Here is a 227,955-nt window from a genome sequence, read left to right on the forward strand (position 1 = left end):
TTCTCCGCGATGAAGGCCGGGTCCTCCGGCGCGGGCGCCAGGCTGAGCCGCTTGAGGGTACGCACGCCGAACAGCACGGCGCCGACCACCACCACGACCAGCAGCAGCACGACCAGGAGGAGGACGACGTCGAAGGCGCTCATCGAGCCGCTCCGCACCGGTACGCGGGCACACTCGCCCGCCGCACTCCGGCGACCCGGCCGGCGTCGCCGGCCCGTCGGGGCTCGGTGGCCGGGCTGTCGCCCGCCGATGCGGGGTCGGGGCCGTGTGGCAGACCGCCGGTGAACCTGTGCCGCCCTGCCATGGCCGCCTCCCCCTGAAACGTCGGCGCCGCAGGACACGCGCGAAGGACACGCGCCTGCGGCTCTGGACGCCCGACCGGAGCGGCTGGCTGTGGGCAGCTTTCCGTCGGCGGTGTCCCTCATGGGGCACCGCTGGCGGCCGGTTGCAGTTGTCGGAGGCTCCGAAAGGTTCCGGAGCTTCCGTCAAGGGCCGGTGTAGCTGGCCAAAGTGATGCTGTTCTGTTACGAGATCTATGTTGTGCGCTTAGCCTGCGCTGGTCGGGCAAAGTGAGCCTGTATGGCGAGGCTAGGTCGCGAGGGGCCGTTCGGTCAAGGAGTCATGATCAAACCACCCGGACGGAGAGAAGTTACGACGTCACTCAGTGGTGATCAGATGCCGGACAGGCCAGGACAAACCCCGCCCCGTAGCGCCGCGACTCGGCCGCTCCGACCTGCTCAGGCCCCTCTCGCACCCCCATGATCAGCTCCGCCGTCACCGTCCCACCCCCGTGATCGAGGACTTGGCGTCCACCCACGACCGCCCAGACGACACAAACTCCTTGATCACCGTCCGGCCGCGCGGCCGCGCCGCCGGGGGTCGCAGGGCCGGCCGGTCCGGCCGGGCGCGCGCGATCATGAGGTTGGCCTGGACAAAACGGACGGGAAGTGCCGCCAAGTTCATGATCGACCTGGCCGGGTGAGGGTCGCGCGAGGGCTGCGCCGAGCCTGCGCCGGGTGGGTCAGCGTGCGGCGAAGGTGAGGGCTGCGGTCACCAGGGTGGCGTTGTCGGGGGCGGGGGTGCCGTCGGGCAGCAGCAGCGTGTCCTCCAGGCCGATCCGGGTGTGCAGGCCACGCCGGACCGCCTCCGCGTACACCGGCCAGGTGGCCGGACCCTCCCCGTGCAGCAGCACCGGCGGGTGCCCGCCGGGCAGCGCGGCGAGGATCGCCGCCGCGTCGGCGAGCGCCGTCTCGACCTGCTCGGCCATGCACTCGACGAGGACCCGCCCGGTGGGCGTAGACCAGCGACGCCAGGCGTCGACCGCCGCCGGGGTCCACAGACCGGCCTCGACCATCACGCCGCGCTCGTGCAGGGCGGCGGCGACCTCGGCCGCTCCGGGTTCGTGGGCGTTCACCGAGGCGAAGTCGGGCAGCACCGTCCAGGCGCGGACGGCGCCGGCCCGCTCGGCCGGGTCGGGGACGATCCAGGCGCCGGTGCTCACGCCGACCGGCAGGCCGGGACGGGCGTCGCGGATGGCGGTGACCGCCGCCGCGATCACTGCCGGGTCGAGCGACTCGGTGCCGCTGTGGTCGCGCGGGTGCACATGCACCGCCGCCACCCCGGCGGTCGCGCAGCGCACCGCGTCGGCGGCCAGTTCGGCCGGGGTGAGCGGCACGGCGGGGTGCTCGTCCAGCCGTCGGGTGCCGTTGAGACACGCCTTCAGCACGGGTGTGCGCCTCCCTCGGGGCGGCGGCCGCGACACCGGCGGCCGGTCGGTCAGTCGAGCCGGCGGGAGTCGAGGTCGTGCTCGGCGTCGGCCATCGCGTCGGCGTCGATGTGCTCGGCGAACTCGGCCGCCTCGGCGCTCTGCGCGGCGAGCGCGTCCTTCACCGCCCGGATCGCCACCCCGGCCGGGTAGCCCTTGCGCGCCAGCATGCCGACCAGGCGCCGGAACACCGCGTCCGGCTCGCCCCGGGTGCTGCGCAGCTTGCGGTCCACCAGGGCGCGGGCGGTCTCCGCCTCGGTCTCCTCGTCCAGCCCGTCCAGTGCCGCGCCGGCCACCTCGCCGTCGACACCGCGCTGACGCAGCTCGTTGGCGAGTGCCCGGCGCGCCAGCCCGCGGCCGTTGTGCCGGCTGCTCACCCAGGCGCGGGCGAAGGCGGCGTCGTCGACGATGCCGACCTCGTCGTACCGGTCGAGGACCTGCTCGGCGACCTCCTCGGAGATGCCCCGGCGGGCCAGCGCACCGGCCAGCTCGGCCCGGGTCCGCGGGCGGACCGCGAGCTGCCGCAGGCAGATCTCCCGGGCCAGCTCGGCCTCGTCGCGCGGCGGAGCCGGAGCCTCCCCTGCATCGGGCTCCGCCGCGCGATCACGGCGCCCCCGGCGAGGCCGGGGCGTACCTGTGGCGTCGCCCGTACGGGGTGGACCGGCATCCCAGCCCCGGCCCGTACGGGCGCGTCGTCCTGCCACGGGTCAGCGGATCAGAAGTCGACCGGCGGCAGTTCCGGGCCACCGGCGGCGTCGCCCGCACCACCGGTGCCGACGCCGAGCTTCTCCAGGATCTTCTTCTCGATCTCGGCCGCCACGTCCGGGTTCTCGCGGAGGAACTCGCGGGCCTTCTCCTTGCCCTGGCCGAGCTGGTCGCCGTCGTAGGTGTACCAGGCGCCGGACTTGCGGATGATCGCCTGCTCCACACCGACGTCGATCAGCGAGCCCTCGCGGGAGATGCCCTTGCCGTACATGATGTCGAACTCGGCCTGCTTGAACGGCGCGGCGACCTTGTTCTTCACGACCTTGACCCGGGTGCGGTTACCGACCACGTCGGTGCCGTCCTTGAGGCTCTCGATGCGGCGCACGTCGAGCCGGACCGAGGCGTAGAACTTCAGCGCCCGCCCACCGGTGGTGGTCTCCGGGCTGCCGAACATCACGCCGATCTTCTCGCGGAGCTGGTTGATGAAGATCGCGGTGGTGCCGGTGTTGTTGAGCACGCCGGTGATCTTCCGCAGCGCCTGGCTCATCAGCCGGGCCTGGAGACCGACGTGGCTGTCGCCCATCTCGCCCTCGATCTCGGCGCGCGGCACCAGGGCCGCCACCGAGTCGATCACGATGATGTCGATCGCGCCGGAGCGGACCAGCATGTCCGCGATCTCCAGCGCCTGCTCGCCGGTGTCCGGCTGGGAGACCAGCAGGGCGTCGGTGTCGACGCCGAGGGCCCGCGCGTACTCCGGGTCGAGCGCGTGCTCCGCGTCGATGAACGCGGCGATGCCGCCGGCGCGCTGGGCGTTGGCCACCGCGTGCAGCGCGACGGTGGTCTTACCGCTGGACTCCGGACCGTAGATCTCGACCACCCGGCCGCGGGGCAGACCGCCCACGCCGAGCGCCACGTCGAGCGCGATGGAGCCGGTCGGGATGACAGCCGTCTGCACGACGGGCCGCTCCCCCAGCCGCATCACCGAACCCTTGCCGAACTGCTTGTCGATCTGAGCGAGAGCAAGGTCGAGCGCCTTCTCCCGGTCAGGCCCTGCTGCCATCGTTGCCACCCCTGCCTTCGCCGGCGTCTTTCCTGAGCTTCGCGTCACGCGGGACACGCTAGGCGCTGGGTCCGACAGAAAACCAGCCGACGGGCCGTGAGCTGTGGACGAGCACCCCGCTGTGGACAATAGCCGAACAGGTGTACGACTGGGCAAGCGACACGCGGGATCGACGAAAAGGCTGCTCAGCGTAGTCGGGCGGGCACCCGGTCGGGATACGCGGCGACCACGGCGCGCCACACCACGTGCGTTTGCTCACCGGCCGCGAGCGCCTGCTCGATGGTCCGCCCGCCGAGCTGGGACAGCACCTGGTCCCTGGCGATGCTGGTCGCGTACCCGGGCCCGAACGCCTCCTCCAGCCGCGTCCAGAAGTCGGTCAGCCGCACGTGTTCAGTCCTCCTCGTCGAGTGGTCGCGTGCCGGTACGGCGCAGCGCCAGCGCCACCAGCGGCACCACAGCGATCGCCGCCAGCAGGGTGAGCGTCGGGTACCCCACGGCCCGCATGACGAACCCGCTCGCCGCCGCCGCGCCCGCCCCGGCCAGCCCCATGAGCAGGTCGGACAGGCCCTGAACGCCGGGCCGGTCGGCGGTGGGCACCGACTCCGACAGCAACGTCGAGCCCGCCACCATCGTGCCCGACCAGCCCAGCCCGAGCAGCGTCAGCCCCACCGACAGCAGCGCCGTGTGGTGCCCGGCGGTGCCGGAGACCGCGCACGCGGCCAGCAGCAGCGCCACCCCGCCGAGGATCACCGGCCGGCGGCCGGCCCGGTCGGTGAGCCACCCCACCACCGGCGACAGCGCGTACATGCCGGCGATGTGCAGGCTCAGCACCAGGCCGACCACGGGCAGCACGTCCTCGTCGGAGTGCCACTCGCCGAGGTGCACCGGCGTCATCGACATGACAGCGACCATCACCAGATGCCCCACCGCCACCGCGGCGATGCCGAGGCGTGCGGCCGGCCGCCCGCGTACCGTGCGCCACGCGGCGACCATGCCACCGCGGCGGGTGACAGCCGGCGCGGCGCCGGGTGCCGGCTCGGCCGCCGCCAGCCGGCGCGCGGTGAGCAGCGGGTCCGGCCGGAGCAGGACCAGGAGTACGACGGCGGTGAGCGTGAACGCGACGGCGCTGAAGGCGAACGGGCCGGCCAGCGCCGGCAGGCCCCAGCCCCGGGTGGTGTCGTCGGCGAGCGCGGCGAAGTTCGGCGCGGCCACCGCGCCGATGGTGGTGGCCCACACCACCAGCGAGAGCTGCCGTCCCCGGCGTTGTGGCTCGGCCAGGTCCACCGCCGTGTAGCGGGCCTGGAGGTTGGCCGCCGTGCCGCCGCCGAACAGCAGCATGCCGACGAAGAGCAACGGCACCAGGCGCGTCACGGTGGCGACCACCACCAGCACGCCGCCGACCGCGCCGACCGCGTACGCGAGGACCAGACCCGGCCGCCGGCCACGGGCTGCCATGAGCCGGGTGACGGGGATCGCGAGCAGCGCGGCGCCGACCACACCGGCGCTCTGCGCCACCCCGGCCAGGGCGGTGCCGGCGACCCGGGCGGCGAGCAGCGCGCCGACCGAGATGCCGATGGTGACGCCGATGCCGCCGATGATCTGGGTGAGGAAGAGCAGCCGGACGGTACGCCGCTGGATGCCGGCGACGTCGGGCCGGGGCGGGGCCGGCGCGGTCAGGTCGGTGGACATGCGGCGCTCCTGGTGGGGACGGGTGCCCCATCCTCCCGCACCGGCCCGCCCGGCCGGCACCCGGTTTCGCTACAGGCCGAGGCCCCGGCCGATGATCTCCTTCATGATCTCGGTGGTGCCGCCGTAGATGGTCTGCACCCGGCTGTCCAGCCACGCCTTCGCCACCGGGTACTCCGCCATGAAGCCGTAGCCGCCGTGCAACTGCACGCACCGGTCGGCCACCTTGGTCTGCAACTCGGTCGTCCACCACTTGGCCTTCGCCGCGTCGGTCACCGAGAGGCGGCCCGCGTTGAACTCGGTGACGCAGTGGTTGACGAACGTCCGCGCGATGGTGACCTCGGTGTCCAGCTCGGCCAGCAGGAACCGGTTGTGCTGGAACCGGCCGATCGGCCGGCCGAACGCCTCCCGGGAGCGGGCGTACTCGATCGTGAGCGCGAGCAGCTTCTCGCAGGCCGCCACGGCTGCGACGGCGATGCTCAGCCGTTCCCGGGGCAGGTTGGCCATCAGGTGGTAGAAGCCGTGGTTCTCGGTGCCGATCAGGTTCTCCGCCGGCACCCGGCAGTCGTCGAAGAACAGCTCGGCGGTGTCGTTGGCCTTCAGGCCCACCTTCGCCAGGCGGCGGCCCCGGCTGAAGCCCGGCGTGCCGCTCTCCACCACGACCAGGCTCACCCCGTGCGCGCCCTGGTCCGGCGCGGTCTTGGCCACCACGACCACCAGGTCGGCCATCTCACCGTTGGTGATGAACGTCTTCTGCCCGTTGAGGACCAGGCTGTCGCCGTCGCGGACCGCGCTGGTGCGGATGCCGGCCAGGTCGCTGCCCGCGCCCGGCTCGCTCATCGCGATGGCGGTGACCAGGTCGCCGGAGCAGAAGCCCGGCAACCACCGCTTGCGCTGGTCGCCGGTGGTCAGTTCGGTCAGGTACGGCGCGACCACGTCGTTGTGCAGCCCGAACCCCAGGCCGGTGCACCCGGCCGCGACGATCTCCTCGTCCAGCACCGCGTTGAAGCGGAAGTCGCGCTGCCCGCCGCCGCCGTACTCGGGGTCCACGTCCGGGCCGAGCAGCCCGGCCGCACCGGCGGCCCGCCAGACCTCCCGGTCGACGATCCCGTCGGCCTCCCAGCGTTCGTGGTGCGGCACCGCCTCCCGGGTGAGGAACCGGCGGCACAGGTCACGGAACTCGTCGTGGACGGGCTCGTAGAGATGCTGCTCCATGCCGGCAAGTCTGGCACCGCTCACCCGCGCCGGACAGGGGCGAACCGGACGGGGTGGCCCGCCGCCGCGCGGTGGACCAGGATGACCGGATGAGCACACTCACGGGGAAACAGGTGGCCGAGGCCGGGCTGGACGGATGGACGTACCTGCTGGGGGCGTTGCAGACGCGCATCCGTACCCCCGATTTCGCGGCCGGGCTGGCGCTGGTGGCCGCGGTGGGCGCGGAGGCCGAGCGGGTCGACCATCATCCGGATCTGGACCTGCGCTACACCCACGTGGACGTGCGGCTCTGGTCGCACGACGCGGGTGGGGTGACGCAGCGTGACCTGCGGCTGGCCCGGTTCATCTCGGGGCTGGCCGCGGATTCCGGGCTGACCCTGTCGGCCGCCGGGCTGGCCCGCCTGGAACTCGCGCTGGACACCCCGGAGCACGCCGCGGTGCTGCCGTTCTGGCGGGCGGTCCTGACCTGGCAGTCGCCGGACGGCCGCGGACCGGACGACGACGAGGTACGCGACCCGGACGGCGTGCTGCCGACCGTCTGGTTCCAGCGCTCCGGCCGGGACGAGCCGCGGCAGCGGTGGCACCCGGACGTGTGGGTCGACCCGGCCGAGGTGGACGCGCGCATCGCCGCCGCGCTGGCAGCGGGCGGCGCGTTGGTCAGCGACGCGGAGGCGCCGAGCTTCTGGGTGCTCGCCGACCCGGACGGCAACCGGGTCTGCCTCTGTACCTGGCAGCAGCGCTCCTGAGAAACCGGGGCAGCGGCGGGCGCGGCCCGGCGCTAGCGTGCCCGATGTGGACGCACGCGCGCTGATCGAGGAGTTCAACGCGGCCTGGCGGCGGGGCGACCTGGCCGCGGTGTCGGCCTGCCTGGCCGAGGACGTCACCTACTGCCCGAACGCCTGGGACGGGCCGGCCGGCACGGTACGGGGGCGGGCGGCGGTGGCCGACGTCTTCGCCGGGCAGCTCGGTCCGGGCGACGGTCCGGCGCTCGGCGCGGTCTGGGCCACCGGCGACCGGGCCGTCTGCGAGTGGGCCTGGCCGCCGGCCGAGGACGGCACCGTGCTTCGCGGCCTGGACGTCTACCGGGTCCGGGACGGGCGGATCGTCGCCAAGGACGTGTTCGGCAAGATCACTTCTTGAGTGCCTTCGCGGCCACCTTCAGGTCGGCGACCAGGCCCTCGTAGGCCACGTCCTGGTTGTCGGCGCGCAGCACCGCGGACGGGTGGATGGTGGCGAGCAGCCGGGCCGCCGGGGCGTCGGCCACAGCGCCCGCCCGGTCCACCGGCACGCGCTCGAAGTCCTCCGGGTGCTGGGCGGCGGCGGGCCAGGGCAGCAGCTCACCACGCTGCTTGGTCACCCGGAACGACGGTCCGAGCAGCGCCTTGGCGGCGGTGGCGCCGAGGACCACCACGATCTCCGGGCGCAGCCGGGCGAACTCGGCGACCAGCCAGGGCCGGCAGGCAGTGACGTGCACCCGGTCCGGGGTCTGGTGGATGCGCCGCCGGCCGCGCAGCTCGAACCGGAAGTGCTTGACGGCGTTGGTCAGGTAGATCTGGGCGGGGTCGAGCGCCGCGTCGTCGACGGCCTTGCGCAGCAGCCGCCCGGCCGGCCCGACGAACGGCAGCCCCTTCTGATCCTCGATGTCGCCCGGCTGCTCGCCGACGAAGACCACGCGCGCGTGCTCGTCGCCGCGGCCGAACACGGTCTGGGTGGCGTCCCGGTACAGCTCGCAGCCCCGGCAGTCGCCCGCCGCGGCGCGCAGCTCGTCGATGGTGTCCGCCGACGGCGGGATGAACTCCTGTGCGCCGGGTGCGCTCTCGGTCTCGGCCATGCCGATCGTTCTACCCCGTCGGGCGGTGCGCACGCGAGCGGCCCGCCGCGCTGTCCGGAGGTGTTAAGAAGGGGCCCTTCCTATACCGAATGCGTTAAGAGGGGGCCCTTCCTTCCCGCGGTGAGGGCGTCGGCGAGCGCGGGGACGTCCGCCTCGTCGAGCGCGCTCACCGAGACGCGCACGGCGGGGGCGGCGGCGATCCGGTACAGGCCGCCGGGGGCGAGCGACCACCCGGCGTCGCGCAGCGTCGTGATCGCCACCGTCTCGTCGGGCACCGGCACCCAGACGTTGATCCCGGTACGCCCGTGCGCTGTCACCCCGCGCGCGGCGAGCGCGGCAACCAGCCCGTCGCGCCGCCTGTCGTAGCTGTCCGCCGCGCGCCGGACCAGCCCGGCCGTGGCCGGGTCGCGCCAGAGCGACACGACCAGCCGTTGCAGCACAGTGGAGACCCAGCCGGCGCCGACCCGCGCCCGCCCGGCCACCCGGGCCACCGTGGCCTCGTCGCCGGTCAGCACCGCGAGCCGCAGGTCGGGCCCGTAGGGCTTGCTCACCGACCGGACGAAGGCCCACGCCGGGGTCGCCCCGGCGAGCGGATGCAGGGGTACGCGGGCCAGCTCGGCGGCGTGGTCGTCCTCGATCAGCAGCAGGTCGGCCCGGCCGGCGAGCAGCGTCCGCAGCGCGCCGGCCCGGTCGGCGGAGACGGCGGCGCCGGTCGGGTTCTGCGCCCGGCTGGTCACCACGAGCGCCCGGACGCCGGCGGTGAGCGCCGCCCGGACGCCGCCGACTGTGGGGCCGTCGTCGTCCACCGGCACCCCGACGGTACGCAGCCCGAGCGCGGCGATCAGGTCGAGCAGGTTGGCCCAGCCCGGGTCCTCCACCGCCACCGCGTCGCCGGGGCGCAGGTGGGCCGCGAGCAGCCGTTCGATGCCGTCGAGCGCGCCGCCGGTGACTGTGAGCGCGCCGGCCGGCACGCGATCGGCGGCGAGCCGGTCCCGGGCCAGGGCGGCCAGGTCGGGCAGCACGGCGTCGGTCGCGTACCCGCCGGGGGGTCCGATCTCGGCGGCGAGCGCTGCCAGGTGCGGGCCGAGCGGGGGCAGCAGCCGGGGGTCGGGCTGGCCGGCGGAGAGGTCACGGCCGCCGGGCAGCGGCGGGGGCAGCAACGCGGCGCGGCGACCGGCGACCGGCGGGCGGGGGCGGACCCGGGTGCCGTGCCGGCCGGCGGTCGCGACCAGGCCACGTTGCCGCAGTTCCTGGTACGCCTTCGCGACTGTGGCCGGGCTGACGTCCAGCTCGGCGGCGAGCGCGCGGACGGCGGGCAGCGCGTCGCCGGGGGCGAGACCGCCGGTGCGGATGCCGGATTCGACGCTTGCCGAAATCGCGGCGGAGGTGGAACCGGCGATCTGATAATGTGCTGCCACAGTTCGGAGATTGTACTAGAACAAAGGTGGGATGTCACGTGTACCCCCCGACCGAACGCACCACCGCCACCCGCACCCGCGACCGGATGCACTACGACCGGGCCACCGCGCACGCGCTGCTCGACGAGGCGTACCACTGCGCGCTGTCGTTCACCGTGGACGGCGAGCCGCGTGTCCTGCCGACCCTGCACGTGCGCATCGGAGACACGCTCTACCTGCACGGGTCCACCGGCAGCCGGCCGCTGCTCGCCGCGCGGGGCGAGGCCGGGCTGAGGGTCTGCGTCGCCGTCACCCACCTCGACGGGCTGATCTACGCCCGCTCCCAGTTCCACCACAGCGCCAACTACCGGTCGGTGGTGGCGCACGGCACCGCCCGCCTGGTCGACGACGCGGGCGAGAAGGCGGCGGTGATGACCGCGCTGGTGGAGAAGGTGGCCGCCGGACGGTCCGCCGACAGCCGCCCGCCGAACCGGCGCGAACTGGCCGAGACCGCCGTGCTGGCGCTGCCGCTGCGCGAGGTGTCGGTACGGATGCGCACCGGCGGCGTCAACGACGAGCCGGCCGACGAGGCGCTGCCGTACTGGGCCGGTGTGGTTCCGCTGCGGCTCACGCCGGGCCGCCCCGAACCCGCGCCCGGGGTGAGCGCGCCGGTGCCGGCGTACCTGCGCGCGGCCCGCTCGCCGTGGCACGAGCCGGCGGTGCTGCGCGGCGAGCACGTCGTGCTGGAGCCGCTCGACCTCGCCCACGCCGACGAGCTGCACGCCGCCACCGCCGACCCGGAGGTGTGGCGGCACCTGGGCGGCACGCAGCCCGCCGACGCCGCCGGGATGCGCCAGGTGGTCGCCGCCTACCTGGACGCGCAGGAACGCGGCGAGCAGGTGTGCTGGACCCAGCGTTGCGCCGTCACCGGCGCGGTGATCGGCACGACCTCCTACTACGAGATCGACCCGGTCCGCCGGTCGGTGGCGATCGGTTACACCTGGCTGGGCCGCCCCTGGTGGCGTACCGGCGTCAACACCGAGGCGAAGCTCCTGCTGCTGGGCCGGGCCTTCGACGACCTGGACGCGGTCCGGGTGGTCTGGCACACCGACATCCGCAACGAACGCTCGCAGCGGGCCATCGAACGGCTCGGCGCGAGCCGGGAGGGCGTGCTGCGCCGGCACAAGCAGCGCGCCGACGGCTCCTGGCGGGACACCGTCCAGTACTCGATGCTCGCGCAGGAGTGGCCGAAGGCACAGGTCAGCCTGCGGGAAAGGCTTCGCCCGACGGCACCCGCGGCGTCATGATGTCCGGCGTGCTGGGGATCACCGACATCTGGACGTACGTGCTGGGCACCGTGGCGATCGTGCTGCTGCCCGGCCCCAACTCGCTCTTCGTGCTGGCCACCGCCGCCCGCCGGGGCGTGGCCACCGGTTACCGGGCCGCGGCCGGGGTGTTCGTCGGCGACGCGGTGCTGATGGTGCTCTCCGCCGCCGGGGTGGCCTCGCTGCTCCAGGCGTATCCGCCGCTCTACCTGGTGATCAAGTACGCCGGCGCGGCGTACCTCGGATATCTGGGGCTGGCCATGCTGCGCGGCGCGTGGCGGCGCTGGCGCGACCGCAACGACCCGGCCACGCCGCGCCTGATCGACGAGGTGGAGCCGGCGGAGCAGCGGGAGCCGTTCCGCCGGGCGCTGGTGATCAGTCTGCTCAACCCGAAGGCGATCCTGTTCTTCGTCTCGTTCTTCATCCAGTTCGTCGACCCCGGGTACGCGTGGCCCGCGCTGTCGTTCCTGCTGCTCGGGCTGATCGCACAGGTCGCGAGCGCGCTCTACCTGACCGTGCTGATCTTCACCGGCACATATCTGGCGGCCCAGTTCCGGCAGCGCCGGCGGCTCGCCGCGAGCGGCACGACTGCCGTCGCGGTGCTGTTCCTCGGCTTCAGCCTCAAGCTCGCCGCCGGCTGAGGTGTAAGGAAGGGCCCCTTCTTAACGCCTCCGGTAGAGGAAGGGCCCCTTCTTAACAACGCACACGCACGCGCACACGCACGTGCACGCTCACGCGCTCACGTGCCGTCGCCGCCTCCGCCACCACCGCCGATGCCGGCGCCGCCGGCCGTACCCCCGAGGCCGTAACCCGGCGCGACCGGACGGTCCGGCGGGCGGCTGACGTGCGCCGACTCGCGGATCGTGGCCGACCAGTCGGCGTGCGCGGCGGCGGCCGCGTGCCTGTCGATGGCGTGCCGCAGCCAGCCGTCCACAGTGGCCACCCAGTCGCGCTCATCGGCACCGGCGTGCCAGACCCGGAACCGGCTGATGCTCTGGTGGGTGATCCCGGCCAGGGAGAGCCGCCGGTCCAGCCAGAGCAGCACCTCCACGCCGGCCGAGTCGGTCAGCATGATCATTTCGAGTTCGGTCATCGGGCCGGCGTAGAGCGGGGCGGCCCAGAAGCCGTACCACTGCTGGAACGGCAGCGTCTGCTCCACCCCCGGCAGCCGTCCCTCGCGCAGCCCGGCCTGCCGGATCGCGAAGCCGAGCGTGTCCAGCGCGGCGAGCACGTGCTCCTGGGAGGGCAGCGGGTGGATCAGCACCGGCACCATCGCGCCCTGGTCCACCTCCGGGTCCACCGACACCTCGGTACGCAGCCCGGTACGCAGGCTCAGCAGCGGCACCCCGCCGTACGTGGTCACCGGCGACTCCCACGGCAGCGGCACGGCGAACTCGACGGCCCGCCGCCGTCCGGCCGGCACCACGAACCGGCCCGCGATCGTCCACGTCTGGAACTGCACCAGGCGGCGCGGCGCCTCCGGGTCCTCCGGTTCGACCTGGGTGACCAGGCCGAGCCGGATGTGCCGGACCGGTACGTCCGACCCACCGGCGGCGAGCGTCACCCGGCCCGGCAGGCGCAGGCCCGGCCGGGTGCTCGGGTTGGGCAGCGTGGTGCTCACCGAGAGCCCGGTCCAGGCGGAGTCCCGCGACACGCCGGTCAACCGCATGCCGGAGCTTTCCCGCTGCCCGCCCGGCCATGCCCGGCCGGAACGGACGCCGGCCGCCGGCAACGGACGCGGGCCGGCGAAGCCGACGCCGGGAAGCGGAAAGACGCCGGCCCGGCGAAGTGGTTGTCCCACCTCGCCGGGCCGGTACGGATCACGACGGTCAGCGCATCCGGCGGCCTCGCGGCACCGGGTCGGTCTCGTCGTCGAACTCGCCGATGACCTCCTCCAGGAGGTCCTCCAGCGCGACGAACCCGATCGGCCGGGTCGGCCCGCCACCGTTGCTCACCAGCGCGAGCTGCGCCTGCCGCGCCCGCATGGCGGCCACCGCCTCGGTCACCGACGCCTCGGCCGGCAGCGTGAAGGCGCTGGTCATCAGCTCCTCCGCGGTCGCCGGGCGGCCGGTGGTGACGGCGCGCACCGCCTCGCGTACGTGCACCAGGCCGCACACCTCACCACCGGTGTCGACCACGGCGAGCCGGGACCGGCCGCTGTCGCGGGAGACGTGCTCGATCCGCTCGGCGGTCTCGCTCCGGCCCACCGTGACGATCTGGTCGAACGGCTCCATGACCTGGGCGACTGTGGTGCCCTGAAGCTCCAGCATGCTGGTCAGCAGCTGGTGCTGCTCGGCGCCGAGCAGCCCGTGCTCCCGGGACTGCTCCAGCAGGATGCGCAGCTCGTCCGGGCCGTGCACCTGGGCGAGCTGGTCCTGCTGCTGCACCCCGAACAGGCGCAGCATCGCGTTCGCGAGCCCGTTGAGCAGGGACAGCACCGGCCGGGCGATCCGGGCGAACGCCCGGAACGGCAACGCCAGCAGCATTGCGGACCGCTCCGCGTCGGTGATCGCCCACGACTTCGGGGCCATCTCGCCGACCACCAGGTGCAGGAACGTCACGAGCGACAGCGCGAACACCAGCGCCACCACGTGGCTGACCGCCTCGGGCAGGCCGACCGCGTGCAGCAGCGGGCTGAGCAGGTGCTCGATGGCCGGTTCGGCCAGCGCGCCCAGACCCAGCGTGCACAGCGTGATGCCGAGCTGCGCGCCGGCCAGCATCAGACTCAGCTCGCGGACGCCGTCCAGCGCCGCGCGGGCCGCCCGGCCGCCACCGGCCGCCGCCTGCTCCAGCCGGTACCGCTTGGACGCGACGAGCGCGAACTCGGCGGCCACGAAGAACCCGTTGAGCGCCAGCAGCACCACGGAGGAGAACAACGCGAATCCGGGGCTCATGCGGAACCCTCCCCGGACACGGAGGCGGCGGGCCGCAGCCGCACCGAGTCGGCCACGTGCCGGTCCACCGCCAGCACCTCGACGAGCACCCGCGGGCCGCCGGCCGGCTCGTCGCCGTCCGTGGCGACCGGGATCTCCAGCCGGTCACCGACCTCGGGCACCCGGCCCAGCTCCCGCATCACCAGACCGGAGAGCGTGTCGTACTCGGGCGCCTCGGGCAGTTCGATGCCGGTGCTGTCGGCGACCTCGTCGATGCGCCAGCGCGCCGGGACCACCCAGGAGCCGTCCTCCTGCCGGGCCGCGGCCCGGTCCGGCGGGTCGTCCTCGTCGCGGATCGGCCCGACCAGTTCCTCGGCCAGGTCCTCCAGCGTGATCACGCCGGCGAAGCCGCCGTACTCGTCGACCACGCAGGCGAGCTGCCGGTGCCCGGACCGCAGGCGGTCCAGCACCGTCGGCAGCGGCAGCGTCTCGGGCACCAGCAACGGGGGTACGGCCACCGCGTCGACCCGGGTGGTCGCGCGCTGCGCCGGGGGCACCCCGAGCACGTCGGCGATGCCGACCACGCCGACCAGGTCGTCGACGCCCTCGGCGCCGCTCACCGGGAACCGGGAGTGGCCGGTGTCGAGCAGCTCGACGATCCGGCTGACCGGCTCGTCGGCCCGGATGGTGTGCACGTCGACGCGCGGCACCATCGCCTCCCCGGCGGTCAGCTCCCGGAAGTCCAGACCCCGGTCCAGCAGGTCGGACATCTCGGCGTCGAGGTGTCCCTCCTCCCGGGACTCGGCGATGATCTGTTCCAGGTCCTGCGGGGTGGCGCCGCTGGGCAGCTCCTCGATCGGCTCGATGCCGATGCGGCGGAGCAGCCGTACGGCGGCCCGGTCGAACAGCGTGATCAGCGGACCGGCGATCTTGAGGTAGATCAGGGTGGACCGGGACAGCGCCCGGGCGAGCGGTTCGGCCCGCGCGATGGCCAGGTTCTTCGGGGCCAGCTCGCCGAGGACCATCTGCACCACTGTGGCGATGATCAGGGCGAGGGCCACCGACAGCGGCAGCGACACCGAGCTGGACAGCCCGGCCACGCCGAGCAGGTCGGCCAGCCCGGCACCCAGGTACGGCTCGGCGACGTAACCGACGAGCAGGGCGGTCACTGTGATGCCGAGCTGCGCGCCGGACAGCATGAAGGAGAGCCGCCCGGTCACCTCCAGGGCCCGGGCCGCGGCACGGTCGCCACCGTCGGCGAGCTGCTTGAGCTTGCCCCGGTCCACGGCGACGTAACCGAACTCCTGGGCCACGAAGTAACCGGTGGCGGCGGTGAGGACGGTGATGAGAAGGAGACCGACGAGGATCAACACGGGAGGTTCAGTGCTCCCGGGGTCGTCGGGGAGGGAATTCGCCGGGTATTACCCGGCCGGCTACTGCTGCCCTCCGGGGCAGGAGAGTCGATCATGCGGCCCATTTTATCGGTACCCGCTGGACGTTCGCTGAGGGTGCCGGGAAGCCTCCCGCACGTCCGGTTCAGCGTCCGGCCAGCTCGTCGGCGTCCAGCAGCGTCCGGTCGACCCGCCCGGAACGGTACGCGGCCCGGCCGATCATCTGCGCGGCCACCGGCGCGGTGGAGAGCTGGAAGATCGCCACCAGGACGAGCATGCCCAGATCCGAGGGGGTACGCAGACGCAGCGCCAGCCCGGCCAGCAGCAGCAGGACGCCCAGCACCTGCGGCTTGGTGGCCGCGTGCATCCGGTCCAGCACGTCCGGGAAGCGCACCAGCCCGATGCCGGCGACCAGTGCCAGCACCGCCCCGACCAGCAGCAGCACCCCACCGACCCAGTCCGCGACGGCGCTCATGCCGAGCCTCCTTCCGTTCGCGACTGCGGGGCTCGCAGAACCGGCTCACTCCTCGCGCTCACAGGGAGCCTCCTTCCGTTCGCGACTGCGGGGCTCGCAGAACCGGCTCACTCCTCGCGCTCACAGGGAGCCTCCTTCCGTTCGCGACTGCGGGGCTCGCAGAACCGGCTCACTCCTCGCGCTCACGCTTCAGCCCGGACCGCGAAGCGCACCAGCGACACCGAACCGATGAAGCCGAGCAGCGAGAGCACCACCAGCACGGGCAGCGTGGTGGCGTGCCGGTTCACAGCGGCCTCCGCCCCCACCGCGGCGAGCATCGCCGACAGCAGCAGGTCGGCGCCGACGACCCGGTCGAGCAGGGACGGGCCGCGGTAGATCCGGGCCAGGGCGAGCAGCGCGGTGGCCGAGAGCAGCACGGTCAACGCGACGGCGAGCAGGACTGTCACGGATGGTTCCTCCGTTCGGCGGGTTCGAGGTCGAGCCGGCGTACCTCGTCGGGAGATCCGATGGCGCGGACGATGCGCCGTTCGACGGCGAGCACGCGCTGGCGGCTCTCGGCCAGGTCGTCGGGTCCGCGTACGTCGAGCACGTGCACGTAGAGCACGCCTGCGGCCCGGTCGACGTCGAGGATCAGCGTGCCCGGCACCAGCGAGATCACCTCGGCGGTGAGCGCCAGGTTGAGATCGGTACGTACGCGCAGCGGCACCGCGATGATCGCGCCGCGCGGGCGGTAGCCGAAGCGCAGCGCCACGGCTGCCACGTGCACGCTGGCGCTGACCAGCTCCGCGACGAACGTCGCAGCGAACACCAGCAGCGCGCGGGGGCGTACCCGGCCACCGAACGTGACCGGCGGCAGCGGGAAGAACAGCAGCACCGCCACACCGATCACCAGGCCGGCGACCAGGTTGCCCCAGGACACGTCGCCCCACAGCAGCATCCAGGCGACGACCAGCCAGCCGAGCGCGACCGCCTGGTCCCGCCGCCGCCCGCCCCGCCCGACGGTCGGCACCGGCGCGTCCGGGGCGGGCGCCGCACGGGGTACGCCGGCGGGATCACCGGTCGCGCCCCCGCCCGGGGGCAGGTCGTCGGTCACGGCACGTCCCGGGGCAGGACCGCCCGCACGTACGGGGTGCGCTCGCGCAGGTCGGTGGCCGCGTCCGCGGTGACCTGGAACAGCGGCCCGGCCGCCAGCGTGAACAGCACGCCCAGCGCCACCAGGGCGGTGGTGGCCCCGACCATCATTCCGGGCAGCCGGGCCGGCGGGTTGGTGGTGGCCAGCCGGGGCGCCCGCCAGAACGCGATGTTCCACACCCGGGAGGCCGCGTAGAGCGTGAGCAGGCTGGTCAGCGTGCCGGCCGCGACCAGCACGGCGGGCAGCGTCCCGCCTGCGGCCACGCCGGCCTGGAGCAGGCCGAGCTTGCCGAGGAAGCCGGAGAACGGCGGGATGCCGGCGAGGTTCATCGCGGGGACGAAGAAGAGCACGCCGAGCATCGGGGCGATCCGCGCCAGGCCGCCGATCCGGCGCAGGTCGGTGCTGCCGGCGCGTTCCTCGACCAGGCCGGCGACCAGGAACAGCGTGGTCTGGATGGTGATGTGGTGCACCACGTAGAAGATCGCCCCGGACAGGCCGGCGACGCTGCTCAGCGCCACCCCGAAGATCATGTAGCCGATGTGGCTGACGAGCGTGAAGGACAGCAGCCGCTTCAGGTCCGACTGGGCCACCGCGCCGAGGATGCCGACCACCATGGTCAGCCCGGCCACCACCATCAGCAGCGTGGCGACCTGGCCGCCGGGGAACAGCAGCGTCTCCGTGCGGATGATCGCGTACACGCCGACCTTGGTGAGCAAGCCGGCGAAGACCGCCGTCACCGGGGCGGGCGCGGTCGGGTAGCTGTCCGGCAGCCACGCCGACAGCGGGAACACCGCCGCCTTGATCCCGAACGCGAGCAGCAGCGTCAGTTGCAGGGTCAGGCGTACGCCGGACGGCAGCGCGTCCAGCCGGCCGGCGAGCTGCGCCATGTTCAGCGTGCCGGTGGCCGCGTACACCAGGCCCACGGCGGACAGGAACAGCAGCGACGACAGGATGCTGACCACCACGTACGTCGATCCGGTCCGCAACCGCACCTCGGTGCCGCCCAGCGTGATCAGCACGAAGCTCGCGGCCAGCAGGATCTCGAAGCCGACGAACAGGTTGAACAGGTCCCCGGCCAGGAAGGCGTTCGTCACGCCCGCGGTCAGCACCAGGTACGTGGGGTGGAAGATGCTCACCGGCGCGGTCTCCCCGGTCTCCCCCCGGCCCTGGCCGATCGAGTAGAGCAGCACGCACAGCGTCACCGCCGAGGAGACGAGCACCATCAGCGCCGCCAGCTGGTCCGCCACCAGCACGATGCCCACCGGCGCCGGCCAGCCGCCCACCTGCACCACCACCGGCCCGAACCGGTACGCCTGCACCAGCAGCACCGCCGCCACCACCAGGACGCTGGACAGGCAGAGCACGCTGATCGACCGCTGCAGGCGGGGCCGGCCGGACAGCAGGAGGGTGAGCGCCGCGCCGAGCAGCGGCACCACCACCGGCAGCGGGACGAGGGCGCTCATGGTTTCTCACCGTCCCGGTGCAGCCGGCGGCGCGCCGGCTCCGGGTCGACCTGTTCCGGGTCCTCGTCCGGGCCCTCGCCGCCGAGGTCGGCCGTGGACACCTCGTTGCTCTCGGCGAGCCGGATGATCTGCCGGTCCTCCAGGTCGTCCTGCACCTCGTCGTCGCCGCTGGTGTACCAGCTCCGGTAGGCGACAGCGAGCAGGAACGCGGTCAGCCCGAACGTGATCACCACGGCGGTGAGCACCATGGCCTGCGGCAGCGCGTCGCTCATCTCGCCCTGCGAGGTGGAACCGACGAGCGGGGCGGCGCCGGACCGCCCGCCGAGCAGGATGAGCAGGTTCACGCCGTTGCCGAGCAGGATGATGCCGAGCAGGATCCGGGTCAGGCTGCGTTCCAGCAGCAGCGTGACACCGGCGGCGACGAGCACCCCGACCGCCAGCACCAGCACCAGCGTCGGCCCGGCCGCCCCGCGCGTCATGACTGACCCTCGCGCTGGACGACCAACCCGCGCCCCGCCTCGCCCGCGGCCTCCACGTGCCGGTCCACCTCGGCGCCCAGGCTCCGCAGGATGTCCAGCACCAGCCCGACCACCACCAGGTACACGCCGATGTCGAAGAACAGCGACGTGACCAGGTAGAAGTCACCGACCACCGGCAGCCACAGGTTGACCTTCACGCTCTGGAGCACCTCGCCGGTGAGCGCCAGGCCGAGCACGCCGCTGCCGACCGAGATGCCCAGGCCCGCGCCGAGCACCGTGCCGGCCCCGACCGGCGCCGCCTCGGCCAGCTCGTACCGGCCGCCGGCCAGGTAGCGCAGGGCCAGCGCGAGGCCGGCGACGAGCCCGCCGGAGAAGCCGCCGCCGGGGGCGTTGTGCCCGGAGAAGAGCAGGAACAGCGAGAAGATCAGTACGGTGTGGAAGATCAGCCGGGTGACCACCTCGAACACGATCGAGCGCCGCCGTTCCGGCAGCGTCTGCCCGCCGCGCAGCCACACCGTGCGCCGGTCCCCGGCGCGCAACGCGGCCGGTGGGGGACGGCGGGGACGCGGCCCGGTGCGGGACCGCTCGTAGATCAGGCTGGCCACGCCGGTCGCGGTGACCACGAGCACCGAGATCTCCCCCATCGTGTCCCAGGCCCGGATGTCGACGAGCGTCACGTTCACGACGTTGCGGCCGTACCCCTCGATCAAGGCCAGGTCCGGGAAGTCGGCGGAGATCGACGGCGCCCGCCGCGCTCCGGCCGCGGCCAGCGCCAGACCGGCCATCACCACACCGGCGGCGATCCCGATGCCGCGGCGGACCCAGCGGCTGCGGCGCAGCGGACGGGCCGAGAAGCGCTCCGGCAGCCGCCGCAGCACCAGCACGAACACGGCGATCGTCGCGGTCTCCACGAGGAACTGGGTCAGTGCCACGTCCGGCGCGCCGTAGAGGACGAACATCATCGCGGTGCCGTAGCCGGTCACGCCGACGAGCAGCATCGCGGTGAGCCGGCGGCGCGCGCCGACAGCGAGCAGCGCGGCGACCGCGATCACCACGCAGACCACGAGCTGGGCCGGGTTGTCCCAGGGCGCCAGGTCGACCCGCCACGGCGTGGTGGCGATCATCGCCCCGCCCGGCACGAACACCAGCACGAGCAGCACCGTGCCGAGGTACTGCGGCAGCGAGCCGCGCTGGGTGGCGCCGGTCACCTCGATGGCGAGCCGGTCGAAGGCGTGCGTCACCCACTCGTACCCCTGGTTGCCGCCCACCGGCGAGCGCAGCCGGGCCAGCGCGGGCGCCAGCGGGCCGCGGACCAGGTGCAGCACCACACCGCCGGCGAGCACGAGGGCGGACAGGCCGAGCGCCGCCGTGGGTCCGTGCCAGAGCGCCAGGTGCTCCTCGACCGGCCCGAACAGCTCGGCGTACGGCTCGAACAGGCCGCTCAGCCACCCGGCCGCCGGACCGGCGGCGAGCCCGGCCACGGCGAGCAGCGCCGGGGGTACGAGCATCGCGGCGGGTGGGCGGGCCAGCTCGGTGTCCGGCGTGCCGGGCCGGGTGCCGAACGCGCCCCAGAGGAACCGGATGCTGTACGCGACGGTGAGCGCGCTGCCCACCACCAGCACGGTCAGCACCAGCGGATCACCGGTGAACGCGGCGAGCGCCGCCTCCTTCCCGACGAACCCGAGCAGCGGCGGCACCCCGGCCATCGAGGCGGCGGCCAGCGTGGCGACGACGGCCAGCACCGGCGCGGTCCGCCTGACCCCGGACAGCTCCCGCAGGTCACGGGTGCCGGCCTCGTGGTCGAGGATGCCGACGACCAGGAACAGTGCCGCCTTGAACAGGGCGTGTGCCGCCAGCATCGCCACCCCGGCCAGCGCCGCCTTCGGGGTGCCCGCGCCGAACACCACTGTGAGCAGGCCGAGCTGGCTGACCGTCCCGTACGCCAGCAGCAGCTTCAGGTCGGTCTGCCGCAGCGCCGCCCAGCCGCCGATGACGAGCGTGACCAGTCCGGCGACCACGGTGACCGGCCGCCACCCGTCGACCGGGGCGAGCACCGGGCCGAGCAGTCCGATGAGGAAGATGCCGGCCTTCACCATCGCCGCCGCGTGCAGATACGCGCTCACCGGAGTCGGGGCGGCCATCGCCACCGGCAGCCAGGCGTTGAACGGGAACACCGCGGACTTCGCCAGCGCCCCGGAGAGGATCAGCAGCACGGCGACGACCAGGTACCCGCCGCCGGGCAGCGGCGCCGCCGCCACCGCCGACCACCGGTAGCCCCCGGCGTGGTGGCCGAGCAGCAGGAACCCGACGAGCATTGCCAGCCCGCCCAGCGTCGTCACTGTCAGCGCCTGCGCGGCGGCCCACCGGCTGGACCGGCGCTCGGTGCTGTGCCCGATGAGCAGGTACGAAAAGACGGTGGTCAGCTCCCAGAACACGTAGAGCAGCAGCAGGTCGTCGGAGACGACGAGACCGAGCATCGCCCCGGCGAAGGCGACCATGACGGCGGCGAAGCGGGCCAGCCCGGTGGACCCGGGCGGGAAGTAGCGGGCGGAGTAGACCAGCACCAGCGCGCCGACGCCGCCGACGAGCAGCAGCATCAGCCAGGACAGCGTCGTGACGCGCAGCGCCACGTCGAGCTGGAGCTGCGAGATCCAGGGGTACGTCTCGACCACCGCGCCGCCGTCGCGTACCGCCCCTGTGTGCGCCGCCGCCCAGACCGCTGTGGCGGCCGGGGCGAGCGCCAGCATCAGGCAGGCGCGCGGACCCCACCGGCGGACCAGCAGCGGGGCGAGCAGCGCCGCCACCAGGTGCACGATCAGCAGGACGAGCACGCGTACTCCCGGTCGAGGTGACAGCGCGCGAACACGCTGGTGTCACAACCGATCACACGCCACAGAGGCACCGAACCGGGCGGTTTTCCCCAAAACCCACCCTTACCTCACCGGCCCACCCGACGTGCGCCCGCCCCGTCGCCCGGTGATCAAGGAGTTCGTGTCCGGAACCGCGCCGGAACCCACCGCAAACTCCTTGATCACCGGAGTGGTGGGGGTGAGGAGGGGCGGTGGGAGGGGTGGGGTCAGGGGGTGGGGTTGGGGGTGGCCAGCTGGCGGGCGGCGCGGTCCACCGCGCGCTGGGCGGCGACCAGGGAGCGCAGCGGCAGCCGGGCGTCCCGGCTCTCCCGGCGCTGAACGAAGTAGTGCACAGCGGCCCGGACCCGGGCGCGGTCGGCGGCACTCGACCGGGCGGTCGCGAGGATCATCTCGCGCAGCCGCGCGGCCAGCTCCTCGGCCAGCTCCAGATCGGGACCGTGCAGCGCGGCGCGGAGCGCGGCCAGTCGACTGTCGACCTTGCGGATGAGCACGTCGGTTCCGGAGCCCAGGCCTCGTTCCTCGACGGTCATCCACGCCTCCACCCCACGCCGCATCGCGAGTGAAGTTACTTTATGTTGCAGGCCACAAGCAAGCAGTTAAGTAAGACTTAACGGAATAATCGCCCATTCCATTCTTGGGCTGCTGCGGGCGGGACGGAACGGTCCGGCGGCGGGCCGGATGTCACACCCGCGCGGCAGGATGGGAGCGTGGCGGACGAGGTGACCCCGTCAGGCGGGTCGGGCGGGTCAGGCGGGCAGGGCGGGTCAGGCGGGCAGGGCGGGCCAGGCCGGTCGGGCGGGGTGCTGGCGGAGTTCGGCGCGGCGACCCGGGAGTGGTTCACCGCGGCCTTCGCCGCGCCCACCCCGGCCCAGGAGGGCGCCTGGCGCTCGGTGGCCGCCGCCCGCAACGCCCTCGTCGTCGCGCCGACCGGCTCCGGCAAGACGCTCGCGGCGTTCCTCTGGTCGCTCGACCGGCTCGCCAAGGAGCCGCCGCCGGCCGATCCCCGGCGCCGCTGCCGGGTGCTCTACGTCAGCCCGCTCAAGGCACTCGCCGTCGACGTGGAACGCAACCTGCGCGCCCCGCTCACCGGCATCCGCCAGGCCGCCTCCCGGCTCGGCCTGGTCCCGCCGGACGTCACCGTCGGCATGCGGACCGGCGACACCCCGGCCGACGAGCGCCGCGCCTTCGCCCGCACCCCGCCGGACATCCTCATCACCACACCCGAGTCGCTGTTCCTGCTGCTCACCTCCGCCGCCCGCGACTCGCTGCGCGGCGTCGACACGGTGATCGTGGACGAGGTGCACGCGGTCGCCGGCACCAAGCGCGGCGCGCACCTGGCGCTGTCCCTGGAACGGCTCGACGCGCTGCTGGAGCGGCCCGCGCAACGGATCGGACTGTCCGCCACCGTCCGGCCGATCGACGTGTGCGCCCGCTTCCTCGGCGGCGCACGCCCGGTCGACGTGGTGCAGCCGCCGTCGAACAAGACCATCGAGGTCAGCGTCCAGGTTCCGGTGGAGGACATGACGCGCCTCGACGAGCAGGAGCCCCCCGAGGACGACCTGGGCGGCCTCGCGCCCCGCCGCCCCTCGATCTGGCCGGCGGTCGAGGAACGCGTGTTCGCGCTGATCCGCGCGCACCGGTCCACGATCGTGTTCACCAACTCCCGGCGCAGCGCCGAACGCCTCTGCGCCCGCCTCAACGAGCTGGCCGCCGAGGAGGTCGAGGCGGCGTCCGCGCCGGAGGGCAGCCGCGTGGCCCGGGGCGGGGAGCCGGTGCGCGTATCCGATCTGCTGCCCGGCGACGGCCCGCCGGCCGGCGACGGCGCCGGGCCGGTGCGTGCGCCTCGGCAGCCGGCGGAGGTGATGGCGCAGTCCGGCGCGGCGGCCGGGGCGCCGGCGGTGATCGCGCGGGCGCACCACGGCAGCGTGTCCCGGGAGGAGCGCAAGCAGATCGAGGAGGCGCTCAAGTCCGGCCGGCTGCCCGCCGTGGTCGCCACGTCCAGCCTGGAGCTGGGCATCGACATGGGCGCTGTCGACCTGGTGGTGCAGATCGAGGCGCCGCCGAGCGTGGCGGCCGGGCTGCAACGGGTCGGGCGGGCCGGGCACCAGGTCGGCGCGGTCTCGCGCGGCGTCGTCTTCCCCAAGCACCGGGGCGATCTGCTCTCCTGCACTGTGGTGGCCGAGCGGATGGGCGCCGGGGCGATCGAGGAGCTGCACTACCCGCGCAACCCACTCGACGTGCTGGCCCAGCAGATCGTGGCGATGGTGGCGCTGGAGCCGTGGCGGCTCGGCGACCTCGCGGTGCTGGTCCGGCGGGCGGCGCCGTTCGCGGAGCTGCCCGACTCGGCGCTGCACGCGGTGCTCGACATGCTCTCCGGGCGCTACCCGTCCACCGCGTTCGCCGAGCTGCGGCCGCGCCTGGTCTGGGACCGCGCCACCGACGTCCTGACCGGCCGGCCCGGCGCCCAGCGGCTCGCCGTGACCAGCGGCGGCACCATCCCCGACCGGGGCCTGTTCGGCGTGTTCCTTGCCGGCGCCGAGCGGGCCGCACGGGTCGGTGAGCTGGACGAGGAGATGGTCTACGAGTCCCGGGTGGGTGACGTGTTCCTGCTCGGCTCGTCGTCCTGGCGGATCGAGGAGATCACCCCCGACCGGGTGCTCGTCTCCCCCGCACCGGGGCAGGCGGCCCGGATGCCGTTCTGGAAGGGCGACCAGCTCGGCCGCCCGGTCGAGCTGGGGCGGGCGATCGGCGCCCGGGTCCGGACGCTGCTGCGGCAGTCCGACGCCGACGCGGTCGCGGCGCTGCGGGCCGGCGGGCTCGACGACTGGGCCGCCGGCAACCTGATGAACTACCTGCGCGAGCAGAAGGCCGCCACCCGGTCGCTGCCGGACGACCGGACGGTGGTGGTCGAACGGTTCCGCGACGAGCTGGGCGACTGGCGGCTCGCCGTGCACTCGGTGCTCGGCGCGCGCGTCAACGGGCCGTGGGCGCTGGCGATCGGCCGCCGGCTGGCCGAGCGGTACGGCGTGGACGCCCAGGTCATGCCCTCCGACGACGGCATCGTGGTGCGCCTGCCGGACACCGCCGAGACGCCGCCCGGCGCCGACGTGGTCGTGTTCGAGCCGGACGAGATCGCCCAGCTCGTCGAGGAGTCGGTGGGCACGTCGGCGCTGTTCGCGTCCCGGTTCCGCGAGTGCGCGGCCCGGTCGCTGCTGCTGCCCCGGCGTGACCCCCGGCGGCGGCAGCCGCTGTGGCAGCAACGCCAGCGCGCCGCGCAACTGCTCGACGTGGCCCGCGAGTACGCCGACTTCCCGGTCACGCTGGAAGCCGCCCGCGAGTGCCTCCAGGACGTCTTCGACCAGCCCGCCCTCGGCGAGCTGATGCGCGACCTGGCCGCCCGCAAGGTACGCCTGGTCGAGGTGGAGTCCGAACGCCCGTCGCCGTTCGCGAGGTCGCTGCTGTTCGGGTACGTCGGCGCGTTCCTCTACGAGGGCGACGCGCCGCTGGCCGAGCGGCGGGCCGCCGCGCTGGCGCTCGACTCCGGCCTGCTCGGCGAGCTGCTGGGCCGGGTCGACCTGCGGGAGCTGCTCGACCCGGAGGTGCTCGCCGAGACGGCGCGCCAACTGCGCTGGCTCACCGAGCAGCGACGTCCCCGCGACCCGGAGGACGTGGTCGAGCTGCTGCGCGTGGTCGGTGACCTGAGCAGCGCCGAGCTGGCCGAACGGGGAGTGCCGGAGTCCTGGACCGACGAGCTGGCGGCGGCCCGGCGGGTGCTGCGGGTCCGCATCGCCGGCGAGGACCGCTGGGTGGTCGTCGAGGACGCCGCCCGGCTGCGTGATGCGCTCGGGGTGGCGCTGCCCGTCGGGGTCGCCGAGGCGTACCTCGCGCCGGTGGCCGATCCGCTCGCCGATCTGGTCGCCCGGTACGCCCGCACGCACGGCCCGTTCGCGGCCGCCACCTGCGCGGCCCGGTTCGGGCTCGGCGTGTTCGTGGTGGAGCAGGCGCTGCGGCGGCTCGCCTCGGGCGGCCGGGTGGTCTCCGGCGAGTTCGCTCCGGACAGTGTCGGCACCCAGTGGTGCGACGCGGAGGTGCTGCGCATGCTGCGCCGTCGCTCGCTCGCGGCCCTGCGCCGGGAGATCGAGCCGGTGCCGCCGCGCGCGCTCGCCGCGTTCCTGCCCCGCTGGCAGCAGGTCGGCTCGTCGGCCCGGGGCGTCGAGGCGGTCGCCGCTGCCGTCGAGCAGTTGCAGGGCGTGAGCGTGCCCGCGTCCGCGCTGGAACGCCTGGTGCTCCCGGCCCGGGTCGCCGACTACTCCCCCGCCCAGCTCGACGAGCTGTGCGCCGGCGGCGAGGTGGTGTGGGCCGGCGCGGGCGCGATCTCCGGCGGCGACGGGTGGGTGACGCTCGCGTACGCCGACGTGGCGCCGCTGCTGCTCCCGCCGCCGGAGGAGGCACTGACGCTGACCCCGCTGCACGAGTCGGTGCTCGACGCGCTCGCCGACGGGCAGGCGCTGTTCTTCCGCTCGCTGTCCGACCGGGTCGGCGCCACAGACGACGCCGCGCTGTCGGGCGCGGTGTGGGATCTGGTGTGGGCCGGTCACCTCACCAACGACACGCTCGCGCCGCTGCGCGCCGCGCTCGGCGCCGGTGGGGCACACCGGTCCCGGCCGTCGGCGCCGCGCACCCGCTACCGCCGTCCGGGCCGGGTGGCGCTGCCCAGCCGGGGCGGTCCGCCCACGATGGCCGGTCGCTGGTCCCGGCTGCCCGACCGCGACCTCGACCCCACCCGCCGCGCCGCCGCCCTCGCCGACCTGCTGCTGGAGCGGCACGGCGTGGTGACCCGGGGCGCGGTCGTGGCCGAGCAGGTCACCGGCGGCTTCGCCGGGGTCTACCCGGTGCTGTCCGCGATGGAGGAACGCGGGGCGGCCCGGCGCGGCTACTTCGTCGAAGGGCTCGGCGCGGCGCAGTTCGCGGTGCCCGGCGCGGTGGACCGCATCCGCGCGCTCGCCGACGGCACCCAGGGCCGGGGCGGTCCGACAGTCGTGCTCGCGGCCACCGACCCGGCGAACCCGTACGGCGCGGCGCTGCCCTGGCCGGAGCGCGTGGTCGACTCCGGCGACGGCGCGGCACCGGCCACCGGCCACCGGGCCGGGCGCAAGGCGGGAGCGCTTGTCGTGCTCGTCGGCGGCGACCTGGTGCTCTACGTGGAGCGGGGCGGCCGGACGATCCTGTCGTTCACCGACGACACCGACACGCTCGCCGCGGCCGGCAAGGCGCTCGCCGACGCGGTGCACTCCGGTGCGCTCGGCGCGATCTCGGTGGAACGCGCCGACGGCGAGGCCGTGCACGCGTCCCCGCTGCGCGACGCGCTGACCGCCGCCGGTTTCCGCGCCACCCCGCGCGGGCTGCGTCTGCGCGGCTGACCGCCCGGCGTTACGGGGAGCGGGCACGTAGGGTGGGCCGGTGGCCTCGATCCGGGTACGCCAGGCGCGCGACGAGGACCGCGCCGCGCTGACGGCGCTGCACGAGCGGGATTGGGGCGGACCGATCGTGGTGGTCCACGAGCTGCGCCTGGCGCGGCACCTCAGCGGGGCGGGCAACACGTGAACGGCACCCCGCGGTGTGTCTCGCTGACCACCGACTACGGGCTGTCCGACGGGTTCGTGGCGGCGTGCCACGGCGTGCTGGCCCGGCTCGCCCCGGCCGTCCGGGTGATCGACGTGACGCACCTGATCCCGGCGGCCGACGTACGCCGGGGCGCGGCGGTGCTCGCGCAGACGGTGCCGTACCTGCCGTGGGGCGTGCACGTGGCGGTGGTCGACCCGGGTGTCGGCACGACGCGACGCGGGATCGCGCTCGCCGCGCCCGGCGGACTGCTGGTCGGGCCGGACAACGGGCTGCTGGTCCCGGCCGCGGAGGCGCTCGGCGGAGTGACCGAGGCGGTGGAACTGACCAACCCGGACTGGCTCGGCCCGGTCGTCTCCCGCACGTTCCACGGGAGGGACGTGTTCGCGCCGGTGGCCGCCCGGCTGGCGCTCGGCGCGCCGCCGGCCGAGGCCGGGCCGGCAGTCGACCCGGGCACGCTGGTCCGGCTGCCGGAACCGGTGGTACGCGCCGAGCCCGGCGGCCTCAGCGCGGAGGTGCTGACCGTCGACCACTTCGGCAACGTCCAGCTCGCCGCGCCGGGCACGCTGCTCGACGGCCTGCCGTCCCGGGTGCTGGTGAACGGCCACGAGGCGGTCCACGGCCGTACCTTCGGCGACGCGGAACCCGGCGCCCTGGTGGTCTACGTCGACTCCGCCGCCCAGGTCGCGATAGCGGTGAACACCGGCCGAGCCGCCGACACCCTCCAAACCACCCCAGGCGCCCTGGTCACCATCACCCGTCTCCCCCGCGATCTTGCACTTGGTGCCCCGGCATAACGGGCGAATGCCCCCGGGGCAGGGCCGAAACTGCAAGATCGCGGAGGAGAGGGGGGACGGACGGGGACGAGCGGGGACGGGGGCGTCAGCAGCGGGGGACTGTGCCGCCGTAGATCGAGGACAGGTACGCGTGGCTGACGTAGTTGCCGCCCACCAGGCGGTACCACCTCGTCGTCGTGCGGTACGTGCCGGCGATCCGCTGCCCTGTCACGTAGCACTGCACCGGCACGTGGGCGTACGTGGCGGCCAGGCCCCGGCTCGCGTACGAGGTGCTCGCCCCGGCGCGCAGGTTCAGCGGCCCGGAACCGACCACCGCCCGCGCCCCGCCGCCGGTCCACAGCAGCGTCACGTCCACCCACGCGTTGTCGGTGAGCCGCAGCCCGTCCCAGAACGTCCCGTCGGCCAGGTCCAGCCCGGCCGGGTTGCGGACGGTACGGCCGAACTGGTCGCGCCCGCCGTTGTAGCCGTTCTGGTACGCCGCCTGCGCCTCGGGCAGCCCGCGCGGCAGGTCCTTCCAGTTCTCCCTGATCGACGCCGGGTTCCACCAGTCGTCGCGGGTGTTCCACGGGCCGACGTCCCACACCGGGGCGTACTCGCAGCGGCTGCCGTTCGTCGTGCAGACCTTCACGGTGTAGTCGCCGGTGTTGCGCGGGGACAGGCCGCGCCGGGTGGGCAGCGCCGCGAAGTGGTCCCGGGTACGCACCGTGTGCCCATTGGCGGTGATGCCGCCGACCAGGCCGATCCGGGTCGCGTACACCCGGTACTTGAGCGCGGCGGCCGGCTGGACCGCCGTGGTAGCGACCTTGTCGGCGGCCAGGGTCAGGCCGGTGACGGTGGCCTCCGACGCGCTGCCGCTGGTGGTCAGCACGACGCGCGCCTGCACCCGGCTGACCGGTGCGTCGAACACCGCCTCGGTGGCGTCGCGCCACTCGGTCCAGCCTCGGCCACGCCAGCCGCGTACCTGTGCCACCGCCGTACCCCCGTCGCCGGTGCGGGCGGCGAACTGTGCGCGTACCCGGGTCGCGGGCCGGTCCAGGGTGCGCGGCGCGGACAGCAGGATGCCCTCGGCGACCGGTCCGCCGACGGCGGCCGGGCGGGTGCGGGCGTTGGGCCGGGGGTCGGCGAGCCGCAGGCGGCCGGACCGCCAGGCGACGTTGACGTCGTCGCCGCCGGCGACGGCGAGGTCGACGGACCAGCGTTCGGGGCCGGGCGCGGCGGCGCGGGCCGGTACGGCGGTGGGCGGGGGCGCGGCCGACGCGGGCGTGCCGGGCAGTCCGGCGGCCACGGTGAGCAGGGCGGTCAGGGCGACGACGGTACGACGTCGTGAAGGTGCCATCAGCATTCTCCTCAGAACCCCCTGATCGTTGCGTTTCCGCAGATCAAGTGGAACCTCAGTACAAATAGCGACACATGCGAATTCTGCTCGGCCGGGGGACAATGGCCGGGTGCCCGAAGGCGACACCGTCTGGAACACCGCACGCGTCCTGCAACGCGCGCTCGCCGGGGCCCGGCTCACCGGGTCCGACTTCCGCGTGCCGCAACTCGCCACCACCGACCTCACCGGCTGGACCGTGCGCGAGTCGGCCAGCCGGGGCAAACACCTGCTGCTGCGCCTCACCCGCACCGACGCCGAGCCGTGGACGCTGCACTCGCACCTGCGGATGGACGGCGCCTGGCGGGCGTACGCCCCGGGTGAGCGCTGGAGCGGACGGCCCGCGCACCTGATCCGGGTGGTGCTGCGCTCCCCCGCCGCTGTCGCCGTCGGCTACCACCTGCACGAGCTGGCGCTGGTGCCAACCGCCGAGGAGGAGTCGCTCGTCGGCCACCTCGGCCCGGACCTGCTCGGCCCGGACTGGGACGCCGACGAGGCGGTCCGCCGGCTCGCGGCCGACCCGGACCGCACCATCGGTGAGGCGCTGCTCGACCAGCGCAACCTGGCCGGGGTGGGCAACCTCTACAAGTGTGAGGTGCTGTTCCTGCGCGGCGTGTCGCCGTGGACGCCGGTGGGCGCAGTGCCGGACCTGACCGGCACCGTCGCGCTGGCCCAGCGGCTGCTCGCGGCCAACCGGGGCCGCTGGACGCAGAGCACCACAGGAGTGCTGCACCGGGGCGGCACCAGCTACGTCTACGGCAGGCGGGCGCAGCCGTGCCGCCGCTGCGGGACGGCCATCCGCAAGGAGGAACTGGGCGAACGGGTCACCTACTGGTGTCCGGCCTGCCAACCCGCCGTGGAACTTCCACGAAACGCCCAAGATCGGCCGAGATAGGGACGATTGGGTACTTCCGCCTCACCCCTGTGACGTCGCATGCTGCGGTGGACCGCTCACGGATCGTCAGCAGCGCGTACGCCCGCCACGCCGGGGTGTCGGCCGGCGCGCCCCGACCCCGGGGAGAGCCATGGTGCTGTTCCGCCGCAGCCGGCCCGGACGCCCGGACCGCGCCGCCGTCGTCGCCATCGCCGAGGAGACCGCGCCCACCGGTGACCCGACGCCGGCCGGTTCCGTCGCGCCCGCCGTTCCGGCCGCTCGCGGCAGTGACGAGGAACCCGGCGGCGGCCCGGCGCCTGCAAGCCTGGACCCGGCCGCCGTCCCGCGCCTGTTCGGCCCGGTGCCGAACACCGCCGCCAGCCCGCTGCCCACGCTCGACCCGGACGGCCGCCCGGTACCCGGCACCGGCATCCGCAAGTTCGTCGACCCGCTGCCGCTCCCCGGGCAGCCGGCCACCGCCGGGCTCGGCGCCCGCCTGCCCGTCGCCGTCCCGGACACCATCACCTGGCCGGGCTGCGACTACTACGAGATCGGCCTCCAGGAGTACGCGCAGCGCCTGCACCGCGACCTGCCCGCCACCCGGCTGCGCGGCTACCGCCAGCTCAACCTGGGCACCGACGCCTCCGGGCACAACACGGTCGGCCCGCCCGACCGCCCCTGGCACCTCGGCCCGATGATCGTGGCCCGGCGGGGCCGCCCGGTACGGATCAAGTTCATCAACCAGCTCCCCACCGGACGGACCGGCGAGCTGTTCCTGCCCGTGGACGAGACGGTCGACGGCGCCGGAGCCGGGCCGCTCGACGGTCCCGCCCCGTACCCGCAGAACCGCGCCGTACCGCACCTGTCCGGCGCGCAGACCGGGTGGATCAGCGCCGGCAACCCGTGGCAGTGGGTGACCCCGGCCGGCGAGATCACCCCGTACCCGACGGGTGTGGGTGTGACGCCGGTGCCGGACATGCCGCCGCCCGGCGCGGGCGCCACCACGCTGTACTTCCCGAACGACCAGAGCGGCCGGCTCATGTGGCTGCACGACAACACGCTCGGCCTGTCCCGGCTCACCGTCTACTCCGGGCAGATCGCGCTCTACCTGCTCACCGACCCGGCCGAGGAACGGCTCGTCGACGACGGCGTGCTGCCCGCCGACCAGCTCCCGCTGGTGATCGAGGACAAGACGTTCGTACCCGACGACGCGCAGCTCGCCGCCCAGGACCCCACCTGGGACCGGGACCGCTGGGGTGCCAAGGGCAGCCTGTGGCACCCGCACGTCTACCAGCCGCGGCAGAACCCGTACCGCCTCACCGGCACCAACCCGACCGGGCGCTGGGACTACGGGCCGTGGACCCACGACCCGGACGGCGGCGCCAGCCCGTGGGTCGCCCCGGTGCCGAACCCGCACCACGACCCCGACACCGACCCGGACGAGCCGCCGCTGGTACCGGGCGTGCCGCACCCGTCGGCGGTCCCCGACGCGTACGGCGACACTCCGCTCGTCAACGGCGTGGCCTACCCGTACCTGGAGGTCGCGCCGCGGGCGTACCGGTTCCGGATCCTCAACGCCTGCGCGGACCGCGCGCTCAACCTCCAGCTCTACCGGGCCGCCTCCGACGCGCCGATGTGGGCCGAGGACGGCAGCCCGGCCGACCCGGACGCCGGTGAGGTGCCGATGGTCGAGGCGGTACGCGCGCCCGGCCGGCCCGCGTACTGGCCCGCGGACGGACGCGACGGCGGCGTGCCCGACCCGGCCGCCGCCGGACCCGAGATGATCCAGATCGGCAACGAGGGCGGCCTGCTCCCCGCCCCTGTGGTGCTGACCAACCGGCCGGTGGACTACCGGTACGACAGGCAGGACCCGACAGTGCTCAACGTGGACGGGCACGCGCTGCTGCTCGCCCCCGGCGAACGGGCCGACGTGGTGGTGGACTTCTCCACAGTGCCGCCGGGCAGCACGCTCATCCTCTACAACGACTGCCCCGCGCCGCTGCCCCGGTTCGACACCCGCTACGACCACCACACCGGCGCGCCCGACCGGACCGCCGCCGGTGGTCTGCCGCCGACCCGCCCCGGGTACGGCCCGAACACCCGCACGCTGCTCCAGATCCGGGTCACCGGCACCCCCGCGCAGCCGTACGACACCCGGCGGCTCGCCGAGCGGCTACCCGGGGCGTACGCCCGCAGCCAGCCGCCGCCGATCGTGCCGCAACCCGCTTACGACACCGCGATCGGCACCTCCACCCCGCGCCCGACGCTCGTCGCCGCGCGGGCCACCTCGGTCACGTTCACCCCGGCGGGCGCGACCGCCCCGGTCACGTTGCCGCTGGCCGTGAAGTCGGTCGGGCAGGTGTTCGAGGCCCGGCACGGCCGCGCCGTGGGACGCCTCGGCGTCGGCCACCCGGTCGCCGGACCGCTCGCCCCGGCCACCCTGCCGCTGGGACCGGCCGACCCGGCCACCGAGGTCCTGCACGCCACCGACCCGGCGGTCGCGGTCGGCGCACCCGGCGACGGCACCCAGCTCTGGCGGATCGTCGGCGACGCCCCGCGCACCCATGCCGTCCACATCGAGGGCTGCGACGTACAGCTCGTCAACCGGGTCGGCTGGGACGGCACGGTCCGCCCGCCCGACCCGGGCGAGCTGGGCTGGAAGGACACCGTCCGGGTCAACCCCCGGGAGGACGTCGTGGTGGCGCTGCGTCCCGTCCCACCAGCCCTGCCGTTCAAGATCGGCGACAGCGTACGGCTGCTCGACCCGACCCGCCCGGCCGGCGCACGGCTGGACGCCGGTCCGGTCAGCCCGGTCGACGGCCGCCCCGCGGTCGTGGTCAACCAGCTGGTCAACCTCGGCTGGGAGTACCGCTGGCAGACCCGCTCGGCCGGACTCCGCGACCAGGGCATGAGCCGGCCGCTGGTGGTGCGCGTGGCACCCAAGGCGCCGACCGGCCTCACCGCCACCCCGGCACCCGGCAGCGCCACCGCGCTCCCCGCCATCGCGCTGACCTGGACCGGCAACGGCAGCCGGCCCGTACCCACCAGCCACCGGCTGCAACGCGCCACCGACAGCACCTTCACCACCGGACTGACCGAGATCACGGTGGCCGCCACCGCCACCCGGTACACCGACGCCACAGTCACCCCCGGCGTCACCTACCACTACCGGATCCGTGCCGAGAACGCGGTGAGCTGCTCGTCCTGGTCCAACGCCGTACCGGCGGCGGTGCACCTGTCCGCGCCGACCCGGGTGACAGCGGTGCTGCCGCCGACGGGGCCGCTGCGGGTGGCGCTGCGCTGGGCCAACCACTCCTTCGCGACAGGCGTGGACGTGCAGCGGGCCACGAACCCGACGTTCACCAGCGGTCCGGGCACCACGGCCATCGCCGTGGGCGAGTCCCACGTGGACCCGGCCGTCGCGCCGGACACCACGTACTACTACCGGGTACGCACGACGTACCTGGGCGCCGCCTCACCCTGGTCGACAGTGGCCACCGTGACCACACCGGCCCGGCCGGTCGCGCCCACCGGCGTGAGCGTCACCGCGAGCGTGTCCGGGCCGGACACCGCCAGCGTGACGGTGACCTGGTCGGCGCCGACGCCGGCCGGACCGGGCGCCGGTTTCGTCGTGCAGCGCGCCACCGACGCCGCCTTCACCCGTGAACCGGCGACGTTCCACGTGACCGGCCGAGGCTTCACCAACACCGGCCTGGCCCGAGGCATGACCTACCACTACCGGGTACGAGCGACAAACGTCGTAGGCACGTCCCCCTGGACCCCCCCAGCCCGAACCACAACCCCCACCTGACCCCGTCCCCTCTCCCCGCGCCCCCTCCCCTCCCCGTTGATCATGAACTTAGCGGCAGTTTCAGAGATCAACACCACCGCCAACTTCATGATCGCGCCCGTGGGCCGCCCGCCACCGCCCCCTCCTTCCCCCGTGATCAAGGAGTTTGTGTCCGGATCAGGCGCGCATCAGGACACAAACTCCTTGATCACCGGAGTGAGCGGCGCGGGTGGGGTGGGTGGCGCGGATGGCGGGAGGGCCGGCAAGCCCGGGGCGCGAGAGGGCAGAGTGCCGGGCGGAACGTCGCCCCGGAGTGCCGGAACCCGGCGATCATGAAGTTGACGGCCGAAATGGAGATCGAAACTGCCGTCAACCTCATGATCGATCGCGCTGGTCGGGCGCGCTTGGACGGTGATCAAGGGGTTTGTGTCGGGATCCGGCTGCGGGGAGGACACAAACTCCTTGATCAACGGGGAGACCGGGGCGGGGAGGGGCGGGGAGGGGAGGGGAGGGGAGGGGAACTGTCAGGGGGCGCGCAAGGGGGTGCGGAGTTCGGCCAGGGCGGAGGCTACGCCGTGCAGCAGGTCGGTGGCCTCGGTCAGCCGCGCGGCGGCCGGGTGCTCGGTGTTCGGACGTGCGTCCTCGGCCACGTAACCGGCGGCGGCCACCACCAGCCGCTCGTACGCGGCCACCCCGTCCTCCAACTGGGCCACCAGCGTGGCGTGCACCTCGTTCAGCGTGCTCTGCGGGGTCAGCTTCGCCGCGCGTTCCACGCTCGCCACCCGGGTCGCCAGCTCACGCAGTGAACGATCGGCTTCGGCCGCCTCCCGGACCGCCGGCTCGGCCAGTCCGGTCAGCCGTCCGGCCAGCCCGGCCAGGGTGAGCGCGGCCCGGTCCAGCCGGGCCCACGGCTCGGCCGCGGCGGTGCCGCGCAGCGCGAGGCGGGAGCGGACCCGGCGTACCTCGGCCACGACGCCCGGGCCGACGGGCAGCCGCTCGACGGCGGCGACCAGCCGGGCGCGGGAGCGGGCGGCGGCCTCCGCCGGGTCGAGGGCGGGCGGTGGCGGCACGGCGGCCAGCGCACGGTGGTCGACCCAGCGCCAGGCGGCCACCGCGATCGCGCTGCCCGCGGCGCCGGCCCAGGCCGCGTCCGCCAGGCCGAGTCCGGCGTACGGGGTCAGCACCGCGGCGGCGCCGCCGAGCCCTCCGGCCAGCACGCTCCACCGCCGGGCCGAGTTGCGTAGCCTGCGCAGCCTGCGGAAGTGCCGGGCCCGTTCGTCCGCCATCGTGTCCGCCCCTCCGTCAGCCGGTCGTGGTCTCCCCGGTGCCGCGTTCCCGGCTCATGCTGGCCCGGATCTCGTCGAGACGGGCTGCGGCTGCCGGATCGGCCGGCTGCCCCACGGCGGGGGTCTCGGACCGGCTGCCGAGCTGCTCGCCGGCCATGCTCGACCGGATCTGCTCCAGTCTCGCCGATCCGGCCGAGTCGAGCGTGGCCTTCTGGATCTCCAGCATCCGGCCCTCGACCGAGTTGCCGGCCAGCTCGGCCCGGCCCATCGCGGTGGCGTAGCGGCGTTCGATCCGGTCACGGACCTCGTCCAGCGAGGGGGTGTTGGCGGGCGCGGTGAGCGACGACATCGACTCCAGCGAGCGGGCCACGCTCTCCTGCATCTTGGCCTGCTCCAGCTGGCTGAGCAGCTTGGTGCGCTCGGCCAGCTTCTGCTGGAGGATCATCGAGTTGTTCTCGACCGCCTTGCGGGCCTGTGCGGCCGCGCCGAGCGCCTGGTCGTGCAGCGTCTTGAGGTCTTCCAGCGCCTGCTCCGCGGAGACCAGCTGGGTGGCCAGCATCTGGGCGGTCTGCTCGTAGCGCCCGGCCTCGGCCTCGTCGCCCCGGCCCCGCGCCTGGTCGGCCACCGCCAGCGCCTGCCGCGCGTTGCCCTGGAGCTGTTCCACCTCGGTCATCTGCCGGGACAGCTTCATCTCCAGCTGGCGCTGGTTGCCGATCACCGCTGCCGCCTGCTGCACCAGCGCCTGGTGCTGGCGCTGTGCCTCCTCGACGGCCTGCTGGATCTGCACCTTCGGATCGGCGTGCTCGTCGATCTTCGCGCCGAAGAGCGCCATCAGGTACTTCCAACCCTTGACGAACGGGTTCGCCATCTCCGCCTCGTCCCCTCAGTAGCGTCGCGCCTACATCGTCCCAGCCGGACGCCACTCCGGCACCCGTACGCTCCTGATCAACAGTACGACGCGAACGCCAGCACTGCCCACGACGCGGCGGCCGGGGTCAGGCGGCGCAGACCACATCCCGCTCGGCGGGGCGTACGCGGGTGCTGCGCAGCGTGGCCTTGAGCGGCGAGTCCTGCCGGACCTGGACGGCGACCCCGCCGTCGGAGGTGACCTGCCGGACACCGCGGTTGGTGGCCTTGCGCACGGCGGGCGGGCCCACCGGGGCCGGCTCGACCCGCTCGTCGGTCACCGGCACCAGCACGCCGGGCATCTGCTCGGCCAGGGCGACCGTGTCGCTCACCTCGCGCAGCAGCTCGGACAGGCGGGCGCCGAGCGCGTCGCAGATCGCGGCCAGCAGCTCGCTGGAGGGTTCCTTCTGGCCGCGTTCGATCTCGGAGAGGTAGCCGAGGCTGACGTTGGCGGCGGAGGAGACCTCGCGGAGGGTGCGGTGCTGCCCTTGCCTGCGTGCTCGCAGCGCGTCACCGATCACCCGGCGTAGCAGGACCATCGCACCTCCCCCTGAACGGGACCACCATCTCCGGCCGGAACACGTCGCGCCGGACGCGGCGGACCGCTCCGGCGCCGACGGCGACCGCCGGAGCCTTCCCGCAACCGTACCCGTTGGTCGCCACGACGACATCCCACCCCGCCTCTGAAAATCCGGGCGGATCGACAGGTCCGGCGATCCCGCCGCCGGGCGTGTCGGCGCCGCGCGGGCTCACCGGCGGCCCGCCCCCGCCGCCTCGGCGGAGTCGGCGTCGGCGGGGAGTTCGATGCGGTCGGCGAGCAGCCGCAGCGCCTCGATCACGGCAGCCGAGCGGATGTGGTCGCGGCCGCCCTTGAGGTCGAGCCGGCGCACCTCGGTGCCGTCCGGTCCGGCGACCGCCACGTAGACCAGGCCGACGGGCTTGTCGTCCTGCGGCTCCGGACCGGCCACACCGGTGGTGGCCAGGCCCCAGTCGGCGCCGCAGCGCTGCCGTCCGCCCTCGGCCAGCGCGGCCGCCACGTCCGGGTCGACCGGGCCGCGGTCGGCCAGCAGGTCCTCCGGTACGCCGGCGAGCGTCGCCTTGAGTTCGGTGGCGTAGACCACCATGCCGCCCCGGTAGATCGAGCTGACCCCGGCGATCTCCACGATCGCGGCGGCGAGCAGGCCGCCGGTCAGCGACTCGACGGTGGCCAGCGTCTCGCCGCACTCGTGCAGGCGGTGCACCACGGCGGCCGCCGGGCTGCCGGCGGGCCGGTGGTTACTCGCGTCGGTGTCCATGCCCGCCCCCATTTCCCGCCCCACGCCGGCTTACTCGTCCGCCGTCCGGGCCGACGGACCCTCGCCCCCCGGACCGACTGACCCGCCGTCCGGGCCGACGGACCCGCTGACCGGCTCAACGGGCCGGGCGGCGCAGTCGCAACGCCTGGGCGATGTAGTCGAACCCGGTGACCACGGTGACCACGACGGCCGCCCCCATGATCCACGGCCCGATCGCGGCGAGCGCCTCCGGCATCGGCCAGAGATACCAGGTGATGGCCAGGATCTGCAGCGCGGTCTTGACCTTGCCACCACGACTGGCGGCGATCACGCCGTGCCGGATCACCCAGAAGCGCAGCCCGGTGATGCCCAGCTCGCGGACCAGGATCACCACGGTCACCCACCAGGGCAGCCGGTCGTAGAAGGAGAGCAGCACCAGGGCTGCGCCGGTGAGCGCCTTGTCGGCGATCGGGTCGGCCACCTTGCCGAGCGAGGTGACCAGTTCGTACCGGCGGGCGATCCAGCCGTCGACCAGGTCGGTCGCGGAGGCCACCACGAAGATCACGCAGGCGGCCGTCCGCCAGCCCGCGTTGCTCATGCCGGAGGCGATCACGGTGGCCACGAAGACCGGCACCAGCACCAGGCGCGCGCCGGTGAGCAGGTTCGCCGCGTTGAGCAGCGGTACGGGGGCAGCCGCCGTCGACTCCGCTCCCGTCATGTCCCGCATCGCCCCACGTGGCTTCCCCGCTCCATCAGGGCCCGCCGTCACCGTACCGCGCCGGGCGCCGCCGAGATCATCTCATCCGGTACGGCGACCAGGTCCACGCCCTCTGTCGCCGTCACCGTGGCCCGGACCAGGTCACCGGGGCGCAGCGCGGCCAGATCGACGCCGCCGCCGACGGGCGCGACGAGTGTGGTCGAGCCGTCGACCTCGGGCGCCTGGTGGGCGGCCCGCCCCTCCACCACGCCGTCGGCGGTCGAGTCCACGAGCACCTCCACCGTCGCGCCGAGGCGCTCCTCGGCGCGCTGCGAGCAGAGTTCGTCGGCCAGCGCGCTGAGCTTGTCGTACCGCCGCTTGATCGTGGCGGCGGAGACCTTGCCGGTCAGGCCGGCGGCCTCGGTGCCGTCCTCGTCGCTGTAGTCGAACATGCCGATCGCGTCCAGCCGCGCCTCGGTCAGGAACCGGACCAGCTCGGCCACGTCCTGCTTCGTCTCGCCGGGGAAGCCGACGATGAAGTTGCTGCGCGCGCCCGCGTCCGGCGCCAGCGCGCGGGCGGAGGCGAGCAGTTCCAGGAACCGGTCGGTCGAGCCGAAGCGCCGCATCCGGCGCAGCACCGGCTCACTGGAGTGCTGGAACGACAGGTCGAAGTACGCGGCCACGCCCGGCGTGGTGGCGATCACCTCGACCAGGCCGGGCCGGGTCTCGGCCGGCTGGAGGTAGCTGGCGCGGACCCGCACGATCCCGTCGATCGCGGCGAGCTGCGGCAGCAGCTTCTCCAGCGCGCGGGGGTCGCCCAGGTCCTTGCCGTACGAGGTGGAGTTCTCGCTGACCAGCACCAGCTCGCGGACGCCGGTCTTGGCCAGCCACTCGGCCTCGGCGAGCAGCTCGTCCGGGGTACGCGAGACGAAAGCGCCGCGGAAGGCAGGGATGGCGCAGAACGCGCACCGCCGGTCGCAGCCGCTGGCGAGCTTCAGCGAGGCCACCGGGCCGGTGTCGAGCCGGTGCCGCAGCACCTGCCGCAGGTGGGCCGGGGTGTGCGCGTCGGTCTCCGGTGCGACCCGGGCCGGGGTGCCGTGCCCTGGTAGCGACACCGCCGCGTCGCGGCGCTTCACCGGGGTCAGCGGCAGCAGTTCCCGCCGGTCGCGGGGGGTGTGGGCGCCGATCGCCTCGCCGGCGAGCACCGAGTCGAGGCGGGCGGCGATGTCCGGGTAGTCGTCGAAGCTGAGCACGGCCTGCGCCTCGGGGAGACTGTCGGCCAGCTCACGGCCGTACCGCTCGGCCATGCACCCGGCGGCGACGACCTTCGCGCCGGTGTCGGCGGCGGCCAGCAGCGTCTGGATCGAGTCCTGCTTGGCCTTCTCGACGAACCCGCACGTGTTCACCACCACCACGTCGGCGCCCTCGCCGTCGGTGGTGACCTGCCATCCGTCGGCGTGCAGCCGGGCGGCCAGCTCCTCCGAGTCGACCTCGTTGCGGGCGCAGCCGAGGGTCAGCAGGGCGACGCGGCGCCCGTCGGATCGCGGGGTGGAGGAGGAGGCAGACACCATCCGAGGGTACCGGGCCGGTTCCGGTGCGCCGCGCACCCGTCCGGCCAGGGTCAGCGCGCGGACACGGCCACCCGGGCCAGCCGATCGAGGAGGAACACCTCCGTGCCGGCCAGGCCGGTGGAGCAGAAGACCGAGATCTGGTCCGCGGTGGTCCGGCCGGGAGCCGCGCCGGCCAGCACCGCGCCCAGGTCGCGCAGCCGCCCGGCGTACGGCTCGACGGCGGCGAGCATCGGCGGGACGTACGCGGCGGCCTGCCCGGGTGAGTCGGTGACCAGCAGGTCGGCGGCGTCGAGCAGGTCGGGGCCGAACTCGTGCCTGTCGACCTGCTTGAAGCCGACGGTGTTGACGTGGGTGCCGGGGGCCAGGTCGGCGGCGTCGAGCACCGGGACGGTGCTGGTGGTGGCGAGCACCACGACGTCGCGGTCGCGTACCGCGGCGGCGGCCGAGCCGACGGCGCGGGCCGGCACGCCCAGCTCGGCGCGGACCCGCGCGGCGAACGCGTCCCGCCGGGCCGCCGAGCGGCTGAACACCGTCACCTCGCGCAGCGGCCGGACCGCCGCCGCGGCCCAGACCTGGGTCCACGCCTGCCGGCCGGACCCCACCACGCCGACCGTGGCGGCGTCCGCGCGGGCCAGGGCGTCCACCGCCACGCCACCGAGTCCTCCGGTACGCCGGGAGCCGAGTTCCTCGCCGACGGCGATGGCGCGTACCGCGCCGGTGGTCGCGTCGTGCAGCACGACGAGCTGACCGCTCTCCGGGTGGCCGAACGTGTCGTACGAGCGGAAGCCGTACCACTGCCCGGTGAGGTGACCGGCGGTGAGCACCATCCGGCCCCCGCCCAACGGCGCGGACGCCCGGGGCGGGGCGATGAGCCGCCCGGCGTGCGCGGCCAGCAGCGCGTCGCGCATGGCCGCGACGGTGAGCGGGGCGTCCACGGCGGCCGCGACGTCGTCGTCGGAGAAGAGCACGGTCATGCGTTCCATCGTGCAACCTGAAGTTGACGTCAACTCCACTCATGGTGGGCTTTCTCACCCCGCCGCCGGTCCGGCCCGCCCGGTGCTACCGTCGGCCACGACGGCCCGCGGGCCGTCCCGGACGAGTGGTGGGCGTACCCGGTCAGGCCAAGACGCCCCGCGTGACCTAACCGTCGCCCGGCCCGCTCCGCGCCGGGCCCGCCCGTCAGAGGTGATGTCCCATGGCCTGGATCGTGCTGGTGATCTCCGGACTCCTGGAGACCGCGTGGGCGATCGCGCTGGACCGCAGCGCCGGCTTCACCCGTCCCCTCCCCTCCGCCGTCTTCGCCGTCACCCTGGTCGGCAGCATGGCCGGCCTGGCGTACGCGCTGCGCGACATCCCGGTCGGCACCGGCTACGCGGTGTGGGTCGGCATCGGCGCCGTGGGTACCGCGCTGGTCGGCATGCTCGCGCTCGGCGAACCGGTCAACCTGCCGCGCGTGGCCTGCCTGCTGCTGGTGGTGGCCGGTGTGATCGGACTGAAGCTGTTCGCCTGATCGATGCCGCCTCCGGTTTGGACGGTACGGCGCCCGGGGTACCCGATCTCCCGTCGACACGTAGCGAGATCACCCACGGAGGAAACCATGGCCGACATCCACGCCACCGCCCGTCCGCGCAGCAGCGCCGCCCGGATCTGCACGATCATCGCGTTCGTCTTCGCGGCCATCGCGATCTTCATCCTGCCGCCGCTGTTCGGCCTGGTCGGCCTCGTGCTCGGCATCGTCGGCGCGGTCCTCGGTGACAAGCCGCTGGGCTGGTACGCCGCTGCCGCGAGCGTCGCCGGCGCCGTGATCGGCATGATCATCAGCTACGTGGTCCTCACCAACTGAGACCGCCGAACCGCGAACGGGCCCGCCGGGACGACCGGCGGGCCCGTTCGCGTGTACGGGTCAGTCCTCGCCGCCACGCAGGCCGGCCAGGACCTCCTCCAGCTCGTCCGGCTTGACCAGCACGTCGCGCGCCTTGGAGCCCTCGGACGGGCCGACCACGCCCCGGGTCTCCATCAGGTCCATCAGCCGGCCCGCCTTGGCGAAACCGACCCGCAGCTTGCGCTGGAGCATCGAGGTCGACCCGAACTGCGAGGTGACCACCAGCTCGACGGCCTGCACGAGCAGGTCCAGGTCGTCGCCGATGTCCTCGTCGATCTTCTTCTTGCTGTCCTGCGCCGGGGCGAGCACGTCCGGGCGGAACTCCGGCTCGCGCTGGTCCTTGCAGAACTTCACCACGTCGGCGATCTCGCGCTCGGTGACCCAGGCGCCCTGGATGCGCTGCGGCTTCGACGCGCCCATCGGCAGGAACAGGCCGTCGCCGCGGCCGAGCAGCTTCTCCGCGCCCGGCTGGTCCAGGATGACCCGGGAGTCGGCCAGCGAGGAGGTGGCGAACGCGAGCCGGGACGGCACGTTCGCCTTGATCAGGCCGGTGACCACGTCGACCGAGGGCCGCTGGGTCGCGAGCACCAGGTGGATGCCGGCGGCCCGGGCGAGCTGGGTGATCCGGACGATGGAGTCCTCCACGTCGCGCGGCGCGACCATCATCAGGTCGGCCAGCTCGTCCACGATCACCAGCAGGTACGGGTACGGCCGCATCTCCCGCTCGCTGCCCGGCGGCGCCTTGATCTCGCCGTTGCGCACCTTGCGGTTGAAGTCGTCGATGTGCCGGACCCCGTTGGCGGCGAGGTCGTCGTAGCGCATGTCCATCTCGCGGACGACCCACTCCAGCGAGTCGGCCGCCTTCTTCGGGTTGGTCACGATCGGCGTGACCAGGTGCGGGATGCCCTCGTAGCCGGTCATCTCGACCCGCTTCGGGTCGATCAGCAGCAGCCGCACCTCGTCCGGCGTAGCACGGGTCAGGACGGAGACCAGCAGCGAGTTGAGGCAGGACGACTTGCCCGCGCCGGTGGCTCCCGCAATGAGAATGTGGGGCATCTTCGCGAGGTTGGCCACCACGTAGCCGCCCTCGATGTCCTTGCCGAGCGCCACCACCATCGGGTGGTGGTCGCTCGTCGCCTCGCGGGAGCGCAGCACGTCGCCGAGCGACACGTTCTCCGGGTCGGTGTTCGGGATCTCCACACCGACCGCGCTCTTGCCCGGGATCGGGCTGAGGATGCGCACGTCCGGCGACTTCACCGCGTACGCGATGTTGCGGGACAGCTGAGTGATCCGCTCGACCTTGACGCCCGGGCCCAGCTCCACCTCGTACCGGGTGACTGTCGGGCCGCGGGTGAAGCCGGTGACGGCGGCGTCCACGTCGAACTGCTCGAAGACGCCTGTGAGCGCCGCGATCACCTCATCGTTGGCCTTGCTGCGGCTCTTCGGCTTGGCGCCGCTGCCGAGCAGGTTCGCCGGCGGCAGCGTGTAGTCGCCGGCGAGCCCGGTCAGCGCGAGCTGCTCAGCCCGGGTGGGCAGCGGCGAGTGCTCCGGCGGCTCGACCGGCTTGCGGTTCGCCGGCACCTTCGGCGGCTTGCGCGGCAGCACCAGCGTCTCCTGGAGGTCGACGCCTGCCAGCTCGTCGTCCGGGTCCAGCGGCTCCAGCGGCGGCGGCATCCGCTTCGCGGGCCGCTTGCGGGCGGGCTTCGCCGGCGCCTCGTCCTCGGCGGACTCCTCGTCGGCGTCCGCCCCGGCCGGGTCGGCACGCAGGCCGAGCCGCTCCGGGATCTTGTTGATCGGCGTCGCGGTGACCACGAGCAGGCCGAACACCAGCAGCAGGAGCAGCAGCGGCATGGCCACCCAGGCGGTCACCGCGGACTTCAGCAGGTCGCCCACGCCCGCGCCGATCAGACCGCCGGCGAAGTCGCGCTGGACCTCGTCGACCGGGTTCTGCCCGATGTGCAGCATCGCGGCGGTCGCCAGCATCATCGAGCCCCAGCCGACCAGGCCGCGACCGCGGTGCTCGGGGTCGGCCGGGGTCCGCATCAGCCGCCACGCGCCGACCATGAACAGCACCGGAAGGATTATCGAGATGGCGCCGATGAACAGCCGTACGGTGTCGGCCAGGTGCCGGCCCACCGGCCCGGCGCCGCCGCCCCAGATGCCCACCGCGCTGAGGATGGCCAGGCCGAACAGCAGCAGCCCGGCGCCGTCGCGGCGGTGCTCCGGATCCAGCTCCCGGGTGGACGCGGCCTGCCGCCCGGCCGCCCGGAACGTCCAGCCGACCGTGTGCGCAAGTCCCATCCAGACGGCACCGACCGCCCGGCCGACGAACGCGGCCGGGCTCGGCCCGGGAGCCGGGCGCCGACGCGCCGATTTCCGCGCCGCCGCCTTCTTCGCCGGTTGCCGGGCGCGGTTGTTCGTGGTGCCACGCGGCGACGCGCCGCGCCGCCGGCTCGCCTGAGAGGTACGGCCCGCCATAGAGTCACGGTAACGGCGGCACCCGGTGGATCGCCGCTTTTCCGGGTCGTGTCCGCGCGTCGCAGCACGGGTCGGACCGTCGTTTGTGTTATTCGCCTCAGAAGGGATGCCCGATGGCGTCGCCGGAGATCGAGGACGGTCCGGACGGTCCGCTGGCCGGACACCCGCAGGAACTGCGCCCGCTGACCGGCGAGCTGATCGCCGCCGTCCTCGGCCACCGGGGGTACGCGGTGGTCGAGGAACCCGACGGCGCACTCGTGGGCCGCTGGGAACGGAACCTGATCTGGTTCCACCGCCGGGGCGTGGCCGGTGAGCTGCTCCAGGTACGCACAGTCGTCGCGGACCACTTCGGCATCGAGCGCGTGCCCGAGCTGCACGCCTTCTGCAACACCTGGAACCACGACCGGCTCTGGCCCAAGGCGTACGTGCACGTCGCCGACGACGGGTCGGCCCAGGTGTGCGGCGAGGTCACCACCGACCTGGAGCGCGGGGTGACGCCGCACCAGCTCGACCGGCTCGTCGACTGTGGCGTGACCACCGGGTGCCAGCTCGCCGCCGCCGTCGACGAGCTGACCGGCGGGACGCTCCGGTGACCACGGCACGCGACCGGGGGCTGGCCGCCGCGCTCGCCGACGCCCGGGACCGGCCCGACGGTGCGGAGCGCTGCGCCGAGCTGGAGCGGATCGCGTCGCGGGCGGACGCCACCGGCGACCCGCGTACCGCCCTGTCGGCACGGTTCGCGCTGGTCGAGGCGTACCTGCACCGGGGCGAGCGGTGGCGGGCGGTGGAGCCGGTCCGGCGGATGCGGACCACGCTGGACGGACACCCCGGGCTGCTGGACGCCCGCCCGGACGAGCTGACCCGGTTGCGCCGGCATCAGCGGCAGGCGGTGGAGGCGTCGTTCGGCACGCCCCGGGTGGGTCTGGACCAGGCCCGGTCCCTGTTGGACGCGCTCGCCGGGGAACTGGGCGAGGACGCCGCGCCGGTGGCGGAGCTGCGCTGCCGGCTCGCCGACCACCTCGGCGACGAGCCGGCGGCCCGGCGGGCGTACGAGCGCTGGTCGGCGGCGGACGCGAACGACCCGGTGGGTGGCTGTGCGGGGTGCGCCCCGGCGCGGCGGGCCGACCTGCTGGCCGGCTGGGGCGAGCCGGACGCGGCACTGGCGGCGCTGGCGCCCGCGCTGACCGGCTGGGTCGAGCCGCAGGCGCCACCGACCCGGCGGGGCGAACGGCAGGCGGCAGCCGCCGGGGCGACGACCTGCACCGACCAGCCGGAACGGGCGCTCGCCGTGGGGCTGCTGCCGTGGCTGCGTACCGGCGCGGTGACGCGGGCGGCCCGGGCGCACGTGCGCGCATACCGCCGGCACCGCAGCGAGAAGACGGCGTTCCCGCTGCTCGCCACACATCTGCGCTTCTGCGCGCTGGGCGGCTACCTGCATCGTGGGCTGGAGATCCTGACCGAGCAGTTGCCCGAGCTGGACCGCCCGGCCGACGACCTGGCCGCGATGGAGTTCGCCGCGGCGGGCGCACTGCTGTGCGGACTGGCCGCCGAGGCCGGGCTGGGCGGGCGGCGCATCCACCGCCCGGGGCACGGTTCCCGGCCGGCGGCCGAGGTGGACGTGGCGACGCTCGGTACGCAGTTGCAGGGGCTGGCGACGGCGCTCGCCGGCAGCTTCGACGCCCGCAACGGCACCGGGCACCAGTCCGGCCGGATCGCCTCCTGGCTGGCCGAACGGCCACTCGCCGCGCCGGTGTCGCTGGCTGCCGAGAGCGAGTTCGACGAGGAGCCGGACACCGATGATCCGGCCGAACCCCTGCTGCCCGGGCCGGAGGAACCGGCCCCGCTGGACGCGGCGCTGCTCGCCGCCGCGCTCGACGCCCGGGGCGAACCGTACACGCCTGAGCCGGACGGCACGCTCGCCGGACGGTGGGGCGAGGCCACGATCCAGTTCCGCCTGCTCGGCCGAGACGGCGACGTGCTGCACGCCCGGGTGGTGGCGGAGCGGCGGCTGCCGGCCGGTCGGCGCGCCGAGGCGTACGCGTTCTGCAACGCCTGGAACCACGACCGGCTGCTGCCCGCCGCGTACGTGCACGAGCCCGGCGACGGGACGCTCGTGCTGGCCGCGGGCATCTCCACCGACCTGTCCTGCGGGGTGGCCCCGGCGCAGCTCGCGGTGCTGGTGGCCGCCGCGGTCCGCACCGGCACCGCGTACGCCGAAGCGGTCGCCGCGCTGCCCTGAGCCGCACCGACCGACAGTGCCGCAGACGAGGCGCGGCCCCCGATCACCGGGCGGTGGTGATCGGGGGCCGCGGTCTGGGTGCGGCGGTCAGCGGGCGGAGAACGCCAGCGTGTACTCGCCGGAGCCGGACAACCCGACGACGCGGTACCGGTACGCACCGGCCTGGGTCTCGGCGGTCAGGCGGGCCGTGCCGTCGGCGGTGGCCGCGCGGGCCACGGTGCGGAACGCGCCGCCGGTGAAGCGTTGCAGCTCCAGCACCACCCGGGCGCCGTCCGGCGCGGACAGGCACGCCTCCTGGGTGCCGTCGGGCACCCGGTAGAAGCGCCCGTCCGGCTGGACCTGGGTCCGTCCGGCGGCGATCCGGCCGGTCCGGCTCACCTGGCCGGAGCACTCGGTGTCGTCCGCCGGCGGGGTGGGCTCGGCGGTCACGGGCGGGGTGGTCTCGCCGCCGCCCGCAGGCGGCTGCGTGGGCGCGGGCTGGTCGCCGGCGGTGACGAGCGTCAGGTTGTTGCGCTGGAGGATCTCGTTCACCGGCTGGAAGAACGTGGTGCCGCCCCGGGTGCAGTCGCCGGATCCGCCGGACGTGACGCCCTGCGCCTGGTCGCCGGAGAGCCACGCGCCGCCGGAGTCACCCGGCTCGGCGCAGACGTTCGTCCGGGTCAGCCCGGTGACGGTGCCCTCCGGGTAGTTGACTGTGGCGTTCTTCGCCTGGATCAGGCCGCAGCGGGTGCCGGTGGTGGAGCCCGACCGGCAGATCGACGCGCCCACCGGCGCCTCGGTGGAGCCGTTCACCGCCACCGTGCCGCCGTCGTTGAAGTCGGTCACCACGCCCTGCGGCGTCCAGTCGGCGTTCACCCGCACGAACGCCCAGTCGTCACCGGGGAACGAGGACGCGGCGAACGTGCCCTGGGCGACCCGGTTGGATCCGGTGGTGCGGTCCCCCGGCCGGCCGCAGTGCCCGGCGGTGACGAACCCGCCGACCACTGAGAAGCCGACCGAGCAGCGGCCCGCGTTGTTGATCAGGTAGGCGTCGCCGCCCCGCACGTCGAACAGCGGGCGCGGGGCCTCGTCGGCGGTCCGCACCCGGACCATCGCGGCCTTCGACCCGGCGGCGGCGGCGAGCCGTCGGCCGTCGGCCTCCGCGCCCGGCCGGGCGATCACGACCACCGCGTTGTCTGCCACGTCGACGTACCAGCCCGCGACGTCCGGGCTGGCGTCGGCGCCCGCCGCGTCCAGCCGGCTCTTCACCGCGTCCAGCTCGGCGACGCCGCGGGCCACCCGCTTCGGAACCGCGCCCGCGGCCCGTACCCGCGCCTCGCCGGCCGGGTCGGCCACCGCCACGGTGAGCGTGGCGCCGTCCGCGCTGAGCCAGCTTCCGCCGTAACCGGCGCCGAGTTCGCCGCGCAGCCGGGTGACGGTGCCGGCCGCCCACCGCTCGGTCCGCAGCCGCTTCACCGCCTGGTCGCGGGTCAGCGCGAGGTCGCGGCCCATCGCGTCCAGGACCTCCGGGGCGACGCCGTCGGCCGCCGGCGCGGCCCGCCGGGGTTCCTCACCGGCGAACGACGGTACGGTCACCGCCGCCGTCAACCCGGCCGCCGCCACCAGTACGCCGATGGCTGTCATCCGTCTGCGGTCCATCCGCCACGCTCCTCCCGACCGGCGCAGGGGCACGCCGGCCATCGGGAGGTACGGAGACGGACGCCGATCGGATGAGTGCGGTCACCACGTTTCGACACCGCGTGTCGGGGCGTACCCGGAAAGCGACGGCGCCGGCCCACCGCGGACGGTGGACCGGCGCGCGGCGCGGTCGGGTCAGACCTCGACGACGGTCGGGACGATCATGGGCCGACGGCGGTACGCGTCGTTGACCCAGCGGCCCACCGTGCGGCGGACGATCTGCTGCAGCTGGTGCGGGTCGGTGATGCCGTCCGCGGCGGCCCGGTTCAGCGCCTCGGTGACCAGCGGGACCACCGCGTTGAACGCCTCCGGGTCCTCGGAGAAGCCCTTCGCCGAGACGGTCGGGCCGGCGACCACCTTGCCGGTGACCGAGTCGACGACCACCGTCGTGGCGATGAAACCGCCGTCGCCCAGGATCCGGCGTTCGGTGAGCAGCGACTCGCTGACGTCGCCGACGGCGAGACCGTCGACGTAGACGTACCGGCTCTTGACCCGCCCGACCAGGCTGGCGCGGCCCTCGACCAGGTCGACCACGTCGCCGTCCTCGCAGAGCACGACCCGGTCCGGCGCGACGCCGGACTCGATGCCGAGCCGGGCGTGCGCCCGCAGGTGCCGCCACTCGCCGTGGACCGGCATCAGGTTGCTCGGGCGTACCACGTTGAGCAGGTAGAGCAGCTCACCGGCCGGGGCGTGGCCGGAGACGTGCACCTTCGCGACGTCCTTGTGCACCACCACGGCGCCGGCCCGGGCCAGCCGGTTGATCACCCGGTAGACCGAGGTCTCGTTGCCGGGCACCAGCGAGGACGCCAGCACCACCGTGTCGCCAGGGGCGATGGTGATGTGCCGGTGGTCGCCGCTGGCCATCCGGCCCAGCGCGCTCATCGGCTCGCCCTGCGAACCGGTGGACATCAGCACGATCTGCTCGGGCGGCAGGTTCGTGGCCTCCTCGATCCCGACCACCAGGCCGGGCGGGATGTTGAGCAGGCCCAGGTCGCGGGCGATGCCCATGTTGCGGACCATGGACCGGCCGATCAGCGCCACCTTGCGGCCGTGCTCGACGGCCGAGTCGAAGACCTGCTGCACCCGGTGCACGTGCGAGGCGAACGAGGCGACGATGATCCGCCCCTTGGCCTTCGCGAAGATCGAGTCGAGGACCGGGCCGATCTCCCGCTCCGGCGTAACGAACCCGGGGATCTCCGCGTTCGTCGAGTCGGACAGCAGCAGGTCGACGCCCTCGGCGCCGAGCCGGGCGAACCCGGCCAGGTCGGTGATCCGCCCGTCGAGCGGAAGCTGGTCCATCTTGAAGTCGCCGGTGTGCAGCACCAGGCCGGCCGGCGTACGGATGGCCACCGCCAGCGCGTCCGGGATCGAGTGGTTCACCGCGAAGAACTCGCACTCGAACGGGCCCAGCCGTTCCCGGCCGCCCTCCCGCACGGTCAGCGTGTACGGCTGGATCCGCCGCTCGGCCAGCTTCGCCTCGACGAGCGCGAGCGTGAACTGCGAGCCCACCAGCGGGATGTCCGGCTTGTGCGCGAGCAGGTACGGCACCGCGCCGATGTGGTCCTCGTGGCCGTGCGTGAGCACGATCGCCTGCACGTCGGCCAGCCGGTCCAGGATCGGGCCGAAGTCGGGCAGGATCAGGTCCACGCCCGGCTGCTCGACGTCGGGGAACAGCACCCCGCAGTCGACGATCAGCAGCTTGCCGTCGTACTCGAAGACGGTCATGTTCCGGCCGATGGCGCCGAGTCCGCCGAGCGGGATGATCCGCAGGCCGCCCTCGGGCAGCGGCGGGGGCAGTTCACCCTCGATGTGCGCCTCGGTCACGCGTCACCTCATTCTGCGACGCCGTCGCGCGGCGTCCGTCGTGTCGTTGATTCATTCGGGCAGGGGCAGGCCCGCCGCGGCGCAGTCGGCGCGCAGCTGGGCCAGTTCGTCACCGGTGGCGTCGACGAGCGGCGGCCGCACCGGGCCGGCCGGGCGACCCTGCGCCCCCAGGCCGGCCTTGACCAGGATCGTGCCCTGGGTGCGGAAGATGCCGGTGTAGAGCGGCAGCAACCGCCGGTGCAGGGCGAGCGCACCGGCGTTGTCGCCCGCCTCGAACGCCTCGATCATCTGCTTGGTCAGCGCGCCGGTGAAGTGGGTGGAGGTGCCGACCACGCCGACCGCGCCGATCGACAGCATCGGCAGGGTGAGCGCGTCCTCGCCGCTGTAGTAGGCCAGGTCGGTGCGGCTGAGCACCTCCGACGTGGCGAACAGGTCGCCCTTGGCGTCCTTCACCGCGACGATCCGGCCGTGCTCGGCCAGCTTGACGAGCGTCTCGGTGGCGATCGCCACGCCCGCGCGGTGCGGGATGTCGTAGAGCATGACCGGCAGGCCGGTGGCGTCCGCGACTGTGGTGAAGTGTCGCAGCAGCCCGGCCTGCGGCGGCTTGTTGTAGTACGGCGTGACCACCAGCAGGCCGTGCGCACCGGCCTTCTCGGCCTGCGTGGCCAGCTCGACTGTGTGCCGGGTGTCGTTGGTGCCCACACCGGCGACGATGCGGGCCCGGTCGCCGACCGCCTCGACCACGGTGCGGATCAGCGACTCCTTCTCCGCCTCCGTGGTGGTCGGGGACTCGCCGGTGGTGCCGTTGAGCACCAGCGCGTCGTTGCCCTGCTCGTCGACGAGATATTCGGCCAGCCGGGCGGCGCCGTCGAGATCCAGGCCGCCGTCCGGCGTGAACGGGGTCACCATGGCCGTCATCACTCGCCCGAACGGGCGCGACGCGCCCCGGCTCGGGGCGGCGGAGTGGTCGTGCGTCATGCTCACAACCTAGCGGACGGCCGCCGGTGGCCCGGCGGCGAAGGGCGACGAGTCACTCCGCGTGCGGCGACGCAGCCACCTCGGAGCCGTCGGGCAGGGTGGAGATCACGAAGTCGGCGAAGACGTTCGGCGCGACACCCTTGAGCTGGCGCAGGCACTCCACCGCCAGCTCGCGGATCTCCACGTCGGCGTGCTCGGTGGCGCGCATCTTCACGAAGTGCCGCCAGGCCCGGTAGTTGCCGGTCACCACGATCCGGGTCTCGGTGGCGTTCGGCAGCACCGCCCGGGCCGCCTGGCGGGCCTGCTTGCGGCGCAGCGTCGGGTTGGGCTCGTCGGTGAAGCGGGCCTCCAGCCCTTCCAGCAACTCGGTGTACGCCCGCACCGCCGCGTCGGTGGCCTCGACGAACTTCTTGTGCAGCTCCGGGTCGTCGGCGATCACCGACGGCTCGACCATCGCCGCGTCCCGCTCGGGCACGTAGCGCTGGGAGAGCTGGGAGTAGGAGAAGTGCCGGTGCCGGATCAGCTCGTGGGTGAACGAGCGGGAGACGCCGCTGAAGTAGAAGCTCACCGAGCCGTGCTCCAGCACGCTCAGGTGGCCGACCTCCAGGATGTGCGCCAGGTAACCGGCGTTGGTGGCGGTGGCCGGGTTCGGCTTCTTCCAGCTCTGGTAGCAGGCCCGGCCGGCGAACTCGGCGAGCGCCTGCCCACCGTCGGCGTCGGTGGACCAGGGCACCTCTTCGGGCGCCTGGAACTGGGTCCACGCGATCAACTTGACCTGGGGCTGAACCATCTCCGGCATTCCTGCGACTGTAGTTGGCCCGCGCCCGGCGTGGAAATCGGGCACGCGGCCGGCCAGCGGGCGCTCCGCCCAGGTGTCTCGGCCTGAGTCGTCCGATATCGCCGCTCCGGCTCTCAAGATCTTGGTAGGAAATGGCCCCCATAGGGGCGCTGCGCTTCCAAGATCTTCTCCGATCCCGCTTTGCGGAACATCGAACCCGGATAGCGGGAGCGCTCCGGCGGAGAGGGCGGAGAGGGCTAGACGTAGAGCGAGGTGAAGGGTGACCAGGGCAGGTTGCGGACGACCGAGAAGACCCCCCACGCGGCCAGGAACATGCCGATGACCTTGGGGCTGAACTGGACCTCGGGCAGCTTCCAGCCGAACGCCCGGTTGCCGGCCCAGGCCACGAAGAGCCAGGCCAGGAACGGCAGCGCGAAGACGAACAGGAAGTGGTGCCGGGCGGCGGCGGGCAGGTCGCCGTGCAGCACGTACCAGAGCGCGCGGGTGCCGCCGCAGCCCGGGCAGTCCAGCCCCGTGGTCAGCTTGAGCAGGCAGGTCGGTGCGGCGTCCGGGTCGCTGCGGGTCGGGTCGCTGATCAGGGCGTACGCGATGCCGAGGCCGACGCAGCCGAGCGCGGCCAGCGGCACCGCCCAGCGCGGGGCGCGGGCGTGCAGGCGCAGCACCATCCGGGTGAACCGGTCGGCCTCGACCGGCTGGTACGCCACCGGGTAACCCGGCCACGGCGCTCCGGGCGCCCCGACGGGAGCTGGCGGGCCGGCGAGCGCGTGCGACGGTGATCCGGACTCCGGCTGCACGTGCCCGTGCGGCTCGGTGTGCGGGTCGGGCGCGGTGGCAGGCCGGTCAACGCTCGTCACGCGCTCACCGTACACCGGCCACGCCCACCAGCGCGGCGGCCAGCGGCCCCGCGAGGTCGCCCGCGGCGGGCGGGGCGACCGCGTCCAGGCCGAGCCAGCCGGCCAGCCGGTAGAGCTCGGCGGCGAGCGCCACTGCCGTCTCCCCCGGGTCGGCGCCCGGCTCGACCCAGGCGGCCGGCACCAGCAGCGCCCCGGCCTTCCGGTCGGCCTTCAGGTCGACGCGGGCGGTGAAGCGCTCGCCCTGTCGGAACGGCAGCACGTAGTAGCCGTAGACCCGCTGCGGCGCCGGCACGTAGATCTCGATCCGGTAGGTGAAGCCGAACAGCCGCTCAGTGCGCGCCCGCTCCCAGACCAGCGGGTCGAACGGGCTGACCAGCGTGTTGCCGCGTACCCAGCGGGGCAGCCGCGCGTCGGCGTGCAGGTAGGCCGGCTGCCGCCAGCCCTGCACCGTGACCGGGGTCAGTTCGCCCGCCTCGACCAGCTCGGCCACCGCCCGCCGCGCCCCGGCGACCGGCAGCCGGAAGTAGTCGCGCAGGTCCGTCTCGGCGGCGACGCCGAGCGAGCGGGCGGCGATCGACACGAGCGACCGGTGCGCCTCGGCGTCACCCGGGGTGGGCGCGTCCAGCACGGCGGCCGGGAGCACCCGCTCGGGCAGGTCGTAGCGGCGGGCGAACGAGTTGGTGCGGTCGGCGGCGGTGACCTCGCCGGCCCAGAACAGGAACTCCAGCGCCCGCTTCACGGCCGACCAGTTCCAGCCCCAGTTGCCGGTCTCCCGCGGGGCGTCGTGCTCGATCTCGGCCGCGGTCAGCGGCCCTCGGGCGGCCACCTCGTCGCGGACCCAGGCGACCAGCTCGGGCTGCTCCTCGGCGATCCGGCGCATGCCGCCCCACGCCTCGTCGCGGGCCTTGGCCATCCGCCAGCGCAACGCCGGGTGCAGCCCCACCGGGACCAGCGACGCCTCGTGGGCCCAGTATTCGAACAGCTCACGCGGGCGGCGGTAGGCGGCGGTGTCCAGCAGGGCGGTCGGGTACGGCCCGAGCCGGCTGTAGAGCGGCAGGTAGTGCGCGCGCTGGAGCACGTTCACCGAGTCCATCTGGATCAGCCCGACCCGGTCGAGCACCCGGCGCAGGTGGCGGCGGGTGGGCACGCCTGAAGGCGCCGGGTCGGCGAAGCCCTGGGCGGCCAGGGCGATCCGGCGGGCCTGGGCGAGGGAGAGCGATTCCGGTACGGCCATCGTCGGCGACCCTAATCCAGCGGTACGACATCGGGAGCGGCGGCTGGACCGATCGCCCGTCGGGGCATAGAACGGACAGGTGCTCACCATTCGCCGGGAGGAACCGGACGACGCCGAGGCCATCGCCCGGGTGCACGTCCACGGCTGGCAGGCCGGGTACGCCGGGATCATGCCCGAGGAGGTGCTGAGCCGGCTGAACCCGCGCGCCTGGGCGCAGCGCCGCCGCGACCTCGGCACCGCCGACCCGGAGCACCCGTTCACCACGCTCGTCGCCGTGGACGGCGGCATGATCGTCGGGTTCACCACGTTCGGGCCGTACCGGAACAACCAGGACCGCGGCGACCTCGACCCGGCGCACGGCGAGCTGCTGGCGATCTACCTGGAACCGGCGCACTGGGGTTCGGGCGCCGGCCGGACGCTGCTCGCGGCGGCCCGGGACGGCCTGGCCGAGCGGGGCTGGACCGGGTACCGGCTCTGGGTGCTCGCCGACAACGCCCGGGCCCGCCGCTTCTACGAGCGGGCCGGGCACTCACCGGACGGTGAGGAGTCCGCCTACCCGGTGCCGCTGTCCGGTGGCCGCACCCCGATCCTGCTCCGCGAGCTGCGGTACACCACCGGAGGCTGACCCGGCCGGGACGCCGTCGCCGGGACGCCCGCCGCCGGCCGGCGTGAGCCAGTGCCGGACCGGCAGCCCGAGCAGCAGCGCCAGGCTGATCCACACGTACGTGTTGCTGCCGAGGAAGCCGTCCACGCCGGTGAAGTCCTTCTCCCAGGACCAGACGATCCGGCTGCACAGCAGCGCGTACCCGATCAACGCGGCGGCCAGCAGCAGACGGCGCCGGCGGCTGCGCGCGGGCGCCGCCATGCCGTTGTCGACGAGCAGGATCAGGCCGGGCAGCAGCCAGACCAGGTGGTGCACCCAGGTGACCGGGCTGACCAGGCACATCACGGCACCGGTGAGGGCCAGGCCGGTGGCCTCGTCGCCGGCGGCCACCGCCGCCCGCGAACGCCACGCCCACACCACGAGCGTCAGGAGTACGAGCACCAGCCAGGCGATCGTGCTCGGGTGCTGCGGGTCGAGCCGGGCGACCACCCCGCGCAGCGACTGGTTGGAGACGAACGCCAGTTCACCGACCCGGTCGGTGTTCCACAGCGCCTCGGTCCAGAACTCCCGGGACGCGTCGGGGAAGAGACCGGCGGCCACGAGCGTGGCGACGGCGGCCGTGCCGACTGCGGTCAGCGCGGTCCGCCAGCGGCCGGTGACCAGCAGGTAGACGATGAAGATGCCGGGCGTCAGCTTGATCGCGGTGGCCAGGCCGATGCCCACGCCCGCCCAGCGGCTGCGCGCCGGCAGCAGCCACAGCAGGTCCACCGCCACCAGGAACAGCAGCAGCATGTTGACCTGGCCGAAGTTGACCGTCTCGCGCATCGGCTCGTACGCGGCGGCCAGGCAGAGCGCCACAGCGAGCGCGAACCAGCGGGTCCAGCCGGACCGGCGGGCCACCGGGTCCAGCAGCCGCCAGATCACCACGGCGCTCGCCAGCACCGTCGCGGTCACGCTCACCACGATCGCCGCGCCCCACGGCAGGTACGCCATCGGCAGCATCACCAGTGCGGCGAACGGCGGATAGGTGAAGCCGTACTGCGTGCCGGGGCGCAGGAAGTCGTAGATCTCCCCGCCGTCACGCGCCCAGTACGTCAGCGCGCCGTAGTAGACCTGCAGGTCGAAGAAGCCGTGCCGCACCGCCGCCACGGAGAGGAACACGGTAACCGCCGCGGCGAGCGCCACCACGGCGACGACCTGCGTGATCGTCCGCCCGGCACCCTGCGCCACCGTCACCCTCCTCGCCCTGCGTAGGCTCACGTGCCATGGCTGCAGGCTACGTCCGGCCCGCGCGTCCCGAGGACGCCGGCGAGATCGCACGCATCCAGCTCGCGACCTGGCGGGTCGCGTACCGCCGGATCCTGCCACGGCACGTGCTCGACAACCTCGACGAGGCGTACCTCGCGCGGCGGTGGAGTGCGGCGGTGCAGGAGCCGCCCTCGGGCGCGCACCGGGTGCTGGTCGCCGTCGAACAGGCGGCGCAATCCTATCTGGTGGGGTTCGTCGCCTCCGGTCCGGCCGACGCCGACGCGCTCGCCCCCGACGAGCCGGCCGAGGCGCTCGGCTCGGACGTCGCCGCGGTCACGGATCTGCTGGTCGAGCCCCGGTGGGGGCGGCGCGGGCACGGCAGCCGGCTGCTCGCCGCGGCCGTCGACCACTGGCGCGCCGACGGTCTGACCCGGGCGGTGGCGTGGACGTTCGACGCCGACGCCGCGACCCGGAAGTTCCTCGGCTCGACCGGCTGGGAGCCGGACGGAGCGGCCCGCGCGCTGGACGTGGACGACATGCTGGTCCCCCAGATCCGCCTGCACGTGGCAGTCCCGGAGGAAAATCTTCCGCCGCAGCGATGAGTTCCGCTCGTCTCGCCGGTCCACCCTCGCGTGGGTGGGCCGGCGGTCCCGGCACGGGGCAGGACCGCCACCCCACCCGCCGCACCCCGCCCCGATCCAGTCGATCATGAAGTTGGCGGCCTTTTCGATCTCCCCAACTGCCGCCAACCTCATGATCGACCAGGTACAGGCCGGGGGGTGAGGGTGAGGGTGGGGGTCAGGCTGGGGGGAGTTCGGCTACCAGTTCTTCGTCCTCCATCGCGCCTGTGGGGTGGAAGCCCAGGGACGTGTAGAGGGCGGCGGCGGGCTTGTTGTCGGGGTGGTAGCTCAGGCGGATCGGCCGGCCCGCCTCGGCGAGCCAGTCGGCGAGCGTCCGCACTGTGGCGCGGCCCAGGCCCCGGCCCTGCTCGGCGGCGTCGATCACCATGCCGCCGATCCAGCGCGACTCGTCGTCGTCCACGCCCCACATGACGTGGCCGACGACCGTCTCGTCGGCGTAGACGGCCAGCGAGTTCCAGACGTCCGAGCGCTCGGTGAGAAGCAGGTAGCGGGCGGCCAGCGCGGCCACGAAGGCGCGCTGGCCGTCGTGCGGCGCGACGTCCGCCACGGCCCGCCAGTTGTCGTCGTCCACCGGGCGCAGCGTCACCCGGCGGCCGGTGCGGTCGGAGTGTCCGGAATCGATCATGAAAGCAGCCTAGGTCCACGCCGCCGACCAGGCAAAACGGTTTCCCGCAGCAGGCCGGGGCACGCCGCGCGACGGATCAGTCGAGCAGGGCGTCCAGGCCGACTGTGAGACCGGGCCGGCGACCCACCTCCCGGACCGCGAGCAGCACGCCGGGCATGAACGACACCCGGTCGTACGAGTCGTGCCGGATGGTGAGCGTCTCGCCGGTGGTGCCGAACAGCACCTCCTGGTGGGCGACCAGGCCGGTGGCGCGTACGGCGTGCACGCGTACCCCGTCGATGTCGGCACCGCGGGCGCCGGCCACCTCGTCGCGGGTCGCGTCCGGCGCGGGACCCAGGCCGGCGTCGGCGCGGGCGGCGGCGATCAGCCGGGCCGTGTGGGTGGCGGTGCCGCTCGGCGCGTCCAGCTTGCGCGGGTGGTGCTGCTCGACGATCTCGACCGACTCGAAGTAGCGGGCGGCGCGCGCCGCGAACTGCATCATCAGCACCGCGCCGATGCCGAAGTTGGGGGCGATCACCACGCCTACGCCGGGCCGGTCGTCGAGCCAGCCCCGCACCTCGGCGAGCCGCTGCCCGGTGAAGCCGGTGGTGCCGACCACCGCGTGCACGCCGTTCTCGACGCACCAGCGCAGGTTGTCCATGACCGCGTCGGGGGTGGTGAAGTCGACGACCACTTCGGCACCCGCCTGCGCCACCGCGTCCAGGTCGTCGCCCTGGTCGACGGCCGCGACCAGCTCCAGGTCGGCGGCGGAGTCGACCGCCTTGCAGACCTCCATGCCCATCCGGCCCCGGGCACCGAGCACACCGACCCGGGCCGCCGTCTTCTGCTGCTCAGTCACGGGCCACAACCTATCCCAGCGCCCGGCATGGGATCCGGCGGACCGGCGCGGCGCTCAGGACCGGTGGGGCGCTCAGCTCGTGGCCGTGAAGCTGCCGGAGTCGAACGGACCCACCACGGCAAGCGACATGGGCCGGCCGAGCAGGTCGGCGGCGAGCGTGTTCACGTCGTCGAGCGTCACCGCGTCCACCCGGGCCAGCAGGTCGTCCACCGGCATCAGGTTGCCGTAGAGCAGCTCCCCCTTGGCGAGCCGGCTCATCCGCGAGCCGGTGTCCTCCAGCCCGAGCACGAACGAGCCCTTGCTCATCCCCTTGCCCCGGGCCAGTTCCGCCTCGGTGATCCCCTCGGCGGCCACCCGCGCCAGCTCCGCGCGGGTCAGGTCCAGCACCTCGTCCACCTTGCCCGGCGCGCACCCGGCGTAGACGGCGAACACGCCGCTGTCGGCGTACTGGCTGGCGTAGGAGTAGACCGAGTACGCCAGGCCACGCTGCTCCCGGATCTCCTGGAACAGCCGGCTGGACATGCCGCCGCCGAGCACGTTGTTGAGCACGCCGAGCGCGAACCGCCTGTCGTCGGTGCGGTCGATCCCCGGGCAGCCGAGGATGACGTGCGCCTGCTCGGTCTCCTTCGGCTCGACGAGCGTGGTGGCCGGCTTGGTGCGTACCGTAGGGGTGGCCGCGCGGTGCGGCGCCGGCGACGCCGGGTCGGTGTCCAGCGGGGTGCCGCGCAGCGCCTGCCGGACCAGCTTGACCACTGCGGCGTGGTCGAGGTTGCCGGCGGCGGCGATCACGATCTGCGGCGCGGTGTAGCGGCGGCGGTAGAAGCCCTGGATCTGCCGCCGGGTCATCGGCGTGACCGTCTCCTCGGTGCCGGAGATGAGCCGGCCCAGCGGGTGGTCGCCGTAGACGGCGCGGGCGAACAGGTCGTGCACCTCGTCGCCGGGCTCGTCGTCGTGCATGGCGATCTCTTCGAGGATGACGCCGCGTTCGGTCTCCACGTCGGCGGCGGTCAGCACCGAGTCGGCGACCAGGTCGCACATGACGTCGATGGCCAGCGGCAGGTCCTCGTCCAGCACCCGCGCGTAGTAGCAGGTGTATTCCTTCGTGGTGAAGGCGTTCGTCTCGCCGCCCACGGCCTCGATCTGCGACGAGATCTCCAGCGCGCTGCGCTTGTTGGTGCCCTTGAACAGCAGGTGCTCCAGGAAGTGCGCGGCACCGGCCTGCGAGCCGGTCTCGTCGCGCGAGCCGACCGCCACCCAGATGCCGAACGACACGCTGCGCATCGCCGGGATCGCCTCGGTGAGCACCCGCAGCCCGCTGGGCAGCACGGTACGGCGGACGGTGCCGCCGAGCGGGTCGTCGCTGAGCGTCCGGGTGACCGCGCGGGCCGCCGAACCGGTCGACGCCACCCCCCGTCCCGTCGAGGCGACTGACGAACTCACGAGAACCTGCTCTCCGGATGACGAGGAACGGCGGGACGTACGACGGCTCCAGCTCGCGCAGGCGACCTGGAGCCGTGGGCCGGCCCGGGCGACGCGGACGTCACCCGGGCCGGTCGGTGGATCAGCTGTGCCGGGTCCGGCGACGCGGACGGGACTCGCCGCCGCCCTCGCCACCCTCGGAGCGGCGCTCGCCACCCCGGTCACCGCGGTCACGCGGGCCACGGTCGCCGCCGCGGTCCCGGCCCGACGGACGGTCGCCACCGGCCGCCTCACCGGCGGCCGGCGCCTCGGCGCCCTCCGGACGGATCTTGTCCAGGTAGATCTTGCCGCGGGCGTCGATGTCCGCGATCTCCACCTCGACCTTGTCGCCGACGTTGAGGAAGTCCTCGACCTTCTCGACCCGCTTGCCGTCGCCCACCTTGGAGATGTGCAGCAGGCCGTCACGGCCCGGCAGCAGCGAGATGAAGGCGCCGAACGCGGCGGTCTTCACCACCGTGCCGAGGAACCGCTCGCCCACCTTCGGCAGGGTCGGGTTCGCGATGCCGTTGATCCGGTCCACAGCGGCCTGAGCCGACGGGCCGTTGGTCGCGCCGACGTAGATGGTGCCGTCGTCCTCGATGGAGATCTCGGCGCCGGTCTCGTCCTGGATCGCGTTGATGGTCTGGCCCTTCGGGCCGATCACCATGCCGATCTTGTCGACCGGGATCTTCACGGTGGTCACCCGCGGCGCGTAGTCCGACATCTCGGCCGGCGCCTCGATGGCCCGCTGCATCACGTCGAGGATGGTCTGCCGGGCCTCGTGCGCCTGCTGCAGCGCGGCGGCCAGCACGTCCGACGGGATGCCGTCGAGCTTGGTGTCGAGCTGCAGCGCGGTGACGAAGTCACGGGTGCCGGCGACCTTGAAGTCCATGTCGCCGAACGCGTCCTCGGCGCCGAGGATGTCGGTCAGCGTCACGTACTGGGTCTTGCCGTCGACCTCGTCGGAGATGAGGCCCATGGCGATGCCGGCGACCGGCGCCTTCAGCGGCACACCGGCCGAGAGCAGGCCCAGCGTCGAGGCGCAGACCGAACCCATCGAGGTGGAGCCGTTGGAGCCGAGCGCCTCGGAGACCTGCCGGATGGCGTACGGGAACTCCTCGCGCGACGGCAGCACCGGGATCAGCGCCCGCTCGGCCAGCGCGCCGTGACCGATCTCGCGACGCTTCGGCGAGCCGACCCGGCCGGTCTCACCGGTCGAGTACGGCGGGAAGTTGTAGTTGTGCATGTAGCGCTTGCGGTTCTCCGGGGACAGCGTGTCCACCATCTGCTCCATGCGCAGCATGTTCAGCGTGGTGACGCCCAGGATCTGGGTCTCGCCGCGCTCGAACAGCGCCGAGCCGTGCACCCGCGGCAGCACGCCGACCTCGGCGCTCAGCGGACGGATGTCACGCGGGCCGCGGCCGTCGATGCGGACCTGCTCGCGCAGCACCCGGTTGCGGACCTCGGACTTGGTCAGCGAGCGGAACGCGGCGGACAGCTCCTTCTCGCGGCCCTCGAACCGGCCGGTCAGCTCCTCGGCGACCTTGGCCTTGATCCGGTCCAGGGCCTCCTCGCGGTCGGCCTTGCCGGCGATCTTCAGGGCCTCGGTGACGTCGGCGCGGGCCACGTCGGCCACCGCGTCGTAGACGTCGTCCTGGTAGTCCAGGAAGACCGGGAACTCGCTGACCGGCTTGGCGGCGACCTCGGCCAGCTCGCTCTGCGCCCGGCACAGCTCACGGATGGCCGGCTTGGCGGCCTCCAGGCCGCTGGCCACGATCTCCTCGGTCGGCGCGGTGGCGCCGTCGGAGATCAGGGCCACCGCGTTCGGGGTGGCCTCGGCCTCGACCATCATGATCGCGACCTCGCCGTCGGCGAGGGTGCGGCCGGCCACGACCATGTCGAAGGTGGCCCGGGCCAGCTCCTCCAGGGTCGGGAAGGCGACCCACTGGCCGTCCACGTGCGCGACCCGGGTCGCGCCGATCGGGCCGGAGAACGGCAGGCCGGAGAGCTTGGTCGACATCGAGGCGGCGTTGATGGCCACCACGTCGTACGGGTGCTGCGGGTCGAGCGCCAGCACGGTCTCGACGACCTGGACCTCGTTGCGCAGGCCCTTGACGAACGACGGGCGCAGCGGCCGGTCGATCAGCCGGCAGGTGAGGATGGCGTCCTCGCTGGGCCGGCCCTCGCGGCGGAAGAACGAGCCGGGGATGCGGCCCGCGGCGTACATCCGCTCCTCGACGTCCACCGTCAGCGGGAAGAAGTCGAACGACTCGCGCGGCTGCTTGCCGGCGGTGGTGGCGGAGAGGACGACCGTCTCGCCGAGCTGGGCGACGACGGAGCCGGCGGCCTGACGGGCCAGGCGGCCGGTGGAGAAGGTGATCTCACGGGTGCCGAAGGACCCGTTGTCGATCACCGCGGTGCGGGATTCGGTGCCGAGGTTGGTCTCGGTCATGTGCTGTGGTGCTCCTTCGCGTCGTCGGCCGACGACACGGGAACTGCTCAGGCGGCCGGTCTTCGATCGAAGCGCCCGGGGTGGCCGGCGTCGTGCCGGGATTCCCGGGGGCCACTACCGGAGACCGGTGCTGACCGGCTCCCTCTTCGGGTGTCGCGCGGCCGGGTTCTTCGGTGGTACTGCAACGGGGGAGCGGCCAGGCGGCCACTCCCCCGTCAGGTCATCGGCGCAGGCCGAGCCGCTCGATGAGCGACCGGTAGCGGTTGATGTCCTTCTTCTGGACGTAGTTCAGCAGCCGGCGGCGCCGGCCGACCAGCAGCAGCAGCCCACGGCGGCTGTGGTGGTCGTGCTTGTGCACCTTCAGGTGCTCGGTGAGCTCCGCGATCCGCTTGGTCAGGACCGCGACCTGCACCTCGGGCGAGCCGGTGTCGCCCTCGGCGGTCGCGTACTCCTGGCGGATCTTGGCCTTGGCTTCCTGGTCGAGCGCCATGTTCTCCCTGTTTCGTGGGTCATTCGATGAGGTCCGGAGCGGTCGTGGTGACCGGTGCAACGGACCGGTTCCTCGCACCCGCGGCGTCGTGCAGGCACGCGAGGCCCCCGTCGGTCAGCCGACGTCTCCGTCAGCCTACCAGCCCTCGGGACGGACGGCCGGTCAAGGTGGCCCCGCGCCGGTCAGAGCACCGCCCGGCGGGTGCGTTCCACGTCCTCGGCGATCTGGGCCACCAGCGGTTCGATCGCGTCGTATGTCCGCTGCTCACGCAGGTGCGCCACGAAGTCCAGGGCCAGCCGCTCGCCGTACAGGTCGCCGCTGAAGTCCAGCGCGTACGCCTCCACCCGCCGCTCCCGGCCGGAGAACGTCGGGTTGGTGCCGATCGACACGGCCGCCGCCAGCGGTTCGCCGTCGCGGCGCACCAGGCGGGCCGCGTACACCCCGTCGGCCGGCACCGCCGCGTACCTGTGGGTCAGCAGGTTGGCGGTGGGGTAACCCAGCTCACGTCCGCGCTGGTCGCCGCGGACCACCACGCCCTCGACGCGGTGCGGGCGGCCGAGCGCCGCCGCCGCCGCGCCCACGTCCCCCGCGTCGACGCAGGACCGGATGTACGTGGAGGAGAAGACGGTCCCCGCCTCGGCGACCAGCGGCGCCCCCTCGACGGCGAACCCGAAGGTACGGCCCAGCCGCTCCAGCAGCGGCACGTCACCGGCGGCCCGGTGCCCGAACCGGAAGTTGTCACCGACCACCACCAGCGCGGCGTGCAGGTGCGCGACCAGGACGTCGTGCACGAACGCCTCGGGTGGCAGCCGGGAGAACTCGACTGTGAACGGCACCACGCAGAGCACGTCCACGCCGAGCGCCTCGATCAGCTCGGCCTTGCGGGCCGGCTCGGTCAGGACCGCCGGGTGCGAGCCGGGGCGTACCACCTCGGCCGGGTGCGGGTCGAACGTCACCACCACCGACTTGACGCCCAGCTCCCGGGCGCGCGCCACGGCGTGACCGATGGTGGCCTGGTGCCCCCGGTGCACGCCGTCGAAGACGCCGATGGTGACCACCGAGCGTCCCCAGCCGCCGGGCGCCGCCTCGTACCCCCGCCACCGCTGCATGCCGTTCCTCCCCCTGTCCGCCCGCGCGCCGTTCAGGCCGGGGCCAGCACGATCTCCGCGCGGGCCCGACCGTCCCGCTCGCTGACGATAGCGATCAGCCCGCCCGCCGGGTCGAAGACCGCGTACGGCCCGGTGATGCCGGCGGGCGCCAGCGGCCCGCCGTGGGACAGCACCCGGGTCTCGTCGGCGGTGGCGTCCCGGCGCGGGAAGAACCGCGCGGCGGCGGCGTCCAGCGGCAGGTTCACCACGTCCGGCGCGCGCTCCTCGAGCTGGTCGAGCGTGGCCGCCTCGGCGAGCGTGAACCCGCCCACAGCGGTCCGGCGCAGCGCGGTGAGGTGACCGCCGACGCCGAGCGCCGCGCCCGCGTCGCGGGCCAGCGCCCTGATGTACGTCCCGGACGAGCAGGTCACGTCCACGTCCACGTCCACCACGTCCGGGACGTCCCGGCGGATCGCCAGCACGTCCAGCCGCGACACGGTCACCCGGCGGGCGGGCAGCTCGACCGCCTCCCCGTCGCGGACCCGCTTGTACGCCCGCTGACCGTCGATCTTGATGGCGCTCACCGCGCTCGGCACCTGGTCGATCTCGCCGGTGAGGGCGGCCAGCGCGGCGCGTACCCCGTCGTCGGTGACCGCTCCGGCCGGGGTGGTCGCGACCACCTCGCCCTCGGCGTCGTCGGTGACCGTGGCCTGTCCCAGCCGGATCGTCGCGGCGTAGCTCTTGCCGGCGCCGATCACGTACGTGAGCAGCCGGGTCGCCCGGCCCACCCCGATCACCAGGACGCCGGTGGCCATCGGGTCGAGCGTGCCGCCGTGACCGACGCGGCGGGTACGCGCCAGCCGCCGGATGCGGGCCACGACGTCGTGCGACGTCATGCCGCCGGGCTTGTCGACCACGATCAGACCGTCTGTGCTCACGACCGCCAAGCCTGCCAGACGTCGGTGATCGGCCCTGCGGGGGATACCGCCCAGCTTCGGCGGGGTGTCAAGATCGTGCGCCAGCGCCCCGTCTGCCCGGGAAGTCCGATGACCGATCACCGCTCCGCCCCCGACCCCTACTTCTCCGCCGGCCCGCCGGAGGACGAGCTGGGACGGGTGCCCGAGTGGCTGCGCCGGCCCGAGCCCGAGGTGCCGCCCGGCCGCGCGGACCGCCTGCGGATCGCGCTCGGCGGGCACTCCGGCAAGCTGCTCGGCGGCGTACTCGCGCTGGTGCTGCTCGCGTTCTTCGGGCTCGTCGGGGGCCTCGGCTACCAGGGCTTCCAGCGCTGGCGGGAACCGGCCGTCGAACACCCCACGGTGAGCCTGCCGGTCGGTGAGCAGGCGTCCTCGTCGGCGTCCCCGCCGCCGGCGGCCGGCCCGTTCGACAGCACCCCGGCGGCCGGCTTCCCGGAGGGCGCGGCGGGGATCGCGCTGCCCCGGGCCAAGCGCACCGGCCCGTTCACCGAGAAGCAGGTGGCCGACACGCTGGCCAAGGTACGCAAGGCGCTGGTCACCGCCCGGCTGGACCGCACCTTCTTCACCGCGAAGGACCCGGAGCGGCTGGTGCGCCAGTTCGCCCCGGACGCGCGGGCCGACGTGCGCGACGACTTCCCCACCGGCGAGGCGAGCACCTACGCGACCCGGCTCGCCCCCGGCGCCCGGCTCACCGCCGACCAGCCCCGGGTCGAGGGCCGGATCAGCTACCGGGCGACGAAGGACCGGGACGGCATCCGCATCCTGGAGGTGACCACGAACTTCGTCTGGGCGTACGCGTTCCCCACCACCAGCCCCACGCCGGGCGACGGTGTCGTGGTGGTCCACGACACGGTGAAGTGGAGCATCCCGCACCCGGCCGACGTGACCACCGCCTCCGCCGGGCTGTGGATCGAGAGGGCCGACTCGTACGCCTCCAACATCGACTGCGCCGCGCTGGACAAGGGGCTGCTCGCGCTCGGCAAGCAGTCGTTCGGCGGGCCGGCCGACCCGGACCCGGACGCGGTCTTCGACCCGGACAAGACGGTCGATCTGCCGGACACCTGCTGACCGGCGTCAGCGCACCGCGCCGACCACCGCCCACGCACCCGAGCGCATCCGCAGCAGCAGGCCGGCCAGCCGCAGCACCACGAACAGCGTCAGTCCGGCCCAGATCCCGCCCAGCCCGAGGTCGAACCCGTAGGCCAGCCAGATCGCCGGCAGGAACCCGCCGAACGCACACACGATGGTGAGGTTGCGCAGGTAGCGCACGTCGCCCGCGCCGATCAGCACCCCGTCGAGCGCGAACACCACGCCGCCGATCGGCTGGAGCGCCACGAACCACGGCCAGGCCGTCATGGCCTGCTCGCGTACCTGCGGATCGGAGCTGAACCACGACGGCACGACGCCGGCGCCGGCGGCGATGAGCACCGCGAAGGCCACGCCGCACAGCCCGCCGAGCAGCGCGATGCGGCGGGCCAGGAACCGCGCGGCCGCCGCGTCGCCGCCGCCGAGCGCGGCGCCGACCAGCGACTGCGCGGCGATGGCCAGCGCGTCGAGCACCAGCGCGGTGAAGAACCACAGCTGTACGGCGATCTGGTGCGCGCCGACAGCGGCGGCGCCGAAGCGGGCCGCGACGGCTGTGGCGGACAGGAAGCTGGCCTGGAACGCGACGCCCCGCACGAGCAGGTCCCGGCTGAGCACGAGCTGCTGACCGATCACCCGCGGCCGGGGGCGCAGCGAGACCCGCTCCCGCACCAGCGCCGCCGCGAACAGCACCCCGGACAGCGTCTGCGCGATCGCGTTCGCCACCGCCGAGCCGACCAGGCCGAGCCCGGCCGGGTAGACGAGCAGCGGGCAGAGCACCGCGGAGAGCAGGTTCGGGCCGAGCACGAACAGCAGCGGGCGGCGGGTGTCCTGGATGCCGCGCAGCCAGCCGTTGCCGGCGGCGGCGAGCAGCAGGCCGGGCGCGCCGAGCGCCGCGATCCGCAGCCACCCGGCGGCGGCGTCGGCCACCTCGCCGGGGCCGCCGACGAGGGTACGCGCCAGCGCGCCCCCACCGATGCCGATGGCGACCGCCACCAGCACTCCGGTGGCGAGCGCGAGCCAGGACGCCTGGACGCCCTCGGCCACCGCGGCGGCCCGGTCCCCCGCCCCGAAGCGGCGGGCCGAGCGGCCCGTTGTGCCGTACGCGACGACGGTCCCGACCCAGGCGGTGAGCGTCATGACCGTGCCACCGACGGCGAGCGCGGCCAGCGGCACCCGGCCGAGGTGACCGACCACTGCGGTGTCGACCAGGACGTAGAGCGGCTCGGCGGCCAGCACCACGAGGGCGGGTAGCGCGAGCGCGGCGATCCGCCGCGGCGAGGCGGTGACGGGGGTGGCGGTGGTGCTCATCGCCGCCGATCCTGGCACGCTCCCAGTAAGGTCCGCAAGGCGCGGTACTACTTACCCACGTCGGCCAGAAACCGGGCCGCGTCACGGCGCCCCCGCAGGCGGCGCACCGGCAGCCCGGGGGCGTGCTCGGACAGCGCGGCCAGCACCCGGGGCCGGGAGTCGCGGGGATAACGCCAGACGTAGGGCAGGAAGTCGAGATCGAGCCGCTCCGGGCAGCCCTCTGGCCGGTCGGGGCGGGCCGCGGCGCGATGTGCCCACCGGCGGCGGACGATCCGGACCAGGCAGCGCAGCCGGGAGGTGTCGCAGAGCACCAGCAGGTCGGCGCGGGGCAGCCGCAGGTCGAGCGTGCTCGCGTAGTTGCCGTCCATCACCCAGGCCGGGCGGGCGGCGAGCGCGGCCACCTCGGCGCGGAAGTCGGCCGGGGCGGAGGCGGTCCAGCCGGGGCGCCAGTAGTGCCGGTCGAGGTGGATCAGGGGAAGGTCGAGTCGCCGGGCCAGTTCACCGGCGAGCGTGCTCTTGCCGGCGCCGGAGCTGCCGACCACGAGGATGCGTCTCACCGGGCGACGGTAGCGGCGCGCGGGGCGGCGATGCGCCCCGAGCGGCGGTGACGTCGGCGTCGGGCCGGGGTGTGGTCCTCGGGCCCGGCCGGCGTCACCGCCGGACGGCGTATGTCACTGACGGGTGTCCATCGAGGTCTGCAGCGCGCGGCGCATCTGCTCGCGCGCCTCGTCGGTGGTGGTCTCGGTCTGCGGCTTGCGCTTGCTCGGCATCTGAAGGTCCTTCCAGGGTGCGGACCGCCGGGACGTGGCGGCCCTACGGGCGCCCGGCGCTCCGGATCGGCGCGACAGCGAATCGCGCCGCGACCGGAAGTCGTCGGCGGCTGAGCGCCCGGCAGCGGTCCGGGATCACCGGAGCGGCTCGCCTGGCAGCGGGAGCCCGGGTCGGTCTGACCCTGGAGGGAGGCGAAGCCGGGTGCGGCACCACCGCCCGTGACCAGCGCCGCGAAGCGCCGGTCCCGCACCCAAATTAACGTTCACTTTCCAGATGCTGCCCGCTGTTCCCGAAATGCGGAAAGATCAACGTCGTCGTCCGGTCCGGCGAGGGCGGTCAGCGGGCCAGGAAGTGCCAGCCCAGCCACCACCAGAAGCCGAACAGCCCGATCCGGCCGACCGGCACCGGGCCCACCTCGTACCGCATCACGAACGCGCAGACGTCGGCCAGCGACGGGATCCGCGACCCCTCGCGGCGCGCGGCCCACTCGACCACGGCGAACAGCACGATCGAGACCAGAAACCCGCCGATCGCCAGTGCCCGCATCATCGGCGCACCAGTCCCCAGAACGCGGACAGCCACGCGAACCAGGCCGCCGAGCGGGCCAGGTTGTCCTCCAGCAGCGGATCGGCCAGCCGGGAGAAGGTGGGGAAGTCGTCACCCACCGCCATCACGAACGTCGCCCCCTCGAAGACCCCGAAGACGGTCACCGGGACCAGCCACCAGAGCGCGACCGACGGCAACCGGCGCGGCGCCGGACGCCGGGGCACCCGGTTGCTCAGGCCGACCCAGATCAACCCCCCGCCGGTGGTGAGGATGTAGAGGTTCGCCGCGGTCGAGAAGGACGGCATCTGGCCGCCGACCAGAGAGAGGCAGATCAGCACCGGCACGGAGACGACCGGCCGGTCCCAGGCCCGGGGCGCCTCGACGGTGAGCTCACGGGGATGATCCATCACCCGATTGTCCCCAGCGTGACGCACCGCGGAAAGCCCGGCACGCGTCGTGATCCCCCGAAAACGCGCCGATCAGCTCACACTTCCGATCGCCGCCGCACCGGATCGACCGGACCAGAAGGACATATCGCTCCAGCCGGGCGCCTCACGCCACGGGGGTCACCGCGCCGGTGGCCAACTCGGCGCGGATCCGTCCGACCACCTCGTCGAGCGCTCCCCGGCCGGTGAAACCGGCGGCGAACCGGTGCCCGCCGCCGCCGAGCGCCACCGCCACCCGGCTCACGTCCACCGCGCCCTTGCTGCGCAGCGACACCGCCCACTCCGCCTCGCCCGACTGCTTCACCACGCAGCTCACGTCCGCCTCGGCGGTGCAGCGCACCGAGTCGATCAGCGCCTCCAGCACGTAGGCGGGCTGGTCGTGGCGGACCAGGTCGTCGCGGGTGGCGTACGTCCAGACGAGGCCGTGCCCGGCGGCGGCCGCCGGTTCCAGCGCGGCCCGGCCCAGCACCTCGCCGAAGAGGCGGACGGCGCCGAACGGGCGGGTGTCGAAGATCCGCCGGGAGATGTCACCGGGCCTGATGCCCGTGGCGATCAGGCGGGCGGCCGTCTCGTGTACGGCCGGTGTGGTCGCCTCGAAGCGGAACGAGCCGGTGTCGGTGGTCAGCGCGACGTACAGCCCGGTCGCGATATCCGCGTCCAGCGTCACGCCGAGCCGGTCCAGCAGCTCCAGCGCGACCACGGAGGTGGCGGCGGCGTGCGGGTCGACCAGGCTGATCCGGCCGAACCCGCTGTTCGAGGCGTGGTGGTCGAGCACGAGCGACGTGCCGGCCGTGTCCAGCCGGTCGGCCAGGTCGCCCAGCCGGGACTCGCTCGCCGCGTCGAAGCAGATCACCAGGTCCGGAGCCGGGTACGCGTCGTCCTGCGGCACCAGCAGGTCCACGCCGGGCATCCACCGGAACGGCTCCGGCACCTCCGGCGGGCCGGGGAAGGTGGCCTGGAGATCGCGTACGCCGAGCCGGCGCAGACCCAGCCCGAAGCCGAGCATGCTGCCCAGCGCGTCCCCGTCCGGGTTCACGTGGCAGATCAGCAGCACCCGCGCGTCGGCGGGGAGATCGCGTACCGCCGCGACGGCGGCCGCCCATGCGGTCTCGGTGGGCCCGGCCGGCGCGCCACCCGCGGCGGCCTCGGTCACCGGCGGTCGCCGGCGCGCGGCTCGTCGTCGCCCTCGTCCTCGGCCGGGGCGTCCTCGCCGTCCTCGTCCTCCTCCTCGACCCGGTACGGCTGGGCGTCACCCGCGTACGAGGCCTGGGCGGCGAGGCGCTGCACCTCGGCGTCGGCGGTACGTGCGGCGGCGAGCAGGTCGTCGATGTGCTTGACCTGGTCCTGCACGTCGTCGAGGACGAACGTGAGCGTCGGCGAGTGCCGCAGCCCGAGCGCCTTGCCGACGGTGCTGCGCAGCATGCCCTTGGCGCTCTCCAGCGCGGCGGCGGTGCTCGCCTGGGCCGCCGCGTCGCCGAGCACCGTGTAGAAGACAGTGGCGTCGCGCAGGTCGGCGGTGATCCGGGCGTCGGTGATCGTGATCATGCCGAGCCGGGGGTCCTTGATCTGGCTGCGCACCACCGACGCGACAAGTTCCCGGATGCGCTCCGCGTGCCGGCGAACCTTTGCCTGATCCGTCATGTCCCCCACCTCCGGGATCACCTGTACCAATGACGGCGCCGGATCACCAGGCGATCCGGGCCGTCGGCCGGAGACGGCGGGCGCGTGGGCGCCGCCGGGTCCGACCGCCCAACGCTGAAGAACACTACCCGCGCCCCGCCGGACGTCGCGCGGCACGGCCGGAGTGCCGCGCGACGCGCCGTCAGTCGTCCGCGCCGTGCAGACGACGGCGCACCGACAGCAGCTCGGTCTCCGGGCGGGCGGCGACCAGCCGCTCGCAGGAGTCGAGCACCTCACGGACGTGGGCCGGCTCGGCGGCCACCACCGCCACCCCGATCTCGGCCCGGCCGTGCAGGTCCAGCGCCCCCACCTCGGCGGCGGAGACCTCGAACTTGCGCAACGCGGCGACGATCGGCCGGACGTAGGACCGCTTGGCCTTCAGGGACCGGGAGTCACCCGGGAGCAACAGGTCGAACAGTGCGGTTCCGGTATACACGGCGAGCAACGGTACGCCGGGCGGCGCACCCCGGCACGCGATTAAGGCGCGACAGCCACCAGCACGTCCCGCTCGATCGCCTGGTCGACCCGGTGGGCGAAGTCACCGAAGCCCGGGCCGTCGAGCACGCGCAGCCCGGCGTCGGCCAGCACCGCCTCCGCCTGCGCCCGCGGGGCCACGTGCGTGTTCCAGGACAGGCCGAGCGCTCCGCCCGGGCGCAGCAGCTCCCGCCACACCGGCACGGCGGCGGTGAGCAGCTCCAGCGGACTGCGGGACAACCCGTGGTCGGTACGGCTGCCGTGCGCCACGCCGTACGGCGCGTCGGTGACGATCACGTCGGCGCAGCGGGGACGCAGCGCCTCGCGGGCCCGGGTGGTGTCGGTGTGCAGCACTGTGACCCGCTGGGTGGCCCCGGCCCGGTGCTCGTCCCGCGACGGCGCGAGCACCGCCTCGAACCGGCGGGCCACCAGCTTGCGGTCCCGGCGCACCGACGTCGAGTCGGTGGTGTGCTTGAGCCGCTTGCGGCGCAGCCAGGTACGCAGGAACGCGGCGTACGCGTCCACGTCCTTGCCGTCGCGCTCGATGCCGATGCCGTCGTAGCCGTACATCAGGGCCTGGTTGAGCGTGGTGCCCCGGCCGCAGAGCGGATCCAGCACCACCACCGGCCCGTCCAGCATCCGCGGCGCGGCGGCGGAGGCGAGCACTGTGACGTTGAGCAGCAGCCGGGTGAACTGCTCGTTGGTCTTTCCGGCGTACTTGGGAATGGTGATCAGGTCGGAGTCGTACCGGGCCAGCGGGCGCAGCGGCACCGGCCGCAGCAGGTCGTCGCCGACCCGCTCGAACAGCGCGTACGCGGCCGACAGGTTCGCCAGGTGGGCCAGGTCCCGCTCGCCCAGCCCCGGTTCGGCGGTGGTGAACGTCAGGTACTCCACCCCGCCGATCCCGGTCACCTCCGCGGCGGCCGGCACGACGTCGAGCACGCCGGAACCGGCGAACACGGCCAGCTCGGCGCGGGCCAGCCGGGCCGCCGCGTCGGCGTAGACGCGGTTGGCGGAGGGGGCGAGGAGCAGCGCGTACCGGATCACGCCGCAGATTGTCGCAGCCTGAGCAGACGGCGACGGCCGGGGCCCGAAGGCCCCGGCCGTCGGCCGGTCTTACGCGTGGTCGTCAGGCGCGCGGCTTCTCGCGCATCTCGAACGTCTCGATGACGTCGCCGACCTGGACGTTGTTGTAGCCGCCCAGCGTCAGACCACACTCGAAGCCCTCGCGGACCTCGGTCGCGTCGTCCTTGAACCGCTTCAAGGAGCTGATCGTGAGGTTGTCCGCCACGACCGCCCCGTCCCGCAGCAGCCGCGCCTTGGCGTTGCGGCGGATGAGGCCGGACCGGACGATACAGCCGGAGATGTTGCCGATCTTGGACGAGCGGAAGACGTCGCGGATCTCCGCGGTGCCCAGCTCGACCTCCTCGTACTCCGGCTTGAGCAGACCCTTGAGCGCGGCGTCGATCTCCTCGATGGCCTGGTAGATGACGGTGTAGTACCGGATCTCCACGCCCTCGCGGTCGGCCATCTCGCGGACCTTGTTCGAGGCCCGCACGTTGAAGCCGATGATCGTGACCGCCTCGGACGAGGCGCTCGCGAGCATGACGTCGCTCTCGGTGATCGCGCCCACGCCCCGGTGGATGATCCGAAGCTGGACCTCCTCCGGGATGTCGAGGTTGAACAGCGCGTCCTCGAGCGCCTCCACGGAACCGGAGACGTCGCCCTTGAGCACCAGGTTGAGCGAGGTCTTCTCGCCCTCCTTGAGCTGCTCCATGAGCGTCTCGAGAGTGGCCCGGCCACGGGAGTTGGCGAACGACGCCGCCCTCCGCCGTGCCTGACGCTGCTCGGCGATCTGCCGCACGGTGCGGTCGTCCTCGGCGGCTAGGAAGGTGTCACCCGCACCCGGCACCGTGGTCAGACCCAGCACCATGACCGGACGGGCCGGACCAGCCGAATCGACCGGCTTGCCGTTCTCGTCGAGCATGGCCCGGACCCGGCCGTGCGCCCCACCGGCGACGATCGAGTCACCGGCACGCAGGGTGCCCTTCTGCACCAGCACGGTCGCCACCGCGCCACGGCCCTTGTCCAGGTGCGCCTCGATCGCGACACCCTGCGCCGGCCCGTCGATCGGAGCGGTCAGCTCCAGCGACGCGTCGGCGGTCAGCAGCACGGCCTCGAGCAGTTCCTCGATGCCGATACCGGGCTTGGCCGCCACGTTGACGAACATGGTGTCGCCGCCGTACTCCTCGGCGACCAGGCCGTACTCGGTCAGCTGCTGGCGGACCTTGTCCGGGTTCGCCTCGGGCTTGTCGACCTTGTTGACCGCGACCACGATCGGCACGTCCGCCGCCTTGGCGTGGTTGAGCGCCTCGATGGTCTGCGGCATGACGCCGTCGTCGGCCGCGACCACCAGGATCACGATGTCCGTGACCTGGGCACCACGGGCACGCATGGCGGTGAACGCCTCGTGACCCGGGGTGTCGATGAACGTCACCGCGCGGTCCTCGCCCTCGTGCGGGACGTGGACCTGGTAGGCGCCGATGTGCTGGGTGATGCCACCCGCCTCGCCGGCCACCACGTTCGCCTTGCGGATCGCGTCGAGCAGCTTGGTCTTACCGTGGTCGACGTGACCCATGACGGTCACCACCGGCGCACGGCTGACCAGGCGGTCCGCCGCGACCTCGGCGTCGAGGTCGATGTTGAACTGCGCGAGCAGCTCGCGGTCCTCGTCCTCCGGGCTGACGATCTGCACGTCGAAGCCGAGGTGCTCACCCAGCAGCTGCAGGGTCTCGTCGGAGCACGACTGGGTCGCCGTCACCATCTCGCCCAGGTTGAACATCTCCTGGACCAGCGAACCCGGGTTGGCGTTGATCTTGTCGGCGAAGTCCGACAGCGAGGCGCCACGGGACAACCGGACGACCTGACCCTGACCGCGGGGCGCACCCGAGGACATGGTCGGGGCCGACAGGTTGTCGAACTCCTGTCTGCGCTGCTTCTTGGACTTGCGACCGCGGGTCGGCCGGCCGCCGGGACGCCCGAAGGCACCCGCCGCGCCACCGCCACGGCCACGGCCACCGCCGCCGGGACGGCCACCGCCGCCGACCGGGCCACCCGGACGGAAACCACCGCCGGGAGCACCGCCACCGCCGCCGGGACCGCCGCGGTAGCCACCGCCACCGCCGCCGCCACCGGGACCGCCGCGGTAGCCACCGCCACCGCCGCCGCCACCGGGTCCACCACGGTAGCCACCGCCACCGCCGCCGGGACCGCCCGGACGACCGGCGCCTCCACCGGGTCCGCCACGACCGCCACCGGGGCCGCCGGGGCGGCCGGTGGTCGGGCGCTGGCTCGGCATCGAGGCCGGGCTCGGCCGCGGCGGCATCGACGCCGGGCTGGGCCGCGGCGGCATGCCGGCCGGGCTGGGACGGGGACCGCCCGCACCGGCGGCCGGGGGCCGCTGCTGCTGGCCGCCCTGGATGCCGAACGGGTTGTTACCGGCGCCACGCGCCGGCGGACGACCGCCGGGCCGGGCACCGGGGCCCTGACCCTGACCCGGACCGCCGGGACGACCGGCGGCCGGGGAACCCGGACGCGGCGGCATGGCGTTCGGGCCGGGACGCGGACCCGGGCGAGCACCGCCCTCGGCCGGGGGCTCCCGGCGTACGGTCTCGCGCTGCTGCTGACGGGCGGCCTGGGCGGCCTTGACCGCGGCCTCCTGCTCAGCCTTGAGCGCGGCGGCACGCGCCTCGGCGGCCGCCACTTCGATGTCGTGCGCGCTCGCCGGCTTGGCGACCGGAGTCGCCGGCTGCGGCGGGCCGGGGACCGGGCCCTTGGGCTTCGGTCCAGGGGTCGGCGCGGCCGGACGCCGGGGCGGCATCGGCTTGGCCGAGACCCGGGGGGCACCCGGGGTCGGGGTGGGCGTCGGGGTCGGTGCCGGGCCACTGGGCGCGGCAGCCGGCGGGCCGGCAGGCGCCGACGAACCGGCTACGAACGCGCTACGCAGCCGCCGGGCGACAGGCGCCTCGACGGTGCTGGACGCGGACTTCACGAACTCGCCCATTTCCTTGAGCTTGGCGAGAACGGTCTTGCTTTCGACCCCGAGCTCCTTGGCAAGCTCGTGTACGCGGGCCTTTCCTGCCACTGCACTCCTCACTCCGAGGTCGTGCGGGCAGCACCCGCAGCGACCTCACTCCTGCACTTGAAGCCTGGTCATTTCAGGGACTTCATCGTGTGCTCATGTCGGTCGTCCTACCTTGCTAGCGACCCTCGACCGGTCGGGCTTGACCGGTCGTCGGGGGTTGCGCGTCGACGTGCTCCGCAAGCGCACCGTGGTCGGGGACCCCGGTGAGGCGCAGTGCCCGCCCGAAGGCGCGGCGTCGCACCGCCTGCGCGAAGCAGGCCGGATCAGGGTGCATGTTCGCTCCCCGACCCGGCAGTCTGCGGGCCGGATCGGGCCGGAGACTGGTGTGACCAGCCTCGTCACCGATCGCGACGACCCGCAACAACTCGCTGGCCGGCGCTCGTTTCCGGCAGCCCACACAGGTGCGCTCCGGAATCGCGCGTCGTGCCACTGAGTAAGTCTACCCCTAGCCGCCGGAGATCGCGCCGCCCGGCTCCGGGACGTGATCAGCTCCGCCCCGGCTCTGCGGGGCTGCGGTCTCCGCGTCGGACCGGATGTCGATGCGCCAACCGGTCAGACGGGCCGCGAGGCGGGCGTTCTGCCCTTCCCGGCCGATCGCGAGCGAGAGCTGGAAGTCCGGCACGGTCACCCGGGCGGTACGGGAGGCCAGGTCGACCACCTCGACCCGCAGCGCCTTGGCCGGCGACAACGCGTTGCCGACGAAGGTGGCCGGGTCGTCCGACCAGTCGATAATGTCGATCTTCTCGCCGTGCAGCTCGCTCATCACGGCCCGGACCCGCTGGCCCATCGGGCCGATGCAGGCGCCCTTGGCGTTGACGCCGGACGTGGTCGAGCGCACAGCGATCTTCGTACGGTGACCTGCCTCACGCGCGATCGCGCCGATCTCCACGGTGCCGTCGGCGATCTCCGGCACCTCCAGCGCGAACAGCTTCTTCACCAGCGCGGGATGCGACCGGGACAGCGTGATCTGCGGGCCGCGCATTCCCTTGGCGACGTGCACGACCACGCAGCGGATCCGCTCGCCGTGCTCGTACCGCTCGCCGGGGACCTGCTCGGACTGCGGCAGGACGCCCTCCAGCTTGCCCAGGTCGACGCTGACGATGCCCTTCTCCCGGCGGGTCTCGTGCGCCTGCACCACGCCGGTGACCAGGTCACCGTCGCGGCCGACGTACTCGCCGAAGTGCACCTCGTCGGTGGCCTCCCGCAGCCGCTGGAGGATCACCTGCTTGGCGGTCATGGCGGCGATCCGCCCGAAGTCGTGCGGAGTGTCGTCCCACTCCCGGGTCACAGTGCCGTCGGCGTCCAGTTCCTGCGCGTAGACCGAGGCGGCCCCGCTCTTACGGTCGATCTCCACCCGGGCGTGCGGCTCGGCGCCGTCGGTGTGCCGGTAGGCGGTCAGCAGCGCGGTCTCGATCGCCGCGAGGATCGTGTCGAACGGGATCTCCCGCTCGCGCTCCAGGGCGCGCAGCGCCGCGAGGTCGATGTTCACCTCTCCTCGTCCTCCAGATCTTCGTCGTCGTCGGTGTCGTCACCGAAGTCCTCGTCGGCCAGGTCGTCCAGGCGGTTGAACTCCACCTGGACCCGGCCGGGCCCGAGTTCGGCGTACGGGTGTTCGGCGGGGCCGGCGTCGGTCTCCAGCACCACGCGCTCGTCGTCGGCGGCCGTGATCCGGCCGGTGAGCTGGCGGTCCCCCGCGTCGCCGCGGACGGTGACCTTGACCAGCCGCCCGGCGTTGCGCCGCCAGTGCCGGGGCAGGGTGAGCGGGCGGTCCACGCCGGGCGAGCTGACCTCCAGCTGGTACTCGCCGGCCACGATGTCGCCGCCGGCCTCCTCGGCCGCGTCCAGCGCCGCCGAGACCGCGCGGGAGACGTCCGCCACGCCGTCCAGGTTGATCCCGCCGTCGGCGTCCACGATCACCCGGACCACGTGCCGCCGGCCGGCGCGGGAGACGGAGAGGTCCTCCAGGTCGTAACCGGCCGCCGTGACGACCGGTTCGATCACCTCGCGCAGCCGGTTGCGGCGGGCGGCGAGATCACCGCGGGGTGCGCCGCTCCGGTCCGTGCCGCGGGGCCCGTCGGAGCGGCGGGGCCGCCCGGCGGGCCCCGTCGACCGGGTGGCACGGCCACGCTGCGTCATTGCGCGCACCTCTCCTGCTGTTGCCACGACCCGCGGGCCGTGTTGTCCCTGGCCGGTGCGGGCGATCGGCCCGCCATACCGGCGCGCCACCGGGGCGTCCGCGCCCGGTGGTTGCGCAGAGCGTAACGCTAACGACCGCCGACGGACCCGGCGGCGCACCGAGACCCTGACCCACGAGACGGCGCGAATGGTGTTGACTCTGTCAGGTGGGGATCGGCAGAACACCATCCGACCAGGTCAGAGCGGGGCATTCCCGGCGCTGGCTGCTGCGCGCCGGCGGGCTCGTGGCGCTCGGCGGCGCGACCGCGCCGCTGACCGGTTGTGATCTTTTCGACCGCGACGAGGAGCCACCGGAGCCGGACGCGCTGGAGCCGCTGGTGGCCGAGGCGCTCGCGCTGGAGGCCCGCTACCGGGCCGCCGCCACCGCCGACCCGGCGCTGGCCGGGCGGCTCACCCCGATCGCCGACGCGCACCGGGCGCACGCCGAGGAGCTACGCCGCGTGATCGGCCGGCCGGCGCCCTCCGGCACACCGGGCGCCGGCTCGGCAAGCGCGCCCGCGCCCGACGCGGTGCTCACCGAACTGCGCCGGGCCGAGCAGGAGGGCCGGACGAACGCGGCCAAGGCGTGCGCCGCAGCGCCGTCCGAGCGGGCCGCGCTGCTCGGCTCGATCGCCGCGGCGCGGGCCACACACGTGGAGGCGCTCAAGTGAACAGCCCGACGACCGGCCCGGCCTCGGCGCTCGCCGACGCGCTCGCCGCCGAGTACGCGGCGATCTGGGCGTACGGGGTGATCGGTGTGCACCTGACCGAGGCGGCGCGTACGGCGGCCCGTGCCGCCGAGGCGGCCCACCGGTCCCGCCGCGACGCGCTGCTGCTCCAGCTCGCCGAGGGCTCCGGGCAGGTGCCCGCCGACCGGGCCGGGTACGCGCTGCCCTACCCGGTGACGGACCGGGCGAGCGCGCTGCGCCTGGCGGTGGAGATCGAGGAGCGGACGGCCGGGCACTGGCGGGCCGCGCTGCCGCACACCACCGGCGCGGACCGGAACACCGCGCTCGCCGCGCTCACCGACTGCGCGTTGCGCGCCACCCGCTGGCGGCGTACGGCAGGCGTGACGCCGGTCACCGTTCCGTTCCCGGGCCGCCCGGCCTGAGCGCGACGCCGGTCACCCGGCGGAACCCTCCGGTTGCATAGCGCATACCAGGTATGCATACTCGCGGTCATGTCCATCCGTCACGGCCTGCTCGCCCTGCTCGAACGCGGCCAGATGTACGGCTACCAGCTCCGTGCCGCGTTCGAGGAGTCCACCGGGTCGACCTGGCCGCTGAACATCGGACAGGTCTACACCACGCTGGCGCGGCTGGAACGTGACGGCCTGGTCCGCCCGCTGCCGGAGAACGAGAGCGGGCAGCGGCCGTACGAGATCACCGACGCCGGACGGGCGGACCTGGCGCTGTGGTTCGCCACGCCGATCAGCCGCGCCGACCGGCCGCGCGACGAGCTGTCCATCAAACTGGCGCTGGCGCTGACCACCCCCGGCGTCGACGTGCGGTCGGTGGTGCAGACCCAGCGCACCGCCACCATGCGCGCGCTCCAGGAGTTCACCCGGTTGAAGTACACGAGCGACAAGCCGGAGGATCTACCCTGGCGGCTGGTGCTGGACGCGATGATCTTCCAGACCGAGGCCGAGGTGCGGTGGCTCGACCACTGCGAGACGAGCCTGGTCCGGCACCGCCCGGCGCCGATCCGGGCGGTCGACCACCCCGAGGCGGTGGACCGGGCCGGCGACGAAGCCCGCCGGTGACCCGGCACGGGAGGCGCTGATGGACCCGATCGACGGGGTGCTGGAACTGCGTGACGTACGCCGGACCCACGGCGCCGGTGAGGCCGCCGTGCACGCGCTGCGCGGCGTGAGCCTGACCGTGCGGGCCGGTGAGCTGGTGGCGGTGATGGGCCCCTCCGGGTCCGGCAAGTCCACGCTGCTGGCGCTCGCCGGCGGCCTGGACCGGCCCACCGGCGGCGAGGTGGTGGTCGAGGGCGAGACCCTGGTCGGGCTGTCCGCCCGCGAGCTGGCCCGGCTGCGGCGCCGCCGGATCGGGTACGTCTTCCAGGACCTGAACCTGCTCGGCAGCCTGACCGCCGTGGAGAACGTGGCGCTGCCACTGGAACTGGACGGCACCGGCGTACGGGCGGCCCGCCAGCTGGCGCTGGCCGCGCTGCGCGAGGTCGACCTGGAGGACCTGGCCGACCGCTTCCCGGACCAGATGTCGGGTGGCCAGCAGCAGCGGGTGGCGATCGCCCGGGCCCTCGTCGGCGAACGCCGCCTGGTCCTCGCCGACGAGCCGACCGGCGCGCTGGACTCCCAGACCGGCGAGGCGGTGCTGCATCTGCTGCGCCGCCGGGTGGACGCCGGAGCGGCCGGGGTGCTGGTCACCCACGAGGCCCGGCACGCGGGCTGGGCGGACCGGGTGGTCTTCCTCCGCGACGGGGTGATGGTCGACTCGACCGCCCCGCTGATCGGCGTCGACCACCTGCTCAGCGGCAGCAGCCGGTGACCGGCGGCCGCCTCGCCGCCGTACGCGGGTCGTGGCGGACCGCGCTGCGGATCGCCCGCCGGGAGGCCCGGCGGTCCCGGCGGCGCACGCTGCTGGTGCTGGTGATGATCGCGCTGCCGGTGTTCGGCCTCAGCTTCGCCGCGGTCAGCTACGACATGGGGGATCTGACCCGCGCCGAGCGCATCGAGCGCCAGCTCGGCGGCGGCGACGTCGCCCTGCGCTGGGACAGCCTGACGCCGGTGACGCAGGACGCCTGGGGCGAGTCGGCCTGGCCGGTCCAGGGCGAATGGGTGTCCCGGACCCGCCCGGCGACCGCCGAGGAGGTGCGCGCGCTGCTGCCCGAGGGCAGCCGGCTGGCTCGCACCCGCTGGTGGATGACGTTCTCGACACGGGTGGACCGGCACGTCGAGTCGCTCGAGGCGCGCGCCGTCGACCTGACCGACCCGCTCACCCGGCCGCTGGCCCGGGTACGCGACGGCCGGCCACCGGCACGCCCCGACGAGATCGCGGTCAGCCCGACGGCGCTGCGCCGGCTGGAGACCCGCATCGGCGACCCGGTACGCACGATCGACGGCGCCACGTACCGGGTGGTCGGGGTGGTGGAGTATCCGGACAACCTCCGGGACGTGATCACGCTGCCCGCTGTGACCTCGGAGGGCATGGCCGGCAGCGACACCTGGCTGGTGGACCTGCCCGGCCCGCTGGAACCGGGGCTCGTGGACCGGCTGAACGCGCAGGGCATCCAGGTCGTCGCGCGCAGCCCGCTGCCGGGACGGCAGGAGTTCACCCGCGGCATGTCCGTACCGGACGCCGACGAGGCGGGCGTCGTCGGAGTCGTCGGCGGGCTGGGCCTGCTGGAGGTGGTGCTGCTGGTCGGCCCGGCCTTCGCGGTGAGCGTCCGGCGCCGGCGGCGGGACCTCGCACTCGTCGCGGTGGCCGGTGGCGACGCCTCCCACCTGCGCCGGATCGTGCTCGCCGACGGGGTGGTGCTCGGCGCCGGCGGAGCCGCCCTGGGCATGCTGCTCGGGATCGGGGCGGCGTTCGCCGGCCGGCCGATCGTCGAGCAGTACCTGCTCGGGGAGCGCCTCGGGGCGTACCGGATCTTCCCGGCCGCGCTGGTGGCGATCGCCGCGACGGCGGTGCTGGCCGGGGTGCTCGCGGCGATGGCGCCGGCCTGGGCGGCGGCCCGGCAGGACGTGGCGACCGGCCTGGCAGGCCGGCGCGACGCGACCCGGCCACGCCGCCGCTGGCTGCTGGTCGGGGTGGCGCTCACCGTCGCCGGGACCGCGATCGCCGCGTTCGCCGCCGGCCGCACCTCGCAGACCGGAGTGCTGGCCGGTGTCGCGCTGGGCGAGCTGGGGCTGGTGTTCTGCACCCCGTCGCTCGTCGGCGTGCTGGGCCGGGCCGGCCGGCTGCTGCCGCTGACCCCCCGGCTCGCGTTGCGCGACGCCAGCCGCAACCGGTCCTCGGCCGCGCCCGCCATCTCGGCGGTGATGGCGGCGGTGGCCGGAAGCGTCGCGCTCGGCGTCTACGTGGCGAGCGACGAGACCCGCTCACGGGCGCTCTGGCAACCCGGCCTGCCGCCGGGGAACGTGCTGCTCACCCACTCCGGTGAGACCCCGGCGGACCCACCGTCGGCCCAGGTCGTGGCCGGCCGGGCCCGCGCGGTCCTGTCCGACGCCACAGTGGTGTCAGTCGCGGTCCCCGGCTGCGCCGACGACGTCCGGGAGAAGGACGACTGCAGCCCCTACGCGCTCATGCCGCAGGCGCAGCAGTGCCCGTACAGCTCCTCCGACCCGGTCATCCCCGATTCGGCCCGGCGGGATCCGCGCTGCGTGAGCCCCTTCCAGGAGCCCGTCGACGTCTACCTGCCGGCGCTCGTGGACGACGGCGCCGCACTGCCCGCGCTCACCGGCGCGCCGGACGACGAGCTGGCCGCCGCGCGCCGGACGCTCGCCGCCGGGGGCGTGGTGGTCACCGACGCCCGGCGGGTGGTGGACGGGCAGGTCCGCGTGGAGGTCAACTACAACTCCGGCGGCCCGCCCACCGGGCGTCTCCTGCCCGCGTACGCGCTGCGCGGCGGTCTCACAGTCGACCGGCTGGTGCTCTCCCCCGCCGCCGCGGACGCGCTCGGCCTGTCCGCCGTGCCGATGGGTTACCTGCTGGACACCGCCGGCTCGCCCACCGACCGGCAGGTCGAGATGCTGACCGACGAGCTGTTCGACATCGGGCCCATGTCCGCGCAGGTGGCCACCGCCGAGCCGCCGTCGGACCAGCGCTCGATGCTGCTCCTGCTGGCGGTGGCCTCCGGGGTGATCACGCTGGGCGCCGCCGCGGTCGCCACCGGCCTCGCCGCGGCCGAGGGCCGCCGGGACCTGTCCACGCTCGCGGCGGTGGGCGCCGATCCCCGGGTACGCCGCCTGCTGTCGCTCTGCCAGGCCGGAGTCATCGCGGTGCTCGGCTCCGCGCTGGGCATCGTCGCCGGGCTCGGCTCCGCCGTGGTCGTCCTGTCCGCGCTCAACCAGCGGTACGCGGAGTCCTGGCCGGTGCAGCCGCCGTACCCGGTGACAGTGCCCGGCGTGACGCTCGCCGCGCTGGTCGTGGTGCCGCTCGTGGCGATGGGCGGCGCAGCGCTGTTCACCCGGTCCCGCCTGCCGATCGAACGCCGGCTCGACTGAGCCGGCCCGCCCGCCCATGATCCACACCATGTCCGGCCATGATCGACACCATTTCGCCGGAGTGGCGGTATCGCGGTGGGGTGGATGCCACCACTTCGGCGAGATGGAGTCGACCTTGGGCGGACTGACCGTCCGAGGGATGACGGGGCACCCCGCGGACGGCACACTTGTCGGATGTCAGCCCTGGGAACCCTCACCCGCCGTCTCGGTCACCAGCGTTGGTTCGGCGCCACCATGCGCCTGCTCGTCCCGGCCGACCGGCTGGTCGGCCGGATGACGAAGGGCCGCGTGGTCGCCTTCGGGCTCGTGCCCACGCTGGTGCTCACCTCCACCGGCCGCCGCTCCGGCAAGCCCCGCAGCAACCCCCTGGTGTACGTCCCCGACGGCGACGCCTACGTGGTGATCGGCTCGAACTGGGGGCAGCAGCACCAGCCGTCCTGGACGTTCAACCTGATGGCCGACCCGGCCGCCGAGGTGGACGTCAAGGGACGCCGGATCCCGGTCACCGCCGAGCAGGTCACCGGCGAGGAACGGGAACGGCTGTTCCAGCGGCTGGTGCAGGAGTGGCCCGCGTACCGCACGTACGTCGAGCGGGCCGGTGGCCGCGAGATCCGCGTGTTCCGGCTGGTCCCGAACGCCTGAGCGCCGGCTCACCGTGGCCGGAATCGCGGCGAGCAGGAACGTAGCCATGGACCGAGTCCAGCGGTGACGCCTCCGCCGTCCGTCACCTTCGACCGACGCCGTCCGGACGAGCTGACGTCTGTCGTCGACGCTCTCGCCGACCTGTACGCGCGGGTCTACGCCGAGCCGCCCTACCTCGAAGGCCCGGCACAGGTCGCCCGGTTCCGGACCGGGCTGCCCGACGAGGCGGCGCGGCCGGGATTCCGCCTCGTCCTGGCCTGGGAAGGCGAGGAACTGATCGGAGCGGCGTACGGGTGGACCATGGCCGCCGGCACCTGGTGGTCTCGGGCGAAGGATGAACCCCCGGCCGAGGTACGGGACCGCGACAAGTTCGCCGTACTGGAATGGATCGTGCATCCGCGGCATCGATCTCGTGGCGTCGGCGCGGAGTTGATGCGTCGGCTTCTTCAGGGGCGCCAGGAGAGCTGGGCGACCCTCGCCTCCGATCCGCGAAGCCGGGCGAACGGCATCTATCGCCGCAACGGCTGGATAGTTGCCGGGCACTCCGAGCTGCCATGGGGTCCGTCGATGGAACTGCTGGTCCGCGATCTGCGGATCGTGGAGGAGGCGCGGGCTGGAACGCCCCGGCCGGATCAGCGGCGATGACTGCCGCATTCTGGCTCAGCCGCGCCCCTTTCATACGATCCAGTTGAGCACCCGCCGGTCAACGATCAGATGCCGACCACGGTCACCACCGATGGCAGGTAACGCGACAGGGCATTTCACTCCAACTAGGACAACCCAAGGCGACGACCCATGCGCCATTTGCCATCAGGGCCCTCAAAAACACTGCCTAGGATCCATAGACACCTGACAGCAGCGACTCGCTCCGCAGTTCGGCGATGCGCTGACCACCATGCCGCGATGCTCGGCGGAGCGATAGTCCCGGGCGAGAACGAAAGACGTCCGGTAGCACGATCCATGTTAGATCTTTGGGCTAGTCACCAGGGCTGGAAGCCCGAGGCGCTGCGCGCGTGGCCACGCTATCGTCGTGCACCGAGCGCTGTGAGGGTGACATGGATGATTCAATGGAGCGTTCCGCAGGCCGAAGAGCGGCAATCTGGCTCACCAGCGCAGTCGTGGTGCCAGCGCTTCTTGGCCTCATCTTTATGGCCGATCCCCCCATGTGGACGAAATGGCTGAGCGAGGGGTTCGTCACCAAAGGTGACTGCTCGCCATATCGGGTCTACGCGCAAAACCGCTGGACTCCACTCGGAACTGCCATTCGCGCCAAGCCGGCTGTCGAGTCGGAGAAAATCGGCGAATTCTCCGGCAATCAATCGATCATGGTCGACGGCTGGATGCACGGAGCTGTCGCACACCCGACAAATCCCGAGCCGTGGAACAGCGATATCTGGTTCCACTTGACTGACAACAAGGGCTGGGTCTCCTTTGGTGGAGTACGCGGTGTTCCAACCGAGCCTGATCCAACCCTCCATTCTCCAGACGGAGGGCAGCCAGCCCCCTTGCTGACTAATTGCGAGGGTGAGATCAAGTAGCGCACGCATGCTCATCGTCACCAAGCCGAACGCCAGGACTGCTCAGGGCTGCTCTGATTGTGTCGTCAACGCGAGTCCTGGCCCCGCTGCGGTCCGGCCCTGCGGGCGGCCTTCAACGACACAGCGCAAGGGGTTTCCGGAAGCGACATGCTAGAGGATCTTGACTGCTGCCCGATCGATCTCGGCGGTGTAGACGGGGTGACACCTGCCTGCTCATAGACGCGACCCCCTACGCAGGTCAGGGGGAGATAGTCGCTTCTACCCAGTCCAAGCGGCCGGTGCGGCCCGGGGACCTCGTCACGTTCGACCGCCTCGGCGATCCACCGGAACAATGGCAACCAACCGCAGCGCATACAGCTCGCACGAGTCGTACAACCGGAAAGCGACAGGCGTGCGGAATGGAGGTGGGCCATGGTCGGCGAACGAGACGCCGAGCGGCGTCTGGACGACCCGCGGTGGCAGGTGGCCGAGCGCGTCGGTGACGCCGTCCTGCGGCGGTTCCCGGCCGATGTGCTGGCGGTCGCCGTACACGGTCCGCTCGCGCACGGCGACGACGACGGCGGCGGGGACCGCGAGGTCGGACTGCTGGTCGTCACCTACCGGCCCGGCGCCGGACCGCCACCCGCCACCCGGCGGGTGGACGGGGTGCTCGTCGACCTGACAGTGGCCGGGGTGGACGACTACCTGCGCCGGGCGACGACGATCACGTCCCGCTGGCCCCTGGCCGCGGACCGGTACGTCACCACCCGCGCCCTGCACGATCCGACCGGCTGGCTGCGAAAACTGCGCGACGAGCACCTGGCGCGCCTGGCACGCGCCCGGCCGGCGGAGTTCACCGGCGCCGCGCGGCAGGCGTGGTACCGGGGCAGCGCGGCGCACGCCCGCGCGTTGCGGCTGGCCGAGTGGTACGAGACGGACCAGGCGCTGCTCATGCTCGGCGAGGCGCGGCTGGCCGCCGCGACAGTGCAGGGACTGTTCAGCCGCACCTATTTCCGCGACCCCGGTGACGCGGTGCGGCGTACCGGGCTGGCCGGGGCGGACATGACCGAGGTGGGTGCGGCGCTGACCCGCCAGGCCGAGGAACTGGCCGCCCGGGGGCGGCCGGTCGACGGCACCGTCGACGACCTGCTGGACGGCTGACGGCCCGCCGACGGCCGACCGTCAGCCGATGCCGCCGCCGACGCCGATCAGCGCGCCGATCAGGTAGGTGGCGCCGGCCGCCAGCGCGCCGAGCAGCAACTGCCGCAGACCGGCACGCCACCAGGCGCGGTTGGTGAACCGGGCCACGATCGCACCGGCGACGAAGAGGCCGACGCCGCCGACGCCGAGCGCCAGCCAGAGGCTGGTGAAACCGAGCAGGTACGGCAGCAGCGGCACCAGCGCGCCGATCGAGAAACAGATGAACGACGAGATCGCGGCGGCCCACGGGCTGGGCTGGTCGTCGGGGTCGACGCCCAGCTCCTCCCGTACGTGCACCCGCAGTGCCTCCTCCGGGTTGGCGCGTACCGCCTCGGCGACCTGCGTCGCCAGCTCGCGGGGCAGTCCACGGGCGACCCAGGCGTCGGCCAGTTCCCGGGCCTCGGCCTCCGGGTGGCGTTCCAGCTCGCGCCGCTCCTTGGCCACCTCGGCGGCGACCTGCTCGTTCGCGGACCGGACACTCGTGTACTCGCCGAGGCCCATCGAGATGGCGCCGGCCACCAGGCCGGCCGTGCCGGTGAGCACCACGCTGCGCGGCGACACCCCGCCGCCGCCCACGCCGGCGATCAGCGCGATGTTGGTGACCAGTCCGTCCATCGCGCCGAAGACGGCCGGACGCAGCCAGCCGCCGGAGACGTCCGCGTGGTGCGCCTCGCGCAGTGCCGCAGGGGTGTCGGTCACGGCAGCGTCAGGATCTCGTAGCCGTCGTCGGTCACGACGATGGTGTGCTCGAACTGGGCCGTCCACCGGCGGTCCTTGGTGACCACCGTCCAGCCGTCGTCCCACATGTCGTACTGGTAGGTGCCGAGCGTGATCATCGGCTCGACGGTGAACGTCATGCCGGGCTCCATCACGTCGGTGGGGCGCGGGCTGTCGTAGTGCGGCACGTAGAGGCCACTGTGGAACGCCTCGCCGATGCCGTGGCCGGTGAAGTCGCGGACCACGCCGTAGCCGAAGCGCTTCGCGTACGACTCGATCACCCGGCCGATGACGTTGATCTGCCGCCCCGGCGCGATGGCCTTGATGCCGCGCATCATCGCCGTGTGGGTCCGCTCGACCAGCAGGCGGGCCTCCTCGCTCACCTCGCCCACGCAGAACGTGGCGTCGGTGTCGCCGTGCACGCCGTTCAGGTACGCGGTGACGTCGACGTTGATGATGTCGCCGTCCTGGAGCACCGTGGTGTCCGGGATGCCGTGGCAGATCACCTCGTTGAGGCTGGTGCAGCACGACTTGGGGAAGCCCCGGTAGCCGAGCGTCGACGGGTAGGCGCCGTGGTCGCAGAGGAACTCGTGCACCACCTTGTCGATCTCGTCGGTGGTCACCCCGGGCTTGCAGTGCTCACCGGCGAGCTGGGTGGCCTGGGCGGCGAGACGCCCCGCGACGCGCATCTTCTCGATGGTCTCCGGCGTCTGCACGTGCGATCCGCGCCACTCCTGGGGGCGCTTCTTACCCACGTACTCCGGGCGTGGGATGTGGGCGGGGACCGCTCGCCACGGGGAGAGCGTGCCGGGGGTCAGCGGCGCACGGACGGTCATGACGCAAGCCTATCGCCGGGACCGGTGTGCCCCTCGCCACAGCCCCGCCGGGCAGGTTGTTGCCGTGCCGCAAACGCTGTGCCATTGTTGCTCCGTGGATCAAGGGGGCGCGGCGCCCGTCTTCTCCGTGACGGCGCAGGCCGACGGCGACCAACTGCGCGTCCAGGTGACCGGCGAGGTCGACATGGCGACCGCCGACACCATGTTCCAGACCGCGCTCCGCGAGCCCGCCAAGCGGCTCACGCTCGACCTGCGGGCGGTCACCTTCTTCGACTCGGCCGCCATCCACGCGGTGGTCCGGCTCGCCCAGCGGTTCCCGGACGCGTTGACCGTGCTGCCGTCGCCGCAGGTCCGGCGCGTGCTGGACATCTCCGGCCTCGGCGACCAGGACTGGCTCGCCGGCTAGATCGAGGGCTGCTCCCCGCGTGAACGCCGTCGACGCGGGACAGCGGGCGGCCCGGCCCGTCACTACGGTGCGGAGGATGGACAGCTCCCATCCGTCGATGGCCGGCGTCGTGCACGAGGCGCCCGGCTCGACCGTACGACTGCGCCCGGTGGCCGAGGACGATCTCGCGATGCTGCGCCGGTTCGCTGTCGAACCCGGGCTGATCGGCCTCGACTGGGCCGGCTTCCAGGACGCCGCCGCGCCGGCCCGCCGCTTCGCCGAGGACGGCTATCTCGGCGACCGGAGCGGTGGCCTGATCGTCCAGGTCGAGCCCCCGGACGCGCCGGTCGGTTACCTCAGCTACCTGCAGCGCGAGAGCGGGCGGGCACCGTACTGGGAGATCGGGATCGTGCTGCTGCCCGAGTGGCGCGGCCGGGGTCTCGGCTGGCGAGCGCAGGCGCTGCTCTGCGACTACCTGTTCAGCCACACCCCGGCGCAGCGCATCCAGGCCGGCACCCATCCGGAGAACGCCGCCGAGCAGCGGTCGCTGGAGAAGGCCGGCTTCCAACTGGAGGGAGTTCTGCGGTCCTGCGAGTTCCGGGCCGGCGCCTGGCGCGACGGGTGGCTCTACAGCCGGCTGCGCGACGACCCGTCGCCGCTGTGACCGGCCGCCTCAGCGGCCCGAGGGCGGCGCCTGGTCGGCCAGCCGGCGGCGCAGCGTCAGCTCGGTGCCGTTCGCGGAACGGGTCACGTTCATCTCCCCCAGCGCCTGGATCAGCGCCAGCCCGCGCCCCCGGAAGGTCGACCCGCTCGACTCCCGCCAGCGTCCGCTGTCCCGGATGGTCGCGGTGACCGTACGGTCGGCGATCGTCACCTCGACCTCGATCGTCGGGTCCACCGGGTCGACCGGGTGCTCGATCGCGTTCGCCGCCGCCTCGGAGACCGCCACGGTCAGGTCGAACAGGTCGGTCTCGCCGACCTGGTGGGCGACGAGGAAGTCCTCCAGCCGCTTGCGGAGCACGCTGAGCCGGGTCGGGTCGGCGGGCAGGCGCAGCGCGAACCGGTTCAGTTCGGCCGCCTCCAGCGCGAGCACCGCCACGTCGTCGTGCCGGGACCGCTCGGCCACCCGGGCCATGACGGCGTCGACCAGGTCCGCCACGTGCCCGGCGCGCGCCGTCGCGTCGGCCCGCAACTGGCCCAGCCCGGCGTCGATGCCCGCGGACCGGTCCTCGATCAGGCCGTCGGTGTAGAGCAGGAGCCGGTTGCCCGGCGCGAGTTCGCCCTCGGCGGCCGGGTAGACGGCGCCGGGGATCGCCCCGATCGGCGGTCCGAGAGCCCGATCGTGCAGGAACGCCACGTCGTCTCCTCGGATCAGCAGGGGTGACGGATGACCCGCGCTCGCGTACCGGATCCTGCCCGTGCGCGGGGAGAAGCCGAGGCAGACCACAGTGGCGAAGGAGCCGCTGCCGGCGGAGTGGACCAGCCGGTTGAGCCGGGTCAGCGCCTCGCCCGGGTCGTAGCCCTCCAGGACGTACGCCCGAAGCGCGTTGCGGAGCTGGCCCATCGCCGCGGCGGCCCGCACGCCCTTGCCCACCACGTCGCCGATGACCAGCACCAGGTCGTCGTCGGCGGTGGCCATCACGTCGTACCAGTCGCCGCCGACCTCCACGTCGGCGCTGCCGGGCAGGTAGCGGCTGGCCACCACCGCGCCGGGCAACTGCGGCAGCGTACGCGGCAGCAGGCTGTGCTGGAGCGTGGTCGCGATGTGGTGCTCGGCCTCGTAGAGCTGGGCGTTCTCCAGCCGCACGCCGATCAGCCGGGCCAGTTCGGTGAGCGCCGCCTCCTCGGTGCCGCCGCCCTCGCGGCGCCACACCCGCAGCTCGCCGAGCTGCTCGCCGGCGGTGCCGGTGAGCGGCAGCACCACTGTCGGCTCGGCGGGCAGGTCGCCGCCGGCGTCCTCCTCGTGGCGGGCTCCGGTGGCGATGACCCGGACCCGTCCGGCCTCGGCCAGGCGCAGCGCGTGCCGGGCGGCCACCCGGACCACCTCGGCGGTGGAACGGGCAGTGTTGATCTCCACAGCGGCGTCGGCGAGTGCCCGCAGCCGGCGGATGATCTGCCCACGCAACTGGCCCAGTTCGACGTTGGCCCGCACCCGGGCCACCAGCTCCTGGCTGGAGAAGGGCTTGGTCAGGTAGTCGTCGGCGCCGGTGGACAGACCCGCGACCTCCTCGGCGGCGCCGGCCCGTGCGGAGAGCAGCACGATCGGCACGTGCCGGGTGGCCGGCTCGGCCCGCAGCGCGGCGACCAGCCCGAAGCCGTCCAGCCGGGGCATCATCACGTCGGTCAGCACCAGGTCGAACGGGGTCTCGACGGCCAGCCGCAGCGCCTCCACGCCGTCCGGCACGGCCACCACCTCGTACGCCGGGGACAGCAGCCGGACGACGTGCTCGCGCAGGTCGGAGTTGTCGTCGGCGAACAGGATGCGCCCGGACCCACCCGGCGCGCCGGACGCCTCCGGCAGCCCGGTGGGGCGGGCCACCTCGTCGGTCCAGAGCGCCGTCTCGGCGACGTACAGGCGGGCCTGCTCCGGTTCGGTCAGCGGGACCGGCGACAGGGCGGCCACCCGGTCGGCGGGCAGGTGCGCGTACCCGAAGGGCATGGTCACGGTGAACGTGGTGCCCCGGTCCACGACGCTGTGCGCGGTCACCGTGCCGCCGTGCATCTCGACCAGCTCGCGGACCAGGGCGAGCCCGATGCCGGTGCCCTCGTGGGTACGCGAGCGGGCGCCGGCCACCCGGTGGAACCGCTCGAAGACCTGCGGCAGTTCCTCCGGCGCGATGCCGACGCCGGTGTCGGTCACCTCCAGGACGGCGGCGCCGTCGTCCGCGCGGACCCGGACCCGGATCTCGCCGTCGAACGTGAACTTGACCGCGTTCGACAGCAGGTTGAGGACGATCTTCTCCCACATGTCCCGGTCGACGTAGACCGGCGCGGGCAGCGGCGGGCAGTCCACCACCAGGCGCAGCCCGGCCCGCTCGGTGGCCGAGCGGAACGTGCTGGCCAGCCGGGAGGTGTAGTCGGACAGGTCGGTGGGCTGGTAGCGGGCGGCCAGCCGGCCGGACTCCAGCCGGGAGAAGTCGAGCACCGTGTTGACCAGCTTGAGCAAACGCAGCCCGTTGCGGTGCATGACGGTGAGCCGGTCCAGGTACCGCTCGGGCAGCTCCCGGTCGGCGAGCATCTCCTCCATCGGCCCGAGGACCAGCGTGAGCGGGGTCCGGAACTCGTGGCTGACGTTGGCGAAGAAGTTGGTCTTGGCGCGGTCCAGCGCGGCCAGCTCGGCGGCGCGGGCGCGCTCCTGCTCGTACGCCCGCTCCTTGCCCACGGCCCGGGACACCTGTGCGGCGACCAGGTCGACGAAGTCGCGGTAGTCGTCGGTGAACGGCAGCCGGCGCGACACCCCGAGCAGCAGCGCGCCGGCCGGCTCGTTCGTGGCGGTCAGCGGCAGCAGGAGCGCCTGGCCGGCGGCGTCCGGCGGCACCGCGCCCGGCAGGTCGGCGGTGGCGATCCAGCGCGGCTCGGTGAACGGCTCGCCCTCGGGCAGGCCGGGCGGCGGATCGGCGACGGTGACCGGATCCACGCCGGAGCAGCCGCCCGGCACGAGTGTGCCGCGCTCGTCGGCGAACCACAGCGCGCTGAACGGCACGTCGGCGCGGTGGGCGTCGAGCACCCGGGCGACGGCCTGGCCCAGTTCGAGCATGCCGGGTACATCGCCCAGCTCGTTGCCCAGCTCGGCGAGGGCGCGCAGCCGGCGCTCGCCGAGCACCCGGCCGGTGGTCTCGTTGACGAAGCAGAACAGACCGCCGACGGTGCCGTCGGCGCTGCGGATCGGGTCGTACGAGACGTCGAAGTAGACGTCCTCCAGGAAACCATGGCGGTCGAGCACGAAGGGGTGGTTCTCGCCCCGGTACGGCACGCCGGTGCGGCGCACGCCGTCCAGCAGCGGGCCGAGCACGTCCCAGGTCTCCGCCCAGTGCAGCCGGGCGGGCTGCCCGATCACGGCCGGGTGCTTGTCGCCGATGGTCGGCCGGTAGGCGTCGTTGTAGAAGGCCAGGTGCTCCTCGCCCCAGAAGACGACCATCTGGGCGCGGGACGACAGCATCGTGCTCACGGCGTGGCACAGCGCCGCGGGCCAACGGTCCGGGCTGCCGAGAGCGGTGGTGGACCAGTCGAAGCCGCGCAGCCGGCCGCCCATCTCACCGCCGGCGGCGAACGCCGCGGCGAGCAGTGGCGGTAGGGACGCCTCGCCGGCCGCCGGGGACGAACGACCGTCCTCCCCGCCCCCGTGGGCCGAGCTCATGCAGCCTCCCGCTCCGGCCATGATCATGACGGCCGGCGATTCTCCGCCGACCGTCCCCGCCTACTACCCCGACGGACGAGCAACGTAACGCACCCGCACCGTTCGACGCTGCTTACCTCCGCCTCATCCTGGCGTAACCGACGCTCCGGGGCGACTCGGGCGGTCCTCGCCTGGTCGGCGGGCCGCCGATTCGGCTGTCCGCACCTACGAAACGCGGGTGTGTGATCTGGCCGACATCGCGGCCCGGACCAGCGCGGCCACCGGCCGCGGCTCGGCCTCGTTCTCCGGATGCCACTGCACCCCGAGCACGAACCGCCGCGCCGGATCCTCCACCGCCTCGATCACCCCGTCGTCGGCCCAGCCGGTCACCGCCAGGCCGCCGGGGTCGGCCACCGCCTGATGGTGGTACGAGTTGACCCGGTCCACCCCGGCCATCACCTCGGCGGCCCGGCTGCCGGCGGCGAAGCGCACCGGATGCGACCCGTAGACGCCCGGCGCGGGACGGTGCCCGTCGTGCCCGACCACATCCGGCAGGTGCTGGTGCAGCAGGCCGCCGTACGCCACCGCCAGCAGTTGCATCCCCCGGCACACACCCAGCACCGGCAGGTCCGCGGCGAGCGCGGCGGTCAGCAGCGTCGTCTCCCCCGCGTCGCGCTCCGGCCGGCTCTCGGTACGCGGGTCCGGCGGCTCGCCGTACCGCTCCGGCCCGACGTCCGCGCCGCCGGCCAGCAGCAGCCCGTCCAGCAACCCCAGCACGTCCGCGTCGGCGTCGTCCGGGGGCAGCACGACGGCCCGGCCGCCCGCCGCGGTGACCGCCCGGACGTACGCGTGCGGCACGAGCGTCGCCGGCACGTCCCGCCACACCGCCCAGCCGGCCGGCTCGACGTACGCGGTGATGCCGATGACCGGCCTTCTCGCGCTCACAGCGCCAGCCTGGGTTCGCGACTGCGGGGCTCGCAAGACCGGCTCACTCCTCGCACTCACAATGCCGGCCTGGTTCGCGACTGCGGGGCTCGCAACACCGGCTCACTCCTCGCGCTCACAATGCCGGCCTGGGTTCGCGACTGCGGGGCTCGCAAGACCGGCTCACTCCTCGCGCTCACAGGGGGGTGACGTACGCGCCGGTGATGCCGCCGTCGACGACGAACTGCGCTGCGGTCATGAACGAGGCGTCGTCGCTGGCGAGGAACGCCACAGCGGCGGCGATCTCGGCCGGGTCGCCGAACCGGCCCATCGGCACGTGCACCAGCCGCCGGGCGGCCCGCTCCGGGTCCTTGGCGAACAACTCCAGCAGCAGCGGCGTCGCCACCGGCCCGGGGCACAGCGCGTTGACCCGGATGCCCTCGCGGGCGAACTGCACGCCCAGTTCCCGGGTCATCGCCAGCACCCCGCCCTTGCTCGCCGTGTACGCGATCTGCGACGTGGCAGCGCCCATCAGCGCCACGAACGAGGCGGTGTTGATGATCGAGCCCTTGCCCTGGCGGCGCATGTGCGGGATGACGTACTTGCAGCACAGGTACACGCTCGTGGTGTTGACCCGCAGCACCCGTTCCCAGGCGTCCAGGCCGGTCTCCAGGATCGAGTCGTCCTCAGGCGGCGAGATGCCCGCGTTGTGGAACGACACGTCCACCCGGCCGTGCCGCTGCACCACCCCGTCGAACAGGTCACGCACCGCCGTCTCGTCGGCCACGTCGGCGGCGACGAACTCGCCACCCACCTCCTGCGCGGCCCGGGTGCCGGCGTCGGCGTCGATGTCCACGCAGACCACCCGGGCGCCCTCGGCGGCGAAACGCCGTACGGTGGCCAGCCCGATGCCGCTGCCCGCGCCGGTCACCACTGCCACCCGGTCGGAAAGCCGTCCCTGCACTGTGATCACTCCTCGGTGCCGATGAACACGTTCTTGACGTCGGTGAAGGCGTGCAGCGCGTCCGGACCCAGCTCCCGGCCCAGGCCGGAACGCTTCATCCCGCCGAACGGGGTCCAGTAGCGCACCGAGGAGTGCGAGTTGACGCTGAGGTTGCCCGACTCGACGGCGCGGGCCACCCGCACCGCGCGCCCGACGTCCCGGGTCCAGATCGAGCCGGAGAGCCCGTACTCGGTGTCGTTGGCGAGCCGGATCGCGTCCGCCTCGTCGTCGAACGGGAGCACCGAGACGACCGGGCCGAAGACCTCCTCCCGCCAGTGCCGATCGGCCGGGGAGCCGGCGAGCAGCACAGTCGGGGCGTACCAGAAGCCGGGGCCGTCGGGGCACGAGCCGGTGAATGCGACGTCCGCCCCGTCGACGTACCCGGCGACCCGGTCCCGGTGCGCGGCGGAGATCAGCGGGCCCATCTCGGCGCTCTCCCGGGCCGGGTTCTCCACCCGGAACGCCCGCACGGCCGGTTCGAGCAGTTCCAGGAACCTGTCGTACACCCGGCGCTGGACCAGGATCCGGGAGCGGGCGCAGCAGTCCTGGCCCGCGTTGTCGAAGACCGCGTACGGCGCGGTCGCAGCCGCCTTCTCCAGGTCCGCGTCGGCGAAGACGATGTTCGCCGACTTGCCGCCCAGCTCCAGCGTCACCCGTTTCACCTGGGCCGCGCAGCCGGCCATGATCCGGGTGCCGACCTCGGTCGAGCCGGTGAAACAGATCTTGCGGACCGCCGGGTGGGTGACGAACCGCTCGCCGACCACGCTGCCCCGGCCGGGCAGCACTGTGAACACGCCGTCGGGCAGGCCGGCGTCGCGGGCCAGGTCGGCCAGGCGCAGCGCGGTCAGCGGGGTCAGCTCGGCCGGCTTCAGCACCACCGTGTTGCCGGCCGCGAGCGCCGGGGCGAACCCCCAGCCGGCGATCGGCATCGGGAAGTTCCACGGCACGATCACGCCGACCACGCCCAGCGGCTCGTGGAACGTGACGTCGAGCCCGCCGGGCACCGGGATCTGGTGGCCGGTCAGCCGTTCCGGCGCGCCCGCGTAGTAGTCGAGCACGTCCCGGACGTTGCCGGCCTCCCAGCGGGCGTTGCCGATGGTGTGCCCGGCGTTGCGCACCTCCAGGAGGGCCAGCTCCTCCAGGTGCGCGTCGACCTGGGCGGCGAACCGCCGCAGCAGCCGCCCCCGATCCCCCGGCGCCACGTGCCGCCACGTCTCGAACGCCGCAGCCGCCCGCGAGACAGCGGCATCCACGTCCTCCACGGAGCACCCCGGAACGACCCCGATCCCCGCCCCGTCAACAGGCGAGATCACCTCACCCACGCGTCCCCCTCCCCTCACCTCGGCGATCTTGCAGTTGCTGCCCCGGCGAAAGCCGCACAACACCCGCGCCGAGGGCCGCAAGTGCAAGATCGCGGGAGCGAGAGGGCGAGGGCGCGGGCGCGGGCGAAGGCGAGGGCGCGTACACGTCAGAGGCGTTCGAAGCCACGGGTCAGCTCCCAGTCCGTCACCGCGGCGTCGAAGGCGGTCAGCTCGACCTTCGCCTGGTTGGCGTAGTGGGCGGCCACCTCGTCGCCGAACGCCTCCCGGGCCACCTCCGAGCGCTGCCACAGGTCCAGCGCGTCACGCAACGTCGTGGGCACCCGCTCGGCGTCCGGGTCGTCGTACGCGTTGCCGGTGCACTCGTCCGCCAGCTCCAGCTCGTTCTCGATGCCGTGCACCGCGCCGGCCACCAGCGCGGCGATCGCCAGGTACGGGTTGACGTCGGCCCCCGGCACCCGGTTCTCCACCCGCATCCCCTGCCCGTGCCCGACCAGCCGCAGCGCGCAGGTGCGGTTGTCGGTGCCCCAGCGCAAAGCGGTCGGCGCGAACGAGCCGGGCTGGTAGCGCTTGTAGGAGTTGATGTTGGGCGCGAAGAACAGGCTGAACTCGCGCATGGTGGCGAGCAGCCCGGCCAGCACCCGCTGCCCGGTGACGCTCAGGTGCGCCGGCCCGTCCCCCAGCATCGCCGAGGAGCCGGAGGCGTCGCGCAGCGAGAAGTGGATGTGGCAGGAGTTGCCCTCCCGCTCGTTCGGCTTCGCCATGAACGTGATCGCCATGCCCTCCTGGGCGGCGATCTCCTTGGCGCCGTTCTTGTAGATGACGTGGTGGTCGGCGCAGCGCACCGCCTCGTCGTACCGGAAGGCGATCTCGTGCTGGCCGAGGTTGCACTCGCCCTTCGCGCTCTCCGGGGTGAGCCCGGCGCCGGCCATCTCGGTGCGGATGCGGCGCAGCAGCGGCTCGACACGGGCGGTGCCGAGCAGTGAGTAGTCCACGTTGTACTGGTTGGCCGGCGTCAGGTCGCGGTAGCCGCGCTGCCACGCCTCCTCGTACGAGTCGCGGTAGAGCACGAACTCCAGTTCGGTGCCGGCGTACGCGGTCAGCCCGTGCGCGGCCAGCCGGTCGAGCTGCTTGCGCAGGATCTGCCGGGGCGAGGCGACCACCGGGCCGGAGCCGTCCAGCCACTCCAGGTCGGCCAGCAGCAGCGCGGACCCGGGTTGCCAGGGCATCCGGCGCAGCGTGTCCAGGTCGGGGCGCATGGCGAAGTCGCCGTAGCCGCGTTCCCAGCTCGACATCGCGTACCCGTCGACGGTGTTCATGTCGACGTCCACGGCGAGCAGGTAGTTGCAGCCCTCGCTGCCGTGCGTGACCACCTGGTCGAGGAAGTAGGGCGCGTGGAACCGCTTGCCCTGCAGGCGGCCCTGCATGTCGGTGAGCGCGAGCACCACCGTGTCGATCTCACCCTCGGTGACGGCGACCCGCAACTGTTCCAGCGAGAGCGGCGTTGGTTTCATCAGGGGCCTCCATCACCAAGGTCTACTGGCAAACCGGATCACCGTCAATGCCCCGGCGAGGCCGGGTGCGAAACCGGGGAGTGCACATGCGCCGTCGTACCGTCGCGGTCGTCGCCGCCGTCCTCGCGATCGTGCTCGCAGCGACCGACGCCCACGCCGGCAACCGGCCCACCGGCCGCCCGGCCGCGGACGGCCCCGACCGGCCGGTCACCGCCGACGCGCACCAGCGCCCGGTCGCGCTCGACCTGCGCGGCTTCGACGGGCGTGCCGGCTGGTCCGGCTACGACCTGACCCGTCCCCGCGTCGTCGCGACCGGGCTGGAGGCGCCGTGGGGGCTGGCCTTCCTGCCCGACGGCAGCGCCCTGGTCGCGCAGCGGGACCAGGGCACGATCCTGCGCGTACGCCCGGGTCGCCCGGCCCGGCAGGTGGCCCGGATCGCCGACGTAGCCGCGGGCGGCGAGGCGGGCCTGCTCGGGCTCGCGGTCTCCCCCCGGTACCGCCGGGACAGGTGGGTCTACGCCGCCTACACCACGGCTGCCGACATCCGGATCGTCCGGTTCCGCCTCGGCTCGTCCCAGCCGCCGCAGGTGCTGGTGAGCGGCATCGCCCGCAGCGCGGTCCACGACGGCGGCCGGATCGCGTTCGGCCCCGACGGCATGCTCTACGCCGGGATCGGCGACGCCGGGGTGTCCGCCCGCGCGCAGGACCTGACCAGCCGCAACGGCAAGATCCTGCGGATCCGCCCGGACGGCGGCGTGCCGGCCGGCAACCCGTTCCCCGGCTCGCTGGTCTACAGCTACGGCCACCGCAACGTGCAGGGCCTCGCCTGGGACCGGCAGGGGCGGCTGTTCGCCACCGAGTTCGGGCAGAGCACCTGGGACGAGGTGAACCGGATCGTGCCCGGCGGCAACTACGGCTGGCCGCTCGTCGAGGGCGTCGCCGGTGATCCCCGGTTCCGCGACCCGGTCGTCGTCTGGCCGCCCGCGCAGGCGTCCCCGAGCGGTGCCGCGTTCACCAGGGGCACGCTCTACGTCGCCGCGCTGCGCGGCGCCCGGCTCTGGGCGGTGCCCGTCGACGCCGCCGGCCGCGTCGGCGTACCCGTGGCGGAGCTGGTCGGCACGTACGGCCGCCTGCGTACCGTCGAGGTCGCGCCGGACGGCGCGCTCTGGGTGGCGACCAGCAACCGCGACGGCCGCGGCACCCCGGCGGCCGGCGACGACCGCATCCTCCGCTTCCCGCTCACCCACCGCCGCCCCACGATCTGACCCCTTCGGTACGCGGACAGCCCGCCGTCACATGGGCTGGACCCAGGCGGATCGCCACTGCGGGGACGGGTCCGCACCGAGGCTGGTCCAGTACTCCCGGCCGTCGGCGATCCGCCCGTCGCGCACGGTCCAGAACGACGCGACGCGGTGCACGCCCATCTCCTCGTGCGGCACCTCCACCTCGGACACCACAGTGTCGCCGGATGCCACCACCCGCAGTACCCGGATCGACCAGCCCTCCGGGTACTCGGCGTTGATCTTCACGTAGTGGTCGCGGCCCACGATCCGCTCGGCGCTGACCGGCCACTCGACCACCACGTCGTCGGCCAGCAGGTCGCCGACGCCGGTCCAGTCCCGGGCCTGCATGCGATCCCACAACGCGCGTACCACCGCTTCCGAGTCCATTGCCGGATCATGGCAGGACCCACCGACAGCTACGACGGCTCGGCAGGCTCGGGCTCGGGCTCGGCCTGGTCGACTGTGCGGCGCGGGCCGGTGAACCACTTGCGGGCCGAGGCGTACCACCAGATCGCGACGCCGAGCAGCACGCCACCGATCGCGATGGGCGCGTAGTTCACAGCCGTCCAGCTGAAGTCGGGGTTGCCGGGCACACCCGCCGGGACGATCGGCAGCACGAAGTAGACCGAGATGACCGCGATCTCGACCACCGCGATCCAGCCGAGCAGCTTGTAGCGGCGGCCGAGCGTCCACGGGCCCGGGGTGAACCGGTCGCCCATCCGCAGCCGCAGGAAGATCGGGATGATGAAGGACAGGTACAGCCCGATCACCGCGACCGACACCACCGCGTAGAACGCGACCGGGATGCCGCCGCGCTGGTAGAGCGCGGGCAGTGTGAGCACCAGCCCGGCCAGCGTCGCGCCGATGATGGCGTTGACGGGCGTGCCGTTGCGGTTCACCTTCGACCAGAGTTTCCAGCCGGGCACCGCGCGGTCCCGGCTGAACGCGTACGCCATCCGCGACATCGACGTCACGCAGCTCATGCCGCAGAAGAACTGCCCGATGGTGGAGATGATGATGACGGCCTTGAAGAAGAACGGCGTCAGCGCGCTCTCGAAGATCGCCCCGGAGAAGCCGCCCGCCTCGTTGATCGCGTCCACGTCGGTGGCCGCGAACAGGAACGCCAGCAGCAGGATCCAGCCGCCCACCGCCGAGTAGAAGATCGACCGCCACAGCCCCTGCGCGGCGGCCTTGGACGCGCCCCGGGTCTCCTCGGAGACGTGCGCGCAGGCGTCGAAGCCGGTGATCGTGTACTGCGTGAGCAGGAAGCCCAGCGGCAGCACGTAGAACCAGAACGCCAGCCCGCCGGTCTCGCCGTCACCGAAGCCGGAGTTGTTGAACCGCTCGGTGAACACGAACTGGAAGCTCTGGTGGTTGTCCGGGACCAGGACCAGGATCAGCACCACGGCGGCCGCGCCGGCGACGTGCCACCAGACCGAGACGTTCTGGAGTACGTCGATGATCCGGTGCCCGTAGATGTTGATCAGCCCGTGCAGCGCGAGGATCACCACGAACAGCCCGAACGTCTGGTGCCCGGTGCCGGCCCAGCCGTCGAACAGCGCCGACAGCGTCAGGTTGAGGAACGTGGCGCAGCCGTAGTCGACCGACGCGGTCACCGCGACCAGCCCGATCAGGTTGAGCCAGCCGGTGAACCAGCCGTGCACCGGCCGGCCCATCGTCGCCGCCCACCAGTAGATCCCGCCCGCTGTCGGGTACGCCGACACCAACTCGGCCAGGCAGAAGCCGATGATCAGGATGAACAGCGAGATCAGCGGCCAGCCCCAGGAGATCGCCACCGGGCCGCCGTTGTTCCACGCCTGGCCGAACGTGGTGAAGCAGCCGGCCAGGATCGAGATGATGGAGAACGAGATCGCGAAGTTGGAGAAGCCGCTCCACTTGCGGCGCAACTCCTGTTTGTAGCCGAGTTCGGCGAGTCGTCGGGCGTCGTCGTCCATCGGCTGCTCGGCGGTCGGCGCGGGCGTCGTGGCCACTGCACACCTCCTCGAGGCGATGCTCGTGCGAGTGCTCGCAGTGTGCTCCCGGCCGATCAAGGCGGTCAATACGTGCCCCCGTAATTGCGTTGTCGCCCGATCCCACCCGGGGCATCATTGTGGGCGTGACCAGGCCCGACCCGACGGGCCGGCACCGGGCGCTCGGCAACGCCCGGTCCGCGGCGGCGCGCGGCGTCCACCTCTCTCTCACTGAAGTACGGCGATCGGCCGTACCCTCCGGACGCCCCGCGCCGCCGCTCCCTACCGGCCGACGGTCACCGTCAGCCCGGGCGCAGCCACCTCCACCGGGCCGGCGAACCCGCGCCGTACGGCGGCCAGCGCCTCCCGCGGCTCCGTCCCCGGCCACAGATGGGTGAGCAGCAGGCGCCGCACCCCGGCCTCGGCGGCGTACCGGCCGACCTCGACGGCGCTGGACAGGTTCCCCTCGTGCCGCTGCGGGATGTCGTCCGGATAGGTCGCCTCCGCGATCAGCAGGTCCGCGTCGCGGGCCAGCTCCACCAGCGCCGGGCTGGGTCCGGTGTCCCCGGTGTAGGCGAGCACCAGGCCCGCCGCCGAGAACCGGGCTCCGGCGTTCGGCACCCAGTGCGGCAACGCGAACGTCCGCACCTCGTACGGCCCGAGACGCAGCGTCTCCCCCGGGGTGAACCCGGTCAGCCGGTACCCGGGTTCGAGCAGGCCCGGCTCGTCGATCGCGAGCAGTCCGGCGAGGCTGCCGGTGGGGGCGTACACCGGCAGGGGCGGCCCGGACCGGTTCGCGAGCACCCGGGCGCGGACCAGCGGTTGCAGGTCGGCGCAGTGGTCGGGGTGGCCGTGGCTGACGTAGACGGCGTCGACGTGCTCCGCCCTCGTGAGCGCCAGCAACGGTTGCAGCGTCGCGTAGCCGGGGTCGATCAGCAGCCGGAAGCCGTCGTGTTCGACGAGGAAGCCGGCGCAGGCCTGGTGGGCGGTGGGGAAGGCGCCGAGGCCGCCCAGGACTGTTGTCCGCATCCGGTCGACCGTACCGGTGGGGTAGCCGCCGGGTGGTCCGGCGACGGTCAGACGAACAGCAGCCCCGCGACCCACAGCGCGGCGATCATCAGGCCGGCGGTGAACTCCAGGACCATCGACAACCCGGCGGCCTTGAGCGCCTGCACCGTGGCCGGCCAGGCGAGGCGGGTGTCGCCGAGCCGCAGCCGTTCGGCGCCGAAGATCCCGCCGACGAAGCCGATCGGCAGCCCGACCACCGGGATCACGAAGAACCCGACCACGCCGAGCAGGCCGCCCGCCAGCAGCGAGGTGGTGGGCACGCCGGTCCGCTTCAGGTTGCGCCCCGGCCAGAGGTACTTGAGCACGGTGCCACCGGCGGCGATCGCCGTGGCGGCGGCGAGCACCGCCCAGCGGCCCGGCCCGGCGTCGCCGAACAGCGTCCACACCAGTACGCCGCCCCAGCACAGCGGCAGCGCCGGTAACCCGGGCACCACCACCCCGGCCAGGCCGGCGACGATCGCCAGCGCGGCGACCACCGACACCACAGCCTGCGAATCGGTGAGGCTCACCGGTTCTCCCTTCCTCGCCTGCCGCGTGCGCGGGAGGTGTTAAGCGGGGCCCCCTCCTCTACCGGAGGCGTTAAGAGGGGGCCCTTCCTTACCCGCCCAGGCGGGCGCGGATGCCGTCGGCGGGCATCGGGGCCCCGAACAGCCGGCCCTGCCCGGTGTCGCAGCGCAGCGCCCGCAGCCGTTCGGCCTGCACCTCGGTCTCCACCGCCTCGGCCGTCACCGACAGCTCCAGCGCGTGCGCCAGCCGGACCAGCGCGTCCACGATCCGCTCGTCCCGATGGTCGGCGACCGCGTCCCCGCCGTCACCCCGGATCCCCTCGACGAACGGGCCGGCCAGCTTCACGCAGTGGATCGGCAGCCGCCGCAGGTACGCGAGGTTCGAGTAGCCGGTGCCGAAGTCGTCGATGGCCAGCCGCAGCCCGAGGCCGGCGAGCTGGTGCAGCGTCCGCAGCGGCTCGCCGGCGCTGCCCATGACGGCGCTCTCGGTCAGCTCCAGCTGCAACAGCTCGGCCGGCAGGCCGGTGTGCTGCAACGCCTCCGCCACCGTCTCCACGATGGCCGGGTCGTCGGCCTGCCGGGCGGCCAGGTTGACGCTCACCACCGGCGTGGTGTCCGGGTACGCGCGCCGCCACGACTCGGCGTCGCGGCACGCCTGACGCAGCACCCAGGCGCCGAGCCGGACGATCAGGCCGGTCTCCTCGGCCAGCCCGATGAACCGGTCCGGCCCGATCAGCCCCAGCTCCGGGTGCTGCCAGCGCACCAGCGCCTCGACCGCCACCATCGTGCCGTCCAGCAGCGACACGATCGGCTGGTAGTGCAGCACGAACTCGCCCCGGTCCAGCGCGGCGGGCAGGTTCGCGGCCAGCGCGGAGCGGGCGATGTCGGCGGCGCTGCGCTCCGGGTCGTACACCGCCCAGCGGCCCCGGCCCTCCGCCTTGGCCCAGTAGAGCGTGGTGTCGGCGGCCTTCATCAGGTCGCCGACGCTCGTCTCCGCCGCCGGGCACTCCACGATGCCGATGCTCGCCGACACGGCGAGCTGCTGGTCACCGACGTGCACCGGCGCGGACACCGCGGCCAGCGCCAGCTCGGCGACCTCCACCGCGTCGTCGATGCCGCCGTCGGAGTCGACCAGGATGACGAACTCGTCGCCACCCATCCGGGCCACCAGGTGGCCGCGCCCGGCCACGCAGTCGCTGAGCCGGCGGGCGATCACCTTGAGCAGCCGGTCGCCCAGGTCGTGGCCGAGGCTGTCGTTCACCGCCTTGAAGCCGTCCAGGTCGATGAAGCACAGCCCGACGCGCTGCTCCGGACCGGCGCCGTCGAAGACGTCGCCGAGCGTCTCGAAGAACAGCGTCCGGTTGGGCAGGCCGGTCAGCGGGTCGTGCAGCGCCTGGAAGCGCAGCCGCTGCTGCAACTCGTACCGCTGGGTGATGTCCTCCACCATCGCCACGGTGAACCGGGGCCGGCCGTCGTCGTGCCGGATGAGCGAGACCGCGAGGTCGGTCCAGACCACGCTGCCGTCCTTGCGGTAGTAGCGCTTCTCCACCCGCGCGCTGTCCCGCTTGCCCTCGATCAGCTCCTGGTACAGCTCCCACATCCCGGCCGCGTCGTCGGGGTGGAACAACGCCGAGACGTTCATCCGCCGCATCTCCGCGACGGCGTAGCCGAGCATGTCCGCGAACGACTGGTTGACCTCGATGATCTGCCCGTCCACCCCGGCGATGCCGATGCCGATGGCGGCGCCGGTGAAGACCGCCCGGAACCGCGCCTCGCTGTCCCGCAGCGCCTGCTCGACGGTGTCCCGGGCCTGCCACGCGGACCGGGCGATCCGCTCCTGCTGGCTGAAGACCCGGTCGCGCAGCGCGCGGGCGAACCCGGCGGCGAACGCGCCCTGGAGCAGCGCGACCCGCTCACGCAGCTCCGGCGACTCGGTGCGCGACGGCAGCACCCAGGGCAGGAACCGGTCGCCGAGCGCCTGCACCGACCAGTCGAGCACGCCGGGCTCGGTGAGGTGCGCCTGGACCAGGGCACGCCCCACCTCCTCCGCCGGGCGGGCGGAGAAGGTGGGGGCGAGCAGGGCCTCGCCGAGTCGCTCGGTGAGCGGCACCAGCAGGCGCTCGGTCTCGGCCGCGCTCAGCGGCACGAACCCGATACGGCGCACCGCGCGAGCCCACTCGGCGGCGTACGCGGCGGCGCCGGGCCGGCTGACGTCTCCCCCGTCGCTGTCCGGGGCGCGCATGGGGCTCAGCCGTCGGCGCGGTCGTGCCGGGCGACGCCGCCGAAGGCCCCGAACCGCTCCGGGTGCTCGTCCACGTCCGACGGGGAGTCGGGCCGCCACAGCGGCATGTGCACGACGCCCGGTTCGAGGATCGTCCAGTCGCCGAAGAAGCCGGTGATCTCGGCCCGCGAGCGCAGCGTGATCTCGGTGGCGGTACGCGCCGACAGCCGCTGCGCGTCCAGCATCTCCTGCGGCTGGTCCTCGAACGTGGAGTGGGAGATGACCAGGTAGCTGCCGGGTGCGGCGGCGGCGCGCAGCGTGGCCAGGATGTCGGCCGGGCGGTCGGCGTCGGGCACGAAGTGCACCACGCCGGCGAGCAGGATGCCCAGCGGCCGGTCGAAGTCGATCAGGCCGCTGGCGCGGGCGTGGTCCAGGATCAGCTTCGGCTCGCGCAGGTCGGCCAGGATCGCCGTGGCCCGGTCGTTGCCGGCGAGCAGTTCGTGGCTGTGCGCCACGGCAACCGGGTCGATGTCCACGTACACGATGCGGGCGTCCGGGTCGGCGGCCTGGGCGACCTCGTGCACGTTGCCGACGGTGGGGATGCCGGAGCCGACGTCGAGGAACTGGTCGATGCCGGCGTCGAGCAGCACCCGTACGGCCCGGCGCAGGAACTCCCGCCCGGAGCGCATGGTGGCGGCCAGGTTCGGCGTCATCGCCGCGATCTGTTCGGCGAGCTGCCGGTCGATCTCGAAGTTGTGCGCCCCACCGAGGAAGTAGTCGTAGACCCGGGCGGCGCTCGGCCGGGTCAGGTCGATCTCGGTGGGCAGGCTCTCCGGCGTCTGCATCGCTCGGTCCCCCAGGTCGTCGTCCGCCGTCGATGGCGGATCATGTGGTCCAGACCACTCTAGGCCGGTACGGCCGGGTTCGGGAGATCCACTGGAGGCGATGCCGGCGGCCCGGTTCAGGCGGCCGACTCCAGCAGCAGCGAGATGCCCTGGCCGACACCGATGCACATGGTGGCGAGCGCCCGCCGGCCGCCCCTTCGGCGCAGTTCCAGCGCGGCGGTCAACGCCAGCCGGGCACCGCTGGCGCCGAGCGGGTGACCCAGCGCGATGGCCCCGCCGCCGGGGTTGACGTGCTCGGCGTCCTCCGGCAGGCCCAGCTCGCGCAGCACCGCCACCGACTGCGCGGCGAACGCCTCGTTCAGCTCGATCACGTCCACGTCGGCGAGCGACAGGCCCGTGCGGTCGAGCAGCTTCCGGGTCGCCGGAACCGGACCGATGCCCATGATCCGCGGCGGTACGCCTGCCGACGCGGCACCGCGTACCCGGGCCAGCGGGGTGAGGCCGTAGCGCTCGACGGCGGCCGCGGAGGCGACCAGCAGCGCGACGGCGCCGTCGTTGACGCCGGAGGAGTTGCCGGCGGTCACAGTGCCGCCCTCGCGGAACGGGGTGGGCAGCGCCGCGAGCTTCTCCAGCGACGTCTCGCGCGGGTGCTCGTCGGCCTCGACCAGCTTCGTCTCGCGCTTGCCCGCGGGCACCGTCACCGGGACGATCTCCTCGGCCAGCCGGCCGTCGGCCTGCGCCTTGGCGGCCCGCTGCTGCGACCGGTACGCGAAGGCGTCCTGCGCGGCCCGGTCCACGCCGAACTCCGCTGCCACGTTCTCCGCCGTCTCCGGCATCGAGTCGATGCCCCACCCCTTGCGCATCAGCGGGTTCACCAGCCGCCAGCCGATCGTGGTGTCGTACACCTCGGCGGTGCGGGCGAACGGCGTGGCCGCCTTCGGCATGACGAACGGCGCGCGGCTCATGCTCTCCACGCCGCCGGCCACCACCAGGTCGGCCTCCCCGGCGACGATCGCGCGGGCGGCGGAGGCGAGCGCGTCCAGGCCGGAGCCGCAGAGCCGGTTGACGGTGCTGCCCGGCACCTCCTCCGGCAGGCCGCCGAGCAGCGCGGCCATCCGGGCCACGTTGCGGTTGTCCTCGCCGGCCTGGTTGGCGCAGCCCAGGATCACGTCGTCGGTGCGGGCCCAGTCGACCGAGGGGTGGCGGGCCACCAGCTCGCGGACGACGTGCGCGGCCAGGTCGTCGGGGCGGACCCCTGCCAGCGCGCCGGCGTACCGGCCGATCGGGGTGCGGACTCCGGCAACGAGATAGGCCACTGTCATCGCGCGTACGTCCTTCGGGGGTGGGAAGGGGTCGGTCGGCGGGTCGCGGGGGTACCCGGCGCCAGGATATCCGTGACCGGAGCGGATAGGTTTGCCGCATGTCCGGGGCCCAGTTCAGCGCAGAGACCAGCGGTGGCGGCGCGTTCGTCCGCCAGCCCAACCGGTTCACCGGCCGGGTCACTCCGCACTCCACGTCACCCGAGGGGGGCGGGCCGGACGAGCAGGGACGCTGGCCGCTGGAGGCGGGCCGCTACCGGCTGATCTGGTGCCGGGCCTGCCCGTGGGCGCACCGGGCCCGGATCGTGCGCGGCCTGCTCGGGCTGGACGAGGTGATCTCGCTGGGCACCGTCGACCCGATCCGGGACGAGCGGGGCTGGCGGTTCGCGCTCGACCCGGACGGCTTCGACCCGGTGCTCGGCATCGGCTTCCTGTCCGAGGCGTATCTGTCCACCGACAGGGACTACACCGGCCGGGTGACGGTGCCGGCGCTCGTGGACACGCTCACCGGACGAGTCGTGACGAACGACTATCCGCAGCTCACGCTGGACTTCTCGACCGAGTGGCGGCGGTTCCACGCGCCGGACGCGCCGGATCTGTACCCGGTCGAGCTGCGCCCGGAGATGGACGCGCTGATGGCGGAGATCCACCGGGACGTCAACAACGGCGTCTACCGGTGCGGCTTCGCCACCTCCCAGGAGGCGTACGACGAGGCGTTCACCGCGCTGTTCGCCCGCCTCGACGCGCTGAGCGAGCGGCTGGCCGGGCGGCGCTACCTGATGGGCGACGCGATCACCGAGGCGGACGTGCGCCTGTTCACCACGCTGGTGCGCTTCGACGTGGCGTACCACGGCCACTTCAAGTGCAACGAGCGCAAGCTCACCGAGATGCCGGTGCTGTGGGCGTACGCGCGGGACCTGTTCCAGACGCCGGGCTTCGGCGAGACGGTGGACTTCGACCACATCAAGCGGCACTACTACGCCACCCACGACATGATCAACCCGACCCGGATCGTGCCGCTGGGGCCGGACCTGTCCGGCTGGACCACCCCGCACGGACGTGGCTGAGGACACCGGCCGCCGGATCGCCGCCGCGTTCGCCGCCGTCTGCCTGGCAGCCGGCGCGGCAGCGGTGACTGTCGCGGTGATCGCCGGTCCCGGCCCGGGCCCCATCGCGTACGTGAGTGAGGCGGGCATCACCGACAGCGGGTACGCCGGGGCGTACCGGATCGGGATCTTCTCGGTGGCCGCGTCGCTGCTGCTGCTCGCCGGGGCGCTGCCGCCGGGGTTGCGGGCGGCGGCCGGGCTGCTCGGCGCCGGCGCGGTCGCCACGGTGCTCTCCGGCGCCGTCACGTGCAGCGAGGGCTGCCCGCTGCCGCCGTTCGAGGCGACAACGGTGGCCGACCTGGTGCACGGCGGTGCGAGCATCGCGGCGACCGCCGCGGTGGTGCTCGCCATGCTCGTACTGCTGTTCTCCCCGGCCGCGGACCAGGGGCTGCGGCGGATCGCCGCGGTCGGCGCGGCGGTGGCGCTGCCGGTGGCCGCCGTAGTAGCGGCGGCGCTGCTGCTGGTCGGGCGCAGCGCGCTGCTCGGGGTGTCGGAGCGGGTGCTGCTGGTCGTGGTCGCCGCCTGGGGACTGGTCACCTCCGGCTACCTGGCTGTAAGGAGCCTCACCGGCGACGGTCCTTCCGTTACGGCCCGGGGCGGGAGTAACGTGTCGCGACGATGACCAATGTCTGGTGCCTCACCGAGCGCCTGTACGTCGATCTGCGACGGCAGGCCAGCGGCGTCTGTCCGGCGTAGCTCCACGCCCCCGACGCCCGCCTTCCCTCTCCAGACCTTGGATCCGTCCTCATGACTTCCGCCCTGCGCAGAATCCCCTTCTCCGTCCAGATCCTGCTCGGCCTCGTGCTCGGCGTGGCGCTCGGTTTCCTCGCCCGCGCCGCCGACCTCGCCTGGCTGACCAGCACGCTCGACACCGTCGGCGGCCTCTTCGTCCAGCTCCTCAAGCTCGCCGTGCCGCCGCTGGTCTTCACCGCCATCGTGGTCAGCGTGGTGAGCCTGCGCGGCGTCGCCAACGCCGCCCGGCTGGCAGTCAAGACGCTGCTCTGGTTCGGCGTCACAGCGCTCATCGCGGTGAGCATCGGCATCGGCATCGGCCTGCTCACCGACCCCGGCCGGGGCGTCAACCTGGACCCGGCCGGCGCCACCGCGCCGAAGACCACCGGCTCCTGGATCGACTTCCTCACCGGCATCGTCCCGACCAACCCGGTCGGCGCGTTCGTCGAGGGCAACGTCCTGCAGATCGTCTTCCTCGCCCTGGTGGTGGGCGCCGCCGCGCTGCTGGTCGGCGACGCCGCCGAGCCGTTCGTGTCGCTCAACCGCTCGCTGCTGTCGATCGTGCAGAAGGCGCTCTGGTGGGTCATCCGGCTCGCCCCGATCGGCACGCTCGGCCTGATCGGCAACGCCGTCGCCTCGTACGGTTGGGACCTGCTGGCCCCGCTCGCGAAGTTCACCACGGCCGTCTACGTCGGCTGCGCGCTGGTGCTGTTCGTGGTCTACCCGGTGCTGCTCGCGGTGGCCGGCAAGCTCAACCCGCTGCGCTTCTTCGCCGGCGCCTGGCCCGCCATCGAGCTGGCGTTCGTCTCCCGCTCGTCGGTGGGCACCATGCCGGTGACCCAGCGGTCGGTCGAGCGCCTGGGCGTCCCCCGCGAGTACGCCTCCTTCGCGGTGCCGTTCGGCGCCACCACGAAGATGGACGGCTGCGCCGCCATCTACCCGGCGCTCGCCGCGATCTTCGTGGCGCAGGTGTTCGGCGTGAACCTGGGTGTGACCGACTACCTGCTGATCGCGTTCGTCTCGGTGGTGGGCTCGGCTGCGACCGCCGGCCTGACCGGCGCGATCGTCATGCTGACGCTGACCCTGAGCACGCTGGGCCTGCCTCTGGCCGGGGCCGGCCTGCTGCTGGCCATCGACCCGATCCTGGACATGATCCGTACCGCCACCAACGTGGCCGGGCAGGCCGTGGTGCCGACCATCGTGGCCGCCCGGGAGGGCACGCTCGACCGGGCCGCGTACGACTCGGCCGGCAAGCGCGACCTGATCGAGCCCGCCGAGACCGAACGGCTCGACCCCGTACCCGCCTGATCCACACCCCTTCGGGTGCGTCTCCTGAGAAGGAGGCGCACCCGTTGCCACGACCGGAGGATCCGAGAATGAGCGCCCTGTTCACCCCGCTCGCCCTGCGCGGCGTCACGCTGCCCAACCGGATCGCGCTGGCGCCCATGTGCCAGTACAGCGCCGGGCCGGACGGCCTGCCCACCGACTGGCACCGGGTCCACCTCGGCTCCCGCGCGGTCGGCGGGGCCGGGCTCGTCATCACCGAGGCGACGGCTGTGGTGCCCGAGGGCCGGATCAGCCCGCAGGACACCGGCCTCTGGTCCGGCGCGCACGTCGACGCGTGGCGGCCGATCACCGCGTTCGTCGCCGCCCACGGCGCGGTCCCGGCCGTGCAGCTCGCGCACGCCGGGTTCAAGGCGTCCACGTACCGGCCGTGGGCACCGGCGCGCGGCGGCGTGCCGGACGCCGAGGGCGGCTGGACCCCTGTCGGCCCCGGCGACCAGCCGTTCGTGCCGGAGTACCGCACGCCGACCGCGCTGGACGAGGCGGGCATCGCCGCGGTGGTGGACGCCTTCGCCACCGCCGCCGGGCGGGCGCTGGACGCCGGGTTCGCCGCCGTGGAGATCCACGCCGCGCACGGCTACCTGCTGCACGAGTTCCTGTCCCCGCTCACCAACCGGCGCACCGACGGCTACGGCGGTGACCGGGCCGCCCGGATGCGGCTCACCCTGGAGGTTGCCCGCGCGGTACGCGCCGCCGTCGGCGAGTCCGTGCCGGTGCTGACCCGGATCTCCGCCACCGACTGGACCGACGACGGCTGGTCCGTCGACGACAGCGTGGTGCTCGCCGGGGAACTGGCCGCCACCGGTGTCGACCTGATCGACACGTCCTCGGGCGGCGCGGCCGTCCAGGCGTCCATCCCGGTCGGCCCCGGCTACCAGGTGCCGCTGGCCGCCCGGATCCGCCGCGACGCCGGGGTGCCGACCGGCGCCGTGGGCCTGATCGTCGAGCCCGAGCAGGCCGAGCAGATCGTGGCCGGCGGCGAGGCGGACCTGGTGCTGCTGGGGCGGGAACTGCTGCGCGACCCGTACTGGCCGCGCCGCGCCGCCGCCAAGCTCGGCGCCGCCCCGGCCTGGCCCGACCAGTACACCCGAGCCTTCTGACCCACCCCGCCCCACCCGGTGGGGCGGGGGCGGTCAGCCGGCCAGGTGGTTCCAGCGGGGTTCCAGGTCGGTCCAGGTGCCCTGATCGGCCACAGTGCCGTCGATCAGCACCACCACGTGGTCGGCCCGGACCAGGGCGGCCCGCTTCGCGGTCGAGCCGACCACAGTCACCCCGTGCTCGCGCAGCGCCGCCCACAGCGCCAGCTCCGTGCTGACGTCCAGCGCCGACGACACGTCGTCGGCCACCAGCAGCTCGGTACGCGGCGCGAGCGCCCGGGCCAGCGCCAGCCGCTGGAGCTGACCACCGGACAGGCGGGTTCCCTTGTGCCCGATCAGCAACCCGAGCCCGCCCCCGGCCGCGGCCAGGTCGTGTTCGAGCTGGGCGGTCGAGACCGCTCCGGCGGCGTCCACCTGGTGGCCGAGCGCGATGTTGTCGGCCACCGTGCCGGAGAGCACCCGGGGTAGCTGGCCCACGTACCCGACCTGGTTGGGGCGCAGGAACATCTCCGGCTCGGTGACCGGGTCACCGTTCCAGCGCAGCTCGCCGACGTGGTGCACGATCCCGGCGAGCGCGCGCAGCAGCGACGACTTGCCGGACCCGACCGGGCCGACGACCAGCACCAGCTGCCCGCGCTCGACCACCAGGTCGACGTCGCGGACGGCGAGCGTGCCGTCGGAGTGCAGCGCGCCGAAGCCGGACAGCTCCAGGCGGCGCAGCGGGTGCCGGGGCGGCGGCTCGGGCGCGGGCGCGGTGCCCGCGACCAGATCGAGGCCGGGCACCGGCGCCGCGTACACGGCCTCGCCGGTCATCGCCACCGTCCGCTTGGTCCACACCCGCGCCGACGGGTACTGCGACACCAGCGACGCGGTGGTCCACGCGAACCAGCGGGCCGCGCCCAGGGTGGACACGGCCACCAGCGTGGCACCCGCCGACAGCTCACCGGCCAGGTAGAGCGCCCACGCGCCGATCGGCAGCAGGCCGCTGGCGACCGACGGGGTGGACCGGGCCCACACCTGCATGGCGATCTCGCGTCGCTGCCGCTCGCTGCGGACCTCGTCCAGCCGGGCGAGGTGGCGCAGCACCGGGCGGGTGGCGCCGGCCAGCTTGACCGTACGGGCGGCGGACAACGCGGACACCAGCGCGGTGGCGAACGCGGCGCGCGCCTTCACCGTCCCTGCCGCGGTGCGTTCCAGCCGCGGCCCGAACAGCGTCGCCGCCAGCCCGGACACCACCATCGTGCCGACGAAGAACATCGCCGGTACGAGACTGCCCGTCACCAGCGTCATGGCGACCACGATGACCAGCGAGATGAACTGGTCCATCAGGTTGTCGGCCAGGTGCACCACCCGGTCGGTGTCGCCGCCCTGGGCCACCACCTCGGCCGGGGTGTGCCCGCTGACCCGGCGCGCGCCGGTCTGCCCGTGCACCAGCCGGGCGCTGATCCGCAGCATCTGCCGGATCCACCACTGCGGGAACCACAGGTTCGTCAGGTACGGCAGCGGCAGCACCACGAGCAGCGCGGCCACGATGCCCAGCGCCGGCAGCCACGGGTCGCCGCCGCCGACCAGGTCGGCCCAGAGCCAGGGCAGCACCGCGCCGTCCAGACCGAGCACCGTCATCACGACGAACAGGCCGACCGAGAGCAGGCCGTACCGCGGATCGTTGGTGCCCAGCCGGAAGATCTCCCGCATGGTCCGCGCGGGCGGCGAGGGCGGCGCCGGTGGCGGGTCGGTGCGCGGCACGGCGGCCGGCCGCGTCGAGGGCGCGGCCGGTGTGGCGGGCGCGTCGTCCCAGGCGGGCGCGTCGAGCAGGTCCACACCGCCGCGCCGGGCGCCCACCCCGGCGTACGCCCCGGCGTGGCTGGTGGCGAGCAGCTCGGCGAAGCGGGCCGACTCGCGCAGCGGGCCGGCCTCCAGCACCGCGCCGTCGGCCATCACGACCACCTCGTCGCAGCGGCGCACCGAGGAGAGCCGGTGCGCGATGACGATGCCGATCCGGTCGGTGAGCAGCCGTTCGGTGGCCTCTCGTACGCGGTTCTCGGTGACCGGGTCGAGCCGCGCGGTGGCCTCGTCGAGGATCACCACGTGCGGGTCGCGGACCAGGATGCGGGCGAACGCGACGAGTTGTTCCTGCCCGGCGGAGAGCACGTAGCCGCCGTCGCCGAGCCGGGTGTGCACGCCGTCGGGCAGTTCGGCGATCCAGCCGGCCAGGCCCAGTTCGGCCAGCGCCCGCTCGGCCGCGTCCAGCAGCTCCGGATCGAACAGCGCCACGTTCTCGGCGAGCGTGCCGGCCAGGATCTCGGTGCGCTGCGGCACCACGGCGATCCACCGGCGCAGTTCCTCCACGTCCAGGTCGACCAGGTCGGTGCCGCCGAGGAACACCGTGCCGCGCGGTACCTCCACCGCCCGGGTCAGCACCTTGGCCAGCGTCGACTTGCCCGAGCCGGTCCGCCCGACGAGCGCGTACGAGCGCCCGCGGACGAAGTCGAGGTGGACGTCGCGCAGCGCCGGACCGCGGTCGTCCCCGCCGGACGGGTAGCGGTAGGTGAGCCCGCGCACGGTCAGGTCGCCGTCGACCGGGGCGTCGCCGCCGCCCGGCTCCTGCGGCGATCCGGCGAGCAGTTGCACCCGGCCCCAGGCGCCGAACGCCTGTTGCAGGTGCGGCACCCAGCGGGCGATCTGCTCGACGGTCGCGCCGAACGCGACGGCCAGCAGCCAGATCGCGGTGAGCCGCGCGGCGTCCACCCGGCCGGTGGACAGCGCCCACGCGCCGCCCAGCACCACGCCCGCGACGCCGAGCCCGACCGCGCCGGCGGCGACCGCGGTGACCCGCGCGGAGAGCCGGAACACCCGGCCGCACCGGGCGATCACCTCGGCCGCGCGGCGGGCGTAGAGGCGCAGCACGTACGGCCGGGCGAGGCTGGTGCGCACGTCGTCCTGCCCGTGCACCGCCTCCTCCATCACTGCGGCGAGGTCGGACCACGCCTCCTCCTCGGCCATCCGGGCCGGGGCGATCCGGGCGGTCGGGCGGCGCAGCGTCACCGCGAGCAGGGAGGTGAGCACGATCATGCCGACACCGGCGGGCCACCAGACGATCAGCGCGCTCACCGTCGCGAGGACACAGACCGCGAGGCCCTGCGCCAGCCGTACGCCGGTGTTCCGCATCTCGGCGGCGACCTGGTAGACGTCGTTGTCGATCCGGTCGAGCAGCTCGCCGACCGGCGTGGTCTCCAGGGTGGGCAGATCCTGGCCCAGCGCGACCCGGCAGAGCCGCCGCCGCACGTCGGCCGACCAGTCGGCGGTGAGCCGGGCCATGATCAGGCCGATCAGCAGGTCGGTGACGACAGCGGCGACGAGCGCCACCGCGAGCGCGACGAACCACCCGGACGAGCGGTGCACCAGCACCGGCCCGGCCAGCGCGGAGGCGGCCGCCTGGCCGGCGGCGCCGAGCACGATCAGCAGCAGGACCGCCGTCATCCGCCGGGGCGCCGTGGCCCAGAGATCTCGGAGCAGGCGCATGGAAGGTCCTCCGGACTCGGATCGGTGGGGGCGGTGCCCTCACCCTCACCCTTCCGGCGGCCCGGAATCAACCGAATTACCGCCCGCTGGTCAGGTCCGGGCGACCCGCCGGACGATGCCGAGCAGCGACTCCTGCACCTCGTCGATCGGCCGCTCCGGCGAGAAGACCAGCCAGTCCACTGCTACCACCAGCCCGACGCCGAACAGCGCCGAACTGGCGGTACGCACGTCCAGGTCGGCGGGCAGGTCGCCGCTGTCCACGCCGGCCTTCACCGTGTCGGCGATCACCGCGACGGCCTCGCCGCGCAGCAGCCGCAGCGTCTGCTGCCACTCCCTGTTGGTCCGCCACATCTCCGAGAGCAGGAGCTGGGCGAAGGCGCGGTAGCGGCGGATGTACTCCAGCTGGGCGCGGACCAGCGCGCCGAGCGCCTCCAGCGGCGGCAGCCCGTCGACGGCGGCCCGGAACTCGGCGGTGAGCAGGCCGATGCCGTGCCGCAGCAGCTCCTCGAACAGGACGGTCTTGGACTCGAAGTTGTAGTAGACGGTCCCCTTCGCCACACCGGCGCGGGCCGCGATGTCGTCCACAGTGGTGGCCGAGAAGCCCTGCTCGGCGATGAGGTCCACCGCCGCCACGAAGAGGCGCTGGCGGGTGTCCTCGCGCCGGCGCGTCCGTCCGTCCGTCACCGGCTCATCCTCACATGGTCAGTTCGGGGTGCAGCTTGGCCGGGGTCAGCCGGCGGGACCGGCGGGCCGCGCCGACGGTGAGCGCCATGGCGCCCAGCCCGAACGCGAGCAGCACCAGCGCGGCGGTGACCACCGGGGCGGTCGTACCGCCGTTGATGGTGTGCCGCAGGCCGTCCACCACGTACGTCATCGGCAGCCAGGGGTGGATCGCCTGGAAGAAGCCGGGCGAGGTCTGCACCGGGTAGGTGCCGCCGGACGAGGTGAGCTGGAGCATCAGCAGCGCCAGCGCGGCCAGCCGCCCGGCCGGGCCGAGCGCCACGCCGAGCAGTTGCATGATCGCGGTGAACGCCAGCGAGGTGAGGGCGAGCAGACCGAACGTGGCCGGTCCGTGCCGCGGGTCGAGCCCGAGCCCGAGCGTCACCACCGTGTAGAGCACAGTGACCTGGGCCAGGCCGATGCCCGCGGCCGGGAGCCACCCGGCGAGCACGACCCGCCAGCCGGGCGCGCCGGACATCACGTGCCGCCGGTTGACCGGCCGCAACAGCATGTACGTGATCATCGCGCCGACCCAGAGCGCCAGCGACAGGAAGTACGGGGCGAAGCCGACGCCGTACGAGCCGGCCGGGTTCTGCGAGTCGCGGATCAGGCCGACCGGGTCGCCGAGCACGCCGGCGCGGGTGGCCGCGTCGTCGTACCCGGGTAGTTTCCGCTCCCCGGCGGCGAGCCCGTCGGCGAGGTCGCCGGCGCCGCCCTCCAGCCGGGTCAGCCCGTCGACCAGGCGGTTGCTGCCGCTGCCGAGCTGGGCCAGGCCGCCGTCGAGCTGGCGGGCGCCGGTGGCGAGCCGGTAGAGGCCGCCGCGCAACTGGTCGGCGCCGGTCGACGCGTCGCCCAGCCCGTCGCGGAGCTTGGCGCTGCCCTGCGCCAGCGTGGTGAGCCCACCGGCCAGCTCGTTGACCTTCGCGCGGGCGGAGGCGACGCCGTCGGCCAGGTGCGGCGCGGCGGCGGCCACCTCGCGGGCGGTCTTCGCCACGTCGGTCATCTGCTTGCGCAACGTGGCCATGTCGGTCTTGTCCAGCGCGGCCACCACTGAGCGGGCCTGCGTGACGGCCCGGTCGGCGGCCTTGCGGGCGGCGGCGAAGTCCGGGTCGTCGGCCAGTTCGGGGTGTTCCTTCGCGACCGCGTCGAGCCGGTCGCTGACCTCCTCGGCGGTCGCGACCACCTCGGCGGCCTTGCCGGGTAGCGCGTCCAGCCCGGCGGCGAGCTGCTGCGCGCCGTCGGCGACGAGCGTGGCCGCCTTCTCGATCTTGTCGGCGTTGCGGCGCAGCACCGGCTCGTACCTGTCGGCGGCGGCGTTCACGGTCGCGGCCGCGGCCTTGGTCTCGGTGGCGGCGCGCCCGGCGCCGTCGGCGAGCTGGGCGGCGCCGGTCCGCAGCTGGTCGAGGCCCTTGGCGAGCTTGTCCGCGCCCTGGACCGACTGGTTGAGTCCACCGGCGAGCTGACCGGCGCCGTCCTCGGCGTCACCGAGCCCGTCGGCGATCTTTCCCGCGCCCTGCTGGGAGGTGCCGAGCCCGTCGGCGATCTTCCCGGCGCCGTCGGCGGCGCGGCCGGTCTCGGCCTTGGCGTCGGTGAAGCCGATCAGCATCTTGTCGAAGTACGTGGCAGCGGTGCTCTGCGCGGCGGCGGCCCGGATCTCGCTGAACGCCGACCGGGCGAGCAGCCCGGAGAGGTAGTTGGTGGCGTCGTCGTTGACGACCTTCAGCTCGCCCTGCCGGGCCGGGCGGTCCGGTTCCGGGCCGGCGGCGAGCGTGGCGGAGAAGTCCTCCGGGATGGAGAAGACCAGGTGGTAGCGCCCGTCGCGCAGCCCCTTGGTGGCGTCGGCCTGGTCGGTCACGGTCCAGCCGAACACCTTGCGGTCGAGCAGCTTCTCGGTGAGGTCGCGGCCGGCGTGCACCTCGCTGCCGTCACCGGCGGTGGCCGGGCGGTCGGCGTTGACAAGCGCGACCGGGATCCGGTCCATCTTCCCGTAGGGATCCCAGAACGCGTACAGGTAGAGGGCGCCGTAGAGCAGCGGGACGATGGTGAGCACTGCCAGGGCGGCGCGCGGCAGCCGGCCCCGGGTCATCCGGCGCAGCTCGAACAGGGCCAGTCGCAGGACGCTCATGCGGACACCTCGGTGGGCACGGTCAGGGCGGGGACGGGCAGGGCCGGGTCGCCGATGCGGTGCACGGTGGCGGTTACCCCGGGTTCGACGGCGCGGGCGCTGGCGACCACCGCGTACCCCTGGTCGGCGAGGCGTTCCAGCGCGCCCCACATCCACTCCCGCTCGGGCCGGTCGGCGCCGGCGTCCACGTCGTCGGCGACGATCAGGCTGGGGCCGCCGAGGCTGGCGAGCACGAGCCCGAGCACCTGCCGTTCGACCGGGGTGAGGTCGCGGCCGTACCGGTCGGGGTCGAGGGGCGCGTCGGTGAGTCCGGCGCCGGCGATGGCGGCGGCGTAGGCGTCGCGGCGGTAGGCCCGGCGGGCCCGGACCGCTGCCACCGGCACGAGGCGGCGCCGGCGGCGTGGCACCGGGCCGAGCAGCAGCAGGCGTTCGGTGATGTGTTCGGCGACGGTGAGCGTCGGGTCGGGCTCGTGCACGCCCGCGACCTGGCCGAGCGCGGCCGGGCCGCGGCGGCGCAGTTCGCCGTGGTTGTGCGGGAAGCGTCCGGCCAGCGCGAGCAGCAGCGAGGTGCGCCCGCTGCCGGGCGGGCCGGTGACGGCGTGCAGCTCACCGCTCGCGGCGGTGAGGTCGACGTCCCGGTAGACCCAGCCCCGGCGGGTGCGCAGACCCAGGCCGACGGCCTCGACGATGTTCATCAGGACCCCGAATTCCGAACTGACTAGTCAGTATAAAAACATGCCCAGCATAGCGCCGGGTGTCCGGTTCGGGACGTCTGGCGGGAGTGATCCTCAGAACAGCACTGTGGCGAGCGTGCCGACCGGGCGGAAGCCGCAGCGCTCGTAGACCCGGCGGGCGGGCAGGTTGAAGTCGTTGACGTACAGGCTCACTGTGGGCGCGACCCGTTCCAGCGCGTCGCGGACCACTGCCGCCATCGCGGCGGCGGCGATGCCCCGGCCACGCCACTCGGGCGCCACCCAGACGCCCTGCACCTGCGCGGTCCGGCGGGTCACCACTGCAAGCTCCGCCTTGAAGACCACCCGCCCGTCGACGAAACGGGCGTAGGCGCGGCCGGCGCGCACCAGCTCGGTCACCCGCCGCCGGTAGCCGCGCCCGCCGTCCTCGGCCAGCGGCGACACCCCGACCTCCTCGGTGTACATCGCCACCGCCGCCGGGAACAGCAGGTCGACCTCGCTGCCGCGCACCCGCCGCACGTGCGGGTCGGGCGCCACGGCGGGCAGCGCGTCCGTCGCCAGCAGCGGCTGGTTCGGGCGTACGTCCCGAGCCGGCCCCCAGTGCGCGGAGAGGCGGTCCCAGAGCCCGAGCACCGCGTCGGCGCGGCCGACGATCGAGGAACAGAGCCGCTCCTCGGCGCTCAACTGGTCGGCGAACGCGGTCACCGCCGACTCGGACGCGAGCACCGGGGTCAGGTTGCCGCCCAGCCAGCAGATCGACTCCAGGTGCCGGCGGGAGCCGTACCCGAGGATCCGCGCCTCGGCCCGCCACCAGGCCAGCCCGCGCGCCGCCACCCGCTCGGCGACCTGCGCGCCGGCGTACGGGTCGAGGTCGAGCAGCCGCTCGACCGCGCGGCGCTCCGACTCCCCCAGTTGGCGTACCGGCATGGTGAGCACGGCTACCAGCCTGCCAGATCCACCCCGGCGTGCGCGGGCCGACCGGGCACCTGCCGCACGGCGCTCAGCCGGCCGGCGCCGGCACCGGTTCGGGTGCGGGCGGCCGGGTCCGGGCGGCCCATCGCACCACAGGCGGCACCATTGCGCCGAGCAGCAGGAACACCACGCCGAGCACCAGCCAGCCGGGCACGCCCCAGCCGATCGCGAGCGTGGTCACGACCACCGGGGCGACCATCGAGCCGAGTTGCATGCCCATCCCGTACGCGCCCTGGTACTGCCCGTGCGCGTGCGCCGGGGCCAGGCCGAAGGAGATGCCCCAGCCGGCCGCCGCGTGCCACAACTCCCCCACGACGTGCACCAGCGCTCCGGCCAGCAGCAGCGGCACCGCCACCGCGACCGGTACGCCGCCCCCTGCGGCGAACAGCGCGCAGGCGGCAGCGAGCAGGACACCGGCCCGGCGGGCGGCCCGGCCCGCGCCGGTCAGGTCCTCGGTGCCCCGCGAGGCGCGGACCTGGAACAGGATCACCACCACGGTGTTGACGAGCAGGCAGACGGAGATCAGCCAGTTCGGCGCTGTGGTGTGCCCGGCGATCCACAGCGGCAGGGCGATGTTGATCAGCGAGAAGTGCATGGACATGAGCCCGTCCAGGACGGTGAAGGCGAGGAACGGGCGGTCCCGCAGCGCGATCAGCCGCGGCCCGTGCGCCGGGGCGGGCATCGGCGGCACCGGCGGGAGCCGCAGCAGCACCGCCGCCGCCAGCACGTAGGTGGCGGCGTCGAGCAGGATCAGCGTGACGTACGCGCCGCGGGTGTCGGCGGCGAGCGCGAACCCGGCCAGCACCGTGCCCACCGAGATCCCGACGTTGGTGACAGCGCGCAGGTAGGCGCGGGTACGGACCCGCTGGTCGGGCGGGACGGCGCCGGCGATCAGCGCACCGCGGGCGCCCCGGGTGCCCGCGTCGGCGACCGCCATCAGCACGCCGACGACCAGGAAGCCGGTGAACGAACGCACGGAGACCAGCGCGGCCGTGCACCCGGCCGAGGCGAGCAACGCGGCCATCTGGAGCCCGCGCGGGCCGAGGCGGTCGGCGAGGTAGCCCATCGGCGTGCTCGCCACCAGGCTGACCAGCGCGGTGAGCGTGAGCGCCACACCGACCTGGGTCACCGAGAGCCCGACCGACCGGGTGAGGAACAGCGCACTGGCGGTGAGCCAGGTGCCCCGCCCGACGGTGTTGACGAGCGTGGAGAGGGCGAGGGTCCGGGACGGGCCCGGTTCGGGAAGCAGGCGCACACCGGCACCCTAACAGTACGTACGTACGGTTTGCAGCCCGGTTTACGTGACGTCTTGTCGGCGATGCATTGCCGATATATCGTTGATGCATCAGTGATACGACGACAGAAGGAGAGCCCTGATGGGTTTCCATCGACGCATGCACGCCATGCACGACGAGATGCGCCGCCGTGGCGGCTTCGGCTTCCCGCCCGTACCCCCGGGTCCGCCGCCCTTCTCCCCCGGACCCCACGGCCACGGCCACGGGCGGGGCCGGGGCGGGCGCGGACGCGGCCGGCGGCCGAACGTGCGCGGGGCCGTGCTGGCCCTGCTCACCGAACGGCCGATGCACGGCTACGAGATGATCCAGGAGATCGACTCCCGCACCGGCGGGGCCTGGCGGCCCAGCCCCGGCTCGATCTACCCGACACTGCAACTGCTGGAGGACGAGGGGCTCATCGCGACCGCCGCCGACTCCGAGGGCGGGCGCAAGCGGTTCGCGCTGACCGAGGCGGGCCAGGCCGAGGCGGCCGGCGCGGCGCAGGCCCCGCCCTGGGCGGAGTTCGCCGAGCAGACCGTCAACAGCTGGCACGACATCCGCGACGCCGGCGCGCAGGCCATGCAGGCGCTGCGGCAGGTCATGACCACCGGCACCGACGACCAGCGCGCCCGTGCCGCCCAGGTGCTCGACGAGACCCGGCGCAAGCTCTACGCCATCCTCGCCGAGTCCGAGTGAGCACCGCCGCCGGAACGGCACGCCGGCCGGACGACGACCGGCGTGCCGTCAGGCGCGGCGCGCGGTGACGAGCAGGTACTCCCAGCGCATCACGCCACCGTCCAGGTGCCGGGCGGCCAGGTCGGTCAGCGCGCGGTCGAGCCCGGCCGTACGCTCCGGGTCGCCGGCGTTCGCCAGGTAGACCGCCACAGTGGGCCCGTAGCGGGTCGCGAAGAAGTCCCGGAACTCCCCCGGCGTGGCGAACCGGTCCACCACCACGGCGTCACGCGCCGACGTGAGCGCGTCGACCCGGTCGCCGAACAACTCCCGGACGTGCTCCTCGTCGCCCCAGAGCGGGGGCGGCTGCGCGCCCGGCGGCGGTGGCGGCGCGTACGGCCGCATGGCCGCGAACAATTGGCCCACAAAGCCCTCCGGGGTCCAGTTGACCAGGCCGATCGTCCCGCCCGGCCGGCACACCCGCAGCACCTCGTCGGCTGCGGCCCGGTGCCGGGGCGCGAACATCACGCCCACACACGACAGCACCGCGTCGAAAGCGGCGTCCGCGTACGGCAGCGCCTCCGCGTCCGCCTCCTCCCAGGTCAGCGTCAAGCCCTCCCGCTCGGCCTCCGCCCGCCCGATCGCCAGCAACTCCGGGGTGAGGTCGCCGGCCACCACCTCCGCACCGGCCCTGGCCGCGGGCAGAGCCGCGTTGCCGGTCCCGGCCGCCACGTCCAGCACCCGCATGCCCGGCGCCACCCCGGCGGCCCGGACCAGCGTCGCCCCCAGCTCCGGGATCACCTGCGCGGCCACGGCGGCGTAGTCCCCCATCGCCCACATCGCGCGGTGCCGGGCCTTCACCGCGGCGTCCTGTTCCCGTTCCTCGATCATCGGTCGCTCCTCACCTGTCGTCCCTGCACAGGACGCTAGGCAGCGGACGACCCGGCCCCCAGTACGAGATCTGTACCGCTCCCGACAGGGCGCTGGCCGGGGTGGCGGGCCGGGCGTAGCGTGCCCGCCATGGGGGCCTCCTACCACCAGTTCTGCCCCGTGGCGAAGGCCATGGAACTGCTCGACGAGCGGTGGACGCTGCTCGTGGTCCGGGAGCTGGTCAGCGGCTCGGAACGCTTCAACGAGCTGCGCCGGGGCCTGCCCCGGATGTCGCCCACGCTGCTGTCCCGCCGGCTGCACCAGCTCGTCCGCGCCGGTGTGGTGGAGCGGCGGGTCGACGGCGCCGACGTGCGCTACGTCCCGACCGCCGCCGGACGCGAACTGCGGCCCGTGGTGGAGGCGCTCGGTGCCTGGGGCGTGCGCTGGATCGGCGAGCTGGGCGACGCCGACCTGGACCCGAAGCTGCTGCTGTGGGACATGCACCGCCACGTCGACCACGACGCTGTTCCGCCGGGGCGTACCGTCGTGCGGTTCCGCTTCCGGGACGTGCCCACGACGCAGCGCGACTGGTGGATGGTGATCGCCGCGGGCGAGGCCGACGTCTGCGACAGCGACCCCGGGCACGACGTGACGGTGACCGTCACGGCGGACCTGCGCGCCCTGGTCCAGGTCTGGATGGGCGACCTGGAGTGGGCCGCGGCGCTGCGCGGCGGCGCGGTGGAGGTGGCCGGACCGGAGGCGTTGCGGCGCGCCGCGCCCGGCTGGTTCACCCTCTCCCCCTTCGCCGCCGTGCCCCGGCCCTGAGACGGCGCGTGCGGCCGCCCCCTGCCGGGGACGGCCGCACGACGACGCGGGAATGCGGATCAGTGCACTGTGACAGTGGCGCCGCCCGGCACCAGGTCACGCAGCTCCTCGGGAATCTCGGCGCCCATCTCGTCGGCGATCCGCAGCGCCTCCTCGATCAGCGTCTCCACGATCTGCGCCTCGGGCACGGTCTTGACGACCTTGCCCTTGACGAAGATCTGGCCCTTGCCGTTGCCCGAGGCCACACCCAGGTCGGCCTCGCGGGCCTCGCCCGGACCGTTCACCACGCAGCCCATGACCGCGACACGCAGCGGCACCGGCAGGCCCTCCAGCCCGGCGGTGACCTCCTCGGCCAGCTTGTAGACGTCGACCTGCGCCCGCCCGCAGGACGGGCAGGAGACGATTTCCAGGCCACGCTCGCGCAGGCCCAGCGACTCCAGGATCGCGTTGCCGACCTTGATCTCCTCGACCGGCGGGGCGGACAGCGAGACCCGGATGGTGTCGCCGATCCCCTCGGCCAGCAGCGCGCCGAACGCCACCGCCGACTTGATCGTGCCCTGGAACGCCGGGCCGGCCTCGGTGACGCCGAGGTGCAGCGGGTAGTCGCACTTCTCGGCCAGCAGCCGGTACGCGCGGATCATCACCACCGGATCGTTGTGCTTCACCGAGATCTTGATGTCCCGGAAGCCGTGCTCCTCGAACAGCGAGCACTCCCACAGCGCCGACTCCACCAGCGCCTCGGCGGTGGCCTTGCCGTACTTGGCCAGCAGGCGCTTGTCCAGCGAGCCCGCGTTGACGCCGATCCGGATCGGCACGCCCGCGTCGCCGGCGGCCCGCGCGATCTCCTTGACCTTGTCGTCGAACTGCCGGATGTTGCCCGGGTTCACCCGGACCGCGGCGCAGCCGGCGTCGATCGCCGCGAAGACGTACTTCGGCTGGAAGTGGATGTCGGCGATCACCGGGATCTGCGACTTCTTGGCGATCGCGGGCAGCGCCTCCACGTCGTCCTGCGACGGCACGGCGACCCGGACGATCTGGCAGCCGGACGCGGTCAGCTCGGCGATCTGCTGGAGCGTGGCGTTGACGTCGGCGGTGAGGGTGGTGGTCATGGACTGCACCGAGACCGGCGCGCCACCACCGACCGGCACCGAACCGACCATGATCTGGCGGCTGGCCCGGCGCGGGGCCAGCGGCGGCGGCGGTACGGGGGGCATACCGAGACTGACAGCGGTCACTTCAGGCACTCACCTTGAGAAGAGCGTGATGGGGTTGATGACATCAGCGGTGACTGTGAGCAGCGTGAACGCGCCGCCGATCAGGATCACCGCGTACGTGAACGGCATGAGTTTGAGGTAGTCGACGCGGCCCGGATCGGCGCGGCCGATGCGTGCGTAGAGCCAGGACCGCGCCCGTTCGAACCAGGCGATGGCGATGTGGCCGCCGTCCAGCGGGAGCAGCGGCAGCAGGTTGAACACGCCGATGAAGAAGTTCAGCGACACGAACAGCATGAAGAACACCAGCCAGGCGTTGTTCTCCACGGCCTCGCCGCCGAGCCGGCTGGCGCCGACCACGCTGATCGGGGTGTCCACGTCGCGCTCGCCGCCGGTGATCGCGTTCCACAGCGCGGGCACCTTCTGCGGGATGCGCTGCATGGCGTGCGCGGTCTGCACGGCCATGGTGCCGGTGAAGTCGGCGGTGGCGCCGAACGCGGCGACCGGGCCGTACTCGACCCGGGTCGGGGTGCTGGGCGAGAGCGCCACGCCGAGCGCGGAGACCGCCGAGGCGGCGCCCTTCGGGTCACCCAGCGGCGGACGCTGCACCGAGGCCAGGTCGACCCGCGCCTCGGCCGGCTTGCCGTCACGGACGTAGGCGACGGTGGCCGTGCCGGGCGGGGTGGCCCGGACCACGTCGAGCATGTCGCCCCAGGTGGAGACCGGCTTGCCGTTCACCGCGGTGATCCGGTCGCCGTCCTTGAGCTGGGCCTTCTCGGCCGGGCTGGCCGGGTCGCCGGACTCGCAGGCGCGGGCCGCGTTCTCCACCACCACGCACGGCGCGATGGCGATCACCGCCGGCTCGGCCCGGAAGCCGGCCTCGGTGCTGGGGAACTTCGGGTTCGGCAGCCCCACCGACACCGCGATGATCCAGAGCGCGATCAGGGCCAGGGCGAAGTGGGTGATCGAGCCCGCGGACATCACGATCGTCCGCTTCCACACCGGGTAGCGCCACATGGCGCGCTTCTCGTCCCCCGGCTCGACGTCGTCGTCCTGCGGTGTCATGCCGACGATCTTGCAGAAGCCGCCGAGCGGGATGCCCTTGATGCCGTACTCGGTCTCGCCCCGCTTGAACGACCAGAGCGTCGGGCCGAAGCCGACGAAGTAGCGGGTGACCTTCATCCCGAACGCCTTGGCGGTGAGCATGTGCCCCGCCTCGTGCAGGCTCACCGAGATGAGGATCGCCAGGGCGAACAGCACCACCCCGAGCAGATAGCTCATCGAGCTCCTTCCACCGACCCGACGATGATCTCCTGGGCGTGCGCCCGTGCCCACGACTCGGCGGCGAGCACGTCCTCGACGGTACCTGGTTCGTCGAAATCGGGAGCGTCCTCCAGCACCCGCTGGAGGGTGTCGACGATGCCGAGGAACGGCAGCCGGCCCGCGACGAACGCGGCCACGCACTCCTCGTTCGCCGCGTTGTAGATCGCCGGGCGGCAGCGCCCGGCCTCCCCCGCCGCCTTGGCCAGCGCGACAGCCGGGAACGCCGCGTCGTCGAGCGGGAAGAACTCCCACGTGTGGGCAGTGGTCCAGTCGACAGCCGCGGCGGCGCCGGGTACGCGGTCCGGCCAGCCGATGCCGAGCGCGATGGGCAGTCGCATGTCCGGCGGGCTGGCCTGGGCGAGCGTGGACCCGTCGGTGAACTCGACCATCGAGTGGATCACCGACTGCGGGTGGACCATCACCTCGATGTCGGCGTACGGCACGTCGAACAGCTCGTGCGCCTCGATCACCTCCAGCGCCTTGTTGACCATCGTGGCGGAGTTGATCGTGACGACCGGGCCCATGTTCCAGGTCGGGTGCGCCAGCGCCTGCTCCGGCGTGACGGCGGTCAGCTCGTCACGCCGCCGCCCCCGGAACGGGCCGCCGCTGGCGGTGACCACCAGCCGCCGCACCTCGCCCCGGGCGCCGCCGCGCAGGCACTGCGCCAGCGCCGAGTGTTCGGAGTCCACCGGGACGATCTGCCCCGGGTGCGTCACCGCGGCCCTGACCAGCGGGCCGCCGGCCACCAGGGACTCCTTGTTGGCAAGCGCGAGGGTACGACCGGCGTGCAGCGCGGCCAGCGTCGGCGGCAGGCCCAGCGAGCCGACCACGCCGTTGAGCACCACGTCGCACGGCCACTGCGCCAGCTCGGTCATCGCGTCCGGCCCGGCCACGATCTTGGGCAGCTTGAAGTCGCCGGTGGCCCAGCCACGCCGGCTCGCCTCGGCGTAGAACGCGAGCTGAAGATCCTGCGCGGCGGACGCGCGGGCCACACCGACCGCCTCCACGCCCAGCTCCAGCGCCTGCGCGGCGAGCAACTCCACGTTGCCGCCACCCGCGCCGAGGGCCACCACCCGGAAGCGGTCCGGGTTGCGCTTGACGATGTCGATGGCCTGGGTGCCGATCGAGCCGGTCGAGCCGAGCAGCACGAGATCTCGGGGAGTGGTCACCGGACCATTGTTCCCCAGCGCCTCACCCCGGTTCGTCCCGGAGTGCCCGGCGGCATGATCGACTCCACTTCGCCGAGGTGGCGGCATCAGGGTCGCCGCGATGCCACCACTTCGGCGAACCGGTGTCGATCACGCCTGCGGCGCCTCCTCGTCGAGCAGGTCGGCCGGGTCGACGCTGAACTCGACCTTCGGGCCGTTGGTCTCCGGTAGGAGATCGAGAGCGAGCTGCGCGGTCCAGGGCTCGTCGTACCAGCGGAGCACGTCGAACGACGGCTCGGCGGGCTGCGGTGCCGGCTCGGGCGCGAATGCGGCCTGGGCCATCGGGCTCACCCCCTCAGCGGGTAATCGTGCTACCCCTCACCTAGCGGCGCTGCCCCGATCCGCCCTGCTCGCACACGTTGTCCATCCCCACCGCCACTCCCGTTGATCATGAGGTTGGCGGCGTCGGCGGTCCGATTCGTCGCCGCCAACCTCATGATCGACGGGGCGGGAGCAGTTCCGCCGAACGATCAGGCGGGGCGCTCCAGGGCGAAGGTCTCCAGTTCGACGCCGCCGTACCAGTCGGTGCGCACACCCGCGTGCGTCATGCCGAGGCGCCGGGCCACCGCCATCGACGGGTCGTTCCCGGCCATCACCACCGCGTACACCCTCGGGGTGCCGGTGGCGAACTCGCGCTCCAGCACCGCGCGGGCCGCCTCGGTGGCGTAGCCGCGGCCCTGGGCGTCGGGGTGCAGGTGCCAGCCGACCTCGATGTCGTCGGTGAGAGTGACGCCGTCGCGTCCCGGTAGCGGTTTGAGCAGGATGCTCCCCGCCACCGGCCCGCCGTCGCGCGGCTCGATCGCCCACAGGCCCCACCGGCCGCCGTACGGCGTCCAGCGTTCATGCCACATCCGGACCCGCTCGCGCGCCTCGGACGGGTCGGTCATCCGCCCCTTGCCGCCGCCCAGCCAGCGCATCACCTCGTCCCGGGAGTAGATGTCGTAGATCCGGGCCAGGTCGTCCGGCGACTCGGTCCAGTCCCGGAGCACCAGCCGGTCGGTCGTGGCGATCGTCATGCCGCCGGATCGTAATGCGTGGCGCGGGGGCGTACGGGGAACGAGAGGGCGATGGGCGACGGGTGGGCACGGACCAAGCGGATCACGGCGGCGGCGTTCCGGCCGGTCCGCGGTCGCGACCTGTCGCTGCACGCCGCCGCGATCACCTTCTACGGCGCGATCGCCGTGGTGCCGGTGGCGCTGCTGGCGATCTGGCTGACCGGGCTGCTCGCCGGGGCGGACCGGGTACGGCGGCTGACCGGGTACGCGATCGACACGCTGCCCACCGAGATCGGCGCGCACCGGGCGGCGGCCGCGCTCGTCGAGGCCGGTCTGGGGCTGACCCCGCTGCTGGCGCTGGCCTCGCTGCTGCCTGCTTCGCTCTACGGCGAAGGGCTGCGCCGCGCGTTCGTCTCGGTGGCCGAGCCGCGCGCCGAGTCCGGTGCACTCGTCGGCTGGCGGGGCCGCCTGCTGCTGCTCCCGCTGCTGGCGCCGGCCCCGGCGCTGCTGCTGTCGATCCTGCTCGGGCTGCCGCTGACCACCCGGCTGGTACGCCAGGGCGGCTGGGTCGGCGCGCTCGGCGTGGTGCTGTCGTTTTTCGCGGTGTGGCTGGTGCTCACGCCGGTGCTGATCTGGGTGTTCCGGGTGGTCGGCCCGGCCTCGCCGGACTGGCTCGCCACCGTCGCCCTGGGCTCGTTCACGGCGGCGAACCTGTCCGGCTTCGTGCACGGCTTCGTGCTGTTCTGCTCGCTGCCGCTGGACCTGGGCGTGCCGTTCGGCGGGTTCGATGAGATCGGCGGCGGCGTGGCGGTGCTGCTCTGGCTGTACCTGTTCCACGTGATCGTGTTGTCCGGCTACTCCGCGACGCTGGCGGCGAGCCGGTGGCGGGCCGCCCGGGTGGCGGCCGGCGCCTGACGGCTGCGGGTCAGCGCCGGAACGGGCCGCGCACCTCGTACGTGATGCCGCCGGTCCCGGCCCGGGCGCCGCTGGTGCCGCGCTGCGAGGAGAAGTAGAGGCGGCTGCCGTCCGGCGAGAATGCCGGCCCGGTCAGCTCCGACCCGGACTGCCCGAGCAGCCGCAGGAACGGGGTCACCACACCGGCCGGCGTGATCACGTTGATCTCCATGTTGCCGCCGTCCTCGGCCACGTAGAGGTCGCCTCCCGCGGTGCCGGTGATGTTGTCGACGCCGGTCAGCGGCGCGGCACCGGCCGGCACCAGCGAGTCGTCGTACGCGAGGTCGAGCCGCTGGTTCACCGCGTCGTACGCCCACACCCGGTTGTCGCCCTTGGTGGTGAACCAGCAGGTGTCGTCGGCGTACCAGCAGCCCTCGCCGCCGTCGAACGTCTGCGCCGCGCCCACCTGGTAGCGGGTGGGCACCGGGAACCCGTCGCGGTCCGGCAGGTCCCGCCAGGTCACCGGCCCGGTCACCTGGCCGTCCGGGGCGCAGAGCACCTGCACCCGGCCGGTGCGCAGGTCGCCCCAGGTGTCCGGGACGAACCGGTAGAAGCAGCCGTCCCCCTCGTCCTCGGTCAGGTAGACCACCCGCCGCTGCGGGTCGCAGGCCGCCGCCTCGTGCTTGAAGCGGCCCATCCGGGTCCGCTCCTCACCGGCCCGGCCGCCCTCCGGCCAGGTCTCGAAGACGCGGCCCAGCGGCACCTCCTCGCAGGACAGCCACGTCCCCCACGGGGTCGGGCCCCCGGCGCAGTTGACGTTCGTGCCACCGAGGATCCGGTACGCGGCGGTGATCGCGCCGTCGGCGGCGAACCGCACCGCCGAGGCGCCACCGACGAGCGGCACCTCCGAGTTGGAGACGTAGATCCAGCCGTCGCCGGACGGGAAGCAGGCGCCGCCGTCGGGTGCCGGGTGCCAGGTGTACGAGGTGCCGGCGACGCGCTGCCCGGAACGCGCGATCACCCGGCCGGTGAAGCCGGCCGGCAACTGGAGGCCGTTGGCGTCGGCGGCCAGGAGGTCGCCGTACGGGCCGGGGCCGGGCTGGGCGGGCTGGGCCGGGGCGGCAGCGGCGGCCCAGAGACCACCGGCGAGAGCGGCGGCGCCACCGGCGGCTGTGGCGCGCAGGACGGTACGACGATCCATCGGGGATTACCTCCCGGAGGCGGTGGGTGTCCCGTCGACGGTAGGACGGAAATGCATCGACAACTGCCACTATAGGGTGAACGCCCGGTGACTGCCGTCCGGCCGTCAGAGGCCCTCGACGTACCGCTTCGCGTCGGCGAGCGACATGTGCGTGTGCTCCCGTACCACCTTGATCGCCTGGATCTTCCTGCCCCGGTACAGCAGCCGCGCGGCCTCGGCCCGCACCGCCTCGTCGACGCCCTTTCCGGGCGCCGGAGGGCCGGGCGGCCAGGATCCGCCGCCCGCCAGCGCGTCCACCGCCCGTTTCGCGTCCAGCAGCGACAGCCCGGTCTGCTCGCGCAGCACCTTGACCGCCTCGACCGTACGCCCCGCGCGGGCCAGCCGGAGCACCTCGGCCTGCCCGTCGCCGGCCGGGCGATCAGGGGCGACCAGGTCCCGGGGACGGTCGCGCCGCAGCACGAGCAGGAGCAGGAGCACCACCACGACGAGCGCCACCGCGAGCGCGATCTGAACAGCCGGGGACATGCCCGGAACGGTAGCGCCCCGCCGCGAACCCTCCCGTCCGGGACGGGCCGCCGCTACGCTCCGCGGCATGAGCGAACGCACCGAGCGAAGCGAGGGCCGTGAGCGCATGCCCAGCCCGCACTTTATGAGCGACGCCAGTGAGCTGCCGTCCCGCGCCGACGTCGTGGTGGTCGGCGCCGGACACAACGGCCTGGTCTCGGCGATCCTGCTGGCCCGCGCCGGCCTGGACGTGCTGGTGCTGGAGGCGTCAGCGGTGATCGGCGGGGCGACCCGCACCGAGAACCCGTTCCCGAAGGTGCCGGGGCTGCGTCACTCCACCGGGTCGTACCTGCTCGGGCTGATGCCGCCGGAGCTGCTGGCCACGCTCGACGTGACCATCCCGGTGCTGCGCCGCGACCCGCACTACTTCCTGCCCACGCCGGGCCGGCTCGGCTCGCCGTACCTGCTGGCCGGCAGCGACGTGGCGGCGAGCCGGCGGCAGCTCGCGGAGATGTTCTCCCCCGCCGACGTCGCCGCCGACGACGCGCTGCACGCCGAGCTGGCCCAGCTGCGGGAGGATCTCGCCCCGGCGTGGCTGGCCGAGCCGCTGCCGGTCGAGGAGACCGCCGAACGCTACGTGCGGCCCGCGCTGCAGCAGGTCTTCGTCGACCTGGTGCGCGGCTCGGTGGCCGACCACCTGGCCCGCTTCGACTTCCGCTCCGAGCTGCTGGTCAGCATGTACGCCGTCACCGACGGCCTGTCCGGGCTCAACGCCGGCCCGGACGATCCCGGAACGGGTCACAACTTCCTGGTGCACAACATGTGCCGGCTGCCGGGCGCGGACGGCACCTGGATGATCACCCGGGGAGGCATGGGCACGGTGTCCCGCACGTTCGCCGAGGCCGCCGTGCGCGCCGGGGCGCGGATCGTGGCCGACGCGCCGGTCACAGCGATCCGGCTGGCCTCCGGTGCCGCCGCCGGGGTGACGCTCGCCGACGGGCGGGAGGTGGACGCCTCCGTGGTGCTCGGCGCCTGTGACCCGTACCGGCTGATGGAGCTGCTGCCCGACGGCGCGCTCCCGGCGGAACTCGACGCGCGGATGGCGGCGGTCCGCCGCACCGGCACCACGCTCAAGCTCAACCTGGCGCTGACCGGGCTGCCGCGCTTCTCCTGCCTGCCGGACGACGCGCCGAGCCCGTTCGGGTCGACCATCCACCTGCTGCCCGGCTCGGCCTCACTCGTCGGCGACGGCGGCGAGTCGCCGATGGCGGCGCTGCGCGGCATGTGGGCGGACGTGCGGGCCGGGCGGCTGCCGGAGGAGCCGACGATCGAGTGGTACCTGCACACCACAGTCGACCCGTCGCTGTCCGACGACGCGGGGCACCACTCGTCGGCGTTGTTCGTGCAGTCGGTCCCCTACGAGCTGGCCGGCACCACCTGGGAGGCGGCGCTGCCCGGCTACGTGGAGCGGCTGATCGCGATCTGCGAGCGGTACGCCCCGGGCGCCGGTGACCTGGTCGCGGACGCGGTGCCGCTGCCGCCGCCCGGCATCGAGGCGCACTTCGGCATCACCGGCGGGCACATCCACCACGTCGACAACACGGTGTCGTTCACCGACCGGATGCCGTACGCCACGGGGGTGGACGGCGTGTACGCGGGCAGCGCCGGCTGCCACCCGGCGGGCAGCGTGATCGGCGCGGCCGGGCACAACGCGGCCCGCCGCATCCTCGCCGAGATGTAAGGAAGGGCCCCTTATTAACGCCTCCGGTAGAGGAAGGGCCCCTTCTTAACAACCGCCTCAACACCGCTCACGGCGTCTCGGGCGCCTCCTGGCCGGCGGGCGGGAGGTCGCCCGGCCCGCGCACCAGGTAGACGCCGACCAGCAGCAGGTACGCCAGCAGGCTCAGCACCGGGTCGACGAACACGATCGCGAACGCGATGAGGTAGAGCAGCGGACCGAGGCGGAACCGGCGGGCCACCGCCCGCGCCAGCCTCGGGTCCAGGCCCGGTTGCAGCAGCCCGCGGCGGCGCGCCCACCACCAGCTCAGGTTGAAGAACAGCGCCTCACCGAGCACCACGCCCGCGTACAGCGCGGCGGTCAGCCGCTGGTCGCCGACGGTGCCGCGCAGGTTGTCCGCGAGCAGGTCCGCGGTGAACGGGATCGCCGCCACGAACATCAGCAGCAGCAGGTTCAGCACCAGCAGCATCTGGTCGACCCGGCGGACGTAACGCCACATGTTGTGGTGGGTCAGCCAGACCTGGCCGACGATGGCGAACGTGATCACGTACGCCAGGTAGGCGCGCCACTCGTGCAGCAGGGCGGCCGGCAGCCCGTCGTCCTGCGGCGTGTCCGGGTCGAACGACAGCAGCTCGACGGCCATCAGGGTGAGCACGATGGCGATCACCGCGTCGCTGAACGCCTCCACCCGGGAGGCGTCGCGCGCCATCTCGTTGCCGCGCCCGAACCGGTACGCCGGTTCCCTGTCCGCACCCGTCACGCCGCCCCCTCACGACAGATGGTCGCGTGCCGGGGACGGCGGACGGGGCGGAACTCGTCAGATGGCCGCTTCCCCGGCCGGCGCCGGGGTCTCCGCGTCGGCGCGGTGCGCGCGGATCTTGTGCCCGACGCTGGTCAGGCAGCGCCCGCTGGCCAGGTCGAACTTCCAGCCGTGCAGCTGGCAGGTGAGCTGGTCGCCGTCGACGATGCCGAACCGGCTCAAGTCCGCCTTCAGGTGCGGGCAGCGCCGCTGCACCACCCAGCCGTCGAGCGTGATGTCCTCGGCGTCGACCGCCCGCTCGTGCTCGTCGTACCAGCCCTCGGCGTACTGGAGGCGCTCCTCGGACAGGCACTTGAAGAAGGCGTAGACGAACTCGTTGTACTGGCCGATGCGGGCCGCGGAGAAACGGCAGGACAGGAAGAGGGAGTTGACCCAGTCCACCTCGCCGATGTGCAGCAGGTGCTCGATCAGCGCCCGCTCGGTACGGAACCGGTAGCGGACCTTCTCGTCCGCGTACGGCCGGACCTCCTTGCCGGGGAAGTCCACGACGATGGATTCGACGCTCTCGCCGTCGTAGCCGACCAGGTCGAAGCGGACCGGCCCGCCGACGCCCTTGGCCAGGTAGATCGACTCGTCGAGCAGCGGCTCGATCCGGCGCTTCATCTCGCCGAGCACGTCGACCTCGGGGTGCCGCCAGGACGCCTTCTCGGCCTCGATGACGCCGCGCTTGCGCTCCCGCATCTCCTCCAGGTGGGCGACCTTGTTCGCGAAGAACTCCTCCACCGGCACCGGGTGGGTGGTGGTCGCGCCCTCGGTGGTGATCTCCGAGACGCTGCCCGGCAGCAACACGATGCCGTTGGTGCCGCCGACCTTGGCGTACTCGGCGAGGAACACCGACTGGTCGGGGAAGATGTTGCCCTCGTCGCCGAAGATGTCGTTGAACTGCCACAGCTCGTCGTCGAGGAAGCACGGCGGGCCGGCGATCGGGAAGACGTGGTCGGCCTTCAGGTCGTCGATGTAGCGCCAGGTGCGGTCGAACTGCCGGTCCCGCTTCTGCTTGCCGAACGCGGTCTTCGCCGCCTGCGGCAGCTCGTAGACCATCGGGTACCAGATCGCGCCGGAGAACTGGAGCATGTGCGCGTGCACGTGGCCCAGCTCGGCGAACACGCTGAGGTCGGTCGGGCGGGCGTCGTTCTGGTTGAGCAGCCGGACGCCGTCGTACTCGACCCAGAGCGACGAGTCGCCGATCGGGCCGTCGGTCGGGCTGGTCAGCGCCTGGATCATGATCTTCAGGCCGCCGGGCAGCTCCACGACCTGCTCGTTCGGGGCCTTGAGGAACTTGGTGAAGCCCAGCTCCCGGAACTCGTCCTCCATCTCCGAGGTGGGGAACTCGGGCAGCAGGACGGTGGCGTCCTTCGACACGAAGTCACGCAGGTGCTTCGCGTCGAAGTGGTCCCGGTGCAGGTGCGACACGTACAGGTAGTCGACCTGGCCGAGGGTCGCCCAGTCGAGCAGGGAGTTGTCCGGGAAGGGGAACCACGAGGCGAAGTAGGCGGGGTTGACCCACGGGTCGCACAGGATGCTGCCCGCGGCCGTGTCGATCCGCATGCTGGCATGCCCCGTACCGGTCACTCGCACCGCAGTCCTCCTCAAAAAGGCATCAAGGTGTACGTCAAGACGCTACCGGAGGCAGTGTGCTCGCCGTCCCGCGACGCCGGTAGTGGCCAACCGCCCCCACCGTTACGGGACCAACGACCCGGGCCGTGCCCGCCCGCCCGCTGTCGCCCGCCCGGGTCATCCCCGGCACAGGAGGTCGGACCCTGCGCCGGGCCCGGTTCGGGCCGTGCCAGACTGATCGGAGATCCGATCGCGAGGGAAGGACCGACAGTGGCAGGAGACGAGCCGGTAACCGCGCCAGATCAGCACAAGCCCGGACACCGCAAGTCCGGACGGATCGGTGCGGTGCTGTCGGCGGTGGCTTTGGTACTGATGGCGCTCTGCGGGATCGAGGAGGGCCGGGTGGAGCACATCTGGCTGTTCGGGATCGCCGGACTGCTGATCGCCATCGTCATCGGCGACGCCGTGCTGCGCCGCAACGGCCTGCGGTCCTGACGCGCGGCGCCCACGGTAGTGCGCGAAGGGCCCGCCCCCTCACCGGGGGGCGGGCCCTTCGTCGTCTCGGGAGGCGGGGTCAGCGGCCGAGCAGGATGTCCTGCACGTCCTTGAGCGCGGCGTCGACCTCGGCCTCGAAGTAGCCACCGGGCACCAGCCCGAAGCGCAGCGTGTCGAGTTCCTTGGGGTTCACCGGCATCGGGTTGCGGCCCTGCATGCCGCCGAGCAGCGTCTCGAAGAACCGATCGACCTGGTCCGGGTCGTACCCGCTGCCGAACCGCCGGACCTGGAAGCTGCGCCGGATCTGGTCGACCCGGTGCAGGTCGCTGCCGGGCGGGCCGGCCATCGGCGGCCCCACCATCGGCGGACCGGCGACCGGCGGGCTCACGAGCGGCGGACCGGTCATCGAGGGGCCCGGGCCGTAGCCCTGGTCCGGCGGCCCGTAACCCGGGTCCGGCGGGCCGTAGCCGGGCTCCGGTGCGCCGTAACCCTGCTGCGGCAGCGCCGGCGGGCCACCGGGGCCACGACCGCGCAGCTCACGCTCGGGCATGCGGATCTCGGCGGTCATGTCGGCACGGGCACGCCGGCCGGCCTCGAACCCGTCGAAGCGCTCCTCCTGGCCGTACCCGCCGGGGCCGCTGTCCGGCGGACCGTAGCCGCCCGGGCCGTTGTCCGGCGGGCCGTACCCACCGGGACCGTTGTCCGGCGGACCGTAGCCGCCGGGGCCGTTGTCCGGCGGACCGTAGCCGCCGGGGCCGTTGTCCGGCGGACCGTAGCCACCAGGGCCGGGCGGCAGGCCGCGCGAGGGCGGGCCGCCGTGCCCCATCGGCGCGCCCGGGCCCATCGGGCCGGGGCCACCCGGGCCGCGGGGGCCGTCGTAGCCACCGCGCGGGCCGTCGTAGCCACCGGCGAACGCGCCGGTCGGCTCGTCGTAGCGGTTGCCGTAACGGTCGGCGGGCGGGCCGGGCTGGGCGGGCATCTGCCGGGGCGGCATCGGCGGCTGCGGCACCGGCGACATGCCCCGGTCGTCGCGCATCGGCGGGCCGAGCCGGTCGGCCATCCGCGGGTCGCCACCGCGCCCGGCCGGTGCGCCACCGCGCTCCTCCAGCTCGGCGAGCTGGCGCTCGACCCGGTCGAGGTGCAGGTCGACCTGCCACTCGTCGTAGCCGTTGAACCGGACCCGGAAGACGACGTCGTGGACCTCCTGGGAGGCCACGGGCGCGCCGATCGGCTGGCCGTCGAGTGTCGCCTCGACCCGGTCCAGGAAGGCATCGACCTCGTCGACCTTGTAGCCCCGGCGGAGCGCCTTACGCCGGAAACGCTGACCCTGACTCGCCACTATGTCTCCTGGTCTCGTACCGCTACGCCGTTGCCGCGCGTGAGTCGCCGTCCGTGTCCCCGGCGGCGGCGAGCTGCCCACAGGCCCCGTCGATCTCGCGTCCCCGGGTGTCGCGCACCGTGGTCGACACCCCGGCGTCGCGCAACCGCCGGACGAACTCCCGCTCGACCGGCTTCGGGCTGGCGTCCCAGCGGCTGCCCGGAGTCGGGTTGAGCGGGATCAGGTTCACGTGGGCCAGCTTGCCGGCCAGTAGCCGCCCGAGCAGATCGGCTCTCCACGGCTGATCGTTCACGTCCTTGATCATCGCGTATTCGATGGACACGCGACGCCCCGTCGTGGCCGCGTAGTCCCACGCCGCGTCCAGCACCTCGGACACCTTCCAGCGCTGGTTGACCGGGACGAGTTCGTCGCGCAGCTCATCATCGGGGGCGTGCAGCGACAACGCAAGGGTCACCGAGAGGTCTTCGCTGGCCAGTCGGCGGATCGCCGGCACCAGACCGACGGTCGAGACGGTGATGTGCCGCTGCGACAGGCCCAGCCCTTCCGGCGCCGGGGCCACCAGCCGGCGGATCGCCGCCACCACCCGCGAGTAGTTCGCGAGCGGCTCGCCCATGCCCATGAACACCACGTGCGACAGCCGCGGCGGCGAACCGGCCACGACGCCGGACGCGGCCACCCCGGCCAGGTAGACCGCCTGGTCGACGATCTCGGCGGTGGACAGGTTGCGGGTCAGCCCGGCCTGGCCGGTGGCGCAGAACGGGCAGGCCATGCCGCAGCCGGCCTGGCTGGAGATGCAGACGGTCACCCGGTCCGGGTAGCCCATCAGCACGCTCTCCACCAGCGAGCCGTCGTGCAGCCGCCAGAGCGCCTTGCGGGTCGCGCCGTCGTCGCAGGCCAGCTCGCGGACCGGGGTCAGCAGCGTGGGCAGCAGCTCGCCCGCCAGCCGCTCCCGGGTCGCCGCCGGCAGGTCGGTCATCCGCTCCGGGTCGCGTACCAGGCGGCCGAAGTAGTGGTTGGAGACCTGCTTGGCGCGGAACGCCGGCTCACCCAGCTCGGCGACGAGCGCCTGCCGGCCCGGCAGGTCCAGGTCGGCGAGGTGGCGGGGAGGCATCGAGGGCCGGCGGCCGCGGGCGTCGGGGTCTACGGAGATCAGCGGAAGACTCGTCATGGCGCGTCCAGTCTGACACGCTCCCGCCCGGACGCACCCGTCCGTACGTGTCGAATCGCCCCCGGCCACCCGGCCCGCAGCGGGTCGCCGCCGTGACGCATGCCTCAGTTCACCACCGGGACGAAGACGGCGAGCAGCAGGTAGGCCACCGGCACGGCGAACAGGATCGAGTCGAGCCGGTCCATCAGGCCGCCGTGCCCGGGCAGCAGGTTGCTCATGTCCTTGACGCCGAGATCCCGCTTGATCATCGACTCGGCGAGGTCACCGAGCACCGCCGAGACCGAGATCGCCATCCCGAACAACGCGCCCCACCAGGGCGCCACGTCGAACAATGCCCACAGCAGCGCCGCGCTGCCCGCCGCCGCGGCCGTCACCGAGCCGGCGAAGCCCTCCCAGGACTTCTTCGGGCTGATCGTGGGCGCCATCGGGTGCTTGCCGAACGACACGCCCGCGGCGTACCCGCCGGTGTCGGAGAGCACCACCGCAGCCAGCGTCACCAGCACCCGCAGGTGCCCGTCACCAGGCGCCGCCGCGAGCATGGCCGCGAACCCGGCGAGGAACGGCACGTACACCGCGATCAGGGTGGCCGCGGTCAGGTCGCGCTGGTAGTTGCCGGGCCCGTCGCCCAGCCGCCAGATCATCGTGCCCAGCACCGTGACCAGCAGGCCGAGGCAGAGCGCGTCGGGGCCCGCGTACCAGGCCAGGCCCACTGTGATCACGCCACCGGCGACGAGCGGCGCCAGCGGCGGGTGGGCGCCGCTGCGGCGTACCGCGCGGGCCATCTCCCAGATGCCGATCCCCACAGCGGTCGCCAGCACGGCGAGGAACGCCGGCATGAAGAAGAACAGCGGCACCACGACCGCCGCGCCGAGGGCCACCCCGACGCCTATCGCGGCCGGCAGGTTGCGCCCCGCCCGGGACGTCTTCGGCACGGTGGTCGGCGGACGCTCGGCGCTCGCCCGCCGGCGTCCCGGCCCGCGGCGCCCGGCCGGCGGCTCCGAGGCGGGCTCGTCGCGTACCGCCGGGATCTGCTCGGTGGGCTCGTCGCGCACCGGCGCGATCTGCGCGGTCGGGTACTCGTCGTCGCGGGCGGGCTCACCCCACGGGCCGTCGTGCTCCGGCCCGGCGGACCGCCCACGGTCGCCGGCCGGCGGTCCGTCGTACCGGCCCGGGCCGTCGTGGTGCCGCGAGGTCGTCGGGTACGGCCCGGCGTAGGTGTCGGACCCGGTGTACGTGTCCGGCGTCGCGTACGTGTCCGGACCGGCATACGGGTCCGGGGCTGCTCCGGGACGCGCGTAGGTGTCCGGCTCGGCGGGGTGGGTGTGCGCGGCCGGGCCGGGCCGCCAGGGGCCGGGCTCCAGATCGGTGTCCGGCCAGGGCAGGGCCGGGGCGGCCGGGCGGTCCCAGCCACGCGACTCGGTGTTGCCGTAGGGGTCGGGGTGGGACATCACGCACCGGCAGCCGGTACGAGAGCCACCACATGACGCAAGACCAAGACCATCCCCTACCGGCGTGAGACTTCCTGTTGACCGACCGACGGCCGGGCGACTCCCGCCGTTCACCCCGTGGTGGTCGGGAATCGTGCCGAGCCTACTGCACCCGCCGCGGCCCCGAGGGTGTGCGCCGCCGGGCACGACGACGGCACCGGGCCGCCGCCCGGGCGGGCGACGGCGGCGCGGTGCCGTGCGAGGTACGCGGGTGCTCAGACTTCGAGCAGCTCGCTCTCCTTGTGCTTGACCAGCTCGTCGACTCCTGCGACGAAGCGCTGGGTCAGGTCGTCCAGCTCCTTCTCCGCGCGCCGGCCCTCGTCCTCGCCGACCTCGCCGTCCTTGACCAGGCGGTCCAGCTCCTCCTTGGCCTTGCGGCGGATGTTGCGGACGGCGACCTTGGCCTCCTCGCCCTTCTGCCGGGCGACCTTGATCATGTCGCGGCGCCGCTCCTCGGTCATCTGCGGCAGGACGATGCGGAGCTGGTTGCCCTCGTTGTTCGGGTTGGCCCCGAGGTCCGAGTCGCGGATCGCCTTCTCCATGGCGCCCAGCTGCGAGTTGTCGTACGGCTTGATGATCACCATGCGCGGCTCGGGCACCGCGATGGACGCCATCTGCGGCAGCGGGGTCGGGCTGCCGTAGTAGTCGATGACGATCCGGGAGAACATGGCGGCGTTGGCGCGTCCGGTACGGATGCCGCCGAACTCCTCCTTGGCGTGCTCGATGGCACGCTCCATCTTCTCCTCCGCCTCGAGGAGGGTGTCGTCGATCACCGGTCTCCTCGCCTCCTTCTGTCGCTCGTCGTGTGTGGTGCGGGTGCTGCCGTGGCAGAGGGACCGCTGCCGGCCGGCGGGCCGGTCAGGCGGTGATCAGGGTGCCGATCTTCTCGCCGCCGACGGCCCGGACGATGGTGTCGTCGCCCTGGGCGCCGAAGACCAGCATCGGCAGGCCGTTCTCCATGCAGAGGCTGAACGCGGCGGCGTCGGCCACCCGCAGGTTACGGCGCAGCACCTCGGAGAAGGTGATCGAGTCGAGCTTGCTCGCGGTCGGGTCGATCCGGGGGTCGGCGGTGTAGACCGCGTCCACGCCGTTCTTGCTCATCAGCACCACGTCCGCGCGGATCTCCAGCGCCCGCTGGGCGGCCACCGTGTCGGTGGAGAAGTACGGCATGCCGGCGCCGGCGCCGAAGATGACCACGCGGCCCTTCTCCAGGTGGCGGATCGCGCGCAGCGGGATGTACGGCTCGGCGACCTGGGCCATCGTGATGGCGCTCTGCACCCGGGTCTCGATGCCCTCCTTCTCCAGGAAGTCCTGGAGGGCCAGGCAGTTCATGACCGTGCCGAGCATGCCCATGTAGTCGGCGCGGGCGCGGTCCATGCCGCGCTTCTGCAGCTCGGCGCCGCGGAAGAAGTTGCCGCCGCCGACCACCACCGACACCTGCACGCCGCGGCGTACCACTGTGGCGATCTGGCGGGCGATGCCCTGCACGACGTCGGGGTCGACGCCGATCGCGCCGCCGCCGAAGACCTCACCGGAGAGCTTCAGCACCACCCGGCGGGACCGACCGGGCGGAGGGGCGGTCGGGTCCTCCGCCGCCAGGCTCCGGTCACTCACAACCTGCGTCATCCGCCCCGCCCCTTCTCCCCGCGCATCGCGCGAGCGTCGCGTACGTGCCCCTGCCGACCCTATGTGACGAGGAGGCCGCGGTGCCTGTCGCGTACACCGGCGGCCTCCTCGTCGACGTTCTCCCCTGTGCCCGGGCCGGACGGCCCGGTGCGGCGGCTCAGGCCTGGCCGACCTCGAACCGCAGGAAGCGGGTCACCTCGATGCCGGCGTCGGCCAGCACCTGCTTGACGGTCTTCTTGTTGTCGGCGACCGACGACTGCTCCAGCAGGACGAAGTCCTTGAAGAAGGCGTTGACCCGGCCCTCGACGATCTTCGGCAGCGCCGCCTCGGGCTTGTTCTCCTCGCGGGCGGTCTGCTCGGCGATGCGCCGCTCGGACTCGACGGTCTCGGCCGGCACCTCGTCGCGGGTGAGGTACTTCGGCCGCATCGCGGCGATCTGCATGGCCACGGCGCGCGCGTCGGCGTCCGCCGCCTCGTCCGACTTGCCGGTGAACTCGACCAGCACGCCGACCGCCGGGGGCAGGTCCTGGCTCTTGCGGTGCATGTAGACCGCAGTGGTGCCGTCCAGCTTGGCGAAGCGGTTGAGCACCAGCTTCTCGCCGATCTTGGCGGACTGCTCCTGGATCAGGTCGGCCACGCTCTTGCCGTCGATGCTGCTGGCGAGCAGCTCCTCGGCGTTGGTGGCGCCGCTGGCCACGCCGTGCTCGACCAGCTGCTGGGCCAGCGCGATGAAGGCGTCGTTCTTGGCGACGAAGTCGGTCTCGCAGTTGAGCTCGAGCAGCGCCTGGCCGGAGTGGGCGATCAGGCCGTTGGCGGCGGTGCGCCCGGCCCGCTTGCCGACGTCCTTGGCGCCCTTGACGCGCAGGATCTCGACGGCCTTGTCGAAGTCGCCCTCGGCCTCGGTCAGCGCCTTCTTGGAGTCCATCATGCCGGCGCCGGTGAGGTCGCGGAGCTTCTTGACGTCCGCGGCGGTGAAGTTGGACATGACTCTCTCTTCGGTGTCAGTGAGGTGGTCTGGGGTGCTGGTTACCCGGTTCCGGGCCGGTTCTGCCCGGCGTACCCGTCACGCCCCCACCGCCGGGAATCGCCGACGGTGGGGACGCGACGGCGAGATCACTCCGCGGAGGCGGTCGCCGGCTGCTCGGCGGCAGGCGCGGCCGGCTCGGCGGCGGCGGCGGGCTGCTCGTCGGCCTTCTTCGGCTCCTCGAGCAGCTCGCGCTCCCACTCGGCCAGCGGCTCGTCGGCGCCGACCTGGCCGGCCTCGGGCTTCTCGTCCGCGCCCCGGTTGCGGCCGGAACGGGCGATCAGACCGTCGGCGACGGCGGCGGCGACGACCTTGGTCAGCAGCTCGGCCGAGCGGATGGCGTCGTCGTTGCCCGGGATCGGGAAGTCGACCTCGTCCGGGTCGCAGTTGGTGTCGAGCACCGCGATCACCGGGATGCCCAGCTTGCGGGCCTCGTCGACGGCGATGTGCTCCTTCTTGGTGTCGACGATCCAGACCGCGGCCGGGAGCTTCTGCATGTCCCGCAGACCACCGAGGGTCTTGGTGAGCTTGATCTTCTCGCGGGAGAGCTGGAGCGTCTCCTTCTTGGTGTAACCGGCGGCGGTGCCGCTCAGGTCACCCAGAGCCTCCAGCTCCTTCATCCGCTGGAGCCGCTTGTACACGGTCTGGAAGTTGGTCAGCATGCCACCGAGCCAGCGGTGGTTGACGTACGGCTGGCCGACCCGGGTCGCCTGCTCGGCGATGGCCTCCTGGGCCTGCTTCTTGGTGCCGACGAACAGGATGCTGCCGCCACCGGCGACGGTGGTGCGGACGAACTCGTACGCCTTCTCGATGTAGTCGAGCGTCTGGCGCAGGTCGATGATGTAGATACCGTTGCGCTCGGTGAAGATGAAGCGCTTCATCTTCGGGTTCCAGCGGCGGGTCTGGTGCCCGAAGTGCACACCGCTTTCCAGCAGCTGACGCATGGTCACGACGGCCATGGTGGGTTACTCCTACGTTGTCCCTGGTTGTCCGTCCAGCCGGCGGCCGGACGCCTGGCGCCCGATCGCCGGCCAGGGTGGGCCCGGTACGTCAGACCGGGACCAGGGAGGCCGTCGCCCCACGGAGGAGACCGTGGAGAGGGCACGCGAGGTCGACCGCACGAGGCGGTCGCCAGTCGACCAGTGTACGCGCCCTCTCCGCTGTACGACCTCCGGGTGCGGAGGCCGGCCTGATCGACTCCAGGTGCGCCTTGATCGGCTCCAGGAGCGCCTTGATCGACTCCAGGACGGCGAAGTGGCGGCGTCACCCTGTCGGTGACACCGCCACTACGGCGTACCGGGGTCGGGCCGTCTCAGCCCGCCGCGAGGGCGGCGGCGAGGAACAGCACCAGCCCGACGGTCAGGTACGCCGTCGGCGGGCGCAGCCAGCCCCGGCTGCCGTCGGCCAGCGCCAGCCCACCGGTGCGCAGCCCGTACAGGCCGGTGCCGAAGATCGGCAGGCCGACCACCAAGAAGATGCCCACCACCACGTGCGACGTCGACACCGGGTCGCCGAACAGGCCGTGCAGCAACACCCGTACCGCCGGCACCTCCAGCACCAGCACCATCACCGCCAGCAGCACCGCCAGCGCGGGGCGCCGGGTCCGGTAGACGCCGTCACCGGGCGGCGGCCCGTCCGGACGCGGCAGCACCGCGGGCATCGGGCCGGTCGGCATCTCCAGCGGATTCGGGGTCGCGGCCGGCTGGGCCGGGCCGCCCGGACGCTCACCGATCCGCAGCGGGGTGGCCTCGCCGGGGTTCAGCCGCGCAGCGGCGGTCGCCTCGGCTCCGCCGTCCGCGCCCGCGGTACCAGGCGCCGCCTCGACGACCGGGTAGCCGCCGATCGGGCTGAGCCGGGGTTTGTCGACGCCGGCGCCACCGGCCGGGTCGCTGCCGTGGGCGATGAGGCCGTACGGGTCGGTGCCCGCCGGGGCCGCGCCGGTCAGCGGGGCGGTCGCCGGCGTACCGAGCGTGCTCGACAGCGGGTTGCCGTGCGCGGCGGTGCCGAGCGCGTCGACGCCGCTGCGGGACACCGCGCCGAGCGGGTCGGCCGCCGACTCGCGTGCCGCGCGACGGCCGGCGCGCGACCCGGGCAGCTCACCGGAGACCTCCGGGTCGTCCGGACGCTGCGACCGCCAGCTGCTCGTGTCGTCCACCAGCGGATCGGCGGCGGAGTACCGGCCCGGCTCGGCGTACCGGTTCTCACCGGCGCGCTGCTCGGGCGTGCGGTAGTCGTCGTCGCGGTAGCGGGGCTCGCCCGCGGCGCGCCAGTCCGACTCGTATCCCCGGTCGCCCCATCGCGACCCCTGCTCATCCTCGGAGTAGCTCCGTCGTCCGTCCACGACCGGCACGGTATGCGACGGGCACCAGCCGCGCCATTCGGGTCTCCTGGGGATCGGCCCAGGTCAGCACCGATGTCGCCGGGTCGCCGACGGGACACGGTCAGTAGCCGTAGGGCGTGAACGTCGGCGCGACGTCCGGGTACGGGAAGTCGTCGGGGAAGGCGGGCACCACCCACTCGCGGTTCAGCACGGCGACCAGGCTCCGTAGCAGATCGGACCCATGATCGTCGTTCCGTCCACAAGCCCACCCCTGTCCACAGGCAACCGATCCGCGTCCCCCGCGACAGTGGCCTCCGGTCGCATCCTGGCCGGCATGACGAACCGGAACCGAGCCGTCGGGGCGTACGGCGAGCGGTGCGCGCTACGGCACCTGATCGATACGGGCCTGCGCCCGGTCGCCCGAAACTGGCGCTGCCCCGAGGGAGAGATCGACATCATCGCCTGGGAGGGTCCGGTCCTCGCCATCTGCGAGGTCAAGACCCGCCGGAGCGAGCAGTTCGGCTCCCCCGCCGAGGCCGTCGTGCGGGCCAAGGCCCGCCGGCTGCGCGGCCTGGCCGCCCGCTGGCTCGCCGAGACCGGCACCACCGCCGCCGAGGTCCGCTTCGACGTGCTCTCCGTCCGGCTCCCGCTCACCGGCCCCGCCCGCGTCGAGCACCTCCGCGGCGCGTTCTGACATGGGGTACGCGAAGGTGCTGAGCGTCGGCCTGGCCGGAGTCGCCGGGCATCTCGTCGAGGTCGAGGCCGACCTGGCTCCCGGACTGCCCGCGGTGATCATCTCCGGTCTGCCGGACACCGCGTTGCACGAGGCGCGCGACCGGGTCCGCGCCGCGATCGTCAACTCCGGCCAGAAGTGGCCCAACCGGCGCATCACGCTCAACCTGCTCCCCGCCACCCTGCCGAAGTACGGCTCGGCGTTCGACCTCGCCATCGCGCTCGCCGTCCTGGCCGGCTCGGGCGAACTGCCACCGGTCGCCCTGGACGCCACAGTCGTGCTCGGCGAACTCGGCCTCGACGGCGCGGTACGCCCCGTCCGCGGCACGCTGCCGATGGTCGCCGCCGCCGCCCGCGCCGGGCACACCCGCGTCGTCGTACCCGCCGGCAACGCCGCCGAGGCGGCAGTCATCCCGGGCGTACGCGTGCACGCGGTCGACACGCTGCACCGGCTCGTCGCCCACGTCCGCGACGGCAGTCCGCTGCTCGCCCCACCCGCCCACGTCCCGGCCTGCGGCCCGGCCGGGCCCGACCTGGTCGACGTGGCCGGGCAGCCGCTCGGGCGGCGTGCCCTGGAGATCGCCGCCGCGGGGGGCCACCACCTCGCGCTGTTCGGTCCGCCCGGCGCCGGCAAGACCATGCTCGCCGAACGGCTGCCGTCGATCCTGCCCGAACTGGACGACGAGGCAGCCCTGGAGGTGACGGCGCTGCACTCGATCGCCGGCCTGCTGCCACCCGGTGGCGGGCTGCTGCGCCGTCCCCCGTTCCAGGCGCCGCACCACACCGCCACGGTGCCCGCGCTCGTCGGAGGCGGTTCCGGGCTGGCCCGGCCCGGCGCGGTGTCGCTCGCCCACCGTGGGGTCCTGTTCCTGGACGAGGCGCCCGAGTTCAGCAAGGGTGCGCTGGAGGCGTTGCGGCAGCCGCTGGAGAGCGGCCGGGTGCGGGTGGCGCGTACCCGGGGTGCCACCGAGTACCCGGCCCGCACCCAACTGGTGCTGGCGGCCAACCCCTGTCCGTGCGCGAAGCCCTCCGGCGACGTCGACTGCGAGTGCCCGCCCCTGGCCCGGCGACGCTACCTGGGACGGTTGTCGGGTCCGCTGCTCGACCGGGTGGACGTGCAGGTCCGGCTGACGGCGGTACGCGCGGCGGAGCTGCTGAGCACCGACGCCGCGCAGGAGTCCTCGGCCACCGTAGCCGCCCGGGTCGTCGCCGCGCGGCACGCCGCCGCCGATCGCTGGGCGGCCACCGGGCATCGGGTGAACGCCGACGTCCACGGCCCGTACCTGCGCCGGCCGCCGTGGCACCTGCCGGCCCGGGTCACCACGGATCTGCGCCGCCGGCTCGACACCGGATCGCTGTCCGCGCGCGGCTACGACCGCGTACTCCGTCTCGCCTGGACCATCGCGGACCTGGACGGGCGGGACCGGCCCGGCCACGACGACGTCGCGGAGGCCATCCAGCTCCGGACCGGGGAGGTCGCGTGAGCGCCGACGACCGCCGGCTGGCGCGGGTCGCGCTCACCTGGCTCGCCGAGCCCGGCACCCGGTCGGTGTACGCACTGGTCGAGCGGCTCGGCCCGGTCGCCGCACTCGACCTGCTGCTGTCCGGCGGGGCGCCGGAACGGACGCTGCGGTCGGCCGTCGCGGCGCGCGGCGCCGCCGGTGACGCCCGGACGGTCGCCGCCGACGCGCTGGCCCGCGGCGAACGGCTCGGCGCCCGCCTGGTCACCCCGGACGACGACGAATGGCCCACCCAGGTCGGCGACCTGCGCCGGCTGGCGCTCTCCGGTGCCACCCGGCGGGTCGACGTGGAGACCGATCCGCCGCTCTGTTTCTGGGTACGCGGAGCGTGGTCGCTCGGCGAGGTGCTGGCGCGCTCGGTGGCGGTCGTCGGCGCGCGGGCGGCAACCCCCTACGGCGCGCACATCGCCACCGAGCTGGGCTACGGCCTCGCCGACCGGGAGTGGACAGTCGTGTCCGGTGGGGCGTTCGGCATCGACGCCGCCGCGCATCGCGGTGCGTTGACAGCGGGCGGGCGCACCGTCGCCGTGCTCGCCTGCGGGGTGGACCGCCCGTACCCGATGGGCAACGCCGCGCTGTTCGACCGGATCGCCGAGACCGGCCTGCTGGTGAGCGAATGGATTCCCGGGGCGGAGCCGTTACGGCCGCGGTTCCTCATCCGTAACCGGGTCATAGCGGCGGCGACGAACGGCACTGTCCTCGTCGAGGCCGCCGCGCGCAGCGGCGCGACCCAGACGCTCAACCGGGCGCTCGGCCTGCGCCGGCCGGCGATGGTGGTGCCGGGGCCGGTGACCTCAGCGATGTCGGTCGGCGGGCACGAGGTGCTGCGGGAGCGGCCGGAGGCGCGGCTGGTCACCAACGTCGCGCACGTGCTGGAGGAGGTGGGGCGGATCGGGTACGACCTGGCGCCGCCCGCCCGGGCCCCCGAGCGTCCTCGGGACCGGCTCGACGAGGAGGCCACCCAGGTGCTGGAGGCGCTACCCCGCCGCCGAACGCTCGACCTGGAGAGCGTCGCGGCGCGCGCAGGGGTGGACCTGCGCACCGCCATGCGCAAGCTGTCCATGCTGGAGGAACTGGCGATGGTGGTACGCCGCGACGACGGCTACGCGCTCGCACCGCCACCACCGGTCGCCCGCTCGTGAGCGGGTCAGTCGCCCTCGAACCGGATCTCGGCGTCAAGGCGCTCCGCACATCGGCGGACGAGCCGGGCCAGCCGGTGGACGTGGTCGACCTCGGCCGGTGCCCCGGCCACCTCGGCGAGGCACCGCAGCTCGGCGAGCAGTTGCGGCATCCGCTCGGCGCTCACGGTCAGCTCACCGAGCGGGTCGACGCGGTCGAGCAGCGGGGTCCGGCCACCGCCGCGGACACGCTTGAGCAGGTCGAGCAGCACGTCCTGCGGGTCCGCCACGGCCTCGATCGAGACGTACGCGGGCCGCCGACGACCGTTGCCCGCCGATATCTGCCGGTAGAGGACGGCGTCCACTCCCACTCTCGGCCCTCCTCGTACCGGCGTCACCGTCACGGGGACGCGTTCGCTTGATCGCGGCCGGATCGACCCTCCGTCGGAGCCGGCTCGGCCACGCTGCCTGCCGGTCGCCGCACCGGAGTGTGCCGCAGCATGAGTTTCCCCTGTCCAGACCGGCTTCTGCCACCCCGCTCAGCGCGTCGGCACCTATCCCACGCCGGAGGACCCGACCGACGTGGCGGACGGCACAACCCACGGGCGACGGGCCGGCACCGCGAAGGCGGAAGCGACGGCCGGACCGGCACGGCGGCCAGGCGACTCCACGGCGGAGAGCGGGGCGGGGTGGGGCGGCCGGGCGACTGAACGGCGAGGGCGGTGTGGCGTCGGGCGGCACGGCGCACGGCGGCGCTCCGGCCTTACGCTGGGGCGGTGATCGCCGGCCGCCTCCCCCGCCGCGACCCCGTACGCCTGGGTCGGGTGCCGCAGTGAGCAAGCGGCAGCGTGGCACCCGGGAGGCGCACGAGGAACTGCCCGCCTCGATGCGCGAGGCGGTCGACGACTTCGCCGACCACCTGTCGCGGGTGCGCAACCGCTCCGTCCACACCGTCCGGGCCTACGTCACGGATCTGGTGTCGCTGCTGGACCACGCCGTCCGGATGGGCTGCGCCGAACTGCCGGAGCTGGACCTCGCCGTGGTGCGCAGCTGGCTGGCGAAGCAGCGGACCATGGGCGCGGCCCGGATGACGATGGCGCGGCGCGCCGCCGCGGCCCGGACGTTCAGCGCCTGGGCGCACCGGACCGGCCTGCTCGCCGACGACGTGGCCGCGCCGCTGGCCAGCCCTCGGGCCCGGCGGGAACTGCCCACCGTGCTGCGGGCCGACCAGGCCGCCGCTCTGGTGGAGGCCCCGTCGCGGCAGCGCCGGAGCCCGCCCGGGGCCGACCGCTCGACGGTCCACCCCGAGGGCACCGGGCTCGGACGCGACCACGGAACGGCCGCCGAACCGGCATCCGCCGAACCGGCCGGCGACGGACCGCCCGACGCGGTGCTGCTGCGCGACCGGCTGCTGCTGGAACTGCTCTACGGCACCGGGGTACGCATCAGCGAGGCGTGCGGGCTGGACGTCAGCGACGTCGACCAGGCTCGCCGGGTGGTACGCGTGCTGGGCAAGGGCGGGCGGGAGCGGGCGGTGCCCTACGGGGTGCCGGCCCAGCGAGCCCTTGACGCCTGGCTGCGCGACGGCCGGCCCGCCCTGCTGGCCCCGGGCTCGGGCCGGGCGCTTCTGCTCGGGGCGCGGGGTGGACGGCTCAACCCGACCACCGCGCGACGGATCGTGTCCGGCTGGGCCGGTGCCGCCGGGGTACCGCGGGTGACGCCGCACGGGCTGCGCCACTCGGCAGCGACGCACCTGCTCGAAGGGGGCGCGGACCTGCGCGCCGTGCAGGAGTTGCTGGGGCACTCGTCGCTCGCCAGCACCCAGATCTACACGCACGTCTCGGTCGAGCGGCTCCGCGCCGCGTACCGGCAGGCGCACCCCCGCGCCTGACCGCCGAGAGCGCGCAGGCAGCGTCGGTGGCACCGGTCAGCGGGCGGAATCCGGCCGGCGCATGATCCATCTCGGGCTAGGATCGACTGATGACGGTGCCGCAGCCACCCGAGCCGATTCCCGGGGCTCGGCTGCTCTTCTCCCTCGATCCCTCCGTCAGTCACCTCAACCACGGATCGTTCGGCGCCGTACCGATCGCCGTGCAACGCGCCCAGCAGCGCCTGCGCGACGAGATGGAGGCCAACCCGCTGCGGTTCTTCACGCAGGGCCTCGTCGACCGGATCGCCCACGCCCGGCGGCACCTGGCCACGTTCCTCGGCGCCGACCCGGAGGGCACCACGCTCGTCGGCAACGCCACCACTGGTGCGGCCGTGGTGTTGCAGTCGCTGGCGCTGCGCCCGGGCGACGAGATCGTGACCACCGACCACGGGTACGGGGCGGTGGCGCTCTCGGTCGCCAGGGAGTGCGGCCGCACCGGGGCGGTGCACCGCACCCTGCCGGTGCCGTTGACCGCCACCGACGAGGAGGTGGTGGAGATCCTCCGCACCGGGCTGCGCCCCGGGCGTACCAGGCTGCTGATCGTGGACCAGCTCACCTCCCCGACCGCCCGGCTGTTCCCCACCGCGGCGATCGTCGCGGTGGCCCGGGAGCAGGGCGTGCCGGTGCTGGTGGACGCCGCCCACGCGCCGGGCATGCTGCCGGCCACCGTCGCCTCGGTCGGCGCCGACTTCTGGGTCGGCAACCTGCACAAATGGGCGTACGCGCCACGCGGCACCGCCGTGCTCGTGGTGGCGCCGCAGTGGCGGGAGAAGATCCAGCCGCTCGTCGTCTCGTGGGAGCAGGACAGCGGCTTCCCGGTTCGTGTCGAGTGGCAGGCGACGCTCGACTACACCGGTTGGCTGGCCGCCCCGGTGGGCCTGTTCACGTTGCGCAGCCTCGGCGTGGACCGGGTACGCGCGCACAACGCGGCTCTGGCCGCGTACGGGCAACGGGTCGTCGGGGACGCGCTCGGTGTGGCGCCCGAGCGGCTGCCGGAGCCCGGCGGACCGGCGGTCGCCATGCGGCTCGTGCCGCTGCCGCCCGGTGTCGCGACGACGCTGGACGCGGCCCGGGAGCTGCGGGCCCGGATTGCGGACCGGCTCTCCGCCGAGGTGTCGATCGCCGGCTGGAACGGGCGCGGCTACCTGCGGTTGTGCGGCCAGGTCTACAACACCCCCGACGAGTACGACCGGCTGGCCGTCCGGCTGCCCACGCTGCTCGCCCAGGGCTGAGCAACACACCCGATCACCCGGCGGGGACGGGGTGCAGCGGCAGCAACCGGACGCGACCGAGCCCGAGCAGGGCCAGCGGATCGAGGTACTCCGCGTCGCGTCGCAGTCCCCAGTGCAGGCAGGCCGCCTCGGCGCAGCCCCGATGCCCGGCGAGCAGGTCGCCGACCGGCGTGCCGGCGTCCACAGGGGTACCGGCGGTGAGCCGGGAGCGGACCGGTTCGTATGTGGTGCGCAGCCCGTCGGAATGGCCGACGGTGAGCACCGGCCGGCCGGCGACGGTGCCGGCGAACAGGACGGTCCCGGCGCCGGCCGCCAGCACCGGGGCACCGGGTGCCGCGGCGAGGTCGACGCCCCGGTGCCCGGACAGCCAGGGCTGCGGCGGCGGGTCGAAGCGCCGCACCACCCGGGGCGCGCCCGGCAGCGGCCACCGGAACGGCCCGGCAGGCGCACCCCGAAGTCCCGCAGCCGAGCCGCCAGCCGCCGAAGCACCAGGAGCCGGGGCACCCGCTGATGCGGAACCATCCGGCCCACGCGCGGGTGCAGCCGGAGACGGCCCGACCGAGTAGACCCCGACCCGGGACGACAACGGCGACGGCCCGGCCGAGGGCGACGGCACCACGGCCCGGGACGGCGCGAGGGCGCCCGGCAGGCAGACGACGAGGAACAAACCCACGGCGTAAGAGATCGAGGAACGCACGCCGACCACCCTGCCCACCCCGGGCACCCTCCCGCGCACCCCACCCGCCGGCCCTGTGGACGACGCTCCGACTGTGGACGAGCGCCGAAATCGGGGCCGATCTGCTACGGCCCGGACGCCTATGCTGGCCGGGTGACGAAGGACTGGTACGCCTGGCACAGCGACTACGACCAGCCCGAGTCCGCACTGGCCCGGCGGCTCGCCGAGGTGCGGCAACGTGTCTCCGACGCCCTCGATGCGGCGCCGCCCGGTCCGCTGCGCGCGCTGAGTCTCTGCGCGGGTCAGGGCCGCGACCTGATCCCGGTGCTGGCCGCCCATCCCCGGGGCGCCGACGTGACCGCCCGCCTGGTCGAACTGGATCCGCGCAACGCCGATCCGGCCCGCCGCGCCGCCGCCGACGCCGGGCTCACCGGCGTGGAGGTGGTGACCGGGGACGCCTCGCTGATCGACCGCTACGCCGATCTGGCCCCAGCGGATCTGGTGCTGGTCTGCGGCATCTTCGGCAACATCAGCGACGACGACATCCGGGAAACGGTGCGGCACTGCGCCTCGCTCTGTGCCACCGGCGCCACGGTGCTGTGGACGCGGCACCGGCGCGAGCCGGACCTGGTGCCGGTCATCTGCGAGTGGTTCGCCGAGGAGGGCTTCGCGCCGGTCGCGGTGAACAGCCCGGCCGACGGTGTGGGCGTCGGCGCGCACCGCTTCACCGGCACGCCCCGCCCGCTGGCGCCAGGCGTGCGGATGTTCACGTTCGTGGGCTACGACGTGCTGGAGCGGACGGAGCAGGCATGACCACAGTGGACGACATCAGCCGGCCCTCGCGGGTGGCCGGGCCGGACGAGGCGATCAGCGCCGAGGAGCTTCAGCTCGCCGCGCGTAACCACGGCATCCCGCTGGAGGCGCTGCGGTACGACGTGACCCCGGCGGGTCTGCACTACCTGCTCATCCACTACGACATCCCGGACGTCGACCCGGCCGCGTACGCGCTGAGCGTGTCCGGCGCCCTCGAGCGTCCACTGCGGCTGGACCTGGCGGCGCTGCGCGACCGGCCCCGGGTGACGCACCGCGTGACGCTGGAGTGCGCCGGCAACGGCCGGGCGCTGCTGCATCCCCGCCCGGTGAGCCAGCCCTGGCTGGTGGAGGCGGTGGGCAACGCCGAGTGGACCGGTACGCCGCTGGCGCCGCTGCTGCGCGAGGCCGGCCTGTCCGGCGACGCGGTGGACGTGGTGTTCACCGGCGCGGATCACGGGGTGGAGCGTGGCGTCGAGCAGGACTACCAGCGGGCGCTGCCGGTGGCCGACGCGCTGCGCGAGGAGGTGCTGCTGGCGTACGAGATGAACGGCGCTCCCCTGCTGCCGCAGCACGGCGCGCCGCTGCGCCTGATCGTGCCCGGCTGGTACGGCATGGCGCACGTGAAGTGGCTGCGCGACATCACTGTGACGACCGAGCCGTTCGACGGCTACCAGAACGCGGTGGCCTACCGGCTGCGGCGCGACGCCGACGACCCGGGCGTGCCGGTGACCCGGATCGAGCCGCGTGCGCTGGTGCGTCCGCCCGGGTTCCCGGACTTCATGTCCCGCACCCGGGTGCTGCGGCCCGGACCGTGCACTCTGGACGGCCGGGCCTGGTCCGGCCACGCGCCGGTGACCTCGGTCGAGGTGACGGTGGACGGCGGCGAGACGTGGACACCGGCGGTCCTGGACGAGCCGGCCGGGGGCGAGTGGGCGTGGCGCCTATGGTCGGTCAGTTGGACGGCGACGCCGGGGCGGTACGTGCTCGGCGCCCGGGCGACCGACGCGTCGGGGCGTACCCAGCCGGTCGAGCAGCCGTGGAACCGGGGCGGGTTCGCGAACAACCTGGTGCAGCGGGTCGAGGTGGTCGTGCCGGCGGAGTGATCCGAGGGCGTTCAGCCGCCCGTGGTCAGCTCCCGAATCCGGAATCTGCGGGAAGCGAGATGTCGGGCTTTTCGAGCTCTTCCACATTGACGTCCTTGAACGTCATCACTCGAACATTCTTGACGAAACGGGCAGGCCGGTACATGTCCCACACCCAGGCGTCGTGCATCTCGACCTCGAAGTAGACCTCGCCGTCGGAGTTGCGCACGTGCAGGTCGACCTGGTTGGCCAGGTAGAAACGGCGCTCGGTCTCCACCACGTAGGAGAACTGGCGGACGATGTCCCGGTACTCCCGGTAGAGCTGCAGCTCCATCTCGGTCTCGTACTTCTCGAGATCTTCCGCGCTCATCGCACTCCGCCTTCCATGACCACATCTTCCCCCACCGACGCCGGAGGTCGCGGCTGCTCGCCCAACGCCACGCCGACGGTACCCCCTGACGGGCCGCAGTGCCCCATCGGCTCGTCCGGGCGGCCGGCGAACGCTCCGGGCCCGAGACCCGGCAGCCCGGCCGCGGGCTCGGGCGACGCCGCGTCGGCGCCCGCCGGGCGGCGGGCGCGGGGAGGCCGGCCGTCCCGTCCGGAGACGGCGGCCACGTTCACGTACGAGAAGCGGTGTTCCCGGCAGGGCCCGAGCGCGCGCAGGGCGGCGCTGTGCTCGGCGGTGATGTAGCCCTTGTGCTCGGCGAAGCCGTAGCCGGGGAACCGCCCGTCCAGTTCCACCATGATCCGGTCCCGGGTGACCTTCGCGAGCACGCTCGCCGCCGCCACACACGCGGCCACCCGGTCGCCCTTCCAGACCGCCAGGCCCGGCACGTCCAGCCCGTCGACGCCGAAGCCGTCGGTCAGCACGTACTCCGGGCGGGTGGTGAGCGAGGCGAGCGCCCGGCGCATCGCGGCGAGATTGCACACGTGCAGCCCGCGGGCGTCGACCTCCTCGGCCGGGATGACCACCACGGCGTACGCCAGGGCCCGCGCCACCACCTCGTCGTGGACGCGCTCGCGTGCGGCGGGGGTGAGCAGCTTCGAGTCGGCCAGCTCGTCGACCTCGCCGCGCCGGCCCTCGGGCAGGATCGCGGCGGCGGCCACCAGCGGCCCGGCGCAGGCGCCCCGGCCGGCCTCGTCGGCGCCCGCCACGTGCCGGAAGCCACGCCGTTGCAGGGCGCGCTCCAGCGCGTAGAGGCCGCCGTCGCGGCGGACCACGGTGCGCGGCGGGGTCAGCATGCGCTGCCTCCGGCCAGCACGGCGCCGAGCCGGCCGGGCAGGTCCGGCGGGTAGTAGCGCTCGGCGGTGGCGGCCAGCTCGGCGACCGGCCACCAGCGGTGCCCGTGCACGCTCGCCCGTTCGACGTCGTTGAAGCCGGTCGTGTCGACGTCCCAGCCCGTCACCCGGACCAGGTAGAACTGCTGGTCCTGGCGGTACCAGACGCCGTCGAACGGGAACTCGACGGTCTCCGACCAGACCGGCGCGCCCAGTTCGGCCGGGGCCAGCCGCAGGCCGGTCTCCTCGGCCAGCTCCCGGGCGGCGCCGTCGGCCGGGGACTCCCCCGGGTCCAGCCCGCCGCCGGGGGTGAACCAGTAGCGGTGACCCGGCCGGGCCGGATCACTGCCCTCGAAGAGCAGCACCCGGTCGGACGCGTCGACCAGCAGCACCCGGGCCGCGCGACGAGGGGTGTAGACGGTCACCGCACCAGCCTGCCAGACGCCTGCGACGAACGACCACGCCCTCCCGCCGTCGAGGCGTGGCAGGCGTGCCGGAGCCTGGCGCGGGGCCGGCTCAGGGATTGGGGATCCCGTCGAACTGCTCGGGGACGCTGAGCCAGGTCGCACGGCTGACCGGCCAGAAGATGGTGAAGGCCCGGCCGACGACCTCGCCCTCGGGGATGGTGGCGACGTTGATGTCCTCGCCCGACTGCTGCCAGTGCTCCAGCGAGTCGCCTGAAGCCTCCCGGTGGTCACCCATGACCCACAGGCGCCCCTTCGGCACGGTGATGTCGAAGTCCTGGTCGGCGGGCTTGTTGCCGGGGAAGATGAACGGCTCGTCGATCGGCTTGCCGTTGATGATCAGCCGCTCCTGGCCGCCGGTGCGGTCGCAGCAGACCACGTGATCGCCGCCGACGCCGATGACCCGCTTGATGAAGTCCTCACCGTCGGGGTTGCCGCTCCACTCGGTGGGCGCCTTGAAGACGATCACCTCACCCCGGTGCGGCGAGCGGAAGTCGTAGACCAGCTTGTTGACAAGCACCCGATCGTCGATCTTGAGGGTGTTCTCCATGGACGGCGACGGGATGAAGAAGGTCTGCAGCACGAAGGCACGCACCAGCACCGCGACCAGGATCGCCACGCCCAGGAGGATGGGCAGCTCCTTCCAGAAGGAGCTGCGGGGCTTCTCGGTCTGCTCGTCGATCACGGGAGGAGCCTACGTCGCCGGGTACGGAGCGGTCGCCCCGAACCCGCCAGAACGGTGAGCGTCGCCGCGAGCGGGAGGATCAGGACGACGCCGCCGACCGGGTCGGGATCCACAGGCACCGGCCCGGGCGCCGCCGCGGCGTCCGCGCGCGGCACGCTCGCGAACGTCTCCGGTACGGGCAGACCGGTCCACCGCTGCGACGGCCAGACGATCATGAAGGCGCGGCCGACCACGTTCTCGATCGGCACCGGCCCCTGACATCGGGCGTCCTGCGAGACGAGCCGGTGGTCGCCCATCACGAAGATCTGCCCCGGCGGCACCACCACCTCGGTGAACTGCCGGGACCGGCACTCCTTCGGATTGGGCGGCAGCTCGACCGGGGAGTCCTCGGAGACGTACGCCGTCTCGTCCAGCGGCACCCCGTTGACCACCACCCGGCCGTCGTCGCAGCACCAGACCTTGTCGCCAGGTACGCCGATGACGCGCTTGATGAAGTCCTTCTCGCCGGGGCGGCTGACGCCCACCAGGTCACCGAGCGTACGGCCGACCCGGCCGGCGAAGTCGGCCGGCGGCGCGGGCGCCTCCTGGGCGACCCAGCGGTCGGTGCCCCGGAACACCACCACCTCGCCGCGGACCGGGTCGCGGACGTCGTAGACGACCTTGTTGACGAGCACCCGGTCACCGACGAGCAGCGTGTTCTCCATCGACCCGGAGGGGATGAAGAACGCCTGGAGCAGGAACGTACGGATCAGCACCGCGAGGCAGAACGCCACGATCAGCAGCAACGGCAGCTCCTGCCAGAGCGGCATCTGGCGGCGGCCACGGCGGGCCCGCCGGCGCCAGGGATCGACGGCGCCGTCCTCGTCAACCATCTGCACCATGCCACTCTCCGGTCCGCGGAAACGACACTACCGCCCGGGAGTCCCCTCGGAGACCCCACGGGCGGTAGTGGACCGTTTCGCACCGTCCGGCTGCGCCCGTACCGACCAGGGTAATGCGGTCTGGTCGATACGACATCCGCGCAGGCCGGGCGGCGTGGCGAACGTGGATCAGTTCGCCGGCTGCTTCTCCCGCAGCTCCTTGATCTTGGCCTTCTTGCCGCGCAGCTCACGCAGGTAGTAGAGCTTGGCGCGACGCACGTCACCGCGGGTCACGACCTCGATCCGGTCGATGCCCGGGCCGTTGAGCGGGTAGGTCCGCTCCACGCCGACACCGAAGCTGACCTTGCGGACCGAGAAGGTCTCGCGCAGGCCGTCACCCTGGCGGCGGATGACGACGCCCTGGAAGATCTGGACCCGGGAGCGGTTGCCCTCGACGACCCGCGCGTGCACCTTGACGGTGTCACCGGCACGGAAGTCGGGCAGGTCGGTACGCTTCGACTGGGCGTCAAGGGCGTCCAGGATGTTCATCGCTGCGTCCTCGTGAGGCTCACGGCGCATCGTCAGTCGATGCGCGGATGGGTGATTCTGACCCCCGGGTGGTGACCGGCGAGGCCGGCCCCGGTCGAGGGTCCTCGCAGCCGCCCACGGCGTGGACGGATGCGGCAACCCCTCTACTTTGCCACATGCCCCGGTGGCGGGGAAAATCCGCCCCGGTCCAGCGTCGCCCGGTCCCGCTTGTCGAGCGTCTCCGGTGCCAGCGCGCCGATCATGTCGGGGCGCCGGGCCGCCGTCCGCAGCAGCGACTCGTCCCGCCGCCAGCGGTCGATCCGGGCGTGGTCGCCGGAGCGCAGCACCTCGGGCACGTCCAGCCCGCGCCAGCTCGCCGGCTTGGTGTAGAGCGGGGCCTCCAGCAGCCCGTGCGCGTGCGACTCCTCGTCCAGCGACCCGGCGTTGCCGAGCACACCGGGCAGCAGCCGGGTGACCGCCTCCAGGATCACCAGCACGGCCACCTCGCCGCCGAACAGCACGTAGTCGCCGAGGGAGACCTCGGTCACCGGCATCCGGGTCGCGGCGTGGTCCAGCACCCGCTGGTCGATGCCCTCGTACCGGCCGCAGGCGAACAGCAGGTGCGACTCGCCGGCCAGCTCGTGCGCCAGGGCCTGGGTGAACGGGACGCCCGCGGGCGACGGCACGAGCAGCCGGGGCAGCGTGTGCCCGTCCGGGCTCAGCTCGCCCGGCGCCAGCGCGTCCAGCGCCTCACCCCACGGCTCCGGACGCATGACCATGCCCGGACCGCCGCCGTAGGGCGTGTCGTCGACGGTGCGGTGCACGTCGTGGGTCCAGGTCCGCAGGTCGTGTACGGCCAGCCGCAGCGTGCCGTTCGCGCGGGCCTTGCCGATGAGCGAGAGGTCCAGCGGGGCGAAGTACTCGGGGAAGATCGACACGATGTCGACGCGCATGCGGTGGGCTCCAGCTAGAGGTCGAGCAGGCCACCGGGCAGGTCGACGACGACGCGACCGCCGGCCAGATCCACCTCGGGCACGATCGCCTTGACGAACGGGACCAGCGCGGTACGCCCCTCGGGGCGCCGCAGCACCAGCATGTCGGACGCGGGCGCGTGGTCGATGCGGGCCACCTCGCCCACGTGCTCGCCGTCGCGGGTGACCACTGTGAGCCCGACCAGCTGGTGGTCGTGGAACTCCTCCGGGTCCTCCGGCGGGGCGACGTCGGCGCTGTCCACGCCGAGCAGCGTGTTGCGCAGCGCCTCGGCGACGTCGCGCTCCAGCACGCCCTCGAAGGCGACGAGCAGACGGCCCTGATGCCAGCGGGCCGACTCGACGGTGAGCGTCGGGGGCACCCGCCAGGCGCCGGGCTCCGACGGGACCACCCCCGGCTCGGTGGTCAACACCGAACCGGGGGCGAACCGTGCTTCGGGCTCGTCGGTACGCACCTCCACGGTGACCTCACCACGGATGCCGTGCGGCTTACCGATCCGGCCGACGACGAGAAGCATCAGTACGAGTCGACGATGTCGACGCGTACCCCACGCCCGCCGATGGAGCCGATCACCTGGCGCAGCGCCTTGGCGGTCCGGCCGGACCGCCCGATCACCGTGCCGAGGTCCTCGGGGTGCACGCGGACTTCGAGGCGCTTGCCCCGACGGGAGTCGACCATGCGCACCCGGACGTCGTCCGGGTGGTCGACGATGCCCTTGACCAGGTGCTCCAGAGCGGGACGCAGCGGCATGTCAGGCCTGCTCGCCGGACTCGGCACCGGTCTGCTCCTCGGCCTTGGCCTCGGCCTTCGGCTCCTCCGCCTTGGCGGCGGCCTTCTTGGCCGGCTTCGCCGGGGTGTCGGCCACGCCGGCGGCGGCCTTCGCCTCGGCCTCGTACGCCGCCTTGCGGTCGGCCCGCTCGGGGGCGACCTTCAGCGGCGGCGGCGCGGGCAGGCCCTTGAACTTCTGCCAGTCACCGGTCAGCTCCAGCAGGCGCTGCACGGCCTCGCTCGGCTGGGCGCCGACCGAGAGCCAGTACTGGACCCGCTCCGACTTGACCTCGATCACCGAAGGGTCTTCCTTCGGCTGGTACACACCGACGAACTCGATCGCGCGACCGTCACGCTTGGTGCGCGAGTCGGCGATGACGATGCGGTACTGCGGGTTGCGGATCTTGCCCATCCGCAGGAGCCGGATCTTTACGGCCACAGTTGTTTCGCTCCTGTTGCGATCTCACCGGCCCGTACGGGCGGTGTGGCGGGTGAGCGCCGACCGGCACAGTGGGGTTTGGGCCGGAGACTGCTCGGTGAACTGGCGACGCGCCCGGGTTAGAGGGCGCCGGACGCGTGCCGGATACCAGCGAACCATTCTGCCAGATCCGGACCGGAACTCTCACACCGGACCCGGACACCACGCCCGGGGCGGGCCGGGCCGTGACCGAGGACACTCGTTCAGCGCACCGGCGGGCGGTCCCACCCCGGCGGAAGTACGTCCGGTACGTCCCATTCCGCGGGTGGGGTGAAGTCGCACCAGGTGCCGTCGAACGGGAACTCCCCCGCCTCGGCGATCCGGATCACCCGCTCGCCCTCGGCGCGTACCGCCTTCTCGTCGGTCACCCAGTAGTGCTCCGGGAACGCCAGCCGCTCGGCGAACTCGTCCTCGTCCTTCCACTCCCAGCTCAGGTCCGGGTGGACCACGACGTCGAGATCCTGGTCGACCATGTCGACCCCGGCCACCGTGCCGTCGTCCCAGCGGACGCCGGGCTCCTCCAGGTTCACGTACCAGTTCTGGAAGCGGCCCGCCGCGTCACGGAACCACCAGACCGAGTGGGCCGCGCCGGTGGGCAGGAACTTCAGCACCGGCGGGCCGTTCCACAGCCCCTGCGCGAGCCGGTAGGACGACGTCACCCACTCGGCGAACGGCACCGCCCGCATGCCCAGGCCGGCGGCGTTCACCTCGTGCGCGACAGGCGCCTCGCGCGCCACCCAGAGCACCAGGCCGCGCTCGTCGTCGGAGACCACCCGGGCCGACCGGACCCAGCCGATCCGGCCGTTGCGCACGTTCCGGTGCATGATCAGCCGCCCCGGCTCGAACCGCACGCTCACCCCCGCCGTCGTGTTAACAAGGGGCCCCTCCTCTGCGGAATGCGTTAAGAAGGGGCCCTTCCTTACACCCTCAGTAGGCGCGGGCGAGGATCGCCACCAGGTCGGGCTCGTCCTCCGAGTCCGGCACCGAGCCGTCGGCGCGTACCAGGCAGCGGACCGTCACGCCCTGAGCGTTCGCCTCGGCCTCGCCCTCGACGCCGACCGCCGACCACGGCACCCGCGCCCAGCCGGTGGCGGACGCCTCGATCGCCTCGGCCAGCGTCGACACCTCGACGGTGCGGGACCGGCGGAACTCCAGCGCCTGGTCGTGCAGCGCCTGCTGGTCGGCCTCCAGCGCGGCCAGGACCGCGCCGACCACGTCGGCCACCGGCGTCGGGGCCTTCGAGCCGTCCGTACGCCGGACCACCACCGCGTTGCCGGCGGCCAGGTCACGCGGGCCTACCTCGACGCGTACCGGGTAGCCGCGCAGCTCGGCGTCGACGGCGCGGCGGCCGAACGCGGTGTCGGTCCGGTCGTCGAGCGCCACCCGCACCCCGGCGTCACGCAGCGCGTCGTGAAGCTTTCGCGCCGCCTCGCCGACGCCCTCGCCGTCCTTGACGATCATCACGTACGCCTGGACCGGCGCCAGCTTCGGCGGCACCCGCAGCCCGTTGTCGTCGCCGTGGCACATGATCAGGCCACCGAGCATCCGGGTGGAGGTGCCCCAGGAGGTGGTCCACGCGTGCTCCCGGCCGCCCTCGGCCGAGGAGTAGCTGATGTCGAACGCCTTGGCGAAGTTCTGGCCCAGCTCGTGGCTGGTGCCCAGCTGGAGTGCCTTGCCGTCGCCCATCATGCCTTCGCACGTGTACGTGGCGGTGGCGCCGGCGAAGCGCTCCCGGGCGGTCTTCAGGCCGACCACCACCGGGATGCCGAGCACGTTGACCATCAGGTCCTCGTACGCCTCGTGCAGGATCCGCCGCGCGTAGGCGCGGGCGTCCTCGCGCGTCGCGTGCGCGGTGTGCCCCTCCTGCCAGAGGAACTCGCTGGTACGCAGGAAGATCCGCGGGCGCAGCTCCCACCGGACCACGTTCGCCCACTGGTTGAGCAGCAGCGGCAGGTCGCGGTACGAGTCGATCCACTTGGCCATGAACTCACCGATGACCGTCTCGCTCGTGGGGCGCACCACCACCGGCTCGGCGAGCTGCTTGCCGCCACCGTGCGTGACGACTGCCAGCTCCGGCGAGAAGCCCTCGACGTGCTCGGCCTCCCGCTTGAGGTAGCTCTCCGGGATGAACAGCGGGAAGTACGCGTTCTCCGCGCCGGCCGCCTTGATCCGGGCGTCCATCTCGGCCTGCATCCGCTCCCAGATGGCGTAGCCGGCCGGTCGGATCACCATGGTCCCCCGGACCGGGCCGTTGTCGGCCAGCTTCGCCTTGGCGATCAGGTCCTGGTACCAGCGGGGAAAGTCCTCCGCACGGGGAGTGAGCACGCGTGCCATGACCACGCATCCTATGCGTCCCGTCACGGGTGGGCGCAGCCGGGCGCGCCCGCACTACCGTCTGCCGTCATGCTCTCCACCACCCCGGCGCCGGGGACGCACCACCTGACCTTCGCCGGCCACGACGGCGGGCGGTTCCGGGCCGAGGCGGAGTACGAACTCGAGGTGCGCTGAGCAGCGCCCGTAGACTTCGATCACCATGTCTAAGCCGAGGAACGTCACTCCGGTGCGCGAGACGATCGTCGACGCCGCCCGTTCGCTGACCGTCACGACCGGCTGGGCCGGGGTCCGGATGGGTGCCGTCGCCAGCGCCGCAGGGGTGAGCCGGCAGACGGTCTACAACGAGTTCGGCACCAAGGCGGGCCTGGGCGAGGCGCTGGCCCGGCACGAGGTGGACCGGTTCGTCGGCCAGGTCCGGTCCGCGCTCGACGAACACGACTCCGACGTCCGCGCGGCAGCGTACGCGGCGATCCACCGCACGCTGGCCTCGGCCGCCGAGAACCCGCTGGTCCGGGCGGTGCTGACCAGCACCCGGGGCGGCTCGGAGGAGCTTCTGCCGTACCTGACCACCCGGTCCGAGCTGGTGCTCGCCGAGGCCGCGGCGGCGCTGCTGGAGTGGACCGGCGAGCGCCTGCCGGACGCCGATCCGGCGGCCCTCGCGTTCGCCGCGGACAGCGTCGTACGTCTGGTGGTGAGCCACATCGTGCTGCCCGGGGGCCCGGTCGACGAGACCGCCGACCGGCTGGCCGACCTGGCGGTGCGCCTGTTCCTGATGGCGGCGACCGCCCGCTAGACCCGTCGCCGTCGGCCGGTCAGCGGACGACCCGGCCGCGCAGCACGATCCGGCTGGGCGTCCGGACCACACGCAGGTCGCGGCGCGGGTCCTCGGGGTAGACCACCAGGTCGGCGAGGCCGCCCTCGACGAGCCCGGGGAAGCCGAGCCACTCCCGGGCCCGCCAGGAGGCGGCGGCGAGCACGTCCGTGGCCGACATGCCGGCCTGCTCGTGCAGCAGCAGCATCTCCTCGGCCGCCAGGCCGTGGTCGATGCCGCCGCCCGCGTCGGTGCCGACGTAGATCGGCACACCCGCCTCGTGCGCGGCGCGCACCACCTCGGGGAAGCGGTCGCGCAGGCCGAGCATGTGGTCGGCGTACCCGGGGAACTTCGGGCGGGCCTGCTCGGCGATGTGGCCGAACGTCCGGATGTTGATCATCGTGGGGACCAGCGCGGTGCCCTGCCGGGCCATCAGGTCGATCAGGTCGAGGCTCAGCCCGGTGCCGTGCTCCACCGAGTCGACACCGGCCCGCACCATGATCTCCACGGCCGACTCGGAGAACGTGTGCACCGCGGCGCGTACCCCGGCGGCGTGCGCGGCGGCGACCGCCGCGGTCATGGTGTCGGCGTCCCAGGCCGGCGCCAGGTCGCCGACGCCCCTGTCGATCCAGTCGCCGACCAGCTTGACCCAGCCGTTGCCGGCCGCGGCCTGCGCGGCCACCGTCGCGGCGACCTCCGCCGCGCCGACCTCCACGCCGATGTCGCGCAGGTAGCGCTTGGGCGGTGCGACGTGCCGGCCCGCGCGGGCCAGTCGCGGCAGGTCCGGCTCGTCCTCCAGTTCGGGGTACGGGTACGGCGACCCGGCGTCCCGGATCGCCAGCACACCGGCGTCCCGGTCGATCCGGGCCAGTTCCCGCGCCTGGTCGAGGGAGGTGATCGGGCTGCCGCCGCGGGCGATGCCGATGTGGCAGTGCGCGTCGGTCAGGCCGGGCAGCACGAAGCCGCCGTCGGCCACCGTCTCGGCGCCGGGCACCGGTTCGAAGGTGACCCGGTCGCCGACCAGCCAGACGTCCCGGACCTCGTCGTCGGGAAGGAACACACCGCGCACGTGCAGAGCCATGTGCACAGTCCTACCCGATCAGTCCTCCTCGACGGCGAGCAGGTCGTTACGGCGCGCGGTCAGCGCCGGCAGATCGACCGAGACCTTCCACGGCCGCTCGGTGACGAACAGGTCCTCGGTGTGGGCCAGTTGCTCGTACTCGCGGGCGGCGCCGTCGAGCGTGTACTCGGTGAGTGCGATCCGCTCGTGCTGCGGATCCACCACCCAGTAGGAGCGGACCCCGGAGCGGGAGTAGACCTTCGCCTTGTCGTACAAATCGCGGAAGTGCGACGTCGGCGAGACGACCTCGACGGCGAGCAACGCGTCCTCGACCGGGACGGGCGACCGGCCGGCGTGCTTGCGCCGGATCACCACCACATCGGGGCGCGGCTCGTTGCGGCGGTCCACGCGCATGGACAGGTCGATGCTCACCAGGAACTCCGGCGGGCAGTTGACGCGCAGCGCGAGCAGCAACTCGACGCAGATCTCCTGGTGCAGGGCGGTGGGTGACGGCACGATCAACCTTCCGTTGATCAGTTCGTACGGAAGGTCCTTGGGCAGTTCGCCCAGGTCGTCGACCGTCCACTCGTGCCGCTCCGGCAGGATCGGGGCCGCGGTCATTGACATCTCCTTCCAGGGGGCGACATCACCCTAAGAGAGAGCGACGTCGCCCACCGTCACCGACACGCTAGCGGGGGCCCTTGTCGCCGCCCTTGCCGAGCTTGTTGAAGTCGATCTTCGGCAGCTTGAAGCCCGGCGGCAGGCCCTGCCCACCGGCCAGGTCACCCGGGTCCAGGCCCGGCGGGAGCTGCGGCATCCCGCCCGGGAAACCGCCCGGCATGCCGGCGCCGGTACGCGGCCGCCCGCCGCCCTTCGTGCCCTTGCGCTTGTTCTTCGGCGACTTGGTCGCCTTGCGCCGGCCACCGCCGGGCAGGCCCATCATGCCGCCCATCTGCTTCATCATCTTTTGCGCGTCGGCGAAGCGGTTGAGCAGCTGGTTGACGTCCATGACGGTGACGCCGGAACCGTTGGCGATACGGGCCCGGCGGGACCCGTTGATGATCTTCGGGGTGGTGCGCTCGGCCGGGGTCATCGACCGGATGATCGCGGTGACCCGGTCGAAGTGCTTGTCGTCCAGCTCGGCGAGCTGGTCCTTCATCTGCCCCATGCCCGGCATCATGGCCAGCACGTTGGCGATCGGGCCCATCCGCCGGACCGCGATGAGCTGATCGAGGAAGTCCTCCAGCGTGAAGGTCTCCCCGCCCATCAGCTTGGCGGTCATCTTCTCCTTCTGATCGGTGTCGAAGGCCGCCTCGGCCTGCTCGATCAGAGTGAGGACGTCGCCCATGCCGAGGATCCGGCTGGCCATCCGGTCCGGGTGGAAGACGTCGAAGTCCTCCAGCTTCTCGCCGGTGGAGGCGAACAGGATCGGCTGGCCGGTCACCTCGCGGACGGAGAGCGCGGCGCCACCGCGGGCGTCGCCGTCGAGCTTGGACAGCACCACGCCGGTGATGCCGACGCCGTCGCGGAACGCCTCGGCGGTGCGCACCGCGTCCTGGCCGACCATGGCGTCGATGACGAAGATGACCTCGTCGGGCTGGACCGCGTCGCGGATGTTCGCGGCCTGCTGCATCATCTCGGTGTCGATACCGAGGCGGCCGGCGGTGTCGACGATGACGATGTCCCGGGCGGCGCGGCGGGCGTGCTCGATCGAGTCGCGGGCCACCTGCACCGGGTCACCGACGCCGTTGCCGGGCGCCGGGGCGTACACCTCGACGCCGGCCCGGCCACCGAGCACCTGGAGCTGCCCGACGGCGTTGGGACGCTGGAGGTCGGCGGCGACGAGCAGCGGCTGGTGGCCCTGGCTCTTGAGCCAGCGGGCCAGCTTGCCGGCGAGCGTCGTCTTGCCGGAACCCTGGAGGCCGGCCAGCATGATCACGGTCGGCGGGTGCTTGGCGAACTGGAGCCGCCGCCCCTCGCCGCCGAGGATGTTGATCAGCTCCTCGTTGACGATCTTGACGATCTGCTGCGCCGGGTTGAGCGCCTGGGAGACCTCGGCGCCGCGCGCCCGCTCCTTGACGTTCGCGATGAAGCCCTTGACCACCGGCAGGGCGACGTCGGCCTCCAGCAACGCCATCCGGATCTCGCGCGCGGTGGCGTCGATGTCGGCGTCGGTGAGCCGGCCCTTGCCGCGGAGCTTGGTGAAGATCCCGGACAGGCGGTCACTCAAGGTGTCAAACACGCGAACATCCCGTTTGTCGTTTTCGGCGGGCACATGCTGCCGGGCCGGTGGTCCAGCCCACCGTTAGGGTAGCCCGCCGCCCATCCGCCCGCTCCGGCCCGGCGGCCCGTTCCACTACACGGCGGCCAGCACGGCGGCCTCGATCCGGGCCCGTTCCTCGTCCGACGGCCAGCCGCCGACCAGGTAGAACGCGTCCACCACGTCGCCGCCCAGCGTCGAGATCCGGGCCGCCCGCACCTGGGCGCCCGCGTCGTCCAGCGCGCAGGTGACCCGGTACAGCAGTCCGGCCGCGTCGGCGGCCCGCAGCTCCAGCAGGACCGCGTCGGTGGCCGCCTCCCGGTGCCAGACCACCCGTGGGGCGGCGCCCTGGCTGCGCGCGGCCAGGGCCCGGCCGCGCAGCCGCTGGATGACCGAGACGTCGCCGCCGACCGCGCGGCGCAGGTCGGCGCTGAGCGCGATCGGGTCCGGGGCCAGCCCGTAACGCGGCTGCACCCGGCACTCGACCAGGGCGCGGCCGTCGACGGTGGCGGCGTCCGCGGAGATCACCTCCAGGCGGTGCAGCGCCAGGCACCCGGCGACAGTCGCGAGCAGTCCGCGCCGGTCGGCGGCGGCCACCGACACCCGGTCCTCCCCCAGGTGTACGACAGGCAGCGGCCCGGCCACGAGCGCCGGGTCGGGGGCCGGCGGGGCGGGCACCACGCCGGTGTCCAGCGTGGTGCGCACCCGGCTCACCAGCTCGGCGATCAGCCGGCCCTTCCAGCCGGACCAGGCCGCCGGGCCGGTGGCGGCGGCGTCGGCACGGACCAGGGCGTGCAGCAGTTCCAGCGTGCCGGTGTCGCCGACGCGCTCGGCGACGCCGGCGACGGTCTTCGGATCGGACAGGTCGCGCCGGGTCGCCACGTCGGGCAGCAGGAGGTGCAGCCGGACCAGCGTGCCGATCAGCGCCGCCTCGGCCGGCGGCAGCCCGATCCGGGTGGCGACCGCCTCGGCCGGCGGCGCGCCGACCACCGAGTGGTCACCGTCCAGCCCTTTGCCGATGTCGTGCAGGAACGCGCCGAGCAGCAGCAGGTCAGGTCGTTCCACGTCGCGGGTGTGCCGGCTCGCCTCGTACGCGGTCTGCACCAGGTGCCGGTCGAGCGTGAACCGGTGCACCGGGTTGTGCTGGGGCAGGCTGCGCATCCGGGTCCACTCGGGCAGCCAGCGGTCGATCAGCCCGTACCTGTCGCAGGTCTCCCAGGCGGGCACCAGGCCGGGACCGGCGCCGAGCAGGGTGATCAGCGCGGCGCGGGCCGCCGGTGGCCAGGGCGCGGGCAGCGGCGGACAGTACGCGGCCAGCCACTCGCAGGTGGCCCGCGCGATCGGCAGCCGGGTGGTGGCGGCAGCGGCGGCCACGCGCAGCGACAGGCTCGGGTCGGGGCGGGCCCCGATGGCGGTACGGGCGAGCACCAGTTCGCCGTCCTGCTCCACCACGTCCCGGGCGACCGGGCGGCGCAGCGGCCGGCCGGGCGCGGCGCGGTGCCGGCCGGAGCGGAGCCGGTCGGCGGCCCGCCAGGCGTCGTCGAGGGCGTGGCTCACCGTGCGGGCGTCGCCGGCCACCAGCCGCAGCAGCGCGTCGCCGTCCTCGGCGCCGAGCAGGCGCGCCACGCCGTCGCGTTCCTGGGCGACCAGGCGGTCGACCCGGCGGCCCACCTGCTGGTGCAGCGCGTCGCGGGTGTCCAGCAGCCGCCGGTGTGCCGCGTGCACGGCGGGGCGGAGCGCGTCGGTGACCCCGGCGGTGGCGATGGCGCGCAGGATGCCCACGTCGCGCAGCCCGCCGGACGCCTCCTTGAGGTCGCCTTCGAGCAGGAACGCCAGTTCGCCGTGCGCCTCCCAGCGGGCGGAGGTGATCTCGCGCAGGCCGGGGAGCTGGCGGATCGCGGTCCGCCGCCAGTGGTCGGTGGCGGTACGGGAGAGCTGGTCGGTGAGCGCCGGGTCGCCCGCCACGTGCCGGGCGTCGAGCAGGCCGAGGGCGACCTTGACGTCGTCCTGGGCCACCGACAGCGCCTCGGCGACGGTGCGCACCGAGTGGTCCAGCCGCAGTCCGGCGTCCCAGATCGGATACCACAGCGACGCGGCCAGCTCGTCGATGCCGGGCACCCCGGCGTGCAGCAGCACCAGGTCGAGGTCGCCGTAGGGGGCGCACTGACGGCGGCCCAGCCCGCCCACCGCGACGAGCGCCACCCCGTCCCGGTCCGGGAAGGCCCGGCACAGCCAGGCGTCGAGCGCGTCGGCCCGCGCGGACCGGGCCGCCGCGCCGATCCCTGCGGGTACGCCGGCGACCTCGTTGACCACGGGCGCGCCGTCCCCGGTGGGGGCGGCGGCCGTGGTCAACGAGGTCACGTCGGCGGGTCCGGCGATCAGAGGGCGTCGAGCCCGCGCTCGCCGGTACGCACCCGGACGACCTCCTCGACGCCGGTCACCCAGACCTTGCCGTCGCCGATCTTGCCGGTCCGGGCGGCGCCGACGATCGCGTCCACGATCTTGTCGACGTCCATCTCGTCGGTGAGCACCTCGACCCGGATCTTGGGCAGGAACTCGACCGTGTACTCGGCACCCCGGTAGACCTCGGTGTGCCCCTTCTGCCGGCCGTAGCCCTGGACCTCGCTGACGGTCAGCCCGGCCACGCCGAGCGCGTGCAGAGCCTCCTTCACCGCGTCCAGCTGGTACGGCTTGATGACCGCGGTCACCAGCTTCATGTCCAACCCCTCCATCCCAGGAACGTTAACCGGCGACCTTCTCGCTGACCGGCGCGGACTCGTCGGTCTCGACAGCGGGCTCCGCGGCCGGCTTGCCGGCGCCGATCCCGGCCATCGCGAACGCGCCACCGCTGCTGCCCGTGGTGGGCGACAGGTCGTAGCCGCTCTCCGCGTGCTCGGCGATGTCGATGCCGTCGACCTCGGCCTCGGCGGAGACCCGCAGGCCGATCGTCTTGTCGATCACGAAGCCCAGGGCGAAGGCGACCACGAAGGAGTAGACGCTGACGATCAGCGCGCTGATCGCCTGCTTGCCGAGCAGCGACGCATCGCCGCCGACGAACAGGCCGTCGGTCTCCACCAGCGAGCTGACCGAGGCGGTGCCGAACAGGCCGATCCAGAGGCAGCCGATCCAGCCGCCGACGAAGTGCACGCCCACCACGTCGAGCGAGTCGTCGTAGCCGAGCCGGTACTTCAGGCCGACCGCGAGGGCGCAGACCGCACCGGCCACCACGCCCAGCAGCACCGCTGCGGCCGGGGTGATGAACGCACAGGCCGGGGTGATCGCGACCAGGCCGGCGATGGCGCCGGACGAGGCGCCGACCAGGGTCGGCTTGCCGTCGCGCAGCCACTCCACCACGATCCAGCCGAGCAGCGCGGCGGCGGTGGCGACCTGGGTGTTGATGAACGCCAGCGCGGTGACCCCGTCGGCGGTCAGCTCGGAACCGGCGTTGAAGCCGAACCAGCCGAACCACAGCAGCGCGGCGCCGAGGGCGACCATCGGGACGTTGTGCGGCTTCATGCTCTCGCGCGGCCAGCCGACCCGCTTGCCGAGCACGAGCACCAGCGCGAGCGCCGCCGCACCGGCGTTGATGTGCACAGCGGTACCACCGGCGAAGTCCAGCGCGCCGATGTCGCCGCCGATCAGCCCGCCGCCCCAGACCATGTGGGCGACCGGGAAGTAGACCAGGGTGGCCCAGCCGAACGCGAACAGCAGCCAGCCGGCGAACTTCACCCGGTCGGACAGCGCGCCGCTGATCAGCGCCACGGTGATGATCGCGAACATCATCTGGAAGGCGATGAAGACGTAGATCGGGATGCCGGTCTCGCCCCACAGGTCGTTCTCGCCGACGAAGGTCTTGGTGCCCAGGTACTGGCCCAGGTCACCCCAGAACCTGCCGCCCTCGCCGAAGGCGACGGTGAAGCCGTAGAAAAGCCACAGGATGCTGACGAGCCCGATGGACGAGAAGCTCATCATCATCATGTTCAGAACGCCCTTGGACCGGTTCAGGCCGCCGTAGAACAGCGCGAGACCGGGGGTCATGAGCAGCACGAGGGCAGTCGAGACAAGCAACCAGGCAGTGTTCCCGGTGTCGATCTCCACGCTGCCTCCTCTCGTTGTCGTATTCCTCCCTCCGACTGAGACCTGGCAGCATCGCCCGTCAGCCGGTTGCGCGGAAGCTTTGTCGCCGGCTGTTTCCTTCAGCGACACCGCGCGATTTCCGACGCGTGACGGGTTGTTTCCGGCGTGTGAAGAACGCCGATCTTGCTCAGCGCAGCGCGTACTCCAGCTGGTGCCGCTCGTAGTCGAGCAGCCGCAGGTCACGCATAGGCCGACGCAGGTGGCCCTTGTGGACGATCCGGACGAACGCCGGCTCACCGGCGGCGGCCATCCGCCGGATGCCCTCGACGTGGTCGACGATGCGCTTGCGGATGGTCCGGATGAGCCGGTGCCGGTCGCGCGGGATCAGCCCGTACGCGTCGGCGAACAGCCGCAGCCGGCGCGGCCGGTCCGGGTGCTTCCAGCCGAGCGTGATCGAGTCCCGGTCGGAGAAGATCGGCACCCAGGTCCAGGCGGCGTACGCCACGTCGTAGATGCGGGCGCCGGGCGAGGCGAGGTCGAAGTCGATCAGCCCGAGCGTGCCGTCCGGCCGCCAGATCACGTTGTGCGGCGCGGCGTCGTGGTGGCAGATGACCTCGGTGTCCGGCGGGGGCGGCCCGAACGAGCGCCAGACCGCGCCGGGCGGCGGGGTGAAGCCGTACTGCGCGTCGTGGAACATCCGCAGCATGGTGGCCACCGTGACCAGGGCCTCGTCGGTGACCCAGTGCGGGGCCAGCGGGTACTCCCCGCACTCCCCCTCCAGGTACGACAGGACCTCCCGGTTGCGCTCGTCCATGCCGAGCGCCCGGGGCGCGCCGGTGAATCCGACGTACTCCAGGTGGCGCAGCAGCGCGTGCACGGAGGGCGTCCACGGGCCGGCGTTGCGCCGGACCGTGTCTCCCACACGGACCACGGTGCTCACGTTCCCGCCGTGCAGCGGGATCTCCTGCGAAGTCACGTACGGTCTCCCGAGGCGTGGCGACGGGTGGCTGGGGTCGCGCCACCCCGCGTAGGCGCGATCGTCAGTCGTCACGGGAGAGGCTACGCGTCCCGGGCGAGCGGCTCGGTGCCGAGCAACGCGTCGACGAACTGTGCCGGGTCGAACGGGGCCAGGTCGTCCTTGCCCTCGCCGAGGCCGACGAGCTTGACCGGGATGCCGAGCTTGCGCTGCACGGCGATCACGATGCCGCCCTTGGCGGTGCCGTCGAGCTTGGTCAGCACCACGCCGGTGACGTTGACCGCCTCGGTGAAGACCCGTGCCTGCTCCAGCCCGTTCTGGCCGGTGGTGGCGTCGAGGATCAGCAGCGTCTCGTCGATCGGGCCGTGCTTCTCCACGACCCGCTTGACCTTGCCCAGCTCGTCCATCAGGCCGATCTTGTTCTGGAGCCGGCCGGCGGTGTCGATGAGCACGGTGTCGACGCCGGTGTCGATGCCGCGCTTGACCGCGTCGAACGCGACGCTGGCCGGGTCGGCGGCCTCGGGCCCGCGGACCGTCTCGGCGCCCACCCGGCCGCCCCAGGTCTCCAGCTGGTCGGCGGCGGCGGCCCGGAACGTGTCGGCCGCGCCGAGCAGCACGCTGCGGCCGTCCGCGACGAGCACCCGGGCGATCTTGCCGCAGGTGGTGGTCTTGCCGGCGCCGTTGACGCCGACCACGAGCACCACCGCCGGGACGCCCTCCTTCGGCGCGGTGCGCAGCGAGCGGTCCAGGCCCGGGTCGAGCGCGTTCACCAGCTCGGCGGCGAGCAGCGCCCGCAGCTCCTCCCCGGTGCGGGTGCCGAGCACCCGGGTCCGCTCGCGCAGCCGGTCGACGATCTCCCGGGTGGCGTCGATGCCGACGTCGGCGGTGATCAGGCTGTCCTCGATCTCCTCCCAGGTGTCCTCGTCCAGCCGGTCGCGGCTGAGCAGGCCGAGCAGGCCCTTGCCGAAGACGTTCTGCGAGCGGGACAGCCGGGAGCGCAGCCGGACCAGCCGGCCGGCGGTCGGCTCCGGCACCTCGACCTGCGGCACCTCGACCGGAGGGGCCGGCGGCGCCTCCACCACCACACCGGTGGTGAGTTCCGCCTCGGGGGCCTCGACCGGCGGGCCGGCCAGGTCCTCCTCCGTCCGGGTGTCGACCTCCGTGCGCGGCAGCGGCGGCTGCGGGCGCCGGCGCAGCCGGGGCACCACGAGGCTCAGGCCGCCGATGATCAGCACGCCGAGCAGGGCGAGAGCGACGAGGAGGTATTCCGTCATGCCCGAAATCCTGTCAGATGCCGACGACCGCGTCCCACTCACCGCCTCGGCACGCGAACAACCTGCGGGTACGCTCGCACCGGAAGGCGTACCGCAACCGCCGGCCGGGTAGGGAACAGCCGAAACGATCTTGTCGGAGGTGTGTCGTGCCCGGTTCCCGCCTGCTCATCGGCCCGTTGCTGCGCCGGGTCGTCGACACGCGGGCGACCGTCTGGGTGGAGACCAGTTCGCCCGCCGTGGTCACCGTCCGCACTGCGGACGGCGCCACCGGCAGTGCACCCACCTTCTCCGCGTACGACCACCACTACGCGATCGTCGTGGTGAGCGGGCTCACCCCGGACAGCGCCACGACGTACGAGGTGCTGATCGACGACGAGGTGGCGTGGCCGCTGCCCGACTCGTCGTTCCCGCCCAGCGTGATCCGCACCCGCGCGCTCGACGACGCCGACCAGCCGGTGCGGCTGCTGTTCGGCTCGTGCCGGGAGACCACCCAGCACTCCACCGCGCGGAAGCTGCCGCCTGACGCGCTGGACGCGTACGCCCGCCGGGTGATGGCCGCACCCGACGAGGCCGTGCTGCCCGACCTGCTGGTGCTGCTCGGCGACCAGGTGTACGCGGACGAGACCTCGCCGACCGTGCGGCGGCTGCTCAAGCGGCGCCGGCGGCGGCCGAAGGACGCCCCGGCGACGCAGGTGGTGAGCTTCGACGAGTACACCAAGCTCTACCTGGAGTCGTGGCGCGACCCGGAGATCCGCTGGCTGTTCTCCACCGTGCCGAGCGTGATGATCTTCGACGACCACGAGGTGATCGACGACTGGAACACCTCGCAGTCGTGGCGCGCGGACATGCGCGAGCAGCCGTGGTGGGCCGAGCGGATCCGCAGCGGCCTCGCCTCCTACTGGGTCTACCAGCACCTGGGCAACCTCAGTCCGGACGAGATCGCCGCCGACCCGGTGTACGCGAAGGTGGTCGCCGCCGAGGACGCCACCGGCGTGCTGCACGAGTTCGGCGAGCGGGTCGACAAGGAGGCCGACCTGGCGCACGACACCGAGCGCTGGCGGGCCGTGCAGTACCAATGGAGCTACGCGCTGGACCTGGGCCGCACCCGCCTGGTCATGCTGGACAACCGGTCCAGCCGGGTGCTCCTGCCGGGCAACCGGGCGATGCTGCCGCCGGGCGAGTGGTCGTGGTTCCTCGATCAGGCGCACGGCACCTACGACCATCTGGTGGTGGGCAGCTCGCTGCCGTGGCTGCTGCCGCCGGGCATCCACCACGTCGAGGCGTGGAACGAGCGCCTGGCCGACTCCGGCCGCCCCTGGGTGGCCCGGCTCTCCGAGCAGATCCGCCGGGCGCTGGACCTGGAGCACTGGGGGGCGTTCCGGCGCTCGTTCGAGGCGCTGGGCGAGCTGTTCGCGCGGCTGGGCAGCGGCACCGCGCCGCGCACCGGGGCACGGGTGGGCGCCGGGCCGGCGTACGCCCGACCGGCGTCGATCAGCGTGCTCTCCGGTGACGTGCACCACTCGTACGTGGCCCGGGCCCGGTTCGCCGACCGTAACGTCCGTACGCCCGTGCACCAGCTCACCTGTTCGCCGATCCACAACCAGGTGCCGGCCGCGATGCGCCCGCTGATGACGCTGGGCTGGAATCCCGGCCCGGCCGGGGCGACCCGGGCGCTGGCGCGCTCGGCCGGCGTACGCCGCCCGCCGGTGCGCTGGCGGAAGCTGGCCGGGCCCTACTTCGGGAACGCGGTGGCCACGCTCACGCACCAGGGCCGCAGGGCCGCCGTGGTGATCGAGGGGACGACGAGCGAGGGCGAGCTGCGGCCGGTGGCGCGACAGCAACTCAGCGACGAGGACTGAGTACCCTCTGAGCGTGGACGAGACGCTGCGCGCCGTGGAGCACGAGTTGACCGCGTTGCTGCGCCGCGGCCGGGCGCTGTCCTGGGAGATCGCCCGCGAGGTCCACCCGAACCTGGAGCCCAACGCGTACGGCCTGCTGCTCTGGCTGCGCCGCTCCGGCTCGATCCGGCTCACCGACCTGGCCGCGAAGCTGGGGATCGGCAAGGGCACGCTGAGCCGCCAGATCGGCGGGCTGGAGGCGCTGGGTCTGGTCCGCCGTGACCCGGACCCGACCGATCGGCGGGCGGCCCAGCTCAGCCTCACCGAGGAGGGCACCCGGCGGTTCGACGCGGCCCGGGCGGCGCGACTCGGACAGATAAGGCGTTCGCTCGAAAGCTGGCCGAAAGAGGACGTGGCGGACCTCGCCCGGCTGATGCACCGCTTCAACGAGTCGTTCTGAGCCCGCCGGCAGGGGGAACAATCAGCGTCCGGCCCGAGTTGTTGCTCAAGGCAACGGCTTCTACGGTTGCCCGAGGCAACCTTTCTCCCCCGCTCCGGAGGCACTCCACGATGACTCAGGCGACTGCGCCCGCACGGGCGACCGCCGTCGACATGTCCCACCGGCAGATCCTGGAGGCGCTCTCCGGCCTGCTGCTGGGCATGTTCGTCGCGATCCTCTCCTCCACGGTCGTCTCCAACGCGCTGCCGCGGATCATCACCGACCTGCGCGGCGGTCAGTCCGCGTACACCTGGGTGGTCACCTCGACGCTGCTGGCGACCACCGCGACCACGCCCATCTGGGGCAAGCTCTCCGACCTGTTCAGCAAGAAGCTGCTGGTCCAGCTCTCCCTGGTGGTCTTCGTGCTGGGCTCGGTGCTCGCCGGGCAGGCCCAGACCACCGGCGAGCTGATCGCCTGCCGGGTGGTGCAGGGCGTCGGCGCGGGCGGCCTCACCGCCCTCGCCCAGGTGATCATGGCGACGATGATCGCGCCGCGCGAGCGCGGCCGGTACAGCGGCTACCTCGGCGCGGTCATGGCCGTCGGCACCATCGGCGGCCCGCTCATCGGCGGCGTCATCGTGGACACCTCCTGGCTCGGCTGGCGCTGGTGCTTCTACGTCGGCGTGCCGTTCGCCGTGCTCGCCCTGATCGTGCTCCAGCGGACGCTGCGGCTACCAGTGGTCAAGCGCGAGGTGAAGATCGACTGGTGGGGCGCCACGCTCATCACCGCCGCCGTCTCGCTGCTGCTGGTCTGGATCACCCTGGCCGGTGACCGGTACGACTGGATCTCCTGGCAGAGCGGTGTGATGGTGGCCGGCGCGGCGCTGCTCGGCGCGCTCGCAGCCCGGGTCGAGAAGCGTGCCGCCGACCCGATGATCCCGCCGCACCTGTTCCGCAACCGCACCATCACGCTCGCCGTGATCGCCAGCATCGCGGTCGGCGTCGGCATGTTCGGCGCCTCGGTGTTCCTCGGGCAGTACTTCCAGATCAGCCGCGGCGCCAGCCCGACCATGTCCGGCCTGATGACGCTGCCCATGATCGGCGGCCTGCTGGTCTCCTCGACAGTGGTCGGCCGGATCATCACCAGCACCGGCCGCTGGAAGAGCTGGCTGGTCATCGGCTCGATGCTGCTCACCGCCGGCTTCGCGCTGATGGGCACCATGCGCGCCGACACCCCGTACTGGCACCTCGCCGTCTTCATGGCGCTGATCGGCCTCGGCGTCGGCATGTCCATGCAGAACCTGGTCCTCGCCGTGCAGAACACCGTCCGCCCGGACGAGCTCGGCGCGGCCAGCTCGGTGGTGGCGTTCTTCCGCAGCCTCGGCGGCGCGATCGGCGTGAGCGCGCTCGGCGCGGTGCTCGGCCACCGGGTCACCGGCTACATGGCCGACGGCCTGAGCCGCCTCGGCATCCCGGCCTCCGGGTCGGGCGGCGGTCTGCCGGACGTGCACACGCTCCCCGGCCCGATCCGCGCAGTGGTCGAGGCCGCGTACGGGCACGCCGCGGGTGACATCTTCCTGGCCGCCGCCCCGTTCGGGCTGCTCGCCCTCGTCGCGGTGGTCCTCATCCGGGAGGTGCCGCTGCGCCGCTCCAACGCCGAGCCGGTCCCCGCCGGGCGGGAGACGGCCGAGGCGGTCCCGGCCGGAACGAAGGACTGACGATGGACGCCGCGGAGCGCGAGCGGTACGGCCCGCAGACCCGTCCGCTGCCCTACGAACGGGGTACAGACGGGCCACGGGTCGTGCTCGTCGGCGTGGACGGCAGCCGCACCTCGATGCGCGCCGCCGCGTACGCCGCCGGCCTGGCCCGGCGGCAGGGCGCCACGCTGGTGGCGGTGTTCGTCAGCTCGCCGGCCTCGTACAGCGCGATGCTCTCCGGCGTGGTGGCCGGGGCGGTCCAGCAGACCCACGACGAGCTGGCCGACGAGCTGCGTGCCGAGTGCCGGCGCGGGGCCGAGGAACTGGACCTGCCGGTGACGTTCCTGTGCCGGCGCGGCGACGCCTACACCGAGCTGTGCCGGGCCGCCGACGAGCACCGGGCCGACATGGTGGTGGTCGGCTCCTCGGAGCAGGCCGGGCACAAGCTGGTCGGCTCGGTCGCCACCCGGCTCGTGCGCACCGGCCGCTGGCCCGTCGTCGTGGTCCCCTGAGGGTGTAAGGAAGGGCCCCCTGTTAACGCCTCGCGTTGTACAGGGGGCCCTTCTTAACATCGGCGCCCATGACCTGGACCGCACCCGAGATCGACCGCCGCCACGAGCCCTACGTCGCCGACGAGCGCACCATGCTCGAAGGCTGGCTCGACCACCACCGCGACACCCTGGTGCACCCGGCCTCTACGACGACCAGGAAGACCCGGACGCCGACCTGAACGCGGTCGCCGACGCCGACCCGGAGCAGACCTTCGCCACCTACCTCGCCGAGGTCGCCGCCGCCCGGCAGGCCGCCGCCGCCCTCCCCCTCGATCAGACCTTCCGGCGCCCCCGCCGGGACGGCACCGCCGAGACTCGGACGATGAGCGTCCGCTGGGTCAACATGCACATGATCGAGGAGTACGCCCGGCACAACGGCCACGCCGACCTGATCCGCGAGCGTATCGACGGCGTCACCGGGGCCTGACCCCTGCCGGGCCGCCCGCCCGCAGCACCTGCTCGCCCAGCGGGGTGAGGCAGTGCCGCACCCCCGCGCCGTCCCGCCGCGTGGTGATCAACCCGGCGGCCCGCAGGGTCGCCGCGTGCTCGCTGGCGGTGGCCGCGGAGACGCCGACCCGGCGGGCCAGCTGGGAGGTGCCGGGAGCGTCGGCGGTCGCCGCCAGCACGGCCGCCCGGGTCCGCCCGAGCAGGTCGGCCAGTGGCGCCCCGGCCCCCAGCTCACGCCGCCCCGGCCGGATCGGGTAGACCAGCACCAGCGGGCCGCCCGGGTCCGCCAGCAGGTAGGGCTGCGGGGCGAGATGACAGGGCAGCAGGGTCAGGCCCCGGCCGCCCGCGGCTACCTCGACGTCGTCGGCGACCGCGCACCGGTAGGACAGCGCGTAGTGCTCCCCCGTCTCGGCCCAGGCCAGGTACGGGCTGAGATCGCGCAACACCCGGTCGAGGCCGCCGGCCGCCAGCGTGTGGCCGCGTACCGCCCGGTCGGCCCGTACCGCGCCCTCGATCTCCGACCAGTAGGGCGCGAGCGCCACGCCGTGGAAGGCGCGCATCGCGGCCCGCAGCCGGGCCCGGGCGGCGGGCTCCCCGGCGGCCAGCGGCGCCACCCGGGCGGGCAGCGCGCCGGACGCCACCAGCGGGCCCAGCTCGGCGGCGAGCACCTCGTCCGGGGTGCCGGCGACCCGGTCCAGCAGGGCGTCGAGGCCGCCGTCGAACACCGGCGGGGTCACCAGGTCCGGCACCAGGTACGGCGTCCGGCACAGGTCCAGGTAGGAACGCATCTCGGGGCGCAACGCCGCCCGGGTCCGGGTCCGCCACCCGGCGAGGTGCTCCGGCACGTCGGCCAGGACCAGCCGCTGGGCGGCCATCGCCAGCTCGACCAGCACCGCCGGTTCGGACCGCAGGACGGTGCGGCTCAGGTCGGCGGCGTTGAGTCGCAGGGTGGTCACCGGCGAACGGTAGCCACCTTTCGGCCCGTGCCGAAAGGGGCTTCCGGGCGGGCCGGCGCCGCCGGACGCTGCGTGGCGTGAAGACACTCCCTGCGGCGGCCGCCGCGGTCCTGACGGCGGTGACCGTCGGCGTACCCCGGCCCGCCCCCACCGACGTCCGTCCCGACACCTACGTCGTCTCCCGCGCGCCCGACGTGCTGCCCGAAGGGCTCGCGGTAACCGCCAGCGGCACGATGTACGTCACGAGTTCGGCCACCGGCGCGGTCTACCGGGGCGACACCCGCCGGGCCGGGCTGCGCCCGTTCCTCGCCCCCGGCGCCGACGGCCGGACCAGCGCCGCCGGGGTCCGGGTGGACCGCCGGGGCCGCGTCCTCGTCGCCGGCTGGACCACCGGCACGCTCTTCGTGTACGCGCCGGACGGCACCCTGCTGGCCCGCCGCGCCGCCGCACCCGGCGCGGCCCTCAACGACCTGGCGGTCACCGAAGACGCCGTCTACGTCACGGACTCCGCCACCGGCACCGTGTGGCGGGCCGGGCTCCCCGGCGGGCGCGTCGGCGCCCTGGTCCCCTGGGTGGGTCCGGACGACTTCCCGGCCGTCCCGGTCTTCCTCAACGGCATCGTGGTCGACCCGTCGGGCCGGGTCGCCCTCGTCGCGGAGCAGGGCGGCGAGCGCCTGTTCCGGGTCGACCTCGCCGACCGGTCCGTGACCGAGGTCGAGGTGAGCGGTGGCCGGATGGGCGCGGACGGCCTGCTGCTGGAGGGGGACCGGCTCTACGGCGTGGTCAACGAACCGGACGGCGCCGGCGGCACCCGGTTCCTGGTGAACCTGGCCCGGCTCGACCAGGAACTACGTACCGCCCAGGTGGTCGACCGGTCCCGCCCGGTCGGCATCCAGCGGTCGCCCACCTCGGTGGCGCGCGACGCCGGCCGACTGCTCTGGGTGGACAGCCAGCTCTTCGCGACCACGCCCGCCCCGCCGTTCACGGTCACCGAGGTGCCGGGCCTGCGGTGAGCGGCGCACGAGCCGGGCGGGACACGGGGCCCGTCCGGCTCAGTACGCCAGCGCCGCGCGCAGGTAACGCAGGTCGGCCGGGCCGCTCCAGCGGTGCGCGGACAGACCAGCCACCCGGGCGCCGGCCACCGCGCGGTCCTCGTCGTCGACGAACAGCACCCGCCCCGGCGGCGTCTCCAGCGCCTCGCAGGCGGCCTGGAAGTACTCCTTCGCCGGCTTGTGCACCCCGACGACCGAGGAGTTGACGATCACGTCCAGCTCCCCGGTCAGGCCCAGCGCGGCCAGGTCGGCGTCGAGCAGGTCGGTCGCGTTGGTGCCCAGCCCCAACCGTACGCCCGCGGCCCGCACCTCGCGGACGAACGCCAGCACGTCCGGGTCGACCTCGCCGCGGTAGCTCTGCCACTGGTCCACCGCCGCCCGGGCCCGCTCCGGGTCGCCGATCGTCGGGGTCAGCGCGTCGGCCACGCTCGCCATCCACTTCGCGTGGCTGACCTGGCCGGTGAGCACCGGCTGGAGCAGCCCCCAGGACATCGCGATCTCACCGAGGACGCCCTCGGGCAGCCCGTACTCCCGCTCGACACCGGCGGCCACCGCCGGATCCCAGCGGCGCAGCACGCCGTCGAAGTCCACCAGGAGCGCCGTGGCGCGTTCCCGACTCACTCGTCTGTCACCTGTTCCTCGTCGTCGGCCCGGTTGAGCCGCTGGCTGATCACCTGGGTCACACCGGCGCGCATCGTCACTCCGTAGAGCGCATCGGCGATCTCCATGGTCCGCTTCTGGTGCGTGATCACGATGAGCTGGCTCTTCTCCCGCAACTGCGCCAGCAGTGTGATCAGGCGGCCCAGGTTCACGTCGTCGAGCGCCGCCTCCACCTCGTCCATGATGTAGAACGGGCTGGGCCGGGCGCGGAAGATCGCCACGAGCATCGCCACCGCGGTCAGCGACCGCTCCCCGCCGGAGAGCAGCGAGAGCCGCTTGATCTTCTTGCCCGGCGGCCGGGCCTCGACCTCGACACCGGTGGTGAGCAGGTCCTCCGGGTCGGTGAGCACTAGCCGGCCCTCGCCGCCGGGGAACAGCACGGTGAAGACCTGCTCGAACTCCCGTGCGGTGTCTTCGAACGCGCTGGCGAAGACCTCCAGGATCCGGTCGTCCACGTCCTTGACCACGGTGAGCAGGTCACGCCGGGTCGCCTTGAGGTCCTCCAGCTGCTCGGAGAGGAACTTGAAGCGCTCCTCCAGCGCCGCGAACTCCTCCAGCGCGAGCGGGTTCACCTTGCCCAGCAGGGCCAGCTCCCGCTCCGCCTTGGCGGCCCGCTTCTCCTGCACCGGCCGCTCGTAGCGGACCGGCTCGGGCACCGGCCGGCCCTCCTTCTCGGCGAGCGCCACGTCCGCGTCGGTGGGCGGGACCAACCGGTCCGGGCCGTACTCGGCGACGAGCGTGGGCACGTCCAGCCCGAAGTCCTCGGCGGCCTTGGCCTCCAGCTGCTCGATGCGCATTCGCTGCTCGGCGCGGGCCACCTCGTCGCGGTGCACCTGGCTGGTGAGCCGTTCCAGCTCGGCGGCGAGGCGCTTGGCGGCGCCGCGTACCTCGGACAGCTCGGCCTCGCGGGCGGCGCGCTCGCGGGCGACGGCGTCGCGGTGCTCCTCGGCCCGGGCGATGGAGACGGTGAGCCGGGTGAGCGCCTCCCGGGCGCCGCCGACCACGGCCCGGGCGATCTGGGCGCCGCGGGTGCGGGCCGCGCGCCGGGCCGCGGCGCGCTCCCGCGCCGCCCGTTCGGCAGTGGCCTGCCGGGCCAGCGAGTCGGCCCGCCCGGCGATCGAGGCCACCCGCTCCTCGGCGGTACGCACCGCGAGCCGGACCTCCATCTCGTTCTGCCGTGCCTGCGGCACCATGGCGGCGAGCTGGTCGCGCTCCTCGGTGGAGGGTTCGGCGTCGAGCGGGGTGGCCTCGGCCAGCCGCAGTCGTTCCTCCAGCTCGGCGAGCGCCGCGAGGTCCCGCTCCCGGGCCGCCTCGGCGCGTGCCCGGGACTCGCCGAGCCGGTCGGTCTCCGCCTTGGCCGAGCGGGCTGCGGCGCCCAGTTCGGCGAGGCGGCGCGCGGCGGCGTTGCGGTGGCTCTCCGCCTCCCGCTTGGCGGCGGCGGCGTGCTGCACCGCCTCCTTGGCGGCGGCCACCTCGGCGCGCGCCTCGGCGAGCTGTTCGCGCAGCTCGGCGGCGGTGCGTTCGGCGGTGGCCCGGTTGGCTCGCGCCTCCTCGACGGCGGCCTGCACCTCGATGAAGCTGGGCGCCTTGGCCGACCCGCCCGCCGCCGCGTACGCCCCGACCACGTCGCCGTCGGGCGTGACAGCGCGCAGCTCCGGATTCGCGGCGACGAGCGCGGACGCGGCGGCCAGGTCGTCGACGAGCGCCACGTCGCGCAACGCCCGGTGCACGGCCGGGCGGATCGCGGGCGAGCACTCCACCAGGTCGGGGGCCCAGCGGGCGCCCTCGGGCAGCTTCGGGCGCAACGCGTCGGCGGGCCCGTCCATGCCCGGCCCGGCGGGGCTGCCGACCAGCAGCCCGGCCCGGCCGGCGTCGGAGATCTTGAGCAGCCGCATCGCCTCGACCGCTTCGTCCACACCGCTGACCGCCACCGCGTCGGCCAGGCCGCCCAGCGCGGCGGCGAGCGCCGCCTCGTCACCGGGGGCGACGGTGAGCAGCCCGGCGAGGCTGCCGAGCAGCCCCGGCACCTGGTCGGCGCGGGCCAGCAGCTCCCCGGCGCCGTCCTTGCGGCGCAGCCCCATGGCGAGCGCCTCCTCGCGGGCCTTCCAGGTGGCGGCGTCCTTCTCGGCGGCGCGCTCCCCGTCAGCGAGGCTGCGCACCGCCGCCTGGGCCCGCTCGTGGACGGCCACCGCCTCGTCGTGCCGGGCGTCCAGGTCGGCGTTGTCCCGGTCCGCCTCGGTCGACTGCTCGGCGACCGCGTCCAGGTCGGCCTGCGCCTTCTCGGCGCGGCCCATCGCGTCGGTGTGCGCGGCGGCGAGCCGTTCGATCTCCTCGCCGGCGCTCGTGGTCCGCGCCCGGGCGGAGTTGACCTGGCCGGTCAGGCGGGCCAGCCCCTCCCGCCGGTCGGCGATCGCCTTGGCCGCAGCGACCAGTTCCCGTTCGGCGGCGGCGAGCTGCCGTTCCAGCTCCTGGCGGTGCTCGACCGCCTCGGCCAGCCGGATCTGGTCCTCGGTGAGCGCCGCGCGCAGTTCCTCCTCCTGCTCGCGGACCCGCCGCGACTCCGCCTCCAGCTGCTCGGGGTCGCGCCCGGGGCGCTCGTCGTCGCCGGCGGCGCTGAGGTGACGCAGCCGCTCCCGGGCCAGTTGCTCGATCGAGCGGAACCGCTCCTGGAGCGCGGAGAGGCGGTACCAGGTGTCCTGCGCCGCGGCGAGCAGCGGCGCGTCCTCGGCCAGCGCCGCCTCCAGCTCGCCGAGGCGGCCCTGCACCTCGCCGTGCTCGGCCTCGATCAGCTCGCGCCGCTCGCGCAGCGCGGTCTCGTCGGCGATCTCCTTGTCCAGTGTGGTCCGCAGCGTGTGCAGGTCGTCGGCGAGCAGCCGCAGCCGGGCGTCGCGCAGGTTGGCCTGGATACCGGCGGCGCGGCGGGCCACCTCGGCCTGCCGGCCCAGCGGCTTGAGCTGGCGGCGCAGCTCGGCGGTGAGGTCGGTCAGGCGGTTGAGGTTGGTCTGCATCGCGTCGAGCTTCCGCAGCGCCTTCTCCTTGCGCTTGCGGTGCTTGAGGACGCCCGCCGCCTCCTCGATGAACGCCCGCCGGTCCTCCGGCTTGGCGTGCAGCATGCCGTCGAGCCGGCCCTGCCCGACGATGATGTGCATCTCGCGGCCGATGCCCGAGTCGGACAGCAGCTCCTGGATGTCGAGCAGGCGGCAGGAGTCGCCGTTGATCTCGTACTCGCTCTCGCCGGAGCGGAACATCCGGCGGGTGATGGAGACCTCGGTGTACTCGATCGGCAGCGCGCCGTCGGTGTTGTCGATGGTGAGGGTGACCTCGGCCCGGCCCAGCGGCGCCCGTCCGGCGGTGCCGGCGAAGATGACGTCCTCCATCTTGCCGCCGCGCAGCGCCTTGGCGCCCTGCTCGCCGAGCACCCAGGCGATGGCGTCGACGACGTTGGACTTGCCGGAGCCGTTCGGGCCCACCACGCAGGTGATCCCGGGCTCCAGCTTCAACGTCGTGGCGGAGGCGAAGGATTTGAAGCCCTTCACCGTCAGGCTCTTGAGATGCACCTTCTCGATCCTCGTCCGGTGGCCGCCGTACCGTCGCCGGCTGCGCGGACCTGGTGAACCCGCAGACTAACCCGGGACCGGGGCGCCGCCGCCACGCGACCCACCCGCCGGACCCGCTGTCCGCTTTCCGCCCGGCGGTCGCGGGCGGAACGGAAATGCATGATCACAATTACCGGGCGCAATTCCGGGCGGTTCCGCAAGATCGAGAATTGCGACGCCGGCGACGAAAAGGGGTCCGCACATGGCTGCGCGCCGGCACTTGAGTGTCGGCGCGCTTTTCGGTGTGGTGCGATTCAGTTTTCCGACAACTGGAGATCAGGTCAGTGCGGGCTCGGCCAGACGGAGGAGGTCATCGGCCTCCGCCGCTGCCGCCGCAAGCCGATCGTTGTCGGCGCGCAGACGCGTGATCTCGAACTCCAGTGCCTGAACCCTGGCACGCAGTCGGGTGACCTCGTCGAGCAGACGCCGGTCGGGCGCTGCACTTACGTGGCCGTAGAGGGCCTTCGCCATGCTGACTCCTTGATGTGCGCTGCCGGAAAGGCCGGCCAACGCGCGCCCATGATGTTCGCGGCTGCCATTCCCACTGCATCGGGGCATGGCTGGGCGCGACTGGCGACACCTACATATTGAGCCGAAACCCCCTCCTTCGTCAAGTTGACCAAGGCCGTAGATCATCTCCACGTCGGCCGGTCCACTCGCCGGGGGGCTGCCACAAGGCGCGGACACGCTCTGTCCGGACGCCTTTACTGTACGCCGGAAATGTGTGAACGACTCATCCTTGCCGCCGGCTTCGCCTTAACTCTTTCTTAGCCACGTTGCCGCAGCTCGGAGTGCGCCCGTAGCGTCACCCCGGCCCGCAACCGACCCGTGGAGGGGACAGGCGTGTACCGCTGGAACGACCCGATCGAACCGGAGGGCGCCCGCCGGCGTCCCGAGCCGCCGACCGACGAGGGTCCGGCGTGGCTCAGCGACCGGCCCGAGCCGCGGTCGTCGTACCTGTTCGGGGACGAAGCGCAGCAGCGGCCCGCCGGTCACGGCGTCGAGCCGGCCGCCGGGGGCTTCCGTCCCGAGAGCGCACCCCCGGCCTACGGACCCGCCGGCTCGTACCCGCCGGCCCGGGACAGGTGGAACGGCGAGGAGCAGCCGACCGACGCGTGGCACGGCCAGGAGCCCGCGTGGCGGGGCCACGAGCAGCCCGCGGCGTGGCAGGGCCAGGACCAGCCCACCGCCTGGCCGGGGCACGAGCAGCCGGCCGCTGGCTGGGAACAGCCCACCGCGACCTGGCAGCCGGCGACCGACACCCCGGCCGACGACCGGCAGCGCCCGAAGCGGCGCCTGTCCCGGCCACTCGTGATCGGCGGGGCCGCCGCCGCGGCGACGCTCGTGGTGAGCCTCGGCGTGGGCGCCGTCCTGCTGCCCGGCGACGACCAGGGCACGAAGCGCACCTCCGCAGACGCGCCGGTGGCCGCCGCGCCGCAGGCGCCCGACGGCACCGATGAGGCGCCCGCCGACGCGCTCGCGCCCGAGTCGGCGAGCCCGTCCGCCGTACCGACCACCGTCGCGCCGAGCCCGACGAAGAAGGCCACCCCGAAGCCGAGCCGCAGCACCGCCCCGTCGCGGCAGCAGGAGCGCAGCAGCGCCCCGAGCAGCGGCACGTCGGGCGGCGGCTCCACGAGCACCAAGGCCACCGCCACGACCGGGCTGAGCGCCGAACTCCAGAAGGTCGTCACGATCGTGAACCAGGAGCGGGCGAAGGCCGGCTGCAAGGCGCTCACGGTCAACGCAAAGCTGAACCTGGCCGCCCAGCGGCACAGCCAGGACCAGGCCGACCACAAGAAGATGGACCACACGGGCAGCGACGGCAGCCAGCCCTGGGACCGGGTCAAGGCCGCCGGCTACAGCTACCGCATGGTGGGCGAGAACGTGGCCTGGAACTACCAGACCCCGGCGGCGGTCATGGAGGGCTGGATGAACTCCGAAGGCCACCGGAAGAACATCCTCAACTGCTCGTACACCCAGATCGGTGTGGGCGTGGCGCGCAGCAACGGGCCGTACTGGACGCAGGTCTTCGCCACCCCGAGCTGACCGCGCGTCGTGACCGGCCCGGCGTTCGTTGACCGGTCGGGGGCGGCGTCGGGCCGCCCGCGTCCGGGGAGCTGTCGATGCGGATCCGGCCGGTGTGGGCCGTGCCGCGCTCCCGGCCGGCCCACGTCCGCCGACGTGGCCCGCGCCGGGGCGTGGCGCTCGCGCTGACCGCGCTGCTGCTCGCCCCGGTGCCGGCCTGCCGCCGGCCGATCACGCCGCCCGGCGCGCCCACGCCCTGGCCGGCCGCGCAGGCCGACCGCTGGCGGTGGCAGTGGCAGCTCACCACTCCGGTGGACGTCACAGCCGACGCCGACGTCTTCCTCCTCGACCCGGTGGCGACCACCTCGGCCGAGACCGCCGAACTGCGCGAGCAGAGCCGCCGGCTGGTCTGCCACGTCCGGGTCGGCACGTACGCCGCCGACGACCCGGACGCCACCCGCTTCCCCGCCGCCGTACGCGGCGCGGCGGTGCCGGGGCGGCCGGGGAGCCGTTTCCTGGACGTACGGGGCTGGGACGCGCTCGCGCCGGTGCTGGCCGACCGGTTCCGGCTGTGCCGGGGCAAGGGCTTCGGCGCGGTGGCGCTCGCCGACGCGGACGGCTACCGGCACCGCTCCGGCTTCCCGCTGGACTTCGACGACCAGTTGCTGTTCAACCGCCGGCTGGCCGGGCTTGCCCGCAAGCTGGACCTCTCCCCCGGCCTGGTCGACGACGTGCCGCAGGTGGCCGCGCTGGCCCCCGACTTCGACTTCGCGGTCAACCAGGAGTGTGTACGCCGCCGCGAGTGCGCGAAGCTGCTGCCGTTCGTCGACGCCGGCAAGCCGGTCTTCCACGTCGAGTACACCGGCGAGCCGGCGGACTTCTGCGTCACCTCGGTCGGCTACGGCTTTGCCTCGATCCGCAAGGACCGCCAGCTGGACGCCTGGCGGGAGCCGTGCGCCCTGCCGTGACAACCCCGCCGCCCCGCTCGCCGGGGAGCGGGGCGCCGATGACGATCATCCGGTACGAAAGCTGCCAACACTCTCCGTCACCCTCAGCGGCGAACAGATGCACGGAAGGCGGTATACCTGAGAGTCATAAGTATGACTCTCAGGTATACCGCGCGAACACGAATGCCTTCTCAGCGGCCGGCACGAGCCGGAACTGATGTCAAGCTGTTCGGCACTTCCGGTTGGGCGCCGGGGCGGGTCCGCTCGGGCTCAGCGGGCGCCGACCAGCTCCGGCGCCGGGGCGGGCGGCGGCTCGACCGCCGGGGTGGGCGTACGGCGGCGCATGAACCGCGGCGCCCACCAGTTCGCGTCACCCAGCAGCGTCATCACCGAGGGCAGCACGACCGCGCGGATGATCGTGGCGTCCAGCAGGATCGCCGCCGCCAGGCCGATGCCGAGCTGCTTGAAGTCGATCATGCTGAGCGTGGCGAAGATGGAGAACACCGCCACCATCACCACCGCCGCACTCGTCACCACCCCGGCCGACGAGGTGATCCCGTGCGCCACCGCCTCCCGGGTCGGCATCCCCCGGTCGACCGCCTCGCGGATCCGGCTGACCACGAAGACGTGGTAGTCCATCGACAGTCCGAACAGCACCACGAACAGGAACAGCGGCAGCCAGGTGACGATCGCGTCCATCGAGGTGAAGCCGAGCAGCCCTTCCGCCCAGGTGCTCTGGAAGACCAGCACCAGCAGCCCGTACGCGGCGCCGGCGGAGAGCAGGTTCAGCACGATCGAGGTCAGCGCCACCACCATCGACCGGAACGTCCACGCCATCACCAGGAACGTCAGCGCCAGCACGAACGCCGCGACGATCGGCAGCTTCGCCCAGATGTGGGCGGCGTAGTCCTCGCTGGCGGCCACGCCGCCGCCGACCGCGTACTCCACGCCCGGGATGCCGCCGAGCGTGGCCGGGACCAGGTCCTCGCGCAGCTCGTGCAGCGACCGGGACGCCTCGTCGGAGCGGCTGGCGTGCGGCGTGGCCACCTCCAGCACCGACACCCGCCGGTCCGCCGACACCTGGATCTCCGGGCCGTCCCCCTCGGCCGGCGCGAAGAGCGGGTCGGCGGCGGTACGGCCGGCCAGGTCGGTGAGCGCGGCCCGCACCCGGTCGGCCTGCTCGGCGGGTGCCCGCACGGCGACCGTGTGGCTGGTGCCGTTGCTCGGGAAGGCCGCGGTGAGCCGGTCGTACGCCTGCATGGCCGCCGTGGTGCGCGGCACGTCCTCGGGGCCGGGGAACTTCAGCTTCATGCCGAGCGCGGGCGCGGCGAGCGCGAGCAGCAGCGCGACCGAGATCAGCAGCGTGGCCACCGGCGCGCGCAGCGCCGGCTTGAGCACCGCCGGCCAGAACCGGGGCCGGGCCGGCTGCCCGTCACGCGACGCGGTGAGGCGCCACAGCAGCGGCACCCGCGGCCGGTCCACCCAGCGGCCCAGCTTCGCCAGCAGCGCCGGCAGCACTGTGAGCGAGCCGATCACGGCGACCGCGACCACCAGGATCGAGCCGACCGCCAGCGAGGAGAAGATCGCGTCCTGGGCGAGCAGCAGGCCGCCCATCGAGATGATCACGGCGGTGCCGGAGACCACCACGGCGTGCCCGGAGGTCTCCGCCGCGATCTCCACCGCGTCCAGGCCGGATCGGCCCTTCGCCCGTTCCTCCCGTTCCCGCCGCACGTAGAACAGCGAGTAGTCAACGCCGACCGCCATACCGATCAGCAGGATGACGCTGGCGGTGGTGTCGGTGGCCGGCACCAGGTGCGAGGCGAGTGTGGAGAGACCCATCGCGGCGGCCACCGAGGAGAGCGCCAGCAGCACCGGCACCCCGGCGGCGATCAGCGCGCCGAACGCGATGATCAGGATGGCCAGCGTCACCGGCAGGCTGAGCAGCTCAGCGCGCTTGAAGTCCTTGCCGAGCGTGTCGTCGAGCGCCTTGTCGATCGACGGGCCGCCGACCTGCTCCACCCGTAGCTGCGGGTGCGCGTCCTGCACCTTCGCGGTGGTGTCCCGCAACGGCTGCACCCGGTCACCGGCGGTGCCCGGGTCGCCCGACATGGTGATCGGCACCAGCAGCGCGCTGCCGTCGCGCGACGGCATCGGCGTACCGATCGAGGCCACGCCGTCGACCTGCCGCAGCCGGTCCGCCGCGTCCTGCGCGGCGGCCTTCGCCGCGGCCTGGTCGAGCGAGCCCGAGCGGGCGGTGATCAGCACGTTCTCGGTCGCCGGCCGGTCGAACCCGCCACTGTCGACGATCAGCTGTGCCTGTCCGAACTCGCCGATCGCCTGATCCTCGTCGGTCGCCTCGTTCAGCCCGGCGGCGCTGCCGCCCACGAAACACACCGCCACGAAGACCACCCACAACGCGATCGCGCGCCACGGATGCTCCGCACTCCACCGTGCCAGCCGCACGGTCACCGGTCGCCTGCCCATGTCCCGGGTTCCACCCTCCTGATGCCGGCCCTGTGCCGACCCCAGATGACGCTAGGCAGCAGGCGGGGCCCCGACATCGGGGAACGGCCCCCGCTCGTCCCCGATCCGGCGGACGAGGTCCGCGCGGCCGGAACCGGCCGCGCGGACCGGGCGGAAAAGGGCATCTCCGGGTACGCTCCGGCGCGTCTCCGGGGACCGTCGGGCGAAGCACACGGGCGCAACCCCGAACCGGCTCGGGGTCATCCCCGGAGGGTGCCCCGGGGCCGCGGCTGGCATCGCGGGCAGCTGTAGGAGGACCGGTTCATGAACGCCTCCCGCCGGATCGGCGCGCCGCAGCGCGGGCAGGGCTCCCCCTCCCGGCCGTACGCGTTCAGCGACCGGTCGAAGTAGCCGCTCTCGCCGTTGACGTTGACGTACAGCTCGTCGAAGCTGGTGCCACCCTGCTTGATCGCCTCGGCGAGCACGTCCCGGACGTGTCCGAGCAGCCGCAGCGCGGCCGGACGGGTGAGCGCGTCGGCCGGGCGGGTGCCGTGCAGCTTCGCCCGCCACAGTGCCTCGTCGGCGTAGATGTTGCCCACTCCGGAAATCAGCGTCTGGTCGAGCAGCGCGCGTTTGATCTCCGTACGCTTGCGCCGCAGCGCCGCCACGAACGCCTCGTCGGAGAACTCCGGGTCCATCGGGTCGCGCGCGATGTGGGCGATCTCGGCGGGCAGCTCCGCCCCACCTTCGGACACGGACAGCCCGCCGAACGTGCGCTGGTCGACGAAGCGCAGCTCCGGCCCGTCGTCGGCGAATCGGAACCGGACCCGCAGGTGCAGTTCGTCGGCCGCGCCGACCGGCTGCAGCAGCAGCTGGCCGGACATGCCGAGGTGGCCGATCACCGCGTCGCCGCTGTCCAGCGGCAGCCAGAGGTACTTGCCCCGGCGCTGCACGCCGGTGACCGTCCGGCCGGCGAGCACGTCGGCGAAGTGCGCGCCACCGGGCGCGTGCCGGCGTACGGCCCGGGGGTGGCGTACCTCGACGGCGGCGATCCGCCGGCCGATCACCCACTGGGCGAGTCCCACCCGGACGGTCTCTACCTCGGGCAGCTCAGGCACGGCCCGCGCCCGCCTCGACGTCCGTCGCGTCGTCCTGGACCTGCGGGCTCGTCTCCTCCTGGGCCTGCGCCGCCGCCTCCGCCTCGGCCTGCTCGGTGAGCGTCCGCCAGGCCGACTCGGCCGCGCGCTGCTCGGCCTCCTTCTTGCTGCGTCCCTCCGCGCCGCCGTAGCGGTTGCCGGCCACCACCACCCACGCGGTGAACGTCTTGAGGTGATCCGGCCCGGTGCCCTCGATCCGGTACTCGGGCACGCCGAGCCCGAGCGCGGCGGTCAGCTCCTGGAGGCTGGTCTTCCAGTCCAGGGCCGCGCCCCGGCCCGCCGACTCGGCCATCAGCGGGTCGAACAGCCGGTGGATGACGATGGCGGCGGTGTCCAGGCCGTACTGGAGATAGATCGCGCCCAGCAGCGCCTCCAGCGTGTCGGCCAGGATGCTCGCCTTGTCCCGCCCGCCGGTGGCCTCCTCACCCTTGCCGAGCAGCAGGTACGCGCCCAGCCCGTCCGGGCCGAGACCACGCGCCACGTCGGCGAGCGCCCGCATGTTGACCACGCTGGCGCGCAGCTTCGCCAGCTGCCCCTCGGGCAGGTCGGGGTGGTTGTGGAACAGCGCTGTGGTGATCACCACGCCGAGGACCGAGTCGCCCAGGAACTCCAGCCGCTCGTTCGTGGGCAGGCCGCCGTTCTCGTACGCGTACGAGCGGTGGGTCAGCGCGCGCTCCAGCAGTTCCGGGTCGAGCGACACCCCGAAGGCCGCCTCCAGGTGGCCGACGGGAGCACGCCGCCGCTTGTCGTTGGTCATGGTGCTACCTCGGTGTCGTGTCGGTCAGGTGCGAGATCGTGCGGGATGTCGGCGAGCAGGGCGCGGACCGTTCCGGCGGCGTCGCGGCGCCACAGGTGGGCCGCGAGCGCGATACCGGAGGCGACGTCCTCGGAGCCGGCCGCGCCGTGGCACACCACCACGGTGCCGCCCACCCCGAGCAGCGCGGCGGCACGCGGGGCGCCGCCGCGTGACGGTGGGCCGCCGGCCATGGCGTACGCGCCCTCGATGGCCTTCAGCAGGACGTTTCCGGTGAAACCGTCGGTCACCACGACGTCGGCGCGGGTGCCGAGCGAGATGTCGTACCCCTCGACCAGGCCGACGTAGCGGCCGTCACAGGGCAGCGGCGCGGCGGCCAGCGCGGGCGCGGCGACGCGGCGCAGCCGGTCGCCCTTGCCGGTCTCCAGGCCGACGGAGAGCAGCCCGACGCGGGGTGCGGTGACGGCGTGGGCCACCGACGCGTAGGCGGCGCCGAGGAGGGCGTGCCGGGCCAGCGTGGCCGGGCCGGGTTCGAGCGTGCCGCCGACGTCGAGCAGCACCACCGGCCCCTCGACGGCGGGCAGCGTGGCGGCGAGCGCCGGGCGGCGGATCCCGGTCCAGCGGCCGAGGCCGAGCGCGGCGGCGGTGACTGTGGCACCGGTCGAGCCGGCGGAGACGACCGCGTCGGCGAGCCCGTCGCGGACCGCCTGCACGGCGGTGCGTACCGTGCTCTCGCCGCGGGCGGCGGTGGGATGGTCGGCCATGCCGACGGCGGTCCGCACCGGGCGGACCGTGACCCGTGCGCGCTGAGCCGGGTCGAGCGCACCGATCAGCTCGTCGGCCACCTCGATCGGGCCGACGAGCATCAGGTGCAGGGCGGGATCCGTGCGTACCGCTCGCAGAGCGCCGTCAACCACGACGGCGGGAGCATCGTCCCCGCCGAGGAGGTCGACGGCGATCCGCGCGGTGCCCGGCTCCGACGGTCCGCCGGCCGTGAGCCGGTCGGCGGTGGCGGGAGCCGGGGCACCGGGCGAGAGCCTTGGTGCGCGCGTCACCCGACCGGTGGTCGGGGACGTCACTCGGCGGCCGGGTCAGACCTCGAGGACCTGACGGCCGTTGTAGGTGCCGCAGACGGAGCAGGCGGTGTGCGGCAGCTTGGCCGACTTGCACTGCGGGCAGGCCACGGTCGCCACCGCCGAGGCCTTCCAGTTCGCCCGGCGGGCGCGGGTGTTGCTGCGCGACATCTTGCGCTTGGGGACGGCCACGGTTCTTACTCCTCTGTACGGGTCAGTTGCGTCAGGCTCGCCCAACGCGGGTCGACCTGCTGATGGCTGTGGTCGGCCGGCAGATCGTCCCAGTGCACCCCACACTCGGGGCACAGCCCTGGGCAGTCCTCCCGGCAGAGCGGGTTGGTCGGCAGCGCCAGCACCACCGCGTCCCGCAACGCCGGCTCCAGGTCGATCAGATCGCCCTGCATCCGGCCCACCTCGTCGGTGTCGGTCGTGTCGTCCGTGGCGCTGTTCTCGTACGCGTACAGCTCCTGGATCGTCACGGCCAACGAGTCGTCGATCTCGCGCAGGCAGCGGCCGCACTCGCCCTTGACGGGACCGGTGACGGTCCCGGAGACGAGCACGCCCTCGGACACCGACTCCAACCTCAGGTCGAGGTCGAGGTCCGCGCCCTCCGGCACACTGATCAACTCCACGCCGAGGTCCGCCGGTGCCGGCACGACCCGCTTGTGCGTACGCAACGCGCCAGGTCGGCGCGGCAGTTCCCTCGTGTCGAGAACCAGCGGCGACCTGGGGCCGAGTGTGCTTGGCGAGTGTTTGGGCATAGTCAGACTCCGGCCGTTGAGAGGCCGACAAAGAAGGTTACCTGCCAGGTGGGCGAACCGTCGAACCGGGGCTCACCTCCGGCTCGACGGCAGCCGGCTGTCGGCGACCGGCCTGCGCGCCGCTCAGAAGGGTAGCGGGCGGTCCGGCTCGTCCCCGGCGAAGGTGCCGATCTCGCGCAGCGCGTGCATTTTGTCCCGACCGCGCTCTATCGAGGCCAGCGCCCGGGTGAGGAACTGCTCGAAGTTCGCCAGCGCGGTGTCGACGTAGTCGTCCACCTCCTCGCGGAGGCGCTGCGCCTCGGCCCGCGCCTCGGCGATGATCCGGGCGCCCTCGTGCTCGGCCGAGACGGTGATCTCGTTGACCGAGACCAGCCGGGCGTGTTCCGCCTCACCCTCGCTGATGATCCGGTCGGCCTCGCGCTTGCCGGCCTCCATGATCTTGTCCCGCTCCTCCAGCAGCGCGGCGGCCCGGCGCAGGTCCGCGGGAAGCTCCGCGCGCAGCTCGTCGAGCGTGGCGATCATCTCGCCCCGGTCGACCATGCAGTTGTTGCGCGACATCGGGACGGAGCGGGCCTGCTCCACCATGGCGATGAGTTCGTCGATGCGATCGAGCGGGTCCACCGGTACCTCACTCCTGTCTTCGTCGGCCGCCCTCCATCATGCGGCCTACGCCCCGTCTCGGCGCTGCAGACATCATGTCGCGCCCGGGCCACAAGCACCCCACCCGCCCCACCCGGCGCGTCGCCCTCCCCCACCCTCCACTCGGCGATCTTGCACTTGCGGCCCGGCACTCGTCCCTTGCGGGAGGAATGTCCGGGCCGAAAGTGCAAGATCGCGGGGGTGGGGCGAGGGCGGGCGGGGGTCAGGGGCGGAGGCGGGTGGCGAGCTGGGCTCGGACCAGGTCGGGGACGTGGGCGGAGATGTCGCCGCCCCACTTCGCCACGTCCTTGATCAGGCTGGACGAGATGAACGAGTAGAGCGGGTTGGTCGGCATGAAGAGCGTCTCCACGCCGGCCAGGCCGATGTTCATCTGCGCCATCTGCAGCTCGTAGTCGAAGTCGCTCACCGCACGCAGGCCCTTGATCAGCACACTCGCCTGCTGGGCGCGGCAGAAGTCGACGAGCAGGCCGCGGAACGACTCCACCCGGACGTTGTCGTACGAGGCGGTCACCTCGCGGAGCATGGCGATCCGCTCCTCGACGGTGAACAGGCCCTGCTTCGACTGGTTGACCAGCACTCCGACGATCACCTCGTCGAACAACCGGCTGGCCCGGCCGATGATGTCGAGGTGTCCGTTGGTGACCGGGTCGAACGAGCCCGGGCAGACCGCACGTCTCATGATCGGCGACCGTACCAAAGAGTGGTCTCGCCGTAACGTCTGCTGCGCTCCGGAGTGACACCTTCCACCCACGTGACCGGTCCGGTACGGCTGGACCGCTCGACGACCACCAGGGCGTCCGGGGCCAGCCAGGCGCCGTCGACCAGCGCCGCCAGCATCGCGGTGATCTCGGCGTCCGGCACCGCGTACGGCGGATCGGCGAAGACCACGTCGTACGGCCCGTCGGTGGGCCCGGCCGCCAGCACGGTGGCGACCTTGCCGGTGACCAGGCGCGCGGCCGGCGCGGCCCGGAGCGCGGCGATGTTCTCCCGGATCACCCGGGCGGCCCGCGCGTCGGACTCGACGAGCAGGACGTGGGCCGCGCCCCGGGACAGCGCCTCCAGACCGACCGCGCCGGAACCGGCGTACAGGTCGGCGAAGCGCGCCCCGTCCAGGTCGACGTGGGAGTGCACGGCGCTGAACAACGCCTCACGGACCCGGTCCGAGGTGGGACGGGTGCCGGCGCCTGGTGGCGCGGCGATCCGCCGGCCGCCGAGCGTGCCGGCCACGATCCGGGTCACCGTCGCTCCCTGCGCATGCCCCGACGCTACGCGACGCCCGGCCCGGTGACGCGTCGGCCACCCGCCCGGCCGGACCTCGCGTGGATCACCGCGCCTCGGGGGTGTCGAGCGCCGACGTGATCGTTCTCGGATCGACCTCGGCCCGGTTGGTCAGCAGGACGAGCCGCTGGTCGGATTCGGGCAGCCAGGCGGCGAACGCCTTGTAGCCGCCGTTGTCCCCGGAGTGGTGCAGCGCCCGCCGGCCGGCCAGCGGGCCGACGAAGAAGCCGTAGCCGTACGCCTCCCCGGGGCGTCCGGTGGGCGCGTGCGGCGCGATCATCGCCGCCACCGGGTCCGGGGCGAGCAGCCGGCCCCGGCGCGGTACGTCCAGCCAGGTGAGCAGGTCCGCGCCGGTGCACCAGACGTCACCCGCGCCCATGCTGACGGTCGCCAGGTCCCACGACGGCACCGGACGGCCGCCCACGTGTCCGACCGCCACGTCCGGCCGTCCGTCGCCCGCGCCGGCGAAGCTACCGGTCATGCCCAGCGGTGCGAAGACCTCGTCGGCGAGGAACTCGGCGTACGGCCGGTCGGCCACGCGCTCGACGGTCCGGGCCAGCAGCACGTAGCCGGGGCTGCTGTAGTGCCACCCCGCGCCGGGCCGGAACAGCGGCGGCAGCGCCGCGAACCGGTCGAGCAGCTCGTCCGGCTCGGCCGGCCCGTGCAGGTCGATCGCCGGGTAGTCCTCCCAGTGGCCCAGGCCGGAGGTGTGGGTGAGCAGGTGGTGCAGCGTGATGCCGGACCACTCCGGCGGCGGCGTGCCGGGCAGCCGGCGTACCACCGGATCGGACAGGCTCAGCGCCCCCCGCTCGGCGAGCAGCAGCACCGCCACTGCGGCCATCTGCTTGCTGATCGACGCGATCTGGAACCGCGTCGCCGCCGTGCACAGCCGGCCGGACGCCTCGTCGGCGACTCCGGCGACCCGGTCCACAGCGAGTTCGTCGCCGCGGGTCAGAAGGAGCACGCCGTGTTCGAGTGATGGTGTCGACATCTGCGCGAGCCTAGGCACGCGACGCCCGTGCCGCAGTCCCGCGAGGCCGCACCGGGCGCCGTGCGAGCCCGCGCGTCAGCCCTTCTCCAGGTATTCGGCGCGCTCCTCGTCGACGAGCGCGGCGACCGACGCCGCCAGCGCCGGATGCCGGGAAAGATCCGGGTCGTCCTCGACCAGTTCGATCGCCTCGGCCCGCGCGTCGCGGATCAGCTCGGTGTCGCGCAGCAGCGACAGCAGCCGCAGGTGCGAACGCCGGCCGGACTGGGTCGCGCCCAGCACGTCGCCCTCCCGGCGCTGCTCCAGATCGAGTTCGGCGAGCTTGAAGCCGTCGGTGGTGGAGGCGACCGCGTCCAGCCGCTCCCGCGCGGACGAACCCTCAGCCGCCTCGGTGACCAGCAGGCAGAGACCGGCGGCCGAGCCCCGGCCCACCCGGCCGCGCAACTGGTGCAGCTGGGAGACGCCGAACCGGTCGGCGTCCAGCACGATCATCACTGTTGCGTTCGGCACGTTCACGCCGACCTCGACCACTGTGGTCGCGACCAGCACGTCCAGCTCGCCGTCGGCGTACGCGCGCATCACCGCGTCCTTCTCGTCCGCAGGCAGCCGCCCGTGCAGCACCCCGATCCGCAGCCCGTGCAGCGGCCCCTCGGCCAGCAGCGGGGCCACCTCGGTCACCGCCAGCGGCGGGCGGCGGCCGTTGTCGTCCTCCCGCGGCGGCTCCTCGTCCGACACCGGCCCCTCACCGATACGCGGGCACACCACGTACGCCTGGTGGCCCTTCGTGACCTCCTCGCGCAGCCGGCGCCAGGCCCGGTCGAGGAACGCCGGTTTCTCGGCGGCCGGGACCACGTGCGAGGCGATCGGCGAGCGGCCCTGCGGGAGCTGGGACAGCGTGGAGGTCTCCAGATCGCCGTAGACGGTCATGGCCACGGTGCGCGGAATTGGGGTGGCGGTCATCACCAGCACGTGCGGCGGCTGCTCGGCCTTGGCGCGCAGCGCGTCGCGCTGCTCCACGCCGAAGCGGTGCTGCTCGTCCACCACCACCAGGCCGAGGTCGTGGAAGTCGACGCCCTCGTAGAGCAGGGCGTGCGTGCCGAGCACGATGCCGGCGCGCCCCTCGGCCACCTCGGCCAGCGCCCGGCGCCGGGCCGCCGCGCCGAGCGAGCCGGTGACCAGCTCCACCCGCGTGGCGTCGTCGGCGGCGCCCAGCTCACCGGCCCGGCCGAGCGGGCCGAGCAGGTCGAGGATGCCCCTGTGGTGCTGGGCGGCGAGCACCTCGGTCGGGGCCAGCAGCGCGGCCTGCCCACCGGCGTCGACCACCTGCAGCATGGCGCGCAGCGCCACCACCGTCTTGCCGGAGCCCACCTCGCCCTGGAGCAGCCGGTGCATCGGGTGCGGCCGGGCCAGGTCGGCGGCGATCTCCCGCCCGACGACCTGCTGGCCGGAGGTCAGCTCGTACGGCAGCCGGGCGTCGAACGCGTCGAGCAGGCCGCCCGCCTTCGCCGGCCGGGCCCGCCCCGGGGACGCCGCCGCCCGCTGCTTGCGCTGCACCAACGTGAGCTGCACGGCGAACGCCTCGTCCCACTTCAGCCGGCGGCGGGCCCGGTAGAGCGCCTCCTTGCTGGTCGGACGGTGGATCTCGCGCAGCGCGGTGCCGATGTCGGCCAGGTTGCGGGTGGCCCGCACGGTGGCCGGCAGCGGGTCCTCCGGCGGAGTGAACGTGTCGAGCACGACGCGGACGCAGCGGGCGATCACCCAGGTCGGGACCGCCGCCGCGGCCGGGTAGACCGGGATCAGCGCCCCGGCGAACTCCTCGACCTCCTCGTTTGCGGCCGCCTCGCCCTCGCCGCCCTCGCCGAGCAGGACGTACTCCGGGCCGTTGAGCTGCCGCTTGCCCCGGAACTCGGTCACCTTGCCGGCGAACAGCCCCCACCGGCCGGGCCGCAGTTCCCGCTCGCGCCACGCCTGGTTGCCGAAGAACGTGCAGGTGAGCACGCCGCCGGAGCCGTCGCCGACGGTGACCTCCAGCAGGTTGCCGCGCCGCTGGCGCATCGGGCGCACCGCTGTGCGCTGCACCTGGGCGAGCACCGTGACCTGCTCCCCCACGTCGAGCGAGCGGATGTCGGTGTGCTCGCCGCGCTCGTCGTACCGGCGCGGGAAGTGGTAGATCAGGTCGCCCGCGGTGTGCAGGTCGAGATGCCCGGCCAGCGCCTTCGCGGTGCGCTCGCCGACCAGCTTCTTCAGCGGCGTGTCCACAGTGGCCGCCTCACCAGTCATTCGACCCCCACCAGGAGCGGATAGTGCGGCTGCCCGCCCTCGTACGCCTGCACCTCGACGAACGGCCAGGCCCCCTCGACGTGCGCGCGGACCCGGTCGGCCAGCCCGGCCGGCGCGTCGGCGCCGCAGAGCAGCGTGACCAGCTCGCCGCCACCGCCGAGCATCCGGTCCACCACAGCGGTGCAGGTGTCGACCAGATCCTGCCCGATCAGGTGCACCTCGCCCTCGACCAGGGCCAGCACGTCACCCGGGCGGGCCGGGCCGGCGACGGTGAGCGCCTCCCGGGCGGCGTGGCACACCTCGGCGTACCGGCAGGCGCCGGCCGCCTCGGCCATCGCGATCACGTCGTCCTCGAACCGCCGCTTCGGATCGCGTACGGCGAGCGCCGCGAGCGCCTGCACCGGCGAGCGGGTCGGCACCACGCTCACCTTGATGCCGAGGCCGTGCGCCTCCTTGGCCGCCGCGCTCGCCACCGACTGGGTGTTCGGGTCGTTCGGCAGCACCACCACCCGGGCGGCGCCGGTGGCCCGGATCGCGTCGAGCAGCTCACCGGTGGACGGGTTGGCGGGCACCACCACGGCGCCCTCGGCGGCGAACAGCTCCGCGATGCCCGCGCCGGTGGCCACCACCACGGCGGCCCGCCCGTCGGGCAGCGCCACCTGCGGCCCCGGTGCCGGGGCGGTCTGGTCGGCGAAGCGGGTCACGCTGATCCGGTGCGGGCGGCCGGCGACCACGCCCGCCTCGACCGCCGCCCCGATGTCGTTGACGTGCACGTGCACGTTCCAGGTGCCGGCGCCGTCGCCGACGATCGCCACGGAGTCGCCGAGCGCGTCCAGCTCGGCGCGCAGCCGGGTCACCGCCTCGTCGGTCGCGTCGAGCAGGTACTGCACCTCGTAGGCGTACGCGTCGGAGCCGCTCTCCCGCACGGCGGTGACCGGCGCGCGGCGGGCGGGCGGCGCGGACGCCGGCTGCCCCGGGCTCTCCCCCGTGATCACCTCGACGAGCGCGTCCAGCAGCAGGCACAGGCCACGCCCGCCGGCGTCGACCACGCCCGCGCGGGCCAGCTCCGGCAACTGCTCGGGGGTACGCGCCAGCGCGTGCGCCGCCGCCTCGGCGGCGGCCCGGGCCACGGCGCGCAGGTCGTCGCTGTCCGCCCGGCGGGCCGCGTGGGCCGCGGCGGCGACCACGCTCAGCAGCGTGCCCTCGACCGGCCGGGCGACAGCGGCGTAGGCGGCGGTGGTGGCGTCGGCCAGCGCGTCGGCGAGCTGCCGCCCACGCACCGCGGGCACGGCGGCGAGCGTGTCGGCGAGGCCGCGCAGGATCTGCGAGAGGATCACGCCGGAGTTGCCGCGCGCCCCGAGCAGCGCGCCCCGGGCCATCAGCCGCAAGGCGTGCCCGTGCGGGGTGTGCCCGTCGTCGGGAAGGGTGCCGAGATCCATGGCCAGGGCCTGCTGGGCCGAGGTGAACGTGAGCACCAGGTTGGTGCCGGTGTCGCCGTCGGGCACCGGGTAGACGTTCAGGTCGTCGATCTCGCCCTGGTGGGCCCGGAGGGCGGTCAGCCCGCTCGCGCACCAGCGGCGTACCGCTGCGGCGTCGAGGGTCTCCAGCACGTCGGGAAGCCTACTGGCGCGCACCGACACGCGCCGGGGTCGTCCGCCGCGTGTCCGCCCCGGCCGACGGCCCGGCCGGGACGCCGGTACGCTGGGTGGGCTCGCGAAAGGGCCGGTTGGGCGTACCGACTGTCATCGGGTAACCTGACCAGGTTGCCCGGGCAGCGCCTGGCGGCGACCTCATGAACGTTTCAATCCCAGGAGTATCCCGTGGCTAGCGTGTGCGACGTCTGTGGCAAGGGGCCGGGCTTCGGCCACAACGTGTCCCACTCGCACCGGCGGACCAACCGCCGCTGGAACCCGAACATCCAGTCGGTGCGTACCCCGGCCGGTGGTGGCACCACCAAGAAGTTGCAGGTCTGCACCTCGTGCATCAAGGCCGGCAAGGTCACCCGCGCCTGACGCGGTAGCGCCACCGGAACATCGTCGGTCGCCGGCGGATCCCTTCGGGGTCCGCCGGCTTCTGTCGTGTCCCGGCGGTCCGTCGCCCGGTATCCACCGACCGCCCCCGCACCCCTGACCGACCGTACGGCGACCCGCTGGTACGAGCCGGTTAGGGTGCTGCTGCGCCGGCCGTCCGGTTCCGGCGCGAGCCGTGGGGAGGATGACCGGTGGACCTCGATCTGGGCCGCGAGCAACTGGTGGTGGTGGGCGCGTCGTTCGGCTCGCTGAGCTGGTTCGACCAGGAACTGCCGCCCGGCAGCGTGGTGCTGGTCGAGGAGCCGGACGTGATCGCCCGCCGCGACCTGGCCCGGTTCGCCGAGCGGCTGCCGATGATCGGGCGCCTCGTCGCGGCCGAGTACCAGACCGGCTTCGACCCGGACGCCCTGCTCGCCCGTGAGCCGGGCCTCGCCGACGCCCGGCTGGTCCTGCCCGGCCTGGAGTACGCGGTCGGCGCCACCGCCCGGCTCGCCGAGCGGCTCGGCCTCCCCGGTGCCGGGGTCGAGGCCGCCGACGTCTTCTCCGACAAGCACCGGATGCGGCTGCTCGCCGACCGGATCGGCCTGGCCAACCCGGCGTACGAGCTGGTCGACGACCCGGCGCGGGCGGTGGAGTTCGCGCAGGCGCACGGCGGGCGGTGCGTGCTCAAGCCCACCCGCCGCTCGGGCAGCCTGGGCGTGCAGCTGATCACCGACCCGGCCGAGGTGCCGGCCCGCTGGGCGGCCAGCGCCGCCCCGCCCGACCCGGCCGAGGCCACCGAGCGCGGCCTGCCCACGGGTGTGCTGGTCGAGGAACTGCTCGTCGGCACCGAGCACAGCGTGGAGCTGCTCGTGGCCGAGGGCGAGGTGGTCTTCGCCAACGTCACCGACAAGCGGATCGCCGGCGGCCGCTACCCGGTGGAGACCGGCCACACCGTGCCGTCCGCGCTGCCCGCCGACGCGCACGACGCGCTGCGCGCCGCAGCGGTACGTCTCGCCGAGGCGGCCGGCTTCCGCAGCGGCATGCTGCACAGCGAATGGATCCTCGCCGACGGCGTGCCGACGCTCGTGGAGTGTGCGGCCCGGATGCCCGGCGACATGATCACCGCGCTCATCTCGATCGCCTACGAGCGGGACGTCATCGAGGCGTACCTGCGGATCCTGCGCGGCGAACGGCCGGCGCTGCCGGCGCGGGCGACCGGCGCCGCGGCGATCGAGTTCCTGATCGCGCCGCCCGGCCGGGTCACCGCCGTGGACGGCAGGCGCGACGCGCTGCGCGTGCCGGGCGTGCTCGACGTGCAGGTGGAGACGAAGGTCGGTCAGACAGTGCCGGAGCTGCTCTCCTCGGCGCACCGCAGCGGGCACCTGATGGCCTGGGGCGCCACCCCGGACGAGGCCGCGAACGCCGCCCGCCGCGCCGCGAGCGAGATCCGCATCTCGGTCGGCTAGAGCGTGCGGCCGTACGACAGGCAGCCCGGCGCGTCCTTGTAGAAGCCGAAGTTCGGGATCCGCTCGTAGCCGGCCGAGGTGTACATGGCGATCGCCTCGGGCTGCTTGTCGCCGCACTCCAGCACGATCCGCTTGCGGCCGTGGTCGCGGGCGGACCGCTCGACCGCGCCGAGCACCGCGCGGGCCACGCCCCGGCCCCGGGCCGCCGGGTCGGTGTACATCCGCTTCAGCTCGGCCGTGTCGCCGTCCTCGCCGTGGCTGCGCCAGCCGCCGCAGCCCACCGGCCGCCCGTCCAGGTAGGCGACGAGGAACGCGCCGTCCGGCGGGGTGAACTCGGCCGCGTCGACAGGGGTCTCGTCGCCGCTGCCGCCGTACCGGGCGCCGAGGTCGGCCAGCGCCGCCCGGATCAGCGCCTGCGACTCGGGCGCGTCGAAGCGCCGCTCCCGGATCTCGATCTCGCTCACCGTGCCAGGTTACGACCGCCGCCGGCCCCGGCCCGGCCCGGCGGCCCGGGGTCGGACGCAGATCACTCCGGGCCCGCTGGTCTCCCCGTCCGGCGACTGTGCCGGTTAATACGCGGTCCGGCGGCTGTACCGGTTACTCCGCCGTCGGCGACTGTGCCGGTTACTCCGCCGTCCGGCGGAAGTGGTCCCAGCCGCGCGGGCCGCTGTAGGCGGCACCGTCGACGGTGACCCCGGTGCCGGCCGCCACCCGCCCGACCGGCCGCCAGCCCTCGGGCAGCGCGGCGTCCGCCGGGAACGTCGCCGCCAGCGCGTGGTCCTCGCCGCCGGCCAGGATCCAGGTGTACGGGTCGACGCCGAGCGCCTGCGCCGCGTCCCGCATCTGCCGGGGCACCTCGAACGCGTCGCGGCTCACGTCGATCGCCACGCCGCTGGCGGTCGCCACGTGCCCGAGGTCGGCCAGCAGCCCGTCCGACACGTCGATCATGGCGGTGGCCCCGGCCGCGGCGGCAGCGGGTCCGGCGGCGTACGGCACCTCGGGGCGGCGGAACGCCTCGACCAGCAGCCGGGGGGTGCGGAAACCCCGGGACAGCACGGTGTAGCCGGCCGCCGACCACCCGGTGCGCCCGGCCAGCGCCACCACGTCGCCGGGGCGGGCGCCGGAGCGCACCACCGGGTCGCGGCCGGCCAGGTCGCCGAGCGCCGTCACCGCGACGGTGAGCGTCGGGCTGCCGGACATGTCCCCGCCGACCACGCTCGCGCCGACCAGCGCCGCCTCCGCGCCGAGCCCGTCGGCCAGCTCCTCGGCCCAGGCCGGGTCCAGCTCGGCCGGCATGCAGAGCGCGACCAGCAGTGCGGTCGGGGTGGCGCCCATGGCGGCGATGTCGGCGAGGTTGGCCGCCGCCGCCCGGTGCCCCACGTCCCGCGCCGACGACCAGTCCCGGCGGAAGTGCCGCCCCTCCACCAGCACGTCGGTCGAGGCAACCACCCGCCGGTCCGGTGCGGCCACCACCGCGCCGTCGTCGCCGGGGCCGAGCAGGCAGCTCTGTCCCTGCGCCAGCCGGGCGGTCACCCGGTCGATCAGGCCGAACTCGCCGACATCAGTGACCGTCATTCCGTCCCCTCGCTCCGCTGCGTCGTTCCGCACGTCCCACCCCTGTCCGTACCGGCGTGTGCTCGCTCACCGCGTCCGACCGGCAACCGATAGGGATCACGGCCGCTCAGTACGGTAGTTTCACCCTTCGGGTCGCCCGGAGGCGACGGACGGAGGTCGAGTCGTGGTACAGGCGTACATCCTCATCCAGACCGAGGTCGGCCGGGCGCGTGACGTGGCCGGTCTGATCGCGGACCTGGCCGGCGTGGTACGGGTCGACGCCGTCACCGGGCCGTACGACGTGGTCGTGCTCACCGAGGCGAACACCGTCGACGAGCTCGGCAAACTCATCGTCAGCAAGGTGCAGATGGTGCCCGGCATCACCCGCACCCTCACGTGTTCGGTGGTGCGGCTGTAAGTGGACGAGAAGGACACCTCCCCCCGCCGGGACGGCGCCACCCGCCGTGCCGCGCTCTGGGCGACGCTCGTCGCGGTGCCGGTGACCGTGGCGGTCGCCGGGTTCACGTTCGCCAAGCTGGCCCCGGAGTCGCCGGACGCCGGGCCGAGCGCGTCGGCGAGCCCTCGGGCCCAGTCGAGCGCGCCGGTCGAGATGCCCGCCCCGGCGCTGGCCGAGCGCCCGACCGTCCTGTGCCGGGCCCTGATGTCGCAGCTCCCGGACAGCGTGCGTGACCTGACGCAGCGCCCGGTCACCGCGGGCCCGGAGCAGAACGCCGCGTACGGCGACCCGGCGCTGACGGTGGCCTGCGGCGGCAGCCCGGCGCAGTTCCCGCCCACCGACGAGGTGTGGAAGGTCAACCAGGTCTGCTGGCACGCGGCGCAGGAGGCCGACGCCACTGTGCTGACCACGGTCGACCGGGAGACCCCGATCCGGGTGCGGGTGCCGAAGTCGTACGAGCCGCCGTTGCAGTGGGTGACCTCGATCTCCGACACGATCGTCAGCTCGGTCCCCTCGGCGAAGCAGGCCCCCTCGGGCTGCTCCGCCTGACGCCCGGCCGGCCCAGCGGCCGGCGGGGCGCTACGGGCGGTCAGCGGCCGGCGCGGCGGTGCAGGGCGGTACGGATCAGCCGGTTGACCAGCTTCGGGTACTCCAGCCCGCTGGCCGACCACATCCGCGGGAACATCGACGTCGGGGTGAAGCCCGGCATCGTGTTGATCTCGTTGAGGTAGACGTCCATCTGCGGGGTCACGAAGAAGTCGACCCGGGCCAGCCCGGAGCAGTCGAGCGCGGTGAAGGCCCGGGTGGCGTAGTCGCGCACCTGCCGGGCCACCGGCTCGGGCAGGTCGGCGGGTACGTCGTACTCGCAGACCTCGTCGGCGAAGATGTACTTGGCCTCGAAGTCGTACCAGTCGCGGTCGCCGATCATCCGCACCTCGGCCAGCACGGAGGCCTCCGGCGCGCCGCCGGCCTCGCCCTCCAGCACGCCGCACTCGATCTCGCGGCCGACCACGGCGCCTTCGACGAGCACCTTGCTGTCGATCTCGCGGGCGGTGACGAGCGCGGCGTCCAGGTCCGCCCAGTCGTCGACCTTGGTGATGCCGAACGAGGAGCCGGCCCGGGACGGCTTGACGAAGACGGGCAGCCCGAGGCGCTCCTTGTCCTCGTCGCTCAGCGACATCCCGGCGCGCAGCACCGCGTACGGGCCGACCGGGATGCCCTCGGCGGCGCAGAGCTTCTTGGTGAACTCCTTGTCCATGGCCGCGGCGGAGGCGAAGACGTTCGCGCCGACGTAGGGGATGTCGGCCATCTCCAGCATGCCCTGGATCGTGCCGTCCTCCCCGTACGCGCCGTGCAGCACCGGGAAGACCACGTCCACGTCGGCCAGCGCGACCGGCCCCTGGGCCGGGTCGAGCACCATCAGGCCGCCGACGGCGGGATCGGCGCGCAGCACCAGCTCGGCGCCGGAGCCGGCGGTGATCTCGGGCAGCTTGCGGTCGGCGATGGCGAGCCGGCTCGGGTCGCCGCTGGCGAGCACCCACTGGCCCTGCCGGGTGATGCCGACCGGGACCACCTCGAACTCGTCCGGGTCGAGCGCGGCCAGCACGCTGCCGGCGCTGACGCAGGAGATGCCGTGCTCGGGGCTGCGGCCGCCGAAGACGATCGCCACACGGGTCTTGCCTGGGGTGGTCATGGTCACCTCATCGTTCGCGACTGCGGCTGGCCGTGCTCGCCGGTGGCGCTCACCCGACTGACCTTACTGTGCGTTGCCGCAAGCGGTGGTCGTTACCCGGGGAGACGCGGAGTCGCGTGGCAAACGGTCAAGGAGACCTATACAGGGAGTAACGGAACGGTGCGCGTCAGAAGGCCGGGTGCCGGGGCCGGCGGCCCACCGCGATGACCTTCACCCGCTGCCGGCCAGCCCGCACCATGCCCAGCGCCATGAACGCGCCGGCGATCCGGTCGGCGGCCTCCCGGCTGCTCGCGCCGACCACCTGACGGCGGCGTTCCGGGCTGGTCCGTTCGTCACGGCGGGCACCGTCCGGTGGACGCACGTCGGTCAGGACCACGAGGAACCTGGTCACCGCGGAACCCCTCCCGTCTCGTGGACCGGCAGGGGCACGCGGCGGTCGGATCGTGGGGGAGTGAAAAATCCGACCACCGCGCGCCCCATCCCCTCCGGTCGCTCACCGCCACCGTCGCCACGACAACCGGCGGTGAGGACGCCGTCACACATTGACAGGTTCACCGGCGTGAATGCAACTCTCATCGACTTTCTCTCATGCCCACGTTCCCACGGGATGTGCGACTATCGATGCATGGCGCCGAAGACCGCCCGGGCCCGACGGCTCGGCATCGCCCTGCGGACCCACCGGGAGGCCGCCGGCCTCACCCTGGAGGCCGCGGCCGACGAGATCAACAGCACCCGGAGCACGCTGTCCCGTTACGAGAACGCGCAGACGCTCGTCAGTCCCGCCACCGTGCGCGCGCTGCTCACCAGCTACGGCGTGGGCCCGGCCGACATCGCCGCGGCGGTGCAGCTGGCGAAGGACGCCCGCAAGCCGGGCTGGTGGGTGTCCTATTCGTACCTGCTGGACCAGCGCACCATCGACTTCATCGCGCTGGAGGCCGAGGCCACCGGCATCGCGAACTTCGAACCGTCGGTGGTGCCCGGTCTGCTCCAGACCGCCGACTACATCCGCGGGGTGATGCGCGGCGGGCCGCACACGCTCACCGACGAGCAGGTGGAGCAGCGGGTCCAGCTACGGCTGGACCGCCAGCAGCGGCTCTCCGGCGCCGAGCCGCCGATCCTCGACGCCATCATCGACGAGGGCGCGCTGCTGCGCCCGGTCGGTGACCGCTCGGTCATGTCCGGCCAGCTCCAGCACCTGCTGAAGATGGCCGAGCTGCCGAACGTCACGGTGCAGGTGATCCCGCTGGCCGCCGGCTACCACCGGGGCACCCGGGGATCGCTGCACATCCTGGAGTTCGCCGACCCGGAGGACCCGATCATCGCCTCGGTGGAGACAGTCGCCGGGCAGATGGTCCTCGACCGGCCGGGTGACCTGCGAACCTGCGCCAAGATCATGGAGCACCTGCGGACCGTGGCGCTGAGCCCGGCGGCCAGTCGGGACCAGCTCCTCCGCCTGCTGAACGAGAGGTGACCAGATGAACGGCACGAACCGCACGACCCCTGCACCGGCCCGCTGGCGCAAGAGCAGCCACAGCGGCGACGAGGGCGCGTGCGTGGAGATGGCGCCGCTGACCGGCGCGGTGGCGGTCCGCGACTCGAAGGACCCGTCCGGCCCGGTGCTGGTGTTCCCGCCGCACGCCTGGGCCGCGTTCACCGCGGCACCGCCACGCGCCTGACCGGCTGAGCGGCCCGTCAGGCGGCGGCGTCAGCCGAGTGGGGCGGCGGCGGTGACGATGCCGCGCACCGCCTCCAGCGCCGCGATGGCCACCCCGCGCGCGCCGGCCATGTCCCGGTCCGGCACCAGCGCGAAGGTGGCCACCGCCCGCTGCTCCTCCCGGAGCACCGTGTGCTCGGCGACCGCGGCGAGGAACCAGTCCCGGAACTCCGGCGCCGCCTCCACCACACCCCCGCCGACGAAGTAGGCGTGCGGGTCGGTGAAGTTCGCCGCGATGGTGAACAGCCGGCCCAGCGCCTTGGCCTGCTGGGTGAACACCAGGCGGGCCAGCGGGTCGCCGCGTTCGCCGTAGCCGCGCAGCAGCTTCGCCGCCCGGTCCGGCTCCTCCGCCGCGAGCGGATGCTCCGGATGCCGGGCCAGCCAGTACGGCAGCAGGTTGCGCCGGATCGCGGTGAGCGAGGCGACGCTCTCCGCGTCCCCGGTGAAGCCGCAGGCGCAGACCGGCGCCGCCTGGTCCGGCTCCACCAGACCGTCCAGCGGGATGTGCACGTGCCCGAACTCGCCGGCCATGCCGGCCGCGCCGCCGACCACGCGGCCGGACTCCACCACGCCGCCGCCGAGCCCGGTGCCGACGATCGCGGACACCGACGACCGGGCCATCGCCTCGGTGCCGAAATGCACGTGGTGGGCGTAGAGGGCGGCGGCGTTGCCGTCGTTGGCGTACACCACGGGCAGGCCCAGCCGCCGTTCCAGGGCGGTGCGCACGTCGAAGCCCCGCCAGGCGGGCTGGGAGAAGTTCGTCGAGCCGCGGGACGAGATCACGCCGGTGGCGCTGGCCGGGCCGGGCGTGTCCAGCCCGACGGCGCGGACCAGGTCACGCGGTACGCCGGTGTGCGCCAGCACGCCGTCGAACGCCCGCGCGAGCGCCTCCACGGCCGCCTCCGGCCCGGCGCCGACCTCGCTCGGGATCTCCAGCAGCCCGTCCACCAGGAACCGGCCGTCGACGGTCAGCACTGTGGCGTTGTCGCTCGTGCCTCCGTTGTCCAGCCCCACCACCACCGGCACACCTGCGCTGCCCACCGCCACCGCCTCCCGCCGCGCCTGACCCGAGGCTAGTTCCCGCCCGGCCCACCCGCCACGTCACCGCGAGGACTCCCCCGCCGCGGTCAGCCGGGGCGGCGGGCGGTGACCGCTGTGGCCTCCCGCTCCTCGTCGCGGACCACCGTCGGCTCCAGCCCGACGGCGGTGAACGCGGCGCACAGCTCCGGGGCCTGCGCGACGCTCGACTCGACCACGACGTGCCCGCCCGGGGCGAGCCACTCGGCCGCGCCGGAGGCGACCCGGCGCAGCACGGCCAGACCGTCAGTGCCGCCGTCCAGTGCCACCGGCGCCTCGTACAGGCGCGCCTCGGCCGGCAGCGAGGCCACCGCGGCGGTCGGCACGTACGGCGCGTTGGCCACCACCAGGTCCAGCGTTCCGCGGCGGCCGGCCGGCAGCGCGTCGAACAGGTCGCCCTGGTAGACCGGAACGCCGAGCGGTTCGAGGTTGCGCCGCGCGCAGGCCACCGCCACCGGGTCGATGTCGGCGGCGGCCAGCCAGCGGGGCGTCAGCCGTTCGTGCAGCACCACGGCGGCGGCGCCGGAGCCGCAGCACAGGTCGAGCACCACCGGTGCCGGCCCGGCCAGCGCCGCCGCCGCGTCGACCAGCAGGGCGGTACGACCGCGCGGCACGAAGACGCCCGGGTGGACGGCGATCCGCCTCCCGCAGAACTCGGCCCAGCCGAGCAGGTGTTCCAGCGGCAGGCCGGCGACGCGACGGTCGACGAGCCGGGTCAGCGACTGCGCGGAGTCGGCGGCGGCGATCAGCAGTTCCGCCTCGTCCTCGGCGAAGACGCAACCGGCGGCGCGCAGCCGCCGGACGAGGGCCTGACGGTCGGGAGTGAACACGGTGGATGCCATGGCAAGCCTTTCGGGAAGCGCTCGTCGGCGCCCCCGGCGTCGCCTCAGCCCCGAAGCGACGCGGACTCGGAGGGAGCGCCGGTCCTCTGCTGGTGGATCGGACTCACCTCCTCGGGTCGGGGCCGCACGGGCCGTGGCTGCCCGTCACCTTAGCCCAGTGGCCGTCACGCCGTCAGCCCGCCGCGTCGAGCGCCGCCGTCACGTCGGCGAGCAGGTCGTCGGTGTCCTCGATGCCGCAGGAGAACCGCACGAAGCCCGGCGTCGTGTCGTCGCCCCACTGAGCGCGCCGGTCGGCCGTGGTGTGCAGCCCGCCGAACGAGGTGGCGGCGGCCACCAGCCGGGAGGCGCCGAGGAACCGGGCCACCCGGCGCTCGTCGCCCAGGTCGAACGAGAGCACGCCCGGTACGCGCCGCATCTGGACCGACGCGACCGGGTACGCCGGGTCGTCCGGCCGGCCGGGCCAGCGCACACCGGTGACGTCCGGGCGTGCCGCGAGCAGGTCGGCCAGCGCCCGCGCGTTCGCGGTCTGCCGGGCCAGCCGCAGGTCGAGCGTGGCCAGCGAGCGGTGAGCGAGCCAGCAGTCGAACGCGCCCGGCACCCCGCCGGTGGCGTTGCGCCAGGCGGTCGCCGCGTCGCGCAGCCCGGCGTCCCGGGTGGCCAGGTAGCCCAGCAGCAGGTCCGAGTGGCCGGTCAGCGCCTTGGTGCCCGAGGCGACCACCACGTCCGCGCCGAGGTCCAGCGGGCGCTGTCCGAGCGGCGTGGCGGTGGTGTTGTCCACCGCCACCAGCGCACCGGCGGCGCGTGCGGCGGCGGCCACCGCCGCGACGTCGGCGACGTCCAGGCCGGGGTTCGCCGGGGTCTCCAGCAGCACCAGCCGTACGCCGTCGAACGACGGGTACGGCCCGGCCGTCGGCACGAGCACCACACGTACGCCGAGCTGTTCCAGCGTGTCCGAGGCGAACGAGCGCACCGAGAAGTAGCCGTCGGCGGGCAGCAGCACCGTGTCGCCGGGGCGCAGCACTGTCAGCAGCAGCCCGGTGATGGCGGCCTGGCCGCTGGCGAAGACCCGGCAGTCGCCGCCCTCCAGCTCGCCGATCGCCGTCTCCAGCAGCCGCCGGGTGGGGTTGTCGGGCCGCCCGTACCCGTCCACCGCCGCCGACGGGCCGCGCTCGGGGTCCAGGTGGTACGGCGCGGCGAAGACCGGGCCGGGCAGGAACGGCTGGCCGGGTGCCGCGTCCGGCAGGCCGGCGTGCACGCTGCGCGTGCCGTCGCCCCAGTCCTCGTTCGTCATCCCGGCTCCGCTCACTCGTACGACTCGGGCTTGGCGGTACGGCTCATCAGCGCGTCCACCGCCAGGCGCGGATCCATCCCCTCGTGGCAGATCCGCTCGATCTGCTCGGTGATCGGCATCTCGACGCCGTGCGCCCGGGCCAGGTCGCGGATGGCCAGGCAGCTCTTGACGCCCTCGGCGGTCTGCCGGGTGGCCGCCTGGGCCTGCTCCAGCGTCTCCCCCCGGCCCAGGTGCTCGCCGAAGGTGCGGTTGCGGGCCATCGGCGACGAGCAGGAGGCGACCAGGTCACCCATGCCGGCCAGCCCGGCGAACGTGATCGGGTCGGCGCCGAGCGCCACGCCCAGCCGGGCGGTCTCGGCCAGGCCGCGGGTCATCAGCATGGCCCGGGTGTTGTCGCCGAAGCCCATCGCGGTGGCGATGCCGTACGCCAGCGCGATCACGTTCTTCACCGCGCCGCCCAGCTCGCAGCCGATCACGTCGTCGTTCGTGTACGGGCGGAAGTACGGCGTCCGGATGGACGCCTGCACCAGCGCGGTCCGGCGGCTGTCGGTGCCGGCGACCACAGTGGCGGCCGGCTGCTCGGCGGCGATCTCCGGGGCCAGGTTGGGCCCGGAGACGACCACCACCCGGTCGGCGGGCACCCCGGCGGTCTCGGTGATCACCTGGCTCATCCGCTTGGTGGTGCCCAGCTCGATGCCCTTCATCAGCGACACGAGCGTGGCGTCCGGCGCCAGGTACGGCGTCCAGTCGGCGAGGTTGCCGCGCAGCGTCTGCGAGGGCACCGAGAGCACCACCACCTCGGCCCCCTCGATCGCCTCGGCGGCGTCGCCGGTGGCGGTCACCCGCTCGGGCAGGCGGATCCCCGGCAGGTACTCCGGGTTGTGCCGCCCGGTCCGGATCGCCTCGGCCACGGCGGCCCGGCGGGCCAGGACCGTCACGTCCCGCCCGGCGTCGGCGAGGATCTTGGCGAACGCGGTCCCCCAGGAACCGGCGCCCAGCACGGCGACATGCCCGCTCATTCGGTGACCTCCCGGGTGCCGGTGCGGGCGGGCCGCTGCCAGAGCGGCGGTGGTGTGCCGCCGCGGATCTCCGCGACCAGATCCCGGATGCGCAGCATGATGGTGTCCGTCATCTCCTCCAGGATCGGCCGGGTCGGCGTGGCGCCGGCCCAGCGGCTCAGGTCCACCGGCGGCCCGGCGATCACCGTCACCGGGGTACGCGGGCGCAGCCCGAACCGGGCCGTACGCGGGTCGAACATCCGCTCCGGGCCGACCATGGCGATCGGGACCACCGGGGCGCCGGTGGCGAGCGCCAGACGGGCCGCGCCGGTCTTGCCCTTCATCGGCCACAGGTCCGGCTCCCGGGTGGTGGTGCCCTCCGGGTAGATCACCACGGCGCCGCCCTCGGCCAGCGCGGCGACGAGCTTGTCGAGCGACTTGACCGCCTCGACGGTGCCCCGCTCGACCGGGATCTGCTGGCAGCGGTGCAGGATCCAGCCGACCACCGGTACCCGGAACACGCTGGCCTTGCCGAGGAAGCGCGGCCAGCGCCCGGCGTCGTAGATGTAGTGCGCGACCACGAGCGGGTCGGCGTGCGAGATGTGGTTCGGCACGAGGATGACGCCGCCGTCGCGGCGCAGGTGCTCCATGCCCCGCCAGGTGCGCCGGGTCCAGACCGTCATCAGCGGCTTCACCAGCACCACGGCGAGTCTTCGCCAGAACCCCAGCCTCCGCCGTGCCACAGTGCCTCCTCGATCCGCCCACGCGCCCCGGCACAGAATCATGCCTGTTCGCCCCCGCTGCGGCCAGTGCGGGTACCGGCGCTCCCGCTGGCAGGATGGTCGGCGTGTCTGAGGCCCGCTGGACCGTGGTGATGCCGGTGAAGCGCCTGGGGGCGGCGAAGAGCCGTCTGCGGGGCGCGCTGCCCGGCGTACCCCATGAGGAGCTGGCACTGGCCCTGGCGGCCGACACGCTGCGCGCGGTGCAGGCGTGCCCGGCGGTGGCCGGGGTGCTCGTGGTCACCGACGACCCGCGGGTGGCCGCGGCGGCCGGCGCGGCGGGCGCCCGCGTCGCCGCCGACCCCGGCGGCGGCCTGAACGCGGCGTTCCGGCACGGCGCGGCGGTCGCCGGGTCGCGCTCCGCCGTGGCCGGCCTGACCGCCGACCTGCCCGCGCTGCGACCGGCCGACCTGGCCGCCGCGCTGCGGGCCACCCAGGGGGTACGCGGGTTCGTGGCTGATGCCCCGGGCGGAGGCACAGTGCTGCTCGCCGCGCCGGCCGGTGCGCCGCTAGCGCCGCAGTTCGGGCCCGGCTCGGCCGCGGCCCACGCGGCGAGCGGGGCGCTGCCGCTCGCCGGGGAGTGGCCCAGCCTGCGCCGGGACGTGGACACCCCGGCGGACCTGGCCGACGCCGCCGGGCTGGGCGTGGGCCCGCGCACCGCCGTGCTGCTGGCCCGGGTCGCCGGAGCGGTCCGGTACGGTGCTGGCATGCAGGGGACGGTGGCCACCTACGACGCGTCGACCCGCAGCGGCGTGCTGCTGCTCGACGACGGCACCGAGCTGGCGTTCCCGGCCCGCGCGTTCGACGCCTCCGGGTTACGGCTGCTCCGATTGGGGCAGCGTGTCCGGATCGAGCGGGACGCCGACGGCGAGGTGGTCCGGGTGACCTTGCCGACGATGGCGTGAACAACCTGGCCCGAGTTCATTTTCCGTTCACCCTTATCGGGGAATCATGAGGTGGTGAGCACCCCTCGCGAGCACCCCGACGGCCCGCCGCCGATCCTCGACCCCGGCACGCCCCGCAACGGCCGCCCCACCCGCGGCCCGGACGGGCGGTTCCGCCAGACCCGGCCCCCGGAGGAGCGCCTCGGCGCCGACCCGGACGCGGCCGGCGCGACCGGCCTGGACGAGCCGCTCGACCCGGTGGAGGGCCCCGGCCCGGCCGGCGAGACCGCCGCGGACGCCGGTCCGCCGACCGCGCCGCCGCTGCCGGAGGACCGCTTCCTCAACCGGGAGCTGTCGTGGCTCGACTTCAACGCCCGGGTGCTGGCGCTCGCCGAGGATCCGCGCACCCCGCTGCTGGAACGGGCGAAGTTCCTGGCCATCTTCGCCAGCAACCTGGACGAGTTCTACATGGTCCGGGTCGCCGGGTTGAAGCGGCGGCTCTCCGCCGGCCTGCCGGTACGCGGCGGCGACCGGCTGCCGCTGCGCACCCAGCTCGACCTGATCACCGAGAAGGCCGCCGGCCTGGTCGCCCGGCACGCCACCTGCCTGGTCGACGACGTGCTGCCGAAGCTCGCCGCCGAGGACATCCGCATCCTGCGCTGGAGCGACCTGGACGACGCCGAGCGGGAGCGGCTGCGCACCTGGTTCCGGGAGCACATCTTCCCGGTGCTCACCCCGCTGGCGGTCGACCCGGCGCACCCGTTCCCGTACATCTCGGGCCGGTCGCTGAACCTGGCCGTGTCGGTGCGCGACCCGGACGGCGGCTCGGAGCTGTTCGCCCGGGTCAAGGTGCCGAACAACGTGCCCCGGTTCGTCCGGGTGCACCGCGACCAGCAGGGCGTGCGGTTCCTGCCGGTCGAGGACCTCATCTCGGTGCACCTCGGCCAGCTGTTCTCCGGCATGCAGGTGGTCGAGTGCCACCTGTTCCGGGTGACCCGCAACGCCGAGGTGGAGGTGGACGAGGACCGCGACGAGGACCTGCTCCAGGCGCTGGAACGGGAGCTGGCCCGGCGCCGGTTCGGCCCGCCGGTACGCCTGGAGGTCGCCGCGTCCATCTCCGACCACATGCTGGAGCTGCTGGTCCGCGAGCTGGACATGGACGGCCACGACGTGCTGCGGGTCCGCGGCCTGCTCGACCTGTCCGCGCTGTGGCAGGTGTACGGCGAGGCCGACCGGCCCGACCTGAAGGACCCGTCGTTCGTGCCGGCCACCCATCCGCGGCTGGCCGAGGGCGAGGTGCCGCGCAGCGTCTTCGCCACGCTGCGCGACGGCGACGTGCTGGTGCACCACCCGTACCACTCGTTCGCGACGAGCGTGCAGCGCTTCGTCGAGCAGGCCGCGGCCGACCCGAACGTGCTCGCCATCAAGCAGACGCTCTACCGCACCAGCGGCGACTCCCCGATCGTGGACGCGCTGGTCGACGCGGCCGCCGCCGGCAAGCAGGTGGTGGTGCTGGTCGAGCTGAAGGCGCGCTTCGACGAGGTGGCGAACATCGGCTGGGCGCGCACGCTGGAACGGGCCGGCTGCCATGTGGTCTACGGCCTGGTGGGGCTCAAGACGCACTGCAAGACCGCGCTGGTGGTACGCCAGGAGGGCAACCAGATCCGGCGCTACTGCCACATCGGCACCGGCAACTACCACCCGAAGACCGCCCGGCTCTACGAGGACTTCGGCATGCTCACCGCCGACCCGGAGATCGGCGCGGACCTGACCGACCTGTTCAACGTGCTCACCGGCTACAGCCGGCAGACCGCGTTCCGGCGGCTGCTGGTGGCGCCGCAGGGCATCCGCAGCGGCCTGATCGAACGCATCGACCGGGAGATCGAGCACGTCCGGCTGGGCATGCCGGGGCTCGTGCAGTTCAAGGTGAACTCCCTGGTGGACGAGGAGATCACCGACGCGCTCTACCGGGCGTCGCGGGCCGGCGTGCACGTGGACCTGCTGATCCGGGGCATGTGCACGCTGCGGCCGGGCGTGCCGGGGCTGTCGGAGAACATCCGGGTCCGCTCGATCCTCGGCCGGTTCCTGGAACACTCCCGGATCTTCCGGTTCGGCAACAACGGCGACGCCGAGTTCTGGATGGGCTCGGCCGACCTGATGCACCGCAACCTGGACCGCCGGGTCGAGGCGCTGGTGCAGGTGAGCGATCCGGTGGCCCGGGCCGAACTGGACCACGTCCTCACCGCCGCGTTCGATCCCGACGTGGACGCGTTCGAGCTGGCCGCGGACGGCACCTGGCACCGGCGTACCGGGGACGGCGACGTGCGGCTGACCCACCTCCAGGATCTGTTGCTGCGCCGGGTCGGCGGCCGGGCGGACTGACCGGGCCGTGGCGCGTGCCGGGCGGGCATACGGTGAGCGGGTGAGCGACGACGAACCGGTACGGATCCGGGCCGCGGGCGGCGTGGTGTGGCGCCCGGGTCCGGCCGGCGTCGAGGTCTGCCTCGTGCACCGCCCCCGGTACGGCGACTGGTCGCTGCCGAAGGGCAAGCTGGACCGCGGCGAGCACCCGCTCGTGGCGGCCGTCCGCGAGGTGGCCGAGGAGTCCGACGTACGCGCCGTGCCGCAGGTACGCCTGCCCACCGTCCGCTACCGCAGCGAGGGTCTCGCCAAGGCGGTCGACTACTGGTCCATGCGGGCGGCCGGCACCGGCGGTTTCCAGCCCGGCACCGAGGTCGACGACGTGGCCTGGTTCCCGGTCGACGACGCGGTACGCCGGGTCAGCTACCCGCACGACGCCGAGGTGATCGCCGCGTTCGCGGCGCTGCCGCCGGTCACCGCCACGGTGCTGCTGGTCCGGCACGCGCACGCCGGCAAGCGCGGCACCTGGACCGGCCCGGACCACGGCCGCCCACTCGACGAACAGGGGTGGGCGCAGGCACGGGCGCTGGTCCCGCTCGTCGCGCTGGTCCGCCCGGCCCGCCTGTTCTCCGCCTCGGCCCGGCGCTGCGTGCAGACGCTGGACCCGGCGGCGGCCCGGCTGGACCTGCCGATCGAGGTCTGCGGCGACTTCGACGAACCGGCGCCGGGCCAGCAGGTCGAGGAGTGCGCGCTCGCCGCCGCGGCCCGGCTGACCGCGCTGGCGCAGGCCGCCGGGACGGTGGTGGTGTGCAGCCAGGGCAAGGTGATCCCGGGCGCGCTGGAACGGCTCACCGGCCGGGTGGACGAGGACTTCACCACCGACAAGGGCGGCGGCTGGCTGCTGCCGTTCGCCGGTGACCGGCTGGTCCTTCCCGACCGGTTGTGAGGCGGGCCGCGGCCGCGCGGCGGGTACCGGTTGTGCGGCGGCTCAGGGCAGCGTGACGGTGAGCGTCACCGGGAGGTGGTCGCTGGCCTCGGTGCGCGGCGCGCGTACCTCGGTGGCGGTCAGGCCCGGCGACACGAAGACGTGGTCGATCTGGGTGCGCGGATCGTCGGCCGGGCTGGTCCGCAGCGGCCGGGCCGCGGCCAGCGCGTCCACCAGCCCGGAGCGGGTGAACTCGGCGAACGCCGGGTCGTCCGGCTCGGTGTTCAGGTCGCCACCGAGCACCAGTGGACGGCCGTTCGCGTACCGGCCGGCGAACGCGGCCACCTCGCCCGCCTGCTCGACCGGATCCCGGCCGGGCGGCGGTTGCAGGTGCGTGGCCACCACCGCCAGTTCCCGGCCGCCGAGGTCGAGCGTGACGCCGAGGGCCTGCGCCCCGGTCGGCGCGCCGTGTGCGGTCAGCCGCCGGGTCTGCCCGGAACGCATCGGGAAACGGCTCAGCACCGCGTCGCCCCAGACCGGGTCGGCGGCGGGCGCGAAGACGTACGGCATCCCCAGCCGCCCGGCCACCAACGCCAGCGTGTCGTGGCCGCCGTTGAGCCACCAGCCCCGGTCGACCTCGCTGAGCAGCACCACGTCCGCGCCGCGCAGCTCCCGGGCCACCGCGTCCACGTCCAGCCGCCCGTCCAGGCCGAATCCCATCCGGATGTTGTACGCGGCCACGCGTACCGCCGCCGGTGTCGTGGTGGCCCGGGCCTGCGCGGGCGGCACGTGCAGCGCGGCGGCGAGCCCGGCCAGCGCGGTGAGCCCGGCCAGGGCCGCGACCCGGACCGTTGCGGGCAGCGCCGGGCCGGCTGATGCCGCACCGGACGGCGTCGGCCCGGGGCGGAGAGGTGCCGTAGCCGCCACCAGAGCCACCAGGACGGCCGTGGCGACCGGAGCCCAGCCGTTGGGGTACCCCAGGTCGTAGGCGGCGTAGTAGGCCACCGTAGCCACCGCGAACACCAGCATGCCGAGCACCGCCGCCCGCCCGCGCCGCGCCCCCGCCCGCCCGCCGTCGGCGCCTCGTTCATCCGTGGCGGCGGCCCGGGGTTCTGCGGCGCCTCGGCCGTCGGCAACCGCGGGCCCGTCGTCGGTCGTGTCGGTGAGGGCCAGGCAGCCGCCGAGACCGGCGGCGGTGAGCAGGTACGCCGGGACGAGCAGCCCGATCACGAACAGCACCGACCCGGCGAGCAGCGCGAGCGGCCACAGCACCCGCGCCACGCGCGCCGGTGCCCGGAACAACGCCGCCGCGAGGAACAGCAGCACCGCGAGCGCACCCGGCAGGGCACCGTTTCCGGGGCGGACGAGGCCGGGGAAGTCGGGCGATCCGGTGCCGGCGGCGGCGCTCCAGAGTGCCGGGGCGAGCGCCACCTGACCGGCCAGCAGCAGCGCCGGCCCGCACAGCAACCAGGCTCGGCGGCCCGGGGTAGGCACGCGCCGCCCGGCGTGGCCGTCCGCCGCATCCGCCGCCGGGGCGGCCGTCCGCGCCGCGTCGCCGCGTACCGGAGCGGCGGCCCGCTCCCGCCGTACCGCCGCCGAGGCGGCCAGGAACGCCAGCACCAGCAGGGCGCTCAGGCTCCAGGCGAGCACGCCGCCGCGCCACACCAGATCCTCGGTGCCGAGCAGGGCGTGCCCGACCGCGTTCCCGGCCAGGCCGAGCGCCAGCCCGGCGACCGGGCGGGGCACGGACGCGGCGACGGCGGCGAGCCAGACCAGGCCGGCGAACAGTCCGGCGCAGGCCAGCCAGAGCTGGGCCGGGCCGCCGGGTTGCGCGGTGAGCGCCAGCCGGGCCACCGCCAGCACACCCGCCGCGGCGAGTCCGACCGGGGCGGCGCCGACGCGGCGTACGAGCGTGGGCGCGGCGAGCGCGAGCAGGAACCAGCCAAGCGCGAACGCGCCGAGCAACTCGGCGGGCGTCTCGGCGGCCCGGCCGAACAGGGTGATGACCGACGGGAGCCAGACCCGGAGCACGTCCAGCAGGACCGCGAAACCGAGGGCGAGCGTGAGGGTGGAGAGGTGACGGTGCCGCACGGGCGCCTCTTCTCGGGACCGACGGGGGTTTTCGGCACGGCGATTCTGCGGGGCGCGACGGCGGGCGGTCAACGCGTACCCATGCGAAAGGGCGCCCACCGCGAACGGTGGACGCCCTTTCGTGGGCCGTCCGGTCAGCGCCGGGTGGCGGCCTTCTTGGCCGGCGCCTTCTTCGCGGGCGCCTTCTTCGCCGCCGTGGTCTTCTTCGCCGCGGTGGACTTCGCCGCGGTCGTCTTCTTGGCGGTGGTGGTCTTCTTCGCCGCGGTGGACTTCGCCGCGGTCGTCTTCTTCGCCGCCGTGGTCTTGGTCGCGGCGGCCTTCTTCGCCGGCGCGGCCTTCTTGGTCGCGGTGGTCTTGGTGGCCTTGGTGGCCTTCGCCGCCGTGGTCTTCTTGGCGGCGGCGGTGGTCCGGCCTCCGGTGGCCTTGGCGGCACCGGTGGTCTTCTTCGCGGCGGCGGTGTCCTTGGGCACCTTGCCGCTGGCCACCATCTCCTTGAAGCCCGCGCCCGCCCGGAACGTCGGGACGGAGGTCTTCTTGACCTTCACCGCCTCGCCGGTCCGCGGATTGCGCGCTGTTCGGGCTCCCCGGACGCGCTTCTCGAACGCTCCGAAACCGGTGATCGCCACCTTCTCGCCCTTGGTGACCGCCGCCTGGACCTCAGCGAGAACCGCGTCGAGCGCGGCCGTCGCCGTCTTCCGGTCCCCCAGGCGAACGGCGAGCGCCTCGATGAGCTCGGCCTTGTTCACGACTTCCTCCCGATTGTGCAACTGACTCGACGCGAGCCATTCTGCGCGCACGGTATGCCCTGTGCTGCCTGGACACAAACATTCGGTGGAAAAAAGCCCTTGTGTCGCAACGGATTCGCCCCCACCGGATGCACCGGTGGGGGCGAATAGCGCTGGAGATCAGGCGATCGAGGGCAGGAACGCCGGCCGGGCGGCCTCGTACGCGCTGATCTCGGCCTCGTGCCGGAGGGTGAGTCCAATGTCGTCCAAGCCCTCCATCAGCCGCCAACGGCTGTGGTCGTCCAGCGGGAACGCCCAGGTGGCGTCACCGGCGTGGACCTGACGGGCGGCGAGGTCGACAGTGATCGGCGTGGTCGGCTCGGATTCCACGAGATCCCACAGTTCTTCCACGGCTTTCAATTCCAGCTCGACCGGAAGGAGACCTTCCTTGAGCGCGTTGCCGCGGAAGATGTCGCCGAAGCGAGGCGAGATGACGGCCCGGAAGCCCCAGTCCCGCAGCGCCCAGACGGCGTGCTCCCGGGAGGATCCGGTGCCGAACTCGGGGCCGGCGATCAGAATCGACGCACCCGAATGGGCGGGATCGTTGAGGACGAATGACGGGTCCTCCCGCCACGCGTTGAACAGACCGTCGGCGAATCCGGTCCGGGTCACCCGCTTGAGGTACACGGCGGGGATGATCTGGTCAGTGTCCACGTTGGATCGGCGCAGCGGCACGGCCGTGCCGGTGTGGGTGGTGAACTTGTCCATGTCGGCTGCCCTTCTACAGGTCGGCGGGGGCGGCCAGCCGGCCGACCACGGCGGTGGCGGCGGCGACCGGCGGGGACACCAGGTGGGTACGCCCGCCCCGGCCCTGGCGGCCCTCGAAGTTGCGGTTGGAGGTCGAGGCGGAGCGCTCGCCCGGCTTCAGCGTGTCCGGGTTCATGCCCAGGCACATGGAGCAGCCGGCGAAGCGCCACTCGGCGCCGGCGTCGGTGAAGACCTTGTCCAGCCCTTCGATCTCGGCCGCCTCGCGGACCGCGGCGGAGCCGGGGACCACGAGCATGCGTACGCCGTCGGCGACCCGATGCCCGCGCAGCACCTCGGCGGCGGCCCGCAGGTCCTCCAGGCGGCCGTTGGTGCAGGAGCCGACGAACACCACGTCCACTGCGAGGTCGCGCATCGGGGTGCCCGGGGTGAGGTCCATGTACTCCAGCGCGCGGCGGGCGGCGACCCGCTCCGGCTCGGTGACGAAGTCCTCCGGGTCCGGCACGGTCGCGCCCAGCGGCACGCCCTGCCCGGGGTTGGTGCCCCAGGTGACGAACGGCGTGATCCGGCTCGCGTCGAGCGTGACCTCGGTGTCGAAGGTCGCGCCCTCGTCGGTGGGCAGCGTCCGCCAGTACTCCAGCGCCGCGTCCCAGTCGTCGCCCTGGGGCGCGTTCGGCCGCCCCTTCAGGTACGCGAACGTGGTCTCGTCCGGCGCGATCATGCCGGCCTTGGCGCCCCACTCGATGGACATGTTCGCGATCGTCATCCGGCCCTCCATCGAGAGGTCGCGGATCGCCTCGCCCCGGTACTCGACGATGTGACCGCGCCCGCCGCCGGTGCCGACCTGCGCGATGAGCGCGAGCACCAGGTCCTTGGCGGTGACGCCGGGCGCCAGCTCGCCGACGACGTTCACGGCCATGGTCTTCGGGCGGGCCTGCGGCAGCGTCTGCGTGGCCAGCACGTGTTCGACCTCACTGGTGCCGATGCCGAACGCCAGCGCCCCGAACGCGCCGTGGGTGGCGGTGTGCGAGTCGCCGCACACGATCGTCATGCCGGGCTGGGTGAGGCCGAGCTGCGGGCCGATGACGTGCACGATGCCCTGGTTCTCGTCGCCCAGCGGGTGCAGGCGGACACCGAACTCGGCGCAGTTGCGGCGCAGCGTCTCGATCTGGGTGCGGGAGGTGGGGTCCGCGATCGTGAGCAGGTCGCCGCGCCGGGAACGGAACGCCGGGTCGTCGTACCCGGTCGGGGTGTTGTGGTCCTCGGTCGCGATCGTCAGGTCGGTACGGCGGACCCCGCGCCCGGCCAGACGCAGCCCGTCGAACGCTTGCGGGCTGGTCACCTCGTGCAGCAGGTGCAGGTCGATGAAGAGCAGGTCCGGCTCGCCGGCGGCGGAGCGGACCACGTGTGCGTCCCAGACCTTCTCGGCCAGGGTCCTCGGTTGAGTGACTCCCACCATCTGGACATCCTAAATTCTGGGAGGTAAATTTCGGCTTGTGGGACACAGTATGAGCGGTGTCGGCGTTCTCGACAAGGCGGTGGTCATCCTGGCCGCCTGTGTCGACGGCGCCAGCCTGGCCGAACTCGTTGAACGCACCAAGCTGCCCCGGGCCACCGCGCACCGGCTGGCACAGGCGCTGGAGATCCACCGGATGCTCGTCCGGGACACCCAGGGGCGCTGGCGCCCGGGTCCACGCCTGGGCGAGCTGGCCAACGCGGCCCCGGACGTGCTCCTGACCGCCGCCGAGCCGCTGCTCGCCGCGCTACGGGACGCCACCGGTGAAAGCGCCCAGCTCTACCTGCGCCGCGCCGACGAGCGGATCTGTGTGGCCGCCGCCGAGCGCGCCAGCGGCCTGCGGGACACCGTGCCGGTCGGCTCGGTGCTGCCGATGACCGCCGGCTCGGCGGCGCAGATCCTGCTCGCCTGGGAGCCACCGGAGGCGGTCATGCCGCTGCTCCCCCGCTCCAAGTTCACCGGCCGCACGCTGGCCGAGGTGCGGCGACGCGGCTGGGCGCAGAGCGTCGCCGAGCGGGAGGCGGGTGTGGCGAGCGTCTCGGCGCCGATCCGGGACCGCACCGGGCGGGTGATCGCCGCGATCAGCATCTCCGGCCCGATCGAGCGCCTCGGCCGCCGCCCCGGCGAACGCCACGCCATGGCCGTCGTCCGAGCCGGCCAGCGCCTCTCCGGCCTCTGACCCCCCGCCCTCCACCCTCCCACCCCCCTCACCCTCTCGCCCCCAGCCCTCCTCGCGTTGATCATGAAGTTGGCGGCATTTTTGATCTCCCTGACTGCCGTTAACTTCATGATCAACGCGGCAGGGCCGGGGGGGGTGGGGGGCAGGGAAGGGTGGGCGGGGATGCGGAACGGCCCGCCTCGCGTTGCGAGACGGGCCGTTCGTGGATGTAGCCCCGACCGGATTCGAACCGGCGCTACCGCCTTGAGAGGGCGGCGTCCTGGGCCGCTAGACGACGGGGCCAGGCACTTTTCCTGCTTCACCACCCTGCCGGGCGGTGTGGCTGTAGTCTAGCGGCATCCCGTCCGGCACCACCGCCGGGGGTCACCCCCTGCACGCGTGGGCCGGACAGCAGAAAGCCCGCCCCGGAAACGGGACGGGCTGTCGGTGCTGTAGCCCCGACCGGATTCGAACCGGCGCTACCGCCTTGAGAGGGCGGCGTCCTGGGCCGCTAGACGACGGGGCCAGAACCTTCATTGCACTCCGCCAGCGTGAGCTGCCGGAATCCAGCGTCCGAGGGTTCTCGCGAACCCTCGGTTGCGCTGGGGTACCAGGACTCGAACCTAGACTAACTGAACCAGAATCAGTCGGGCTGCCAATTACCCCATACCCCATTGGCCCCTTGCGGCGCCGGGAATGAACTTTACCCTCCCGGTGCCGACAGGCCAAATCCAACCCCTCGAAACCCACCTGACCAGCGGAAACGAGGCATCGGAGCGAATCAGGCGACGGGGACCACCGGGTTGCTCAGCTCCCCGATCCCCTGGATCCGCACGGTGACCGTATCCCCCTCGGTGAGCGGACTAACCCCCGCCGGCGTGCCGGTCAGCACCACGTCGCCGGGCAGCAGCGTCATCACGTGCGAGATGTACGACACCAGGCCCGGCACGTCGAAGACCATGTCCTTGGTCCGGCCGAGCTGGCGCACCTCCATCTCCTCCGGGTTGCGGCCCACCTCACACCGGATCTCCAGGTCGCTGACGTCGAGCCCGGTGGTGATCCACGGCCCGATCGGGCAGAACGAGTCGAAGCCCTTGGCGCGGGTCCACTGCCCGTCGGAGCGCTGGAGGTCCCGCGCGGTGACGTCGTTGGCGCAGGTGTAGCCGAAGATGGCCCGCTCGGCGGCGGCCCGGTCGGCCCGGCGGGCGCCCGGGGCGCCGATCACCACGGCGAGTTCCGCCTCGTGCTCGACCTGCTTGGAGAAGATCGGCAGCCGGATGGCGTCGCGCGGGCCGATCACCGAGGTGGACGGCTTGAGGAAGAGCAGCGGCTCCTTCGGCACCTCGCTGCCGTGCTCGGCGGCGTGCTCGGCGTAGTTACGGCCGACACACACCACCTTGCTGGGCAGGATCGGCGACAGCAGCCGGACGTCGGAGAGCGCCCAGCGGGCGCCGGAGAACTGGATCTGCCCGAACGGGTGGCCCTCGATCTCGGCGATGGTCAGGCCCTGCGGCCCGGCCTCCGGCTCGCCCTCGACGACCCCGAACGACATTCCCTTGGCATGAGCGAAACGAGCGATACGCACCCGGCCAATCTATCCCCGCCCGCGGGCCGCCCGGCGGACACCGGCAGGCGGCACGCCCCGGCCGCCGAGCGCCCCACCCTCGCGGGCCGGCAGCGGCACCGGACCGCCAGGAGCCGGACAGGGTACGCGCGATCGCGCCGGACAGGGCGGGAATGGCGGCTTCGTACCCGCCCGGCGGGCCCCGGACCATAGCTTCGGGTCCGGAGGTTCGTTGGTATGCCTGCATCGAGACGACACCACAGGGCCCTGGCAGTGTTCGTGAACTGCCTCGGCGTCATCGCCGCCGTACCGGCGCTGTCCCCGGCGACGCCCCGCGCGGCCGCCGCCCCCGCCCATCCGGCCCCACCACCGGCTGTCATCCCCGGTGCCGCGGCCACCCCGATCCCGACCGGCGTGCCGGCGGTGCCCCCGGCGGTGCCGACCACCGGACCGGCACCGGTCCGCCCGTCGATGCCCCCGGTCAGCGTGGCGGTGGGCGCGGCGGGCACCCCGGCGCCGGGTTACCGGATCGAGGTCCGCAACGCCGGCACGGCACCCGTCGACACCATGGTCCGGCAGGAGCTGCCGAACGGGTCGCGGGCCACCACGGTGACCGGCGGTGGGCGGACCAGCCGTCCGGCCGGGATGAGCGCCGGTGAGGTGACCTGGCGGCTGCGGCTGCCTGCGAAGAGCACCACCACGCTGCACACCGCGCTGTCGGTCCCCGGTCCGGGCCGCTCGGTGACGGCACCCACCTGCGTCTACGGCTCGGACGGCACGCGCCCGTTCGACTGCGCCACGGCGACCTGGGTGGGCGCCGCGACGGCCCCGGCGGCGCAGGTCACCGCCGCCCCGGCCTGGCGACGGCCGCCGGTGCTGCTCGCCGCGTTCACGGCGCTGCTGGTGGTCACCGCCGGTGTCGTGTGGTGGGCGGTGTGGCGCCGCCGCCGGCGCACCGCGGCGGGAAGCGCCGCACCCGGCGGCATGGCCCGCGGCGGGACGGGCGCCCCCGGAGGCGGCGCGACGCCCACCGGTACGCCCGCGGGCGGCACCATGCACACCGGCGCCCCCGGAAGCGGTATGCCCGGCGGAGCCGGACCGGGCCAGGGCGGACCGGGCCACGGCACGCCGGTACAAGGCGGACCGGGCCAAGGCGGACCGGGCCAAGGCGGACCGGGCCAAGGCGGACCGGGCCAAGGCGGGCCGGTCCCAGGCGCGACCGGTGGGCCGGCCGAGCGCGGCACGGTCTACCCGCGTACGGCCGTGCCGTCGCCCGCGAGCCGCCGCCGAAGGCCGCCGGTCTGGCTCGTGGTCGGCGTGGCGGCGGCCGTGCTGGCCGGTGTGGTGGGCGCGGCGGCCTGGTCGGCCACGCAGCGGGTGGCCGCGATGGACACCACGAAGCAGCCGACGAGCGGCGCGTGGGTGGGCAGCAGCGTCACCGGCGCGCTGGGCCAGCCGCTGCGCGAGACCGCGTTCGAGTTCACCGTCTACCGGCTGAGCTGCGGCGCCGACGTCCTGCCACCGGCGCCCGGCGGCGGCCGGCCGTGCCTGGCCACGGTCGGGGTGCGCAACCTCACGACCGAGGACCAGACCTGGCACGGGCAGTTGCAGCGGGCGTACCTGCCCAGCGGCAACTGGGTGGCAGCCGACGAGGACGCGACCCGGGTGGCGAACCTCGGCCGGGACGTCTTCTCCCAGCCGGTGGCCGCCGGGCGGCGGGTGCTGCTGCCGCTGGTGTTCACCATGCGCGGCGACGAGCCGCCGAAACGGCTGGAGCTGCGCAGCGGCGTCTTCTCGGCGGGCGTGCGGGTGGACGTGGCGTGATCCGGGCACGGGCGGCGGTCGTACCCTGGGGTGTGTGACCGCCGCCCTCGCCCCCGCGCTCGACCTGGCCGACTGGCAGGCGCGCCGGCACGCCCACGAGGCGCGGGTGGACGCCTGGCTGACGCCGCACCTGGAACGCCGCCGCACCGGGGTGAAGCACCCGGTGGAGGACTTCCTGTTCACCTACTACTCGCACCGCCCGGCGCAGTTGCGCCGCTGGCACCCGGGCGCGGGCGTGGTGCTGCGCGACGCCGACCCGGCCGGTTTCGGCCCGGACTACACGGCGGGCGCCGCCGGGCTCACCCTCGACACCGATCGGGTACGCGAGCGGCGCGCCGAGTCGATCACCTGGATCCGTACGCTGCTCGCCGCCACCGCCGGACGCCCCGCGCAGTTCGGGTGCTTCGGCATGCACGAGTGGGCGATGGTCTACCGGCAGACCCAGGAGCAGGTACGGCACAACGCCTGGCCGCTGCGGCTGAGCCCGGCGGCGACGGCGGCTGTGGTCGAGGAGCGCGGCGTGCGGTGCAGCCACTTCGACGCGTTCCGGTTCTTCACCGCTCCGGCCCGGCCGCTGAACGTGCTCCAGCCGACCCGGGAGGGTCAGCACGCGCTGGAGCAGCCGGGCTGCCTGCACGCCAACATGGATCTCTACAAGTGGGCGTACAAGCTGTCGCCGCTGGTGCCGTCCGAGCTGGTGGCGGACTGCTTCGCGCTGGCCCGGGAGATCCGGGCGCTGGACATGCGGGCCAGCCCGTACGACCTGGCCGACCTGGGCTACCCGCCGGTGCGGGTGGAGACGCCGGAGGGCCGGGCCGAGTACGCCACCGCCCAGCGCGGGTTCGCCGAGCGGGCCGCCGGGTTGCGCGCCCGGCTGCTGGCCGCGCTGGACCGGGCCGCGCCGGCCGACCACCGCTGAGCGCGGGGCCGGCCGGCGCGGGGATCAGTTCGCGGCGCAGGTCACTGCCGGTGCCGGGCTCGGGACGGCACCGTCGGCCAGGAAACCGAACGTGGTCTGGGCGGCAGGGGCCAGGGCGCCGTTCCAGCTCGCGTTCCGGGCGGTCACTGTGGTTCCGCTCTGTGTCACGTCCGCGCTCCACGCCTGGCTGATCCGCTGGCCGGCGGAGAGCGGGAAGCGCACGGTCCAGCCGGCGATCGGCGCGGCGCCGCCGTTGCGGACCGTCACCTCCCCCTGGAAGCCGCCCGGCCACTGACCGGCGACCCGCCAGGTGGCGGTGCAGCCGCCGGCCGTGGGCGTCGGGCTGGCCGTGGGCGACGGGCTGGTCGTGGGCGTCGGGCTGACGGTGGGCGACGGCGTGGGGCTGACGGTCGGGGACGTGGTCGGGCCGGGCGTGGTGCGGCCCAGCGCGGCGACCAGCGCCGGGTACCACCTGTCGGACATCTTCTGGTCGCCTGCGGCGTTCGGGTGCACGCCGTCGTACGTGTCGGTGGCGGTGCTGAACCCGGTCCACTGGTCGACCACCACGATCGGCGACGCGGCTGTGGTCTTCCCGGCCGCCCAGCCGTCGATCAGCGAGTTGAGCGCCACCGTCCGCTGGCCGCACTCGGGACAGCTCGCCGGGTTCATCGGGATGATCTTCGCGACCAGCACGGTCATGGCCGGGTTGGCGGCCCGCATCTGGTCCACCAGCTTCGAGTACGCGGCCAGGATCGTGGCGGGCGCGATGTTGCTCCACACGTCGTTGGTGCCGAAGTGCATGAGCACGACGTCCGGGCGGGTGGCGGACAGCCAGCCGGGCAGCAGGTTCTGGTTGGCCACGTTCGTCGCGAGGTAGCCGCCGTGCCCCTCGTTGTCGCCGTCGTACGGCACACCGCAGCCCTGCGGCCCGAGCGTGCCGACGAAGTCGACGTCGGTGTGGCCGGTGGACTGGAGGCGGTTCCAGAGCAGCGCCCGCCAGCAGCCGGGCGACCCGGTGATGGAGTCGCCGAGCGGCATGACGCGGACCGGGGTGGCCGCCGCGGCGGCCGGGGGTGTGGTGGCGGTGAGGGCGAGGCCGAGGGCGAGGACCGGTAGCAGCGCGGCGAGCGCGGTCAGCGCGGCGCGCAGGGGGTTACGGGACATGCGGAAGGGACTCCTGTCACTGTGACGTGGTGGTCGGTGACGGCCCTGAAGCTCCCGTACGCATTGAAGCGCTTCGACGCCTCCGACTCAACCCTCCGGGTGCCCCCGATGCCGGTTCCACTCCGGGGCGAGGATCGACATGACAGTGGCGTCCACCCAGTCGTCGCCGTCGCGCAGCACCTGCCGCAGCGTCCCCTCGGCGACGAAGCCCACCTTCTCGTAGGCGCGCCGGGCACGCGGGTTGAACGCGAACACCTCCAGGCCGATGCGGTGCAGGCCGAGTTGCTCGAAGCCGTACCCGACGATCAGCCGGACCGCCTCGGTGCCGAGGCCGCGGTCGCGGCCGCCGGGGCCGATCAGCGTGCGGAAGTTGCAGCTCGCGTTGGCCCGGTCCCACTCGTTGAGGACCACCTCGCCGACGCAGGTGCCGCTCGCCCGGTCCACCACCGCGAGGTCGAGCCGGTCGTCCTGGCTGTTGCGGGTGCCGTACCAGGCCCGCAGGCGGGACGGCTCGAACGCCTCGCCGGCCGGGCTGCCGGTCAGCCGGGCCACCTCCGGGTCGGCCAGGATCTCGGCGAGCGCCGGCAGGTCGTCGTCGTGGAACGGGCGCAGCACCACCCGCTCGCCGGTGAGCGTGGGCTTGACGGAGAAGTCGATCACGTGGCGGAATTCTCCGGGCGGCGCGCTCGGCGGCTCAACAGGTTTTCGGTCAGTCGCCGTCCACCCGGCGGTCGCGTTTGCGCTGCGACTGACGCTTCTTCTCGGCCAGGCGACGCTCCTTGGCGCCACGGGAGGGGCGGGTCGGCCGGCGCGTCTTCGGCGGCGGGGCGACGGCCTCGCGCAGCAGCGCGGCCATCCGCTCGCGGGCCGCCTCCCGGTTGGCCAGCTGGGCGCGGTGCTCGCTGGCGGTGACCGTCAGCACGCCACCGACCAGGCGGCCGGCGAGCCGGGCCAGCGCCCGTTCCCGCAGCGTCTCCGGCACGCTCGGCGAGCCGCCCAGGTCGAAGCTCAGCTCCACCCGGGAGTCGGTGGTGTTGACTCCCTGCCCGCCGGGCCCGGACGAGCGGGAGAACCGTTCCCGCAGCTCGGCGGCGGGCACCGTGAGCCGATCGGTGACCCGCAGTCCGTCGTCCACTCCCCGAGGCTAGCGCCCGGCGCGGTGACTCGGGGTGGGGGTGGCGCTCGGCGTGGGACCGGCCCGTTCCTCGCCGCCGCCGGACGCCGCGTACGCGGCCGCGCCGACGAGCAGCAGGGCGATCACCGCGAGCTTGACGACGACGCCCCGGATCGCGAGCCAGGCGTTGCGCCGGGCGCCGGGGACGCTGGTCCGGATGGTCTGGTAGTCGGTCCAGCCGCGTTTCGCACGCGCGTAGGACGCGCCGACACCGGCGCCGATGATCAGGCCCACCACGAGGAGGGCCGCAATGACAGCTTGCTCCACCTCCGCCAGTATTCATACTCAGCGTAATATTTCTATGGCCCAATGATCCCACGCCGGATATCCGACACTTCGCACCGATCTTGCGACGCTTGTGCAGGTCAGCGCCGGGAGGGGCGGCAGGGCAACCCCGCGCGGGCGCCAGGCCGGGCCCGCGCGGGTGGCCGCGCAGACGACTCAGCCGCCCCGGCCGATGATGGTGTCGGCGGTCTGCTGGACCTGGTCGATCGGGATGGCGAAGCCGATACCGATGGAGCCGTTGCCGTCGATGGTGGCGATCGCCGTGTTCACGCCGACCACCTCACCGCGCGCGTTCACCAGCGGGCCACCGGAGTTGCCCGGGTTGATCGAGGCGTCGGTCTGCACCGCCGTGTGCCGGCCGTTGCCGATCCGTACCTGCCGGTTGAGCGCGCTGACGATGCCGGCGGTGACCGTCCCGGCGAGCCCGAGCGGCGACCCGACCGCGAGCACCGGCTCCCCCACTCTCGTCGAGTTCGCCTTTGCCAGCGGCAACGGCGGCAACCCGGCCGACGCGGGCACCTTCAGCACGGCCAGGTCGCTGGCCGGTTCCCGGCCCACCACCTCGGCCGGGAAGCGCCGTCCGTCCGACGTCTCCACAGTCACCGCGCCGGCACCGCCCCGGGCCAGGATGTGGTCGTTGGTGACGATGTGCTGCTCGTTGTCGATGGCGAACCCGGAGCCGGACGCGGACGCGCCGGAGCGGCCCCCGACCATCACCGACACCACCCCGGGCACCGTCTTGCCGGCGGCGGTGATCAGCTCCGCCGGCACCGGCGCGGCGGACGCCGCTGCCGGTCCCGGCGCGCCCCGGTCGGCCGCCCAGGTGCCGGCCGCCGCGCCGGAGACGGTGGAGAGCGCCACCACCGCCGCCACGCTCAGCAGCCGGTGGCGCACGCTACGCCGCCCGGCCTCCGGCCCGCCCCCGGGTACGTCCCGGTAGCCGCGCCCGTCCGGGTCCAGCTCCGGCGAGACGAACCACGGTCCGCGTGGCTCGCCGAGTCCGGTCTGCACTGCCATGCCTGGCTCCTCACATGTCGTGCGGTAGTGGTGTGCGGGTCAGGGCAGCCGGGAGAACCATCGCAGCGAGCCGGCCGCGGCGCCCATCGCCAGGACCAGCCCGAGG

212 protein-coding genes, 3 tRNA genes, 4 pseudogenes and 1 riboswitch (2 of these 220 only partly in view) are annotated in these 227,955 nt (G+C 73.7%); of the genes and pseudogenes, 66 read left to right on the plus strand and 153 right to left on the minus strand.

The window, feature by feature from the left end; genetic code table 11:
* The 7 genes and pseudogenes from rny to BFV98_RS11740 all read right to left on the minus strand — a co-directional run.
* Positions 1 to 143 carry the start of a ribonuclease Y gene (rny, locus tag BFV98_RS11705; RefSeq protein ID WP_013284733.1) on the minus strand. 1,624 nt of this gene lie to the left of the window's left edge, so the window shows 143 of its 1,767 coding nt (coding positions 1-143); its start codon is at positions 141 to 143; the stop codon falls past the left edge of the window.
* Positions 144 to 1,021: 878 nt separating this feature from the next.
* Entirely contained in the window at positions 1,022 to 1,726 is a 705-nt protein-coding gene (locus BFV98_RS11715) for a 3-keto-5-aminohexanoate cleavage protein (RefSeq protein WP_071096282.1), read from the minus strand.
* 50 nt (positions 1,727 to 1,776) lie between these two features.
* Complete coding sequence (locus tag BFV98_RS11720) at positions 1,777 to 2,469, minus strand: regulatory protein RecX (RefSeq protein ID WP_013284730.1); 693 nt, start codon at positions 2,467 to 2,469, stop codon at positions 1,777 to 1,779.
* Between the two features lie 11 nt (positions 2,470 to 2,480).
* On the minus strand, positions 2,481 to 3,530 hold the full coding sequence (gene recA / locus BFV98_RS11725) for a recombinase RecA (protein ID WP_013284729.1): 1,050 nt from the start codon (positions 3,528 to 3,530) through the stop codon (positions 2,481 to 2,483).
* Between the two features lie 185 nt (positions 3,531 to 3,715).
* Positions 3,716 to 3,916, minus strand: a complete 201-nt coding sequence (locus tag BFV98_RS11730) for a DUF3046 domain-containing protein (protein WP_013284728.1) — start codon at positions 3,914 to 3,916, stop codon at positions 3,716 to 3,718.
* A pseudogene (locus BFV98_RS11735) lies at positions 3,907 to 5,219 on the minus strand (MFS transporter). The gene BFV98_RS11730 and the pseudogene BFV98_RS11735 overlap by 10 nt, the downstream one beginning before the upstream one ends.
* Positions 5,220 to 5,288: 69 nt before the next feature.
* Entirely contained in the window at positions 5,289 to 6,431 is a 1,143-nt protein-coding gene (locus BFV98_RS11740) for an acyl-CoA dehydrogenase family protein (RefSeq protein ID WP_013284726.1), read from the minus strand.
* An 89-nt stretch (positions 6,432 to 6,520) separates the two neighbouring features.
* Here BFV98_RS11740 and BFV98_RS11745 point away from each other — a divergent pair, with 89 nt between their 5' ends.
* Complete coding sequence (locus BFV98_RS11745; RefSeq protein ID WP_071096286.1) at positions 6,521 to 7,177, plus strand: 4a-hydroxytetrahydrobiopterin dehydratase; 657 nt, start codon at positions 6,521 to 6,523, stop codon at positions 7,175 to 7,177.
* Positions 7,178 to 7,223: 46 nt separating this feature from the next.
* Positions 7,224 to 7,571: a nuclear transport factor 2 family protein gene (locus BFV98_RS11750; protein ID WP_255368091.1), complete on the plus strand. Its 348-nt coding sequence runs from the start codon at positions 7,224 to 7,226 to the stop codon at positions 7,569 to 7,571.
* Here the strand turns inward: BFV98_RS11750 and BFV98_RS11755 are convergent.
* Complete coding sequence (locus tag BFV98_RS11755) at positions 7,561 to 8,262, minus strand: UdgX family uracil-DNA binding protein (RefSeq protein WP_013284723.1); 702 nt, start codon at positions 8,260 to 8,262, stop codon at positions 7,561 to 7,563. The genes BFV98_RS11750 and BFV98_RS11755 overlap by 11 nt on opposite strands.
* An 80-nt stretch (positions 8,263 to 8,342) precedes the next feature.
* A complete protein-coding gene (locus tag BFV98_RS11760) occupies positions 8,343 to 9,680 on the minus strand; it encodes an aminotransferase class I/II-fold pyridoxal phosphate-dependent enzyme (RefSeq protein ID WP_071096290.1) in 1,338 nt (445 codons plus the stop codon).
* 38 nt (positions 9,681 to 9,718) lie between these two features.
* Between BFV98_RS11760 and BFV98_RS11765 the strand changes: the two genes are divergently transcribed.
* Entirely contained in the window at positions 9,719 to 10,966 is a 1,248-nt protein-coding gene (locus BFV98_RS11765; RefSeq protein ID WP_071096292.1) for a bifunctional pyridoxamine 5'-phosphate oxidase family protein/GNAT family N-acetyltransferase, read from the plus strand.
* A complete protein-coding gene (leuE, locus tag BFV98_RS11770) occupies positions 10,963 to 11,625 on the plus strand; it encodes a leucine efflux protein LeuE (RefSeq protein WP_013284720.1) in 663 nt (220 codons plus the stop codon). The genes BFV98_RS11765 and leuE overlap by 4 nt, the downstream gene beginning before the upstream one ends.
* 98 nt (positions 11,626 to 11,723) lie before the next feature.
* On the opposite strand, the gene BFV98_RS11775 is transcribed toward leuE, so the two are convergent.
* The 10 genes from BFV98_RS11775 to BFV98_RS11820 all read right to left on the minus strand — a co-directional run bounded on the left by BFV98_RS11775 (position 11,724) and on the right by BFV98_RS11820 (position 22,197).
* The gene (locus tag BFV98_RS11775) at positions 11,724 to 12,653 is read right to left on the minus strand and encodes a sporulation protein (protein WP_013284719.1); all 930 of its coding nucleotides are present in this window, start codon (positions 12,651 to 12,653) and stop codon (positions 11,724 to 11,726) included.
* A gap of 160 nt (positions 12,654 to 12,813) precedes the next feature.
* Positions 12,814 to 13,878: a hemolysin family protein gene (locus BFV98_RS11780; protein WP_013284718.1), complete on the minus strand. Its 1,065-nt coding sequence runs from the start codon at positions 13,876 to 13,878 to the stop codon at positions 12,814 to 12,816.
* The gene (locus tag BFV98_RS11785) at positions 13,875 to 15,230 is read right to left on the minus strand and encodes a hemolysin family protein (protein WP_013284717.1); all 1,356 of its coding nucleotides are present in this window, start codon (positions 15,228 to 15,230) and stop codon (positions 13,875 to 13,877) included. Before BFV98_RS11785 ends, BFV98_RS11780 begins: the two co-directional genes overlap by 4 nt.
* A gap of 163 nt (positions 15,231 to 15,393) precedes the next feature.
* The gene (gene mnhG / locus BFV98_RS11790; RefSeq protein WP_013284716.1) at positions 15,394 to 15,723 is read right to left on the minus strand and encodes a monovalent cation/H(+) antiporter subunit G; all 330 of its coding nucleotides are present in this window, start codon (positions 15,721 to 15,723) and stop codon (positions 15,394 to 15,396) included.
* Positions 15,724 to 15,905: 182 nt separating this feature from the next.
* Entirely contained in the window at positions 15,906 to 16,169 is a 264-nt protein-coding gene (locus tag BFV98_RS11795) for a monovalent cation/H+ antiporter complex subunit F (RefSeq protein WP_013284715.1), read from the minus strand.
* Positions 16,166 to 16,816 carry a Na+/H+ antiporter subunit E gene (locus BFV98_RS11800; RefSeq protein WP_071096294.1) on the minus strand — a complete coding sequence of 217 codons (651 nt, stop codon included), beginning with the start codon at positions 16,814 to 16,816 and terminating at the stop codon, positions 16,166 to 16,168. The genes BFV98_RS11795 and BFV98_RS11800 overlap by 4 nt, the downstream gene beginning before the upstream one ends.
* Entirely contained in the window at positions 16,813 to 18,318 is a 1,506-nt protein-coding gene (locus BFV98_RS11805; protein WP_013284713.1) for a Na+/H+ antiporter subunit D, read from the minus strand. Before BFV98_RS11805 ends, BFV98_RS11800 begins: the two co-directional genes overlap by 4 nt.
* A complete protein-coding gene (locus tag BFV98_RS11810; RefSeq protein WP_071096296.1) occupies positions 18,315 to 18,797 on the minus strand; it encodes a Na(+)/H(+) antiporter subunit C in 483 nt (160 codons plus the stop codon). The genes BFV98_RS11805 and BFV98_RS11810 overlap by 4 nt, the downstream gene beginning before the upstream one ends.
* On the minus strand, positions 18,794 to 21,628 hold the full coding sequence (locus tag BFV98_RS11815; protein ID WP_071096298.1) for a Na+/H+ antiporter subunit A: 2,835 nt from the start codon (positions 21,626 to 21,628) through the stop codon (positions 18,794 to 18,796). The genes BFV98_RS11810 and BFV98_RS11815 overlap by 4 nt, the downstream gene beginning before the upstream one ends.
* Before the next feature lie 245 nt (positions 21,629 to 21,873).
* Positions 21,874 to 22,197 carry a hypothetical protein gene (locus BFV98_RS11820; RefSeq protein ID WP_071096300.1) on the minus strand — a complete coding sequence of 108 codons (324 nt, stop codon included), beginning with the start codon at positions 22,195 to 22,197 and terminating at the stop codon, positions 21,874 to 21,876.
* A gap of 270 nt (positions 22,198 to 22,467) precedes the next feature.
* Here BFV98_RS11820 and BFV98_RS11825 point away from each other — a divergent pair, with 270 nt between their 5' ends.
* From BFV98_RS11825 to BFV98_RS11830, 3 genes are read left to right on the plus strand one after another with little or no spacing between them, the layout of a single operon-like run.
* The gene (locus BFV98_RS11825) at positions 22,468 to 27,087 is read left to right on the plus strand and encodes an ATP-dependent helicase (protein WP_071096302.1); all 4,620 of its coding nucleotides are present in this window, start codon (positions 22,468 to 22,470) and stop codon (positions 27,085 to 27,087) included.
* A gap of 40 nt (positions 27,088 to 27,127) precedes the next feature.
* A complete protein-coding gene (locus tag BFV98_RS32250) occupies positions 27,128 to 27,271 on the plus strand; it encodes a hypothetical protein (RefSeq protein ID WP_176921691.1) in 144 nt (47 codons plus the stop codon).
* Positions 27,268 to 28,086: an S-adenosyl-l-methionine hydroxide adenosyltransferase family protein gene (locus tag BFV98_RS11830; RefSeq protein ID WP_071096304.1), complete on the plus strand. Its 819-nt coding sequence runs from the start codon at positions 27,268 to 27,270 to the stop codon at positions 28,084 to 28,086. The genes BFV98_RS32250 and BFV98_RS11830 overlap by 4 nt, the downstream gene beginning before the upstream one ends.
* An 85-nt stretch (positions 28,087 to 28,171) precedes the next feature.
* Here the strand turns inward: BFV98_RS11830 and BFV98_RS11835 are convergent, their stop codons facing one another.
* Complete coding sequence (locus tag BFV98_RS11835; RefSeq protein WP_071098843.1) at positions 28,172 to 29,422, minus strand: hypothetical protein; 1,251 nt, start codon at positions 29,420 to 29,422, stop codon at positions 28,172 to 28,174.
* A 109-nt stretch (positions 29,423 to 29,531) separates the two neighbouring features.
* Here BFV98_RS11835 and BFV98_RS11840 point away from each other — a divergent pair, with 109 nt between their 5' ends.
* Both BFV98_RS11840 and BFV98_RS11845 read left to right on the plus strand, forming a co-directional pair.
* The gene (locus BFV98_RS11840; RefSeq protein ID WP_071096306.1) at positions 29,532 to 30,353 is read left to right on the plus strand and encodes a DNA-formamidopyrimidine glycosylase family protein; all 822 of its coding nucleotides are present in this window, start codon (positions 29,532 to 29,534) and stop codon (positions 30,351 to 30,353) included.
* Positions 30,354 to 30,483: 130 nt separating this feature from the next.
* Positions 30,484 to 34,143 (plus strand): fibronectin type III domain-containing protein, encoded by a 3,660-nt coding sequence (locus tag BFV98_RS11845; protein WP_071096308.1) that lies wholly within the window; start codon positions 30,484 to 30,486, stop codon positions 34,141 to 34,143.
* A 503-nt stretch (positions 34,144 to 34,646) separates the two neighbouring features.
* Here BFV98_RS11845 and BFV98_RS11850 read toward each other — a convergent pair.
* From BFV98_RS11850 to BFV98_RS11880, 7 genes are all read right to left on the minus strand, one after another.
* A complete protein-coding gene (locus BFV98_RS11850; protein ID WP_013284703.1) occupies positions 34,647 to 35,408 on the minus strand; it encodes a hypothetical protein in 762 nt (253 codons plus the stop codon).
* A 16-nt stretch (positions 35,409 to 35,424) separates the two neighbouring features.
* A complete protein-coding gene (locus BFV98_RS11855; protein ID WP_013284702.1) occupies positions 35,425 to 36,276 on the minus strand; it encodes a PspA/IM30 family protein in 852 nt (283 codons plus the stop codon).
* Between the two features lie 127 nt (positions 36,277 to 36,403).
* Complete coding sequence (locus tag BFV98_RS11860; RefSeq protein WP_071096310.1) at positions 36,404 to 36,853, minus strand: helix-turn-helix domain-containing protein; 450 nt, start codon at positions 36,851 to 36,853, stop codon at positions 36,404 to 36,406.
* Between the two features lie 210 nt (positions 36,854 to 37,063).
* On the minus strand, positions 37,064 to 37,609 hold the full coding sequence (locus BFV98_RS11865; protein ID WP_369830065.1) for a CinA family protein: 546 nt from the start codon (positions 37,607 to 37,609) through the stop codon (positions 37,064 to 37,066).
* Positions 37,610 to 37,724: 115 nt separating this feature from the next.
* Complete coding sequence (pgsA, locus tag BFV98_RS11870; protein WP_030269816.1) at positions 37,725 to 38,306, minus strand: CDP-diacylglycerol--glycerol-3-phosphate 3-phosphatidyltransferase; 582 nt, start codon at positions 38,304 to 38,306, stop codon at positions 37,725 to 37,727.
* 47 nt (positions 38,307 to 38,353) lie between these two features.
* The gene (gene rimO / locus BFV98_RS11875) at positions 38,354 to 39,856 is read right to left on the minus strand and encodes a 30S ribosomal protein S12 methylthiotransferase RimO (RefSeq protein ID WP_013474455.1); all 1,503 of its coding nucleotides are present in this window, start codon (positions 39,854 to 39,856) and stop codon (positions 38,354 to 38,356) included.
* A gap of 50 nt (positions 39,857 to 39,906) precedes the next feature.
* A complete protein-coding gene (locus BFV98_RS11880; protein WP_176921768.1) occupies positions 39,907 to 40,830 on the minus strand; it encodes an ornithine cyclodeaminase family protein in 924 nt (307 codons plus the stop codon).
* A gap of 96 nt (positions 40,831 to 40,926) precedes the next feature.
* A riboswitch (guanidine-III (ykkC-III) riboswitch) is annotated at positions 40,927 to 40,992 on the plus strand.
* A 59-nt stretch (positions 40,993 to 41,051) separates the two neighbouring features.
* On the opposite strand from BFV98_RS11880, the gene BFV98_RS11885 reads away from it, so the two are divergent.
* A complete protein-coding gene (locus tag BFV98_RS11885; protein WP_013284696.1) occupies positions 41,052 to 41,366 on the plus strand; it encodes a multidrug efflux SMR transporter in 315 nt (104 codons plus the stop codon).
* 87 nt (positions 41,367 to 41,453) lie between these two features.
* Positions 41,454 to 41,699: a hypothetical protein gene (locus BFV98_RS11890; RefSeq protein ID WP_013284695.1), complete on the plus strand. Its 246-nt coding sequence runs from the start codon at positions 41,454 to 41,456 to the stop codon at positions 41,697 to 41,699.
* Positions 41,700 to 41,759: 60 nt separating this feature from the next.
* On the opposite strand, the gene BFV98_RS11895 is transcribed toward BFV98_RS11890, so the two are convergent.
* On the minus strand, positions 41,760 to 44,216 hold the full coding sequence (locus tag BFV98_RS11895) for a DNA translocase FtsK (protein WP_071096322.1): 2,457 nt from the start codon (positions 44,214 to 44,216) through the stop codon (positions 41,760 to 41,762).
* Between the two features lie 113 nt (positions 44,217 to 44,329).
* Between BFV98_RS11895 and BFV98_RS11900 the strand changes: the two genes are divergently transcribed.
* Positions 44,330 to 44,809, plus strand: coding sequence for a YbjN domain-containing protein (locus tag BFV98_RS11900; protein ID WP_071096323.1), 480 nt, complete (start codon positions 44,330 to 44,332; stop codon positions 44,807 to 44,809).
* Positions 44,806 to 46,455 (plus strand): YbjN domain-containing protein, encoded by a 1,650-nt coding sequence (locus BFV98_RS11905; protein WP_071096325.1) that lies wholly within the window; start codon positions 44,806 to 44,808, stop codon positions 46,453 to 46,455. The genes BFV98_RS11900 and BFV98_RS11905 overlap by 4 nt, the downstream gene beginning before the upstream one ends.
* Positions 46,456 to 46,542: 87 nt before the next feature.
* On the opposite strand, the gene BFV98_RS11910 is transcribed toward BFV98_RS11905, so the two are convergent.
* The 6 genes from BFV98_RS11910 to BFV98_RS11935 form a co-directional block, all read right to left on the minus strand.
* Entirely contained in the window at positions 46,543 to 48,093 is a 1,551-nt protein-coding gene (locus tag BFV98_RS11910) for a S1 family peptidase (RefSeq protein ID WP_013474451.1), read from the minus strand.
* 174 nt (positions 48,094 to 48,267) lie between these two features.
* Complete coding sequence (locus tag BFV98_RS11915; RefSeq protein ID WP_071096327.1) at positions 48,268 to 49,956, minus strand: ribonuclease J; 1,689 nt, start codon at positions 49,954 to 49,956, stop codon at positions 48,268 to 48,270.
* A gap of 51 nt (positions 49,957 to 50,007) precedes the next feature.
* Entirely contained in the window at positions 50,008 to 50,934 is a 927-nt protein-coding gene (dapA, locus tag BFV98_RS11920) for a 4-hydroxy-tetrahydrodipicolinate synthase (RefSeq protein WP_013284689.1), read from the minus strand.
* A gap of 52 nt (positions 50,935 to 50,986) precedes the next feature.
* Positions 50,987 to 51,724, minus strand: coding sequence for an FAD-dependent thymidylate synthase (gene thyX / locus BFV98_RS11925; protein ID WP_013284688.1), 738 nt, complete (start codon positions 51,722 to 51,724; stop codon positions 50,987 to 50,989).
* A gap of 245 nt (positions 51,725 to 51,969) precedes the next feature.
* Complete coding sequence (locus BFV98_RS11930) at positions 51,970 to 52,602, minus strand: DUF2752 domain-containing protein (protein ID WP_143025326.1); 633 nt, start codon at positions 52,600 to 52,602, stop codon at positions 51,970 to 51,972.
* Positions 52,592 to 53,821 carry a winged helix-turn-helix domain-containing protein gene (locus BFV98_RS11935; protein WP_013284686.1) on the minus strand — a complete coding sequence of 410 codons (1,230 nt, stop codon included), beginning with the start codon at positions 53,819 to 53,821 and terminating at the stop codon, positions 52,592 to 52,594. The genes BFV98_RS11930 and BFV98_RS11935 overlap by 11 nt, the downstream gene beginning before the upstream one ends.
* Positions 53,822 to 53,900: 79 nt before the next feature.
* Between BFV98_RS11935 and BFV98_RS11940 the strand changes: the two genes are divergently transcribed.
* The gene (locus tag BFV98_RS11940; protein WP_071096329.1) at positions 53,901 to 54,446 is read left to right on the plus strand and encodes a GNAT family N-acetyltransferase; all 546 of its coding nucleotides are present in this window, start codon (positions 53,901 to 53,903) and stop codon (positions 54,444 to 54,446) included.
* On the opposite strand, the gene BFV98_RS11945 is transcribed toward BFV98_RS11940, so the two are convergent.
* Positions 54,351 to 55,655 (minus strand): glycosyltransferase family 87 protein, encoded by a 1,305-nt coding sequence (locus BFV98_RS11945; protein ID WP_071098847.1) that lies wholly within the window; start codon positions 55,653 to 55,655, stop codon positions 54,351 to 54,353. The two genes, BFV98_RS11940 and BFV98_RS11945, sit on opposite strands and share 96 nt — an antisense overlap.
* A 35-nt stretch (positions 55,656 to 55,690) precedes the next feature.
* Between BFV98_RS11945 and BFV98_RS11950 the strand changes: the two genes are divergently transcribed.
* On the plus strand, positions 55,691 to 56,275 hold the full coding sequence (locus BFV98_RS11950) for a GNAT family N-acetyltransferase (protein WP_071096331.1): 585 nt from the start codon (positions 55,691 to 55,693) through the stop codon (positions 56,273 to 56,275).
* 196 nt (positions 56,276 to 56,471) lie between these two features.
* On the opposite strand, the gene BFV98_RS11955 is transcribed toward BFV98_RS11950, so the two are convergent.
* The 7 genes from BFV98_RS11955 to truB form a co-directional block, all read right to left on the minus strand.
* Positions 56,472 to 56,939, minus strand: coding sequence for a GNAT family N-acetyltransferase (locus BFV98_RS11955; protein ID WP_013474446.1), 468 nt, complete (start codon positions 56,937 to 56,939; stop codon positions 56,472 to 56,474).
* Positions 56,940 to 57,015: 76 nt separating this feature from the next.
* Positions 57,016 to 57,777: a 4-hydroxy-tetrahydrodipicolinate reductase gene (gene dapB / locus BFV98_RS11960; protein WP_013284681.1), complete on the minus strand. Its 762-nt coding sequence runs from the start codon at positions 57,775 to 57,777 to the stop codon at positions 57,016 to 57,018.
* Between the two features lie 72 nt (positions 57,778 to 57,849).
* A complete protein-coding gene (locus BFV98_RS11965) occupies positions 57,850 to 59,217 on the minus strand; it encodes a pitrilysin family protein (protein ID WP_041784159.1) in 1,368 nt (455 codons plus the stop codon).
* A gap of 121 nt (positions 59,218 to 59,338) precedes the next feature.
* Positions 59,339 to 61,687: a polyribonucleotide nucleotidyltransferase gene (locus tag BFV98_RS11970; RefSeq protein ID WP_071096333.1), complete on the minus strand. Its 2,349-nt coding sequence runs from the start codon at positions 61,685 to 61,687 to the stop codon at positions 59,339 to 59,341.
* A 220-nt stretch (positions 61,688 to 61,907) separates the two neighbouring features.
* On the minus strand, positions 61,908 to 62,177 hold the full coding sequence (gene rpsO, locus BFV98_RS11975) for a 30S ribosomal protein S15 (RefSeq protein WP_013284678.1): 270 nt from the start codon (positions 62,175 to 62,177) through the stop codon (positions 61,908 to 61,910).
* A gap of 182 nt (positions 62,178 to 62,359) precedes the next feature.
* Positions 62,360 to 63,286 carry a bifunctional riboflavin kinase/FAD synthetase gene (locus BFV98_RS11980; RefSeq protein WP_013284677.1) on the minus strand — a complete coding sequence of 309 codons (927 nt, stop codon included), beginning with the start codon at positions 63,284 to 63,286 and terminating at the stop codon, positions 62,360 to 62,362.
* A gap of 32 nt (positions 63,287 to 63,318) precedes the next feature.
* Positions 63,319 to 64,203, minus strand: coding sequence for a tRNA pseudouridine(55) synthase TruB (truB, locus tag BFV98_RS11985; protein ID WP_013284676.1), 885 nt, complete (start codon positions 64,201 to 64,203; stop codon positions 63,319 to 63,321).
* Positions 64,204 to 64,311: 108 nt separating this feature from the next.
* Here truB and BFV98_RS11990 point away from each other — a divergent pair, with 108 nt between their 5' ends.
* Positions 64,312 to 65,307 (plus strand): hypothetical protein, encoded by a 996-nt coding sequence (locus tag BFV98_RS11990; RefSeq protein WP_071096335.1) that lies wholly within the window; start codon positions 64,312 to 64,314, stop codon positions 65,305 to 65,307.
* A 6-nt stretch (positions 65,308 to 65,313) separates the two neighbouring features.
* Here the strand turns inward: BFV98_RS11990 and BFV98_RS11995 are convergent, their stop codons facing one another.
* The 12 genes and pseudogenes from BFV98_RS11995 to rimP form a co-directional block, all read right to left on the minus strand.
* Positions 65,314 to 66,633: an MATE family efflux transporter gene (locus BFV98_RS11995; RefSeq protein WP_013474439.1), complete on the minus strand. Its 1,320-nt coding sequence runs from the start codon at positions 66,631 to 66,633 to the stop codon at positions 65,314 to 65,316.
* A 47-nt stretch (positions 66,634 to 66,680) separates the two neighbouring features.
* Positions 66,681 to 67,190 carry an adenylate kinase gene (locus BFV98_RS12000; protein WP_071096338.1) on the minus strand — a complete coding sequence of 170 codons (510 nt, stop codon included), beginning with the start codon at positions 67,188 to 67,190 and terminating at the stop codon, positions 66,681 to 66,683.
* Between the two features lie 550 nt (positions 67,191 to 67,740).
* A complete protein-coding gene (locus BFV98_RS12005) occupies positions 67,741 to 67,950 on the minus strand; it encodes a DUF6186 family protein (protein WP_030269837.1) in 210 nt (69 codons plus the stop codon).
* On the minus strand, positions 67,950 to 68,357 hold the full coding sequence (locus tag BFV98_RS12010) for a hypothetical protein (protein ID WP_013284671.1): 408 nt from the start codon (positions 68,355 to 68,357) through the stop codon (positions 67,950 to 67,952). The genes BFV98_RS12005 and BFV98_RS12010 overlap by 1 nt, the downstream gene beginning before the upstream one ends.
* A 145-nt stretch (positions 68,358 to 68,502) precedes the next feature.
* On the minus strand, positions 68,503 to 69,549 hold the full coding sequence (locus BFV98_RS12015; protein ID WP_013284670.1) for a bifunctional oligoribonuclease/PAP phosphatase NrnA: 1,047 nt from the start codon (positions 69,547 to 69,549) through the stop codon (positions 68,503 to 68,505).
* Positions 69,546 to 70,037, minus strand: a complete 492-nt coding sequence (gene rbfA, locus BFV98_RS12020) for a 30S ribosome-binding factor RbfA (RefSeq protein WP_013474438.1) — start codon at positions 70,035 to 70,037, stop codon at positions 69,546 to 69,548. Before rbfA ends, BFV98_RS12015 begins: the two co-directional genes overlap by 4 nt.
* 181 nt (positions 70,038 to 70,218) lie before the next feature.
* Entirely contained in the window at positions 70,219 to 70,512 is a 294-nt protein-coding gene (locus BFV98_RS12025) for a DUF503 domain-containing protein (RefSeq protein WP_013284668.1), read from the minus strand.
* Between the two features lie 41 nt (positions 70,513 to 70,553).
* On the minus strand, positions 70,554 to 71,597 hold the full coding sequence (locus tag BFV98_RS12030) for a TRM11 family methyltransferase (protein ID WP_071096340.1): 1,044 nt from the start codon (positions 71,595 to 71,597) through the stop codon (positions 70,554 to 70,556).
* Between the two features lie 82 nt (positions 71,598 to 71,679).
* Positions 71,680 to 74,694, minus strand: coding sequence for a translation initiation factor IF-2 (gene infB, locus BFV98_RS12035; RefSeq protein ID WP_030269840.1), 3,015 nt, complete (start codon positions 74,692 to 74,694; stop codon positions 71,680 to 71,682).
* 93 nt (positions 74,695 to 74,787) lie between these two features.
* Positions 74,788 to 75,124 (minus strand): annotated as a pseudogene (locus BFV98_RS31475) (YlxR family protein).
* Between the two features lie 15 nt (positions 75,125 to 75,139).
* Positions 75,140 to 76,183, minus strand: coding sequence for a transcription termination factor NusA (gene nusA, locus BFV98_RS12040; RefSeq protein WP_013284665.1), 1,044 nt, complete (start codon positions 76,181 to 76,183; stop codon positions 75,140 to 75,142).
* Positions 76,180 to 76,830, minus strand: a complete 651-nt coding sequence (gene rimP / locus BFV98_RS12045) for a ribosome maturation factor RimP (RefSeq protein WP_071096342.1) — start codon at positions 76,828 to 76,830, stop codon at positions 76,180 to 76,182. The genes nusA and rimP overlap by 4 nt, the downstream gene beginning before the upstream one ends.
* Positions 76,831 to 77,093: 263 nt before the next feature.
* Here rimP and BFV98_RS12050 point away from each other — a divergent pair, with 263 nt between their 5' ends.
* The 9 genes from BFV98_RS12050 to BFV98_RS12085 all read left to right on the plus strand — a co-directional run bounded on the left by BFV98_RS12050 (position 77,094) and on the right by BFV98_RS12085 (position 85,380).
* Positions 77,094 to 77,540 (plus strand): hypothetical protein, encoded by a 447-nt coding sequence (locus BFV98_RS12050; RefSeq protein ID WP_176921769.1) that lies wholly within the window; start codon positions 77,094 to 77,096, stop codon positions 77,538 to 77,540.
* Positions 77,537 to 77,980 carry a ferritin-like domain-containing protein gene (locus BFV98_RS12055; RefSeq protein WP_013474432.1) on the plus strand — a complete coding sequence of 148 codons (444 nt, stop codon included), beginning with the start codon at positions 77,537 to 77,539 and terminating at the stop codon, positions 77,978 to 77,980. Before BFV98_RS12050 ends, BFV98_RS12055 begins: the two co-directional genes overlap by 4 nt.
* Before the next feature lie 69 nt (positions 77,981 to 78,049).
* Positions 78,050 to 78,631, plus strand: coding sequence for a PadR family transcriptional regulator (locus BFV98_RS12060; RefSeq protein ID WP_013284661.1), 582 nt, complete (start codon positions 78,050 to 78,052; stop codon positions 78,629 to 78,631).
* A 19-nt stretch (positions 78,632 to 78,650) separates the two neighbouring features.
* On the plus strand, positions 78,651 to 79,382 hold the full coding sequence (locus BFV98_RS12065; RefSeq protein ID WP_047893636.1) for an ABC transporter ATP-binding protein: 732 nt from the start codon (positions 78,651 to 78,653) through the stop codon (positions 79,380 to 79,382).
* Positions 79,379 to 82,060: an ABC transporter permease gene (locus BFV98_RS12070; protein WP_071096344.1), complete on the plus strand. Its 2,682-nt coding sequence runs from the start codon at positions 79,379 to 79,381 to the stop codon at positions 82,058 to 82,060. Before BFV98_RS12065 ends, BFV98_RS12070 begins: the two co-directional genes overlap by 4 nt.
* 174 nt (positions 82,061 to 82,234) lie before the next feature.
* Positions 82,235 to 82,702: a nitroreductase family deazaflavin-dependent oxidoreductase gene (locus tag BFV98_RS12075; protein WP_071096346.1), complete on the plus strand. Its 468-nt coding sequence runs from the start codon at positions 82,235 to 82,237 to the stop codon at positions 82,700 to 82,702.
* Positions 82,703 to 82,765: 63 nt separating this feature from the next.
* Positions 82,766 to 83,347 (plus strand): GNAT family N-acetyltransferase, encoded by a 582-nt coding sequence (locus tag BFV98_RS12080; protein WP_071096348.1) that lies wholly within the window; start codon positions 82,766 to 82,768, stop codon positions 83,345 to 83,347.
* Between the two features lie 422 nt (positions 83,348 to 83,769).
* Entirely contained in the window at positions 83,770 to 84,240 is a 471-nt protein-coding gene (locus BFV98_RS31895; RefSeq protein ID WP_143025327.1) for a hypothetical protein, read from the plus strand.
* 411 nt (positions 84,241 to 84,651) lie between these two features.
* Positions 84,652 to 85,380, plus strand: a complete 729-nt coding sequence (locus BFV98_RS12085; RefSeq protein WP_071096350.1) for a hypothetical protein — start codon at positions 84,652 to 84,654, stop codon at positions 85,378 to 85,380.
* A gap of 21 nt (positions 85,381 to 85,401) precedes the next feature.
* On the opposite strand, the gene BFV98_RS12090 is transcribed toward BFV98_RS12085, so the two are convergent.
* Both BFV98_RS12090 and map read right to left on the minus strand, forming a co-directional pair.
* Complete coding sequence (locus BFV98_RS12090; RefSeq protein ID WP_013284653.1) at positions 85,402 to 86,118, minus strand: VIT1/CCC1 transporter family protein; 717 nt, start codon at positions 86,116 to 86,118, stop codon at positions 85,402 to 85,404.
* Positions 86,115 to 86,972 (minus strand): type I methionyl aminopeptidase, encoded by an 858-nt coding sequence (map, locus tag BFV98_RS12095; RefSeq protein ID WP_013284652.1) that lies wholly within the window; start codon positions 86,970 to 86,972, stop codon positions 86,115 to 86,117. Before map ends, BFV98_RS12090 begins: the two co-directional genes overlap by 4 nt.
* 94 nt (positions 86,973 to 87,066) lie before the next feature.
* Here map and BFV98_RS12100 point away from each other — a divergent pair, with 94 nt between their 5' ends.
* Positions 87,067 to 87,378, plus strand: coding sequence for an STAS domain-containing protein (locus BFV98_RS12100; protein ID WP_030269851.1), 312 nt, complete (start codon positions 87,067 to 87,069; stop codon positions 87,376 to 87,378).
* A 76-nt stretch (positions 87,379 to 87,454) separates the two neighbouring features.
* Entirely contained in the window at positions 87,455 to 88,021 is a 567-nt protein-coding gene (locus BFV98_RS12105; RefSeq protein WP_013474428.1) for a GNAT family N-acetyltransferase, read from the plus strand.
* A gap of 9 nt (positions 88,022 to 88,030) precedes the next feature.
* Here the strand turns inward: BFV98_RS12105 and BFV98_RS12110 are convergent, their stop codons facing one another.
* The 5 genes from BFV98_RS12110 to BFV98_RS12130 all read right to left on the minus strand — a co-directional run bounded on the left by BFV98_RS12110 (position 88,031) and on the right by BFV98_RS12130 (position 96,453).
* Positions 88,031 to 91,714: a SpoIIE family protein phosphatase gene (locus BFV98_RS12110; RefSeq protein ID WP_071096352.1), complete on the minus strand. Its 3,684-nt coding sequence runs from the start codon at positions 91,712 to 91,714 to the stop codon at positions 88,031 to 88,033.
* A gap of 204 nt (positions 91,715 to 91,918) precedes the next feature.
* Positions 91,919 to 92,638 carry a gamma-glutamyl-gamma-aminobutyrate hydrolase family protein gene (locus tag BFV98_RS12115; protein ID WP_255368092.1) on the minus strand — a complete coding sequence of 240 codons (720 nt, stop codon included), beginning with the start codon at positions 92,636 to 92,638 and terminating at the stop codon, positions 91,919 to 91,921.
* Positions 92,639 to 92,813: 175 nt separating this feature from the next.
* Positions 92,814 to 93,581, minus strand: a complete 768-nt coding sequence (locus BFV98_RS12120; protein ID WP_013284647.1) for a 3-oxoacyl-ACP reductase — start codon at positions 93,579 to 93,581, stop codon at positions 92,814 to 92,816.
* A 5-nt stretch (positions 93,582 to 93,586) separates the two neighbouring features.
* Positions 93,587 to 94,933 (minus strand): aldehyde dehydrogenase, encoded by a 1,347-nt coding sequence (locus BFV98_RS12125; protein ID WP_369830082.1) that lies wholly within the window; start codon positions 94,931 to 94,933, stop codon positions 93,587 to 93,589.
* Positions 94,934 to 95,088: 155 nt separating this feature from the next.
* Positions 95,089 to 96,453 (minus strand): glutamine synthetase family protein, encoded by a 1,365-nt coding sequence (locus tag BFV98_RS12130; RefSeq protein ID WP_030269861.1) that lies wholly within the window; start codon positions 96,451 to 96,453, stop codon positions 95,089 to 95,091.
* 86 nt (positions 96,454 to 96,539) lie between these two features.
* Here BFV98_RS12130 and BFV98_RS12135 point away from each other — a divergent pair, with 86 nt between their 5' ends.
* Positions 96,540 to 97,718, plus strand: coding sequence for a sorbosone dehydrogenase family protein (locus BFV98_RS12135; RefSeq protein WP_071096358.1), 1,179 nt, complete (start codon positions 96,540 to 96,542; stop codon positions 97,716 to 97,718).
* Between the two features lie 27 nt (positions 97,719 to 97,745).
* On the opposite strand, the gene BFV98_RS12140 is transcribed toward BFV98_RS12135, so the two are convergent.
* The 7 genes from BFV98_RS12140 to pcaF form a co-directional block, all read right to left on the minus strand.
* On the minus strand, positions 97,746 to 98,123 hold the full coding sequence (locus BFV98_RS12140) for a nuclear transport factor 2 family protein (protein WP_013284643.1): 378 nt from the start codon (positions 98,121 to 98,123) through the stop codon (positions 97,746 to 97,748).
* A gap of 29 nt (positions 98,124 to 98,152) precedes the next feature.
* Positions 98,153 to 99,727 (minus strand): amino acid permease, encoded by a 1,575-nt coding sequence (locus BFV98_RS12145; RefSeq protein ID WP_013474418.1) that lies wholly within the window; start codon positions 99,725 to 99,727, stop codon positions 98,153 to 98,155.
* Between the two features lie 261 nt (positions 99,728 to 99,988).
* Positions 99,989 to 100,735, minus strand: coding sequence for an MBL fold metallo-hydrolase (locus BFV98_RS12150; RefSeq protein ID WP_013284641.1), 747 nt, complete (start codon positions 100,733 to 100,735; stop codon positions 99,989 to 99,991).
* 47 nt (positions 100,736 to 100,782) lie between these two features.
* Positions 100,783 to 101,283 carry a DUF456 domain-containing protein gene (locus BFV98_RS12155; protein ID WP_013284640.1) on the minus strand — a complete coding sequence of 167 codons (501 nt, stop codon included), beginning with the start codon at positions 101,281 to 101,283 and terminating at the stop codon, positions 100,783 to 100,785.
* A gap of 88 nt (positions 101,284 to 101,371) precedes the next feature.
* Positions 101,372 to 103,522: a bifunctional diguanylate cyclase/phosphodiesterase gene (locus BFV98_RS12160; RefSeq protein WP_013284639.1), complete on the minus strand. Its 2,151-nt coding sequence runs from the start codon at positions 103,520 to 103,522 to the stop codon at positions 101,372 to 101,374.
* 5 nt (positions 103,523 to 103,527) lie between these two features.
* Positions 103,528 to 104,346: an SAM-dependent methyltransferase gene (locus BFV98_RS12165; RefSeq protein WP_013284638.1), complete on the minus strand. Its 819-nt coding sequence runs from the start codon at positions 104,344 to 104,346 to the stop codon at positions 103,528 to 103,530.
* Between the two features lie 116 nt (positions 104,347 to 104,462).
* Positions 104,463 to 105,668 (minus strand): 3-oxoadipyl-CoA thiolase, encoded by a 1,206-nt coding sequence (gene pcaF, locus BFV98_RS12170; protein WP_013284637.1) that lies wholly within the window; start codon positions 105,666 to 105,668, stop codon positions 104,463 to 104,465.
* Positions 105,669 to 105,766: 98 nt separating this feature from the next.
* Here pcaF and BFV98_RS12175 point away from each other — a divergent pair, with 98 nt between their 5' ends.
* The 4 genes from BFV98_RS12175 (at position 105,767) to BFV98_RS12190 (ending at position 109,947) form a co-directional block, all read left to right on the plus strand.
* Entirely contained in the window at positions 105,767 to 106,732 is a 966-nt protein-coding gene (locus BFV98_RS12175; protein WP_013284636.1) for a glutathione S-transferase family protein, read from the plus strand.
* Positions 106,725 to 107,393 (plus strand): DUF998 domain-containing protein, encoded by a 669-nt coding sequence (locus BFV98_RS12180; protein WP_071096360.1) that lies wholly within the window; start codon positions 106,725 to 106,727, stop codon positions 107,391 to 107,393. Before BFV98_RS12175 ends, BFV98_RS12180 begins: the two co-directional genes overlap by 8 nt.
* Before the next feature lie 137 nt (positions 107,394 to 107,530).
* A complete protein-coding gene (locus BFV98_RS12185; protein ID WP_030269874.1) occupies positions 107,531 to 108,811 on the plus strand; it encodes a dicarboxylate/amino acid:cation symporter in 1,281 nt (426 codons plus the stop codon).
* A gap of 68 nt (positions 108,812 to 108,879) precedes the next feature.
* The gene (locus BFV98_RS12190) at positions 108,880 to 109,947 is read left to right on the plus strand and encodes an NADH:flavin oxidoreductase/NADH oxidase (protein ID WP_071096362.1); all 1,068 of its coding nucleotides are present in this window, start codon (positions 108,880 to 108,882) and stop codon (positions 109,945 to 109,947) included.
* Positions 109,948 to 109,980: 33 nt separating this feature from the next.
* Here BFV98_RS12190 and BFV98_RS12195 read toward each other — a convergent pair whose 3' ends face one another.
* The 6 genes from BFV98_RS12195 to BFV98_RS12220 all read right to left on the minus strand — a co-directional run bounded on the left by BFV98_RS12195 (position 109,981) and on the right by BFV98_RS12220 (position 119,230).
* Positions 109,981 to 113,466 (minus strand): ABC transporter ATP-binding protein, encoded by a 3,486-nt coding sequence (locus BFV98_RS12195; RefSeq protein WP_071096364.1) that lies wholly within the window; start codon positions 113,464 to 113,466, stop codon positions 109,981 to 109,983.
* Positions 113,467 to 113,556: 90 nt separating this feature from the next.
* Complete coding sequence (locus tag BFV98_RS12200) at positions 113,557 to 114,150, minus strand: TetR/AcrR family transcriptional regulator (RefSeq protein ID WP_013284631.1); 594 nt, start codon at positions 114,148 to 114,150, stop codon at positions 113,557 to 113,559.
* Between the two features lie 10 nt (positions 114,151 to 114,160).
* Positions 114,161 to 116,311: a YhgE/Pip family protein gene (locus tag BFV98_RS12205; RefSeq protein WP_013284630.1), complete on the minus strand. Its 2,151-nt coding sequence runs from the start codon at positions 116,309 to 116,311 to the stop codon at positions 114,161 to 114,163.
* Entirely contained in the window at positions 116,308 to 117,006 is a 699-nt protein-coding gene (locus BFV98_RS12210) for an ATP-binding cassette domain-containing protein (protein ID WP_013284629.1), read from the minus strand. Before BFV98_RS12210 ends, BFV98_RS12205 begins: the two co-directional genes overlap by 4 nt.
* A gap of 93 nt (positions 117,007 to 117,099) precedes the next feature.
* Complete coding sequence (locus tag BFV98_RS12215) at positions 117,100 to 117,939, minus strand: DUF4081 domain-containing GNAT family N-acetyltransferase (protein ID WP_030269880.1); 840 nt, start codon at positions 117,937 to 117,939, stop codon at positions 117,100 to 117,102.
* Positions 117,940 to 118,003: 64 nt separating this feature from the next.
* A complete protein-coding gene (locus BFV98_RS12220; RefSeq protein WP_013284627.1) occupies positions 118,004 to 119,230 on the minus strand; it encodes an MFS transporter in 1,227 nt (408 codons plus the stop codon).
* A gap of 121 nt (positions 119,231 to 119,351) precedes the next feature.
* Here BFV98_RS12220 and BFV98_RS12225 point away from each other — a divergent pair, with 121 nt between their 5' ends.
* The gene (locus BFV98_RS12225) at positions 119,352 to 119,945 is read left to right on the plus strand and encodes a PadR family transcriptional regulator (protein ID WP_013284626.1); all 594 of its coding nucleotides are present in this window, start codon (positions 119,352 to 119,354) and stop codon (positions 119,943 to 119,945) included.
* Between the two features lie 48 nt (positions 119,946 to 119,993).
* Here BFV98_RS12225 and BFV98_RS12230 read toward each other — a convergent pair whose 3' ends face one another.
* Positions 119,994 to 120,812, minus strand: coding sequence for a class I SAM-dependent methyltransferase (locus BFV98_RS12230; RefSeq protein WP_030269884.1), 819 nt, complete (start codon positions 120,810 to 120,812; stop codon positions 119,994 to 119,996).
* 129 nt (positions 120,813 to 120,941) lie between these two features.
* On the opposite strand from BFV98_RS12230, the gene BFV98_RS12235 reads away from it, so the two are divergent.
* Complete coding sequence (locus tag BFV98_RS12235) at positions 120,942 to 121,616, plus strand: helix-turn-helix domain-containing protein (protein WP_013474404.1); 675 nt, start codon at positions 120,942 to 120,944, stop codon at positions 121,614 to 121,616.
* Between the two features lie 59 nt (positions 121,617 to 121,675).
* On the opposite strand, the gene ispG is transcribed toward BFV98_RS12235, so the two are convergent.
* The 5 genes from ispG to BFV98_RS12260 form a co-directional block, all read right to left on the minus strand.
* Complete coding sequence (gene ispG / locus BFV98_RS12240; protein ID WP_013474403.1) at positions 121,676 to 122,851, minus strand: flavodoxin-dependent (E)-4-hydroxy-3-methylbut-2-enyl-diphosphate synthase; 1,176 nt, start codon at positions 122,849 to 122,851, stop codon at positions 121,676 to 121,678.
* A gap of 9 nt (positions 122,852 to 122,860) precedes the next feature.
* On the minus strand, positions 122,861 to 124,108 hold the full coding sequence (locus tag BFV98_RS12245) for an RIP metalloprotease (RefSeq protein WP_013284622.1): 1,248 nt from the start codon (positions 124,106 to 124,108) through the stop codon (positions 122,861 to 122,863).
* On the minus strand, positions 124,105 to 125,319 hold the full coding sequence (dxr, locus tag BFV98_RS12250) for a 1-deoxy-D-xylulose-5-phosphate reductoisomerase (protein WP_071096366.1): 1,215 nt from the start codon (positions 125,317 to 125,319) through the stop codon (positions 124,105 to 124,107). Before dxr ends, BFV98_RS12245 begins: the two co-directional genes overlap by 4 nt.
* A 129-nt stretch (positions 125,320 to 125,448) precedes the next feature.
* Entirely contained in the window at positions 125,449 to 125,640 is a 192-nt protein-coding gene (locus tag BFV98_RS12255; protein ID WP_013284620.1) for a hypothetical protein, read from the minus strand.
* A 188-nt stretch (positions 125,641 to 125,828) separates the two neighbouring features.
* The gene (locus tag BFV98_RS12260) at positions 125,829 to 126,374 is read right to left on the minus strand and encodes a GNAT family N-acetyltransferase (protein WP_013284619.1); all 546 of its coding nucleotides are present in this window, start codon (positions 126,372 to 126,374) and stop codon (positions 125,829 to 125,831) included.
* 51 nt (positions 126,375 to 126,425) lie between these two features.
* Here BFV98_RS12260 and BFV98_RS12265 point away from each other — a divergent pair, with 51 nt between their 5' ends.
* A complete protein-coding gene (locus BFV98_RS12265; RefSeq protein ID WP_013284618.1) occupies positions 126,426 to 127,268 on the plus strand; it encodes a YhjD/YihY/BrkB family envelope integrity protein in 843 nt (280 codons plus the stop codon).
* A 10-nt stretch (positions 127,269 to 127,278) separates the two neighbouring features.
* On the opposite strand, the gene BFV98_RS12270 is transcribed toward BFV98_RS12265, so the two are convergent.
* Both BFV98_RS12270 and BFV98_RS12275 read right to left on the minus strand, forming a co-directional pair.
* Positions 127,279 to 128,448: an alkaline phosphatase PhoX gene (locus BFV98_RS12270; protein ID WP_013284617.1), complete on the minus strand. Its 1,170-nt coding sequence runs from the start codon at positions 128,446 to 128,448 to the stop codon at positions 127,279 to 127,281.
* A gap of 105 nt (positions 128,449 to 128,553) precedes the next feature.
* Positions 128,554 to 128,973: a 50S ribosomal protein L7/L12 gene (locus BFV98_RS12275; RefSeq protein WP_030269890.1), complete on the minus strand. Its 420-nt coding sequence runs from the start codon at positions 128,971 to 128,973 to the stop codon at positions 128,554 to 128,556.
* A gap of 124 nt (positions 128,974 to 129,097) precedes the next feature.
* Between BFV98_RS12275 and BFV98_RS12280 the strand changes: the two genes are divergently transcribed.
* Positions 129,098 to 130,693 carry an NAD(P)/FAD-dependent oxidoreductase gene (locus BFV98_RS12280; protein WP_030269892.1) on the plus strand — a complete coding sequence of 532 codons (1,596 nt, stop codon included), beginning with the start codon at positions 129,098 to 129,100 and terminating at the stop codon, positions 130,691 to 130,693.
* Positions 130,694 to 130,760: 67 nt separating this feature from the next.
* On the opposite strand, the gene BFV98_RS12285 is transcribed toward BFV98_RS12280, so the two are convergent.
* The gene (locus tag BFV98_RS12285; protein WP_049794868.1) at positions 130,761 to 131,399 is read right to left on the minus strand and encodes a TMEM175 family protein; all 639 of its coding nucleotides are present in this window, start codon (positions 131,397 to 131,399) and stop codon (positions 130,761 to 130,763) included.
* Between the two features lie 108 nt (positions 131,400 to 131,507).
* The gene (locus BFV98_RS12290; protein ID WP_013284613.1) at positions 131,508 to 133,088 is read right to left on the minus strand and encodes a Rieske 2Fe-2S domain-containing protein; all 1,581 of its coding nucleotides are present in this window, start codon (positions 133,086 to 133,088) and stop codon (positions 131,508 to 131,510) included.
* Between the two features lie 249 nt (positions 133,089 to 133,337).
* On the opposite strand from BFV98_RS12290, the gene BFV98_RS12295 reads away from it, so the two are divergent.
* Positions 133,338 to 133,562 (plus strand): hypothetical protein, encoded by a 225-nt coding sequence (locus tag BFV98_RS12295; RefSeq protein ID WP_013284612.1) that lies wholly within the window; start codon positions 133,338 to 133,340, stop codon positions 133,560 to 133,562.
* A 79-nt stretch (positions 133,563 to 133,641) separates the two neighbouring features.
* Here the strand turns inward: BFV98_RS12295 and BFV98_RS12300 are convergent, their stop codons facing one another.
* The 8 genes from BFV98_RS12300 to BFV98_RS12335 all read right to left on the minus strand — a co-directional run bounded on the left by BFV98_RS12300 (position 133,642) and on the right by BFV98_RS12335 (position 142,556).
* The gene (locus BFV98_RS12300; protein WP_013284611.1) at positions 133,642 to 134,901 is read right to left on the minus strand and encodes a DivIVA domain-containing protein; all 1,260 of its coding nucleotides are present in this window, start codon (positions 134,899 to 134,901) and stop codon (positions 133,642 to 133,644) included.
* A 22-nt stretch (positions 134,902 to 134,923) separates the two neighbouring features.
* The gene (gene rlmN, locus BFV98_RS12305; RefSeq protein ID WP_013284610.1) at positions 134,924 to 136,069 is read right to left on the minus strand and encodes a 23S rRNA (adenine(2503)-C(2))-methyltransferase RlmN; all 1,146 of its coding nucleotides are present in this window, start codon (positions 136,067 to 136,069) and stop codon (positions 134,924 to 134,926) included.
* Between the two features lie 104 nt (positions 136,070 to 136,173).
* On the minus strand, positions 136,174 to 137,517 hold the full coding sequence (locus BFV98_RS12310; protein ID WP_071096368.1) for a phosphatidate cytidylyltransferase: 1,344 nt from the start codon (positions 137,515 to 137,517) through the stop codon (positions 136,174 to 136,176).
* Positions 137,518 to 137,771: 254 nt separating this feature from the next.
* Entirely contained in the window at positions 137,772 to 138,329 is a 558-nt protein-coding gene (gene frr / locus BFV98_RS12315) for a ribosome recycling factor (RefSeq protein WP_013284608.1), read from the minus strand.
* Positions 138,330 to 138,414: 85 nt separating this feature from the next.
* Positions 138,415 to 139,182: a UMP kinase gene (gene pyrH / locus BFV98_RS12320; protein WP_013284607.1), complete on the minus strand. Its 768-nt coding sequence runs from the start codon at positions 139,180 to 139,182 to the stop codon at positions 138,415 to 138,417.
* 157 nt (positions 139,183 to 139,339) lie between these two features.
* Positions 139,340 to 140,167: a translation elongation factor Ts gene (gene tsf, locus BFV98_RS12325; RefSeq protein WP_013284606.1), complete on the minus strand. Its 828-nt coding sequence runs from the start codon at positions 140,165 to 140,167 to the stop codon at positions 139,340 to 139,342.
* Between the two features lie 128 nt (positions 140,168 to 140,295).
* A complete protein-coding gene (rpsB, locus tag BFV98_RS12330; RefSeq protein WP_013284605.1) occupies positions 140,296 to 141,165 on the minus strand; it encodes a 30S ribosomal protein S2 in 870 nt (289 codons plus the stop codon).
* A 353-nt stretch (positions 141,166 to 141,518) separates the two neighbouring features.
* Positions 141,519 to 142,556, minus strand: a complete 1,038-nt coding sequence (locus tag BFV98_RS12335) for a hypothetical protein (protein WP_030269906.1) — start codon at positions 142,554 to 142,556, stop codon at positions 141,519 to 141,521.
* A gap of 304 nt (positions 142,557 to 142,860) precedes the next feature.
* On the opposite strand from BFV98_RS12335, the gene BFV98_RS12340 reads away from it, so the two are divergent.
* From BFV98_RS12340 to BFV98_RS12350, 3 genes are read left to right on the plus strand one after another with little or no spacing between them, the layout of a single operon-like run.
* Positions 142,861 to 143,220: a YraN family protein gene (locus tag BFV98_RS12340; RefSeq protein WP_071098850.1), complete on the plus strand. Its 360-nt coding sequence runs from the start codon at positions 142,861 to 142,863 to the stop codon at positions 143,218 to 143,220.
* Between the two features lies 1 nt (position 143,221).
* Positions 143,222 to 144,742: a YifB family Mg chelatase-like AAA ATPase gene (locus BFV98_RS12345; protein ID WP_071096369.1), complete on the plus strand. Its 1,521-nt coding sequence runs from the start codon at positions 143,222 to 143,224 to the stop codon at positions 144,740 to 144,742.
* Positions 144,652 to 145,920: a DNA-processing protein DprA gene (locus BFV98_RS12350; protein ID WP_071098852.1), complete on the plus strand. Its 1,269-nt coding sequence runs from the start codon at positions 144,652 to 144,654 to the stop codon at positions 145,918 to 145,920. Before BFV98_RS12345 ends, BFV98_RS12350 begins: the two co-directional genes overlap by 91 nt.
* A 5-nt stretch (positions 145,921 to 145,925) precedes the next feature.
* Here BFV98_RS12350 and BFV98_RS12355 read toward each other — a convergent pair whose 3' ends face one another.
* A complete protein-coding gene (locus BFV98_RS12355; RefSeq protein WP_013474376.1) occupies positions 145,926 to 146,267 on the minus strand; it encodes a hypothetical protein in 342 nt (113 codons plus the stop codon).
* A gap of 515 nt (positions 146,268 to 146,782) precedes the next feature.
* On the opposite strand from BFV98_RS12355, the gene BFV98_RS12360 reads away from it, so the two are divergent.
* Both BFV98_RS12360 and BFV98_RS12365 read left to right on the plus strand, forming a co-directional pair.
* Positions 146,783 to 147,787, plus strand: coding sequence for a tyrosine recombinase XerC (locus BFV98_RS12360; protein WP_071098854.1), 1,005 nt, complete (start codon positions 146,783 to 146,785; stop codon positions 147,785 to 147,787).
* Between the two features lie 89 nt (positions 147,788 to 147,876).
* Entirely contained in the window at positions 147,877 to 149,058 is a 1,182-nt protein-coding gene (locus BFV98_RS12365; RefSeq protein ID WP_071096371.1) for an aminotransferase class V-fold PLP-dependent enzyme, read from the plus strand.
* 13 nt (positions 149,059 to 149,071) lie between these two features.
* On the opposite strand, the gene BFV98_RS12370 is transcribed toward BFV98_RS12365, so the two are convergent.
* A complete protein-coding gene (locus BFV98_RS12370; protein ID WP_369830083.1) occupies positions 149,072 to 149,677 on the minus strand; it encodes a M23 family metallopeptidase in 606 nt (201 codons plus the stop codon).
* A 210-nt stretch (positions 149,678 to 149,887) separates the two neighbouring features.
* Here BFV98_RS12370 and BFV98_RS12375 point away from each other — a divergent pair, with 210 nt between their 5' ends.
* Positions 149,888 to 150,547: an SAM-dependent methyltransferase gene (locus tag BFV98_RS12375; RefSeq protein ID WP_071096373.1), complete on the plus strand. Its 660-nt coding sequence runs from the start codon at positions 149,888 to 149,890 to the stop codon at positions 150,545 to 150,547.
* The gene (locus tag BFV98_RS12380; RefSeq protein ID WP_071096374.1) at positions 150,544 to 151,650 is read left to right on the plus strand and encodes a sulfite oxidase; all 1,107 of its coding nucleotides are present in this window, start codon (positions 150,544 to 150,546) and stop codon (positions 151,648 to 151,650) included. Before BFV98_RS12375 ends, BFV98_RS12380 begins: the two co-directional genes overlap by 4 nt.
* 25 nt (positions 151,651 to 151,675) lie before the next feature.
* On the opposite strand, the gene BFV98_RS12385 is transcribed toward BFV98_RS12380, so the two are convergent.
* The 12 genes from BFV98_RS12385 to proS all read right to left on the minus strand — a co-directional run bounded on the left by BFV98_RS12385 (position 151,676) and on the right by proS (position 160,014).
* On the minus strand, positions 151,676 to 151,999 hold the full coding sequence (locus BFV98_RS12385) for a DUF2469 domain-containing protein (protein ID WP_011905215.1): 324 nt from the start codon (positions 151,997 to 151,999) through the stop codon (positions 151,676 to 151,678).
* Positions 151,996 to 152,871, minus strand: coding sequence for a ribonuclease HII (locus tag BFV98_RS12390; RefSeq protein WP_071096376.1), 876 nt, complete (start codon positions 152,869 to 152,871; stop codon positions 151,996 to 151,998). The genes BFV98_RS12385 and BFV98_RS12390 overlap by 4 nt, the downstream gene beginning before the upstream one ends.
* Positions 152,865 to 153,332: an NUDIX hydrolase gene (locus BFV98_RS12395; protein WP_047894128.1), complete on the minus strand. Its 468-nt coding sequence runs from the start codon at positions 153,330 to 153,332 to the stop codon at positions 152,865 to 152,867. Before BFV98_RS12395 ends, BFV98_RS12390 begins: the two co-directional genes overlap by 7 nt.
* A 91-nt stretch (positions 153,333 to 153,423) precedes the next feature.
* Complete coding sequence (gene lepB, locus BFV98_RS12400) at positions 153,424 to 154,056, minus strand: signal peptidase I (protein ID WP_013284593.1); 633 nt, start codon at positions 154,054 to 154,056, stop codon at positions 153,424 to 153,426.
* On the minus strand, positions 154,053 to 154,937 hold the full coding sequence (gene lepB, locus BFV98_RS12405) for a signal peptidase I (RefSeq protein WP_030269959.1): 885 nt from the start codon (positions 154,935 to 154,937) through the stop codon (positions 154,053 to 154,055). The genes lepB (BFV98_RS12400) and lepB (BFV98_RS12405) overlap by 4 nt, the downstream gene beginning before the upstream one ends.
* A 168-nt stretch (positions 154,938 to 155,105) precedes the next feature.
* A complete protein-coding gene (gene rplS, locus BFV98_RS12410) occupies positions 155,106 to 155,465 on the minus strand; it encodes a 50S ribosomal protein L19 (protein WP_013284591.1) in 360 nt (119 codons plus the stop codon).
* A gap of 143 nt (positions 155,466 to 155,608) precedes the next feature.
* On the minus strand, positions 155,609 to 156,397 hold the full coding sequence (trmD, locus tag BFV98_RS12415) for a tRNA (guanosine(37)-N1)-methyltransferase TrmD (RefSeq protein ID WP_071096378.1): 789 nt from the start codon (positions 156,395 to 156,397) through the stop codon (positions 155,609 to 155,611).
* Between the two features lie 14 nt (positions 156,398 to 156,411).
* Positions 156,412 to 156,951: a ribosome maturation factor RimM gene (gene rimM / locus BFV98_RS12420; RefSeq protein WP_013474369.1), complete on the minus strand. Its 540-nt coding sequence runs from the start codon at positions 156,949 to 156,951 to the stop codon at positions 156,412 to 156,414.
* Positions 156,951 to 157,211, minus strand: coding sequence for an RNA-binding protein (locus BFV98_RS12425; RefSeq protein WP_026268109.1), 261 nt, complete (start codon positions 157,209 to 157,211; stop codon positions 156,951 to 156,953). The genes rimM and BFV98_RS12425 overlap by 1 nt, the downstream gene beginning before the upstream one ends.
* A complete protein-coding gene (gene rpsP / locus BFV98_RS12430; RefSeq protein ID WP_013284587.1) occupies positions 157,186 to 157,641 on the minus strand; it encodes a 30S ribosomal protein S16 in 456 nt (151 codons plus the stop codon). The genes BFV98_RS12425 and rpsP overlap by 26 nt, the downstream gene beginning before the upstream one ends.
* Positions 157,642 to 157,883: 242 nt before the next feature.
* Positions 157,884 to 158,531, minus strand: a complete 648-nt coding sequence (locus BFV98_RS12435; RefSeq protein ID WP_013474368.1) for a DUF402 domain-containing protein — start codon at positions 158,529 to 158,531, stop codon at positions 157,884 to 157,886.
* 76 nt (positions 158,532 to 158,607) lie between these two features.
* Entirely contained in the window at positions 158,608 to 160,014 is a 1,407-nt protein-coding gene (proS, locus tag BFV98_RS12440) for a proline--tRNA ligase (RefSeq protein WP_030269967.1), read from the minus strand.
* Between the two features lie 199 nt (positions 160,015 to 160,213).
* Between proS and BFV98_RS12445 the strand changes: the two genes are divergently transcribed.
* Positions 160,214 to 160,807, plus strand: coding sequence for a TetR/AcrR family transcriptional regulator (locus BFV98_RS12445; RefSeq protein WP_013284583.1), 594 nt, complete (start codon positions 160,214 to 160,216; stop codon positions 160,805 to 160,807).
* Between the two features lie 19 nt (positions 160,808 to 160,826).
* Here BFV98_RS12445 and BFV98_RS12450 read toward each other — a convergent pair whose 3' ends face one another.
* The 8 genes from BFV98_RS12450 to ftsY form a co-directional block, all read right to left on the minus strand.
* Positions 160,827 to 161,906, minus strand: coding sequence for an amidohydrolase family protein (locus BFV98_RS12450; RefSeq protein ID WP_013474365.1), 1,080 nt, complete (start codon positions 161,904 to 161,906; stop codon positions 160,827 to 160,829).
* 18 nt (positions 161,907 to 161,924) lie between these two features.
* Positions 161,925 to 162,506: a Uma2 family endonuclease gene (locus BFV98_RS12455; protein WP_013284581.1), complete on the minus strand. Its 582-nt coding sequence runs from the start codon at positions 162,504 to 162,506 to the stop codon at positions 161,925 to 161,927.
* Between the two features lie 67 nt (positions 162,507 to 162,573).
* Positions 162,574 to 164,127 (minus strand): signal recognition particle protein, encoded by a 1,554-nt coding sequence (gene ffh / locus BFV98_RS12460; protein ID WP_013474363.1) that lies wholly within the window; start codon positions 164,125 to 164,127, stop codon positions 162,574 to 162,576.
* A 114-nt stretch (positions 164,128 to 164,241) separates the two neighbouring features.
* Positions 164,242 to 166,506 carry a [protein-PII] uridylyltransferase gene (locus BFV98_RS12465; protein WP_013284579.1) on the minus strand — a complete coding sequence of 755 codons (2,265 nt, stop codon included), beginning with the start codon at positions 166,504 to 166,506 and terminating at the stop codon, positions 164,242 to 164,244.
* A 17-nt stretch (positions 166,507 to 166,523) separates the two neighbouring features.
* Positions 166,524 to 166,862: a P-II family nitrogen regulator gene (locus BFV98_RS12470; RefSeq protein ID WP_013284578.1), complete on the minus strand. Its 339-nt coding sequence runs from the start codon at positions 166,860 to 166,862 to the stop codon at positions 166,524 to 166,526.
* A 25-nt stretch (positions 166,863 to 166,887) separates the two neighbouring features.
* Positions 166,888 to 168,243, minus strand: coding sequence for an ammonium transporter (locus tag BFV98_RS12475; RefSeq protein ID WP_013284577.1), 1,356 nt, complete (start codon positions 168,241 to 168,243; stop codon positions 166,888 to 166,890).
* Positions 168,244 to 168,409: 166 nt separating this feature from the next.
* Positions 168,410 to 169,273: an aminoglycoside phosphotransferase family protein gene (locus BFV98_RS12480; protein ID WP_174361701.1), complete on the minus strand. Its 864-nt coding sequence runs from the start codon at positions 169,271 to 169,273 to the stop codon at positions 168,410 to 168,412.
* An 8-nt stretch (positions 169,274 to 169,281) separates the two neighbouring features.
* Complete coding sequence (gene ftsY, locus BFV98_RS12485; protein WP_013284575.1) at positions 169,282 to 170,472, minus strand: signal recognition particle-docking protein FtsY; 1,191 nt, start codon at positions 170,470 to 170,472, stop codon at positions 169,282 to 169,284.
* Positions 170,473 to 170,618: 146 nt separating this feature from the next.
* On the opposite strand from ftsY, the gene BFV98_RS12490 reads away from it, so the two are divergent.
* The 5 genes and pseudogenes from BFV98_RS12490 to BFV98_RS12510 all read left to right on the plus strand — a co-directional run bounded on the left by BFV98_RS12490 (position 170,619) and on the right by BFV98_RS12510 (position 175,424).
* Positions 170,619 to 172,331, plus strand: coding sequence for an alkaline phosphatase D family protein (locus BFV98_RS12490; RefSeq protein ID WP_013284574.1), 1,713 nt, complete (start codon positions 170,619 to 170,621; stop codon positions 172,329 to 172,331).
* A 13-nt stretch (positions 172,332 to 172,344) separates the two neighbouring features.
* Positions 172,345 to 172,770 (plus strand): MarR family winged helix-turn-helix transcriptional regulator, encoded by a 426-nt coding sequence (locus BFV98_RS12495; RefSeq protein ID WP_013284573.1) that lies wholly within the window; start codon positions 172,345 to 172,347, stop codon positions 172,768 to 172,770.
* A 110-nt stretch (positions 172,771 to 172,880) separates the two neighbouring features.
* Complete coding sequence (locus tag BFV98_RS12500) at positions 172,881 to 174,467, plus strand: MDR family MFS transporter (RefSeq protein ID WP_071096380.1); 1,587 nt, start codon at positions 172,881 to 172,883, stop codon at positions 174,465 to 174,467.
* Positions 174,468 to 174,469: 2 nt separating this feature from the next.
* Positions 174,470 to 174,958 carry a universal stress protein gene (locus BFV98_RS12505; protein ID WP_013284571.1) on the plus strand — a complete coding sequence of 163 codons (489 nt, stop codon included), beginning with the start codon at positions 174,470 to 174,472 and terminating at the stop codon, positions 174,956 to 174,958.
* 68 nt (positions 174,959 to 175,026) lie between these two features.
* Positions 175,027 to 175,424, plus strand: a pseudogene (locus BFV98_RS12510) (DUF664 domain-containing protein).
* On the opposite strand, the gene BFV98_RS12515 reads toward BFV98_RS12510, so the two are convergent.
* A complete protein-coding gene (locus BFV98_RS12515; RefSeq protein WP_013474359.1) occupies positions 175,411 to 176,400 on the minus strand; it encodes a helix-turn-helix domain-containing protein in 990 nt (329 codons plus the stop codon). The pseudogene BFV98_RS12510 and the gene BFV98_RS12515 overlap by 14 nt on opposite strands.
* Positions 176,401 to 176,477: 77 nt before the next feature.
* Between BFV98_RS12515 and BFV98_RS12520 the strand changes: the two genes are divergently transcribed.
* The gene (locus BFV98_RS12520; protein WP_071096384.1) at positions 176,478 to 177,413 is read left to right on the plus strand and encodes an SMP-30/gluconolactonase/LRE family protein; all 936 of its coding nucleotides are present in this window, start codon (positions 176,478 to 176,480) and stop codon (positions 177,411 to 177,413) included.
* 39 nt (positions 177,414 to 177,452) lie between these two features.
* On the opposite strand, the gene BFV98_RS12525 is transcribed toward BFV98_RS12520, so the two are convergent.
* The 3 genes from BFV98_RS12525 to BFV98_RS12535 form a co-directional block, all read right to left on the minus strand.
* Positions 177,453 to 178,073: an HAD-IA family hydrolase gene (locus BFV98_RS12525; RefSeq protein ID WP_071096386.1), complete on the minus strand. Its 621-nt coding sequence runs from the start codon at positions 178,071 to 178,073 to the stop codon at positions 177,453 to 177,455.
* The gene (smc, locus tag BFV98_RS12530; RefSeq protein WP_013284567.1) at positions 178,070 to 181,669 is read right to left on the minus strand and encodes a chromosome segregation protein SMC; all 3,600 of its coding nucleotides are present in this window, start codon (positions 181,667 to 181,669) and stop codon (positions 178,070 to 178,072) included. Before smc ends, BFV98_RS12525 begins: the two co-directional genes overlap by 4 nt.
* Positions 181,670 to 181,984: 315 nt before the next feature.
* Positions 181,985 to 182,179 (minus strand): hypothetical protein, encoded by a 195-nt coding sequence (locus tag BFV98_RS12535; protein WP_013284566.1) that lies wholly within the window; start codon positions 182,177 to 182,179, stop codon positions 181,985 to 181,987.
* A 372-nt stretch (positions 182,180 to 182,551) separates the two neighbouring features.
* Between BFV98_RS12535 and BFV98_RS12540 the strand changes: the two genes are divergently transcribed.
* Both BFV98_RS12540 and BFV98_RS12545 read left to right on the plus strand, forming a co-directional pair.
* Positions 182,552 to 183,754: a CAP domain-containing protein gene (locus BFV98_RS12540; RefSeq protein WP_071096388.1), complete on the plus strand. Its 1,203-nt coding sequence runs from the start codon at positions 182,552 to 182,554 to the stop codon at positions 183,752 to 183,754.
* Positions 183,755 to 183,831: 77 nt separating this feature from the next.
* Entirely contained in the window at positions 183,832 to 184,701 is an 870-nt protein-coding gene (locus BFV98_RS12545; RefSeq protein ID WP_071096389.1) for an endo alpha-1,4 polygalactosaminidase, read from the plus strand.
* Positions 184,702 to 184,950: 249 nt separating this feature from the next.
* On the opposite strand, the gene BFV98_RS12550 is transcribed toward BFV98_RS12545, so the two are convergent.
* The 12 genes from BFV98_RS12550 to BFV98_RS12605 form a co-directional block, all read right to left on the minus strand.
* Complete coding sequence (locus BFV98_RS12550; RefSeq protein WP_071096391.1) at positions 184,951 to 187,164, minus strand: MMPL family transporter; 2,214 nt, start codon at positions 187,162 to 187,164, stop codon at positions 184,951 to 184,953.
* A gap of 239 nt (positions 187,165 to 187,403) precedes the next feature.
* Positions 187,404 to 188,261 (minus strand): bifunctional DNA-formamidopyrimidine glycosylase/DNA-(apurinic or apyrimidinic site) lyase, encoded by an 858-nt coding sequence (gene mutM, locus BFV98_RS12555; RefSeq protein ID WP_013284562.1) that lies wholly within the window; start codon positions 188,259 to 188,261, stop codon positions 187,404 to 187,406.
* Complete coding sequence (rnc, locus tag BFV98_RS12560) at positions 188,254 to 189,057, minus strand: ribonuclease III (protein WP_030269997.1); 804 nt, start codon at positions 189,055 to 189,057, stop codon at positions 188,254 to 188,256. The genes mutM and rnc overlap by 8 nt, the downstream gene beginning before the upstream one ends.
* On the minus strand, positions 189,054 to 190,013 hold the full coding sequence (locus tag BFV98_RS12565; RefSeq protein WP_030269999.1) for a fatty acid synthesis plsX protein: 960 nt from the start codon (positions 190,011 to 190,013) through the stop codon (positions 189,054 to 189,056). The genes rnc and BFV98_RS12565 overlap by 4 nt, the downstream gene beginning before the upstream one ends.
* A 132-nt stretch (positions 190,014 to 190,145) precedes the next feature.
* On the minus strand, positions 190,146 to 190,319 hold the full coding sequence (gene rpmF / locus BFV98_RS12570) for a 50S ribosomal protein L32 (RefSeq protein ID WP_013284559.1): 174 nt from the start codon (positions 190,317 to 190,319) through the stop codon (positions 190,146 to 190,148).
* Positions 190,320 to 190,324: 5 nt separating this feature from the next.
* A complete protein-coding gene (locus tag BFV98_RS12575; RefSeq protein ID WP_071096393.1) occupies positions 190,325 to 190,888 on the minus strand; it encodes a DUF177 domain-containing protein in 564 nt (187 codons plus the stop codon).
* A gap of 123 nt (positions 190,889 to 191,011) precedes the next feature.
* Positions 191,012 to 191,509: a hypothetical protein gene (locus BFV98_RS12580; RefSeq protein WP_013284557.1), complete on the minus strand. Its 498-nt coding sequence runs from the start codon at positions 191,507 to 191,509 to the stop codon at positions 191,012 to 191,014.
* 241 nt (positions 191,510 to 191,750) lie between these two features.
* Positions 191,751 to 192,227: a pantetheine-phosphate adenylyltransferase gene (gene coaD / locus BFV98_RS12585; RefSeq protein ID WP_013284556.1), complete on the minus strand. Its 477-nt coding sequence runs from the start codon at positions 192,225 to 192,227 to the stop codon at positions 191,751 to 191,753.
* Positions 192,224 to 192,787, minus strand: coding sequence for a 16S rRNA (guanine(966)-N(2))-methyltransferase RsmD (gene rsmD / locus BFV98_RS12590; RefSeq protein ID WP_013474350.1), 564 nt, complete (start codon positions 192,785 to 192,787; stop codon positions 192,224 to 192,226). Before rsmD ends, coaD begins: the two co-directional genes overlap by 4 nt.
* Before the next feature lie 85 nt (positions 192,788 to 192,872).
* Positions 192,873 to 193,817, minus strand: a complete 945-nt coding sequence (locus tag BFV98_RS12595) for a serine hydrolase (RefSeq protein WP_071096395.1) — start codon at positions 193,815 to 193,817, stop codon at positions 192,873 to 192,875.
* 75 nt (positions 193,818 to 193,892) lie between these two features.
* Positions 193,893 to 196,094, minus strand: a complete 2,202-nt coding sequence (gene recG, locus BFV98_RS12600) for an ATP-dependent DNA helicase RecG (protein ID WP_013474348.1) — start codon at positions 196,092 to 196,094, stop codon at positions 193,893 to 193,895.
* Entirely contained in the window at positions 196,091 to 197,704 is a 1,614-nt protein-coding gene (locus BFV98_RS12605) for a DAK2 domain-containing protein (protein ID WP_071096397.1), read from the minus strand. The genes recG and BFV98_RS12605 overlap by 4 nt, the downstream gene beginning before the upstream one ends.
* Positions 197,705 to 197,914: 210 nt before the next feature.
* Here BFV98_RS12605 and rpmB point away from each other — a divergent pair, with 210 nt between their 5' ends.
* Both rpmB and BFV98_RS12615 read left to right on the plus strand, forming a co-directional pair.
* Positions 197,915 to 198,106: a 50S ribosomal protein L28 gene (rpmB, locus tag BFV98_RS12610; protein WP_013284551.1), complete on the plus strand. Its 192-nt coding sequence runs from the start codon at positions 197,915 to 197,917 to the stop codon at positions 198,104 to 198,106.
* Between the two features lie 209 nt (positions 198,107 to 198,315).
* Complete coding sequence (locus tag BFV98_RS12615; protein ID WP_071096398.1) at positions 198,316 to 199,572, plus strand: ATP-grasp domain-containing protein; 1,257 nt, start codon at positions 198,316 to 198,318, stop codon at positions 199,570 to 199,572.
* On the opposite strand, the gene BFV98_RS12620 is transcribed toward BFV98_RS12615, so the two are convergent.
* On the minus strand, positions 199,569 to 200,036 hold the full coding sequence (locus BFV98_RS12620; protein ID WP_013474345.1) for a GNAT family N-acetyltransferase: 468 nt from the start codon (positions 200,034 to 200,036) through the stop codon (positions 199,569 to 199,571). The genes BFV98_RS12615 and BFV98_RS12620 overlap by 4 nt on opposite strands.
* A 160-nt stretch (positions 200,037 to 200,196) precedes the next feature.
* Positions 200,197 to 201,147, minus strand: coding sequence for a thiamine-phosphate kinase (locus tag BFV98_RS12625; protein WP_013284548.1), 951 nt, complete (start codon positions 201,145 to 201,147; stop codon positions 200,197 to 200,199).
* A gap of 163 nt (positions 201,148 to 201,310) precedes the next feature.
* On the opposite strand from BFV98_RS12625, the gene BFV98_RS12630 reads away from it, so the two are divergent.
* Both BFV98_RS12630 and BFV98_RS12635 read left to right on the plus strand, forming a co-directional pair.
* Complete coding sequence (locus BFV98_RS12630; protein ID WP_013284547.1) at positions 201,311 to 201,544, plus strand: Lrp/AsnC ligand binding domain-containing protein; 234 nt, start codon at positions 201,311 to 201,313, stop codon at positions 201,542 to 201,544.
* The gene (locus BFV98_RS12635) at positions 201,545 to 202,132 is read left to right on the plus strand and encodes a DUF3515 family protein (RefSeq protein ID WP_013284546.1); all 588 of its coding nucleotides are present in this window, start codon (positions 201,545 to 201,547) and stop codon (positions 202,130 to 202,132) included. It abuts the gene before it with no gap.
* A gap of 40 nt (positions 202,133 to 202,172) precedes the next feature.
* Here the strand turns inward: BFV98_RS12635 and BFV98_RS12640 are convergent, their stop codons facing one another.
* Both BFV98_RS12640 and BFV98_RS12645 read right to left on the minus strand, forming a co-directional pair.
* A complete protein-coding gene (locus tag BFV98_RS12640) occupies positions 202,173 to 203,276 on the minus strand; it encodes a D-alanine--D-alanine ligase family protein (RefSeq protein WP_071096400.1) in 1,104 nt (367 codons plus the stop codon).
* 166 nt (positions 203,277 to 203,442) lie between these two features.
* Positions 203,443 to 203,667: a hypothetical protein gene (locus BFV98_RS12645; RefSeq protein ID WP_013284544.1), complete on the minus strand. Its 225-nt coding sequence runs from the start codon at positions 203,665 to 203,667 to the stop codon at positions 203,443 to 203,445.
* A 234-nt stretch (positions 203,668 to 203,901) separates the two neighbouring features.
* Here BFV98_RS12645 and BFV98_RS12650 point away from each other — a divergent pair, with 234 nt between their 5' ends.
* A complete protein-coding gene (locus BFV98_RS12650) occupies positions 203,902 to 204,747 on the plus strand; it encodes a helix-turn-helix transcriptional regulator (RefSeq protein ID WP_013474343.1) in 846 nt (281 codons plus the stop codon).
* 4 nt (positions 204,748 to 204,751) lie between these two features.
* Complete coding sequence (locus tag BFV98_RS12655) at positions 204,752 to 204,952, plus strand: DUF397 domain-containing protein (protein WP_030270013.1); 201 nt, start codon at positions 204,752 to 204,754, stop codon at positions 204,950 to 204,952.
* 29 nt (positions 204,953 to 204,981) lie between these two features.
* Here the strand turns inward: BFV98_RS12655 and BFV98_RS12660 are convergent, their stop codons facing one another.
* The 5 genes from BFV98_RS12660 to BFV98_RS12680 all read right to left on the minus strand — a co-directional run bounded on the left by BFV98_RS12660 (position 204,982) and on the right by BFV98_RS12680 (position 209,941).
* On the minus strand, positions 204,982 to 206,031 hold the full coding sequence (locus tag BFV98_RS12660) for an ROK family protein (RefSeq protein ID WP_013284541.1): 1,050 nt from the start codon (positions 206,029 to 206,031) through the stop codon (positions 204,982 to 204,984).
* Between the two features lie 86 nt (positions 206,032 to 206,117).
* On the minus strand, positions 206,118 to 206,909 hold the full coding sequence (locus BFV98_RS12665) for a putative protein N(5)-glutamine methyltransferase (protein WP_013284540.1): 792 nt from the start codon (positions 206,907 to 206,909) through the stop codon (positions 206,118 to 206,120).
* A gap of 172 nt (positions 206,910 to 207,081) precedes the next feature.
* Positions 207,082 to 208,200 carry a cystathionine gamma-lyase gene (locus BFV98_RS12670; RefSeq protein WP_071096402.1) on the minus strand — a complete coding sequence of 373 codons (1,119 nt, stop codon included), beginning with the start codon at positions 208,198 to 208,200 and terminating at the stop codon, positions 207,082 to 207,084.
* 11 nt (positions 208,201 to 208,211) lie between these two features.
* Positions 208,212 to 209,219 (minus strand): NAD(P)H-dependent glycerol-3-phosphate dehydrogenase, encoded by a 1,008-nt coding sequence (locus tag BFV98_RS12675; protein WP_013284538.1) that lies wholly within the window; start codon positions 209,217 to 209,219, stop codon positions 208,212 to 208,214.
* Entirely contained in the window at positions 209,216 to 209,941 is a 726-nt protein-coding gene (locus tag BFV98_RS12680) for a 1-acyl-sn-glycerol-3-phosphate acyltransferase (protein ID WP_013284537.1), read from the minus strand. Before BFV98_RS12680 ends, BFV98_RS12675 begins: the two co-directional genes overlap by 4 nt.
* Before the next feature lie 95 nt (positions 209,942 to 210,036).
* Between BFV98_RS12680 and cofC the strand changes: the two are divergent.
* The 4 genes and pseudogenes from cofC to BFV98_RS12695 form a co-directional block, all read left to right on the plus strand.
* A pseudogene (gene cofC, locus BFV98_RS32655) lies at positions 210,037 to 210,660 on the plus strand (2-phospho-L-lactate guanylyltransferase); the annotation flags it as partial.
* A 24-nt stretch (positions 210,661 to 210,684) separates the two neighbouring features.
* The gene (locus BFV98_RS32660) at positions 210,685 to 210,882 is read left to right on the plus strand and encodes a cold-shock protein (RefSeq protein ID WP_043330566.1); all 198 of its coding nucleotides are present in this window, start codon (positions 210,685 to 210,687) and stop codon (positions 210,880 to 210,882) included.
* Positions 210,883 to 210,936: 54 nt separating this feature from the next.
* Entirely contained in the window at positions 210,937 to 213,243 is a 2,307-nt protein-coding gene (locus tag BFV98_RS12690) for an RNA degradosome polyphosphate kinase (RefSeq protein WP_030270023.1), read from the plus strand.
* A gap of 7 nt (positions 213,244 to 213,250) precedes the next feature.
* A complete protein-coding gene (locus BFV98_RS12695; protein ID WP_071096404.1) occupies positions 213,251 to 214,168 on the plus strand; it encodes an NUDIX hydrolase in 918 nt (305 codons plus the stop codon).
* Between the two features lie 42 nt (positions 214,169 to 214,210).
* On the opposite strand, the gene BFV98_RS12700 is transcribed toward BFV98_RS12695, so the two are convergent.
* The 4 genes from BFV98_RS12700 to leuC form a co-directional block, all read right to left on the minus strand.
* Entirely contained in the window at positions 214,211 to 216,238 is a 2,028-nt protein-coding gene (locus tag BFV98_RS12700) for an endonuclease/exonuclease/phosphatase family protein (protein WP_071096406.1), read from the minus strand.
* A gap of 134 nt (positions 216,239 to 216,372) precedes the next feature.
* The gene (locus BFV98_RS12705; protein WP_013284532.1) at positions 216,373 to 216,984 is read right to left on the minus strand and encodes an HU family DNA-binding protein; all 612 of its coding nucleotides are present in this window, start codon (positions 216,982 to 216,984) and stop codon (positions 216,373 to 216,375) included.
* A 159-nt stretch (positions 216,985 to 217,143) separates the two neighbouring features.
* Complete coding sequence (leuD, locus tag BFV98_RS12710) at positions 217,144 to 217,731, minus strand: 3-isopropylmalate dehydratase small subunit (RefSeq protein WP_013284531.1); 588 nt, start codon at positions 217,729 to 217,731, stop codon at positions 217,144 to 217,146.
* A 13-nt stretch (positions 217,732 to 217,744) separates the two neighbouring features.
* Entirely contained in the window at positions 217,745 to 219,187 is a 1,443-nt protein-coding gene (gene leuC / locus BFV98_RS12715) for a 3-isopropylmalate dehydratase large subunit (protein WP_013284530.1), read from the minus strand.
* 49 nt (positions 219,188 to 219,236) lie between these two features.
* Here leuC and BFV98_RS12720 point away from each other — a divergent pair, with 49 nt between their 5' ends.
* Positions 219,237 to 219,923 carry an IclR family transcriptional regulator gene (locus BFV98_RS12720; protein WP_013284529.1) on the plus strand — a complete coding sequence of 229 codons (687 nt, stop codon included), beginning with the start codon at positions 219,237 to 219,239 and terminating at the stop codon, positions 219,921 to 219,923.
* 209 nt (positions 219,924 to 220,132) lie between these two features.
* On the opposite strand, the gene BFV98_RS12725 is transcribed toward BFV98_RS12720, so the two are convergent.
* The 4 genes from BFV98_RS12725 to BFV98_RS12740 form a co-directional block, all read right to left on the minus strand.
* Positions 220,133 to 220,205: transfer RNA gene (locus BFV98_RS12725), tRNA-Glu, on the minus strand.
* Between the two features lie 150 nt (positions 220,206 to 220,355).
* Positions 220,356 to 220,428 (minus strand) — tRNA-Glu (locus BFV98_RS12730).
* 76 nt (positions 220,429 to 220,504) lie between these two features.
* A tRNA-Gln gene (locus tag BFV98_RS12735) sits at positions 220,505 to 220,576 on the minus strand.
* Positions 220,577 to 220,683: 107 nt separating this feature from the next.
* Positions 220,684 to 221,487 (minus strand): fumarylacetoacetate hydrolase family protein, encoded by an 804-nt coding sequence (locus tag BFV98_RS12740; protein ID WP_013284528.1) that lies wholly within the window; start codon positions 221,485 to 221,487, stop codon positions 220,684 to 220,686.
* A gap of 216 nt (positions 221,488 to 221,703) precedes the next feature.
* Here BFV98_RS12740 and BFV98_RS12745 point away from each other — a divergent pair, with 216 nt between their 5' ends.
* On the plus strand, positions 221,704 to 223,290 hold the full coding sequence (locus BFV98_RS12745) for a hypothetical protein (RefSeq protein WP_071096408.1): 1,587 nt from the start codon (positions 221,704 to 221,706) through the stop codon (positions 223,288 to 223,290).
* Between the two features lie 34 nt (positions 223,291 to 223,324).
* The gene (locus tag BFV98_RS12750; RefSeq protein ID WP_071096410.1) at positions 223,325 to 224,209 is read left to right on the plus strand and encodes a 3-methyladenine DNA glycosylase; all 885 of its coding nucleotides are present in this window, start codon (positions 223,325 to 223,327) and stop codon (positions 224,207 to 224,209) included.
* 24 nt (positions 224,210 to 224,233) lie between these two features.
* Here the strand turns inward: BFV98_RS12750 and BFV98_RS12755 are convergent, their stop codons facing one another.
* The 6 genes from BFV98_RS12755 to BFV98_RS12780 form a co-directional block, all read right to left on the minus strand.
* Complete coding sequence (locus BFV98_RS12755; protein WP_071096412.1) at positions 224,234 to 225,373, minus strand: cellulose binding domain-containing protein; 1,140 nt, start codon at positions 225,371 to 225,373, stop codon at positions 224,234 to 224,236.
* Positions 225,374 to 225,460: 87 nt separating this feature from the next.
* Positions 225,461 to 226,033: a GNAT family N-acetyltransferase gene (locus BFV98_RS12760; RefSeq protein WP_013284524.1), complete on the minus strand. Its 573-nt coding sequence runs from the start codon at positions 226,031 to 226,033 to the stop codon at positions 225,461 to 225,463.
* A 49-nt stretch (positions 226,034 to 226,082) separates the two neighbouring features.
* Positions 226,083 to 226,508: an alternative ribosome rescue aminoacyl-tRNA hydrolase ArfB gene (gene arfB / locus BFV98_RS12765; RefSeq protein WP_013284523.1), complete on the minus strand. Its 426-nt coding sequence runs from the start codon at positions 226,506 to 226,508 to the stop codon at positions 226,083 to 226,085.
* A 9-nt stretch (positions 226,509 to 226,517) separates the two neighbouring features.
* Positions 226,518 to 226,814 carry a hypothetical protein gene (locus BFV98_RS12770; protein ID WP_013284522.1) on the minus strand — a complete coding sequence of 99 codons (297 nt, stop codon included), beginning with the start codon at positions 226,812 to 226,814 and terminating at the stop codon, positions 226,518 to 226,520.
* Between the two features lie 174 nt (positions 226,815 to 226,988).
* Positions 226,989 to 227,849: a S1C family serine protease gene (locus BFV98_RS12775; protein ID WP_013284521.1), complete on the minus strand. Its 861-nt coding sequence runs from the start codon at positions 227,847 to 227,849 to the stop codon at positions 226,989 to 226,991.
* Between the two features lie 39 nt (positions 227,850 to 227,888).
* A protein-coding gene (locus BFV98_RS12780; protein ID WP_013284520.1) for a VWA domain-containing protein crosses the window boundary here: on the minus strand, positions 227,889 to 227,955 show its 3' end. Its footprint extends 893 nt past the window's final position; 67 of the gene's 960 nt are visible here — the last part of the coding sequence; its start codon lies beyond the right edge, outside the window; it ends in the stop codon at positions 227,889 to 227,891.

Source organism: Micromonospora sp. WMMB235, from assembly GCF_001855515.1.
Classification (GTDB): Bacteria; Actinomycetota; Actinomycetes; order Mycobacteriales; family Micromonosporaceae; genus Micromonospora; species Micromonospora aurantiaca.

Coding starts and splice junctions, on each gene's coding strand:
- BFV98_RS12010 (WP_013284671.1), bottom strand. CDS start 68,357: ATGGATCATCCCCGTGAGCTCACCGTCGAGGCGCCCCGGGCCTGGGAC.
- BFV98_RS12505 (WP_013284571.1), top strand. CDS start 174,470: ATGGACGCCGCGGAGCGCGAGCGGTACGGCCCGCAGACCCGTCCGCTG.
- BFV98_RS12380 (WP_071096374.1), top strand. CDS start 150,544: ATGACCACAGTGGACGACATCAGCCGGCCCTCGCGGGTGGCCGGGCCG.
- BFV98_RS12670 (WP_071096402.1), bottom strand. CDS start 208,200: ATGACGAACGAGGACTGGGGCGACGGCACGCGCAGCGTGCACGCCGGC.
- BFV98_RS12165 (WP_013284638.1), bottom strand. CDS start 104,346: ATGCAGACGCCGGAGAGCCTGCCCACCGAGATCGACCTGACCCGGCCG.
- BFV98_RS12470 (WP_013284578.1), bottom strand. CDS start 166,862: ATGAAGCTGGTGACCGCGGTCATCAAGCCGTACCAGCTGGACGCGGTG.
- BFV98_RS12360 (WP_071098854.1), top strand. CDS start 146,783: ATGCGCGAGGCGGTCGACGACTTCGCCGACCACCTGTCGCGGGTGCGC.
- BFV98_RS11850 (WP_013284703.1), bottom strand. CDS start 35,408: ATGGCGGACGAACGGGCCCGGCACTTCCGCAGGCTGCGCAGGCTACGC.
- BFV98_RS12640 (WP_071096400.1), bottom strand. CDS start 203,276: ATGACCACCCCAGGCAAGACCCGTGTGGCGATCGTCTTCGGCGGCCGC.
- thyX (WP_013284688.1), bottom strand. CDS start 51,724: ATGGTTCAGCCCCAGGTCAAGTTGATCGCGTGGACCCAGTTCCAGGCG.
- BFV98_RS11865 (WP_369830065.1), bottom strand. CDS start 37,609: ATGGACACCGACGCGAGTAACCACCGGCCCGCCGGCAGCCCGGCGGCC.
- BFV98_RS12150 (WP_013284641.1), bottom strand. CDS start 100,735: ATGCGGACAACAGTCCTGGGCGGCCTCGGCGCCTTCCCCACCGCCCAC.
- BFV98_RS12270 (WP_013284617.1), bottom strand. CDS start 128,448: ATGGATCGTCGTACCGTCCTGCGCGCCACAGCCGCCGGTGGCGCCGCC.
- BFV98_RS12075 (WP_071096346.1), top strand. CDS start 82,235: ATGTCAGCCCTGGGAACCCTCACCCGCCGTCTCGGTCACCAGCGTTGG.
- BFV98_RS11890 (WP_013284695.1), top strand. CDS start 41,454: ATGGCCGACATCCACGCCACCGCCCGTCCGCGCAGCAGCGCCGCCCGG.
- BFV98_RS12130 (WP_030269861.1), bottom strand. CDS start 96,453: ATGAAACCAACGCCGCTCTCGCTGGAACAGTTGCGGGTCGCCGTCACC.
- BFV98_RS12135 (WP_071096358.1), top strand. CDS start 96,540: ATGCGCCGTCGTACCGTCGCGGTCGTCGCCGCCGTCCTCGCGATCGTG.
- trmD (WP_071096378.1), bottom strand. CDS start 156,397: ATGCGCGTCGACATCGTGTCGATCTTCCCCGAGTACTTCGCCCCGCTG.
- recG (WP_013474348.1), bottom strand. CDS start 196,094: ATGACTGGTGAGGCGGCCACTGTGGACACGCCGCTGAAGAAGCTGGTC.
- rlmN (WP_013284610.1), bottom strand. CDS start 136,069: ATGACGAGTCTTCCGCTGATCTCCGTAGACCCCGACGCCCGCGGCCGC.
- BFV98_RS12235 (WP_013474404.1), top strand. CDS start 120,942: ATGGGGGCCTCCTACCACCAGTTCTGCCCCGTGGCGAAGGCCATGGAA.
- BFV98_RS32660 (WP_043330566.1), top strand. CDS start 210,685: ATGCAGGGGACGGTGGCCACCTACGACGCGTCGACCCGCAGCGGCGTG.
- BFV98_RS12245 (WP_013284622.1), bottom strand. CDS start 124,108: ATGAGCTATCTGCTCGGGGTGGTGCTGTTCGCCCTGGCGATCCTCATC.
- BFV98_RS11955 (WP_013474446.1), bottom strand. CDS start 56,939: ATGATCGATTCCGGACACTCCGACCGCACCGGCCGCCGGGTGACGCTG.
- BFV98_RS11860 (WP_071096310.1), bottom strand. CDS start 36,853: ATGGTCCTGCTACGCCGGGTGATCGGTGACGCGCTGCGAGCACGCAGG.
- coaD (WP_013284556.1), bottom strand. CDS start 192,227: ATGAGACGTGCGGTCTGCCCGGGCTCGTTCGACCCGGTCACCAACGGA.
- BFV98_RS12260 (WP_013284619.1), bottom strand. CDS start 126,374: ATGACGATCGCCACGACCGACCGGCTGGTGCTCCGGGACTGGACCGAG.
- BFV98_RS12005 (WP_030269837.1), bottom strand. CDS start 67,950: ATGCGGGCACTGGCGATCGGCGGGTTTCTGGTCTCGATCGTGCTGTTC.
- rimM (WP_013474369.1), bottom strand. CDS start 156,951: ATGCTTCTCGTCGTCGGCCGGATCGGTAAGCCGCACGGCATCCGTGGT.
- BFV98_RS11910 (WP_013474451.1), bottom strand. CDS start 48,093: ATGGACCGCAGACGGATGACAGCCATCGGCGTACTGGTGGCGGCGGCC.
- BFV98_RS11740 (WP_013284726.1), bottom strand. CDS start 6,431: ATGGAGCAGCATCTCTACGAGCCCGTCCACGACGAGTTCCGTGACCTG.
- BFV98_RS11855 (WP_013284702.1), bottom strand. CDS start 36,276: ATGGCGAACCCGTTCGTCAAGGGTTGGAAGTACCTGATGGCGCTCTTC.
- BFV98_RS11745 (WP_071096286.1), top strand. CDS start 6,521: ATGAGCACACTCACGGGGAAACAGGTGGCCGAGGCCGGGCTGGACGGA.
- BFV98_RS12195 (WP_071096364.1), bottom strand. CDS start 113,466: ATGCGCCTGCTCCGAGATCTCTGGGCCACGGCGCCCCGGCGGATGACG.
- BFV98_RS11880 (WP_176921768.1), bottom strand. CDS start 40,830: ATGACCGTGCTCTTCTCCGACGACGACGTCGCGGCCGCCGTGGACGCC.
- BFV98_RS12365 (WP_071096371.1), top strand. CDS start 147,877: ATGACGGTGCCGCAGCCACCCGAGCCGATTCCCGGGGCTCGGCTGCTC.
- BFV98_RS11805 (WP_013284713.1), bottom strand. CDS start 18,318: ATGAGCGCCCTCGTCCCGCTGCCGGTGGTGGTGCCGCTGCTCGGCGCG.
- BFV98_RS12105 (WP_013474428.1), top strand. CDS start 87,455: ATGGACAGCTCCCATCCGTCGATGGCCGGCGTCGTGCACGAGGCGCCC.
- BFV98_RS12755 (WP_071096412.1), bottom strand. CDS start 225,373: ATGTCCCGTAACCCCCTGCGCGCCGCGCTGACCGCGCTCGCCGCGCTG.
- BFV98_RS11900 (WP_071096323.1), top strand. CDS start 44,330: ATGGCGTCGCCGGAGATCGAGGACGGTCCGGACGGTCCGCTGGCCGGA.
- BFV98_RS31895 (WP_143025327.1), top strand. CDS start 83,770: ATGGAGCGTTCCGCAGGCCGAAGAGCGGCAATCTGGCTCACCAGCGCA.
- BFV98_RS12385 (WP_011905215.1), bottom strand. CDS start 151,999: ATGAGCGCGGAAGATCTCGAGAAGTACGAGACCGAGATGGAGCTGCAG.
- BFV98_RS11935 (WP_013284686.1), bottom strand. CDS start 53,821: ATGGCCGTACCGGAATCGCTCTCCCTCGCCCAGGCCCGCCGGATCGCC.
- proS (WP_030269967.1), bottom strand. CDS start 160,014: ATGGCACGCGTGCTCACTCCCCGTGCGGAGGACTTTCCCCGCTGGTAC.
- BFV98_RS11885 (WP_013284696.1), top strand. CDS start 41,052: ATGGCCTGGATCGTGCTGGTGATCTCCGGACTCCTGGAGACCGCGTGG.
- leuE (WP_013284720.1), top strand. CDS start 10,963: ATGATGTCCGGCGTGCTGGGGATCACCGACATCTGGACGTACGTGCTG.
- rplS (WP_013284591.1), bottom strand. CDS start 155,465: ATGAACATCCTGGACGCCCTTGACGCCCAGTCGAAGCGTACCGACCTG.
- dapA (WP_013284689.1), bottom strand. CDS start 50,934: ATGACGCACGACCACTCCGCCGCCCCGAGCCGGGGCGCGTCGCGCCCG.
- BFV98_RS11995 (WP_013474439.1), bottom strand. CDS start 66,633: ATGAGCACCACCGCCACCCCCGTCACCGCCTCGCCGCGGCGGATCGCC.
- mnhG (WP_013284716.1), bottom strand. CDS start 15,723: ATGAGCGCCGTCGCGGACTGGGTCGGTGGGGTGCTGCTGCTGGTCGGG.
- BFV98_RS12190 (WP_071096362.1), top strand. CDS start 108,880: ATGAGCGCCCTGTTCACCCCGCTCGCCCTGCGCGGCGTCACGCTGCCC.
- BFV98_RS11950 (WP_071096331.1), top strand. CDS start 55,691: ATGGCTGCAGGCTACGTCCGGCCCGCGCGTCCCGAGGACGCCGGCGAG.
- BFV98_RS11845 (WP_071096308.1), top strand. CDS start 30,484: ATGGTGCTGTTCCGCCGCAGCCGGCCCGGACGCCCGGACCGCGCCGCC.
- BFV98_RS12720 (WP_013284529.1), top strand. CDS start 219,237: ATGAGCGGTGTCGGCGTTCTCGACAAGGCGGTGGTCATCCTGGCCGCC.
- BFV98_RS12625 (WP_013284548.1), bottom strand. CDS start 201,147: ATGACGGTCACTGATGTCGGCGAGTTCGGCCTGATCGACCGGGTGACC.
- BFV98_RS12675 (WP_013284538.1), bottom strand. CDS start 209,219: ATGAGCGGGCATGTCGCCGTGCTGGGCGCCGGTTCCTGGGGGACCGCG.
- BFV98_RS12575 (WP_071096393.1), bottom strand. CDS start 190,888: ATGCCCAAACACTCGCCAAGCACACTCGGCCCCAGGTCGCCGCTGGTT.
- BFV98_RS12650 (WP_013474343.1), top strand. CDS start 203,902: ATGGCGCCGAAGACCGCCCGGGCCCGACGGCTCGGCATCGCCCTGCGG.
- BFV98_RS12065 (WP_047893636.1), top strand. CDS start 78,651: ATGGACCCGATCGACGGGGTGCTGGAACTGCGTGACGTACGCCGGACC.
- BFV98_RS12340 (WP_071098850.1), top strand. CDS start 142,861: ATGACGAACCGGAACCGAGCCGTCGGGGCGTACGGCGAGCGGTGCGCG.
- recA (WP_013284729.1), bottom strand. CDS start 3,530: ATGGCAGCAGGGCCTGACCGGGAGAAGGCGCTCGACCTTGCTCTCGCT.
- BFV98_RS12285 (WP_049794868.1), bottom strand. CDS start 131,399: ATGGCGCGCGACGCCTCCCGGGTGGAGGCGTTCAGCGACGCGGTGATC.
- pgsA (WP_030269816.1), bottom strand. CDS start 38,306: ATGACGGGAGCGGAGTCGACGGCGGCTGCCCCCGTACCGCTGCTCAAC.
- BFV98_RS12210 (WP_013284629.1), bottom strand. CDS start 117,006: ATGAACATCGTCGAGGCCGTCGGCCTGGGTCTGCGCACCCGCCGGGGC.
- rnc (WP_030269997.1), bottom strand. CDS start 189,057: ATGACCAACGACAAGCGGCGGCGTGCTCCCGTCGGCCACCTGGAGGCG.
- lepB (WP_030269959.1), bottom strand. CDS start 154,937: ATGGTGCAGATGGTTGACGAGGACGGCGCCGTCGATCCCTGGCGCCGG.
- BFV98_RS12455 (WP_013284581.1), bottom strand. CDS start 162,506: ATGACCGCGGCCCCGATCCTGCCGGAGCGGCACGAGTGGACGGTCGAC.
- BFV98_RS12225 (WP_013284626.1), top strand. CDS start 119,352: ATGGGTTTCCATCGACGCATGCACGCCATGCACGACGAGATGCGCCGC.
- BFV98_RS12255 (WP_013284620.1), bottom strand. CDS start 125,640: ATGGCCCAGGCCGCATTCGCGCCCGAGCCGGCACCGCAGCCCGCCGAG.
- BFV98_RS11775 (WP_013284719.1), bottom strand. CDS start 12,653: ATGCGGTTGACCGGCGTGTCGCGGGACTCCGCCTGGACCGGGCTCTCG.
- BFV98_RS12085 (WP_071096350.1), top strand. CDS start 84,652: ATGGTCGGCGAACGAGACGCCGAGCGGCGTCTGGACGACCCGCGGTGG.
- BFV98_RS12655 (WP_030270013.1), top strand. CDS start 204,752: ATGAACGGCACGAACCGCACGACCCCTGCACCGGCCCGCTGGCGCAAG.
- ftsY (WP_013284575.1), bottom strand. CDS start 170,472: ATGACGGAATACCTCCTCGTCGCTCTCGCCCTGCTCGGCGTGCTGATC.
- BFV98_RS11780 (WP_013284718.1), bottom strand. CDS start 13,878: ATGAGCCCCGGATTCGCGTTGTTCTCCTCCGTGGTGCTGCTGGCGCTC.
- BFV98_RS11755 (WP_013284723.1), bottom strand. CDS start 8,262: ATGGCCGAGACCGAGAGCGCACCCGGCGCACAGGAGTTCATCCCGCCG.
- BFV98_RS12450 (WP_013474365.1), bottom strand. CDS start 161,906: ATGGCTCTGCACGTGCGCGGTGTGTTCCTTCCCGACGACGAGGTCCGG.
- BFV98_RS12445 (WP_013284583.1), top strand. CDS start 160,214: ATGTCTAAGCCGAGGAACGTCACTCCGGTGCGCGAGACGATCGTCGAC.
- BFV98_RS11820 (WP_071096300.1), bottom strand. CDS start 22,197: ATGACCGTCGAGGAACGAGGCCTGGGCTCCGGAACCGACGTGCTCATC.
- BFV98_RS12230 (WP_030269884.1), bottom strand. CDS start 120,812: ATGATCGAGGAACGGGAACAGGACGCCGCGGTGAAGGCCCGGCACCGC.
- BFV98_RS12280 (WP_030269892.1), top strand. CDS start 129,098: ATGAGCGACGCCAGTGAGCTGCCGTCCCGCGCCGACGTCGTGGTGGTC.
- BFV98_RS12345 (WP_071096369.1), top strand. CDS start 143,222: ATGGGGTACGCGAAGGTGCTGAGCGTCGGCCTGGCCGGAGTCGCCGGG.
- pyrH (WP_013284607.1), bottom strand. CDS start 139,182: ATGACGCAGGTTGTGAGTGACCGGAGCCTGGCGGCGGAGGACCCGACC.
- BFV98_RS12665 (WP_013284540.1), bottom strand. CDS start 206,909: ATGGCATCCACCGTGTTCACTCCCGACCGTCAGGCCCTCGTCCGGCGG.
- BFV98_RS11810 (WP_071096296.1), bottom strand. CDS start 18,797: ATGACGCGCGGGGCGGCCGGGCCGACGCTGGTGCTGGTGCTGGCGGTC.
- rpsB (WP_013284605.1), bottom strand. CDS start 141,165: ATGGCCGTCGTGACCATGCGTCAGCTGCTGGAAAGCGGTGTGCACTTC.
- BFV98_RS12110 (WP_071096352.1), bottom strand. CDS start 91,714: ATGAGCTCGGCCCACGGGGGCGGGGAGGACGGTCGTTCGTCCCCGGCG.
- BFV98_RS11895 (WP_071096322.1), bottom strand. CDS start 44,216: ATGGCGGGCCGTACCTCTCAGGCGAGCCGGCGGCGCGGCGCGTCGCCG.
- BFV98_RS12140 (WP_013284643.1), bottom strand. CDS start 98,123: ATGGACTCGGAAGCGGTGGTACGCGCGTTGTGGGATCGCATGCAGGCC.
- BFV98_RS12550 (WP_071096391.1), bottom strand. CDS start 187,164: ATGGGCAGGCGACCGGTGACCGTGCGGCTGGCACGGTGGAGTGCGGAG.
- BFV98_RS12535 (WP_013284566.1), bottom strand. CDS start 182,179: ATGGCGAAGGCCCTCTACGGCCACGTAAGTGCAGCGCCCGACCGGCGT.
- BFV98_RS11980 (WP_013284677.1), bottom strand. CDS start 63,286: ATGCAGCGGTGGCGGGGGTACGAGGCGGCGCCCGGCGGCTGGGGACGC.
- BFV98_RS12205 (WP_013284630.1), bottom strand. CDS start 116,311: ATGAGCGTCCTGCGACTGGCCCTGTTCGAGCTGCGCCGGATGACCCGG.
- pcaF (WP_013284637.1), bottom strand. CDS start 105,668: ATGACAGTGGCCTATCTCGTTGCCGGAGTCCGCACCCCGATCGGCCGG.
- BFV98_RS12060 (WP_013284661.1), top strand. CDS start 78,050: ATGTCCATCCGTCACGGCCTGCTCGCCCTGCTCGAACGCGGCCAGATG.
- BFV98_RS12595 (WP_071096395.1), bottom strand. CDS start 193,817: ATGTCGACACCATCACTCGAACACGGCGTGCTCCTTCTGACCCGCGGC.
- BFV98_RS12500 (WP_071096380.1), top strand. CDS start 172,881: ATGACTCAGGCGACTGCGCCCGCACGGGCGACCGCCGTCGACATGTCC.
- BFV98_RS12175 (WP_013284636.1), top strand. CDS start 105,767: ATGTCCGGGGCCCAGTTCAGCGCAGAGACCAGCGGTGGCGGCGCGTTC.
- BFV98_RS12310 (WP_071096368.1), bottom strand. CDS start 137,517: ATGTCCCACCCCGACCCCTACGGCAACACCGAGTCGCGTGGCTGGGAC.
- BFV98_RS12390 (WP_071096376.1), bottom strand. CDS start 152,871: ATGCTGACCCCGCCGCGCACCGTGGTCCGCCGCGACGGCGGCCTCTAC.
- rbfA (WP_013474438.1), bottom strand. CDS start 70,037: ATGACGGATCAGGCAAAGGTTCGCCGGCACGCGGAGCGCATCCGGGAA.
- tsf (WP_013284606.1), bottom strand. CDS start 140,167: ATGTCCAACTTCACCGCCGCGGACGTCAAGAAGCTCCGCGACCTCACC.
- BFV98_RS11970 (WP_071096333.1), bottom strand. CDS start 61,687: ATGACCGAGACCAACCTCGGCACCGAATCCCGCACCGCGGTGATCGAC.
- rimP (WP_071096342.1), bottom strand. CDS start 76,830: ATGACGCAGCGTGGCCGTGCCACCCGGTCGACGGGGCCCGCCGGGCGG.
- rpsO (WP_013284678.1), bottom strand. CDS start 62,177: ATGGCGCTCGACCAGGAAGCCAAGGCCAAGATCCGCCAGGAGTACGCG.
- BFV98_RS12160 (WP_013284639.1), bottom strand. CDS start 103,522: ATGCGCGCCCCGGACAGCGACGGGGGAGACGTCAGCCGGCCCGGCGCC.
- leuC (WP_013284530.1), bottom strand. CDS start 219,187: ATGGTGGGAGTCACTCAACCGAGGACCCTGGCCGAGAAGGTCTGGGAC.
- BFV98_RS12545 (WP_071096389.1), top strand. CDS start 183,832: ATGCGGATCCGGCCGGTGTGGGCCGTGCCGCGCTCCCGGCCGGCCCAC.
- BFV98_RS12775 (WP_013284521.1), bottom strand. CDS start 227,849: ATGGCAGTGCAGACCGGACTCGGCGAGCCACGCGGACCGTGGTTCGTC.
- BFV98_RS11835 (WP_071098843.1), bottom strand. CDS start 29,422: ATGGCACCTTCACGACGTCGTACCGTCGTCGCCCTGACCGCCCTGCTC.
- BFV98_RS12275 (WP_030269890.1), bottom strand. CDS start 128,973: ATGTCCCCGGCTGTTCAGATCGCGCTCGCGGTGGCGCTCGTCGTGGTG.
- leuD (WP_013284531.1), bottom strand. CDS start 217,731: ATGGACAAGTTCACCACCCACACCGGCACGGCCGTGCCGCTGCGCCGA.
- BFV98_RS12265 (WP_013284618.1), top strand. CDS start 126,426: ATGGGCGACGGGTGGGCACGGACCAAGCGGATCACGGCGGCGGCGTTC.
- BFV98_RS12745 (WP_071096408.1), top strand. CDS start 221,704: ATGCCTGCATCGAGACGACACCACAGGGCCCTGGCAGTGTTCGTGAAC.
- rimO (WP_013474455.1), bottom strand. CDS start 39,856: ATGGTGTCTGCCTCCTCCTCCACCCCGCGATCCGACGGGCGCCGCGTC.
- map (WP_013284652.1), bottom strand. CDS start 86,972: ATGACCGTCCGTGCGCCGCTGACCCCCGGCACGCTCTCCCCGTGGCGA.
- BFV98_RS11990 (WP_071096335.1), top strand. CDS start 64,312: ATGACCGATCACCGCTCCGCCCCCGACCCCTACTTCTCCGCCGGCCCG.